Below are 229,954 nucleotides of genomic sequence, written 5' to 3'. Positions count from 1 at the left end.
GCCTTCGCCACGGTCTGCATCGGCGTGCTGGTACTGCGCTATTCCAAGCCGGACCTGCACCGCCCGTTCCGCGTGCCGGCGGTGTGGATCATCTGCCCGCTCGGCGCGGCCACCTGCCTGTTCCTGTTCTGGCAGGCGTTCGTGGTGCATTGGCACCTGTTCGTTGGCTGGACCCTGCTCGGCCTGCTGATCTACCTGGGCTACGGCATCCGCAACAGCAAGCTGGCCAAGTCCTCCTGATCCGCCTACGGGCCGGCCCTGCGCCGGCCCGTCCGTTTTCCCCGCGCGCCCGTTGCGGCGCGCTTCGACAAGACCACCACACATGTTCAAGCAACTGTGGGCCACCAAGCACCCGCATGCCGCCCATGAAGACGCCAACGGCCTGAGCCTGCGCCGCCACCTCGGCCCGTGGGGCCTGACCGCCCTCGGCATCGGCGCGGTGATCGGCGGCGGCATTTTCGTCATCACCGGCCAGGCCGCCGCCAACCACGCCGGCCCGGCCATCATGCTGTCCTTCGTACTGGCGGCGATCTGCTGCGCCTTCTGCGCGCTGGCCTATGCCGAATTCGCCTCGATGGTGCCCGTCTCCGGCAGCGCCTACACCTATACCTACGCCACCTTCGGCGAGCTCTCTGCCTGGTTCATCGGCTGGATGCTGGTGCTCGAGTACGGCGTCTCCGCCTCGGCGGTGGCGGTCAGCTGGACGGGCTATTTCCTCAGCCTGCTCAGCCAGTTCGACATCCATCTACCGGCGGCGCTGGTCAGCGCGCCACTCGACGCGCAGCTGCGCCCGACCGGCGCGATCGCCAACCTGCCCGCCGCCGCACTGGTGCTGCTGCTGACCTGGCTGTGCTACGTCGGCATCAGCAAGTCCTCGGCGATGAACATGGCGATGGTCGTGCTCAAGACCGGCCTGATCGTGCTGGTCATCGTGGTGGGCTGGAAGTACGTGGACACCAGCAACTGGACCCCGTTCATCCCCGCCAACGAAGGCCCCGGCAAGTACGGCATGGAAGGCGTGCTGCGTGGTGCGGCGATGGTGTTCTTCGCCTACATCGGTTTCGAGGCGGTATCGGTGGCGGCGCAGGAGTCGAAGAACCCGCAGCGCGACATGCCGTTCGGCATGATGCTGTCGCTGGTGATCTGCACCGTGCTGTACATCGCGATGGCCGCAGTGATGACCGGCCTGGTGCCGTTCCAGCTGCTGGGCACCGACGAGCCGGTGGTGACCGCGGTGGCCGCGCATCCGCAGCTGGGCTGGTTGCGCTGGGTGGTCGAGGTAGGCGCACTGGTCGGCCTGTCCTCGGTGGTGCTGGTGATGATCATCGGCCAGCCGCGCATCTTCATGATCATGGGCCGCGACGGCCTGCTGCCGCCGGTGTTCACCAAGATCCACCCGAAGTACCGCACCCCGCACATCAACACCGTGATCACCGGCATCGGCATCGCCCTGCTGGCGGCGCTGTTCCCGCTGGACATCCTCGGTGAACTGACCTCGATGGGCACGCTGATCGCGTTCGCGGCGGTCTGCGCGGGCGTGCTGATCCTGCGCCGCACCCAGCCGGACCTGCCGCGTCCATTCCGCATGCCGATGGCGTGGCTGATCTGCAGCCTGGGCGTGCTGAGTTGTCTTGCCCTGCTGTCGGCGATGACGATGCACAACTGGATGCTGATGGGCGTGTGGACGTTCGTCGGCTTCGTGATCTACTTCTGCTACGGCTTCAGGCACAGCCGCCTGCGCGGGAAGTAAGGTTTTCTGCATTGCAGGGCCTGCGGCCCTGCACCCGCTGGGGCAACAGCAACAGCAACAGCGGGTCTGAAGGTTTGGCGGGGAGGGGTGAGATTGCGGGGGACGCTGCAAGTACGTCCCTGTAAGCTCGATCGCCGCATCCATGCGGCTCACGCCCCCGCAATCTCACCCCTCCCCGCCCCCGACAGCGTCCTGGCGCGTCCAGTAGATCCACGCCATGCGTGGATGAAGCGTTCCGGGAAATGAATGTTCGGGGACGAATCTGCTGTAGAGCGGAGCCAAGCTCCGCTCCGAGCAAGCGGGGCGAAGCGACCCGCTTCTGCCTTTCTTTCTTCAATCCGTGGCTGGCCGCACGGAATCTGTCCGTGGCCGGTCGGGTGGGCTGTGCAGGGGTGTCCGCGGCATGGATGCCGCGGCCAAGCCCCCAGGGATGGGTTCACGGCGTCCCCTGCACAGCCCACCCGACCGGCCAATCCATGGAATCTGCTTCTGGCACCCAGCCACGAGGGGCTCAGCCGTTGGCCGAATCCAGTAAAATCGCCGGCATGAACGCCCCCACCTTCCCGTACGACACCGCGCGCCTGAGCGAACTGGCCCAGCTGCTGATCGACAACGTCCGCGAACTGGCCCACGCCGGCTGGACCCCGGCCACCAGCAGCAACTTCTCCCACCGCCTGGACGACCGCCACGCCGCGATCACCGTCTCCGGCAAGGACAAGGGTCGCCTGATCGAGGACGACATCATGGTGGTGGACTTCGACGGCCAGGCCGTCGGCCGTCCGCTGCGCCCGTCTGCCGAGACGCTGCTGCACACCCAGTTGTATCGTCGCTTTCCCGAGATCGGCTGCGTACTGCACACCCACTCGCCGGTGCAGACCATCGCCTCGCGCCTGTACGCGCCGCAGGGCCACATCCGGGTCGAAGGCTACGAGCTGCTGAAGGCCTTCGCCGGCAACAGCACCCATGAGATGGCCATCGATATTCCGGTGTTCGCCAACACCCAGGACATGAACGTGCTTTCGAAGCAGGTCGATGACCTGCTCGACCGGCAGAACCTGTGGGGGTACCTGATCGACGGCCACGGCCTGTATGCCTGGGGCCGCGACATGGCCGAAGCGCGCCGGCACATGGAAGCCTTCGAGTTCCTGCTGCATTGCGAGCTGGAGCTGCGCAAGCTGCGCGGCTGAACCCGCGCGCAGGTGCAGATGCCGATCCGGAATCTGCACCTCGTGCCCACCCTGCTACCCTGTCTTCCCCCCGAGACGTTCAAGCTGCCGCCATGAGCCGACTGCGCATCTACGACGACACCCGCCCCGAATCGCCGCTGCTGGACACCCAGGACGGCGCGGTCATCGCTGCCGAACTGCAGAAGATCGGCGTCACCTTCGAACGCTGGCAGGCCACCGCGCCGGTCGCGCCGGGCGCCAGCCAGGATGAGGTGTTCGCTGCCTACCGCGCCGACATCGATCGACTGGTCGCCGAGCGTGGCTTCAAGAGCGTGGACGTGGCCTCGATCGCCCCGGACAACCCGAACCGCGCCGAGCTGCGCAAGAAGTTCCTCGACGAACACTTCCATAAGGAAGACGAGGTGCGCTTCTTCGTCGCAGGCTCCGGCCTGTTCACCCTGCACGTGGGCGACAAGGTCTACGAGATCGAGTGCGTGAAGGACGACCTGATCGCCGTACCCGATGGCACCACCCACTGGTTCGACATGGGCGATGAGCCGAGCTTCGTGGCGATCCGCTTCTTCACCGAGCCGGACGGCTGGGTCGGTCACTTCACCGGCACCGACATCGCGCAGAAATTCCCCCGTTACGTACCCACCCAGGCATCCTGATCCATGCAGCCCCGCGTCGTCCTGACCGATATCGAAGGCACCACCAGCAGCATCTCGTTCGTCAAGAACGTGCTGTTCCCCTATGCCCGCAAGGCCTTGCCCGCGTTCGTCGCCGAACACGGCCAGCAGCCGGAGGTGCGCCGCTGGCTGGATGCGGTGGCTACCGAGATCGGCGGTGCCTGCCAGGACGGTCTGGTAGCCGAGACGCTGCAGGGCTGGATCGACCAGGACCGCAAGCACACCGCACTGAAGGCGCTGCAGGGCCTGATCTGGAACGAAGGCTACCGCCGCGGCGACTACACCGCGCACTTCTACCCGGAAGTGGCGCCGGTGCTGAAGGGCTGGCACGCCTCCGGCCTGCCGCTGTACGTGTATTCCTCCGGCTCGGTGCCGGCGCAGAAGCTGTTCTTCGGCTTCAGCGACGCCGGTGACCTCAGCCCGCTGGTGTCGGGCTGGTTCGACACCGAAATCGGCGGCAAGCGTGAGGCCGACAGCTACCGCCGCATCGTGCAGGCCATTGGCGTGCCGGCCGGCGAGATCCTGTTCCTGTCAGATGTGGTCGAGGAACTGGACGCCGCCCGAGACGCCGGCCTGCAGACCCGCCTGATCGATCGCCTGGATGACTACCCGCTGCCGCGCACCGGCCAGGCCGCCAACGGCCACGAGCGCGTCGAGAACTTCCAGCAGATACTGCTGTAAGCAGGAAGGTGTGCGGACCCACGGTCCGCACCTACCCGACTCCGCTTCTGGTAGATGCCAACCTTGGTTGGCATGCTTCGGGTGTGCCAACCAAGGTTGGCACGTACCAGAACAGGATGCGCCGCCCTCAACGGTCGTTGAGGGTCTTCACCTTCAGCGCTTCGCGCAGGGCAGCCAGGTCCACCGGGCTGCGAACCGCAATGTCGCGGGTTTCGCCGGGCAGCAGTTCGAGCAGGTTGTCTTCCACCTGCACGTCCAATGCACCAAAGTCGATCCACGCCGAACGCACGTAGGCCGCGCTTTCCAATCGCAAACGATAGTGGTCGCCTTCAATGGACAGGCTGGCCTTGAGCTTCTGCCGCGGCAGGATCTGGTCCTTGGCTTCGACGAATCCGGCCACCTGGCGGGCACTCACCGCCCCGTTCTGCAGCAGCTCGAACACCGCCACGGTGCGCTTGGGGTCGGCACCGGCCAACAATTCGGCATCGCGGAAATCACCGATCGAGGTGACACCGGCAGCGGCCATCGTCACCGCTTCCTCGCGACGGCGCAGCACCTTGCCGTCCACGTCCATCACCCGCAGCCGCCAGCGCGCATCCAGCGCGGCCCCGTCATTGAGCAGGCGCACCCGCGTACTGCCCTCATCACGCAATGCCGCCAGCGTGACCGGCGCGAAGAAGCGCCGCGCGGCGAAGTGCAGCGCCTTCCAGCGACCGAAGTAGTCCACGCTGGACCATGAAGCACCTGGCCAGACGTCGTTGAGCTGCCAGTACAGCGAGCCCATCGTGTACGGACGCGAGGCGCGATGGTGCAGCGCCGCCAGTGCGATGCCATCGGCCTGCATCACCTGGCTCAGGTAGACGAAGTCCTCGAAGTCTTTCGGCGTGCCATAGCCCAATTCAATGTAGTGCAGCAAGCGGCTGTTGCCTTCGCCCGCCATGAACTTCTGGTGTGCGCGGATCACGGGGCTGTCGATGCGCTGTTCGGCGCGGGTGGCGATCTGGTCCACCGTCGCCACCGACGGCCATGCTTGCAGTCCATATTCGGACATGAAGCGCGGGGTCTCACGCAGGTAGGCCTGCACCGGCAGTGCCGGATTGCCCCAGACCTGCCAGTAGTGCTTGTCGCCGCGGGTGGAATCGTTCGCCTTTTCATCCAGGTCGTTGCTGGGCGAGCTGGACCAATACGGCACGCCCAGCCCTTCCTCACCCACTACCTGGCGCAGATCATTGCCGAACAGGTCGAGATAGCCCTGCCAGACCTTCGCCGCAAATGCCGGGTCGGCCGCCTTCAGGTCGCGGCCGTGGCCCCAGTCCTTCCAGGCGGTTTCTTCCTCGTTGTTGCCACACCACAGCACGATGCTCGGGTGATGGCGCAGCCGGCGCACGTTGTCGCGCGCCTCGGCCACCACGCTGGCACGGAAGGCCGGATCGTAGCCCGGCTGCATGCCGCCGCCGAACATGAAGTCCTGCCAGACCAGCAGGCCCAGCTCATCGGCGATGTCGAAGAATGCATCTTCCTCGTAGTAGCCGCCGCCCCAGTTGCGCAGCATGTTCATGTTGGCGTCGCGCGCGGCGGTCAGCACCTGGCGCAGTCGTGCGGCATCGACACGTGCGGGGAAGGCATCGAACGGAATCACGTTGGCGCCCTTGGCGAAGATGGGCGCGCCATTGATGACGAAAGCGAAGCCCTGCCCGCCCTTGCCGTCTTCCTCGCGGCGCAGTTCAACCGTGCGCAGGCCGATGCGCTGCTCGCGCGCCAGTGTTGCATCGGCGCCACCGTCCAGGCGAGCCTGCACCGTATAGCGGTCCTGCGCACCATGGCCCACCGGCCACCAGCGTCGCGGCGTGGCCAGCTCAACCGGCAGCTCAACCGTGTTCTGGCCGGGCTTCAGCAGCACCGTGCGTTGCACCTGGGCCACGCTGCGTCCGTGCGGATCGCGCACATCGACATTGACCACCGCAGAACCGGCAGCGCTGCCCTGCTCCACCTGCAGCAGCACCGCCAGCTTCGCCTGCTCCGCGCTCAATGCATCGGTACGCACGGCAAGATCGGTCAGGCGGTGCGCGTCCCAGGCCTGCAGTTCGACCCCGCGCCAGACGCCGGCGGTGACATAGCGCGGGCCCCAGTCCCAGCCGAAGTGATAGGCCGGCTTGCGCGCGAAGTTGCCGACCATCGCGTCTTTGGGCTCATCACCATAGGGTGAAGGATAGTTACCAGCAATCTTGTGCGGCATCGCCTGCACACCCGGCAGCAGGGTGCGGATCGGTGAACGGAACACGATCTGCAGTTCATTGTCCTTGGCGCGCAGGCGTCCCTCCACGCGCGCTCGCCAGGTACGGTGCGCATTGTCCGCGCGCAGCAGCGGCTTGCCGTTGAGCCTGACTTCGGCATAGGTGTCCAGCCCATCGAAGCGCAGCTCGGCATTGGGCTTGGCCAGCGTCGCCGCGTCCACGTCGAAGCGGGCGCGGTATTCCCAATCGGCCAGGCCGATCCATTGCAGCTCGGCCTCGGGTGCACCGACGTACGGATCGCGGATCAGCCCATGCGCCAGCAGGTCGGTGTGCACGCTGCCCGGCACCTTCGCGGCCCGCCATTGCTGCAGGCCCGGGTGGGCTGCACCCTGGGCGTCGCCGGGCAGCATGCGGAATTCCCACTGCGCCTGCAGCGGGGCTGCAGCCAACGGGAAGGAAATGGCTGCAATCAGCAGCAGGAGCAGACGGACAACGAGGGAAATGCGATGCACGTGATGCTCCTGTTTTCCGCCGGGCGCGGCCCGGCGCTACCGATTCCGATTCATCATGCGTACGGCGCTACGCGCCTCAACGCACGACGTTCAACACTTCGTAGCACGCACCCATGGTGTGGTAATCCACCTTGCCGGCCGGACTCTTCTCGTCGCTGTACTTGCGGTTGTCGGCATCGAGGATGCGGAACCAGGCGCCGTACTGGTGATCGACGAAGTGCTCCCAGGAGTACGCCCAGATGCGCTCGTACCACTGCCAGTAGCGATCATCACCGGTACGCTTGGCCATCAGCGCGGCGGTCGCCAGCGTCTCGGCCTGCACCCAGAAGTACTTGTCGTCGTCGCAGACGAAGCTGTCGCCGCCGATCGGCGCGCCATCCATGCCGGGCTGGCGGCGCGATTCGGGAGCGAAGCCGTAGTACAGGCCGCCCCGGGCGTCGTCCCAGCTGCGTGCGACGGCGACGTCGAACAGGTGCTGCGCGGTCGGCACCAGCCAGTCGGCCTGCACGTGACGATCGAGGATCAGCAGCAGCTTGGCCCACTCGGTCTGATGGCCGGGCTGGAAGCCCCACGGGCGGAACAGGTGCTTGGGGTCGTCCAGGTTGTAGTCCCAGTCGATTTCCCAGTTCACATCGTAATGTTCCCAGACCAGGCCACCGGCCTTGGCGGCCTGGCGGCGGGTCATGTTGTCGGCCAGCTGCAGCGCGCGCTCGACATAGCGCTGCTCGCCACTGGCCTCGAACGCCGCCAGCATCGCCTCGCACATGTGCATGTTGGCATTCTGGCCGCGGTAGCCGGTGAAGTTCCACTGGCCGTCAGCCTCGTCCTTGTACAGGCCGTGCTGCGGCTCCCAGAAGCGCGCTTCCAGCAGCTGCCAGGTCTCGTCCATCCACTCGCGGGCCTGCTCGACACCGGCCTTCAGTGCGCAGCTGTAGGCCAGCAGCACGAAGGCCACGCCGTAGCAGTGGTTCATGTCGTCCTCGACCTTGCCGTCGCGCAGGGTCCAGGCATAGCCGCCGGTGGCCGGGTTGCGGTGCACCTCGCGCAGGTAGCGCACGCCATGCTCGACGGCCTCCCTGTACTCGGCATTGCCGAACTCACGGTAGGCCATCGCGTAGTTGAAGACGAAACGGGTACTGCTCACCAGGTGGCGGTGGCTGGCATCGTAGATGCTGCCGTCATCGCGGAAGTAGTGGAAGAAGCCACCGTTCGGATCGATGCAGCGCGGATGGTAGAACGCCATCGTGTCGGCGATATGCGCGCGCAGGAACGCGGGCGAACGGAAATCGGGCGGGATGTTCATGCAGTAATGTCCTGTGCCTGCAGCAGCTGCTGCACTTCATCGAGCGAGGGCATCGCGGCGAACGCGCCCTTGCGGGTAACCGCCAGCGCACCCACGGCGGCGCCGAAGCGCAGCGTGGCGGCGATCGCGTCCGGGTCCTGGCAGAACGCGGCGAAACCCGCGCCCGCCCCACCGCGCTGCAGCAGGCCGACCAGCACGCCGCCGACGAAGGCATCACCGGCCGCCGTGGTGTCGACCGTAGCTACGCGGAAGCTGGTGACCATGCCGTGGTTGTCACGGGTGTACCAGTGCAGAGTGGCCGCACCATCGGTGACGATCACCCAGCGCGCCTGCGCGGCCAGCAGGCGACGCAGCACCAGCGCCTCGCCGTCATCGCCGAGCGGTGCTGCCAGGTAGTCCAGTTCCTCGCGCGACAGCTTGACCAGGTCGGCACGTTCCAGCGCCTGCCACAGGCGTGGCGTCGGATCCTCGTTCGCCGGCCACAGGGCCGGACGCAGGTTGAGGTCCAGGCTGACCACCGCACCGGCGGCGCGGGCGCGGTCCATCCCGGCGAAGGTCGCTTCGGCGATGGCCGGCTCGGTCAGGCTGTTGGAGCACACGTGGAAGCACTGTGTGCCGTCGAAGCACGCGGCCTGGAAGTCGCTGTCACGGAACAGCAGGTCGGCCGCCGGCGGGCGGTAGAAGCTGAAGCTGCGCTCGCCGCTGGCATCCAGCGCGACGAAGGCCAGCGCGGTCTTGGCCGCGTCGGTGCGCACGATGTAATCCGTGCCCACGCCGTGCTCGACCAGGCTGTCGGCGAGGAAGTCGCCGAACATGTCACGGCCCAGCATGCCGACGAACTGGGTCTTCGCGCCCAGCCGCGCAGCCGCTACCGCGACGTTGGCCGGCGCACCGCCGGCGTACTGCAGGAACGCGCGCGGCGTGTCGGCCGAGGCCGGCGGCTGCGCTAGTAGATCGATCAAAATTTCGCCGAAGCAGACAATGGCACCCATTCCGGACTCAGCCTCCCTGCGTTGCGGAAGCCGGCGTACGCGCGCCGACCAGTCCGTAGAAAATGATGTAGCCGTAGCACAGCAGCGGCAGGATGAAGCTGGCCTGCACGCCGATGTGGTCGGCCAGCACGCCCTGCAGGTACGGCACCACGGCGCCGCCGACGATGGCCATGATCAGCAGGCTGGAACCCTTGTTGGTCAGCGGGCCCAGGCGCTCGATGCTCAGCGCGAAGATGGTCGGGAACATGATCGAGTTGAACAGGCCGATCGCCACCACCGAGTACAGCGCAACGCTGCCGGAGGTCAGCATGGTCGTGGCCAGCAGCGCCACGTTGACCAGCGCGAAGATCGCCAGCAGGCGGCTCGGCGAGAAGCGCGCCAGCAGCGCCGAGCCCGCAAAGCGGCCGATCATCGCCATCGTCCAGTAGGCCGACACGTAGTGGGTGGCTTCCTGCTCGCTGAAGCCGCCGATGCTCGGCATCGACAAGTAGTTGACCAGGAAGCTGCCGATCGACACTTCGGCGCCGACGTAGAAGAAGATGCCCAGCACACCCAGCAACAGGTGGCGCTTGCGCAGCGCATCCAGATAGCTGTGGTGGTGGCCCTGGTCGGCCTGCTCGGTGGCGTCGCTCAGCGCCGGCAGGCGGAACAGGAACACGAACAACGCCAGCAGCACCAGCGCCACTGCCAGACCCACGTACGGGCCCTGCACAGCCTGCGCCTCGGCGGCGCGGTAGGCCAGCTGCTCGGCGGCCGGCAGCGCGCTCAGTTCATCGGCGCTCTTGACTGTGTTGGACAGGATCAGCATGCCGCCGAAGATCGGCGCAATGGCCGTGCCCAGCGAGTTCAGCGCCTGCGCCAGGGTCAGGCGGCTGGAGCTGGTCTGCTCCGGGCCCAACAGTGCGACGTAGGGATTGGCAGCGACCTGCAGCACGGTAATGCCGGTGGCCAGCACGAACAGCGCGCCCAGGAAGGCGCCGTACACGCGCAGCTCGGCCGCTGGCCAGAAGCCCAGCGCGCCGATACCAGCAATCACCAGGCCGGCCACGATGCCCTTCTTGTAGCCCAGCGCCGCCACCAGGCGACCTGCCGGCAGCGACATCAGGAAATAGGTGCCGAAGAAGGTGAACTGCACCAGCATCGCCTTGGCATAGTTCAGCTCGAACACCGCCTTCAGGTGCGGGATCAGGATGTCATTGAGGCAGGTCAGGAAGCCCCACATGAAGAAGATCGTGGTGACCACGGCCAGCGCCTTGCCGTTGGTGACGGCGGGTGCGTTGCCCGAAGAACCCGATGGACGGGGCGTTGCGGAGATCGGCATGCGGTACGCGCCTCGATGCGCGGAAGGTCGTTGTTGCGTGGAAGGGGTGTATGGAAGGAATCAGTTCGGTCGTGCGGCACTGCTTTCGCGGATGCGCAGCTGCACCGGCGCGACCGTGCGCCGTGGCGGCGCGTCCGGTTCGTCCAGTCGTTGCAGCAGCAGCGCGGCAGCCTGCCGGCCCCGCTCGCGCGGGTCAGCGGTGAGCGTGGTCAACGGCGGCACCGCCACCGACGCTTCGGAAATATCATCGAAACCGGTAACGGCAAAGTCACCGCCCGGACGGATGCCACGCGAATTCAAGCCCAGCATCAAGCCCAGCGCGACGGTGTCGTTGTAGCAGACCGCTGCACTCGGCCGATGGCCGTCGGCAAACAGCTCATCGGTGCGCGCCGCAGCTTCCAGGCGGTTCGGCGCCGACTCGATCATCCAACCCGGCGGCAACGACAGCCCAGCCTCGGCCAGCGCCTGCTGGAAACCGGCGCGGCGCTGATGGCACGAACTGGATGCCGCGTGGCCACCGAAGAAGGCGATCTGGCGATGGCCGCGCTCGATCAAGTGGCGCGTGGCCAGGTAGGCGCCGTGCTGGTTGTCCAGGGTCAGGAAGTCCCAGTCGGCCCCCTCCAGTTCGCGGTTGAACAGCAGCACGTTGGCATTGGCACCCAGCGCCTGGCGCAGCAGCGCGGTGTCACTGCCTTCGGCCGGCGACAGGATCAGGCCGGCCGGGGTGTGTTCCATCAGCGTCGAAAGCACCGCCTGCTGGCGCTCCGGCGATTCACCCGTGCTGCCCAGCAGGGTCACGTAGCCGCGCCCGCCCAGCGCCTCGTCCACGCCCGAAGCGAATTCGGCGAAGAACGGGTTGGACAGATCGTTGATCACCAGCGCGATGCTCGACGAGGTCCGCCGGCGCAGGTTGGCAGCGGCGCGGTTGTAGACATAGCGCTGGCGGCGCAGTTCGGCCTCGACCTTGGCGCGGGTATCAACGTTGACCAGCGGGCTGCCGCGCAGCACCAGCGACACGGTTGCCCGTGACACGCCGATGGCACGCGCGATGTCGGTCACCGTCACCGCCTTGCCGGCGCGCTTGCTGGGACTGCTGCCGTTGTCGTTCATCGTCTTCCCGGACTCCGCTGGATGCTCAAGCCTAATGGATCAGGGCCCTGTCGTGCCGTGCCGTTCGCTGGGTGACCGCGAACGGCACAGTCCGTCTCAGCGCAGCTGGCTGCCCGGTGCCGCGCACCAGGATACCGGCAGGTCCTTCACCGCCGTGCCCCAGCCCTGCTCCGGCGCCTTCGCATCGAGCGCGAACTGCAGGCGCGGGCCCTGCTGCAGGCGGTTCCAGTCCAGCCACACCGGTGCATGCGCCTGGCCATCGACCTGCACGCCCTGCACGTACTGCAGGCGGCGGCCATCGGCGCCCGGCGCATCGATGCGCAGGGTGCGGCCATTGCCCATGTCCACCTCCACCTTGCTGAAGCGCGGCGTGTGCAGCAGGAACTGGCCACTGCCCGGCACCGCCGGGTACACGCCGATGGCACTGAACAGGTACCAGGCCGACATCGTGCCGAGGTCATCGTTGCCGGTCACGCCATTCGGTGCATTGGTGAACAGCTGCTGGGCAGCGCGCACCACGGCGGCGGTCTTCCACGGCTGGCCGATCAGCGTGTACAGCCAAGGCGAGTGGAGGTCGGGCTCGTTGTTCGGGTTGTAGCGGAACTGGTTGTAATAGCTGTACGGCCCGACCACCCACTCCTTGCGCGCGGCATTGAGCGGATCGGCCTGCAGCGCGTCCATCGCGAAGAATGCATCGAGGCGGCGGCCGGCCTGTTCGCGGCCGTCCATCGCTTCGACCAGGCCCGGCACGTCCTGCTGCGCCAGCCACTGGTACTGCCATGCCGTGCCTTCATGGAAACCGTGGTGCGAGCGCGGGCTGTAGTGGCCATCGGCCGGCGTATACCACTGGCCATCTTCGGTACGCGGGCGCGGGAAACCGGTGAAGCCGGTCTCGGCGTCACGCACCTGCGGATCCCACACCTTGCGCCAGTTGCGGCCGCGCTCACGCAACGTCGCCGCGTCCTGCGCATGGCCAAGCCCATCGGCCATCTGCGAAAGCGCGCAGTCGGCCAGCGCATATTCCAACGTGGCCGAGCCGCCGTGGTGCGGATCGACGTCCATGCCCTTGGACGGGAACGCGCGGTCGTAGACCACGTAGCCCTTGTCCAGGTAGGTCGGGTTGCCGGAGCGACCGGCCATGCGCGAGTTCAGCGGCGGCGTACCGAACGCATTGCGACGCAGCGCATCCCACGCCTGCGATTCACGGCCCTTGAGCGCACCGAAGCGCCAAAGATCGACCATGAACGGCGTGACCGGATCGCCGGTCATGATGTTGGTCTCGAAGTTGGCATAGCCCCAGCGCGGCAGCCAGCCACCCTGCTCGTCGATCGCCAGCAGGGTGCGGCCGATGTCCCGCGCCACGTCCGGGCGGGTCAGCGCCAGCCACTGGTTCTGCGCGCGGTAGGTATCCCACAGCGAGAAGTACTCGTAGTAGGTCCAGCCATCGGCACGGTGGATGCCATCGTCATAGCCGCGATAGCGGCCGTCGGCATCATTGCCGGTCATCGGCTGCAGCAGCGCGTGGTAGGCCGCGCTGTAGAACACGGTGCGGTCATCGGCCGTACCGCCCTGCACACGTACCCGCCCCAGCTGCTCACGCCACGACTGCTGGGACAGCGCGCGCATGCGGTCGAAGCCGAGCAGCGCCCCACCCTGCATGCCCTCCGCGCGCAGGTTGGTGCGCGCGCCTTCGGCATCCACGTGCGAGATCGCGCTGACCGCTGTCACCGACTGGCCCTTGCCGAGATCGAAGCTGAGCCAGGCACCGTTCGGCTTCTGCTCGCCTTCCATGCTGTGGCGCGCGCCGGGCAGGCCACCGCCCTCGCCCCAGGTGCCATGCGCCTTGAACGGACGGTCGAACTCGATGCGGAACCAGGTGGTGTACTGGTGCCCGCCACAGAAGCTCTTGGTGACCAGCTTGCCTTCGACCACGCGGTCGCCGACCACGTCGACCACGCTGCCGATCACCGAATGGCGCTCGTTGGCCTGGCCGACGTTGACCAGCACGTGGCCATCGCCACTGCGCTGGCTGAAGGTGTAGCGCTCGGCCGCAGCACGCGTACGTGCAGTCGCCTCCGCATCAATGCCGCCGTAGCTGGTCAGCCGCACCTTGTAATAGCCCGCTTGGCCGATCTCGCCGTCATGGGTGTACGACGCGGCGTAGGCTTTATGGTCAAACTTCTTCGCATTGCCAGTATCGAAATCGCCGCCCGGACCGATCGAGCCCGTGACCGGCAGAACCGACACCTGGCCGCCCTGCTCCCAGCAGCCGGCGCCGGAGATGAAGGAGTGGCCGAAACCGCGGATCTTCTCGTCGTCGTAGCGCCAGCCCGAATAGTGGCTGCCGATCGGGCTGACCTGGATCAGGCCGAACGGCGCCGATGCGCCCGGGAACGTGTTGCCATCGTCCTTGCTGCCGATGAAGGTGTTGACCTCGCGCTCCAGCGCAGCCGGCGCCGCCTGCAGCAGCATCGGCGCCGCCGACAGTGCGAGCAGGCAGGCCAGGCGCACCAGCGGGCGCGTGGACAATGGGACGGCGGGAGCGGACGGCACTGGACGCATGTCGGGTTCCTGTAGTCGATGACGCGGAGGCAGACGGCCGGGGCCGTCCGACACCGTTCCGCTGAGCCCTGCCCTGACCTGCAGAGAGCTCCCCCTGGAATGACGCCCGACCCACCAGACCGTGAATTTAGATCGATTCAAGTAGAGCATGCAGGTTCAGCCGAATGCATTCTGCGGCGCAGCATGAGAGAGGGTGTTCGGCAGGGCTGCGCCCTGCACCTGCCGAAGCCGAAGCCGAAGCCGCAGCAAAAGCCGGCTGTCCGTGGGGTGGCGGGGTGGGTCCGGTTGCGGGGGACGCCGTAAATACGTCCATGTAGGCTCGGTCGCCGCATCCATGCGGCTCAACCGGACCCACCCCGCCTTCGACAGATCTCCGCGATCTGCGGTAGATCCACGCCATGCGTCGATCAATCTCTGACAGATAACGAAATCAATCTGGGTCAGATCCGTTTTCCGAAGGAAAACGGATCTGACCCCACGACCCCATGTCGTTCCAGGATCAATCCAACCGCCACCGGGAAACTGTCCAAGGCGGGCGGTGTCGGATTGCGGGGTGTCCGCGGCCTGGATGCCGCGGCCAAGCCCCCATGGACGGGTTTAAGGCGTCCCCGCAATCCGACACCGCCCCGCCCAACACACAGACAACCCAGAGCCGCTTTGGCTTTGGCTTTGGCTGTTGCCCTGGCTCACAGCAGGTGCAGGGCGCAGCCCTGCCGACCCACCCTCCCCTGCGCACGAAAACGATTTCACTGTTTTCAGCAAACCGTCATCCCTTCGCCACGCCAGTACCATATTGCGCAGCAGCATGCGCCCGCGGGCGACCCATGCTAAAAATCGCCCGCCCATCGCTTAGATCGATCCAAGAACGACACTGCGATGGCCGGGAGTTGGGGGAGCAGCAACAGGACGTACCAGGCCACGCGCACGGTGCTACTGCCACTGCATGGCAATAGCGACAATGTCACTTCAAATTAGATCGATTCAAGTTGTCCGTGCCACGTCACCGGATCAATCCAGGAGAGAGGGAGAGATGGGAATGAAGCATTCAACACGTACGCATGGTCAGGACGCACTGGCGTTAGCCATCGCGCTGGCCTTGGCCGCCGCCGTCATTCCGGCTGGCGCCGCCGCGCAGCAGGCCACCTCCACCGGCTCGCAGGAGGCCACCAACCTGGACAGCGTCCAGGTCACCGGCTACCGCTACGCCATCGAGAAGAGCCTGTCACAGAAGCGCGACGCCAACGCCGTGGTCGAAGTGATCACCGCAGAAGATGTCGGCAAGTTCCCCGACAAGAACGTCGCCGACGCGTTGCAGCGCGTGCCCGGCGTCGTCATCACCCGCAGTGGCGGCGAAGGCAAGAGCGTCAGCGTTCGCGGCCTTGCACCAGACCTGACCCTGACCCAGTTGAACGGCAACTACGTGGCCACGTCGGAAACCAACGACGAAGCCACCCGTTCGTTCAACTACACCCTGCTGCCGTCGAACATGCTGTCCAGTGCAGAACTGTTCAAGTCGCCGGAAGCCCGCATCGACGAAGGCGGCATCGGCGGCACAGTCATCCTGCACACGCGGCGTCCGCTGGACATGGAATCCAACTCGGGCTTCGTCACGCTCGAGGGCACCTCCTCCGATACCCACCACGATATCGACCCGCAGGCCTCAGCCCTGTATTCGTGGCACAGCAAGGACGAGCGTTTCGGCGTGCTGATCGGCGTGACGCAGCAGAAGCGCACCACCCGCACCATGGAAGCCAGCACCGAGGACTACCAGTGGTATGGCGCCGGCAAGGCGCGCGATGCCTATGGCAACGTGCAGGCGCAGGATGGCATCCACTACTGGTGGGGCAAGTCCGGTTTCAACAACCAGACCGGCGGCAACTACAGCGACTTCTTCATGCCGACCTCGGTCAACTTCGCCGTGAAGGAAGAAAAGCGCGAGCGCAAGGGCGGCCAGCTGACCTTCCAGTTCAAGCCGGTGGACAACGTCACGATGACGGCCAACTACTTCCGCTTCGAGCTGCAGGGTGATTACACCCAGAACATGCTGAAGATCCCGGAATGGAGCATGGCCCGCTTCAACGGTGATGGAAACTGGGCCGGCGGCCGCCTGCTCAACGGCCTGGATTTCGATCCCAGCGGAAACACCGTCACCGGCGCCCAGTTCGAAAAGCTGGCTGGAAAGACCTACTACTGCAGCGAAGACCAGGCCAAGGCCGCTGGCCTGAAGCCCGGCGGCTGGGGCCCGGACGACTGCACGGTTCCGACGCCGCAGCTGACCGGTGGCTACAGCAAGGAAAAGGCGCTGTCGCAGACCGCTGACCTGACCATCGACTGGGATATCAGCCCGCTGTGGAAGGCCTCGTTCACCGGCGGCCGTACCTGGTCCGAAGGTGGTCCGTCGATGAACTTCCGCATGTCGGCCAAGCCGCGGCGCAAGGTCGGCAACGATTACCTGTCGGGCAACCTGTACAGCGCATGGGACCTGACCGGCACGCCGTCGGCCACCTTCTCGCCCGACCTGCAGCAGCAGCTGATGAACGGCATCGCCGAAGTCGACACCGGCTCGACCGATTCGTCGTGGAAGCGCACCGAGGTCAAGCAGAACTACTTCCAGGCTGACGTGACCAAGCTGTTCGAGTCGGGCTGGCTGGACTCGATCCAGTTCGGTGCCAAATACCGTGACGGCAAGGTCCATCGCAATACCGGCAACACCTACTGGGTGTGCCCCGGCCGCGACCCGGCCGACTATGACAACAGCCGCTATCAGAGTGGCTGCGATCCGACTGCCGGCGACGCGCAGCCCGGCTTCTTCCTGTCCAATCCGATCAGCAACATTGCCGGCGGCTTCAATGCCAACGTGTTCCCGGGCATCAACTACCCGGCCTACATCGACTACCTGAACAAGACCTACGGCGGTTCGCACAACCGTACCGAGGAAGACTTCGTCTACAACGTCAACGAGAAGATCTACTCGGGCTACTTCCAGGCCAACTTCCGTACCGAACGCCTGCGCGGCAATGTCGGCGTGCGCGTGGTGCGCACCAAGCAGTTCGCGCAGTCCTCCGACTCGATCGAGAAGTTCAACGACTACTTCCTGGACAACGCATCCGGCGCACCGATGGCGTGCACCGATCCGGCCGCTGCGGCCTACCCGACCTACAGCTGCGAGAGCGGCTTCGTGCGCCTGCCGCACGACCTCGCGCAGAGCAAGACGTACGACCTGATCGGCGTGGACCGTACCTACACCGACGTACTGCCGAGCTTCAATATCGCCTGGGACATCACCGACACGCTGGTGCTGCGTGGTGCCGCGTCGAAGGTGATCGCCCGCCCCGGCTACACCGACATCGCAGCTCCGGGCGCACTGAGCTATTACAGCGAAGAGTATGTCAATGATCGCCGCGTTGCCGGTGGCGCATCGACCGCAGGCTGGGTCGGCAAGGGCAGCAACAAGCAGCTGGAACCGTTCAAGGCCACCCAGTTCGACCTGGGCCTGGAGTGGTACTTCCAGCCGGGCGCGGTCGCCGGCGTCGGCCTGTTCCGCAAGAACGTGGACAACTTCACCCTGCCGGTGGTGCGCGACACGCCGATGGTCATCGGCGGTGAAGCGGTGAACGTGCAGCGCTATGAAACCCAGGCCAATGGCCGCGATGGTGTCTCGCAGGGCGTCGAGCTGTATGGCCAGTACACCTTCGATTTCGGCTTCGGCGTGCAGGCCAACTACACCTACAACGACACCAACCTGGCTTCCATTGTGTTGGACGGGCAGGAAATCGGCTCCTCGCCGCTGGTCGGCAGCGCCAAGAACCAGGCCAACGTGACGGTCTTCTACGAGAACGAGAAGTTCCTCGCGCGCGCCTCGTTCAACCGTCGCGGCCAGGTGGTCGGTGGGCTCAACAACGGCCTCACCATTTACACCGAACCGTATGACCAGCTGGACCTGAACGTTGCCTACAACCTGACCCCGGACTGGACGCTGACCGCCTCGGTGATCAATGCCACCAAGTCCGAGCAGCGCGTGCACCTGGGCAATGACACCAAGGCACGTCTCTTCTCCAACACCTACGCAGGCCGCCAGCTGTACTTCGGCGCCACCTGGAAGTTCTGAGGCACCACCGGTTGCCCGGGCCCACCCGGCGCAACCCACGCCCCGCCCTGGCGGGGACGTTCCTCCACGGCAGCCGCGCTGGTACAGGTGGCTGCCGTTTTTGCTGGCGCTTTTCTTCGGTTCAGCCCTGCGCTTGACCCTGCCAATGTTGGAAGGTGCACACTGGCTCCACCCCAAGAGCACCGAAGGAGCTACAGATGGAATTCCACGTTGAAGGCATGACCTGCGGCGGCTGCGCACGCAGCGTGACCAAGGCGATCGAGCTGGTCGATCCGCAGGCCAGCGTGCAGGCAGATCCGGCCAGCCGTCGCGTGCAGGTGCAGACCTCGGCCAGCGAATCACAGATCGTGGCGGCACTGACCGATGCCGGCTTCCCGCCGCGCACGGCCTGATTCCCTACCCTGCGCCTGCAACGAAAAACCCGCCCGGTGCAGCTGCACCGGGCGGGTTTTTTCATGCATGCAACGCCAGGTCAGTGCTTGTGCGTGCGGCGCCGTACTGCACCGGTCTTCGCGGTCTCCGGCGGTGTCAGGGTCTCTTCGTCCTCGCCCAGCCGCTGCAGGATCGGGCATTCCGGGCGCTCATCGCCCGCACAGCAGCTGATCAACGACTTCAGCGTGTCGGCCATCTGCCGCATGCTTTCGATACGCTGTTCCAGGTCGGCGATGTGCTGTTCGGCAAGATGCTTGACGTCGGCACTGTGCCGCGAGGTGTCGTTCCACAGGCCCAGAAGGTCGGTGATCTCGGCGACCTGGAAGCCGAGATCGCGCGCGCGGCGAATGAAACGCAGGCGGTGGATGTCCGCCTGCGAATACGCCCGGTAGCCGGACTCGGTGCGATCTGCCGCGGGAATCAGGCCGATCTGTTCGTAGTAGCGGATCATCTTCGCCGATACGCTGGAGGCCTTGGCGGCTTCACCGATGTTCATGCGGTTCTCCTTCAGTGGCTCGCAGCGGGGGCATCCGCCATCGGCGGCTGGAAGCGGCGCAGGCGCAGCGCATTGCCCAGCACGAACACGCTGGACAAGGCCATCGCACCGGCGGCGAACACCGGCGACAGCAGCACACCCCAGACCGGGTACAGCACGCCGGCCGCCACCGGAATCAATGCAGTGTTGTAGGCAAAGGCCCAGAACAGGTTCTGTCGGATGTTGCCCAGCGTTGCCTTCGAAAGCGCGATGGCATTCGGCACGCCCTGCAGGTTGCCCGACATCAGCACCACATCGGCCGACTCCACCGCGATATCGGTGCCGGTCCCGATGGCCAGGCCGACATCGGCCTCGGCCAGCGCCGGCGCATCGTTGATGCCGTCACCAACAAAGGCAACATGGCCATGAGTGGCCTTCAGGCGGCGCACCGCCTCGACCTTGCCTTCCGGCAGCACTTCGGCCACCACCTCATCGATACCCAGCTGGCGCGCGATCGCCTGCGCGGTACCGGCGTTGTCACCGGTGATCATCGCCACCTTCAGGCCAAGCTGATGCAGCGCCGCGATCGCGGCCGGCGTGCTCGGCTTGATCGGATCGGATACTGCGATGATCGCTGCCAGGCGTCCATCGATGGCCGCGTACAACGGCGACTTGCCCTGCGCGCCGAGTTCGGCCGCCAGCGCCGCAAACGCGGTGATATCCACGCCAAGATCGCGCATGAAGCGATCGGCGCCGACCTCTACCCGTGCGCCCTCTACGCTGGCGCGCACGCCCATGCCGGTGACCGAATCGAAATCGACCATCGATGGCAGCGCGAGGCCCTGCTCGGTGGCTGCATCGACAATGGCGCGGGCGATCGGATGCTCCGAACGTGATTCGACGGTGGCGACCGCGGCCAGCACTGTGGCGCGATCAAAGCCGTCGGCGATCTCCAGGTCGGTCAGGCGCGGCCGGCCTTCGGTCAGCGTGCCGGTCTTGTCCACCGCCACTACCTTCGCGTCCTTCAGCAACTGCAGTGCTTCACCCTTGCGGAACAGTACGCCCATCTCGGCGCCGCGGCCGGTACCGACCATGATCGACGTCGGCGTGGCCAGGCCCATTGCACACGGGCAGGCAATGATCAATACCGCCACCGCATTGACCAGCGCGAAGCTCAGCGCCGGCGATGGGCCGAAGATCAACCAGACCGCGAAGGTCGCCAGTGCGGCCAGCATCACCGCCGGCACGAACCACAGGGTGACCTTGTCGACCACCGCCTGGATCGGCAGCTTCGAGCCCTGTGCCTGTTCGACCATGCGGATGATCTGCGCCAGCATGGTCTGCGCGCCCACCGCCGTGGCACGCACGGTCAGTGCACCTTTCTGGTTGACCGTGCCGCCCACCACGCTGCTGCCCGGCTGCTTCTCGACCGGAATCGGTTCGCCACTGATCATCGACTCGTCGATGTAGCTACGGCCCTCGATCACCTCGCCATCGACCGGCACGCGCTCGCCCGGGCGCACTTCCACCACATCGCCGCTCAGAACCTCGTTGACCGGAATCTCGATCGTGCGGCCGTCACGGATCACATGCGCGACCTTGGCCTGCAGGTTGACCAGGCGCTTGATCGCCTCGGAGGTACGGCCCTTCGCGCGCGCCTCAAGGAAGCGGCCGAGCAGGATCAGCGCGACGATCACCGCCGCTGCTTCGTAGTAGACGTTCACCGTGCCCGGCGGCAACAACCGCGGTGCAAAGGTCGCCACCACCGAGTAACCGAACGCTGCGGTGGTACCCACCGCCACCAGCGAGTTCATGTCGGGTGTCAGCCGCAGCAGTGCCGGGAAACCCTTCTGGTAGAAGCGGCGGCCGGGAATGGCCAGCACCAGCAGGGTCAGTACGAACTGCAGGTACCAGCTGGTCTGCATGCCGATGGTGGCCATCACCCATTCGTGCATGCCGGGAATCAGGTGCGAGCCCATTTCCAGCACGAACACCGGCAACGCAAGCGCGCTCGCCACGATCAGGTCGCGCTTCAGTTCGGCGCGCTCGGCATCCTTCTTTTCGGCGGCCTCATCATCGGACTGCACGCCGGCCTCGATCAGGCGTGCGGCGTAGCCGACCTTGTCGATGGCCGCCACCAGCGCGTCCGCGGCTGCCACGCCGCGCACCGTGGCGCGTTCAGTGGCCAGGTTGACGCTGGCCTGGCTGACGCCCGGTACCGCCAGCAGCGCGCGCTCGACGCGACCGACGCAGGAGGCACATGTCATGCCCTCCACCGCCAGCTCGACGGTGGCGGCCGGCACGTCGTAGCCCACCCGCTCCACCGCCTGGATCAGCGCGGCACGATCGACCGGTCCGGACGCGCGGATATCCGCCCGCTCGGTGGCCAGGTTCACCGAGACACTGCCCACGCCTTCAACCTTGGACAGTGCCGCTTCGACACGGCCGACGCAGCTGGCGCAGGTCATGCCCTCGATGGGCAGGCTGATGGTGGCCGAGCTGGCGGGGACTGCAGTGGCGCGGGGCGTGGTCATGATCGGATTCCCGGGATTCCTTCTGGATGCGGACAGGCTAAACCTTGCCATCGTGGGAAGGTCAAATCCAGCCACCCCGGGGTTCATGAAGGGGTTCATCCACGCATGACGTGGATCTACCGAGCGGACGGGGACGCCTTGCGGATCAAGGCCCGACGCCCCCGCTGTCCGCCTCAGAAGGTGAACACGTACTCCAGCGCGAACTCGCGGCCAACCGCGCCGAGCAGGCGGGTCGGGGCGAAGTCATAGTCCAGCTTGTACGGATCCTTATGGTTCCAGCTGGCCGAATTGAACACGTTGTTGACGTAGACATTGACCTTGGCGCGTTCGGTCACCTGGTAGCCCATGTTGAAGTTCCAGGTGATGAACGGGCCGACCCGCCCGTAGTAGCGCGTGGTCTGCTGGCCGGCGTTCGGGTTCGGATTGGGCGAGCCATCCGGACGCGTCGCCGGCTCCAGGCAGTTCAACGACGGGCTGTCGCTGGGCACGTAACCGTCGGCGAACGGCAGGCAACCACCAGGATTGTTCAGGCGATCAGTGCCCCAGTGATAGCGAACGCCCGGCACCGAACCGATGCGATCGGCATAGACGTTGGCATTCCAGTTGCCACGCTGCCAGGCCAGGCTCGCGCGCAGCTTGCTGCGCAGGTCACGGTCACGACGCTCCGGGTTCGGATCGTTGGCGTAACGCTGTTCCTTGGTTGAGATCTGGTTGGTGTAGTTCAGGCCGAGCTGGAAGCTGCCCCACTGCGCGGTTTCCAGGCGATAGCGCGCGGTCAGGTCGATGCCGCGCACTTCGCGGCTGGCCAGGTTGAACGGGCCACGTTCAATCGATACCAGGCGACCATTGCTGTCACGGTTCACCCGGGCCAGGATGCCGGCGCAGTATTCACCACCGGCCGGATTGGCCCACGGCGTACCGTCCATGTTCTTGCCGGTCAGGCAGCCCGCCTCGCTGGCCAGCACCTCGTCGGCGCCCACGTCGACGATCATGTCTTCCAGCTTGATTGCCCAGTAATCGGCACTGACCGACAGATTCGGCAGCACATCCCAGACGAAACCGACCGTCCACGAATCACCGGTCTCCGAACGCAGCAGCGGCGTGCCACGCCGGTTCACGTCGAACGTGTACCAGACATCGGTATTGCCCACGCCACAGTTGTTGACCAGGTACGCGCCACTCTGGATGCAGCGCAGGCGGTCATAGGTCTGCACCTCGGAGCTGCTCGGCTGGCCGAGCAGGTAGTGCATGTCCGGCGCATGGAAGCTGGTGGCGTAGGAGCCACGCACCAGCAACGACTCCACCGGGCGCCATTCCAGGCCGACATTCCAGGTGGTCTCCTTCTGGCTGCCGATGTCCAGCGCTTCACCGCTGTTGTCAGCCTTGTAGCTGCCATAGCGGTCATAGCGCGCGGCCGCAGTGGCGGTCACGCTTTCCAGCAGCGGAATCTTGAACTCGACGCCGGCCGAATAGCGGGTGCGCTCGCCGCCACCGCGATCGACGTTCTGCAGGTCGAAGTCGATGCCGGCGCGCGGGTCCGGACTGAGGTGGTAGCCCTGCTGCGCGACTTCGGCCACCGCCGCGAACGAGATCGGGCCGGCCCAGCCCTGGAACAGTTCGCCGGTGATATCCGCCGAAGCCTGGTTGACCCATGAGGACGCACGGTTCTTCGCGACCGTGCCCATCTGCCAGTACTGCTCCGGCGTCAGCGGGTTCCACCAGCGCGATTCGTTCAGTGCGTAGATCGCCTCGCCGTCGGCGGTGGTGCCCAGCTTCGGGCCGAGGAAATAGTCGTACGACTTCTGCTTGTCGACCACGTTCTGCCGCTCTTCAACGCGGTAGTAGGAACGGCCCACCGTGGCGCTCCAGTCGAAGCGATCGGCCAGGCGACCACGCAGGCCCGCACTCCAGTCCCAGGACAGTTCGCGGTTGGTGTTACGCAGCGTGTCCAGGCCGCCCACCTCGTTCGGAGTGAACTGGCGCACGCCGAGGATCGGGCGGTTGCGGTTGGCATCCCAGTAGTAGCCGTTGTCATCGTCGATCAGCGACACGCTGGGCGGATTGGTGCCCCATATCGCTTCGGAGCGGTATACCGCCAGGTTGGTCCAGGCCTGCAGGTCGTTGCTGAAATCGAAGGTGGCATACAGGTTGCCGGACACGTTCTCGGCACCACCGGTGAGCAGCCAGTTGGCGTAGTCGGCGCTCATGCCGCACAGGCGGCCGGTGTTGGTGATGGTGTTGGCGGCGTAGTTGTAGACCAATCGATCGGCGGTGTAGTACTCGCCGTCGAATTTCTCGCAGGTGCCGGTGGGCGGCGCCAGGCGCTGGCCGGTCGTGGGATCGATCAGCGCCAGCCCTGCGGTGGGACGGAAGCCGACCTTGCGCTGTTCCATGTTCCAGGACGGATACGGCGCATCGTCGGCATCGTCCATCTGCGGGCGGTCACGCCCGAACAGCGGATCGCGCTTGGTGTACTGCAGTGCGTAGGTCACGCTCCAGTTGTCGCCGGTCCTGCCACCAGCCCAGGACAGGTCCCAGGTATCGCGGCCGCCTTCGGTGGAGGTACCACCGCGCACGCGCACTTCGTCGCCGTCGTAGTTGGTCTTCAGGATGACGTTGACCACACCGGCGATCGCATCCGAACCGTAGATGGCCGAGGCACCACCGGTCAGCACTTCAATGCGCTCCACCGCAGCAGCGGGAATGTTGCCGTAGTTGGAGAAGTTGGTTTCGCCACCGTAGGGCAACGGGTAGTCGGCCACGCGGCGACCGTTGACCAGCAGCAGCGAGCGGTTCGGGCCCATCCCGCGCAGGTTCAGGCCGCTGGCATTGGGCGTATGCGATCCCCACTGCGAGGCGGCTTCAACGGTGCCGGTGGCTTCAGTGAGCGTCTTCAGCGCGTCGTACACGCTGACGAAGCCTTCCTTCTGGATCTGTGCGGCGGTGATCACATTGACCGGTGCCGGGCCCTCAACGCTGGCGCGCTTGATGCGCGAACCGGTGACGGTGACCGCGTCGAGATCCTTGGTGGACGAACTGGCGGCCTCCTGCGCGCTGGCCGCCAGGGGCAACAGGGCCAGGATCAACGCCTGGGACAGCAGGTGACGACGCTTGCGAACGGACTGAGCCATGGGTGGTTGCTCTTCGAAAGTGTGGACGCACGGACGGTTGGTGGCGCGGCTCTACGGCTGATCCGGGCACCTGGATCGGTTCAAGACCGATACGGCGCCCTCCCCTGTGGATCGATCCAAACTAAAGCACAGCTGAACCACGCCGGGCATGCGGCGACGCAGCAAGACGCGGCGCAATGCCGCTATCGGCCGCAGGTATCCAAGATAATCAAAGGGTTGCGAAACATCGCTGAGAAAACGGCGCACACGTCAATGACACGATCGCGACAATCGTGCGCGGAACGGATTTGTCCGCGTACGGCAGCGGGTCGTTGTAGAGCCGAGCCTGCGCTCGGCTGCTGTTGTTCGTCGCGAAGAGCAGCCGAGCGTAGGCTCGGCTCTACACAAGAAGCGGGTTACTGCGCGCCGTCCAGCGCCTGCCGCAGCGCGGCCACAGTGGCAGTGGCGGTCTGGCTCCAGTCCGGATCCAACCCTCGCAAAGCCGGGTTCTGGAACTGCATGGCCGAGCGCCGCAGGCCCTTGGCCGAGGCGTGCAGTTCGGTACAACCGGTCTGCCGTGCAACGGCTGCGATGTTGCCCGGGGCCAGTCCGGCGCCGGCCATCACCGTGATGCGGCCCGCTGCCTGGGTAACGAGGCCTGCCAGCACATCGGCACCGGCCTCGGCACTGACCTGACCGCCCGAGGTCAGCACGCGCTGGCAACCCAACCCGATCACCTGCTCCAGCGCGGCGGGCAGGTCCCGGGCAGCATCAAAGGCGCGGTGGAAGGTCACCTGCAGCGGCCCGGCAGCCTGCACCAGTTCACGGCACAACGGCACGTCGATGCCGCCCTGCGCATCCAGCGCACCGATCACCACGCCATCGCAGCCCAGCGCGCGGCACTGCGCGATGTCACGCAGCATCAGCTCGGTTTCCAACCCGTCGTAGTGGAAGTCGCCCGGGCGTGGCCGCACCAGCACGAAGAACGGAATCGACAGGCGTTCGCGGGCGATCGCGATACTGGCGAACGACGGCGTGGTACCGCCCTCGGCCAGGTTGTCGAACAGCTCGATGCGGTCGGCGCCGCCGGCCTGCGCGGCCAGCGCCGATGCCAGCGAATTGCTGGCGATCTCCAGGGTCAGCCGCGTGCTCACGCCTGGGTGCTCGTGTAGATCGACGGCGAATCACGCAGATCGTCCTGGCGCTGCGCATCGCACACTGCATAGACGAAACCACGATGCAGCGCGTAAGCGCCCACCTCACCCTGCTTGTTCATGGCCAGGAAGCACACCTGCAGTGTCTTGCTCGCTTCCGGGCGCTTGCGCACCACGCGGTCGATCGCTTCGCGGCAGGCCTGCGCGGGAGAACGTCCCTGGCGCATCAGCTCGACCACCAGGAACGAAGCGGCATTGCGGATCATCTCCTCACCCACGCCCGAGGCGGTGGCCGCACCCACGTCGTTGTCGACGTACAGGCCGGCACCGATGATCGGGCTGTCGCCGACGCGGCCGTGCAGTTTCCAGGCCATGCCGCTGGTGGTGCACGCACCGGCCAGGTGGCCCTTGGCATCCAGTGCCAGCATGCCGATGGTGTCGTGGTTGTCGCTGCTGCCGGGAATGCCGCGGCGCTCGGCGTTGATCTGCGGCTGGTACTTCTCGGTTTTCAACCACTCGCGCCAGGCGGCTTCGGCCTGCGGCGTCAGCAGGCGCTTGCGTTCGAAGCCCTGCTGCATCGCGAACTGCTGCGCGCCCTCGCCCACCAGCAACACATGCGGGCTGTTTTCCATCACTTTGCGGGCGACCGACACCGGATGCAGGATGTCGACCAGCGCTGCCACCGCACCACAGCGACCATCGCCGTCCATGATGCTCGCGTCCAGGCTCAGCACGCCGTCGCGATCCGGATTGCCGCAATGGCCAACAGTGGGGTTGCACAGCTCGCTCTCGGCCCAGCGTGCGCCTGCTTCCACCGCATCCAGCGCGCTGCCACCCTGCGCCAGCACCTTCCATGCGGCCTGGTTGGCCGGTACGCCGAAGTCCCAGGTGGAGACCACCCGGGCCCCACCCTGCGTGCGCGCCTGCACGCCCGGCAATGCCGCCATGCCTGCGGCCAGTGCACCGGCCTGCAGGAACTGCCTGCGATCCACCATCGTCCCCTCCCAGTCTGCAATGCACGGCCGGCCCGATGCCGGCCCTGCTGATCAGTCGTGCATGGGCTGCCGCGCGGCGTGCCAGACCGCTGCACCGAGCACACCCAGCTGGCCGTGCTCCACCCGCCAAACCGGTACCTGGCGCAGCACCTCGGTCAGCACGCCCTTGTTGAGGAAGCGCTCACGGAAGCGGCCATCGGCCAGGAAATCCTGCACATGCGCGGAAATGCCCCCGGCCAGGTACACCGAGCGCGCGCCGACGGCGATCGCCGCGTCGCCCGCCAGGCTGCCCAGCCAGGCACAGAACACCTGCAGCGTTTCCACCGCCAGTGCATCCTCGCCGCTGCGCGCGGCACCGATCAGCGCCTCGGTACTGGTCCACACAGGGGTGACGCCGCGCAGTTCGCACAGGCACGGATACAGGTTCATCAGGCCGCTGCCGGACAGCACGCGTTCGTTGTCCACGTGCGGCCAGCGCTGCAGCAGCTTGCCCAGCACCTGCAGCTCCAGTGTGTTGCCGGCACCGAGCGCGGCATGGCCGATCTCGCTGGCCAGCACCGGGCGCTCGCCATCGGCAAAACGCAGTGCCGCGCCCAGGCCGGTACCCGCGCCCAGCACCAGCGTCGGGAAGGCCTGCGCCGGATCGGCGTCGCCGTTCAGAGGCACCAGGGTTTCCGGCTGCAGGTACGGGATCGCCAGCGCCACCGCTTCGAAATCATTGATGAGCTGCAGTTCGCGCAGGCCAGACTGTTCGCGCGTGGTCGACAGCGAGACCGTCCACGGCAGGTTGGCATTGATCAGCACATCGCCATCGAGCAGACCGGCGATGGCCACCACTGCGGTCTGCACCGGCTGGCCGAGACCAGCGGTGAAATCGGCCAGGATCGCAGCCAGGCTGGGGTGCTCGGCGCAGGCATAGGTGCGATGGCTGCCCAGCAGCGGCGCCTGGCCGGGTTGGGTCGCAGCCAAGGCCAGACGGGCGAAAGTGCCGCCGACATCGGCGACAACGAGACTGCGCGGAAGGCCGCCGCGGGCGGAGTCGGTAGAAACCGGAGACGCTGCTGCGATGGTCACGCTGGCCTGCTTGGATCGATTGAATCGCCCCGATTCTCAGGCATCGGGGCGGCTTTGCCTAGCACGCCGATGGTTCAGGTTGGCCTACATGCCTTCCTGTTCGGCCACCTGCACGCCGTCCACCAGCACGCGCAGGCGCTGCGGGCGGAAGCCGGCAAACAACAGTGGCCGGGTGCGCTCGACCAGCACTTCGTGGCCGGCGATGTGGCGCAACCACGACTGTACCAGCGAGAACGAGAAGTGGGTGCCCGGGTGCAGCGGATGCTGCACCCAGACCTTTTCGGTAGCGCTCTGCAGCAGCATCGCACCGGTGAACCAGTGGCGGCTCAGCGTCACCGGCGTGGTGCCGGCCATGAAGCGGATATCCATGCGGGGTCCTTTCGCGTTGGGCAGCGGCGCCCTGGATCAGGGCTGGGCAGTCTGCAGGCTGTAGCTGGTGGTGGCGGTGAAAACCGCGCCATCGGGCTGGGTCGAACGCACTTCAACCTTGTGGCTGCCCACCGCCAGATCGGTCGGCAACGCGCCGCGCCACAGGTGCGGCGATGCGGTGGCCTCCGGCGAGCGATCGTAGCCACGCAGGTTGTTTGCAAGATCGTCGGCCACGTTCTCCACCATCAGGCGCGGATCGGGCTGGCTGACCTGCTTCATCGGCTGCCAGGCGCCGCCATCCACGCGGTACTCGACCACGCTGGCATCCTCACCCATGTAGACATTGGCGTAGACACCCCACGCCGGGTAGGCGCCCTGGCGCAGCACCTTGGGGGCATGCAGGCCGATCTGCTCGCTGGCCGGTTGGCCGGCCACGCGATACTGCAGCTTGTAGCTGCCATTGCCAGCCACGTCGAGCAGCGCATAACCCTTCGGCGTGCCATCGCTCATGGTGCTGTCCGGCACGCCGGCGACGTCCTTCACCCCCGACCAGAACGCACCGCAGTTGGCACCGACGTTGTACTCGTGCAGCGGCTTGTCGCCGTTCCAGCCCTCGGCCTTGCCGTGGTAGACGTGCTGCTGGGTGTGGCTGTGGCCGCTGAGCACCAGCACGTTGCGGAAATCCTTCAGCAGGTCGAACAGGCGCTGGCGGTCGGGGTGGCGGAAGGTCTCGCGCCCCGGCGCGGCGTCGAACAACGGGATGTGCATGCCCAGCACCAGCAGGCGGTCCTTGTGCAGGCCCTTCAGGTAACTGGCAAGGAAGGCGAACTGGTCTTCGCGCAGGCCGCCGACGTACTTCGGCTTGGCCTTGGGGTCGTAGACCACGTCGTCCAGGAACACGAAGCTGGCGCCGCCCTCTTCCACCGCGTAGGTGTCCGGGCCATAGATGTTGCGCCAGCTGTCCAGCGAATGTTCGTCGCTGCCCGCATCGAAGTCGAGGTCGTGGTTGCCCGGCACATGGAACCACGGCACGCCAAGTTCGGTGGTGACCTTGTTGATCGCCGGATACAGAGTCAGGTCATCGTTGACGATGTCACCCAGGGTGGTGCCCATGCGCGCCCTGGTCTGGCCGACCAGCGGTGCAACGATCGACTGCTGGTAGTAGCCGATGTCCTTCAGGCTGGCGGTCTGCGAATCGGTGAACACCAGCATCTGGAAACCACGGCGGCTGTCGTGGCGGTCCGACTGCAGCGCGAAATCCCAGTTGCGGGTGACATCGCTGGTGGCGGCGATACCACCGTACTTCAGTGCCGGTGAACCGTTCGGGCGGTAGTGGCGCCAGAACGACGGCAGGCCGTCGGTGGCCTTCGGGAAAGCGTAGGCATCGGGCTTGATCACGAACACGGTCTGGCCGTCGCGCACCGGCAGGCTGTAGCTGCCATCGGCGGCAGTCTTGACGATGGCTTCGCCGTTGGAAACCTGCACCCCGGCCAGGCCCGGATCGGTCGCACCGCGACCCGGCCGGCCATCGCGCTCCAGATAGACCTTGCCGCTGACCACGGTGTCCGCGGCCCAGGCCGGCGAGGTCAGCAACAGGCAGCACAGCCAGGTGGCAGGCAGTTTCATGGGCGGTCCGGGGAAAAAGAAGACCGCCTATTGTAGATTCCGTTGATGACATCGCGCACGCGGTGGCGCATTGCCGGTAGTGCCGGCCGCTGGCCGGCAACCTCATGATCGTCGGGCATCTGGTGGTTGCCGGCCAGCGGCCGGCACTACCGCAGCTCAACGATGGCGTTTTTCCAGTACTGCCCGCGCATCATCCAGCGACAAGCCGCGCGCGCGCAGCAGCACAAGCAGGTGATACAGCAGGTCCGAGGCCTCGCCCAGCAGCGCCTCGTCGTCCTGTGCCACCGCCGCCAGAGCCGTCTCCACGCCCTCCTCGCCCACCTTCTGTGCGATGCGGCGGATGCCGCCCTCGAACAGGCTGGTGGTGTAGCTGCCTGGCGGCCGCTGCGCCTCGCGCATCGCCACCAGCTGGCCCAGCCCACCCAGGAAGTCCTTCGGTGCCCCGTCGAAACAACTCTCGGCGCCGGTGTGGCAGGTCGGCCCGGCCGGGCGCGCCATCACCAGCAGCGTATCGGCATCACAGTCGACACTGATCGACTGCACCACCAGCACGTTGCCGGACTGCTCGCCCTTGGTCCACAACCGCTGCTTGCTGCGGCTGAAGAAGGTCATGTGGCCGATGGCCAGCGTGGCCGCCAGCGATTCGGCGCTGACATAGCCCAGCATCAGCGCCTGCAGGGTGTCGGCATCCTGCACCACCGCCGGCAGCAGGCCGTCGCCCTTGCCCCAGTCCAGCGCCTGCAGCGCATCCAGTGATGGTTTCACTTCAATAGACATCCCGCACCTCGATCTGCTGTCCGCGCAGGTAGCGCTTCAATTCTGGAATGGCGATGGCGCCACTGTGGAACACACTGGCCGCCAGCGCGCCGTCGACGTCGGCCTGGTCGAAGGCTTCGGCGAAGTGCTCCATCGCACCGGCACCGCCGGAGGCGATCAGCGGCACCTGGCACAGTGCCCGCGCCTGCTGCAGCTGCGCGACATCGTAGCCACGGCGCACACCATCGCTGTCCATGCAGTTCAGCACGATCTCGCCTGCGCCACGCCGTTGTGCTTCGACGATCCAGTCCAGTGTGCGCAGTGGCACCGCCTGGGTCTTGTCAGGGTCACCGCTGAATCGACGCACCCGCCACTGGCCATCGGCCTCGCGTACCGAATCGACCCCCACCACCACGCACTGCACGCCGAACTCGTCTGCCAGCTCGGTGATCAGCTCCGGGCGGCCCAGCGCCGGCGAGTTGATCGACACCTTGTCGGCACCGGCGAACAGCACGCGACGTGCAGTTTCCACGCTGTCGATGCCACCGGCCACGCAGAACGGAATGTCGATCAGGCGCGCGATGCGCTCGATCCAGGCCACATCCACCGAACGTGCCTCGGGACTGGCGCCGATGTCATAGAACACCAGCTCGTCGGCGCCCTGGTCGCGGTAGCGCTGTGCCAGTTCGGCGATGTCGCCCATATCGACGTGGTCGCGGAAGCGTACGCCCTTGACCACGCGGCCATCGCGCACGTCCAGGCAGGGAATGATGCGGCGGCTCAACATGCCAGCGCCTCCGCCAGGTCCATGCGCTGCTCCAGCAGCGCCTTGCCGAGAATCGCACCGCCGCAACCGGCGGCGCGGGCTTCGGCCACATCGGCCACGTCACGGATACCACCGGAGGCCTGCACCGCCACGCCCGGCAGCAGCGCCGACAGGTGCTGGTAGAGGCTGATGTTGGGGCCGGCCAGCATGCCGTCGCGGGCGATGTCGGTACACAGCAGGTGGCGCATGCCGGCGCGCGCAAAACGCTGGGCCAGGGCATCCAGGGTCACTCCGGCGTTCTCGGTCCAGCCATGCACCGGCAATTGCCATTGGCCCTGCGCGTCCTGACGGGCATCCAGCGCGATGGTGATGCGCTCGGCGCCGAACTCCTCCAGCCAGCCAACCACTTCATCGGGGCGACGCACCGCCAGTGAGCCGACCACCACGCGGCCAGCGCCGGCATCGAGGATGCGCGCCACATCGTCACGGCCACGCACGCCACCACCGGTCTGCACCTGCAGCGTGGTCTGCGCGCGGATCGACGACAGCAGCGGTGCCAGCGTGTAGCCACCGGCGCGTGCGGCGTCCAGGTCGACCAGGTGCATCCACTGCGCGCCCTGCGCGGCAAAGGCCTGTGCGCGCGGCAGCGGATCGTCACCATAGGAGGTTTCCTGCATGTAGTCGCCCTGGCGCAGCCGTACCACGCGGCCATCTCGGATATCCAGCGCGGGGTAGACGATGAAACTCATGCAGCAGTGCCCTCGAGGAAATTGCGCAGCATCAACGAACCGGTATCGCCGGAGCGCTCGGGATGGAACTGTGCGCCGAAGTAGCGCCCCTGCTCCACCACCGCGGTGAACAGGCCGCCGTGATCGCAGGCGGCTACCGTGTGGGCGTTGAGCGGTGCTGCATAGCTGTGCACGAAATAGGCGCTGGCGCGCTCCGGCACGCCCTGCAGCAACAGCGATTCGCGCAGCGGCAGCAGGCGGTTCCAGCCCATGTGCGGTACGCGAATGCCACAGGCCGGCACCAGCTTGCGCACCACGCCGGGAATCAGTCCCAGCGCTTCTACGCCGGCCTCTTCGGAGCGCTCGAACAGAAGCTGCATGCCCAGGCAGATGCCCATCAACGGCACTTCCAGCCGCTGCAATGGTTCCACCAGACCCTGCGCATGCAGGCGCTGCATGCCGGGACCAGCGGCGCCGACGCCGGGCAGGATCACCCGTTGCGCGCCGGCCAGGCCTTCGGCATCGCGAACCAGCTTCACCGTCGCACCGAGCCGCTCCAATGCGTAGCGCACCGAACCCAGGTTGGCCCCGCCGGCATCGATCAGCGCAACGTCGCTCACAGCGCCCCCTTGGTGGTGGGCAAGGCTCTGCCCTGCCTGGCCAGCGCCGGACGCAGCGCGCGCGCCAGCGCCTTGAAGCAGGCCTCGACCTTGTGGTGGTCGTTGTCGCCGCGCACCTGCAGGTTGAGGTTCAAGCCGCTGGCGTCGCACAGCGAACGGAAGAAGTGCGGAACCAGCTCGGTCGGCATGTCGCCCACCCGCTCGCGCTTGAACTCGCCCTCGAACACGAAATAGGGGCGGCCACTGAAGTCCAGCGCGGCGCTGGCCAGGGTCTCGTCCATCGGCAGGGTGAAGCCGTAGCGGCCGATGCCGCGCTTGTCGCCCAGCGCCTCGCGCAGCGCCTGGCCCAATGCGAGACCGGTGTCTTCGATGGTGTGGTGCTCGTCGATGTGCAGGTCACCCTCGGCCTGGATGTCCAGCGCGAAGCCACCGTGCTTGCCGATCTGTTCCAGCATGTGGTCGAAGAACGGCAGCCCGGTGTCGATGCGCGCATCGCCGGCACGGTCCAGGTCGAGCTCGACGCGGATCTTCGTCTCTTTCGTGTTGCGCTGGACCACGGCGGTGCGCGGCGCGTCGGCCAGCACGTGGGCGATGCCCGGCCAGTCCCACTCGCCACCGAACTGCTCGGTGCGCAGCTGGAAACCGCGGATGTTGAGGTTGTCGGCGAACTGCAGGTCGGTGATGCGGTCGCCGACCATGCCCGAACGCGCCCAGTCGATGCTGCGGTCCTGCAGGTAGGCAGTCATCAGGCCGATGCCCGGCTTGCGGGTGGGCGCATTGTCCTGCGGCCAGCTGCAGTCGATCAGCACGTCACGGAAGGTGATGCCCTGGCTTTCGAAGATCTGCAGCATCAGGTCATTCGGGCCATCGAAACTGGCGCGCGGGTAGCTGTCGCTGCCCAGCCCGTCCTGATTGGTGACGATCACGAACTGGTAGCCGGCATCGCGCAGCTTCAGCAGCGCTGGAATGACCTGTGGCACGAAGCGCAGCTTCTCGTAGGCGTCGATCTGGAAATCGGACGGCTCCTCGATGAGGGTGCCGTCGCGGTCGATGAACAGGATCGGGGTCATGCTGCGGCCCTCCGCGCCGACAGGGCCGCAAGCACGCGGTCATTCTCTTCGGGGCTGCCGATACTGATGCGCAGTGCATCGTCCAGCTGCGGTGCAGCGCGCTGGTCGCGCACCACCACGCCGGCTTCCAACAGCGTATCGAACGCGGCCTGTGCATCGGCGAAGCGGACCAGCAGGTAATTGCCGGCCGAAGCGTATACCCGGCCAATGCCGGGCAGGCCCTGCAGGGCGCGGTACAGGCGCTCGCGCTCGGTGATGACCGTGGCTACCCGCTCAGCGGTGCGCGCAAGCGCGGCCGGCTGCAGCGCCTGCACGGCCAGCTCGGAGCACGGCGTCGGCACCGGGTACGGCGCCTGGCAGCGGCGCAGCACGGCAATCAGTTCCGGCGCGGCGATCAAGGTGCCGATACGCGCGGCGGCCAGTGCGTGCGCCTTGGACAACGTGCGCAGCACCGCCAGGTTGGCGTGCGTGGCAAGCAACGTGGTCGCCGAAGCGCGCTGTGCGTACTCGACATAGGCCTCGTCCACCACCACCAGCGCCTGCCCACGCAGGGCACGAGCCACCCGTTCGATCTCGGGCAGCGGGATATCACTGCCGGCAGGATTGGACGGCGCGCACAGGAAAACGAGCTTGGCGCCCTGCCCCTTCGCAGCGGCAATCACCGCATCCAGGTCCGTGCGCAGGCCCTCACCATCGTCAATCAGCGGCACCTCGATCAACGGCGCACCCTGCAAGCGTGCACAGACTGCGTACATGCCGAATACCGGTGGCGTCACCAGCACGCCATCGCGGCCGGGCACGCACAGGGCGCGGACCAGCAGATCGATCGCCTCGTCGCTGCCACGGCCTACCAGCAGCTGTTGCGCCTGCACGCCGTACAGCGACGCCAGCGCATCACGCAGCGCAGCCGGCTGCGGCTCCGGGTAGCGGCGGCTGCCCCCGGTGGCGTCTGCCGGATTGGCCCACGCCGATTCGTTCGCGTTCAGCCACACCTCGCCCTGCACCGCGCTGCTGCGCGCCGAACTGTAGCCGGCAAAGGCCTGCAGGTCCGGCCGTACCAGGGCCAGCACGCCGTCGATGTCCGCGCTCATGCGGCCACCTCCATGCGCAGTGCCACCGCACGTTCGTGCGCATCCAGGCCTTCGGCGCTGGCGATGATGCGCGCGCAGCCACCGATCGCGGCCAGGCCAGCGGCGGTCGCGCTCTGTACGCTGATCAGGTTCTGGAAGCTGGCCACGCTGACGCCACTGTAGGCGCGCGCGGCACCGGCGGTGGGCAGCACGTGGTTGGTGCCGCTGCAGTAGTCACCCAGTGCTTCCGGCGTGTAGTCGCCGAGGAACACCGAACCGGCCGCCTGCACCTGGTCCAGCCACGCGCGCGGTTCGCGCAGGGCCAGGATCAGGTGTTCGGGGGCGTAGCGGTTGCTGATCGCAAACGCATCGGCCAGCGAGTCCACCTGGATCAACTGCGATGCCGACAGCGCCTGGCGGGCGATGTCCTGCCGCGGCAGCAGGGCCACCTGGCGCTCAACTTCGGCCTCGACGGCGGCCAGCATCGCCGCGTCATCGGTCAGCAGCAGCACCTGTGAATCCGGGCCGTGCTCGGCCTGCGACAGCAGGTCGGCGGCGACGAATGCAGGGTTGGCACCGGCATCGGCGATCACCAGCACTTCCGAGGGACCGGCCGGCATATCGATGGCGGCGGCACCGTCCTGTGCCACCTGCTGCTTGGCCTCGGTGACGAAACTGTTGCCCGGCCCGAACAGCTTGTCGCTGGCCGGGATGCTTTCGGTGCCATAGGCCATCGCCGCGATCGCCTGCGCACCACCCAGCTTGAACACGCGTTGCACACCGGTCAGGCGCGCGGCCACCAGCACCGCAGGATCGGCCGTACCGTCGGCGCGCGGCGGCGTGCACAGCACCACCTGCGGGCAGCCGGCCAGCTGCGCTGGTACGCCCAGCATCAACGCGGTGGACGGCAGCGGCGCGCTGCCAGCCGGTACGTACAGGCCAACCCGGCCGATCGGCCGCAGCATGCGCTCGCAGACCACGCCGGGCGCGGTTTCCACCGCGTAGCCTTTGCCCATGCCGGCTGCGTGGAAGCGCGTGATGCGCTCGGCGGCGTCCACCATCGCCCGCCGCAATTCGGCCGGCACCGCTGCGTCGGCAGCGGCGAATTCGGCTTCGGAAACTTCGAACGAGCCCAGCTCGACACCATCGAAGCGCGCGGTGATCGCGCGCAGCGCGTCGTCACCCTGCGTGCGTACCTGCGCGATCAGCGCGGCCACCGCATCACGGGTCTGCTGCGCCACGGTCTGCACCGGGCGGGTCAGTGCCGCGCTGCGCGCGGCCTCATCAAGTCGGGACCAGATCAGACGGTTCATGCCAGCGATCGCTCCACGCTCAGTACCATCAGGCCCTGCGCACCGGCGCGCTCGAGTTCCTCCATGCGCTGCCAGCTCAACGGACCGGGGCACATGGTCTGCAGGCGCAGTGCACCGCCATCAGCCGGCAACCGCACCAGCGGTTCGGCATCGGCCAGCAGCTGCGACAACGCATCGACGCGGTCCTCGCTGGCGCGGAACATCAGCAGCTTGCGGTCCTGCCGCTGCACCACACCGTCCAGGCGGCGCAGCAGCATGCTGCGCAGGGCGCCGCGCGCATCATCGGGAACGCGTACTGCACCGGCCAGCACGGCTTCGCTGTCGAGCAGGTTGTGCACCGGGGTGAGCTGGTTGGCGCGCAGCGTGGCACCGCTGGAGACCAGGTCGCAGATCAGGTCGGCGGTGCCCAGACGCGGTGCGATCTCGACCGAGCCAGACAGTTCGACTACCTGCGCGTCCACGCCCTGCTCCACCAGCCACTGCTTGAGGATGGCCGGGTAGCTGGTGGCGATGCGGGTGCCGGCCAGCTGGGCCGGGCCCTGCCACTGCCAGTCTTCCGGCACCGCCAGCATCAGCCGGCACTGGCCGAAGCCCAGCCCGCGCAATGCCTGATAGGTATCGGCCAGGCCGATCTGACGACGCGCGGCGGCCTGTTCGTCCAGCTCATTGCGGCCGACGATGCCGAGGTCGCAGACGCCATCGGCGATCAGGCCGGGAATGTCGTCGTCGCGCACCAGCAGCAGGTCCACCGGCAGCGATTCGCCGTAGCAGAACAGCTTGTCGCGGCTCTCTCGCCAGCTCAGGCCACAGGCACTGAGCAGGTTGCGGGCGGGCTCGGCCAGCCGGCCACTCTTCTGGATGGCGATACGCAGCCGGTCTCGCGCCGGCGCTGCCTGGGTTGCACTCATGGGGGAGGTCTCGAAGTCTGGAACGGGGCGCGGATCAGCGCGAAGCAAGGCGGTCGACAGCGGCGGCATAGCCTCGATGGCCATGCTCGAGCGTGCGTGCCACCCGTCCGGTGGTGGTCACGCTGACGCCGGTGCGCTCGTGGATCTCGCGGTAGGGCACGCCCTGCTGCAGCAGCGGCACCACCTTCCAGCGGTCGGCCATGGCTTCCAGCTCGGCCGGGGTGCACAGGTCACGCAGGAAGGCGACCACCTGCTCCGGCTCGCGCAGCGCGGCAAAGGCCTGGGCCAGGGCGTCCAGATCGGCTTGCGGGTCTTTGGCGGAGATGTCGGGGCGGGCTTTCACGGGCGGGGCTCTTGCATCAATGTAATAGCGTGTTATTACATTAACGCATTCTTGCGCAGTGCGTCAAATCGTGGATTGGGTTGGGGTACGGCAGGGCTGCTGCCCTGCACCCGCTAAGAGCCAGAGCAAAAGCAAAAGCTGGTTTCCTGAGCGTTGGCGGGGAGGGTCCGGTGGCAGGGGACGCCGTAAACCCGTCCATGGGGGCTTGGTCGCGGCTTGCTCGTGTGCGCAGTCCTGCGCACACGGCAAGACCCGGGTTGGGCGTCCTGCCCAACCCGCCCGAGGCATGCCTCAGGCCCATGCGGCTCACACCCTGCCACCGGACCCTCCCCACCTTCGACAGTTGGCTGCGGCCTGCTGGATCTCGTCAGGAAACTGATCGGAACCGGATTTTGTAGAGTCGAGCCATGCTCGACTGCTGTTGTCCAGAAACGCAAAACGCCCACCAAAGGGCGGGCGTTATGCTTTCAAATCAACAACCTGACCCGACTCAGGGCAAGCAACGCACCTCCGCCTGCAGCGCGCCGCGCCGCAGGCATTCGCCGAACAGGCTGCCCTGTCGGCTCGGCAGGGACTGGATGTTCTCCAACGCCCCCGCTCCCGCCCGGCACGTCCGTGAGGCCAGGGCCTGCAGCTCGTCCTCCAGCTGTGCGCGGTCGATCGCATGGCAGCGATCAACCACCAGCCGGTACTGCGCCGGCCCGATCCGCGTGCTGTGCAACGACCGATCGCTCTGGCAGCCCGCCAGCAGGAGCACGCTCAGCACTCCTGCGGCGGCACGCATCACACCATCGCCCTGGACTGCTCCAGCTCCACCAGAAGGGTGCTGGCCAGTTCGTCGCGCGACACTTCGAACTGCTGCTCGCGCAGCAGGTCCTTCACCGCCACCACGCCGCGCGCCAGCTCATCCTCACCCGCCAGCACCACGAAGCGGATACCGGCCTTGGCCGCGTACTGGAACTGCTTGCCGATCTTCTTCGGCTCCATCTGTACTTCAGTGTTGATGCCACCGGCGCGCAGGCGGCGGGCGATGTCCAGCGACTGCGGCATGCCCTGCTCGTCCATCAGCGCCACCAGCGCCTGCACGCTGCTGGCCTCGATGCCCTCGATCAGGCCAGCCTCGCGCAGCTGCCAGAACAGGCGCGACAGGCCGATGGAAATGCCCACGCCCGGCAGCTTGGACTTGCTGTAGTGGCTGGCCAGGTCTTCATAACGACCGCCCGAGCAGATCGAACCGATCTGCGGGTGGTCGGTCAGCGTGGTCTCGTACACCGTGCCGGTGTAGTAATCCAGGCCACGTGCAATGGAGAAGTTCAGGCAGTAGGCGCTTTCCGGCACGCCCAGTGCCTGCACCAGCTGCAGTACTTCGCGCAGCTCGGCCACGCCGGCACGCAGGATCTCCGAGGAACCCGCGCCGTCTTCCAGCGCTGCCAGCTGTGCCAGCGCATCGGCATGACCCTGCGAACGCACGGCGACGAAGGCCAGGATCTTCTCGACCTGTTCGGCCGGAATGGCAAAGCCCTCGCCCACCAGCGTCTCGCGCACGTAGTCGGGGCCACGCTTGTCCAGCTTGTCCACTTCGCGCAGCACTGCCAGCTGGCGTTCACCCTCGGCCACGCCCAGGCTTTCGAAGAAGCCGCGCAGCAGCTTGCGGTTGTTCAACTGGATGCTGAAGTCGCCGATGCGCAGTTCCGAGAACACTGCGTGGATGACCGCCAGCACTTCGGCGTCATAGCGAACGCTCAGGCTGTCCTTGCCGATCACGTCGATGTCGCACTGGTAGAACTCGCGGAAACGGCCGCGCTGCGCACGCTCGCCGCGGTAGACGCGCTGCATCTGGTAGCGGCGGAACGGGAAGGTCAGTTCATGCTCGTGCTCGGCCACGTAGCGCGCCAGCGGCACGGTCAGGTCGAAGCGCAGCGCCATTTCCGGCAGTGAACGGTCGCCCGATTCGGCGGCATTGGCCAGCGCGCCGGTGGACTGCACGAAATACACCTGGCGCTCGGTCTCGCCGCCGGACTTGGTCAGCAGCACATCGGACAGCTCGAACACCGGCGTCTCCACCGGCAGGAACCCGAAGCGCTCGTAATTGCGGCGGATCACGTCCAGCATGCGCTGGAATGCGATCTGCTCGCGCGGCAGCAGTTCAAGGGTGCCGGGCGGGGTACGGGGCTTGATCACGGGCGGAACTCCTGCTGGAACGGGACGTGGGAGGGGGCGACATTCTAGCGCCCCCGCCTCGGGCAGGGTCGAACGGCCGCTTGAAGTATCATAAGGCCCTCCCCGCCCGCGATACGCCCCCGCAACATGTCACGGCCTTCCGGCGCTCCGCCCGCCACCAATGACTCCGCCTCGCCGTCCTGCGTCACGCAGGACTGCCTGCACTGCTCGGTTCGCCACCTTGCGGTGTGCTCGGCGCTGTCGCCCGATGAAGTGCAGGCACTGGAACAGGTCACCGTTTCCCAGCAGGTCAGCATGGGCAGTACCCTGGCCCGCACCGGCGAAGAGCGCGACCATGTCTATACATTGACCGGCGGCGCGCTGCGCCTGGTACGCACCCTGGCCGATGGCCGCCGCCAGATCAACGGTTTCGTGCTGCCCGGCGATTACCTGGGCCTGAGCGGCAGCGACCACCACCGCTACGATATCGAAGCCATCGCCGACAGCCGCGTGTGCCGCGTCGCGCTGCCGCAGATGAAGGCGCTGCGCAGCCGCTTCCCGCACCTGGAACGCAAGCTGCTGCAACGCGCCTGCCAGGAGCTGGACGCCGCGCAGGACGCCGCGTTGGCACTGGCGCGGCTGCAGCCGGCCGAGAAGCTGGCCGATTTCCTGCTGCGCCTGGCCGCACGCGAGGCCAAGCTGGGTGGCGATGGCCTGCGCGTGTCGCTGCCGATGGGCCGCGGCGACATCGCCGACCATCTGGGCCTGACCATGGAAACAGTCAGCCGCACCTTCACCAAGCTGCGCCAGCAGGAGATGATCGCCCTGCCCCACCTGAACGTGGTGGAGATCCTCGACGAGGATGGGCTGCGCACGCTGGCCGGTGAAGGGTTGATCTGACCGCATCGCGGTTCATGGGGTTGCCGGCCAGCGTGTTGCATCCACCCGGTAGTGCCGGCCGCTGGCCGGCAACCGCGTCCATCTCCGATCAGCGCAGCAACACCTCGCGCAACGCCGCATAGTCGGCGGCCAACGGGTCGGCATGCGCCGGTCGCTGCAGCAATGCCTCCAGCGCCGGCGGCACCGCTACTGCTTCGCCGATGAGCGGCTCGACCACGGCTTCGAACTTGGCCGGATGCGCGGTGGCCACCACCGCCCAGTCCCCCTTGGCACCGCCACTGCGCAGATCCTGCAGCACCTTCACTGCGGTGGCCGTATGTGGGCAGAACAGCTCGCCACGGCTGGCATGCTCAGCCGCAATCGTGGCGCGGATGGTCACGTCATCCACCGCGAACGCACGGAACGCTGCACGCAGTTCCGCGTCATCGCCGTGGTAGAGCCAGCGCAGGCGCTCGAAGTTGCTGGGCGCCCCCACGTCCATCGCGTTGGCAACGGTGGCAACACTGGCCTGCGGCTGATAGTCGTCGCCATTGAAGTAGGCCGGCAGTACGGCATTGGCATTGGTGGCCAGCACAATCTGCCCGATCGGCACACCCAGCGCGCGCGCCAGCACTGCCGCCATTGCGTTGCCGAGGTTGCCGGTGGGCACCACCAGGTTGAGCCGGCGTCGATGTGCGGCATGATGGCTCAACGCCGCATGCGCGTAGTAGCTCATCTGCGGCAGCAGGCGGCCCAGGCTGATGCTGTTGGCCGAACTCAACGGCACCTGTGCCTGCAGCTCGCGGTCGGCCAGCGCCTGCTTGACCATGGTCTGGCAGTCATCGAACGAACCGGCCACGCGCAGCGCCCGGATGTTGTCACCGAAGCAACCGAGCTGATGCGCCTGTCGCGGCGACACGCGGCCGTCGGGATACAGCACCACCACACGCACGCCGGGCTGGCGATGGAAGGCCGCGGCAACGGCGGCACCGGTATCGCCGGAGGTGGCGACGACAATCGTCAGATCGCGCTCCTTGTCCGCCTGCAGCCGCGACAGCGTACCGGCCAGGAAGCGCGCGCCGATGTCCTTGAACGCCGCGGTCGGCCCATGGAACAGTTCCAGCACGTGGTCACCATCGCCGAGAGAGCGCAGCGGGACCGGGAAGTCGAAGGCCTCGCGGCAGATCGACGGCAGCGCGCCTTCCAGCGCATCGCCGGCAAAGAACGGTGCCAGCAGATCGGCGGCGGTATCGGCCAGGGTTGCACCGGCCTGCAATTCACGAGGTGCAGGCAGAACCTCGGGCACATACAGCCCGCCATCGGGCGCCAATCCTGCGGCGATTGCCGCACTGAGGCCGACAGCAGGCGACTGGCCACGGGTCGAAACGAAATGCATGGGCAAGGTTTCCAGTAGAGGGGAAGGATTCAGCACAGCCGCGCTCCCGGCGCGTCCAGCGGCGACACCCAGGCATCGCTGTCAAAGCCGGCCGCTGCAAATGCTGCGCGCACCGGTGCCGCTGCGGCATGGGCCTGGTCGGCATCCTCGAACCAGGCGAACACGCTGGGTCCTGCACCTGAGATGCCCGCGCCCATCGCATGGGCCGACAGCGCCGCGTCGCGTGCTGCTTCGAAACCGATAATCAGTCCGGCGCGGCGCGGCTCCACCAGCACGTCGCGCAGGCCAGCGCGCACCAGCGAGGCATCGCTGCGATGGCAGCCACTCAGGACCAGCGCAAGATTGGCACTCTGTGCGACGAATTCACCCAGCGCGTAGCTGCCCTGCAGCGCCTGGCGTGCACGGCGCGTTTCCAGCACCGCATGCGGATGCACCAACAGGCTGTGCCAGCTGGCCGGAACCGGAATCGGCAGCAGGCGATCAGCGGTGCACAACGCCAAGCCGCCCAGCAGCAGCGGGCCGACGTTGTCACCGTGGCGGCCGCCACTGGCCACCGCCTCGCCATCCAGCGCAAACGGGTACAACGCCTCGCGCGGCAGCGGTGCGCCCAGCAGTGCATTGGCAGCGACCAGTGCTGCAACGCTCGACGCCGCCGAACCGCCCATGCCGGAGCCGAACGGAATGCCCTTGTCGATCTCGACCGCGAAGCCGAAGTCCAGACCCAGCCCTTCACGCAACGACATGAGTGCGGCCCCTGCGGTATTGCCAGCAGCGTCCAGCGGCAGCTCGACCGCACTGCCACGGATTGCCTCGATCCGCACCACCGGTTCATCGATGCGACGCACGCTCACGGTATCGCCGACACCGGCAATGGCATGGCCGAGAATATCGAAGCCCACCGCCACGTTGGCCACCGAGGCCGGTGCGAACGCACGTGCGATCACAGCCGCGCTCCTTCGCCGGCGGCCACCCGCAGCAGGTCGGCGAACACGCCTGCGGCCGTGACTTCCGGGCCGGCGCCTGGTCCCTGCACCACCAGCGGGTTGTCGCAGTAACGGCGGGTACGGAACTGGACCACGTTGTCGGTCAGCCGCAGATTGGCGAACGCATGCTCGATGGGTAGTTCCTGCAGTCCGACCGAGGCACCGTCGGCACCCAGCCGCGCCACGTAGCGCAACACCGCACCGCGCTGCCGTGCGTCCTGCAGGCGCTGCAACAGGCTGGCATCGCTCTCGCCCAGGCGCGCCATGAAATCGTCCACGCCACCCTCGCGCAGCAACGCTGGCACCAGGCTTTCCACCTGGACTTGTTCCAGGCTGAGTGGATGACCGGCTTCGCGGGCCAGGATCACCAGCTTGCGCGCGACATCGATGCCGGACAGATCGTCACGCGGATCCGGCTCGGTGTAACCCATCGAGCGCGCCTGCGCGACCAGTGCCGAGAATGGCTGGCTGCCGTCGTAACGGTTGAACAGCCAGGCCAGCGTGCCGGAGAAGATGCCTTCGATGGCCAGCACCTCGTCGCCGGTATCGACCAGGTCGCGCAGCGTGGTGATCACCGGCAGCCCAGCACCCACCGTGGCTTCATAGCGGAAACGCGCGCCGCTGGCAGCGGCAGCAGCGCGGATGCGCTGATAGCGCGCCAACGGACCGGCACCGGCCTGTTTGTTCGGAGTGACCACGTGGATGCCGGCGGCCAGCCACCCCTCGTAGCGCTCGGCCACCTCGGCACTGCCACTGCAATCGATCACCACCGCGTGGGGCAGGTGCGCGGCCAGCAGGTGCTCGGTGAAACGGTCCAGGTCACTGGCCTCACCCGCCTGCTGCAGCGCCTGCCGCCAATCGGCATGCAGGCCATCAGCCTCCAGCCGCATGCGCGAACGCGAGGCCAGCGCGCGCAGGCGCAGGTCGACATTGGCCTTGGCCAGCAGCTGTGGGCGCGCCGCCAGCAACTGGTCCAGCAGTGCGGCGCCGACATTGCCCGGCCCGATCACACCTACCGCAAACGTCTGCGGCGACAGCCAGAAGCCGGCATGTGCAGCGCGCAGCGCACGGGTGGCATCGGCACTGTCCACCGCCACCGAGATGTTGCGTTCCGACGAGCCCTGCGCGATCGCCAGGATGTTCACCTGCGCCCGGCCGAGGGCCTCGAACAGGCGCGCGGCGACGCCGGGCTGGCCCGCCATGCCGTCGCCGACCGCCGCCAGCACGCTGACACCGTCGCCGACCTGCACGCGCTGCACGTGGCCTACCGACAGTTCATGCGCAAATGCCTGCAGCAGCGCCTCGCGGCCACGCGCGGCCTCGGCCGCACGCACCACGCAGCAGATCGAATGCTCCGACGACCCCTGCGAGATCATCACCACCGAAACCTGCGCCTGGCGCAATGCCGCGAACACGCGTTCAGCGGTGCCGGGTACGCCGATCAGCCCAGTACCCTCCAAGTTGAGCAGGGCCAGTCCGGGACTCAGGGTCAGGCCTTTCACCGGCCCGCGCGGCGAGCGCTCGGCACTGATGCGCGTACCCGGATGCGCCGGGTGGAAGGTGTTGCGGATGAAGATCGGCAGGCCAAGGCGGATCGCCGGCGACATCGTCTGCGGATGCACCACCTTGGCGCCGAAATAGGCAAGCTCGCAGGCTTCGTCGTAGCTCAGTGATTCCAGCTGCACCGCTTCCGGGACCAGCCTCGGGTCCGCCGACAGCACGCCGTCGACGTCGGTCCAGATGTGCAGTTGGTCGGCGTTGAACAGTGCCGCGAAGATCGCGCCGGAGTAGTCGCTGCCATTGCGACCGAGCGTGGTGATGCGATCGTGGCGGTCGCGGGCAACGAAACCGGTGGCGACCAGGCGCGACTGCGGATGCTGCAGGCGCCACCTGGCCAGGCGGTCGGCGCTGGCTTCCCAGTCCACGTCCACACCCAACTCGCCGTGCGCGACCACCAGCACGTCGCGTGCATCGAGCACGGCGCAGTCCTCACCCAGCGCGCGCAGGTGGGTACCGAGCAGCTGCGCGGAGAACACTTCGCCCAGACCCTGCACGCGATCGAGCACCTCGCGCGGCAGTTCGCCGATCACCGCCAGTGCCGCCAGCACTTCGGCCAGCTGATCGAAACGCACGTCAATCCATTCCACGGTCTCGCCCACCTGCTCGCCGAGCAGGGCCACCGCCGCGCCGCGGTGGCGGGCGCGCAGTGCATGCCAGGCCTCGCGCCAGCCTTCGTCACCCTTTGCTGCCATCTGGGCCAGTTCGATCAGCGCGTCGGTGACGCCCTTCATTGCCGAGACAACGGTGACCTGCAGCGATTCGGGGCGGGCCAGCAGCAGGCCGGCGACATGGCGGTAGCGCTCGGCGTCGGCCACCGAGGTGCCACCGAACTTGTGCACGACGGTGGACGGCGCAGCCAGATCGGCCGGTGCAACGGGTTGGGCGGGGGCGTGGGAAGACATGCAGACCTCGGTAGGAGGCCCCGTCGCATGCAGGTGTCGAGTTTCCCCGCCACCTGTATGGTGCGGGGCCGTGGTTTTCGGGAGTTACACGAAGACGACGGGCCGCACCAGGGCAGTGGTGACGGTGGTGGTGGTAATGGTGGTGGTGGCGACCGGCGCAGTCGAACGGCCCGCGGTGGCGGGGGCGATCAGGCTGGCGTGGGCGGCATCAAGGACCATGACGCACAGAAAACACCGGCCGCCGGGGTGCTGTCAAGTGCTGCGATGCAAAAAATCGCTGCGGCGATCATCGGTCATCGTGTCGCCATTTGGTTGCATCTGTGACAAAACCGGCATCAGCGCGCTTGACGACGGTATTCAGCCGGCATGTTCGGCGATCGCCCGTGGCGTGCGGTGGGCGTGTGCGCACAGCATCACGCCCGCCACCAGGAACACGATCGCCAGGGCTTCGAGCAGCGAGGGCCAGCGCTGCTGCCAGGCGAATGCGTAGAGCAGCGCGAACAGGGTTTCGAACACGATCATCTGCCCGGTCAGGGTCAACGGCAGCAGGCGGCTGGCGCGGTTCCAGAACGCATTGCCGAGGATCGAGGCCACCACCGCCACGCCGGCACTGATCGCCCAGAAACCACTCCATTGCGCTGACGTGTGGCTGCCGGCGTGGCCGATGAACGCCATCGGCACCAGCAGCAGGGCCAGCCCGCCGGTGGTGACGCCGGTCAGCAGTGACCAGTCGTGGCTGGACAGATCGGAACGGCGTGCCAGCCAGCGGCTGTTGCCGATCGAGTACAGCGCCCACGAGAACAGCGCACCAAACGCGCACAGCAGGCCGATCAGGCGCTGCCGCCAGGGCGTTGCCAGATGCTCGGACATCAGTGCTTCCCAGCCAACCAGCGCCACGCCGAGCACGCACAGGCCCAGTGCCGGCAACAGCTGCTTCAACGGCACCGCGCCCTGCTCGCGCACACCAACCAGCGTCACAACCACCGGAATCAGGCCGACGATCAAAGACGCCGCCGCACCTCCGGCCCACTGCACGGCCGTGGCCAGCAGCAGGAAGTACACCAGGTTGCCAGCCAGGCTCAGCCACAGCAGACCGATCCACTCGGCACGACCAAGCCGCGGGGCCAATCGCTTCCAGCGCGGCAGCAGCAGTACCACAGCGATCAGACCGTAGACCAGGTAGCGGCCGGCAGAGAGCTGCAGGGCATTGAACGACTGCAGCACAGCGGGCGCGAGGAAGACCACGCCCCACAGCGCGCCTGCGGCAACGCCATTGGCGATGCCCAGGGCCATCGGGTTGTTGCGCATTTCGGGTTCTTGGGGGGAGAACAGGCTGCGCAGTGTAAGCGGAGGCCAGCGGGGAGCTCTTGACCGAGGCTACTGCCCTGCCGCCGTTGTAGAGCCGAGCCGTGCTCGACTACTTTTGCACGACCCCTCGCGAACGGCAGTCGAGCACGGCTCGACTCTACAATCCGGCGGCCCTGCGCCAGGCGGCCGGGGTCTGCCCACACTCACGCCGCAGCGCGCGGGTCAGTGCGCTCTGCTCGGAATAGCCTGCGGCCAGCGCGATATCGCTGATCGGCGCGGCGCTCGTACGCAGCTGGTGCTTGGCCCAGCGCAGCCGGCACGTACTGAGCCAGGCCTGCGGGCTGAGCCCGAATTCTCGCCGGAACAAGGCATGCAGACGGCTCTCGCTGACGCCCACGAATGCCGACATGCGTGCCACCGGCCACGATAGTCCCGGGTCGGCCTGCACCGCCGCGCACAGCCCCTGCATCCGCGCACCGCTACCAGCGGGTGCGAACACCTGCAGCAGCTGCGGAAGCAGGGCCGGCATCGGCTGGCCGCCCTGCACACCCGCCAGGCGGTGTCGCAGCGCCAGCGGCAGGTGCAGCCAGCGCTGCCGGCACAGGTGCTCCTGCGTACCGTCATCGAGCACGCCCGGGGGGCAATCGACAATCACGAAACCATTGGGGCCATCGGCCATCTGGTCATGTGCTTCACCAGCAGCCACGAAAGCGCCCTGCAGCAGGTCCAGGCGACCGCCGCGGCCTTCCATCTCGAACTGCAGTTCACCCTGCAGTGGCAGCACCCATTGCGCATAGTCATGACGGTCCAGGCCGGTGGCCTGTCCGTAGTGCCGCAGATGGAAGATGGCGCCCATCCTGACAGTGTGCGCGTGTAGCAACGGCCGTGCAAACCGCTGCTAATAGTCGGGCCGTCATCAAACGCAGGGAGTGCAGGTCATGACCCATCAACACGTGTTTGTGGTGCTGGCCGCAAGTCTCGGCCTGGCAGTCGCCAGCTCGGCATCGGCACAGGAACGCACCCCGCCCGCTCCGCACTGCATGGATGCGGTCGGCGTGCAGGAAGTGGAGCAGGCATCACCGCGCTCGATTGCATTGCGCGCCGCCTCCGGCCAGGCCTATCGCATCGATTTCAACGAAGACTGCCCCGGTGTCCGCGGTGCCACCACGCTGAAACTGGAAGCACCGGCCGGCTGGGCCTGTGGTCGTCCCAGCGAACGCGTCGTGGTCGACGGCCGCAGCTGCGCCGTCAGCGCGGTTACCCCGGTACAGGATCGCGACTACGCCAGCGTCGCCCGTGACAGCGATCGCCTGCGCACGGCCACCCTGCCCGCCGTGACCATCCGCGAGCGCAAGGAAATCCGCCGCAGCTTCGGCGGCTCACCGTCCTACTGCTTCGCCACCCGCAACGTCCGTGCCTGGTCATCCGACCCGCAGGGCATGCTGGTGGAGACCAACCCGCGTCGCAATGGTGGTCACCGCTACTACCGCGTCGAACTCGGCGGCCACTGCCGTCAGCTCGACCGCGCGCCGCAGCTCAGCTTCCGCTCCGGCATGCAGAACGGGCTGATCTGTGGCAATGCCGGCGATCGCATCCTCACCGCCGATTTCGAGAATGGCGACCTGCGCAACGATGCGCTGGCGCCGCTGCCGCAGTACACCCGCGGCAGCTGTACGATCCAGGCCGTCTACCCGGCATCCAGCCAGGCGTCGAACTAACTTTCGACGCCGAGGAAGGTGAACGGCGCGCTGGGCACGAAGTGGCCCAGTGCGTCGCCGGCGAACGTGTTGCGCTGGTCCTTGCCGAGCTCGAGCTTGAGCACCTGGCCACCGAAATCGACCTTGTTCAGATCGACCCAGAAGGTATTCGGGGTCAACGCCGATTCGAAGAAGTACAACCGCCGCTTGTGGTCGGCCACGGTGCGCCAGCGTGTGGACGAGATGTTCGGCTCGCCCGGCGTGGTGATGCCGTACGGCACCGACGCGTTGCGGATCACGCTGAACACACTGGCCAGGGCCTCCACCGGATCCTCGGCCTTGGGAATGGCATTGATGTAGAACGAAGCCCGCGCGAAGCGGTCGGATGAGCGGTTGGTACCCGGCAGCATCACCGTGCCACCGATCTGCTGCCAGTAGCTGTTGAGTGCCAGCTGCTGCTCGAAGATCGGCGAGTTGGTCATCACCTGGTAGCGGCGGTCGTGATGGATCACCTGGCGGCCGCCGATGTATTCGACAATGGCGCTGTCGCCGGTGGCATCGGACAGTGACAGGTGCAGCGTCGCCTGGCGGTCTTCGCCGGGAACCTTGTCGGTGACGATCGAGTACGGCTCGCGCTTCAGCGCCGCCACCGCCTCTTCCACCGTTGCGAAATTGTCGAGCACGTACTGCGCCCACAGCGAGATGGCCAGTCCCGGCTTGTTGCCGCGCTGCTGCGGGTACTCCGACTCCACCAGCCACAGCAGGTTGGCGACCAGGCCCTTCTCGTTCATGCCATCGGTGGTCGACACGTCGTAGCCGGTGGCCACCACGCTGCCGTAGCGCGCGGTCCACGCCAGCGACTTCGGACCCGCCTGGCCGGTGCGCGCAATGCCGCGCGGCAGGACGTAGAGATTGGTCGCTACGTCGACCTTCCAGTCCATCGAACGTGCGGTGATCACATCACCGTTGTCACCCAGGTACACCGCGCGCGTACAAGCCAGTGCCGGTGTGATCGCGGCGGCCAGCGCCACGGCCAGCATCGCCCTACCCTTCCACTTCATCCGTGCCATATCAGTACGCTCCTTTCCCCGTGGTCCGTGGATCTGACCCGATCCATCGTGACACAGCGGTGAAACCTCAGCGTAAGAAGCGGTCGTGCAGCCAGAAGCCCAGCAGCATCGCGGGTACGAACCACAGCGCTTCGCGAGATGCCACCGCCAGGCCGGCAATGGCCGGACCGGGGCAATAGCCTGCCCAGCCCCAGCCTATGCCGAACAGTGCGGCGCCCAGCAGCAGACGCGCATCGATATCACGTACGGTGGGCAGCTGAAAGCGGGCCGCACACCAGGGGCGCGTGCGTCGCAGCACCCAGCGCTGCCCGACCGCACTGACCAGCATCGCCGAGGCCAGCACCCACATCAACGTGGGATCAAAATCACCGGCCACATCGAGGAAGCCGAGCACACGACGCGCGTCGGTCATCCCGGAAAGCGCCAGCCCAGCGCCAAACAGCGCACCGGCCACAGCGGCGGCCCATAATGCGCGACTCATGCCAGACCTCCGCCGTGCCGGATCAGGAAGGTGGTCAGCATTGCGCAGGCCATGAACACCAGCACTGCCAGCAGCGAACGCTTCGAGCCGCGGGCCATGCCACAGACGCCGTGGCCACTGGTGCAGCCGCTACCCAACCGGGTACCAAAGCCCACCAGCAGGCCGGCGCCGACCAGCTGCCAGGCCGGCAACGCATCACGCAGCAGTACCTGCGGCGATGCCTCCGGCACCGATTGCCACAGCAACACTAACCCCGCCGCAGTGAGCAGTCCGAGCAAGAACGCCCAACGCCAGCCGCGCTCCCCTTTTGCTGCGCGCAGGCTGCCCGCAGCGATTCCGCTGATGCCGGCCACACGCCCGAGGGTGGCGAGCAACAGCACCGCGGCGGCGCCGATCAGCGCCCCGCCAGCCACTGCACTCCATGGCAGGTTCACGCCCTGCCCCTGTCGATTCCGTTCATCGGCTTGCCTTTTTATTTAGATTTTTCTAAATTAGCTTCTTCTAAACAAAAAGGTCAACCATGGCCCACATCGAGCTCGACAGCGCAGCAATGGCCGAGCACGCCACGCAGGCCGCCGCTCTGCTCAAGCGCCTGGCCCATCCTGCGCGGTTGCGCGTGTTGTGCCGGCTGGTGGAAGGCGAAGCGCCGGTGCCGGAGCTGCAGGCGCTGACCGGGCTCAGTGCATCGGCGCTGTCACAGCACCTGGCGGTGCTGCGCGAACTGGATATCGTTGCGACCCGACGCCAGGCGCAGGCCATCCACTACCGCGTGGTCGATGGCCCGGCGCTGGGTGTGCTGAAAGCGTTGCATGCCGCCTACTGTGGTGGCGACCCGCACTGAGCGGGGATGCGGGCTCAGCCGACGTGCAGGACCGGCTGCACCACCCTGTCGAGCAGATCCACCGGCGTCGGCGCGGAACGGTCGCCCTGCAGTGCGCGGGTGAAGCCCGACCAGTCACTGGAAGACAGCTGGCGCAGCAGCGCAGCATCCACCGGCAGCGCGCGCATCGACCAGTACGGGAACTGGCGCTGGCCCAGCCGGCCGCGTGCCAGCTCGACGATGTCGATATGGCTGCCAGCCTGCAGGATGCGCTCATACACCGAATCGATGCCGTCCGGTGGGCCCTCGATGTACTGCAGGAAACGGTCGCCGTCATGCAGCAGCACGCCGGTCACCCCGGCCAGCTTGTTGAAGCGTGCCGCGTCCTCGACCAATACATGCAGGCGTTCGGCGGAAAGATCCGGCAGCACCTTGCTGACGTAGGCGATGGCACGCAATGGCATGGAGCTTCCTTGGCAACGTGAGTCGCCACGGTAGCAGTTGCGGACGAGCCCGTCTCAGTATCGGGAAACGTTTGCTGAAGAATTCAGCTTGCGGCCGCCAGCGCTCCGTCACTGCGCCTCGGTAACAACGCCTCGAACACCACCTGCCCTGCTTCGTTGCGGGCACCGATACGACCGCCATGCGCCCGCACGAACTGATCGACGATGTACAGGCCGAGGCCAAGTCCGTTGCTCTGGTGGAAGCTGGCCTTGAACGGTTCGAACAGGCGCGGCAGCAGCGCCGCATCGATCTCCCCGGCATTGCGCACCCGCAACAACACGTTGCGCGGGTCACGGCCATCCACCTCGACCTGTGCCTCGTTGCCATGCGTCAGCGCATTGCCGATCAGGTTTGCTGCAACCTGTCCCAGTCGATCCAGGTCGCCCTGAAGCTGCGTGTCGCCGTGTGTATCCAGTCGGATCCGGCCTGCACCATGCGCACTCCCCACCTCCGCCACCACCGCCCGGGTGACCTCGGCCAGATCGCAGGTACTGGCCTGCAGGCGCAGGCCGCCGCTGCGGATCCGCGAGAAGTCCAGCAGCTGCTCCACCATCCGCGCCATGCGCAGGGTGCTGGCCTCCAGGTACTGCAGCGTCTGCTGCGCACCCGCGTTGCCTTGCGGAATGTCCAGCGCCAGCTTGTCGGCACACAGCAGGATCGCCGACAGCGGCGTACGCAGGTCGTGGGTCAGTACCGCAGCCATCGTCTCGTTGAGCTTGAGCGCACGCTCCAGCGCTTCGTTGCGCGCCTTCAGCAACTGCCGTTGCTGGTACAGCTCGATGAAGACGTTGACCTTGCTCAGGATCACCTGCGGCGCCACCGGCTTGTGCAGGAAATCCACCGCGCCGGTTTCGTAGCCCTTGAACGCGCGCACCGGATCATCCGGCGAGGCGGTCAGGAAAATGATCGGTACCGTGCGGCTGCGATGCGAACCGCGCATCAGCTCAGCCAGGGTGAAGCCATCGATCTCCGGCATGTGCACGTCCAGCAGGGCCAGCGCGACCTCATGCTCCAGCAGCAGCTCCAGCGCCTGCGCACCGGAGCTGGCCAGCAACAGATTGACGCCCTCGCGCTGCAGCAGCGCCTGCATGGCCACCAGGTTCTGCGGCACGTCATCGACGATCAGCAGGTTGACCGGGGACTGCGACTGCGCAGGGTCCGGTGGCAGCAGGTTCATGCAAACAACTCCTTCAGGCGACGACACATCAGTTCAAGGGGCAGCACGGCATCGGCGCCGGCATGCTGCAGGGCGGAAGCCGGCATCATCGATGCCTCGGCCTCCTCGGGGCATTGCAGCCAGGCGCGGCCTCCGGCGGCGCGTACAGCGGCTACGCCTTCGCTGCCATCGCTGCTGGCGCCGGTCAGCAGCAGCGCCAGCACCTGCGGACCAAACACCGCAGCGGCCGATTCAAACAGCGGGTCGATGGCCGGGCGCGAGAACAGCACTGGCGCGTCCACCGACAACGCCACCGCGCCGGCATCCTCCACCAGCAGGTGGTAGTCCGGCGGGGCGAACGTCACCGTTCCGGGCTGCAGCGGCTGCTTGTCCTCCGCCTCGCGCACCTGCAGCGCGCAGTACGGCGCCAGCACTTCGGCAATGCGGCTGGAGCGGTCGCGCGGGAGGTGCAACACGGCCAGCACCGGCGCCGGCAGCCTGGCCGGAAGCGCACCCAGCACAGCCTGCAGCGCCGCGACGCCTCCTGCGGAGGCACCGACCACCAGCACCGCTGGGCGAACCTGCACCGCCATCAGGCCACCTTCCGGTACAGGCGATGCTCGCGCGAACAGACCTCGAAGGCATCGTGGTGGCGCCCGAACTGCAGCGACTCCTTGCTGCCCAGGCCGAGGAATCCCCGGTGCACCAGCGCCTCGCGGAACAGTCCCACGGCCCGGTCCTGGAGATCACGGTTGAAATAGATCAATACGTTGCGGCACGACACCAGATGCACTTCGGAGAACACGGTATCGGTGGCCAGGCTGTGGTCGGCGAACACCACGTTGCGACGCAGCTGGCGGTCGAACACGGCGCCATCGTAGGCCGTGGCGTAATAGTTGGACAGCGACGCGGTGCCACCGGCAGCCAGGTAGTTACGGCTGAACTGGGCCATCCGGTCGATGCCATAGGCGCCCGCCTCGGCCGTGGCCAGCGCGGCCGGATTGATATCGGTAGCATAGACGATGCTGCGCTCGAGCAGCCCTTCTTCATGCAGCAGGATCGCCAGCGACCACACTTCCTCCCCGGTGCTGCAACCGGCCACCCACAGCTTCACCGACGGATAGGTGCGCAGCACCGGCACCACCTGTTCGCGCAGCTCACGGAAATAGGCGGGGTCCCGGAACATCTCCGAGACCTGCACGGTGAAGAACTGCATGGCCTGGGCGAACAGCTCCGGCTCGTGCAGCAGGCGATGCTGCAGGTCCGCCAGGCGCTCGCACTCATAACGCTGCATGGCCTGGCGGATACGCCGGCGCAGCGACGACACCGCATAGCTGCGGAAGTCATAGTGGTAGCGCTGGTACAACGCCTCCAGCAACACCTTCAGTTCCAGATCGAACAGCGCCTGCTCGTTCATTGCCGCGAGCACCAGACCCGGCACAGCGAGACCAGCTTGTCGACATCGATCGGCTTGGCGATGTAGTCATTGGCACCGGCCTGCAGGCAACGTTCGCGGTCGTCCGGCATGGCCTTGGCGGTCAACGCGATGATCGGCAGGTCCTGCAGGTGGCGCTGCGCGCGGATCTCGCGCATCGCGGCCAGGCCATCCTTCTCCGGCATCATGATGTCCATCAGCACCAGGTCGACCTCACGCTCGGCCAGGCGGTCAACCGCCTCCTGGCCGTTGCGCGCGATCTCCAGGGTCACGCCAAGCGGTTCGAGCACGCTGGACAGCGCGAAGATGTTGCGCACGTCGTCCTCGGCCAGCAATACGGTGCGGCCGTCGAGCACGGTGTCACGGCGGCGCGCCTCCCGCAGCAGACGCTGCTGGTCGCTGGGCAGACTGGCCTCGACGCTGTGCAGGAACAGGGTCACTTCGTCCAGCAGGCGCTCCGGCGAACGCGCGCCCTTGATGATGATGCTCTTCGAGTAACGGCGCAGGCGCTGCTCTTCTTCGCGGCTGAGTGCCCGGCCGGTGTAGACGATCACCGGCGGGAAGCCGACGTCATCGTTGTTGGCCATGTGCTCGAGCAGGTCGTAACCGCTGCCATCCGGCAACGACAGGTCCATCACCATGCAATCGAAGGTAACCGTGCTGAGCTGTTCCAGCGCCCCGGCAAGTGTACCGACGGCGACAATCTGCAGTTGCTCGCGGCCCAGCAGCAGCTCCAGGTTGCGGCGCAGCTCGCTGTCGTCCTCGACGATCAGCAGGCGCCGTACATCGCGCCGGCTGGTCTGTTCCAGCTGCTCGATGGCCGCTGCCAGACGCTCACGTGTGGTCGGTTTGATCGCGAAGCCGATCGCGCCCAACTCGCGCGCCACCTGGCTGCGGTCCATCGCCGAAACCACATGCACCGGGATGTGGCGCGTGTCCGGATTGCGCTTCAGCCGCTCCAGCACGCTCAGACCGGAAACGTCGGGCAGGCCGATATCGAGCAGGATGCCGTTCGGGCGCAACTCGGCAGCCAGCGCCAGCGCTTCTTCGGCCGTGCTGGCTACCACGCAGTCGAAGTCCAGCTCATGGGCCAATGCCACAAGCGCCTCGGCGAAGGTGGTGTCATCCTCCACCGCCAGGATCAGCCGACCGGCGCGCTGGCGCCGGCCCCGGTCATCCGCCACGCTCGCAGTTGCCATCGACACAGCGGCCGGGGGCACAGCCGCAGGCGCAGCCACAACACGAGCGGCTGCCGGTGCCGGTGCCGCCGCTGGCAACAGGACAGTTTCCGTCGCCGTCCCCGTCCCCGTCCCCGTCCCCGTCGCCGGGAGAGCTTCGGACGCCGGCGCACCCTGCAGCGGCAGCTCAAGGATGAAGCAACTGCCGCGTCCCGGCTCGCTGTCGACCTGGATGCTGCCGCCCATGCGCTCGGCCAGGTCGCGCGAGATCGACAGGCCCAGACCGGTGCCGCCGTAGCGGCGACGCGTGCTGCCATCGGCCTGGCGGAACGCCTCGAAGATGACCGGCAGCTGCTCGCGGGCGATGCCGATGCCGGTATCGCAGACATCGAAACGCACGCGTCCACTGCCGCCAGCGCGCACGTGCAGGCTGACCTTGCCGTGCTCGGTGAACTTCAGGGCATTGGCCAACAGGTTCTTCAGGATCTGCTGCAGGCGCTGGTTGTCGGCCATCAGCTGGGTCGGTGCCAGTGCATCGGCCTCGATCTCCAGCGCCAGCCCCTTTTGCCGCGCCATCGGCTCGAAGGTCTCGCGCAGGCGTTGCAGCACACTGTCGACCACCACCACTTCATCGGCCAGCTCAACGTGGCCGGCCTCGATGCGGGACAGATCGAGGATGTCGTTGATCAACGCCAGCAGGTCATTGTTGGACGACAGGATCGCACGGGCATACTTCACCTGCTCCTCGGTCAGCGTGCCGTCCTTGTTGTCGGCCAGCAGCTTGGCCAGGATCAGCGAGCTGTTCAGTGGCGTGCGCAGTTCGTGCGACATGTTGGCGAGGAACTCGGACTTGTAACGCGAGGTGGCAGCCAGCTCATTGCTGTTGCGGACCAACTGCCCCTGCGCAACCAGCAGCGCCTGCTTCTGCGCCTCCAGTTCATGGGTGCGCTCTTCCAGCTGGACATTGCTCTGCTCCAGCTCGGCCTGCTGCTCTTCCAGATGGCTCTGTGACTGCAACAGGCTGCGGCTCTGCTCTTCCAGCTCCTCGTTGGCCACACGCAGCTCTTCCTGCTGGGCCTGCAGTTCTTCGCCCTGACGCTGCGATTCTTCCAGCAGGACCACCAGCTGCGCCCTCAGCAATGACGCACGAAGGGCCATGCCGATGGTCTCGGCGCAGCGCTCCAGCAGTTCGTCGTCCAGGCCCTGCTGGTCACCGAGGCGCGCCCGGCCCAGCTCAATGACACCCACCACGCTGCCATCGCTGTTGATCGGCGCAAGGATGCGTTCGCGCACCGGCAACCGGCCCAGGCTGGTCTGCAGTTCGAGCACGGCTGCCTCGTCGCCGTGCAGGTGACGGATGCGTTCATCACGCGCGACCTGCCCGGCCAGTCCTTCCTGCAACGACAACGAGGCGGGTGTGCCTGAGGGCAGCGCCATGCCACCGGTCAACTGCAGCCGTCCGCCCTCCAGCCGATAGACCGCCCCCACGTCGGCGCGAAGCTGCTCCGCCAGACGGGTCACTGCCGCATCGGCGATCTGCTCCGGCCCCAGGTCGCCGCGCAGGCTCATCGCCACTGCGTTCTCCGCCTCCTGCAGCCACAACGCGCGCATCGCCTGGCGCCGGGCCTGGATCGCACGGGAAACAATCAGCGCGATCATCAGGAATGCGCCGCCGCCGATGCTGCGATTGACGAACGAGAATGCCGAGTTCGAGCTGGCCGGTGCGATGTTGTAGCCGACAATCAGCAGGATGCAGGCAAGCACTGCCACAACGAACGGTGCCCGTGCGCTGCGCTGGAACACCGTCACGCCCACGGCAAGGAAGTAGGCCAGCCATACCGCATAGCCCAGCGGCACCACCAGCTCCAGCGCGATGGTTGCGGCCAGCAGCACAGCGGAGGTCATCCAGATCCAGCGGTCACGCGTGGTCGCACCAGGACGCATGCGGGTCGGCTCCAGTAGACAAAAAGGTGGGTGATGGTACTCCGTGTCGCATTCAGCCGCACAGGACCATTGGCACGCGTCTCGCCTGCACGCATCCTTCACACTTCAATGCCTAGCTTTTCGTCCCTCACAGGGGTAATGCTCATTTCAACGTGGACGCAGCAGCTTCTACGGCGTCCGTGCTGACGGACCCTTCCCGACAACTGCGATTGCTGATCGACAGCGTGCGCGACCATGCGCTGTATCTGCTTGATCCCGATGGCAGGGTATGCAGCTGGAACCCGGGTGCCGAGCGCATCAAGGGCTATTCAGCCGACGAGGTCATCGGTACCCATTTCGGTCGTTTCTATCTGCCTGCCGATCGCGAGGCGGGTGAACCGCAGCGCCTGCTCCGCCTTGCAGCGCAGCACGGCCATCATGCAAGCGAGGGCTGGCGGGTCCGCCGTGACGGCTCTTCATTCCGCGCCAGCATCGTGATCGAACCGGTCTCCGAAGCCGGCGAACTGCTCGGCTTCGTCAAGATCACCCGTGATATCACCGAGCAATGGCAGGCACAGCGGCTGCTGCGCGATGCCCAGCGGGCACTGCGCCATACCCAGCAGTTCGAAACCGTCGGCCGACTCAGCCGCGGGCTGTCGCATGAGTTCAACAATCTGCTGACCACCATCGGCAACGCGCTGGACCTGCTGTCCCTGCGCGTCAGCGGTGACGACGTACGCGCCGCCGAACTACTGGATGCTGCGCAGACCGCCACCGACCGCGGCGCCCTGCTGACCCGCCAGCTGCTGGCCTTCAGCACCGGCCAGACGCTGATCCGGGAAGCAGTGGACATCAATGCACTGGTGCAGCAGTGGCTGCCCGACCTGCAGCGTGCCTGCCCTCCTTCGGTCGTGCTCGATGCCCGCTTCACGCCGGATCTGCCACCGGTCAGCACCGATGCGATGCAGCTGCAGACCGCGCTGGCCAACCTGGTGGCCAATGCCGTGGAGGCGACCCTCGACGGTGGTCGCATCCTGGTCTGTACCGCGCTGGAACATCGCCTCGACCCGGATGCGGACACCACGTTGCAACGTGGCTACGTCACCCTCAGTGTCTGCGACGAGGGCCATGGCATGGCCGCTGAAATCGCCGAACGGGCAACCGAACCGTTCTTCACCACCAAGGACATCGGCAAAGGCAGCGGCCTGGGCCTGAGCCAGGTGTTCGGATTCACTACCCAGAGCGGCGGCTTCGTCGACGTGTCCACCACGCCCGGTGTCGGCACCACGGTCAGCCTGCTGCTTCCCGCAATGGAGGAACCTGCCCATGACCGATGACCCGATCCGTGTATTGATGGTGGAGGACCAGACCGATCTTCGCGAGATGATCGGCCTGGCCCTGCGCGATTTCGGCATCGACGTGGCGACGACCGCCGATGCACACGAAGCGGCCGCCCTGTTGAAGGGTGAAGCACGCTTCGACGTGGTGTTCAGCGACATCAGCATGCCCAACGGCATGTCCGGCATCGAACTCAGCGAACATGTGGCGCGCGATCAGCCGCAGGCGCGGATGATCCTGTCATCCGGCTACGCCCGCTCGCAGCTGCCGCCGCTGCCCGAGCAGGTCGAGTTCCTGCCCAAGCCCTATCGCCTGCGCCAGCTGGTGGAGCTGTTGAAGCAGGCGTGAGGCCTGCCCGGGCAATGCCCGGCACGTCCGTGCCGTAGAGCCGAGCCCACGCTCGGCTGCCTTCCTCAATAGCGTCCTACGAGGTTCAGATACCAGCCGCGGTGGGTGTAGTCGAACTTCGTCAGGTCATCGCTGAAGTCGGTGAAGTTGTAGCCGACGCCGACGCGGAAGTTGCGGCCGATATCGCGATCGACACCGGCCAACCACCCCTGACGGCGGCCGCCGTCACGCACATCCAGCAGGCGGTATTCCAGCAGGCCATGCCATTGGTAGTACAGGTCGTAGCGCAGCTGTCCCGAGGCAAAGCTGGTGGCTGAATCGAACCACGGGCCGGTGCCACGCCCGTAGCGCACCTTGCCTTCGCGGCGGGCGGCCTTCGCCGCCACTTCCCAGCGCTGATCGATGCGGTAGACCCCTTCCAGCGACAGCACCTGGGTGCGCTGGTCGTAGTCCACGCCGTTGACCTGGCCCATTGTCGACAGGTCATACAGGTAGCTGTAGCGACCGAACAACGCCCAACGGTCGTTGTCCCACGGGCGGTAGGCGAAGCCGAGGTTGCCTTCGATGAAGCGCGCGCCCGCGACCGGATTGATCGCATCATCGGTATCGGCGTAGTTGAAGCGCGCCGCAATGCGCCAGCTGTCGTTGAGGCGATGGCTCAGCCGGTTGGTGCTGACCCACTGCGTGCGCCGCTCCGCGCCGGTATCGCGGCGCCACTCCAGCTTGCTCTGCCACTCGGTGCCCGGCGAGGTACGCCCGCCGGACAGGCTCACCGCCTTGCGGTCGACCTGGCCGGTGCTGGCGTCGAGCTTGCCGTTGCTCAGCGTGAAGCCCGCATTCCAACCCACCGCTGGATAGAAATCCATGCCGAAGGTGTGCGCCAGCCCGGACTCCTGCCCGGATTTCAAGAACTGGCTTTCGTTGAACACGTTGACCTGGTCGGACAGCCGCCAGCGCTGGCCCAGGGTCCATCCATCCTGCGCATTGGGGCTGAACAACGGGTCATACTCGCTGCGGTCGGTCGACTGGGTAAACGCACCGTAGAAGCTGTGCTGCGGGGTCAGCCGGTACTCGGCGTTGATCTGCGCCGCGGTTCCGCGATCGCCATCGCTGACTTCAGCGCCGACGGTGGACAGGTTGGCAAAGGTCCAGGTGCCGCCAGCCACCACCGCATCGTTGTCGGCATAACGGCCGTGGTCGTCGTCCACGGTCAACTGGCCACCGCCATACACATCCAGCGAGGTGCCGATGCGATGGGTGTAGCGTGCGGCCGCCAGCACGCCGGCCACGTTGCCGCCACTGCCGCGATCCTCCTGCACCCGGCGCAGCTCGGCCGACAGTCGATCGTTGTCGCCGATCCGCCATTCGGCGGTTGCCTGCGCCTGGATCAGCGACTGCGCGCCACGACGTGCCTCGCTGTAGCGCGCGTACAGGCTGAAGTCGTCGGTCACATAGCCGAGCAGCTCAGCGCCCTGCTCGCGCACGCGCTGGCCGGTGTCGAAGCGCCCAACCGAGTAACCTCCGTCCACCTGCCGCCACCAGGCACCGGCGCTCCAGTCGCGCTGGGTCCAACCCAGCTCGCGCAGGTTGATGCGGGCCTCGACCGCCGTCGCCTCACCTTCGCGCGGCCCCTCTGGATTGAGCCGGCTGAAGCTGAGTCCGCCGTTGTCGGAGAAGAACACCGGCGCACTGGTCGCCTCGCTGCGGCTGTGCTCCACCTTCAGGTAGGTACCGCGGCCTGCCTGCAGAGTCAGGTCCGCACCCTTCAGCGAGTAGTCCTGACCGGCGCGCTGTTCGTCCACATAGGTGGCGCCCACCGCCACGTGATCGCCGAACCAGTGCTTGCCACGAACGCCGGCGGTGATGTCATCACTGTCAAAGCCGGTCGGCACCCATTCGTAGTCCACAATCAGGCGCTGTTCGTAGCCGTCCAGCGGTACGTCGCGACTGATCCGGCGCAGGTTCTCGCGGCTGACCTGGGCCAGCGGCCGGGTCAGCAGGATGCGGCCCTGCAGGGCATCGATCTCGTAGTCGGCGCCGCGCACCATCGGCACGCGTTGCTCGACACGGCCGGTGGTACGGTCGCGGATCTCCAGCACCACCTGGTCCGAGCCACTGAGGATGCTGGCATGGCGCAGGTAGTACAGGCTGCCGCCGGTACCGATGAACTCGCTGTGGCCGGGCGCGGTTTCGGCCTGCGACCCGAACAGGCGCAGTTCGCTGCGCGCATCGCCCCAGGCATTGGCACCACGGGATCGCCACGACAACGCCGCACCGTACAGAGAGCGCACATACTGCGCGTACTCGGTGCCGGTCAGCCCGGTGTTGTAGTTGCCCCACAACGCCTGGTTCTTGTCCCAGTCCAGGCGCAGGTAGAAGCGCCCCATGCTGTCCACATCGCGCTGGGTCAGCGAATCATCGCCGTAGGTCGGGTAGTACAGGTCGGGGTCGAGGCTGCGGAACAGGTCGCGCGGATCGGCGGTGGTGAAGCCGGTGAACAGCTCGTCCAGCGGACGGTTCTGGGTGTCGGCCTGCGCAGTCAGAAGGTAGCGGCCACGGGTCTTGGCCTTCAGGTAGAAGGCCAGACGACCATCGCTGAGCACGTCATCGTTACGCTCGCCGCGGGCAAGGTCCTGCCCCGCCCCGCTGGCCTTGTTCTGGTACACGGTGATGTCGGCCAGGCCGACACCGAACAGGTACCGGCCACTGACATCGACCTCCAGCGTGCGTGCGATGGCCGGCGCATCCGGCCGTTCGACGCGCACGTCGAAGGCGTGGTGGCCGATCGGCATCAGGTACTCGGCAGCGAACTTGCGGTCCTGGTCCAGCGGATAGCTGTCGCCGTTGATCTTCAGCGCGGCGCCGAGCGGCAGGTCACGGCCACGCAGGCGGACCCGCGAGCCGTACACCGGGATGTTCTGCTGGCGCAGGCCGTTGCTGTCGAACACCTGCTGCAGCAGCGACAACGACGCTGCCTGGTTGGCATCCACCGCAGTCCCGCGGCGGTCCTCCAGCGCGTCACGCAACTGCTGGTTGCCACGCTCGAACTCCGCCGGGGTCACCAGCTGCATGGACTGCGCGGTGGTCTCATCCACATTGCCCTCGGCATCGAAGGCACGCAGCACATAGACCAGGCGGTCGCCACGACGCAGCGGTGTCGAGGCCGGCAGCGTGCCATCCCAGCTGCCCTGTGCGACGGCGGCCACCGGCAGTTCGAACTGCGCCAGCGGTGCAACGCGGTCGGTGTCGCTGCCGCGATAGAGGCTCACTTCCAACCGCTGGATGAAGGCGGTGTAGTTGCCACGCACATAGAACTCGACCGGTCGCACGATGCGACCTTCGTCGAAAGCGACCATGCCCGGTGCCGACACCGACAGTTCTGGCTGGCCCATGGCCGGGTCTTCGGTGGCCCAGATCGCGCCCCCTTCCGGAAGGCGGATCATGAACTCGCCCCGGACCGTCGCTTTGCCTGGTTCATCGATCGCCACGCTGACCCGGCGATCGGGCTGCAGCGCCTGCGAGCTGGAACGCGTCGAGGTGCCTTCGGTCACCGGCTCGTCATAGCTGCGCGAGCGCAGGCTGAACAGCAGTTCGCCCTCGGCATTGCACTGGTTGCCGTCGCAACGGATCGGTGTTGGCTCGGCGGCGGGCGGCGCCGCCTGGACGGCACCGGCCAGCCCGAGCAGCATCGCCTGGTACAGAACGGCGCGCTGCAGGTGGGCCGCGCGACGCGCGGTAGAGTGATGCGCGCTCATCGGCGTGCCTCCTGTTGGCGGGCGGCCGCGCGGGTGGCGGCGCTCTCCTCGTTGCGCACGCGCAGGCGCTGCTGCACGGCTGGGCTGAGCTGACTGCGCAGCGCCTCGAACACGGCATTGGCACGACGCAGGCCCAGCGCCTGGTTATAGGCATGGCTGCCGCGCACATCGGTGTGCCCGACCAGGCTGACCTGACCACCCCCCATCTTCTCCAGGCGCGCGGCGATGGCCGCCAGCAGCGGCTTGAACTCCTCGCGAACGACCGCCTTGTCGGTGTCGAACAATACGTTGCCCAGCAGCGCGCCAGCGGCATCGACACCGGCCAGCAGCGAGTGCGGATCCTGCACGTCGGTACGCAGCTGCACGGTCAGGCCTGCGCGCGCACTCTCTGCCACTTCGGCCTGCAGCGCATCGCGCACCACCGCCGCACGGGCGAATGCCAGCGCCTGGCTTTCGCCATTGGCCGCGATCACCACGTCCCCGCCCTGGTAGCGGTCCACCACCTCGGCCATCTTCGCCAGCACGGGGTGATAGCTGGCACGCAGTTCGCTGCTACCCGGAGCGAACAGAACTTCGCCGAGGGCGAGCTCCATGCGTTCGGTCGCAGCCTGCGGCGACGGTGGCAGGCGCACGCCGAAGCTGAAGCGCGTCGGCACGCCTTGGGTGACCCGTCGCAGCAGCGGATTCTCGGTGGTCAGCTCGGCTCCGGCCGGTATCGTGGCCGGGTCCAGCTTGATGATGAAGTTGCGCCCCAGGCGTGCATCACCGCCGTGGACATCGGCCAGGTGGTAGCGCCCGAACGGATCGGTCTCCACCAGCAGGCCTTCCACCGTGGCCAGGCGCACGCCCGGAATGCCCTGCTCCTGGATGCCCTCGTTGCCGATCACATAGGCCACTTCGTAGCCATCGGCCACGCGTGCGATCTCACGGCGGACGGTCGGCGCGGCGGCGGTCAGGCCCTTGCCGGCATCGCCACTGAGCTGCACGCTCGTGCCCCCCTGCGCATCCATCCGCAAGCGATGCCCCTGTTCGCTCTCCAGCACGAAGTCATCGCTGAAGGCCAACTCGCGCAGGCGCTGGCGCAGCACCACCTGATGCACCTCGACGGTGTCGGAGGTCGACGCGCGTCCGTGCACCACGCCGATCTGCACGCCATGCAACAGCGGCGTACTGGCATCGGCCAGCGGTTGCGGGCCTTCACCACGGTCCAGCGTGGTCGAGCCCGGCACATAGGCCGCAGCAGCGAACCCGCCTTGCACTCGCACGCCGCTCAGCTCGGCACTGTCCTGCCAACCGTCGCCGTCGCGATCGTCGAACACGGTGCCGAACACCAGGCTGTCTTCCAGCAGCGGGTCCGCATCCATCGCCACTTCAGCAGTGGCCACGTTCGACAACGGACTGCCGTCATCGGCAGTCGCTACCGCCTGATTCACGTGGGTACCGCTGCGCACACCGGCGCCCACCCGCAGCAGATAGGTGATGGTGGCACTGCGACCCACCGCGATGTCCACCGCACCGATGCGCAGCGGCGACTGGCTGCTGGCCAGCGCGAATGCGCCGTCATCGTCGGCCACGCGCATCGAGCCATCCACGTAGCTGAAGCCCGGCGGTGGTGTATCGACCACCACGCCATCGCGCCAGTGGCTGCCTCCCACGTTCTCCACCACCAGCTGGTAGCGCACCAGGTCGCCCACTTTCACCCGACGCGGGTTGGCGGTCTTGGTGATGCGCAGCGAGAAATCAGAGATCACCTTGTGATGCGTCTCGCAGGTCGTGCACTCCGGGGGCGGCGAGCCATCCGGGTACTGCCCGCGCAGACGATTCAGCACCTGGGTCCGCGCTTCCTGGTTGACGATCGCCTGGTAGACGTATTCGTGGCGACCAACCGGTGTACCGCTCGGCACCGTGCAGGCGATGTCCGCGCCCTGCTGCGCACATCCAGCGGGCAGGCTTTCGATGCTCAACCCTGCATCAGGTGTATCGACCAGCTGCAGCGGCTGGCGCAGGGCAGCGCGCTCAACGGTGGCAACCAGGGTGTAGCTCAGGCGGTCACCTGGGCGAACATCGGTGCCGCTGGCCGGGCCGGACTGCTTCTCCAGTACCACACGCGGGTCGGCCAACGCATGTTCGGTACTGCAGTCGCCGCTGCAGGTGGGCGTATCACCGCCACCGCCGAGCACCGCATTGCGTACACTGCCGGTGGCCTGCGCATTGACTCGCGCGCGATAGCCCAGTGTGTAGGTGCCCGGCGCGGTCCCGGCCGGCAGCGTGCACACCAGTGGGTTGCTGCTGTTGCAGGTGAACGGACCGGGCTGGGTGACCGACTGCAGGTCCAGGCCGCGGCCCAGCGTATCGGTCAGGGTCACCACATCCAGCGTCTGCGAATTGGCGACCGTCACCTCGACGCTGTAGTCCACCGCATCACCGATATCGATCGGCGCCACCGTGCTCGATTGCTTGCGGTAGGTCACCACCGCCGACAGCACCGGCGTGGTGGTGCCGCAGTTGCTGGTACAGGTATTGGTGCCGGTGCCACTGCCCAGCACCGCATTGCTGACGCTGCCCTTGGCCTGCGCGTTCACCTTTGCGGTGTAATCCACCGCATAGGTGCCCGGCGCGGTACCGGCCGGCAGCGTGCACACCAGCGGATTGCTGGCGTTGCAGCTGAAGCCCTGGCTGGCGGTGACCGCGCCGAAATCGAGACCCGGGCCCATGGTGTCGGTCAGGGTGAACAAGGACGTGGTACGCGAACGGCTGACCACGGCGGTGAGCGTGTAGGCGATGCTGTCGCCCACTTTCACCGCACCTGCAGCGGCCGAGGTCTTGCGGTAATCGATCTCGCTGCCTGCCACGGGCGTGGTGGTATCGCAGTTGGCCGTGCACGACGGATTGTCGCCACCACTACCCAGCACCGCGTTGGTGACCTGGCCGCTGGCCTGCGCATTCACTACGGCGGTGTAGGACAGGCTGTAGCTGCCCGGCACGGTACCGGCCGGCAGCATGCACACCAGCGGATTGGCGGCATTGCAGCCGTAGGCGCCTGTGCTGGTCACGGAACCGAAGTCCAGACCGGTGCCCAGGGTGTCGGTCAGGGTCACCACAGCGGTGGTACGCGAGTTGGTCACCACCGTGGTCAGTGTGTAGGTCAGGCGATCGCCCACCGACACCGGACCGGTGCTGTTCACCGACTTGGCGTAGCTCACGCCCGGCGTTGCCACCGGCGTGGTGGTGTCGCAGTTCACGCTGCACGACGGCGTGTCGGTGCCGCTGCCGAGCACGGCATTGCGCACGCTGCCGCTGGCCTGTGCGTTGACGGTCGCGCCGTACGTAAGGCTGTAGGTGCCAGGCACGATGCCCGCCGGCAGTGTGCAGACCAGCGGATTGGCGGCATTGCAGGTGAAGGCTCCCGCACTGCTCACGCCTGCGAAGTCGAGGCCGTTGCCGAGGGTATCGGTGAGGGTGAGCACACCCGTCGTGCGTGCACGAGTCACGGTCACGCTCAGCGTGTAGTCGATGCGGTCACCGACGCGCACCGGGCCGCCGGTGGATGCCTGCTTGGCGTACACCACCTGCGGACTGGCCATCGGCGTGGTGGTATCGCAGCTGCCCACGCAGGACGGGTTGTCGGTGCCGCTCGGCACCACCGCATTGCGCACCTGGCCGCTGGCCTGCGCGTTGACGATGCCGGTATAGGAGAACGCGTAGCTGCCCGGCACGGTGCCAGCCGGCAGCGTGCACACCAGTGGGTTGCCCGGCACGCAGCTGAAACCGCCGGCATTGGTCAGACTGCCGAAGTCCAGGCCGGTACCCAGCGTATCGGTCAGCGTGGCCACCGCCGTGGTACGCGCATCAGCCACCACCACGGTGACGGTGTAGGCGACGCTGTCGCCCACCGCGACCGGACCGGTCGTACTACTGGCCTTGGAGACCGAGATCTTCGGTGCCGCCACCGGGGTGGTGGTGGTGCAGTTGCTGCTGCAGGTCGGCGTATCTGTGCCGGTGCCGACCACGGTGTTGACCACCTGGCCGCTGGCCTGCGCGTTGACGGTGGCGGTGTAGCTCAGGCTGTAGGTGCCCGGTACCGTGCCGGCCGGCAGCGTGCACACCAACGGATTGGCCGCATTGCAGGTGAACGAGCCGGCATTGCTGACACTGCCGAAATCCAGGCCGGTGCCCAGCGTGTCGGTCAGGGTCAACACATCGCGGGTATTGCCATCGGCCACGGTGACGTCGACGGTGTAGCTCACCGTCGCACCCACCGCGACCGGGCCGGCCGTGTTGGAACGCTTGGCATAGCTGACGCGCGTCACCGGCACGGTCACATCGCTGCGCGTGCAGTGGTCGGCGTCGGTGCAGCTGCTGCCCGGCGTTGGCGGCGTACCGTTGTTGAACGGATCGTGGCCACCGCCCACGCTGGCGTGGTTGGTCAGCACACCAGTCGCTGCGGCGGTGACCGTCACCGGCAGGGTGAACGCTGACGTTGATCCAGCGCTGCCCGCTGCGGAGAGAACCTGGTTGCTGGTGCAGGTGACATCCTGGCCGCTGGCGGTGCAGCTCCAGTTGCCGCTCACATGCACGCCCGCCCAGTTCGCGACGATGCCGGCAGGCAGCTGGTCGCGCACGGTGATCACACCCGCAGGCACGTTCGGCGGGTTGCCGGTCGGCACGTCGCTGGTATTGCTCACCGTCAGCGTGTACTGGGTTCCGGCCTGGCCGTAGTTCCAGATGCCACCGGTAGCGTTGTTGCTCTTCACCACCTTCAGCGATGGCGCGGTGATGGTGATCCGGTGATCTTCCACCTCGCCGTCATCGGCCACGCCGGTCGGGTTCTGGATCTGCGCCGCGTTGGTGGCATAGCGCAGGCGCACATAGCTGGTGCCGGCACTCACTGTGTTCGGGACACTCCAGCTGAGGTTGGCCTGCCCGCCGCTGCACGCCGCGATAGCGCTGCGCTCATTGGCATCGAAGCTGCCATTGCGGTTGAAGTCGATCCAGCCAGCCACACTGCCACTGCCCACGCAAGCCACCGGTTGGTTGATCTGCGTGCCGGCCTGCATCACGGTCAAGCGGTAGCTGCTCGGCCATGCATCTTCTTCGCGGCTGCCAGCAACGGGCGAGTTATCGTCACCCAGCGCATCCAGGCTGTAGCTGCTCTGCTGTTCGGTATCCGGGCCGAGGCTGCCGAGAAAGTCGGTCAACGGCGGCGCCAGGCCGCCCGGTGTGTACGCCGCGGTGTTGATATTGAAGTTGCTGCTGCCCTGCGGAATGCCATCGGAGCGGAACTGCAGGTCATCCACCACGTGCATCGCATCGCCGTAGCTCCGCGGCGCATCGCCGAAGTCGGCGTAGGGCACCAGCAGGCCGATGGCGATGGCGGTGGTCCCGCTGCCACGCATCGAGAAACCCATGTTCACGGCCAGGTTGCCAGGCGCATGCGCAGCGTTGTCGAAGCTGAGGAAGGTGACCGCCGCCGTGTTGTCGTCGTTGCCGGGGCCGAAGCGGATCACCTGGTTGGCGCCGCTGGTCGACTTGTTGACCAGATACGGCGTGCTGTTGGCCAGGTTCTTGCGGACCTCGACCACGTTCCAGGTGCCCTGCGCGCTGGCCTCAACGAACTCGCCACTGTTGTTGATCGACTCGGCGTCGGCCATCACCACGCCACGCAGGCGATAAGGCGCCCCCCCCACGGTCGAGGTGCAGGTGATGCTGAAGCTGGATGTACCACCGGCACGCGCAATGCCGGCAATCAGCTGGTTGCTGCTGCCGGTACCGCCGATGTTGTACAGATCGTCGAGGCTGTCACCGCCAAAGTTGCCGGGACGATAGCTGCGCAGCACGTTGGTCTCGGCCGTGTTCAACCGGCAGTCGACGCGCAGGTTGATGCCCGATGCGATGGGCAGGTCGATCGATGACGTCGCACCATCGTTGAGTACGACGTTGTTCACTCCGTTGGCACCGCCGCCCCAGGTCAACCACAACACCGTGTTGCGATACGGGCTGCTGCCGCCGGTCGCATACGCGGCCGCCCACCCCAACGACGGCACTGCCATCGACAGCAGCAACAGCAGGCCGCGGGTGATCCAGCGCCCGGGTTTTGAGCACTGCTGGGTTTTCTTGGGATGAACGCATCCACCGCCCGCGCGAATGCGCGACGTCGTCGACTGCCACATGGTGATTTCCCCGGTCGGCTCGCGTGGAGCCGCTGTTCAGTGGGTCGCGTGGGACGAGCTCATGGGCCTGGCCACACGCGCGGACGCACGTTCTGCCGGCTCCATGGCCACTACAACCGTCCCTGGACCCCGTTGGTCAGGTATGAAGTTCTGCAACTACGATACCGCACCGCAACAAAAGTGTGATGAACGTCTCATTTAAATTTGCCGCTTCCGGCGTTATTCGACGACCACAGTTGTAGCAACCCGGAAGTGCGACACCGTGCACGATTCCGGCAGTGCGAACGCCCTTTCCGGCAAGACGTCACGCGAATTCGGCGCGAGTTGCACGCCGCAGCACATCGCGGCGCATTGCGCGCCGCGGACACCCCTATCAGGCCGTCCTAGCACCATGACGGAACGATGCGAGCAGCGTGGAAGCTGCAGATGCCGGTGCCATGCGGCCACGCGCAAGCGACCAGGTAATGCCGTAGAAGCAGGTCCAGTAGAAGTCCGCCAGCCACACCGCGCTGAATTCGACGTTGAACTCGCCTGTCTTCTGACCACCCAGGAAAAAGGCTTCGAATCGATCGCCTATCGTTGCCCAGCGTTCTGGCAGCAGATGCAGGTCACCCTGCCGCTGCTGCTCTTCCATCATCCGCGCGAACACCAGGGTCACCAGCTCCCAATCGGCGAGCAGCGTGGTGGTGACCTGCTCCAGCACATGCTGTGCATCCGCGCCATCGTCGAACCAACTGGCCGCTGCCTCCAAGCGCTCGAAGCCTGCGGCGAACAACGCCTCGTCGATCGCCTCGCGGGTCGGCGCGAATCGGTACAGGGTGGCGCGACTGATGCCGGCACCCCGCGCCAGCTCACTGAGCGTGCAGCGCGGATGACTGACCAGGGTGGCCGCCAGGGCGTGGTGCAGGTCGCGGCGTGGGCGGGCGGTGGCGGGTCGCATGAAAGGGTCGGAAACAGGGGGTACGAACACGCTAGCATGAATCATCAATTAATAAGCTGAATCAAAATTGATTCACTCGAATCACAGATGCGCTACAACGGAGCTGCGTCCGGTGCACCCGGGTCGGTGCATGGCAGGGAACGCGTCACAGGCATCGAAGGAGAAAGGCCATGCTGCATCCACTGCGCGATATCGCTGTGCTGTTCGATGCCAGCGACATCGGACAACGCGTACTGAACATCGCCTCCCACCTGGCACAGACACAGCAGGCACATCTGGTCGCAGTGTCCACTGCCCAGCATCCCACCGACATCGCCAACGGCTTCGCGCGTGGCGCCGGCATCGCCGCCGCGCTCGATCATGAAGCGCGCGCCGACGCGGCCTGTACCGCACAGTTGATGCAGAACCTGCGCGCACTGTCCGAACCACTGCAGATCAGCACCGAGCTACGCATCGTTTCGGATTATCTGGGCGGAGCCGACCTGGCCCTGCAATCGCTGTACTGCGACCTGATCATCGCCGGCTATCCGCATACACCCGGGGCCCCCAGCGGCTGGCGGCCCCTGGGCACACTGCGCCAGACCGGCGTGCCGATGCTGCTGGTGCCGCCGCACTGGCAAGGCGATCAGGTCGGCCGCCGCATCGTGGTGGCCTGGAATGCCAGCAAACAGGCGCGTCGCGCAGTGGCCGATGCGCTGCCGCTGCTCGCCCGTGCGCAGGCCGTGCACCTGCTGATGGTCGACACGCCCAAGACCGAAGGCGCACCCGGTACCGAGATGGCCCAGCATCTGGCGCGGCACGGCGTTGAAGTGGAAATACAGGCGATCAACTCGAGCCAGGGCGGCATCGCCGCGACCATCCGCCAACACGTGCTGGACGCCGAAGCCGATCTGCTGGTTCTGGGCCCCTACAGCCGCAGCCGGGTGGTGGAGCGCGTGCTTGGCGGGGTCACCGAGGACCTGCTTGCCGAAGTGCCGGCGCCGCTGTTCGTATCGCACTAGTCCCACCCTGCCCCGCTCGGCGGTAGCCGGTCAGCGATTGACCGGTATGCCGCCGGAAATACCGGCACAGGTACGACGCATCCTCGAAACACAGGCGATCGGCAATGCGTCCGATCGGCAACTCGCTGTAGGTCAGCAGCGCCTTGATCTCCAGCACCACCTGGCGGTCGATCAACGCCTTCGGCGTTTCATCGAAGCATTCGCGGGTGAGCTGCGAGAGATAGAACGGGGTGATGCACAGCGCCTCCGCATAGGACTGCACGTCACGCTGGCGCGTGCTGCGCTGGCCCACCAGCTCCCAGAAGTTCCAAGCCAGGCGTTCTCGCCGGCTGACCTGCGCGGGCACCCTCTTCTGCTTCGGCAGCAACGTGGCCATCTTCAGGAAGAAGCTCTGCAGCAGATTGCGCAGCATCACATGGCGGTGCCGTCCACCGTTGTGCTGCGCGTCCATCATCAGCTGCAGCCACCCCTGCAGCAACGGCACATCCAGCGGTGATGGCCTGCAGTGCGGCTGCTCGTGCAGGAACTGGAACAGCGCATTGGGCAACACATAGGCCACCTCCGATGCCAGCGCCTTGGGCATCAGACAGACCATCACCACGAAACCACGCGAGCGCTGGCGCAGCAACGCCAGCGTGTCCTCGGCCAGCACCAGCACATCGTGCCGTTGCATCGCCACCTCGCGAAAGTTCAGCGCAAAGCGCGCTCGCCCGGACACACACACCAGCACCGCCAGGTAGGCATGCCCGAATGACAGCGGGACGCCCTGCCCCTCGGCCAGCGTGCTGACCTCCAGGCGCATGGATTCGTCCTGATCCAGAAGCTGGGGTATGCGGTCCATGGGCCGATCCGGCTGGATTCCGGGGCACAGCATAACGGGCCTCGGCATTGAGTTGTGAAAAGTACCGAAATCATCAAGGTCTGGCCCTGTGCCCGCGATGCGCCGGAACCTAGCCTGTGCACTCTCTTTCCGTATCTGGAACTGCCATGCAGCTACACACCGAACGCCTGATCCTGCGCCCCTGGCGCGACACCGATGCCGCCGATCTGTACGAATACGCCCGCGACCCGCGCGTGGGCCCCATCGCCGGCTGGCCGGTGCACACCAGCGTCGAGGAAAGTACCGAAATCATCCGCACCGTCTTCAACCAGGCGGAGGTCTACGCACTGCAGAGCCGCGAGGACGGCCACGCGATCGGCTGTGTCGGCATCCTGATCGGCGCTGACAGCAATTTCGAGATCAGCGACCGCGAAGGCGAGATCGCCTACTGGATCGGCGTGCCGTACTGGGGACGCGGGCTGGTGCCCGAAGCAGTGCGTGAAGTGATGCGGCACGCCTTCATGGATCTGGAGCTGGATGCGCTGTGGTGCGGCTACTTCGCCGACAACCTGCAGTCGCTGGCCGCGCAGAGCAAATGCGGTTTCCAGCATCATCATACCGAGGTGGACAAGTTCAACAGCTTCCTCGGCGACTACCGCACCGAGCACATCAGCCGCATCACCCGCGAGCAATGGTTTGCCTTGCAGGCCACCTTGCCGGAATGAGCGGAGTTCAGGCCGACGTGCGCTGCATGAGAAGAAGTTCTGGTGTTGAGGACGCTTCAACCTGCTGGAAACCGAGATCGCGGTACAGGGCCAGGGCGGCCGTGTTGTCACGATAGACGCGCAGGGTGAGCCGCTCGATACCGTCTTCGCGCATGGCCTGTGCACTCATGGCCTGCATGAGCAGCCGGCCAAGGCCGCGCCCGCGTGCCAGTGGGGAAACAATGATGCGGCCCAGGTGCGCAGTGCCGGCGTCGGTTATCCAGTACTGGCCAAAGCCCAAGCACCGGCCCTGCTCGTCCAGCAGCGCCCAGCCCGGCCGCGACCCGAGTTCGAGCACCTGCGCGAACCCTTCCGGCGGCAAAGGAAACGGCACGCCGGGGCCAGCCCAGCGCTGGGTGGCCTCGGCGGAATCAAGCCAATCGGCAATGGTGGCGTAGTGGGAAGGCTGGACGGCGCAAAGGTTTGGTTTCACGACCCGCATGGTGCGTCATTCGCGGCGGTTATACACGCTACATGGAGACACTTGAGTTTTGTCATAGGACAACAAACAATTCCAGGGGTCCAGCCCATTCCCCCTTCGGGAGATCCCATGTTCAAAGGCCTCAGCGCGTTTCCACTGACCCCGCTCTCTGAAGCCGGCATCGACTTTCGTGCGTTTGCCGGACTGGTCGAGCGCCTGGCCGATTCCGATGTTGATTCGATGGGCGTGCTTGGCTCCACTGGCAGCTACGCCTATCTGGAGAAGCACGAGCGCAAGCGCGCGTTGCACGAAGCCCTGGCGCACGCAGGAGGCGTACCGGTCATCGCCGGCATCGGTGCACTGCGTACGCGCGATGTGCTGGAGCTGGCCCTGGACGCCGAGGATGCAGGTGCTGCAGGCCTGCTGCTCGCCCCCGTTTCTTACCAGCCCCTGAAGGACCATGAGGTGCAAGCACTGTTTGAGACCATTTGTGCGGCCGTGCGTACACCGATCTGCGTCTACGACAATCCGGGCACCACGCACTTCCGCTTCACCGATGCACTGCATGGCCGGATTGCCGCGCTGCCCAACGTCGCTTCGATCAAGATTCCGCGCCTCGCAGATGATCCGGCTGAGGCGGCCACGCGCGTTGCTGCACTCCGTGCCCGCGTTCCTGCGCATGTGACGCTAGGCGTCAGTGGTGACGCGTCGGCCGTACGTGGATTGCTGGCGGGGTGCGATGGCTGGTATTCGGTGACTGCGGGGTTGTTCCCCGAGGTTGCGCTGGGAATCATGCGGGCCGCAGATAGTGGCGATGCAGAGGGTGCTATTGCCCTGTCTGCTCGGCTGGCTCCGCTGTGGTCGCTGTATGACCGGTTCGGCGGGATTCGCGTCATGGCCTGCGCGGCGGCGCTGCTGGGGCTGTGCGGCGAGGACTGCCTGCCGTTGCCGTTGCAGGGGCTGCGGGACGGTGAGCGCGAGGAGGTGGAGGCGGTGCTGGGTGGGCTGGGGTTGCTCTAGAAGCCCTGGGAGCGGTTGCCATGTGGGTGTAGCGGATGGTGACCCCGGCCCGATTCGAACGGGCGACCTTCCCCTTAGGAGGGGGACGCTCTATCCAGCTGAGCTACGGGGCCATTGGCAGCGGGAAAGGATACCTCGTCTGGCTGAATGGACCAAGCGCGGGGCGTCCTGCACGGCTCTCGAAGTAGATATGCTGGCCCGCCGCGACCCGTTGTGAACTGGATGTCCGACGCTTGGCGAACCCTCTCCGCCCTTGGCGACAGCCGCTGGCTGCTCCCCATGGCCCTGGTGCTGCTGATCACCCTGCCCCGCGCAGATGCACGCCTGAAATGGCGATGGCTGCTGGCCATCACCGTCACCGCCGGCGTCACGCTTGCCTCAAAGCTGGCCTTCATGGGTTGGGGCATCGGCATCAAAAGCGTGCACTTCACCGGCTTCTCCGGGCACGCGGCGATGTCCAGCGTCATCTATCCGATTGTGGGTGTGCTGCTCGCCGGAGCCGGCAAGCGTGCTCGGGCGACTGGCCTGTTGATTGGCGCGCTTTTGGCCGCCGCCATTGCCTGGTCACGAATTCCGCTGCATGCACATAGCCTTTCGGAAGTCATTGCCGGACTGATGCTCGGCCTGGGCTTCAGCGGCTGGGCATTGCGCGCCGCGTTGCCATCAGGACGCCCCACGGCCCTGGTTGTCGCAGTTGCCATGCTCGCCGGGATGGTCCTGCCTCTCACCCTGCCCGACCTCCATACCCATCAACTCGTGATCGCGTTGGCCAAGCTCATCTCCGGGAGGGCTGAGATCTTCCAGCACTTCTGAAATCTGCCAATTCAATTGCACATTTTCTTCACGTTCCTTGACAGGGCAAATGAATAGCCGCCAACATAGCGGTGGAAAAATTTCCCTCACGGAGTAGGAGACCCCGTAGATGAAGAAGATGATTGCCGCCCTGGCCCTGCTGGGCCTGTCCTCGCCGGTGTTCGCCCAGGAAGCCCCGGTCGCTGCCGAAACCAGCGCTGAAGTCGCTGGCGCTGAAGCCGCAGGCGCTGCCGCCACCGGCACCCTGACCACCGTCGCGACCGTCGGCCTGGGCATTGCCGCCGCCGGCGTGCTGTACAGCGTTGCCGCTGACAGCAGCAAGGATGACGCGGGCAACAACGGCGGCACCGGCACCACCAACCCGCCGACCGGCACCACGGGTACGACCGGCACCACCGGCACCACCGGCACCAACTGATCGGTCAACCGAAGCGGCACCCCCGCCCTCGCCGGGCGATGTTCGGCGAGGGTTTTTTCATGCCCGTTCGGGCCAGGAACAGATTTCGATGGACTGCAAGCGTTTCGTAGCCACAATGACGGTGGCACTCACCCTGACCGGCTGCATGTGGGCTCCAGGTCAGCATCTTCGCTCGAGCACTTTCGCTCGCGATGATCAGCCCATCGGCAATGACCAGATCGATCTGATTCCGATCACGCCCAAGCTGATTGCCATGGAGCGCGCCACCCGCGATGTCGCGTCGATCCCCGCTGCCCTGACCCAGTATCAACCGGGTCCGTATCGCATTGGCGCCGGCGACATCCTCTACATCACTGTCTGGGATCATCCGGAACTGACGGTGCCGGCAGGCCCGCAGCAGCAGCTCAACGCCGCGGGTCGCCTGGTGCAGTCCGACGGCACGCTCTTCTACCCTTACATCGGCAAGATCACCGCCACGGGCAAGACGCCCGGCGAACTGCGCGAAGAAATCACGACCAAGCTGGCGCGCTACATCGAAGCGCCGCAGGTGGACGTGTCGATGCTGACCTACGCCAGCCAGCGCGTCTGGGTCACCGGCGCCTCGCGCCAGGCAGCCACCGTTCCACTGACGGTAACCCCGCTGACCATGGGCGATGCCATCAGCCAGGCAGGCCTGGATCCGACACAGGCTGACCTGTCCGGCATTCGCCTGACCCGCGATGGAACAACGTACACCATCGACCTCGACCGACTGGGCCGCAGCGGCGGCGGTGACACCAACGTGTTCCTCAAGGCAGGGGACCACATCTACGTGCCCTACCTCGATCACAAGGAAGTCTTCGTGGTCGGCGAAGTCAACCAGCCCGGCGCAATGAACTTCAAGACCGGCGAGATTTCCCTGAGCCAGGCACTTGGCCGCGCGCGCGGCCTGCTGCAGACCACCTCCAACGGCAATGCTGTGTACGTGATCCGCGGTTCGAACGACCTGCAGAGCACCCCCTCGAAGGTGTTCCACCTGGAAGCCAAGTCCCCGACTGCGTTCGCTGTGGCCAGCCAGTTCGACCTGCAGCCCGGCGATGTGGTGTTCGTCGGTGCCGCTGGCGTGACCCGCTGGAGCCGGTTCGTGAACCAGCTGCTGCCATTCACCTCCATCATCAGCAACGCCGCCAGCGCGCGTAGCGACCTGGACAAGTAAGGTGGTCCGCACCATGAGCAGGATCGCTCAGGCTGCCACCCGACATGCAACCCGCCAGCGCCCCGTGGCGCTGGCCTTGCTTGTTCTCATCACCGCAACCAGTTGCGGTGTCGTGGGCAAGACCAGCGTCAAGTCGGTGCAGATCGCACTGCAGGGCAAGCCCGATGTGGAGCCAACGGCTGCCGAGGTTGCTGCCAATCGGTTCCCGCAGATCAAGGTCACCGGGCCTGCGGGTGGCGCCGTCCTGGTGCTTGGCAACATCGATTCCGGGCGCCAGGCGTGGTACAGCTCCGAGCGAAGCATCGTCTTTCTCAGGGATGGCATCGTCGTCGGCACCCACGGCAGCAACCCGGAACTGCAGGACATGATGCTCGAAGGGGATTCCCCCTTCCACGCCCTGCACCGGATAGCAGACGGCACGACCGTGCAGCGTCGCTATGACGTCATGCCTGATTACAGGTATGGCATGAACGTCACCGGCACCCTGGCCACCTTGGGCAAAGAGAAGGTCCGGATCCTGGAGAGCGAGCGCGAGCTGTTGCACGTGCGGGAGCAGCTTAAGGGCAACGGCTGGAAGCGCGACAACCACTACTGGGTCGATCCTGCCAACGGGTTCATCTGGAAGAGCATCCAGGCCATCGCACCCGACACCAGCCTTGAAGTTGTCCAGCTCAAGCCCTACTCGCAGGACCTGCAGAACCGATGACACTGCGACCGATCATTCTTGCGCTGGCACTGGGGCTGGTTCCCCATGCGCACGCCTCATCGCCGATCAACGTCGAAGCGGCCGGCCATGTCCGCAATCCCGGCATGCACACGCTTCCCGCCGAGGCCCGCCTCAGCGCAGCCGCACTCGCTGCAACGCCGGATGAAGAAGCCTATATGCTGGGCGCCGCCCTTCTTCGGCAACGTGCACTGATGCCACAGACCCGCCTCAAAGCGGGCCTGCTCTTCGATCTTGAAACGCTCGCCTCCCAGCAGGATGCCCCGGAGCTTGCCGACGCGGCCGCACAGCTGGCGCGCGAGCTCGGTGACCTGCCGGTGACCGGGCGCGAACCGCAGCTTCTTGATCCGCGCCGCCTGGAAGCCAGTGCCTCGGAGAATCGGCCCGCGCAGGCGGGCGACCGCGTCGTCTATCCTGGCCGCCCCGAAACCGTGCAGGTTGTTGGCGCAGTGGCACAGCCTTGCAAGCTGCAGCATCAAGCCACACTCGACGCACGAAGCTACCGCAACGCGTGTTCCTTGCTGCCAGTGGCGAGCCGGGATGATCTCTACGTCATCCAGCCCGACGGCAAGGTGGAGCAACTCGGCGTGGCCCTGTGGAACCGCAGTGCGCCCGTGCGCCTGGCGCCCGGCGCTGTGATCTACGTACCATTGAGCACTGCGAAGATCCGCGCGATCGCCCCCGATGTCAACGAGGATGCCGTGCGCTTCCTTGCCACCCAGGTGCTGGATGCACCCGGAGTTTCATACTGATGCGCCATCGCTCCATCCCACTGGCACGCGCCAGTGTTGCCCTTCTCAGCCTGAGCGTCAGCGCTGCATTGCACGCACAAACAGCCCCCGCCCCTACCGCGAGCGATTGGGGCGGCGTTGGCCTGCTACAGACTCCTACCGCACGCATGGCCGACGACGGCGAGGTGAGCTTCACCGCAAGCCACACCTCGCCCTACAGCCGCTACAACGTGGTGATGCAGCCTCTTCCCTGGGTGGAAGGTGCATTCCGCTATGTTTCGGTTGCAAACCGACGCTACGGCCCGGAATGGCTGAGCGGGAAGCAGAACTACAAGGACAAATCCATCGATCTGAAGGTCCGGCTGTGGCAGGAAAGCCGCTGGGCACCAGAGCTGTCCGCAGGCTTCCGCGATATCGGTGGTACCGGCCTGTTTTCCAGCGAGTACCTGGTTGCGAGCAAGCGGTTCGGGCCAGTTGATGCGAGCCTCGGCCTCGCCACCGGCTACATCGGTAATCGAGGCGATTTCTCGAACCCGCTTCGGGTAATCAGCGACCGCTTTGAAGAGCGCCCACGCGCGCAGGGCACCGGCAACTTCAACAGCAAGGGCATGTTCCGCGGTCCCGTCGGCATCTTCGGTGGCATCGCCTACCAGACACCCTGGGAACCCCTGCAGCTGAAGCTTGAGTACGACGGCAACGACTACAAGCGCGAACCACAGAACAACAATCAAACGCAGAAGAGCCCAATCAACCTGGGCGCAAGCTATGCCGTGAATCGCAACGTGCAACTGCATCTTGGCTGGGAACGCGGCGACACAGCCATGTTCGGCATTACCCTGCGCGGCAATGTGGCACGAGCGAAATCCACGCCCAAGCTGCTGGATCCGCCTCCGGTTGCCCGAGCATCCGCGGCACCCTCGGCGCAGTCAATGGATGACATCGACTGGCCCGCCTTGAGCCGGACCCTGGAAGAGAACGCCGGCCTCCGTGTCACAGGCATCAGCCGCCGTGGATCGGAAGTCATCGTCAGCGGTGAACAGCGGCGGTTCTACTACCCGGCGCAGGGCGTTGGCCGAGCGGCACGCATCCTGGATTCAGAACTGCCATCCGATACCAGCTGGTTCACGATCGAGAACACCCGCTTGGGCGTACCCATCGTGGAAAGCAGCATTGAACGCAGCACCTTCAACAGCTACCTCGACAATCGCACTCCACTGAGCGAATTGGCCGGCCACATCGAGCAGGCAGCGCCTGCGCAGCAGCGCCGTGAGAGCCTTTATGCGGCGCCACTTCGACGCTACGACGGCGCGTTCAATATTGGATACCAGCAGCAGCTCGGCGGTCCTGATGGCTTCTTCCTGTTCCAGGTCGCAGGCACCTACTCGGCCAACTTCCACTTCACGCGGAATACCTGGCTGAGTGGAACGGCCAGCTACAACGCGTACAACAACTACGACCGCTTCCGCTACGACGCGCCAAGCAACCTGCCCCGGGTCCGCACCAACATCCGTAAGTACCTGACCACGGAAGACCTGACCCTGACCAACCTGCAGCTCACCAGCAATCATCAGCTGGGCAAAGACCTGTATGGCTCGGCCTACGCCGGCCTGTTCGAGGCCATGTACGGCGGCGTGGGTGGCGAGATCCTCTACCGACCCTTCAACGAGCGCTGGGCTGTGGGTGCCGAGCTGAACTGGGTGAAGCAGCGCGATTTCGATCAGCGCTTCAGCTTCCGTGACTACAGCACCACTACCGGCCACGCCAGCTTCTACTATCAGTGGGGCGATGAGCACAAGATCACCAGCATGATCAGCGCTGGCCGCTACCTGGCGAAGGACTGGGGCGCCACGATCTCGGTCGCGCGCGCCTTCGACAACGGCGTGAACATGGGCGCGTACGCCACCAAAACCGACGTTTCATCCAAGGACTTCGGCGAAGGCAGCTTCGACAAGGGCATCTTCATTTCGATTCCCTTCGACTTCCTGCTGCCCCGATCCACGCGCGCGCGTGCGACGTTCGCATGGAATCCGCTGTATCGAGATGGTGGTGCGCGGTTGAGTCGAAGCTATGCGCTGTACCAGCTGACCTCAGAGCGGGATCCGGACTTCTTCTTCGACAATCTCGACAGAATCGACGACTGACGGCGGGTATCCACCCCATTCGACAGAGACCAGGAAAGGGCCGGTTGCCAGCGCAGCCGGCCCTTCTCGTTTGCCTGTTCTGCTCCAGTATCCTGCAACCAAAAGAAAGGGCCGGCTGCACGTGCAACCGACCCTTTCTGTCTCTCGGAGGGAAAAGCTCCTCAGCTCCCCCCGTCCGAGCAATCACTTCTCGCTTGAGGCGTACTCGTAGTAGCCGTAGCTGTAGTAGCCCGTGGCACGCTTCTCCACCGCATTGAAGATCGCGCCCTTCACCTTCACGCCATTCTGCTCGAAGCGCTTCATCGAAAGCTCGATCTCCTTCGGCTGGTTCACGCCGAATCGAGTCACCATCAAGGTAGAGCCTGCGTGGTTGGCGACAATGGCGGCGTCAGTGACCGCAAGAATCGGCGGCGTATCGACGATCACCAGGTCGTATTCCTTGGCCAGACCCTCCAGCAGCTGCAGGAACCGCGGATGCATCAGCAGCTCGGATGGGTTCGGCGGAATATCACCGCGGGTGATGTAATGCATGTTCTCCAGGCCCGGGACAGCATGAATCGCATCCTGCAAGGTCACCTTGCCGGCCAGAACATCAGACAAGCCCCCGGAATGCGACACGCCCAGCACCTTGTGCAGGGTACCCTTTCGCATATCAACGTCGACGACAAGAACCTTCTGCCCCGCCTGAGCGACGACAGCCGCCAGGTTCGCCGAAATGAAGGTCTTGCCGACACCGGGCCGCGGGCCCGAAATGGCCAGAATGTTGTTCTTGGCCTCGAGCATTGCAAAGTGCAGGCTTGTGCGGAGGCTACGCAATGCCTCCACTGCCAGGTCGGCAGGCTCGGCGGCGGCCAGAAGGTGGGACCGGCCATCTGCCACCACGCGCTTCTTGCCGCCCTTGCCCTTCTGAACCTTCAGTAGATTCCGCGAGTTGCTCAGCGGAATGGCCGCATACACCGGCAGCCCCAGTTCCTCGATCTGCGCCGGATCCTCCACGCCAGGATTCAGCATGCGGAGCAGGAAAACCGCGGCCGTGGACAGGAATGCGCCCAACAGGAACGCCACAAGAACAATCAGCGGCTTGCGAGGCTTCACCGGCTTGCTGATATCGACGATCGCGTCATCAACGATCCGGACATTACCAACCGTACCGGCCCGCGCAACATCCAACTGCTGCGCCTGGTTCAACAGCGCGGTGTACAGTTCGTTGCTGACCTGCAGATCACGGGTATGTCGCAGCAGCTCCTGCTGCGTATCAGGCAGTGCGCTCACTTCACGACGGAAGCCACTCTTGCGAGCCTCAAGCTCGCCGATCTGGTTCAGCATCGCACGGTAGGCGGGATGCTCACGTGTGAAGCTTCGGTCCATCTCAGCCTGCTTCAGGCGCAGCTGCTGGATGCTTGCCTCAACGGCAACCTCCTGCTCGAGCAGACCCTTGGTCTGCATCGTAATGTCAACGGAGTTCGAACGGGACTGATAGGCCGCCATTGCCGCCTGTGCGTCCTCAACCTGCTTGCGAACGGTTGGGAGCTGGTCCTTCACAAAGGCAAGCTGTGTTGCCGCCTCGGCAGAGCCTCGGTCGACATTCTGTCGCACATACGCTTCAGCAATGTTCTGCACCAGCGCCTGCGCACGAACCGCATCGGTGTCTTCATAGCTGACACGGAGGATGCCAGAGTCCTTGCCCTGCTCGGACGCGCGGATGTCTTCCTGCAGTCCGGCAATGACGTCCAGGCGACGCTGCTTGGTCAGCGTGAAGCGCATGCCCGGATTGGCATTCAGGCTCGCGACTTCAATCCTGATCCCGCGCGCCTCGGCGGGCATGCCGACCTTGCCGGCAAGAATGGCTTCGCCCTCGTCATCAAGCAGCGAGTATTCCCCAGCCTTATCACCTGCGACAAGCATCATCGGCTCGTCGAGCAACCGTGCGGGAACGTCCAGGCGATGGATCTTCAGCTCATCGCCGCCCCAGCCATAGCTGGAAAGCCCCAGAACCGGAGCCGCCACTTCGCCCTCAGTCTCGCCCGAGAAACGACGCGCAATCAGTCCGCCCACCAATGGGAAACGCCGGGGCTCGATGACCGTCTCGAGCTGCATCTTGTCGACCGCAGTACCGACAATCGTACGCGAGGTCAGCAGCGCAACTTCGGTGGTGGATGCGGTACTACCGCCTCCGCCCAGAGAGGTGAGATCTGCTAGACCCGGAATGGTGGGCATCTTCGACTCAACCTGCACCGTGGCCTCAGCCCGATACACCGGCGGCGTCAGGATCGCGTAGGCGGCGCCAACCAGCGCGAACAGGAAGGTTGTTCCCAGGATCCACCATTTGCGGTCAATGAGAACGCCCAGCAGATCCCGCAGATCAATCTCGTCGTCTTCGCGGGCGGGCCGCGCACTGGTTTCCTTGGTCATAGCTTCCGTTTCTTGAAAAAACCGCACCAGTGCGGCAATTACTTGATATGGCTGGCCCAGCGGGCAACGCCCTGCTCGATCAAACCGTAGACGTGTTCGAACGCAATCCGCTGCTGGCGGTAGGGATCGGGGATCTCCGACCTTCCATCCCAATGCCCCAAGAGGAACGTCTTGCCGCTCACCTGAGGAACCTCGCGGGCGATTCGCGCCACATGGGACTGCTCCATCACCAGCACCAGGTCAGCCGCCGCCAACACAGACGGCGTTGCCAGACGCCCTCGATGGGCGCTGGGATCATGCCCCTTCTCCCGAAGCAGTTCTCCTGCGGTCTCATCTATCGGCCGACCGACCAATGCCTGAAGCCCTGCAGAGGAGACCTCTACCCCTGTGCGGTCCCGAAGCTGGTGCCGCATGAGCACTTCTGCGGTTGGGCTTCTACAGATGTTTCCGATGCAGACCAGCAGCACCTTGTTGAACATGAGCCAATCCTCTGGCGGGCGACGTGGAGCGCGTACGCCAGCAGGCAACGCTACGCATACGAAAGAAAGTTAGCCAAGCAGCATACCTGACATGAAGGTGTAACTGAACCCAGCCCTACCAGGTCAACGGAGCGGCACCCCTACCCCGGAAATCCTGACCCGGGTCACGTTTGGGTGAAGGTTCTGTTATCATCGTGTGATCGATTGTAACAGCTAACTGGTTGGACTGACCGCCGGATCGGCGCCGCCAGCCCCCCCGGCAGCGAGGCGATTGCTGGATGCACGGATCCTCAACAAGGAAGAAATCGACATGTCTTACATGCCCGCACGGCACCATGCCGGGCTCTGGAACGTCTCGGGAAACAGGTTCACTCCTGCGCTCAGCTTGGCCTTGAGGATCGGGGATCCCATCGTCCTGGTGGCGGCTGCACTGACCGCCTATGCAATCAGATTCGGCGATCTGCACATGCCGATGAACTACGCCCGACTGGTCTCCATCACAGTTCTTTTCGCACTTCTGGTCCTTGGATCCTCGTCATTGTACGAAAGCTGGCGCGGGCGCGGCCTGCTCGCGGAACTCGGCAAGGTCGTGATGAAGCTTGCCGTGATCTTCGGAGGCCTTCTCGCCTACTCAACCGCAATCCAAGTCACGGATGAGCTTTCGCGCATCTGGCTTGCTACTTGGTTTGGCTTGAGCTTGGCTGGCGCATTTGCCCTGCGAATTGGCGTTCGCGGCATCGCTGGCTGGATCCGCGCTCGTGGCGCAGACCTCCGCAGCGCGGTCATCGTCGGTGCAACTACCGACTCGGAGCACATTGTCAGCTCTTTGCGATCGGCGACCTGGGCAGGCATCGATGTGCGCGGCTGGTTCGCGACCCCGTCTGATCGAGGCAGCGTGCAGCACGCCAGCAGACTGGGCGATCTGGAAGGGCTCGGCGCCTACGTAGAGGCTAATCACATCGACCAGGTGTGGATTGCACTCCCCATGCGCGATGAAGAGAACATCGCAATTGCCCTGAACCAGCTTCAGCACTCAACGGCCGACATCAAGTTCGTGCCTGACATGTTCGGGCTGCACCTGCTGAACCATTCCGTCGAGCAGGTCGCCGGCCTTCCCGTCATCAATCTCCAGCAGACTCCGCTCCAGGGCGGCGCCCGCCTGATCAAGGCATTGGAAGACCGTATCCTTGCCGGCCTCATCCTGCTCATGATCTCCCCGATCATGCTCGCGATTGCGGTGGCGGTGAAGCTGAGCTCCCCAGGCCCGATCTTCTATCGGCAAGAGCGGATGAGCTGGAACAACAAGACGTTCTGGATGCTGAAGTTCCGCTCGATGCCGGTCGACGCAGAAGGTGCGTCTGGCGCAGTGTGGGCAAAGGCCGGCGAAAATCGGGCCACCCGCGTGGGCAGTTTCCTTCGGAAGACCAGTCTCGATGAACTGCCGCAGTTCATCAACGTCCTGCTGGGCGACATGTCGATCGTTGGGCCGCGGCCGGAGCGGCCGGTCTTCGTGCACAAGTTCAAGCACGAGATTCCGTCCTACATGAAGAAGCACATGGTCAAGGCAGGCATCACCGGCTGGGCCCAGGTCAACGGCTGGCGAGGTTCGACCGATCTCCACAAGCGCATCGAGTGCGATCTTTTCTATATCGAGAATTGGTCGCTTTCGTTTGATCTGAAGATTGTCTTTTTGACGATCTTCAAGGGGTTCATCAACAAGAACGCGTACTAGCCAACGAATGTGGCATTCAAGGGAATGCCCTCCCACCCTTCAGTAGAACTGCTCCAAGCAGCATGCCGGGCTCAATGAGAAAGAAAAATCGCTCCTTCGCCCATAGCATCGCCTGGAACTTGGCTGGAGCCGGGATTCCGCTCGCTTTCGCCTTCTTTGCCATCCCCAGCCTTTTAGCAGGCTACGGCAACGAACGTTTTGGACTATTGACGATAATCTGGGCTCTGATCGGCTACTTCAGCATCTTCGATTTCGGCATTGGGCGCGCACTTACAAAGCTTGTCTCAGACAGGCTAGGTAGCAAAAGTACAGAAGACATTCACGACGTCACAAAGACAGCCATGACGACCATGGCTGTCCTCGGCTTGCTAGCATGCACGCTACTGGTTGCTACTGCCCCGCTAATTGCCGGAGCTCTCAAACTTGATGCCAGCTTTCGGGATGAGAGCGTACTCAGCCTCCGAATTCTTGCGCTTGGCATTCCCTTCGTAATCCTGTCGGCCGGCCTTATTGGACTACTGGAAGCACGAGCGGAGTTTCACGCGATCAATCGGGTTCGTCTGCTGATGGGAATGTTGAACTTTGGCGCCCCCCTACTGATGCTCACATGGTCCCATAGCCTGGTACCAGCTACGATTTCACTTGCTGTGGCCAGAGCCGCCACCACGGTGCTCTATTATCAAATTTCCATCCACAAAGGCGCACTGGATGTAGGCACTGGCCGCTTCAACCGCAGTAACCTACGTGAGCTTCTCGGGTTTGGCAGTTGGATCACGCTGAGCAACTTGATCAGCCCTCTGATGGCACAACTGGATAAGGTTGTAATCGGCAGCGTGGTTGCACTGCACCTCCTGCCCTACTATGCGGTGCCTGGGGATCTGGTCAACCGCCTCAGCTTCATTCCCATTGCACTCATAGGCGTGTTCTTTCCGGCATTCGCAGCACATTGGAGTGCGCGGAGACCAGACAAGCTGACGTCACTTTACAAGAGTGCGGCGATTGTAATGTTCTCTACCGTCTATCCGATTGCGCTGGGCATATACGTTCTCGCACCTGAAGGCCTTTCGCTGTGGATCGGCGAGCAGTTCTCCCGGCAATCAACGCCACTGCTCCACTGGCTCTGCGTCGGCTTGGTCATAAATTCAATCGCCAGAATTCCCCACGCACTTCTGCAAGCGGCCGGCCGCCCAAGCATCACCGCCAAACTGCATCTGATAGAGCTTCCCGTCTATGCCATCGCGCTATGGCAGCTGCTAAGCCATTTCGGCATCATTGGCGCTGCCATAGCTTGGTCCGGAAGAATGGCACTCGACTATCTCCTCCTCAGCATATGTTCGAGCGCAACCATCCCAGAGTTACGCCGCCCCTCAATATTAATGCTCGCAGCGGTGATTATCGGAATCGCCGTAATGACGGCCGCAGCACTTATTCCATCCCCCCTACTCAGACTTGTTCTTACAATATTCTTTGGATTAGCGGGAATAGCTTTGGCAGCCCCTATCGTTCTACGTTTACGTCACGATGATTGAGCCACTAAAATTCGACATCACCATGCGAGCAACGACATTGGTGACGGTAACCTATGCGGACCGCATCGAGTATCTGAGTGAACTGCTTCGCCGCGCATTCGAATGCGAGGGAGTGAATCAGGCAGTCGTTGTGAGCAATGCATCGACGTCCGACCTCAGAATCATCGAAAATGAATGGGGTGATAGACTTCGCGTTGTCCGCCTGAGCAGCAACAGTGGATCTGCAAATGGATACTCGGTGGGAATCCAGGCAGCACTCGCTGACAACGCTGAGTTCATTTGGCTAATGGACGATGACAACGCGCCCCGGAAGGGAGCACTGAGGAAGCTTCATTCACAACTTGAAATAACCGCCAGGGCCTATGGGGCCGACAGGTCGGCAGTTTTGGGATTTCGGCCGAGCCACCAGGCGGATATCGCACAAGGCGTGGATCCAGAGCGCGCATATCCTTTGCGATCAAGCTTCTTCGGATTTCACTATCGGCAACTCATCTTCAAAATCAAGCGTCGCATTGGGCCCAAGGCACCGCTCGGCGAAGCGCCCTCCTCCGTCCAGATTCCCTATGCGCCGTACGGCGGACTAATGGCTTCACGAAAGCTGTTTGAAGCCATTGGACTCCCGAACGTCGACTTCGTTCTATATGCCGATGACACCGAGTACACAAGGCGCATAACTGCACGAGGCGGCACGATCTGTCTTGCTACAGACGCGGAACTTGAAGATCTCGAGGAGTCCTGGAATCTAAAGGAAAGCTACCCCAACACCTTCCTGGGCTGGCTGAAGGGCGGATCCGATTTCCGGGCATTCTACGCGGCACGCAATCAGGCCTACTTTGACAGCAAAATCTGGACGAGCTCATGGATCGAGTACAGGATGAACCGTTGCATTTATCTCGGACTATTGACGTTCTTTGCGATCAAAACGCAGAGCTTCGCGCGATATCGCCTTTTACTCAGGGCAATCCGCGATGGCAAGAATTCCCGGCTGGGAATTTCCAAAAGCTTCCCGCTTTGAATCGTCAGAATCCAATGCACCCATGAAAATACTGTTCCTGAATACATATGACGATCCGGCAGACGGCGGTGGCGTGGAGCTTACTGTTTGGACGCTGATCCGCGCCCTGAAGGAAAAAGGCCACGAGTGTATTCTCGTCTCGACCCAACCAGGACGGGCACTTGACCTCCACGAGCGCGAAGGCGTGCGCATTTGGCGCGCCGGCATCCGCAACCTGTACTGGCCAACAAAAGAGAAGATTGCATCTTCGCTATCCAAGCTCGCCTGGCATACGGTGGATGGCTACAGCCGCTTGATGCAGAGCCACCTGAAGCAGGTTCTCGAACTGGAGAAGCCGGATGTTGTGTCAGTACACAGCCTGCCCGGCTGGTCGGCCTCATCTTGGGCGACCATAAGATCATTGAGCATCCCCATCGTACAGGTTCTGCATGACCAGTACGCAATCTGTGCCCGGAGCTCGATGTTTCGCAATGAGCACAACTGCGAAGCTCAATGCACGGACTGCAAGTTGCTACGTCTTCCCCACCGAAAAGCGAGTAGTCTGCCATCTGCCGTTATCGGGGTCAGTCAGTTCATTCTCGATCGCCATCTCCAGCACGGGTATTTTCAAGGGGTGCCGATCAAAGCGGTCATCAACAATACGCGGAACCCACAATCTCTCGACGTTGGCGCCCTTACGCCTGAACATAAGGGCATTCGCTTTGGCTTCATCGGCCGCCTGGATCCAAGCAAAGGCGTGGAGATTCTTCTACAGGCCTTTTCACGCTTCGAGCACGAGGACGCACAACTCTGGATCGCAGGTGATGGCGACCAGAAGTATGTCGCAGCCCTCAAGAAGCAAACCAAGGACGTACGGGTAAAATTTCTGGGCAGAGTCAAGCAGCGAGACTTCTTCCCGGAAGTTGATGCCGTCGTCGTCCCCTCTCTCTGGAATGACACCTTCCCGGGCGTGGTTTTTGAGGCTCTCGCCTTCGGCAAGCCCGTTCTGGGTTCGCTCCGAGGAGGGATACCTGAAATGATCCAGCACGGCCAGAATGGCTTCCTCTTTGAACCAGGCAACGACGGCGAACTTCTCAGCCTTCTGAATCAAGTTGCCAGCAACCCGGAAGAGCGTATGGCGATGGGAGCCGCGGCCAGAGTCTCTTCGCGCCCATTCATGGATACGGAAGCGTGGTTGGACAAGTACCTAGCTCTGTATGCACAGCTCGGAAGTCCCGCATGAAACAAGCCACCGTTTCGCCGCCCGTCGCCCGAGCCGATCATGGAAAGCTTGACTCCATTCAAGCACTCCGAGCCGTCGCAGCATTTGCAGTGGTAGTTCATCACGTTGGACTGACCCTCAACAGCTACTACCCCGCTCCTCTCAGCTCCACGCTCACCCTACTGACAGGACTTGGGGCAGCAGGCGTCGACCTGTTCTTCGTCATAAGTGGCTACATTATTTTCAGAAGCACTTCCAAGCTGGAGTCAGGCTTCTCTTCGGCACGGAGCTTCCTGCGGAAGCGAGTGCTTCGTATCTATCCTGCCTACTGGATTTGGACTTCAGTGCTGCTTCTCATGTGGATTGGCGGACTAGCGCTCAAATCCCATCAGTACTCCTTCTCCGTCATCGCGGGCTCATACCTCCTTGTGCCAGTGACCAGAGCGGATGGATCGCTGCACCCCGTCCTCGATCAAGGATGGACGCTGTCGTTTGAAATGTATTTCTACCTCATTTTTTCTTTCATCATCCTTTTTGGCTGGCGTAAGAAGGGCCTTGCATGGATCGCACTCCCCTTCCTGCTAATCGCCTTCGTTGGGCTTCTTCCCGCTGTCCCTGCCAGCATACAAAGCGTGGTTTCATCCCCCTTGGTCATGGAGTTCCTCCTTGGCGTGTGCATTGGATGGACTCTCTCCAAACACCCACCCGCATCGCGATCCATCCGCCCTATCCGGTGGGCTTTGATAGCTATCGGAACAGGCCTCTTGGTGTTCGCCTTTCTGCAGGGAGAAGTCAAGGGAACGGGTATTGACAGACTGGTTATATATGGGGCCCCCAGCGCGGTACTGGTAACGCTTGCGCTGCTTGCTCCTTCAGCACCGATGTTACGTCGAGCAACCTGGTTGGGTGACGCGTCATATTCGATATATCTGACGCATGGCTTCTTCACTTTGGCTCTTGGAACATTATTGAAAGGCGGCTTCAGCCTCGGAGGAGCACCAGCAGGCGTCGTACTGGCCGTGGTCTCGCTCGCCATCCTGCTGATCTCCTCCACGGCCTACTGGCTTGTGGAAGAACCCGTAGCAAGGCTGCTTACCAGAACCGGAAAAACAGGCAACCCAGTTGCTGCATCGCCACTCACCTAGTCCCTCCATGCCCCGCAACCATCGGCTAATAGTCATTGCATCGTGAAAATTCGTACGTCCCGAATCATACTGATCTCGCCGGTTGGCTTCGCCATGATTGCCTATGCATTCTTCTGGGCATGCACCATGGTTCCGCCGTCGGCATATCAAGGCATCATGCATGAGAACAACTACATGTTCATGCATCTGCCATCCCACCTTTTGGTTGGTGGATGCGTTGTCGCGTTCATCTTGGGCGCAACGGTTTTCGGAAGGAGAGCGCCTCATCCTTCGAGCGACCTAAGCAATCGCAGACCCATGGGCTCTGCGCTTATTGCCCTCCCCATTGTAGGGCTTTCGATAGTCAATCTGATTTCCATTGCACTTCTTCTGAACAACAATCCCAACCTATTGACGGGATGGCTTAGTGACGGACGAAGCGCAAAGATGGATCTGGACGCGACCGGAGCAATGACCAACGCGCTCCCGGCACTCTACGCCGCTTGCTGGTGGGGCGCATGGCGCTTGATGGATCGCGAACACTTAACTGGCAAGCGGGAATGGATATTACGATTCGTACTGACTGGCGGGATACTGATCGCCATCTATAGCGCGCTAATCAAAGTCGCGCGCTACGACCTACTCCCCTGCGTATTTGGTCTGGCCGTCGTATTCCTGGCTCATCGATACAGCACTGGCAGATTGAAACTCGCCAAGAGCATGACCTCCTTCCTGGTCATGGTCGCAGCAGTCGCAGCGCTGTTTCTGGCGATGGCATGGCTTCGCGGGAGCGACGAGCTTGCCGCACTAGGCAAGAACGTGATCGGATACACCGCTGCAAGCTACAATCGACTAGCCGCCCTTCTCGATGGGGACATCAACTTCCCTTACTCCGGCACTGGCGTCTACTCGTTCAAATTCCTTACATACATTCCGGTTCTGAATAGATGGATTGATTTCGCATCCCTGTTTGGCATGCCTACCAAGGAAGAAGCCTGGATAAGCGAATTCGGAGCAATCGCACAGTCGGGGCTTGACGGAAGCTACATATGGGCATCCGCGTTCGGCTATGTCTACTCAGACATAGGCATACTCGCAGTGGCCTACTTCTTCTTCATCGGCCTGGCATCAATGGCTGCTTGGCGGAGCATGATCACAGGGCACGTCGCAGGCTTAACAATATATCCATGGATCGCATTCTCCATCCTATTCTGGATGGGTGACAATTTCCTCGCCTACTCGAAGCTTATCGTGTTCGCTGGAACTGCGGTTCTTATGGGGGGGTACGAGAAGCTAGCACGAGCAAAGCGCCACCAGAGCTGATTTGAAAAATCATGATTCGATCGATTAGGAGCTCATTCGTGCTGCTTCCCCAACCCAGCGGGCCAGCCGCGATATGAATAAGTCACTCCACCGACCAACCAAAGTTCTAATGATCACAGCTCGCGCAGACCATGGCGGTGGGCCGCGACATCTGGAATTGCTTCTTCGTGATGGCGCAGGCTGGATCACCCCCTACTTGGCCTGCCCCGAGGACGATCCATACTGGGCGAGATTCAACGAAATTACTGGTGGCCGCGTATTTCGAATCCCCCATAGGAAATTCGAACTTCGCCAAGCTTGGCGCCTGGCAATGCATGCGCGCCGCGAAGGAATTCATCTAGTTCACGCACATGGGAAAGGCGCAGGGCTGTATGCGCGTTTCGTTTCTGCCATAGCGCGAATCCCAGGCGTTCATACCGCGCATGGAATTCATGTTGGAGAGTACGGACGGATTAGCAGAAAGATCTATGGCCTTTATGAGAACGCAAGTTCACTCTGGGTGGAGCACGTAATTCACGTATCAGACGAAGAGAAATCGCAGGCGCGGGCGATTGGATTGTGGCGGAAGCGGCCATCGACCGTTATCTCCAATGGCGTAGTCAGCCACACATCAAGTGAAATCAGCGATATGCGCGACCGAGCGCGCCAAAAGTTGGGCGTGCAGGACGGAAGACCCATCGCCGTCACCGTCAGTCGATTCGACTATCAGAAGAACATGCCGGAAGCGTATGCCATTGCAAAAGCTCTGCCAGATATGCACTTCATCTGGATAGGTTCCGGCGTTGACTCTCCGACGCTGGCAGAGCGCGCCGCATCAGAGGGAGTGAGCAACATCACTTTCCTCGGTCAGGTTGATAACCCATTGAACTACTTGGCGGCCGCGGACGTCTATCTCTCAACTTCGCGGTGGGAAGGCCTTCCTCTGGCTGTGCTGGAAGCAATGTCCTTGGGTATTCCTTCTGTTCTGTCGGATGTTACTGGACATGTCGAGCTTGTACGTAAACATGGCGTCGGGCTTCTCTACACGCTGGGAGACGTCGGCTCGGCCACAGCCGCACTACTGCGTGTTGCACACGAAAAGCCGCTTCAGAAGGCACTCTCGGAGCAGGCACTTCATTCGCAGCTGCACAAATTCTCATCGAAGGTCGTCGCAATGGAGACCGCCGCCATTTACAAGAAAGTACTGAAAGAATGAAAGTAGCGATCATCCATTACTGGTTCGTCACTTGGCGAGGCGGTGAAAAGGTAATTGAGCAACTACTCAGGCTCTATCCAGAGGCCGATGTCTTCACACATGTTGCAAGCCCAGAGATAGAACATAAGCACCTTGCGGGGCGTCGGGTGCAGAAAACTTTTGTATCCAGACTGCCTGGAGCTCGAAAGCGCTATCAGAAGTATCTTCCGTTCATGCCCATTGCCTTGGAGCAACTGGACCTTACCGGCTACGACCTGATCATATCGAGCGAGTCCGGGCCCGCGAAGAACGTCATTACACATCCTGATGCAGTACACATCTGCTATTGCCATAGCCCGATGCGGTATGTCTGGGATATGTATCGGTTATATCTCGCGGATGCTGGATGGCTGACCAGGCTGTTGATGCGACCATTGATGCATTACATGCGAATCACCGATTCCGTGTCGGCCTCTCGCGTTGATCACTTCATTGCAAACTCGAAGTTCATCGCACGCCGCATAGACAAGTGCTACCGCCGAAGCGCTGAGGTCATCCACCCTCCGGTTGAGGTAGACGACTTTGAAGCGCGCGACGAGAAGCAGGACTATTACCTGCTCCTCGGCCAGTTAACTGCCTACAAGAAAGCTGATCTGGTAATGGATGCGTTCCTTCGCAGCGGGAAGCGCCTGGTCATCATCGGTGAAGGTGAGCAACTGGCGGCCATGCAGGCGCGGGCAACGGATCGAGTCATCGTTCTCGGGCGGCAACCGTTCCCTGCACTGAAGGAGCACTTGGCCAATGCGAGAGCTTTGGTGTTTCCTGGCGTAGAGGATTTCGGCATCGTCCCGCTTGAGGCGATGGCATCCGGAACTCCCGTCATCGCATTTGCAAAAGGAGGCGCGCTCGAGACAGTTGTAGAAAGTGACGACCCCGACGTGGCCACGGGATTGTTTTTCCACGAGCAATCCGTTGAAGCGATCAATGATGCCATCGCTCGTTTTGAGGCGCGTCCAAGGCCCATTTCGGCTACCGCATGCCGTGCGAGGGCTGAGAAGTTTGGGCCTGATCGATTCAGGGAAGAGCTCTCGTCTTTTATCCAGGCAAAGATCCGCAAGGAAGCCTGATCCAATTAGCCTTTAGGGAAGAATATGAAGGTTCTCATCTGCGGCGGCGCCGGCTACATCGGCAGCCACATGGCCCAGTACCTGGCCGAGGCCGGCCACTCCGTAACCGTGCTCGACAACCTGTCCACGGGCCACCGCGACGCGGTCCGTTGGGGCGAACTGCTGGAAACCGACCTGCTGGATCCCGAAGCGCTCGAACGCGCTCTCCATGGTCGCCAGTTCGATGCCGTGATGCACTTCGCTGCCCGCTCGCTGGTCGGTGAGTCCGTTACTGATCCTTATGCCTACTACGCCAACAACGTCACTGGCACACTGAACCTGCTGGCCGCCATGCGCCGCCACGACGTCGATCGCATCGTGTTCTCCTCCACCGCTGCGGTATTCGGCAATCCACAGTCGGACGTGATCGATGAGGACCACCCCAAGGCGCCCATCAACCCCTACGGCGCCAGCAAGCTGATGGCAGAGCGGATCCTCGCTGACGCAGCCACTGCCTACGGCCTGCGTTCGACCTGCCTGCGCTACTTCAATGCCGCAGGCGCCCTGCCCGACCACGGCATCGGCGAGGCCCATGCCTGCGAAACCCACCTGATCCCCAATGTCCTGCGTGCCGCATTGGGCATCGGCAACGCCATGAAGGTGTTCGGCGATGACTACGCAACGCCCGATGGCACCTGCGTGCGCGACTATGTACACGTGCAGGACCTAGCCCGGGCCCACGCGCTGGCACTTGAGTACATGGAGCACACGCCCGGCGCGCACGCCTTCAATCTAGGCAATGGGAAGGGTTTCTCCGTCCATGAGGTGATTGCAGCCGCTGCAGCGGTCAGCGGGCGCGAAATTCCGTTTGAGATGGCGAAACGCCGACCGGGCGATCCGGCCAGCCTGGTGGCGTCCTCTGTCCGGGCTCGCGAGATCCTGGGTTGGCAGCCGCGCTGGACCGAACTGGCACCGATCATCGCCAGTGCCTGGCAGTGGCATCGCAATCCTCCCGCATGGTCGCCACAACCGGCCATCCCTGAACCCGCGCGCGCAATGGACGAAGCCCTGCCTGCCTGAACAGGCACCCCACACAGGGATGGCCTATCGGTGCGGTTCCACCCCGCACCGCACCAAAGCCCAGCAACCTCCCTCTGCTACCATCGGCGGTTCTGTTCATCGCGTCCCCCACCTGCCCGCGATGGCGCCAAACAACGTAACGAAACACAGGAGTCTGCATGTCTTCCGAGCTGCTCAAGTCCCTTGGCCTGGACGCGATCAACGCTGGCACGTACCTGGGCAACGGGGAGTGGTCGAGCGCGACCAGTGGTGAGCTGATCACCCCGGTCAACCCGACCACCGGCGAGCCGATCGCGCAGGTCCGCGCGACCACCGAGGCTGAGTACGAGACCGTCGTCACCCGCGCTCAGGAAGCCTTCAAGATCTGGCGTACCACGCCGGCCCCGCGCCGCGGTGAAGCCGTGCGCCTGTGCGGCGAAGCACTGCGCAAGCACAAGGACGCCCTGGGTTCGCTGGTCGCCCTGGAAATGGGCAAGAGCAAGCCGGAAGGCGATGGCGAAGTGCAGGAGATGATCGACATCGCCGATTTCGCCGTGGGCCAGAGCCGCATGCTGTACGGCTACACCATGCATTCCGAGCGCCCCGGCCACCGCATGTACGAGCAGTACCACCCGCTGGGCCTGGTCGGCATCATCTCGGCCTTCAACTTCCCGGTCGCGGTGTGGAGCTGGAATTCGTTCCTGGCCGCCATCTGCGGCGACGTGTGCATCTGGAAGCCGTCCAACAAGACGCCGCTGACCGCCATCGCCTCGCTGAAGATCTGCAACGACGCCCTGCGCGAAGCCGGCTTCCCGGACATCTTCTTCCTGATCAACGATGCCGGCACTGCGCTGTCGGAAAAGATGGTCGATGACCGTCGCGTGCCGCTGATCAGCTTCACCGGCTCGACCCAGGTCGGCCGCACGGTCAACGAGAAGGTCGCGCGCCGCCTCGGCCGCTGCCTGCTGGAGCTGGGTGGCAACAACGCAATCATCCTGGACGAAACCGCCGACCTGAAGCTGGCCGTGCCGGGCATCGTGTTCGGTGCGGTCGGTACCGCCGGCCAGCGCTGCACCACCACTCGCCGCCTGATCGTGCACCGCTCGATCTACGCCGACGTGCTGGCCACGCTGGTCAAGGCCTACAAGCAGGTTGAAGGCAAGATCGGTGACCCGACCGATGCCGCCAACCTGATGGGCCCGCTGAACAGCGATGGCGCCGTGCAGCAGTTCCTCGATGCCATCGCCCAGGCCAAGTCCGCCGGCGGCACCATCGAAACCGGTGGTACCCGCATCGACCGCGCAGGCAACTTCGTGCTGCCGGCGATTGTCTCCGGCCTGAAGAACAGCGACGCCGTGGTCCAGCACGAGACCTTCGCGCCGATCCTGTATGTGATGCCATACGACAGCATCGACGAAGCCATCGATATGCAGAACGGCGTGCCGCAGGGCCTGTCGTCCTCGATCTTCACCCAGAACCTGAAGACCGCCGAGAAGTTCCTGTCGGCGGCCGGCAGCGACTGCGGCATCGCCAACATCAACATCGGCACGTCCGGTGCGGAGATCGGCGGCGCCTTCGGTGGCGAGAAGGACACCGGCGGTGGCCGCGAGTCCGGCTCGGATGCGTGGAAGGTCTACATGCGTCGCCAGACCAACACCATCAACTATTCGGATTCGCTGCCGCTGGCGCAGGGCATCAAGTTCGATCTGTGATGGCAAACGACGCAGACACGTCTGTGGGTCAGAGCCCCTCCGGGGATCTGACCCCAGCGAAGGGTCGGACCCCCGCAGGGGCCCCGACCCTCGATTTCACCGGCCGCCGCGTGTTGATTGCCGGCGGCAGCAAGGGCATTGGCCGTGAAATGGCGCTGGCGTTTGCCGGCGCCGGTGCGCAGGTCTCGGTCTGCGCGCGCGGCCAGGCCGGTCTGGATGCCCTGCGTGCCGATGCACGGGTGCAGGGCTTCGAACTGCACACATTCTCCGCCGATCTGGCCGATCCCGGCCAGATCCAGGCCTGGCTGCAGGCCACCGCCGATGCACTCGGTGGCATCGACGTGCTGGTCAACAACGCCACTGGCTACGGCATGGCCGACGATGAGGACGGCTGGGCCGCCAGCCTGCAGATCGACCTCATGGCGGCGGTTCGGGCCTCGCGTCTGGCCCTGCCCTGGCTGCGTGCGTCCAGTGACGCCTGCATTCTCAATCTCTCTTCGATCGCCGCGCAGCAGCCGCGCCCCGGTGGCGCCCCCTACGCCGCCGCCAAGGCCGCGCTTTCGCACTACACCACTTCGCAGGCACTGGCGCTGGCCAAGGATCGGATCCGGGTCAATGCCATCGCACCGGGCTCGATCGAGTTCGATGACGGCCTCTGGGACCGCCGCCGCACCGAAGATCCCGCCCTGTACCACGGTACGCTGGCGAAGATTCCGTTCGGTCGCTTCGGCCACCCGCGCGAGATCGCCGATGCCGCCCTGTTCCTGTGCTCACCGCTGGCGCGCTGGGTCACCGGCAGCGTGCTCAACGTGGACGGCGGCCAGGTGTTGATGGGCTGACACCGGCACTCCGGTAGCTGCCAACCTTGGTTGGCATGCCTTTCGTCGACCAAGGTCGACGCCTACCCTGGCTGAAATGCCGTTCGTCGACCAAGGTCGACGCCTGCCATCGCATCCGCCGGGCATGGGATTGCCAGGGCAGAGGCACTATCATGTGCGTACTGCCAAGGAGGACCCCGATGAGCGTGGCACCCCGACAGACAAGCGCCCTGGCCGTGGTCAGCCTGGTCATGGGCATCGCCAGCTGGACCGTCCTGCCCTTCGTGGCCAGCGTCGTGGCCATCATCACCGGCCACATGGCCCGCGCCGAAATCCGCCGCCGCCCGCATGAACTGGAAGGCGATGGCTTGGCCGTCACCGGGCTGGTGCTGGGCTGGGTGATGGTCGGCGCCGTGATCGCCGCCATCCTGGTCTTCATCCTGTTCTTCGGCGGCCTGGCCTGGCTCGCTGCGATGTCGAACTGACTGCCATGACCGCCTCCGACAGCACTGAACGCTTCAGCAGCCGCGTCGCAGATTACGTCCGCTACCGACCCGATTACCCGCCGGCCCTGCTGGACTGGCTGCACGGTCCGATGGGCGTCAGCCACGAGGCTCTGGTCGCCGATATCGGCGCCGGCACCGGCATCTCCAGCCGTCAGTTTCTGGCCAGCGGTCATCCCGTTGTTGCGGTTGAGCCCAACGCCGCCATGCGTGGCGCGGCCGAGGAATGGCTGGCGCCGCAGTATCCGGACTTTTCCGCAGTCGACGGCCGCGCAGAAGCCACCGGACTGGCCGACGCCAGCATTGATCTGGTCAGCGTCGCGCAGGCCTTCCATTGGTTCGATACCGTGGCGGTGCGCGCCGAATGGCAGCGAATCCTGCGCCCCGGTGGCCTGGCACTGATCTACTGGAACTCGCGCCTGCTCGATGCCAGCCCGTTCCTGGTCGGCTACGAACAGCTGCTGCTGGACTACGGCACCGACTACTCCGCTGTGGTCGAGCGCTACCAGGATGACGCCACCATGCTGGCCTGGTTCGGCGCAGGCCTGCGCGGCATGGTGGAGTTGCCCAACGTGCAGCACCTGGACTTCGACGCTCTGCGCGGGCGCCTGCTGTCCTCCTCCTATGCCCCCCAATCCGGTCATCCGCACCACGCGCCGATGATCGACGCTTTGCAGGACCTGTTCGCCGCCCATGCGGTCGACGGCCAGGTTGCTTTTGAATATCGAACCCGAGCCTTCCTCGGCACGCTGGACTGAACCGACGCATGTATTCGCTTGCCCGCCCCTTCCTGTTCTCGCTCGACGCCGAGCGCGCCCACGGCCTCGGCCTGTCCGCATTGGACCTGGCCTATCGCACCGGCACCACGCCGCTGCTGGCCGCACGCATCGCGCCGATGCCCAGCACGGTGTTCGGGCTGACCTTCCCCAATCCGGTCGGCCTGGCCGCCGGCCTGGACAAGAACGGCGAGCACATCGACGCACTGTTCGCATTGGGCTTCGGCTTCGTCGAGATCGGCACCATCACCCCGCGCCCGCAGGCCGGCAACCCGCAGCCGCGGCTGTTCCGCCTGCCGGCGCACAACGCGATCATCAACCGCATGGGCTTCAACAATGCGGGCGTGGATGCGCTGGTGCGCAACGTCGAGCGCGTGCGCAACCGTCGGGGCATGCTCGGCATCAACATCGGCAAGAACAAGGACACCCCCAACGAACAGGCCGCAGATGACTACATCGCCTGCCTGGACAAGGTGTACCCGCTGGCCGACTACATCACCGTCAACATTTCCTCGCCAAACACCGCCGGCCTGCGCGAACTGCAGGAAGAAACCTCGCTGCGCCAGCTGGTCAGCCAGCTGCGTGAGCGCCAGGAAAGCCTGGCCGCCCGGCATGGCCGCCGCGTGCCGATGCTGGTGAAGGTTGCACCGGACCTCAGCGAGCGCGACATCGACGCCGCCGCACGCGTGCTGGGCGAACTGCAGGTGGACGGCGTGATCGCCACCAACACCACCGTCGACCACAGCAAGGTGGCCGGCGACCCGCTGGCCAACGAAGCCGGTGGCCTGTCCGGTGCGCCGGTGCTGGAGCAGTCCACGCTGGTGCTGCGCCGCCTGCGCGCGCGCCTGCCCGAATCGGTGCCGCTGATCGGCGTCGGCGGCATCCTGTCCGGTGCCGATGCGGTGGCCAAGATGGCTGCTGGTGCGGCGCTGGTGCAGTGTTACAGCGGCTTGATCTTCCGCGGCCCGTCGCTGGTATCGGAGTGCGTGGAGGCGATCCGTCGCCGCCGCGAAGCGCCGAGCCGCGGCGCGGTGGCCCCGCTGTGAGCGCGCCCATGGATACCGTCGACGGCAATGCCCCGCTGCGCTGGACGCTCACCCGCAACGCGCCGCTGCAGGCACTGAACACCTTCCATGTGCAGGCCAGCGCAGCCCAACTGCTGGAACTGCACGATGCCGCACTGCTGCCGGAAGTGCTGGCGCTGCCCGACGTGGCCAGCGGCCCGCTGCTGGTGCTGGGTGCCGGCAGCAACGTGCTGATCGCCGAAGACCTGCCCGGCACCGTGCTGGTGTTCGGCAACCGTGACATCAGTTTTCTTGAGCACCGCGCCGACCATGCGGTGATCCGCGCCGGCGCCGGCGTGCCCTGGCATGGCCTGGTGATGTGGTCGCTGCAGGAAGGCCTGTCCGGGCTGGAAAACCTGGCCCTGATTCCCGGTACGGCTGGTGCCGCGCCGATCCAGAACATCGGCGCCTACGGCGCGCAGGTTGGCGAGTTCATCCAGGCGGTCGAAGCCTGGGATTGCGAGGAGCAGGCCTGGGTGCGGCTGGACAATGAACAATGCGCTTTCGCCTACCGCGACAGCGTGTTCAAGCAGCAACCGGATCGCTACCTGATCACCGCCATCGAACTTAAGCTGCCGCTGCTGCACGATCTGCGCATGGACTACGCCGGCATCCGCGAGGAACTGCAGGCGCAGGGCGTGGAATTGCCGAGCGCGGTGGACGTGGCCAATGCGGTGATCGCGATCCGCCGCCGCAAGCTGCCCGACCCGGATGTGCTCGGCAATGCCGGCAGCTTCTTCAAGAACCCGGTGCTGCCGCTGGAACAGGTCGACGTGCTGCTGCAGCACTTCCCCGAGCTGCCGGTGTTCCCGGCAGACCGCGAAGACAAGCGCAAGGTCTCGGCGGCATGGATGATCGAGTCCTGCGGCTGGAAGGGCTTCCGCGAAGGCGATGCCGGCGTTGCGCCGAGCCACGCATTGGTGCTGGTCAACCACGGCAACGCCACCGGTGCTGAGCTGCTGGCGCTGGCGCGTCGCATCTCGGCCTCGGTGCTGGAGAAGTTCGGCGTGCCGATCGAACCGGAGCCCCGCCTGCTCGGCGCACAGTGGTGAACAGCCCCGCCCTCTCCCCCAGCGCCACCCCGATGCGGGCGGCGCTGCTGATGCTCGGCAGCACGATGGCATTCGGCCTGATGGCGGTGGCAATCCGCTATGCCACCCGTTACGTGCCCACCCAGGAAGTGGCGTTCTTCCGCAATGCCTTCGGCCTGCTGGCGCTGCTGCCGATGCTGCTGCGGCCGGGCCACGCGCCGCTGAAGACCCAGCAGCTGCCGCGCTATTTCGTGCGCAGTGCGATCGGCTTGGGTTCGATGCTGTGCGCATTCTGGGCCCTGGGCCATCTGCCGTTGGCGCAGGCGGTCTCGCTGTCGTACTCCACACCGTTGTTCGTCACCATCGCCGCCGTGCTGTGGCTGGGCGAGACCGTGCGTGTGCGCCGCTGGGCCGCGGTGGTGGTCGGCTTCATCGGTGTGCTGGTGATCGTCCGCCCCGGTACGGCGGGCTTCACTGCGGGCAGCCTGGTGGCGGTGGGTGCGGCCGTGCTCAGTTCGCTGGTGGCGATCCAGATCAAGCAGCTGACCCGCGTCGACAGCGCCGACACCGTGGTGCTTTACACGTACGTGTTCTGGGTGCCGCTTTCGCTGGTCCCAGCACTGTTCGTCTGGGTCTGGCCCACCGGCATGGCGTGGCTGTGGTTGCTGGCCACCGGCGTGCTCGGCACCATCGGCCAGCTGCTGTGGACACGTGCGCTGCGCCTGGGCGAAGTCTCGGCGCTGACCCCGATCAGCTTCCTGCAGCTGCCACTGGTGACGCTGTGCGGCTGGCTGCTGTTCAACGAAACCGTGGACCGCTGGACGATCATCGGCGCCGGCATCATCCTCGCCGCCAACGCCTACATCGCCCACCGCGAAGCCGTGCTGTCGCGCCGCGCCGCAAGCGCAGCGGCCTCGGCAGCAGCCAAGCCCGCCGAATGAAAACCGCCTCGATGGACAAGCCCTTGGTAGAGTCGACTGTTAGTCGACTGCATTCCGTTCGGAGCCTGCAAAACCCGCGCTGCGCGCGATAGTCGACTCTACCCGGGCGATCCTGGCAACGGCCCAGAACCTAATCCAACGCGCTATACACCCGCTCCGCAGCATCGAACACATTGCCCGGCGCGAACTGCTCACCCAGGTAGTGCAGCGACTGCCGGCGCAGCTGCGGCGAGCGCTCCTCACCGTCGCTGCCCAGCAGCACCTGCTGGAACTCGATCAGGTCCTGCAGGATGCGCCAGTGCCGGTACCACGCGATCCAGCGCGGATCCCCAAGGTCGCCGCCATAACCCTCCGCGAAATCGAGCGGATTCTCGCGACCCCAGCGACCGCCCACGGCGCCACCGATGAACATCAGGTCGCGCTCGCGCGGCGCCAGTGACAGGCCATCCCAGTCGATCAGATGCAGGCCGCCATCGTTGCCCATCAGCAGATTGCCGGCATGCAGGTCGGTGTGGCACAGATGCAGGTCGACCGGCGCCTCCTTCAATGCAGCGCGCAGCTCCAGCGCATGCGCATGCAGTGCCGCGATGCGCGCATGCTGCTGATCCCAGACCGAAGCGAATGCGCGCCCCAGCCCATCCTTCGCCACCGCCAGCCCTTCACCGGCCAACCATTGCCCCACCGTCTCCAGCGCCGCGGTTTCCAGCCGTACGATCGGCAATGCCTGCTGCAACTCCGGAGGCAGCCGCGCACCGTGCAGGCGTCGCAAGACCTCCCCCAGCCGCCGCCACTGCGTGCGGCTCAGCGCCGCCTCGAAGCCGGACTGGCCTTCGATATAGGGGAACAGGGTGAACTGCAGGCCCCAGCGCTGCACCGACGCGCCACCGGTCAGCGCCGGCCATGGCGCGACGATTTCGTCTATGCCGAGGGTGCCGCGCAGCCAATGCAGGCTGTCCCAGACCGAGGGATCAACCTGGTAGTTCCGGCATTTCAGCCACCATTGCCCGTGCCGCGCATCGATGCGATACACGCTGGCATTGGCGTCGGCACCCACCGGGCGCGGCACCACCGCAGTGGCCGTGATGCCATAGGATTGCTGAAGGACTTCGCCGAGATGCTGCGCCGAAGCGAATGACATGGATGCAAGCGGAAAGTATTACCTGCCGCCACTATCGCAGATGACTTCGCTGCGACACAGACATGTCCGTCACAACATCGTGCGGCGCAACCAAAGAACTAGCCCGCAATACGGCGCATCACCGCCTCCAGCGGACCGCGCGCGAACTTCCATGACCACAGCCACGCCGCAGCGGTCGCGAGCATCAGGAACAGCAGTGCCCACAGCAGTACCGAGGCCAATGACGCGCTGCCGTCCAGGAGGCCCAGGCTTTCCAGCGTGCCCATGCCCAGCAGGATGTGGCCGACATACAGGGTCAAGGTCATGCGTCCCGCCGCCGTGAAGGGCTCCAGCCAGTCACCCGGGTGTACCCGCATGAGCCACAGGCAGGCGGCAATCACACTGCAGGCCGCGCCCGCCCCGGTCAGCACATAGGCAGGACCCGGCGGCATCGGCTGCGTTCCCAACCACGCCTGCCACGGCGTTCCCTGGGCCAGATGCTGCACACCATGGCCGGCGCCGATCAGCAGCAGGCCCAGCACCAGCAGCGCGTGCTGGACCCTCGGCTGCGACAGTTGCAGGCGTGCCAGCAGCATCCCCAGCAAGAAGAAGCACAGCCACGGCAGCAGCGGATGGAAGCCATTGAACAGCAGGTTGCGGACCGCGCCCGGCCATTGCCACAGACCGGCGTATTCCAGCGTCTGCCAGTTCCATCCCTGACTGTAATCCCAGTGCAGCAACGCCCAGAACGAACAGGCCGCCAGACCCACGATGCTGCCCAGCAACACCCGCGGCGAGGCGCGCAGCCACACCACGGCCAACGCGAAATACACCGCGTAGTAGTGCAGGATATCGGCCGGGAACAGGGTCAGGTTGAGCAGGCCCAGCGCCAGCAGGAACGCAGCACGCCGCCAGGTCTGCATGCTGGCCTGCCACCAGGGCTGCCGCTGCGTTGCCAGCACCAGGCCAAGACCGGCCAGGGTGACGAACGTCGCCGAGGCCTTGCCTTCCAGCAGATGGAAGACGCCGGCCAACCAGCTCGTACCCTCTGCAGGCACGGCCATCGCCAGGCGGAAGTTGACCAGCACCATGCCGGCCAGTGCGAGGTAACGCGCCAGGTCCAGCCCGTGCAGTCGCCGGTCAGCAGCGCTCATGCACGCGCCCCCAGCAGCAGCACGAGCAGGCCAAGATCCAGCGATGCATCCTCGGTGCCATCGGCTTCGCCCAGCCCCCGACGCAGCGCATCGCTTTCGATCGCATCCAACAGCACCTGCGCCTGCAGCGCCGGGGCCAGCGCGGGTCGCCGCCGCTCGCGCTGCGCAACACGCAGCAGGGCATCGCCCAGCACCTGCTGCAGCTGCCTGCGGTTGGCCGCAAAGGCCTTGGCCACGGCAGGGTTGCGCGCACTCTCGGCCAGCACCTCGACCGCAAGCGTTGCCCATTCCGGCTGCCGGCACAGTGCATGGAAATCCTGCAGGAAGGCCATCACCTGTGTCCGCTCACCGTCGGCGGCCGCCAGGCGCTGCAGCATCGGAGCCAGCTCTTCGCTCTCGGCCACCGCTACCGCAAGGATGATCGCCTCCTTGCCCGGGAAATGGTTGTAGAGATTGCCCAGGCTGACCCCGGCAGCCTGCGCGATGTCGCGCATGCTGGTCTGGTGGAATCCCTTGGCGAGGAAGCACTGCAGGGCGGCCTGCAGGATTTGCGTGACACGTTGCTCGTTGCGGTCTGTTCGGTTCATGGCATCAATTGTGAACGAACGTTCGTACATTTTTAAAGGGGGCGAAATCCATCGGCAGGGCACCGTTCAGCGCCGCCCTACCCGACCCTGCGCAGCTTCAGAAAAACTCGTCGAGCAGCCGATAGAACGCCAACCGACGCTCATCAGCCACCGCGCCATAGCGCTGGAACAGCGGGGCTACCCAGCGCGTGTCACCGAAGTTGTGGACGATGCTGCGCGCGGCCAGCGCAAGGTCCTGATAGCGGTCGGCCACACCCAGCCGGCCACAGTCGATGAAACCACTGAAGCGGCCCTCGGCCACCATCAGGTTGGGCAGGCAGGCATCACCGTGGCTGACCACCAGATCTTCATGCGCGGGCTGGCTGGCGAGCAGCTCGGCAAGGACCTGCTGCGGGCTCTGCCCCAGGCGCTCATCATCGAAATCATCGGCATCGACCAGACCCGCTTCGACGCGCGCCACTGCGGCCTGCACACGCGACGCCAGCCGCTGGTCGAACGGGCAGGCCGCCACCGGCAAGGCATGCAGCCCGCGCAGCGCGTCGGCCAGCACCTCCACCAGCTGCTGCGGGGCGAGTTCCGGCGAGGACGCCAGATCACGGCCCGGCAACGCGCTCATCAGCAACCAGCGCCGGCCCGCGTCCTCGGCGGTGGCGATCACCGTCGGCGCCGGCTGGCCCTGCGCCTGCAGCCAACGCAGGCGGGCGATCTCATGACCCAGCTCACTGAAGGCATCGATCACTTCCGATTTCAGGAAGGCATCGGCCTGCCCCGGTCGATGCACGCGAGCGACGTCCGCACGCGAAACCCCGATCGACTGCCGCTCGATGCGCGCGCCGGCCAGCGCTTCGCGCCACGCCGATGGCAACGGCATGCCGTCGCTGCTTGCGGGTGTTGCCTGCATGCCGGGGTGCTCCAGTTGCCGGTGACCCCATGGATTCTCGCTCATTCCGTGGCAACTGCAGCCAGCAGCGCAGCTGCAAGATACAGGCCCAGACCGAACACACTGTGTGCGACCAGGCTGCGCAGGCGGGCCTTGCCCGGCGCCGGCGTCTTCGATGCCGCGATGCCCGCGCCCATGCACGGCTGCAGGATGAAGAAGGGCGCGGCCACACTGAGAATGCCGAACAGCAGTGCGGGCAGCACGGTAGGGGCACGCAGCCAATCTGTGCCGACCACCGCCAGCAGCAGCCCAGCGAAGATCACCCCGATCAGGTAATGCGCGGTCCAGCCCAGCGCGCGTTCACCGTCGACCACCGCCGAGCGGCCGATGCCATCGTGACGGAAGCGCCCGCGCGGCAGGTGGCCCAGCCAGCGCCCCACCATCGCGAAATCCAACGAGGGAATGCCAAGCAGGCGCCGTTGCAGCAGCGCCCACAGATCCATCACTGCGGTCGCTCCCACACCGATCAATACCGCATCCACTGCCCATGTCGCCAGCCCGCTCATATCGCATACCTTCAATTATTTGCTTGAATGATAGACCGATGCTAGCGTGAGCCGCATGAACGCCGCAACCGATCCGCCACCGTCGCCGCTGGAAGCACTGGCCGAGATCGCCCGCACCCTCGGCCATGCTCACCGCCTGGCCCTGCTGGAACACATCGCCCAGGGTGAACGCGCGGTGGAACGGCTGGCCGAGCTGACGGGGCTGTCGGTAGCCAATACCTCCCAGCATCTGCAGCAGCTGCGCCGCGCTGGCCTGGTACAGACCCGTCGCGACGGCAAGCGCATCCTCTACCGCAGTGGTGATGGCCCGCTGGGCAACCTGATGGCCGCGCTGCGCGACTACGCCGACCACCAGCGCAGCGAAATGCACGATGTGATTGCCGACAGCGTGCTGCGCCGCGATGCATTGGATGGGCTGACGGTGGAACAGCTGCTGCAGCAACGAGACAGTGTGGTGCTGCTGGATGTGCGGCCACAGGAAGAATTCTCGCTGGGGCACCTGCCCGGCGCGCTGAACATTCCCGTTACGGAATTGCGTGCACGGATGGATGAACTACCGCGTGCCGTCCACATTGTGGCCTATTGCCGCGGGCCCTACTGCGTGCTTTCCAACGATGCGGTGGCGATGCTGCGCGAGGCCGGACTGACCGCGCAGCGGCTCGCCGCCGGTTACCCCGAATGGAAAGCCGCGGGCCTGCAGGTCGATCTGCCCCAGCACTGAGTGAGTTGCGTGTCATGGATGATGTGTTCTCCCCGTTGATCGACAGCTGCTGGCGGCGCCTGTTCGCGGGCGAAGGCGTCCTGCAGGATGGCCCAGCGCTGCACATTGCCTGCAGCGACGAGCTCGATGAGGGCGAGGACGGCATGCTGCTGCAGCCGGTTTCCGGCCCTGCGCGCGCACTGCTGCGCCCTGCGCTGGCTGAACGCCTGCAATTGCAGGTACGCGCACAGTGGACCCTGGAACATCTGCAACAGCGCCTGATCGACATCGGCCAGCGCACGCATGGCGCAGACCGCATTTTCTATTTCCCTGCCGCATCCCTGGCGGCATTGGCCGAACACCCTGCTCCACCCCACATCCGCCGTCTCGGCCCGGCCGACGCAGCCGCGTTCGACGTGTTCCAGGCCAGCGCCAGTGAGGAGGATCTCGATGCGGCCTGGGTCGAACTCGATCACTGGCAGGTATTCGGCGCCTTCGACGGCGAGCGGCTGGCCGCTGCCGGCAGCCTGTATCCGTGGAGCCTGGATCCAACGCTCGCCGACATGGGCGTGCTGACCCTGCCCGAGGCCCGCGGCCGTGGGCACGCGCGCCAGCTGGTACACGCCATGGCCGTGTCCGCGCAGGCGGCCGGGCTGCAGCCTCAGTACCGTTGCCAGCTCGACAACACCGCCTCGATCATTACCGCCGAGCGCAGCGGCCTGCGTGCGTTCGCCGATTGGGACACCCTTCTGGCGGCCGACTGAGGCCGCCGCAGTACAACAAGGAAGCAACATGAAATTGATGGTCATCGGCGCCAGCAGGGGCCTCGGTCGGGCGTTCGTGGAAGGCCTGTGCAGTGCCGGCGACACCGTCATCGGCGTTTCGCGCAGCCGTCCGCGCGACCTTGAATGCCCCGAAGGCGTCACCCTGCAGTGGATTGAAGCCGATCTGTCCCAGCCGACCGTGGCTGCCGACCACATCGCGGCGCAGGCACCGGCCGATATCGATGTGCTGATACACAACCTGGGCATCTGGGAGGACAAAGCCTTCAGCGACGCGTACGACTTCCTCGATGAAAGCGATGCCGCGCTCACGCAGCTGGTCGACGTCAACATCAGTGCGACCCTGGTGCTGCTGCAGCGGCTGTTGCCACGCGTGCTGACCTCGCCGCGCCCGCAGCTGGTGCTGACCGGCTCGACCTCGGCACTGCCGCGCAGCGGCCGCCCGGAAGTGGCGTTCGGTGCGTCCAAGTTCGCACTCAATGGCATCGCCGATGCGCTGCGCGAAGGCTTCCGCGATCGCTGCCTGGCGGTGACCAGCCTGCAACTGGGCTACCTAAACACCGACGATGCACTGTCGGTGCCGGTTGCAGAGGCCGCAGCCCGCGGCGACGGCGCACTGGTGCCGGTGCATGACGTCGTCGCGATGGTGCGCGCGTTGCTGCAGTTGTCACCGTCCGGCTTCGTGCGCGAACTGGTGCTGCCGGCCATCGCCGACCCGCGCTACTGACCGTAGAGACCTTGGTCGGGACCCATGGTGGCCGCGTACGCGCCTGTGGTTTAACCTGCTCGCACTGGCCGTCGGTCACAGGCGGGAACCTGCTATGGATGCGCTATCACGGGTCTCGGCCCAGGTCCTGGACAGCGCCCTGCCCAGCCTGCCGTTGTACCTGCTGCAGGCCACGGCGGTGATCGGCATGATCGGCGTACTGCTGATCGCCACCCGCCGCTCCGGCCATGCCATCGAAGGCCGCCGCCTGTATGTAGGCGTGGCACTCGGCCTGATCTACCTGTTCAACGCCTGGTTCGTCGCTGGTTACACCCAGGGTGTAGTCAAGCTCAATCTCGGCTTCGACATCCTGCTGATCAGTGGACTGCTCGGTGGCTGGCGCGGCGGCCTGGCCTGCCTGGCCGCCAGCCTGCTGGCCCGTTACCAGTTCTCGGGCACCCAGTTCTTCCTTCCCGCAAGCATCGAAGCCACCCTGCAGATGATGGCCGGCATCTGGCTGCGCACGCGCCTGCACCCACGCATGCTCGGCGAGCTGTCAGCGCGCATGATCCTGCAGGCGTGGGGCGTGCGCATCGCAGTGACGGCGCTGGGGCTGGCGCTGGGCGTGGCCATCATCGGGGCCGCGCAGCTGCCGGTTGCCGAGCTGGCGATCCAGCGCGTACTGGCGCTGCCGGTGTCGCTGCTGGTGCTCGGCGCAGTGTTCGCGCTGGTCTACAACGATGCACAGATCGATGCACAGCGGCAGCGTGAGCAGGCCTGGCTGCGCATCGACCCGATCAGTGGCCTGCCCAACATGCGCGCGCTCGGCGAGCGGCTGAAGCACTACTGGCGTGACAAGGATGGCGTAGGCAAGGCCTGCCTGGTGGTGGCCGAGATGGGCAACCTGCGCGACCTTCGCCTGCGCTATGGGCCGCTGCAGGACAGCGGCCTGTGGCGGCACGACAGCACCGACGAAGTGCATCAGCTGCTGCCCTCGCTACCGGCGCACCAACTGGAGATCTACCAGTTCGGCGACGCGGCGTTGGCGATCCTGGTGCCTGACACCTCGCTGCCCGAGCTGCGCACGCAGGCACAGATCACCGACCTGGCACGCAACCTGGCTGATCTGGTCGGCCGCGACTGGCCGGGTTTCCGCCCACTGTTCCGCTGTGCGGTGGTCGAGCTGAAGCCACCGGCCACTGCCGACGATGGCCATCTACCATTCCGCGCGATCACCCTGGCGCTGAGTGCGATCGAGTCGGGCGTGGTGTTTTTCGATGATCCGGTCCAGCGCGACAGCGAGATCGACGCGTTGATCGAGCGCGCGCTCGAGCACTGGCTGCAGCATGGCGACGCGCCGCTGTGCTACCAGCCCAAGCATCGCCTGCGGGACCGGCAGCTGGTCGGCGCCGAGGCACTGCTACGCATGCGTGACGGCGAGGACCGGCTGATCGCACCGATGCGGGTGATCTCGTTGCTGCGTCGGCACGGCCGGCTGGCCGATCTGGAATGGGCGACGCTGCAGTCAGCCATCCATTTCCTGCAGCGCTGCCATCAGGAAGGCAGCAAGCTGACGATCGCGGTCAATGTTTCCGCCGAGTCCCTGCGCCTGCCCGACTTCGGCCTGCGCCTGCAGGAGCTGCTGCAGTTGCACGACGTGCCGGGGTTGATGCTGCGCCTGGAAATCGTCGAGTGGACCGAGATCGTCGAGCGCGATGTGGTCGACGCCAACATCGCGCAGCTGCTGGCCGCCGAGGTGACACTGTCACTGGACGATTTCGGCGCGGGCTACTCGACCCTGATCCTGCTCTCACAGCTGGCCATTGCCGAGGTCAAGATCGAGCAGGCGCTGATCGCCACGCTGTCCGATGCAAAGTCACAGTCCATTGTCCGCTTCATCGTCGAAGTCGCGCATCGCTGCGGCGCCATCGTGGTGGCCGAGGGCACTGAGACCCTTGCCCAGGAGCAGCAGCTGCGCGCCCTGGGCGTGGATGTCGGGCAGGGTTATCTGTACTCGGCAGCGCTACCGGCGGATGAGTTCCGCCGTTTCGCTGCCAGCTAGATCGCGTAGAAACCCAGGAACATCGCCACCGCCGATTCGGCCACGCGTGCGCGCTCCTGTTCGTTCAACGGCGCCTGCCCCATAGTCACCTGCGGCCAGAACGCAAAGCTTTTCACCAGGCCGTGCAGCTGGTGGCCAGCAAACTCCGGATCGACCTTGCGCAGCCGCCCATCGGCGATGGCCGCACGGATCCAGGCACTCTCGCCACTCTCCTTCTCGCCCATGCGGCAAACGATCGCCTGCGCCCGTTCCGGTGAATGGATGATCTCGGCCATCGCCACCCGCGCCAGGTCGATGAAGTTGGCATCGCTGAGCAGTTCCAGCTTCTGGCCCAGCAGCTGCAGCAACTGTGCCTGCAGCGGCTGATCGGTGCGATACGGCAAAGCGTCGCTGGCCACGCTGCGCTCCCACAGCTCCTCCAGGATCATCGAGAACAACGCTTCCTTGCTCGGGAAGTGGTTGTAGACGGTGCGCTTGGAGACCCCGGCCACCTCGGCGATGCGATCCATGCTGGTCGCCTCGTAGCCGGCCGCGCGGAACTCCTCCACCGCCGCCCGCACGATGGCTTCGCGTTTGCGGTCGGTCAGGCGTTGCGGGGCACGGGGCATGGCGGAAACCAGATAACTGAACGGATGCGCACATTTTACACCCGGGAGTGTACTTTTGAAAAACACGAAACTACACTGTGCAGTGTACCCAGCGGACGTCACCCATGAAGCGCCTGCTCCTTGTCCTTTTGCTTGGAATCCTCGCCGTGACCGCCTACACCTTCTGCAAGTCCTGGTCCCTCCCCGACTTCCCCGATTCGCCGCAGTACCGCGATGGCAGGTTCCGCAATGCCCTGCCGCGTCCGGCAATGGGCCTGCGCGATGGCGCGGAGATCTGGTGGACCTTCCTGTTCAACAAGCCCAAGGGCACCGTGCCGGCGCACCCCATTCCGGTGCAGCCGCTGGACCGCGCAACCCTGGACGCCGCACCTGATCGCAGCCTGTTCCGGCTTGGGCATTCCACGATCCTGCTGAAGCTGCGCGGGCAGTACTGGCTGACCGACCCGGTGTTCTCCGAGCGCGCCTCGCCGGTGCAATGGATGGGCCCGGCCCGCTTCCACGCGCCGCCGATCAGCATCGACGAACTGCCGCCGATCGCCGGCGTGATCCTCTCGCACAATCACTACGACCACCTGGACCACGCCGCGGTGATGCAGCTGGCCGGCAAGACCACGCGCTTCATCGCCCCGCTTGGCGTGGGCGACCAGTTGATTGCGTGGGGCGTGGACGCCAGCAAGGTGGAACAGCTGGACTGGTGGCAGTCGACCGAAGCCAGCGGCCTGCGCCTGACCGCCACCCCGGGCCAGCACTTCTCCGGCCGTGGGCTGGGCGACAGCGACCGCAGCCTGTGGGCTTCGTGGGTGATCCAGGACGGCGACTTCCGCATCTTCTTCAGCGGCGACACCGGCTATTTCGATGGCTTCAAGACCATCGGCGAGAAGTACGGCCCGTTCGACCTGACCATGATCGAAACCGGCGCCTACGACCCGCGCTGGGCGTTCGTGCACATGCAGCCCGAACAGACTCTGCAGGCGCACCTGGACCTGCGGGGCAAGTGGCTGCTGCCGATCCACAACGGCACCTTCGACCTGGCCCTGCACGCCTGGCAGCAGCCGTTCGAGCGCATCACCGCCCTGGCCGCCGCAAAGAACGTGCCGGTGGCCACGCCGATGATGGGCGAAGCACTGGACATGCAGGCGCCCGAAGCGGGCACGCGCTGGTGGGAGATGGTGGAGCTGTAACGGGGTAACTCGACGCAATGCATCCCACGGCTCTACACCGGAAAGCAGACCGCGGTGGCACCGGCCACGCCCAGCAGCGTTGCAGTGCGTCATGTAACCGATTACACGCCCTGCTAGCGTAGCGCCTGCCCGATTCCGGCCGCACCTGCGAGGCTGTCCGCAATGACGTTGCGCGTTGAACGTTCCAGGCTCTCCCCCCTGCCCCCCTTCGTCCGGCCAGCCTTCACGCTGCTGCTTGCCACCCTCGCCTCGGCCGCACACGCGCAGAACCTGCCTCCCCGTACCCAGTGGCAGGCCAGCGCGTCGTCGCAGCAGGTTCCGGCGATGGCGATCAGCCACCTGATCGACAACGATCCGAAGACGGTGACCGGTGGCGCGTTCAGCCCCGGCCACTGGTTCCAGATCGATCTCGGCAAGCCTGCGATGCTGGCCGGTGCACGCCTCACCTGGGATGTTTCCAACCCCGAAGGCTATTCGCTGCAGACCTCGCTCGACGGCAAGCAGTGGCAAAGCGCCTACGTCATGGGCGATTCGCTGGGTGGCATCGAAACCCTGTACTTCGCGCCGCGACAGGCCCGCTACCTGCGCCTGGCCAGCCCGCAGCGCACCTCCGACTGGGGCGTATCCATCTTCGAAATGGAACCGCTCGACACCGCACTCAGCGCACGGGTGACCGGGCTGGGCGCCACCCAGTCCGCTGCGCTGTGGCAGGGCGGCGGCACGGTTGCCATCCCCGCAGGCAAAGGCGGCATCCACACGCTCGACATCACCCTGCCCCGCGCCCAGCCCAGCACCGGGCTGGCAGTGGACTGGGCCAACGTGCACGGCGCTGCACGCCTGCAGGCACAGGACGCACAGGGCCGCTGGCACGAACTGGCGCGCGACGCGCAGGCGGCGACCCGGCAGCAGAGCTGGCTGGCGGCCGACGCGCCACTGGACATCAAGGCACTGCGGCTGACCGTGGAAGGTGATGCCCCCCAGGTCAAACGCATCCGCCTGCTCGGCCCGAAGGCGGTGATGACGCCGATGAAGCGCTACCAGATCGCCGCCAGTGGCGCGCAGCGCGCGTTGTTCCCTGCCTCGTTGCACATGCAGCAGACCTACTGGACCGCAGTCGGTGTGCATGCGGGCCGGCAGAAATCGATCTTCGACGAATACGGCAACATCGAAGCCTACAAGGGCGCACCGCTGGTGCAGCCGATCTGGCGCAGTGCCGATGGCCGCGCGACCGGTGCCGCCGAACAACCGGTGCAGCACGCACTGCGCGATGGCTGGAAGCCGATGCCGTCTGCCACGTGGTCACCGCAGCCCGGGCTGGAACTGCGCAGCGAAGCCTTTGCCATCGAGCGCGACGGGCAACCGGTCACCTTCGTGCGCCATCGCCTGCGCAACACCGGCAGCGCGGCCATCGAAGGCACGCTGACCCTCGCAGTGCGACCGATGCAGATGAACCCGCCGTGGCAGAACGGCGGCCTGTCGCCGATCCGCCAGGTGGCCGTCGAAGGCAACAGCGTGCGCGTCAATGGCCGCACGCTGCTGCAGTCACTCAGCGCGGTGGATGCCGCTGGCACCGCGGCCTTCGGCAACGAAGGTGACACCGAGATCACCACGGCCATCGCCAGCGGGCAGCTGCCTGCCGCACAGCAGGCACGCGATGAGCAAGGATTGGCCGCAGCCGCATTGAGCTACCGGATCCGCCTCGCCCCCGGTGCCAGCGACGCGGTGGTGGTGGCCTTCCCGCTCGGTACCGCCACCGCCGATGCCAATGGCGTGCTGCCGGAAGCACCGGCCCTCAGCCTTGCGTCGCTGCCGCGCGACGGCGACAAGGCCTTCGACACGCTGGCCAGCCGCGCCTCCGCCGATTGGCAGGCGCGGCTGGGCCAGGTCGGCCTGCGCCTGCCCGACCCTTCACTGGTGGACATGCTGCGCGCACAGGCCGCCTACATGCTGATCAACCAGACCGGCCCGGCCATGCAGCCCGGCCCGCGCAACTACAACCGCTCCTTCATCCGCGATGGCATGGCCACCTCGGCCGTGCTGCTGCGCATGGGCGAAGCCAAGGTGGCACGCGACTACCTGGCCTGGTACAGCGAACACGGCGTGCACGGCAATGGCCTGGTGTCGCCCATCCTCAACGACGATGGCAGCGTCAATACCGGCTTCGGTTCGGATATCGAGTACGACAGCCAGGGCCAGTACGTCACCATCGTTGCCGACGTCGCCCGGCTCGATGGCGGGCCGGAAAGCGTGCGTGCCTACCTGCCCAAGGTGAAGGCCGCGCTGCGCTTCCTGCAGGAACTGCGCGAACGCACGCTGGTGCCGGGCTACATGGCCGACCAGCCATCGCCGGAGCGCTTCGCCGGCATCCTTGCGCCGTCGATCAGCCACGAGGGCTATCCCTCACCCACCCACAGCTACTGGGACGACTACTGGGGCCTGAAGGGCTGGCATGACGGCGCGTGGCTGGCCGAATCGCTGGGCGACCACGAAACCGCCACGTGGGCGCGCGAACAGTACAAGGCGCTGTATGACGCACTGCATGCCTCGATCCGCGCAACGATGGCATGGAAGGGCATCGACTTCATTCCCTCATCGGCCGACCTCGGCGACGGCGATCCGACCGGTGTATCGATCGCTCTGGACCCCACCGGCGCCCAGAGCGTGCTGCCGGCCGAAGCCCTGCGCACCACCTTCGCCCGCTACCTGGACGATGTGCGCAAGCGCAACCAGCCCGGTGCGCTGTATGCCTACACGCCGTATGAAATCCGCAACGTGCTGAGCTACGTGCACCTGGGCCAGCCCGAAGCGGCCGACGAACTGCTGCAGGGCCTGCTGCACGATCGCAGGCCGCTGGAATGGCAGGTGCTGGCCGAGGTCGTGCACTCGCGGTTGCGCTTCCCGCGCTACCTGGGCGACATGCCACACACCTGGATCGGCGCCGAATACGGCCGCACCCTGTTTGGCATGCTGATGCGCGAGGACGACGACGCGTTGTCGCTGCTGCCGGGTACGCCTCCTTCGTGGGTCGCTGGCGACGGCCTGGCCGTGGACCGCCTGCCCACCGCCTATGGCACCCTGCAGATGCAGGCACGCCAGCGCGACGGCAACCTGACCGTGTCGCTCGGCAAGGGACTGCGCAAGGGCACGCCGGTACGCGTATGGTGGCCCAGCCGTACCCTGCCCAAGGACGTGCGCGTGGATGGGCGATCGGTACGGAACTTCGACAAGGACGGCGTGCTGCTCGATGGCCCGTTCCGCACCCTGGAGGCACGTTGGCAGTAATGCCGATGCAGGAACCGAAGTGATCGAACTTCTACTCGATGGCAGCCCTGTCGCCGCCGCTACCGACGATCAGCTGGCCAGCGCACTGGCGCTGGCCGCATCCATGCCCCAGTTCGAGCTGTGGGCATCGGTGCCCGACGGCCCATCGCTGTGCATGCTGCGCAATGCCGAGCATGCATGGCTGATGTACCTGCGCGAGCCCGGCGATGACGGCTTCCATTCCTGCGGAAACGAACACCGCGCCGGCAACGCCTACTTCCGCCTCGACAATGGCCAGGTGGATGGCTATCCCCTGGCGTGGTGCATCGGCATCGAGGCGTGCTTCGCCGCGATCAGTTTCTTTCACGGCAATGGAGGCGCCCGCCTGGAACACATCGATTGGCAGCCCTGACCCCGGTAGAGGCCGACCTTGGTCGGCAGCGCTGCCTCGCAACCCGGTGGGTGCCAACCGTTGGTTGGCACGCCCTTCGGTAGATGCCGACCTTGGTCGGCACGCCCCGCCTCGCATTCCGGTGGGTGCCAACCGTTGGTTGGCACGCCTGCTTCAGAACCCTGGCAACCCCGGCGGATTGGTCTGCGACTGCGGCACCGCTTCCTCGGCTACGTTCCAGCGCGCCAGCACCTTCGCGTAGGTGCCGCTGCTGATCTGGGTGTTCAATGCCTGGGTCACCGCATCGGCCAGGCCACTGCCCTTGCGGGTGGTCACCGAAATCGCCGCTGCGTCCGGCCAGCCACCCGGGAACAGGCCGACCCGGCGCACCTTGCCATCACGCGCGGAATAGGCGCCGGTGGCATTCGGCTCGAACGACACGTCGGCGCGGCCGGTGATCACTGCCAACCGCCCGATCACCGCATCATCGAAGTACTGGTACTCCACCGGTTTCAGGCCTGCGGCGATGTTCTGCTTGTCCCATTGGCGCAGGATCTGGTCCTGGTTGGTGCTGGCCCCCACCACCACTTTCAGCCCTGCAACGTCGGCCGGTGTGGCGATCTTCTGGATCGGGCCATCGGTGCGGGTATAGATGCCCAGCAGGTCGAAACGATAGCTGGAGAAATCGAACTTCTTCTTGCGTTCTTCAGTGACCGTCACGTTCGACAGCACCGCATCGTACTTGCCCGATTCCAGCCCCAGCGGCCAGTCGGCCCAGGCCACCGGCACCACCACCAGCTTCAGGCCCAGGCCATCGGCGATCAACCGCGCGATGTCCGGCTCCACGCCCACCACTTCCTTGCTGTCGGCACCGTAGTCGGCCAATGGCAGCTGGCCGGGATGGGTGGCGATGGTGAATGCGCCCGGGGTGACGAAGCGATAGCCGGCCGGAATCAGCGCCTGCGCCTTCGGATCGGGCGTGCCCTTCAGTATCTGCGCGTTGCTGGCGGCCAGCGAGGTCGCCGCAACGGGCACGCCCTCGGGGCCCTGGCGCACGCGCGAATAGACGATGCCGGCAATGCCGATGACCAGTACACCGACGATCAACAGGGTGCTGCGGGCGGGGCGTCGCTGCGATGCTGGGCTCATGGCGGTTCTCGAAATGGGGTTACAGGGTCTTGGCCAGGAAATCGGCGGTGCGTTGCTGGCGCGGGTGTTCAAACAGCGCGTCCGGCGTGCCCTGCTCGATCACCCGGCCCTGGTCCATCATCACCACGTGGTCGGCCACGCGGCGGGCGAAGCCCAGTTCGTGGGTGACGATCACCAGCGTGGTGCCGGAACTGGCCAGTTCCTCGATCACGCTCAGCACCTCCGACACCAGCTCCGGGTCCAACGCGGAGGTCGGCTCGTCGAACAGCAGTACCTTCGGCTGCAGGGCCAGCGCGCGGGCGATGGCCACACGCTGCTGCTGGCCGCCAGACAGCTGGCGCGGGAAAGCATCGGCCTTGTCGGCCAGCCCCACCCGCTCCAGCAGGGTGCGTGCCTGCTGCTCGGCCTGGGCGCGCGAAATGCCGCGCACCGCGATGGGCGCTTCGATGATGTTCTCCAGTGCGGTCATGTGCGGGAACAAGTTGAAGCCCTGGAACACCATGCCGACTTCCGCGCGGCGACGGCGGATCTCACCTTCCGGCAGCTCGTACAGGGTGTCGCCGTCGCGGCGGTAACCGATCAGCTGGCCGCCCACGGTGACGAAGCCGCTGTCAGCACGCTCTAGGTGATTGATCAGCCGCAGCAGCGTGGACTTGCCCGCACCGGACGGACCAATCAGTACGGTCACGCTGCCGGCCCTCAGTTCCAGATGCACGTCATCAAGCACCGTCTGCTCGCCGAAGGCCTTGCCCACTCCCTGCAGGGACACAGCCGCGCCCGTTCCGGCCTCGATCGGCACGGCAAATGCCGCGCGGCTGGGCACGCGTGCAGCGGTCGCCGCCGCCCGCGGAGCTGCAGACGATACCCGCGACACGTTGCGCTCATGCTGCAGCTGGCCGCGGGCAAAGCGCTGCTCCACCCGCCGTTGCAGCAGCGACAGCACCGTCAGGATCACCAGGTACCAGACGGTAGCCACCATCAGCAGCGGCACCACCTCCAGGTTGCGCCGGTAGATCACCTGCACGGTGTAGAACAGCTCCGGCAACGCCAGCACGTAGACCACCGACGTGCTCTTGGCCAGGCCGATCACATCATTGAATGCTGCTGGCAGGATCGAACGCATCGCCTGCGGCAGGATGATGCGGCGCACCTGGCGCCCACGCGGCAGGCCCAACGCTGCGGCCGCCTCGTACTGGCCGTGGTCGACCGACAGGATGCCACCACGGATCACCTCGGCCGAGAACGCCGCCTGGTTCAAGGTGAGGCCGAGCACGGCGGCAGTGAACACGCCGATCAGCTGCGTGGTCGGGTACGAGAACAGGCTGATGCCGGTGAATGGAACGCCCAGTTCGATGGTGCTGTACAGGTAACCCAGGTTGTTCAGCAGCAGCAACAACACCAGCAGCGGAATCGAACGGAACAGCCACACGTAGCCCCACGACACTGCCGACAACAGCGGTGAACCGGAGACCCGGGCCAAGGCCAGCAAGGTGCCCAGCGCGAAGCCGAGGCCGGTACCGAGTGCGGTCAGCAGCAGCGTTCGCCCCAACCCTTCCAGTACCGGCCGGGCAAAGAACCACTCGGCGAACGTGCCCCAGCCCCAGCGCGGATTGCCCAGCACCGACTGCAGGCCGATCAGGATCAGCGCGAGTGCCAACACCGTGCCGATCACCTGCAGCGGATGCCGCGCCGGCACGATCTTCAGCGCCGTGGCCGGCTGGCGGACAATGCCCTCGATGGCAGTGGAAGGCGTACTCATGCCGCCGCTCCATGCAGTGCGAGGGTAGCTGCGTCGCCCGCCTGTGACTGTGGCACCAGGTGTTTCTCGAACGGCAGATGCGCGATGGTTTCCGGGTCCGCATGCAGATCGAACAACGCGGTGTAGCCGTGACTGAGGTACAGGCCGACCGCCTCGGGCTGGCGGAAGCCGGTGGTCAGGAACACGCGCCGATAGCCCTGCCGCGCAGCCTGGTCCTCCAGTTCCTGCAGCACGCGCCGGGCGATGCCCTGCCGACGCAGGCCAGGCAGCGTCCAGATGCGTTTGAACTCAGCGGTGTCCTCATCGCGATGCGGCATGAACGCGCCACCGGAAATCGCCACGCCGTCGCGCAGCAGCAGCACGAACGCACCGACCGGGGCAGCGAAGGCTTCGGCCGGATAGCGCTGCAGTTCCTCGCGGGCACTGCCACCGATACGCCGGCGCACGTCCGCATAGCGGTGGTCGTACTCCTGCTCCAGGCCGTCGAACAACGGGCGCGCCAGGGGGTCGTCCACCGAGGTGTACAGGAACCGATCGTTATCGTACCGCACGCTCATGCCACGTCCTCCACCAGATAGTGCTCGGCCAGACGCGCCCACAGGCTGGCCGCCGGGGCGATGGCCGCGTCGTTGAACACATAGCGCGGGCTGTGCAGCGGCGCGCTGTCGCCGTTGCCGACGAACACGAAACTGCCCGGCCGTGCCTGCAGCAGGAAGGCGAAGTCCTCGCTGGCGGTACGCGGTGCGAAGGCCTCCACCACCTGCCCTGCGCCGAAGCCCTGTACCGCCACCTCGCGGACGTAGGCCGTCTGCTCGGGGTGGTTGATCACGCTGGGGAAGCCGCGCGGGAATTCGATCTCGGCACGCGCACCGAAGGCAGCGGCGGTCTGCTCGGCAATGTCGGTGACCCGCCGGCGCAGCGTATCGCGCACCTCCGGCAGGTACGCGCGCACGGTCAGCTTCAGCTCCACCACATCGGGGATGACATTGGCCGCCTGCCCACCGTGGATCGAGCCGACGGTGACCACGCCCATCTGCCGCGGATCGACATTGCGCGACACCACGCTCTGCAGCGCGGTGATGATGTGCGCGGCAGCCAGGATCGGATCGACGCTGCCCTGCGGCTCGGCGCCGTGGCCGCCCTTGCCGATCACCCGCAGACGCGCCCAGTCCACCGATGCCATCGCCGGTCCGTCGACGAAGCCGAAGTGCCCCACCGGCACGCCCGGCCAGTTGTGCAGGCCATAGATGGCATCGACCGGGAAGCGTTCGAACAGGCCATCGGCGATCATCTTCGAAGCGCCCGAGCCGGTTTCCTCGGCCGGCTGGAACACCAGCTGCAACGTGCCATCGAAACGCCCGTGGTGCGCAAGGTAGTGGGCAGCCGAGAGCAGGATGGCGGTGTGGCCATCGTGGCCGCAGGCGTGCATCAGGCCTTCGCGCTGGCTTGCATAGGCCAGCCCGGATTCTTCATGGATCGGCAGCGCATCGATGTCGGCACGCAGACCCAACCGGCGACTGCCCTGCCCACGCTGCAGCGTACCGACCACGCCGGTGCCACCGATGCCGGTGCTGACCGCATAGCCCCATTGCTGCAGCAGCTCGGCCACGCGGGCGCTGGTGCGGTGTTCTTCGAAGGCCAGTTCCGGGTGCTGGTGCAGGTCGTGGCGGATCGCGATGGCCTGGTCGGCACGTGCCGCGATTTCGGGCAGTACGCCCGTTGCCGGCGAATTCCGCCGGGCATGGCCCGGCGCTACCGAAGTGTCTCCGCTCATCGCCTTATCCCACCTTCCGCGCCGGCTCGGCGTCGGTGCTGTAACGGCTTGCCTTGCGTGGCAGGCCCAGGTGGTCGCGCAGGGTCTGTCCTTCCAGCGCACTGCGGTGGTAACCGCGTGCTTCCAGCAGGGGCAGCACCAGCGTTACGAAATCATCCAGGCCTTCGCGCTGCGCGGCGAAGCCGAGGATGAATCCATCGCTGGCGCCGGCGTCGAACCAGCGGATCAGTTCGTCGGCCACATGTTCCGGCGTGCCGATGAAGTTCGGCCGCGGGCTCACCGCCTGCAGTGCCACCTGGCGCAGGCTCAGGCCCTGCTCGCGCGCGTCCTGCTTGATGCGGTCGGTGGTGGAGCGGAAGGAATTGGCGCCGATGTCACCCAGCTCCGGGAACGGTGCATCCGGGTCGTACTGGCTGAAATCATGGTGGTCGAAGAAGCGGCCGAGATACGCCAGGGCATCGTCCAGCCCGGCCAGCGCGGCAATCGCCTGGTACTTGGCCTCGGCTTCTTCCGCCGTACGGCCAACGATCGGGCCGATCCCCGGAAAGATCTTGACGTCACCGGCGCTGCGGCCATGGGCGATCGCCGAGTTCTTCACCTTCTGGGTGAACGCACGGGTCTCCTCCAGCGACGGCGCGTGGGTGAACACCGCGTCGGCGTACTTGCCAGCCAGCGCGATGCCATCGTCGGACGACCCCGCCTGGAAGATCACCGGCTGGCCCTGCGGCGAGCGCTGGATGTTGAGCGGCCCTTCCACCTGGAAGAAGCGTCCCTTGTGGTCGAGGCGGCGGAACTTTTCCGGCGCGAAGAACGTGCCACTGTCGCGCTCACGCACGAAGGCATCGTCATCCCAGGAATCCCACAGCCCTTGCACCACGTCCAGGTACTCGTCGGCGATCTGGTAGCGCAGCGCGTGCTCCGGATGCGGCCGACCGTAGTTGCGGCCCGAGCCCTCCAGTGGCGAGGTCACTACGTTCCAGCCGGCGCGGCCGCCGCTGAGCAGGTCCAGCGAAGCGAACTGCCGGGCCACGGTGAACGGATCGCTGTAGGAGGTCGACAGCGTGCCGGCCAGGCCGATCTTCTTCGTTGCCGTGGCCAGCGCCGACAGCAGTGAGATCGGCTCGAAGCGGTTGAGGAAGTGCGGGATCGACTTCTCGTTGATGTACAGGCCATCGGCCACGAAACCAAAGGCGATGCCGTTGTCCTCGGCGGTACGCGCGATGTCGATGTAGAACTGCAGGTTGACGCTGGCATCGGCCGGATTGGACGGATGCTTCCAGGCATGCATGTGGCTGCCGGGGCCCTGCAGCATGATGCCGAACGGAATGTGGCGCGGGGTCGTGCTCATGGGAATCGCTCCTGCAGGTCAGGCCACCGCCGCGCGCGGCGCGGGCGACAGCAGTTCAAGGGATGTGAGGCGTGCGTCGAGGTCGGCCACCGGCGCATCGAGAATGAATTCACCCACGCCGAAGCGGCGGTGCAGCGCGTCCAGTTCGTCACGCACGTGCTGCGCATCACCGGACAACACGCTCGGGCGTGTCTCCTCGATGCGGAAGTCGGCCACGCCCACCTGGCGCGCGTACTCGGCAGCTGCTTCGGGGCTGGGTAGGTTCACCGTCTGCCCGGGACCGAGGTGCAGCTTGTAGACGCGCAGTGCACCGATATGGCGGGCTGCGGCTTCGGCCGTCGGCGCGGCGAAGGCCACCGTGGCCAGCAACGGTGGCTGCGAGGAGACGCTGCGGTAGGCATCGAACGCAGCTTCGATGTGCTTCGGCTCACCATCGAAATGAGCGGCATAGACAAAGCGCCAGCCCAGTTCGGCCGCCTGCTGCGCGCTCTGCGGGCTGGCCCCGAGCAGGAAGCGCTCCGGCGCCTGCTGCGGCACCGGTCGGGCCAGCGCCTCGGTGTCTGCCCCCGACAGATAGCCTTCCAGGTCGCGCAGTTGCTGATCGAAGTCGGCGAACGCCGGGCGCCCGGCCGCCAGCGCGGCAGTCGAGGCCGGCAGGCCACCGGGGGCCTTGCCCACGCCCAGATCGACGCGCCCCGGCGCCAACGCCGCCAGCAGATTGAAGTTCTCCGCCACTTTGTAGGGCGCGTAGTGGCGCAGCATCACCCCACCACTGCCGATGCGGATGCGCCGGGTCTGCGCCAGCACCCAGGCCGCCAGCACTTCCGGTGCGGGGCTGGCCAGCGTCGGTGCGGCGTGGTGTTCGGCAAACCAGTAGCGGTGGTAGCCCAGCTGTTCGGCGCGCTGCGCCAGCTGCAGGCTGTTGCGCAGTGCCTGCTCCGGCGAAGCGCCCTCGGCCACCGGGCTCTTGTCCAACACGCTGATCTGATAGCTCATGGTTACGTCCTCGCTCAGGGGTGGGCCACGGGAATGCCGAGCAACCCGTTCAGCGCAGCCAGGATCGGCTCGGCACCGGAGATGTACTGGCGGTCCTGGTGCGCGCCACTGGCGAGCTCGCTGCGCACGCCCTGCGGCAGCACCAGCTTCGGCAGCGACTGGTCCTGCTCGCCGATCTCGGCAATCACCTCACGGCGCGGCCGCGCGAAGCCGATGCGGCGCACGTCCAGCTGCGCGTCCAGGCCGTCGATGCTCGACAGCGCGCCCTCCAGCAACAGGCTGTGCCGGCAGAAAAAGCGCTGGCCGGGAATCTGGCCGTCCTCGAACTCACGGTCGAGCAGGAACAGGATGGGTTTGCTTGCTGCGTCGAAGGTCACTGGGGTCGTCCTCATCGGGGCCGGCAATGCGATGCCGCTTCGATATCGATGCTAGAGATGCCGACGGCCGCAGCAGCGATGCCTGGCGACAATCGGCGGTCAGATCCGGCCATGCAGATGCGGTGTAGCCATAAGCAAAGCGCCGCCGGTTATGGCGTCAGGCAATACGTCGCAGCGGCGCCGGAACAGTCAGCGCCTGCGCGGCCAGATGCCCGGCTGCGCGCTCGGTCGCCAGTTCGATGCGCGCCTGCAGGGCGGCACTGTTGATGTGCTCGCCCTCGAAGTCGGCCGCTGTGGCATACACCCCGATCGGCAGCGTGTGCGCCTGCAGGAAACTGAACAACGGCCGCAGCTGGTGGTCGATCACCAGCGCATGTCGCTCGCTGCCGCCGGTGGCTGCCAGCAGTACCGGCACATCCACCAGCGCCTCCAGCCCGATGAAGTCGACCAGGTGCTTGAACAACCCAGGATAGGAGCCGCGATACACCGGCGCGGCCACCACCAGCAGCTCTGCCGCCTCGATGGTCTGCAATGCCTGCTCCACTGCCGGCTCTGCCTCGCCGCGCGACAGCGACTGGCCCAGCGCGCGCGCGATAGGTGCCAGCTCCACCAGCTCCACGCTGACATGCACCCGCTGCTGCAGCGAGTCCAGCAGATGACGCACCAGCAGCAACGTGCGCGATGTCGCCGAGCTGGTCGGCGACCCCACCAATGCAACCACCCTCAATGCAGAAGACATGACCCCCTCCTCGTAGCGCCGGGCCATGCCCGGCGACGCTTCGCCTGAACCTCAGAACCGGTAATTGATCCGCCCATACCAGTACGTACCAACGTTGCCCAGCACATCGCCGCTGTCCCACGTGGTCTGGATGCTGGCCACATCGGTGGCACTGCGCGCATACTCCGGCACCTTGCGGGTGCGCTTGTCGAACACGTTGTTGATGCCCAGCGCCGCACTCCAGCCCGCGCCCAGTTCCACAGCACCGGAAAGATTGGTCACCAGCACCGGCGGCTGCTTGTACTCCACGCCGTTGTTCAGGCGCTTGATGGGGCCGTAGTAGGTGAAGTCCACATTCGAGCGCCAGCGTCCGTTCTGCCAGCCAAGTCCCGCCACCTGCGTATAGCTGGGCGTGCGGAAGCGCAGCGCGTACTCGCTGGATTTGGTCAGCAGGTTGATGTTCGGCAGCCCCTGCAGCGCCGCCGGAATGTCGCTGACTTTCTGGATGGTGGTGCGGCCGACGTTGGCCGCGTAACTCCAGCGCAGCTTGCCCCACGCCGTTTCCTGGTTCGCTTCCAGGGTCAGCTCCACACCGCGTGTGCGGGTGTTGCCCACGTTGGTGAAGTAGCTGGCGTAGAACGCATCACCCGGCAGGATGCTGATGCCGGCCGAACCCAGCAGTGCATCGATCGTGTTCTTCTGCACCGCACTCAGCACCGTGCCGCTGTTGTCGGTGACGCGCGCCGGATCCTGCGCGTTGTAGCCGATCTGGCTGGACTGACCGAGCTGGCCGCGGATGTCGATCTGATAGGCATCCACTGCCAGGTGGAAGGCCGGGCTCGGGTCCCAGGTCACGCCCAGGCTGTAGTTGGTGGCCTTTTCCGGCTTCAGCGGTGTGGCGCCCAACGCAATCGCCGCCGGCGAAGACACCTGCGCCACCAGCGTGGTACCGCACGGGCAGCTGCCGGTGGCCTGGTAGTACTGCGCACCCAGGCTGGGCGCATGGAAGCCGTTGCTGACCGTGGCGCGCACGCCCAGCGCATCGGTGAAGTCGAAGCGCGTGGTCAGGCGGCCGGTGGAGACGCTGCCGAAGTCGGAATGGTCTTCCCAGCGCGCGGCCGCATCCAGGTACCAGCGCGAGGTGATGTTGGTGGCCGCACCCGCGTACACCGCCTTGCTGTTGCGGGTCGCCTTCACCGCATCCGCAGTGGAATAGCCGACGAAGGCCGCGGCACCGAAGCCGGTGTACGACTCCCACTGCCCTGCCCCGCGCTCGTACTGTTCATGCTGGTACTCGGCGCCGGCGCTGACTTCCAGCGGCGAAGCAAATGCCGCCACCTCGAAGCCACGGCGCAGGTCCAGGTTGGCGATGCCCTGCTGGTAATCGAGCTTGCCGTCGTAGAAGTCGGTGGGCGAACCGGGGTACGGCAGTGAGTAGTTCACCGAGTTGCGTGTGTAGGTGCGCACCGTGCTGCGGTTACCGGTCAGGCTGGCGTCGTAGTCCCAGCCAGCGATCTGGCCTTTTACCCCGGCCGTACCGGTGTACTGCTTTTCCTTGGTTTCCAGCACCGGCAGGAAGCCATCGGGAAACACGCTCAGCACGCCAGGTGCCTTGTAGGTAGTGAAGATGGTCGCCGGCAGGCGGAAGTTCTGGATCGCCTGCGCGGTGCGATCGCTGGCCGTAGCATTGGCGTAGAACTGCGCGCTCTCGCCCAGGCCATGGCCCACGTTCACCGCGAACGCTTTCAACGCATACGACGGCGAGCTGAGGATGGTGTTGGCCTCGGCATTGCGGTTCGCTTCCGCCGGGTTCGGCGACGCACCCGCAGGCAACCGGTTGTTCGGCCGCAATGCCACCAGATTGCCATTGCCATCCACCGCCGGATAGCTCAGATAGCCGTCGATGTAGCGGCGGCTGCGGATTGCATGATGCTGGCGGGTGGTCTCGCCGGACAGGTTGACGAAGCCATCCTCGCCCCACGGCAGGCCCACGTTGGCACGCACGCTGGTACGCGAACCATCGCCATCGGTGCTCTGCCCGCTCTCTACCGACACATCGCCACCGTGTGCCTGCGATTTCAGGATCACGTTGACCACGCCGGTGATCGCGTCCGAACCGTAGATGGCCGAGGCACCATCGCGCAGCACTTCCACGTGGTCGATGGCCGACACCGGAATCAGCGCCAGGTCAGCCCAGGCATGCCCGGGGAATCCGCCACCATTGGCCCCGCTCACATAGGCGCTGGCGTTGCGGCGCTTGCCGTTGACCAGCACCAGCGTGTAGCCCGGTGACAGATTGCGCAGCTGGTAACCGCGGATCAGGCTTTCCTGGTCGCTCTGGTAGCCACCGATCTGGCTCAGTGACGGCAGGCTGCGCTGCAACGCTTCGAGCAGGTTGCCCTGTCCGGTAGCAGCGAGGTCCCCGGCGGAGATCACATCGATCGGTGTGGAACTGTTCTTCACCGTGCGCGTGCTGGTGCGTGAGCCGGTCACCACCACCGCATCCAGCGTGGAGGCCGCCACGTTGGCCGTCGCGGCGGTGGTAGCAGGATCTGCATCGGCTTCAGCCGCATGGCTCGGTGTGGCGGCGAGAATAGCTGTGATCAGAACAGCGAGAGTGCTCAGGACAGGGGCGTGGGCGGCAGGCATGTGGGCTCGTCGGGGTGGGCCGGAAACACGCTTCCATTCAAGGGCCTGTTCACCTGCCGCGACAGGCGGGATCACGTCACCCAACCGTCATATCCGGCCATCCACATGACCGCTGGTAATGACGTTAGGCAGCCCACACGCACGGGGTCGGATCCCTTTCCAAAGGAAAGGGCTCTGACCCCAGCCTCCATATACCCACCCGGTATCACCTCATGCCCTCGCACCACGCAGCGCCACGCACCACCCCCGTAGCATCAGGACATGCCCAGCCCACCCGCCGATCCCACCGCGCCGCTCGTTGCCATCGTCGCCTGCCACGGCCAGGGGCTGTTCGAGTTCGGCTGTGCGGTCGGCCTGTTCGCCCCCGTGCGGCCAGAGCTGGGCGTAGCCTGGTACCGCACCCAGCTGTGCGCAGGCGAGCCCGGTGCGCTGCGCATGCTCGGCAGCACCCAGGTGCAGCTGCCCTACGATCTCAGCAGCGTCGATGATGCCGACATCATCGTCATCCCTGGTTGGCGCGAGCCCAGCGAACGTCCGCCGCAGGCACTGCTCGATGCACTGATCCGCGCCCACGCACGCGGCGCGCGCATCGCTTCGATCTGCTCCGGTGCGTTCGTGCTGGCCTGGGCCGGGCTGCTCGATGGCCGCCAGGCCACCACCCATTGGCGCCTCACCGAAGCGCTGGCACGCGAGTTTCCGCGCATCGATGTGCGCGAGGATGTGCTGTACGTGGACGCCGGCAGCATCATCACTTCGGCCGGTTCGGCCACCGGCATGGACATGATGCTGCACATGGTGCGCAAGGATTACGGTGCCCGCGTGGCCAACCTGGTTGCCGAGCGATTGGTGCTGGCGCCATGGCGTGACGCCGGGCGCAGCCAGCGCGTCAGCCGGGCCATTCCCAATGGCGAGCCAACGCGGTTGGCAAAGCTGATGGAATGGATGCGCCGCAACCTGCGCGAGCCACACTCACTCGGCAGCCTTGCCGAGCAGGCCTCACTCAGCCAGCGCACCCTGCAACGTCAGTTCCTGGAAGCCACCGGCCTGTCGCCCATCGACTGGCTGATCCGTGAGCGCGTGGCCTTCGCCCGCGACCTGCTGGAAACCACCGACCGGCCATTGCAATGGATCGCAGAGCAGGCCGGTTTTGGTTCGCAGGAATCGTTCCGCCGCCACTTCCGTTTGCAGGTGGATGCCAGCCCCACCGAATACCGCAGCCATCATCGCAGTGGCATCGGTGCGGACCGCTTGGTGGGCTGCTGATTCCAGATAGTGCCGGCCGCTGGCCGGCAGGGTTCACGACCGGATGGCGCGTCGATGGATTCGCCAGCACTGCCCCGCAAAACCGATCACGAATACGCCCAGGCAGCCGAGCAGTGTCTGCAGCACCACCGGTGCCATCGGCGCTGCTGCCAGCGGATGCGCAAGCGGCAAGCGCGTCAGCGTTTCGTTTACGCCCGGCACCAATGACAGCAGGAAACTGAAGGACAACGCGAACGTCGACAGGTAACGCGCCGAGCGTCCCAGCCAGCTCAGGCGTGCCGCCAGCACACCGCCAAAGGCCACCAGCAGCACGATCACACCGAATGCATGGCCCGGATTGAGCCCGCCCGTGCTGGAGACGGTGAACGAGGTCGCCACCGACAGCACCAGGCCGATCAGATAAACCCTGCCCGAGCGCGTGCCGGGATCGATCGCCCGGTAGCGGATGAAGCCATACAGGCCAGCCAAGATCGGCACCAGGCTGATGGCGGTATGGATCGCACCGGGAAGGGAAAGCGGATGTGCCATGGGAATCTCCATCAGTTAAATAAACCTACTAGTAGGTAGGCATTGGATGCAAAAAAGAAGGCCCGCGCTGCCGCAGGCCACTACACATCACCTCAGGTGGCCGCACTCACCCGCGCGATTGCCAACCGCGCGAGCGTCGCGAACGCCGCCGCATCACCAAAACCACGGGCTGCCAGCATCGCGCCATGCACCGATGACATAAACGCCTTGGCCTCGTCCACAGCCGAACCCTGCAGTCGCAACTGGCCCTGCGCGGCACCCTTTTCCAGTGTGACGGTCAGCCACCCGCTCAGATCCTCGAAATGCCCCCGTACTTCATCGGCAATCTCCGCAGGCATCATCGGCGTCTCCGCCGCCAGCATCGCGCAGATGCAGAACGACGACGTGCCACCCGCGATGCAGCTGGACCAGTAGTCCACGTAGGCGTTGAGCTCCTGCAGCGGGTCATCCAGCTGCCGGTCCAGCAGCGCCAGGCCCTCGCGTGCCTCGGCCCGATACAGTTCAACCACCGTGCGCACCAGGTCCGCCTTGCTGGGGAAATGGTGATGGATGCTGGCCTTGCTGATGTTCACCCGCGCCGACACATCCGCGTAGCTGAAACCGTTGTAGCCACCGGCCTCCAGCAACGAGCGAGCGTGGGCCAGGATTTCCTGGGCCTTGGGGGAGAGCGACTCTTTCATGGCACTTAACCTACTAGTAGGTAGATTCCCTGTCAACCATCCACTGCCGCTCTCGCGAGGCATCGTCCCCGGTAGAGCCCACCGCTGGCCGGCTTGCTGGCAACGTGACCTTCGATTGCGCCTCAATGCGAAGACACGTACACCGCATCCGCTGGCGCTGGTGGCAGCGCAAAGCTGCGCCGCATCCGCGCCACCTCGGCCGCCGGCGGCAGCGCGAACAGCCGCTTGAACTCACGGTTGAACTGGGACGGGCTGGCATACCCCACCGCCAGCGATGCGGCCTCGGCGGTCATCGCCTCCCGCAGCATCAGCAGCCGCGCCTGATGCAGGCGGGTGGACTTCACGTACTGCATCGGCGATGTGCCGGTAATCGCGCGGAAGTGGTCATGGAAGGTGGCCACACTCATGCCCGCCTCGGCCGCCAGCTGGCCCACGTCCAACGCAGTGGCATACGAGGCGTGGATCGTACGCAGAACCCTGCCGATGCTGCCGAAGCGGCCGCGCATGGCCAGCGCCTCCCGCATCGCACCGCCCTGCGCACCGGTCAGCACGCGGAAGTACAGTTCGCGTACGAGCGCCGGGGCCAGCACGGCCGCTTCGAGCGGGTCGGCCAGCGCTTCCAGCAGGCGCAGCACCGTGGCCTGCATCGGCGCCTGCATCGGGCTGGACATCATGCTCTGTGCCGGTGCCTGCGATGTGCCTACCTGTTCGCCCAGTTCGATCAGCAGATCTGCCGCCAACTGCAGATCCAGATGCAGGTAGATCGCCAGCAGCGGCGCCTCCGCAGAGGCATCGGTTTCCATCGTGAACGGCACCGGCACCGACACCGCCAGATAGTGCTGCGCGTCGTACTGGTAGATCTGCCCGCCCAGGTAGCCGCGCTTCACGCCCTGGCAGACGATCACGATGCCGGGGTCGTACAACACCGGCGTGCGCGCCAAGGGCCGGTCGGAGCGCAGCAGCCGCACCCCCGGCAGCGGAGTGAGCGTATAGCCCTCCTCCACCGCCAGCGTCTTCAGCAGGCCGACCATGCGCGCCTGCACCTGCCGCTGCAGGGAATCGACCACTGGCACTCCAGAGGAATAGGCAAGAATGGTCGAATCCTAGGCCTGGGGCGGGCACCGTTCAAGCACTAACGTGCAAGCCCTGTCCACCGTGAGCGCCTCCCCATGTCCCCATCCCGCCTTCTCCTCATCACCGGCGCCAGCAGCGGCTTCGGCCGTGCCCTCGCCCAGCAGGCACTGCTGGCGGGTCATCGCGTGGTCGGCACCGTGCGCAACGAAACCGCCCGCCACGCGTTCGAAACGCTGGCGCCCGGCCGCGCGCTCGGCCGCCTGCTGGACGTGACCGATACCGCCGCCATCAATGCGCTCGTCACCGATATCGAAACCAACGTCGGCAGCATCGACGTGCTGGTCAACAACGCCGGTTACGGCCACGAAGGCATCCTCGAAGAATCCACGCTGGCCGAGCTGCGGCATCAGTTCGAAGTGAACGTGTTCGGCCCTGCGGCGTTGATCAAGGCCGTGCTGCCGCACATGCGCACGCGCCGCCGTGGCCACATCCTCAACATCACATCCATGGGCGGCTTCATCACCCTGCCCGGCATCGCCTGGTACTGCGGCAGCAAGTTCGCCCTGGAAGGCATCAGCGAAGTGCTCGGCAAGGAGGTTGCTCCGTTCGGCATCCACGTCACTGCCGTCGCGCCGGGCTCATTCCGCACCGACTGGGCGGGCCGCTCGATGGCGCGGGCACCGCGCAGCATTGAAGACTACGATGCCCTGTTCGACCCCATCCGCAGCGCGCGTGAGGCAAAGAGTGGTCACCAGCTGGGTGATCCGGTGAAGGCTGCACAAGCCATGCTGCAGATCATCGACAGCGATGCCCCGCCCAGCCACCTGCTGCTGGGCAGCGACGCACTGCAGCAGGTACGCGCGAAGCTGGCGTCGATGGGCGACAACATTGACGCCTGGGAACCTCTTACCTGCTCGACCGACGGCGCAGCATTGCGGTAGCGCCGGGCCATGCCCGGCGAGCGAAGCGGCCACTGCGGCGCAAGACGCCGGGCATGGCCCGGCGCTACCGATGCCCCGATCAGTCTTCCTGCACCAGCTTGAACTCGCGCAGCAGGCCACCGATCTGGGTCTTGTCCAGCTTGTTCATCAGCAGGTTGCGCAGGAACGCCGGGCCTGGAATGTCCAGTTCCTTGCCATCGCGCAGGCGACCGGTGGCGGCCAGCAGCGAGCGCACGTCATAGGTGGAATTGAACACCTCCGGCACGCCACGTTCGATACCCAGCAGCGTGTACACCGCTTCCATCGGTGTACGCACCGAATACTCGGTGGTGAAGATGCAATCGCGCTGCTTCGATTCGGCGAACTGTCCGATGAAGGCGAAGTTCACCGCTCCCTCCGGCACCACATCCGGGCGGTCACCGGCCTGGCGCGGCATGAAGAATGCGGTGATGTACGGCATCATCACCGGCACCGTCTTCGCGCCGGTAGCAGCCAGTTCATCGATCTCTTCCAGCGGCACGCCCAGGTGGTACAGCCACTCGCGGGTGATCTCCTCGCCCGTGCAGTCCTGCATCGGCTTGTTCACGTAATCGCCCGGCGTATCCACGAACAGCGAATACACCCACACCACGATCTGGTCCTTCGGCTGGTTCTTGAAGTGCGGCTGGCGGTTCACCGTCCAGCTCATCAACCAGCGCGAATCGCGCACGCTCACGATGCCGCCGGTCACCACCTTGCCGCTGAACGGATCGCGCTTGGCAATCTTCTCGATGTACGCCGGAATGCGTGCATCCAGCGTGGTCACCGTCGCCGATTCCCACTTGGTTTCCGGTATATGCGCGCCGAATACATCCGGGCGCCCGAACGCCGCATCCTTGGCCGCGATGCGCCGCCACAGGTCCCACGCCGGTGCCGGGCCTTCATTCAAGTGCGCAGCGGTGTGGTGATCGCCGCTGTCGGAATTCTCGGTCAGCGAGCCGATCGTCATGAACACCAGATCGTCCGCGCCCAGGTCCACGCCACCGGCCTGGCCGTCCCGCGTCCAGTGGATGCGCGTGGCCTGCTTGCGGCCCTCCTGCAGGTCGAAGTCAACATCGGTCACTTCAGTGCCGTACTGGAACCGCACGCCGCGCTCCTGCAGCCACTTCACCAGCGGCAGCACCAGCGATTCGTACTGGTTGTACTTGGTGAACTTCAGCGCCGAGAAATCCGGCAGGCCGCCGATATGGTGGATGAAGCGGTGCAGGTACAGCTTCATCTCCAGCGCCGAGTGCCATTCCTCGAACGCGAACATCGTGCGCCAGTACAACCAGAAGTTGCTGTCCAGGAAGTCCCGGCCCAGCACCTCGTTGATGCGCTTGTTCTCCATCTCCTTACGAGTGGCCAGGAACAGCGCGATGATGTCCTTCTGCGCCTGCTCGCTCAGGGTGAACAGGCCGTCGGTATGCGCATCCTCGCCGCGATTGATCGTGGCACGCTGCAGCGAATAGTTCGGGTCGTCCTTGTTCAGCCAGTAGAACTCGTCCAGCACACTGGCATCCTCGATCTCCAGCGACGGAATCGAGCGGAACAGATCCCACAGGCACTCGAAGTGGTCTTCCATCTCGCGGCCACCGCGGATCACGAAACCCTTCTCCGGCACCTTCAGGCCATCCAGCGCGCCACCGGCAATCTGCTGCTGCTCGAGAATGGTGATGCGCTCACCGGCCATGCGGCCATCGCGCACCAGGAACGCGGCGCCGGCAAGTGAGGCCAGGCCCGAACCGACGAACCACGCGCGCTTGCCATCGACACCGGCGGGCTTGCGCGGACGCGCGAAGGCTTCGTAGTTGCCACTGCTGTAGTACATGCGTTGCTCCTTCCTGGAGGGGGTAGCCCCCACTCTAGCGCTGATCCGATGTACCGCATCCTGCAGATAGGCTGCGACGCAGTGACGCAGGTGCTTGCTGTCCCCGCATTTCCAGCGGCCTCAACCGCCGTCAGCCGTCGACTCCGTAGTGAACCAGCGCTGGAACCCCTGTATGGCGTCCGGCATCAGCGCGCAGGCGCGCTCGCAGACCACGGATTCGGCCTGGCGGATAGCACTCACTGCATCCGGATGCGCGCACACCGCCATCGCCACATCCGACGCGTCCAGCATCGCTAGGTTCACGCCCACACCCACTGGCGGCATCAGATGGGCAGCATCGCCGATCAGCGTCACGCCGTTGCGCGGTGTCCAACGGAAATCCGCCGGCAGGCTGTAGATCGGCCGCCGCACGAAGTCGGTGCACGCCTCCAGCAGCCGCCGAAGGTTCGGTGCCCAGCCGATGTAGCTGCCGGTCACCGGCGCACGCATGCCTTGCTGCGCGATCTGCGCATCAAGCCAATCAGAGGGCCGCTTCAGCGCCGCGTACACGCAGAATCGATCGCCGCTGTTGCGCTGCACGAACAGCGCTTCCTCGCCGCCAAAGCAGAACAGGCTGCCCTGACCCACCATGGCCGCGATATCCGCCGCCGGCTGCGCGATCCATCCTTCAAAGAAGGTAATGCCGGTCGGCAACGGCTGGCAGGCACTCAGGGCTGTGCGCACCTTCGACCATGCGCCATCGGCACCGATCACGATGTCGGCCTCGGCCTGCACACCATTGGCGAAGCGCAGACTGTGGGATCCTGCCTGCGCAAGCGCCAGCTCGGTCAAGCAGTGGCCCCACTGCACCGTGTCGGCCGGCAACGCGTCCAGCAGCAGCTGGCGCAGGTCGCCGCGGTCGATCTCCGGCTTGTCCATGCTGCCCTCCGGCCCGAATCCACCGGCGACAATCGCTCCAGTCCACGGGTCGCCCGTCCGCTCCTCCTGGCCTTCATGGCGCGCCACCGCCCGGAACGCCTCCAGCAGACCAGCGCGCTGCAGCGCCACCTGGCCGGAGTCCTCGTGCAGGTCCAGCGTGCCGCCCTGGGTGCGCTGCTGCCCGGACGACTCGCCCTCGTACACGCTCGCGCGATGGCCGCCGCGATGCAGGATGAGCGCAGCGGTCAGGCCGGCGGGCCCCGCGCCGATGATGGCAATACGTGGAGGGTGTGGCATGGAGCGGCCTGCATCTTGGTTGATATATCAACCGTAGAACGTTCGGGTTGACACGTCAACCCGTCCCGGGCAACGTGAGCGCATGACCCCACCCACCATCACCCCTGACGAGTGGGCCGCCTGGCGCGGCTTCCGGCGCATGGCCGAGATCACCTCCGGCCGCATCGTCCACGACATCACCCGCAGCACCGGGCTTTCCAGTGCCGACTTCGTCGTGCTGATGGAACTGAGCAAGGCCAAGGACCGCTGCCGCCGCCAGCGGGAACTGCTGGACTACCTGGAATGGGACAAGACGCGCCTCTCGCACCAGCTCACCCGCATGGCCGGCCGTGGCCTGATCGAGCGCGACACCGACAGTGACAACGTGGTGGTGATCCGCATGACTGCAGAAGGCCGCACCCAGCTGAGCGCAGCGCGGCCGGTACACGTCGCCAGCGTGCGCCGGAATTTCCTCGACCACCTCTCAGCCGATGACCTGGCCGCGCTGCAGCAGATCACCGACAAACTGCATGCAGCACTACAGGACGCAGAGAACTGAGACGCCGCCAGGTCACAGACGGCGGCCCAACACCTGCCCCGGCCAGCCATCCACGTTGAAGGTCGACAGCCGTTCGTAACCGCACGATTCGTAGAAGCGCACCAGCTCGCCACTGCCACCGCCATAGCAATCCACGCGCAGGTAATCCAATCCCGCTGCGCGTGCCTGCTCGTCCGCGAACGCCATCAAACGCCGGCCGATGCCACGCACCCGCGCATCGCGCGAAGCAATCAACACGCGTACATACAGCTCCGGCTCGGTCGCCGCGGGCACATAGGGCATGGCCTCGCCCAACGCCAGGAACGCACGCACCTCACCCTGCGCGGTTTCCGCCACCCACGCACCGGGCAGTGCGCAGGCATCGGTCACCTGGGTAATGCGGCGCGGAATGGACGACCACGCCTCGGTACCCCACTGCTGCGGATTGCCGATGGCCACGAACCACGCAATCACTTCATCGAACAACTCCAGCACCGCAGGCGCATCGGCCGCGCTGGCGCGACGGATCGTCAGCGCCTCTTTTCCAGCATCACTCACGCGTAGTACTCCTTTCATTCAACGAACCCGAACGGCTGCAATCACCCGGCTCCGCCCAGAATGCCGCCGCGCACCAGGCATCACCACGGCCAAAAGTCCATTGCGCGCCGCCAACCGGTAGTGCCGGCCGCTGGCCGGCAGCTGCAATCCTCCAACTCCACCAGGGTGCCGGCCAGCGGCTGGCACTACCACGGCCGGGCGTTCACGGCGGCGGAGTTGACATGCAGGCATTTACCTGCCTATTGTGATCCCACGGACGGCACCCCGCCGCCCATCGTGGAGCCACAGTCATGGTGGATATCGCTCACAGAGTCGGCATCAAGGCCCCATCGGCCCAGGTCTACCAGGCCCTGGCCACCCCCGAAGGCATCGCCGCCTGGTGGGCCGAAGACACCACCGGCGACCGCCACATCGGCGGCACAATCACCGCCCGCTTCACCGCCAACGGCCAGGAAATCGGCGCCATGCAGATGAAGCTTCTGCAGCTGCAGCCGAACGAGCTGGTGCTGTGGGAATTCATCGACGGCCCACCGGAATGGATCGGCACCACCGCGCGCTTCGCCCTGCACCAGGACGGCGAATGCTGCATCGTGCTGTTCAGCCATGAAGGTTGGAAAGAACGCGTGGAATTCATGCACCACTGCAGCACCAAATGGGCCATCTTCCTGATGAGTCTGAAATCCCTGCTGGAGACCGGGCGCGGCCAACCCAGCCCGCACGACGTCAAGATCGACAACTGGAACTGAAGGCCCCCATGGATGCAGACAAGGTGTTCAAGGCCCTGGCCGACCCCACGCGCCGCACGTTGTTGGACCTGCTGTGCGAGCGCAACGGGCAGACGCTGGGGCAGCTCTGCGAGCACCTGCAGATGGCCCGGCAATCGGTCACCCAGCACCTCGGCCTGCTGGAAGACGCCAACCTGATCAGCACCGTGCGCCGTGGTCGCGAGAAGCTGCACTTCATCAACCCGGTGCCACTACATGAAGTCTACGAGCGCTGGGTACGCAAGTTCGAACAGCAGCGCCTGAGCCTGCTGCATGACCTCAAACAGGAACTGGAAGGAGAATGACGATGACCGCAGAATCCACCCGTTTCATCCACGTGATCTACATCGCCTCCACACCGCAGAAGGTGTTCGAGGCCATCACCCGGCCCGAGATCGCCAGCCGCTACTGGGGCCACGAGAACGTCTCGGACTGGAAACCCGGCTCGCGCTGGCAGCATGTGCGCGCCAACGAAACGCGCTCGGTCGAGCTGGTCGGCGAAGTGGTGGAAAGCACCCCGCCCTCGCGGCTGGTCATCACCTGGGCCGCCGCTTCGCAGGCGGAAAACCCCGATGCCTACAGCCGCGTCACCTTCGACATCGTGCCCTACCAGGACATGGTGCGGCTGACCGTTACCCACGACGAACTGGAGCCCGGTAGCGGCATGGATACCGGCATCCGCCAGGGCTGGCCGATCGTGTTGTCGAGCCTGAAGTCGTTGTTGGAGACGGGCAAGGGGTTGGATGTGTTTGCGAAGCCGAGTGCTGCCGGCTAGCTGAATCGCGGCAATAGGTTGACGCAATACGAAGGCCGCTTCGACCGCGTTCCGACGCGCGCACCGACACGATCGCCCGCAGGCATCCTTGGCGACCTTCGATGAGTGCTTCAGACGCAGAGTCCCTGCACAGCAAAGTGGCGGCGGTCACCCTCGGCTTCTGGGTGATGAAGATCGCCGCCACCACCCTCGGCGAGACCGCGGGCGATCTGCTGTCGATGACGCTCAACCTGGGCTACGTGGCCAGCTCGGCCATCCTGCTCACGGTCTTCGCCGGCCTGCTGGCCGTGCAGCTGTCCGCGCGACGCTTCCATCCGCTGCTGTTCTGGTCGGTGGTGCTGGCCACAAGCACCGCCGGCACCACCATGTCCGACCTGCTCGACCGCACGCTCGGCCTGGGCTACGCCACCGGCGCCAGCCTGCTGGCCGGCTGCCTGGCGCTGGTGCTGTTGGCGTGGCGCCTGTCGGAAAAGTCGATCTCGGTCAGCAACATCGCATCGCGCCGCGCCGAAGGTTTCTACTGGACCGCCGTGCTGTTCTCCAACACGCTCGGCACCGCCCTGGGCGATTTCCTCGCCGACGATTCCGGGCTCGGCTTCACCGGCGGCGCGCTATTGATCGGCAGCCTCATCGCGCTCACCGCACTGGCCACCCGCATCAAGGGCATCAACCGGGTCATCCTGTTCTGGATCGCCTTCGTGCTCACCCGCCCGTTCGGTGCCACCTTCGGCGACCTCCTCACCAAGCCACTGGAAAAGGGCGGCTTGGGCTTCGGCACGGTGGGTGCGTCGTTGGTGCTGTTCACCATTCTCGCCACGCTGGTGGCGCTGCCGATGCTGCAACGACGGGCACAGCCCGCCAGCTAGCGCGCCGTCCAGCCCCCGTCCACCGGCAGCGCCGTGCCGGTAATCTGCGCCGCAGCGTCCGAGGCCAGGAACACCACCATCTCGCCCAGCTGCTCGGGCGTCACGAACTGCAACGAAGGCTGCTTCTCAGCCAGCAGCGCGCGCGCGGCGGATTCCTGATCCGTGCCTTCGCGCTCGGCCAACGCGGTGATCTGCCGCTCGACCAGCGCCGTCCGCACCCAGCCCGGGCAGATCGCATTGGCGGTGATGCCGGTGCCCGCGTTCTCCAGCGCGGTCACCTTGGTGAACCCCACCACGCCATGCTTGGCCGCCACATAGGCCGACTTGTTCACCGAGCCCACCAGCCCATGTACCGACGCAATGTTGATGATGCGGCCGGCGCCCTGCTGCTTCATATGGGGCAAGGCGGCCGCCGTTGCATGGAACACCGCCGAGAGATTCAACGCGAGGATCGCATCCCACTTCTCGATGGGAAATTCCTCGATCGACGCGGTGTGCTGGATACCTGCATTGTTCACCAGGATGTCGATGCGCCCCATCTTCGCAACGGCGTGGTCAATCATTCCGCGTACCGCCTCGCCACGGGAAAGATCGGCGCCATCATGCGCCACCCGTATGCCGAACTCAGCTTCCAGGTTGGAACGGATGTGTTCGATCTCCGACGCATCGCCGAATCCGTTCAACACGATATCGGCGCCTCGCCGCGCCAGCGCGGTGGCAATGCCAAGGCCGATACCGCTGGTGGATCCGGTAACCACCGCGACCTTTCCACTGAACATGGGCGTGACTCCATCGGGCATAGGCAGCCAGTGTAGCTTCACCGGCCCGCCCTTTAAGCGACGTTACCTTGGTCAATCAACGGTTAGAACGCGTTGGGTGCCCACCGAGGGAAGTGTCCAGCGTTCATTCAAAACGGAAGGTACACCTCAGAGGGGGCGCAGCCGTGGCCTGCTGGCGATGCTGTCCGACTTCCACAAGGGCAATGCATCCATGCTTTGCCCGGCGGATCGAACACGTCCGCAAATAGCTTGTGCGGCCGTTCTACTCCCCCCACCGCCAACCGGGCGGGGCGCCTTTCATCCAGCAGATGAGGACAAGGGCCAACACTACGGCCCATGTGTAGAGCTGAAACGCGATGGGCTCGCGAAATGGAGAGAACAGAAACGGACCCGCCAGTAGCAGGCCGAATGCGACTGCGTACACCAGCCAGCCTTGCCACGCGCAAGGCATCCCCCAGCCCCATCCGTACTTTTTCCTGGCAAACCAGTACTTCTTGCTGATCATTGCGATCTTCCTCGATGGCCACCGGTCTCACGTACCTGATCCAAGCATGCCTTGAGCTGGTCGTGAAGACGTCGGTCCAGAATCAAGTCAGTATCCCCTCTGGCGGTGACGAGAACAGAGCTACGGTCCGTACGCAGCACGAAGACGTTGCGACCGCTGCGCATGTGGAACTTGCCAAGCTCGACGCCCCCTGTACTGGTCCCAAGTTGCCGGTGAGGCAGCGTAATCCTTGAAGCATCGGAAGCGTCCTGCCACGAGACACTGGAAAGCGGGAGCTGCAGTTGGACAAACGCTGCAGATCCAATCAGCTGGCCATCTGCGACGGCCATGTACGCTGTCCGCGCTTGATATACGAGGCCAAAAGCAACGGCGACAACGACGCCCAGCGCCGAACCTAGCGCAACATTTCTGGCTGGCACCCCGCCAGAGCGGGGTGCCAGCCATATTGCAATCAGAACCACAACTGCCGCCACGCATATGCCGAGAGGGAGCGCATAGGCGTGAATCAGGGATACGTCCAGCGTGGATCGGCACATCATCAGGAACTACTCCGCCGAGATTGACCGCATGCCGTAAACGTAAGTCGCCTCGACAATCGTCTCAAATGCATCTTCGTCATAGGTAACAAGGCCGACGTTTCGCATCGCGCGCAGGAACGAGCGGACCTCGTTCTTTATTACGAGTTTTGCATGTTCGTCGTAAAGGCCGGGTGCTCCCAGGATGGAAGCTGCCCGATGTGCAACGTCGCAACTGTCGCAGATGTCACCGTCAAGTCGACTCAGCTGACCGTTGAACACATGGTTGTATGAAGGTATCTGGGTCTCGTTTCCGGCAACCACTACCTTGTTTACAACGGCAACCATGGTAAATGCAGCCACAGCTACAGTCACACCAACAATGGCGTCAACCGCCGCAACCACAATCACAGCCGCGCCAACAACCGCCTGACCTGGGGCTGTCCGCAGAAGCTCAGCCACACTGGCCAGGGCCGCGAGGTCTGCTGTTGTAGGAGGCTTGTCAGTAGCTTTGATGAAGGCGAGTACCGATTCGGCATCGGGCGACTCGTCCCCAGAAAGCTCCATCACGCTGCGGATCATGTCTATATTGCTCTGGAGTGCATGCTGCATCTTCATGGTGAGCACGTCTTCCTTTGGGTGCGTCAACGCACCAGATGCCTGGAGATAGCTCAACATCTGCGTATAGTCACGACGTTTAGCCGCGTCTTGTACATCCCTGTCCGATAGGGCAACCAGCAGAGCCAGAGATGGCGCGTCCAGTGTCTCTTTGCTGGTGTCGAACCCAAGCGCGGAAAGATATCGACCAGGGTTGATGTTGAAGAGCGAGCGCTTCTTCTCATCGGAAAACATATCGACAGCAGCGGCACTCAACTTGGACCAGTGATCCCAGCCGGCTGCAGGCATGCCGCTACGCGAGAGAGGGAGAAGCATGCGTGTTGCGTTGACATCCGTGCCGCCAGTAAGGCTCGTGGGTGTGCCAAACACCCGCTTGTCGGCCGCGGCAATCGCCGTCCCGGAAATTGATGCAGCAGCACTGGCTGCGAGTGTGGACTGGATGAACTTCCGTCGCTTCATTTGAACGCTCCTTGTTGCCGGGAAAGGGTGTCTACTGCCTTGCCGAGTGCGTGGCGACTCATTACCTCTGGAATGAACGTCTGGTAATCCGATTCAAGTCTTGCGCGAACTTCACTGTTCTTGTGGAGCACCGCGCAGTCGTGGCACATGTGCACCGATCCTTTCAGTAGTTCATCGGCTTTCTCTTCGCCCATCACGCGCCTGATGATCTCCGCAGGGCCGTCCACTCTGATCCAGTACTTGAGGAAATCGTCCGCTTGAGAGAGATAAGCACTGCTGACGCCATCCTCGAGGCGCCCCACCTTCATCTCTGGGATGTGCTCAAGTGTCAGTCCGCAACAGGCAGCCACTTCCTTGTAGGGCGTGATCACGATGTTGTCATGGATCTGGTGGCACGGGGCCATGCGCATGTGCTGTGGAACCGCATTCTCGCGCTTGGCCTGATCGCTTTTGAACTCCATCCAGCTGTTTGACTGCAGTTGCAAACCCTCCTTCAGAAGCCTCCGGACCGTCGAATCCTCGGAGAAGGTCGCCATTGTTCGACCGTCTTCCGTATCTGCCTCGACCGTCACAAGGACGCGGAGTCCTGCAGTCAGGCCAGCTTCGGCAGCATTCACCACCGAAGAATGAGGCACCCACTCCTGATGATCTTTGCCGGAGCTGATATTGAGCTCTTTCAATCCCGCGGTTGATAGCTTTTCCGCCCAACGCTTCGCGGTAGATCGGGTCTTCGCCCAGGAGCCATTCGATACCATCCGCGTGCCGAGCCCTAGCGATGTCGCTTCGGCTATCACACTGATCAAATCGTCCTTGAGAAGTGTCGCCTCTCCGCCGGTGAAGACGATGACGGACAGCGACGGGAAGGAGCTTTTGGCGTCATGAAGCGCTGTGATCATCTCATCGCGACTGAGCCTTCCTTTGACCGTCGGGCTCGACTCGAAACAGCACTGAACGCATGCTGCGGTGCAGCGATAAGTCGTGATAAACGTCAGCGTCCTGGGCGATAGCACCTGGGTAGCGCATAAATCCATTTTTGCTTCTCCATTTTACTGGCAAGGGCCAATCCGGGCCGCCTGTGGACACTACGGCGGGTCCAAACAGCAGATCCACCTTAAGGAATATTTCGGAAGATTGAAACCCCGCATATCTTCGATTACATGTTTGACTGGAGAACCCCTACGGGCGCTTCATGACCCGGCAACCGCATCACATATGGGCTTTAAGCCAACGTGCGAGATCGCTGATCATTACCGGGTCCACATGTCCTGGTTGCATGTATTCCTGGGGGGAAGCCGGGCCATCGCCCGCAATGCCGAGGTGGTTGAGTGCGGGGTACTCCTTCAATTCCACTTCCCGCCCACCTTCCAGCGATTCGTTCCACATGCGCCAGTCAGTAGCTGTTACCTGAAAATCGCGGCCACCATGCAATAGCAGTAATGGCTTCCGGAGCGATCTCGCATCGCTGCGCGCGTCCACTGCTTCGATGCTCTTCCAGAAGGATTGGGGTACACCCAGCGGGAGCTTACTGGCCTCAACTTCCCGATCACCCAAAGCAGCCGCGATTTGTGTATCCAGCATGGCCAACTGCTCTTCCGCTTTCGCCCCAAGCTGTCCGTCTACCGACAGGAGGCGGCGGGTCTGCTCTGGAATAATCTGCAACAGGCTGCGCGCCGGTGCGGCCCATAGGACAGCCCCTCTCACGTCAGGTGATCGCTGGGCGATGCGCGGCGCCAGCATCGCGCCTTGGCTGTGGCCCAACACGAACAGACGCTTGCCATCTATGCTTCGATCAGCGCCCAATGCTGCGAGCGCGGCAACCGCATCGTCGGTTGTTTCATCATCGATGTTGAAGTCGCCATCAAGATCTTGGGGGCGCACATAGCTTCGTTTGTCGTATCTAAGTACAGCGATACCCTGCGCAGCGAGACCGCGCGCGATGTCCAGGAAGGGCCGATTTGGTCCAACGGTTTCGTCACGATCCTGCGGCCCCGAGCCATGCACCAGCACAACGGCGGGAAACGGACCTTCTCCGTTGGGCAGCGATAACGTGCCTGGAAGCGCACCGCGCGCCTGTGGAATGACGAAATCGATGTCATGGTAGTTGGCATTGGCTGGAGGCGGTGGAGCTTTTTCGGGCGCGGCGGGCCTCAACATTAACCCGGCGACTTTTTCCTGTTTGTCGACCACCACTTGTGCAACAAATCGACCATTGCTGAACTGCAACGGCACCAACACCAACTGCATGTCTTCATGATTGCTGGTCGATGCCTGGCCACGTCTCTTTAAAGTCCCCAATGAGTTCCACAGGGTGCTGAGAGATTCCGCCGGTACAGCTTGGGCCATTTGTGGAGTGAACATTGCTTCGGCTTCAGCGATGCGCGCAGCCTCCAGGTGATCGAGCAAGCGGGTTGCCACTTGGTCGGGCTCTGCTGCGACTGCTGATTGAATAAGCATCGTTAGCGACAAAATTAACATCCCAATGCGCTTCTTCAATGTTATGACTCCATCTTGACGCTGCCAACAGAGGCAGTCAGCGTCGACGGGATAGCGCTCACCAGCCCTGTTCTGGCGGATTCGTTGAGTCGAGGCAGCGCATAGCCAGTTCATCCTGAATGACGCCATCATGGATGCATGCGGGTGCGGAGGTCAACGCGTGCTCTAAAGGTGGCTGCGATTCTTGGTTGGAAATGGGTCGCAAGCAGGCGCAGATATTTGTCTAGAGCGCATTACGAACTTTGAAGCAGATATAGCGCTCGCTGACAAAGGCCGGTTTCACGGCCTGACCGGTCACATGCTGGACCTTCCGAGCCATGGTGCCAACCTGCGCGCGCTTCTTCTCATTCGCCAGCATCACCTGTACGGGCAACATATGGCCGAGCGTGTCCACGGCAATGTGAACCTTGCTTCCATTCTTGCGTTTATAGCCGTCATAGCCTGCGCGCGGGCCACTCCCGCACGTCGATTGCGCAGCAAACGCCCATTCCTCATCGATCACGTCGGTCGAACAGTGGCTGCGCGCTGTCATGCCATTACAGTGACACGTTCATACCGAATTTCAAACACACCCTAGAAGAAGACGCTCGCTCGATCAACGGTCGCCAAGGGATTGGCTTTCCGCACCGCCTCCAGGAAGAGCAGGAAGTCGCGGTTGAACAGCGTCAGGTTGTTGGTGAACGTTACGCACCTTCTGCCCGCTGCTTTGCTGAAGCACACCTGCCAGACATAACGCTCGTAGATGACATCGGAGGTTCGGGTGACGGAGGTGATCTGCGTGAGCGGAACCGCCGTGGGCATTGGGCCCCGATGCAGATAGAAGGTATCTGTATCAAAGAAGTAGTGCTCTCGATCCTCTTTCCCATTAACCATCACCAAGGTCATGGACGTACCGGAAATCCGCCGAGGCGGGTTCAAGCGCAGCCCAGATTCCAACGCGGAACGGGCTCGCTGGGTCCTTCGCCGCTGGATGAACCAGATGGTCAACAACGGAAGCACCGCAAGGACAATCAAGCCTACGGTCTTCAACACAGTTTCCAATGTGCTTGGCACACAGATCTCCAGGGTGAACGTTCAGGCATTGGCGATGCCCAAGTAGATCCACGCCACGCGTGGATGGCGCTCCCTCAACGCCCCATCACTTCCAATGATCCGGCCCCAGGAACGGAAGGCTCAACACAAACACCGGAACCGCCACCGGCACCAACGCCGCGCCCAGCACCTTCCCGGCCGCCGTCCCAACCCCCGGCTTGTCCGTATCGTCCGGCTGGATCCGCTCAGCCCGCGCGGTAATCGACTGCGGCAGCTTCGCCTTCGCGGCCAGCGCAGCAGCGTCCGGCAATTGCACCCGCTCGCCATCACCCTCGAACAGCGCGCTGTAATAGCTGCCGCCCTTCCTGGAAAGATTGCAGTCCGGGTCGGCCGCCAGTTCGTAGCGGGTCCGCGCTTCAAGGATGTACGGCCGGCGCGTCAACTCGTCGATGGCCTTGGCCACTCGTGGGCTGATCTCCAACCGCTCCAGCTTGAACTGGGCAGCTTGCTCCGGCGTCACCTGCTCGGGCCGCAGCAGCAACGCGTAGCTGCCATGTACCTTGGTGCGGTCAGTCGGAACACGCCAGTCCTCACGGATGTACATCTGCGCGCAGACCACGGCCTCGCGCAGCGGGCTGTCCATCAGGGCGCGGTAATCACGGAACGGCGCCGCATCGAAGCGCATTGGCTCGTCATAGACAGGCAGCAGATACAGCTTGCCGTCGTCGGCCACGAACGCGCTGGTGATCTCGCGACTGTAATGGTGATACTCCGGCCCGCTGGCGCAGCCAGACAACAGGGTCAGACACAAGGCGGAGAGAATGAAGAGGACGGACGTTCGCATGTCGTAGTAAATGGCTTCCCTGGGTAACCAGCCTCGCCCACAAAGACGAGACCAGTCCGCCATGGTGCCACGGCGCCGCATGCGATGCAGATCCCGCCTTACTTCAACCGCTCAACCAACCGCTGCCCCACCTCCAGCGCCGAAGCCGGGTTCTGCCCGGTAATCAGCTCGCGATCCACCACCACATGCCCGGTCCACGGCGCGGCATTGCTGCTGAACCTCGCCCCCGCCCGCACCAACGCAGTCTGCGGGTAGAACTTCATCTCGCCGCCATCCAGCAGCGGCTTGGCCTGCTCTTCTTCCTGGTTGCTGATCACCGTCATCTGGTAGCCGCTGTAGATCCACTTCGGCATGGCCGGCATCGCACCTGCTTCCAGCTTCGCCACGAAACCATCTGCATCCGGCAGCGTGGACAGCAGCGCGATCGGCCCGTGGCAGACCAGCGCGGTGGTCTTGTTGCGCTGGTGGAAGTCGGCCAACAGCTGGCCCAGCGCGGGGCTCTTCAGCAGGTCCTGCATCGGCGCGTGGCCACCGGGAACGTAGACCGCATCGAAACGCGCGTAGCCCTGTTGCTCGATGCGCGCCAGGCTGACCACCGGCGAGGCGGTCGGCGAGGTCAGCGCCAGTTTCTCCAGCAGCTCCTTGTGCAGCTTCAGCTGCGCGGCATCGTTGCCGAAGTACGCCGGCGTCACCGAGGACGCATCCACCGTCGGCGCCCGCCCCTGCGGCGTGGCGAAGGTCACTTCGTGGCCCGCGTCCAGCAGCAGCTTGACCGGCTGCATCAGCTCGTTGAGATAGAAGCCGGTGGACAGCACCTTGCCGTCCTTCAGGTCCAGGTGGTTTTCGTCGGACAGCACCACCAGCACGTTGGCGGCATGGGCGCCGGTTGCGGCCAAGGTCAGGGCCAGCGCTGCGGCCAGCCGGGTCATCAGGTTCATGGAGAGCTCCTATTCGGGGAATGGCGGCCACTTTATTCATCGCCCCGGCGGCGATAAATTGGCCCCATCGCAAAAAATCTGTTCCCCGGAGAGCCAAATGAGCCGCAAGTTCGACTACCTGGGCGACGTGGAGGTGTTCCTGGCGGTGGTCGAGCACGGCTCGTTCACAGCCGGCGCGGTGGCGCTGTCCACCACGCCCTCGGTGCTGAGCCGTGCGGTCACCCGTCTGGAAGCGCGGCTGGGCCGGCAGCTGCTGCAGCGGACCACCCGCCGCGTGGGCCTGACCGACGCCGGGAGGCTCTATCTGGAACAGGTGCGCACCGCCTTCGGCCTGCTGGACGATGCAGAGCGCGACGTACTGGCCCAGGACGGTGCGCTGGCCGGCCGCGTGCGACTGAGCGTGCCCACCACCTATGGCCACTACCGGCTGCCGCCCGTGCTGGCGCGCTTTGCGCAGCAGTACCCGCAGGTGCAGGTGGAACTGAACATCACCAACCGCAACGTGGACCTGGTGGCCGAGGGCTTCGACCTGGCCATCCGCCTGGGCCAGCTGCCGGACAGCGGGCTGGTGGGGCGAAAGCTGGAGGATGCCCCTCTGCTTCTGGTGGCCGCGCCGGACTACCTGCAGCGCCGCGGCACGCCGCAGACGCTGGACGATCTGCAGCAGCACCTGTGCCTGCCCTTCGTGATGCCACGCACCGGACGTCTGGCGCCCTGGATCTTCCGCGACGGCGGGCGCGACGTGGACTGGCTGCCGCGTTCGTCCATCGAGACCTCCGACGATGTGCTGGGCGTGGTGTCGCTGGCGGAACAGGGCATTGGCATCTGCCAGAGCTATGAGTTCATCGTGCGCGAGCGGTTGCTGCGCGGGCAGCTGGTGGAAGTGCTGCCGCAGCTGCGGGGGAGATCGCGCCCGTTCTCGGTGATCTATGCGCCGCATCGGCGGCAGTCGGCGGCGGCGCGGGCGATGATTGAGTTGCTGGTGGGGAATGCGGCGGTGGTCGGGGATGGTGCTGGTTGAGGCTGCGATGCTCGTTGGCGGTGTCGTGTTTGAGCCGATTTTCGGGGTATACGGCTGATCGGTCGCCCTTGTCTGCCGAGGCTGACTAAGAACTGTTGCAAAGAACGCCGTCGCGCTATTCGCTTGCGGCATGGGCGATTGCGCCACTTCTATTCGCAATCAGAAGAGCATCTGCACGAATGCGCCTTGCAGCGTCGCGTGCTGCACGAACAGTGCGTGCAACAATAGTTCTTCGCTCTCGAATTCCGCGATTTCTTCGCGAAATTCAATTTGCATTCGGAGCGGCAGCGTAAACACCATGGCGCGCCACCGACAACGGGTGGCACCGGGTCTGCAAACCCGCGATGAGAAAAGCACCAGTTGTTTACGCTTGCCCGTCGGCACCGTCCTTAACCGGTGCCGGCGGGCAATCCGTCGGCCTGTATGGCGGGCGGTGCGTGGGGGTCTTCGGGCCCACCGGTCTATGGTGCTATCTCATCCCGGTTTGCAGCCACGCATCGTCCGCCACCCCGCATACGCGGTGGCGCTGTTAAGCACAGCCAAGGAAACCGACGCCATGAACGATTCCGACACCTTCTCTTCGTACACCGTTGTTGAGCCCATCAACGACGACACTCCACTGCCCGACCTGAACTCCCTGCTTGGCATCCTCAAGCGCATGCGCGGCTGCGAGGGTGCAGATGGCCTGCCCTGGCCGGAGAACGACGTGTCGCCCGGCCGTCGCGTGAGCCTGGCGAGGACGGAGCGCGCCCTGGTAGGGCTGCTGACGGTGCTGGAGGTCCTGCATTCGGCGGATCGCTGCCGGGTAGCAGCGGAGCCGGAGCGGCATCTGGATGAGGGGGTTGTCGATGGGCTGTTTCTGGCTTGCCGGGGGTTGGCTGAGTGGGCTTGTCGGGAGGTCAGGCCTGAGTGATTGAGCCCAAGCGAGCACACGAGCAACAGGTTTGATCGAGCGAAGTATCGGCCAACGTCCGCTCCGGGAAGAAACAGTCGTTCTCAGTAAAAACTCAGGCAGAGACTCGAAGCGGTTTAGGCTTGAGTGCTTCTTAGGCGGTAGGCGCAAAGAACTTACTTATGCGTACCAGGTCACCTTGGTCTAAAGCATGACTCTGAAGAATATGCTGCAGCGACTGAGATCCTGCCGCCAGCCAATCCTCTACGAGCTGGTCAAAGGCCGGCGTGCGCTCAATGCCTGGAGCCAGCCGACGGATGTAAGTATCCGCAATGGTTTGGTAGTCAACGCCACGCTGCTTTGCGATCTGACGGACTACCCGAACCCTCACCATACGAAGTGGTTCGGGTTTGTCGGGTTGATAGCCACTGCGGATGCCAGCAAGAACTTGAAGAACGTCTTCAATCTTCTGACTCATCGCCACGGCCTCCCTAAGCCGCCTAACATCGGAGTTGACCTGCACACGGCGGTATTGCCCCACGCGGCGCAATGCCGCTGCGGGTGCGCGTCGAAGCACCTATCAGAACGCATTGAGCACGTCCGGCCGCGGGGCGTCCCAGCTTGCGCAGAATCGCTTTAAGATCTTCACGTATTCCTCCAGATCCTCGCGATCAAGCGCCACAGGATGAAAGTGCTCTGGAGGCAAATTTGACAGCAGATTCCGGAGACTGGCAACGTCAGCAACTTTGCAACATTGGCTTTGGAGGTCTGAAATCCTTTAGCTGCCACGACCTCACGACCTTCAGCTTCGCTTTCAGCCGGGAGCAGCGGCTTTGCCTACTTTTCGGCCAGGTAGCGCGCGACCAAGGACGCCGAATGTCACAACCTATTTCAACCGGCCAGTCCCTCATGTGGTCACGCCCCCATCTAGCTAGCAGTCGACCAGCGCAAGGACCACTCAACGGAACGTGCGTCCGCTTGCTCTGCCGTCATTCATTACGCTCGGAATAAGCGACGTATGAATCCACCCTCTTTACAAGGCTATTTAAATTTATCGTCACACGATGAATAAAGTCATCAATTGAGTTTGGAGGCAACGTAAGACCACCCCTCTCTGTTCTAAATATTTTACCAATCCGTTCGCAATGAGCCGGCTTCTTCACCTCTCCTCCAAAATGAACTATAACATGCCTAATCGTAAACATTTCGTCCAGCATCTGCGGGCACTGCGCATTCTCCCAGTTTGACGTTTCAAACTTTAGGGCGAGCTTAAGATGCTTGTATATATAATAAATTTTTCTCAGAACCTTGTTGCCGTTCTGCATGTCCAGATTGAACTCCTTTGCGAACTCGCCAAACCTTTCACCATCAGACTCCTCCAACCCTATGATCGGGAACAATGAGCTCACAAAGGCTTCCATGGAGGCACATATAGTTACCACACATTGCCTTCGAACCATTTCACCGTATTCTCCGCCTTGGAGATACATACTGAGATCGTCAGCACCTACGATCGTCGTATAGCCATCAGGAAAATCATCACTTAGTCTAAAAGTTCCACTGAGCTCTACAAACGGCAACAGGCGCTGCGCATATGCGCTTCCAATAGCAACTTTGGCGACCTGATCGAGATTTTGATATAAATCCTTGCACTTCGAACGCAAGCCCTCATTTTCGACATTAATAGAATTTACCCAATTTTTCATTGATGTATCGCCTGAATAGGTGGCACCGCAAGCCTACTTATGCATCCACGACCGTGTCAAAGGATTCTTGCACAGCAGGGCAAGCTGTATCTGTGATCGTGCTGGATCTGTACGACCAGCGCATTGTGGGCCGGTCAATGCACGATCGACAGGATCGCCAGATGGTGATCCGGGCGGTGCAGATGGCGGCCTAGCAGCGTCAAGGCAGCCACCAAGTCATCCTGCATTCGGATCGTGGCAGTCAGTTCCGTAGCGGTGACTACCAGGGATATCTCGCCGCTAACGGGCTGTGATCTGCTCAATGAGCGCCGCGGGGCATTGCGGCGACAACGCTGCCTGCGAAGGCTTCTGGACTGCTCGAGCGTGAGCGGGTCTATCGAACAAGCTACCCGACACTGGATGCAGCACGAGCGGATGTGTTTGACTACATCGAGCGACGCCATAACCCAAGGATGCGACGAAGGGTCGCCAGGCAGGATCAGAAGGTTGCAGCTCTCTTAGAACCGTCCGTGATATCGGAGCAAAACCCTTCTTAAGATCTTTTCGGTTTTGAAGAGGCTACAAACTTTCGAGCTCACCATAGCTTGACGCATGCGATTTATTTGTTTGACTCGTAAGCACGCAGAGAAGAAAAACAATGACAGAGCCGACCCACTACCACCACAGAATCCAAAGGGCCACCGAACGACTCGCCCAGTTACAAGCTCGGGAGCTTCTGGCGACTCACCACCAAGCTGCAAAAGCGAGATAAACCCAGCGACGGGAAGAGGCCAAGCGACGCGTTCGAATCGCAGAGCTCGTGCTCCTGGCCGGCACTGAAACGTTGGACGATGGGGAACTGGTCGGCGCGCTGTTGAGGCATGTAGAAAGCCGCAATGACCACGATGTCCGCAACCGAGCACGTTCGCACGGCGACTCGCGGCCGACAATGCAGCCGCAGAAGAGAGCCAAATCTAGAGCCACTGAGCCCAGCCATCTGTTGAGCTTGGGGCCATGGCGGATCTACCTATGCAGCCCTCGGAGGAAGGATACTCATAACAACACCTCCCCATGCCGCTTCGTCCTCGGCCTGAAAGGGACGCTTCTCGTTAAGAGAGGGCTGAAAATCGTCCTTGATCCATTGGTCAATTAGTCCATTGACGACATCGACAATGTTCGATGCACCCAACTTCAATGGATCCGAACAAAACCAAGCCGTACCGACACCTGCTCCTGCCGGATATATATAGGCCCTATGGTCGCCGTTGGATCGGCTTGATGGCGGCAAACTTATGAGTCCACTAAGACCGACTAAAAGCGTTTTGTCCAGCATGAAGTTACTTGGGGGAACATTGAACACCGTAGGGAAACAGTAGAATCCGACAATCTGCGGATTCGCAGTGACATGGCCAAGCAGAGTCTGCATTTGCGCGTGAGGGACGTCATACACGTAGCCTCCAGCTTTCATTGAAACCCCACTCGATCTGACATAACTAGTCCGAGTCAACAGAGACTTCGGCGCCTTGAACTGAAACACCGTTTGCAATGCCCCAACCTTAAAGCTGGTGTCATAGCCAAGCTTCGCCTCTTCAGCCTGAGTGAGCCCATACCAAAAAACCCGCAATCCATACTTAGCACGAATATGCTCCGCCAGTTGCGCGCATATATTGATCTCTAGCGTCTTCTCACTCAGTGCCATACCCCCCCCTGAACGTGCCCAGGAAATCTCGATGTCTCAGCCACCTGAACCATTAAGCGTCGCACCATTACAACGAGACGACCTCTTTTAAATTCCTGACCACCTGCGCCGCAGCCGACTCCAACGACATACCCCACGCTTCCGAAAGGCATCTGATAACCTCGTCGCATTGAGCGGGCGCCAAAGCTCTTCCTCTCACCTTGGCGAAGGGTCCATCAGTCTCAGTCAGAACCCTTGCGGGCGGCATTAGCCTTACAAGTTCACGCCCCTTGGCTCCGCTAACCATGGCGCTTCCGACGGAAAACCAGCAGTCCATTTCTATCGCCCTCGCCAACTCTTTCTTGGTCCCTGTGAACCAATGAAGTATAGCGACGCCAAATCCCTTATTTTTGGCCAAACCATCCATGACTTCTGTCGCAGCGTTGCGACTATGGATAGTCAATATTCTACCGCCTTGGTCGGCACACGATTTCAATATGTGATGAAAAACCTCGACCTGCTGACCCCAGAAATCCCGACAGTTCGCGCCACCGTCCAGGCCCACCTCACCAACATATCGCGCCTCGGGCAGAAGGCGGTCAAACAGGCTGAGCTCTGCAATGCGCTCTCCTGCCAACTGCGGATGAAGTCCCAACGCAGTCTTGATGCGCGGATATCGGCTTGCCAATGCTCGCGTTTGCAGCCAAGCGGAAGGCGTCGTAGTGACCGATAGAACATAGGCACCACTCGCCCCTGCCCGGTCGATCTCTACCCCAGGGTGGGGGTAGAGATCGAGATGGCAATGCATGTCTACAGACGGGACCGACATCAAAAATGGACTTGTGACCTGAGATAGTTCTCTACCTCAATCATGCCACGCCGCACTGCGTCTACGCGAGAATCGCGATCGGCCGCAGCGAGTGGCATCGGGCCCGTTTGTGACACCCATTTCGCCACGTCAGTCTTAGGGAGACGCCTAACGGCAAGCAGCATTGCCATCAGGTCGTCGGAGTCATTGCCATGCTCAAGGAAGTCTTGTAGATCCTGACCCTCACGCTGATAGTGCGTATTGTCCTTCATGCCGGAGCCATGATAGGCAGCACGACGGATTAGGCATGGAACACAGCGGCCGCACTGAGTTCTTTTGCGCTTCCATTTCCCGCAGGACACAGTCCTGTCGACAATGGCGGCTAGGCGCGCCTGATCTAGGCACGACTTCATCATCTCCCCCTTACTCTTCGCAGCGTATGGATTTTCGATATCGACGAGCAGCCCAGCACGGTCCAGAACACTCTGCATCAGATGCAAGTAATAGGGATGCGTCGTTCTGGTGCTAAGTGCGCCAATCCGCCGTGGAGTCAAAGGTGGGTTCAGCGCGATCAGTCCATTCTCGGGAACGAATAGAGTCCGACGATTTTTCGCAGGAACTGCCAGTGAGGATGCCATCAGCACCCCCATCGCTAGGAAGTTGAAGCTACGGGTCCGCATCTGCACGTCGTGACTGGCATCCAAGCGGCCGTTCGGGCTCGCTTGAGCACCAAACCTGACCAGCTTAGTTCCGAGCTTTGGCAAGATCTCCCTTTGCCGCAGGGCGTCGTGCGTGTAGGCATGACTCACCAAAATGGGATTGCGACCTTGCTTAACGAGGTCCAGCACTCCAATAGCGCTGTCCAGCCCTCCAGAGAATAGGCAGGCGCAATCGCAGGGTGCCGGGTCGATAACCAGTCTACTCCTAACTTTGAAGACCGGCGGCTGCTCCCCACCTGCGACAATGTTGATTTCCCAAACGTCTCCACTGAGGAAGTTGAGCGCCTTGGTGAGATCTGGGACGACGGGCGTCCACCGAGTAGGATCAGCGAGGGCCACAGTCAGGCGGATGTCACGCGCCCAACCATCGGCAGCGTCATCGCGATTGACGAACGTATCAGCCGCCGTGACTGCCATCGATAGCGACAGGAAATCGAACGCAACTGGATCAATGGCTGCCTTGAGACGAGTCAGCTGAGCGTAGATGCCATGACCGATTGCAGCCATCCCGTCCTTGTTCGGAACACCTCCATAAAGATGGACTGGAATTACATTAGCCTGAGGGCGCGGGAGCTGAGTCAGATCAGGGTGAACGTAGACGATTGTCATTGCTGGTAATCCTCCCATTCCTTCCAAACTTCCTTGATAGCTGCCAGTTGCACGGCCTGCATGTCGTCCGTGGTCAGCGCTGCAATCTTTCCCGCAAGCAACGGCTTCATGTGCTTGTCAGTGACCACCTCTACCAGCTGCATCAGCTCCTTCTCAGCTCGCTCCACAGCGTCTGCGGTTGCGCCCTTCGTGAACGCCCTATCAGAGTCCAGCACAACCGCCTGGAAAATCGACAGAGCCGTATAAGTGACCATCAGGTTGACCAAGACCTCATCCGTAATGCTGGCGAAGTCGAAGGCCGCCACGCCATCCAAGCAGAGCGATAGCGCTTCGTTGAGCGCACTCCGGATCCGGTCAGCATCCCCATTCTCCGGCACCAACGCGTCCACCAACGCGTCGATGACCTCGCGCGTCGGCCTTCCTGCCATGGCAGCAAGGTTCACCGGTGCATTTGGAGCGTTTGTTCGGAGCTGATTCAGTGTTCCAAACAGGCCCGCACCGGCCTGTGCTATAGAGCCGAAACGCCTGGGCCCCACGGCAGAACCGCCTGTGGAAGAACGCGCATAACTGCCAAGTGCCCTACTGAGCTGCTGGCCATCGCCGCTTGAAACGAACTTTCCAAGATGAGTGCGGAAGGATCGGAAGCGATTCTCTTCCGGCTTGGGCCCGGGCCCTGCACCGTCTACGTCTGCCCACGGTGGGACAAGGGGGCTACGATTGTTCGCGCCCTTGCTCGATGTTGAAGTCCCCATTTACGCTACTCCTTTAGCCCAAGCTCTACCATCCAAAAGGGCCTTCAGCCACGGCGACTTTTTGCCGGGAAGGCCCGCCAAGAACGCACCCAACTGCCGACCTGCGTCGACATCTGAGTCGGCCAACAGAACCGACCCATTCATAGCCTCCGGACGGCTAGTCCAGTCCGCGTGCCCACGCAAAGAGGCGAGAAGCTCTCTCATAACTGCGACATGCTCACCTGGAGCAATGCCGGCAATCGCTATCCCAGCCGCAGGCGAAGCAATAGTCCTTACGTTCAAAAGCCGAACCACTGCATCCGCAGATGCTTGCGACATATCACCCGAGACGGACCGAAGAACAGCCGTTTCTTTGCTCAGATACACGAGCGGCCGCAAGTCCATCCCACTCAACGTTGGCTTAAGGCCAATCCAGTCATACAGGAAGGCGGCATTCTTCTTCCACTCATCCGGACAAGCGTCCTCGAATTTTTTCGGATCATCAGCGAGCTTCTCCAGATTAGCAATCAAGTAAGGCTTTCCTTGAGCCGCTTCATTGATGAGCGCGTAAAGCTTCTTAACTGCTATCGGGTCGACGCAACGCTCGAACAAGGCGAACTTTGCGACCATGGCTTCATCAACTGGCATCCCGCGCCGCTGCGCTATGCGCGCACGCAAGCGAACAACGTTGAGAAGTCTCTTGACTATTCGCGGGTTGCCCTCAACGAACGTGGAGTTCGCCAACAGGCCAGACATACGTTCCGCAATGTCAAAGCTCATCCTAATGGCATCATCGTCGCCTACCAGCTTTACGGCGTCCGCGACGGTGATGGGCGACTCTTTCCAACTGGACTGAAGGTTCCCCTCGAGGGCGCTTCGAAGAGCGCTAACTTTCTTCCCATCGACCTTGCTGGCTTCCGCAAAGAGCATGAAAAGATAGGCACGTATCTCTGTGACACCAAGCCTGGGCACGCGAACCGGGATTTGAATCAACTTATCCAGGTAGTCCGTGACATGACGCTCGTTGGCACCATCAAAATGCTGGCTCACCGAGTGACGGACCATGTCTTCGTCAGCTGCAACCACAAACGCAGATTGCTCCATGAAAAGGAACAAGCGAAGTGCCTCAAGGGTGTGGATGGTTTGTTCCGGCAGACAGCGGTCCAAGTTGTCCACAAAGACCACCAGTGTCTTCTTCAGACCCGCAAGCAACTTCTGGAACTCGTCTCGAAACGCATCAATATGCTCGGGCGGACTATTCACCTTTTTGGGATCGAGCAGCCCGCCAACTGCCTTGGCACCGTCTGCCACAGCCTGAGTCCCTTCAGCATCTGGGGTGCCGGCAATCAACTTACCAAGACCGGTGACTGCCTTGGAGCCTGCCCCCATCAATGGCACCCCATGCAAGGCGGCAACCACTTCAACCCCCAACGCGAGGGCGCGCATCGTATTCACGCGCTCCAGAAAACTCGTGGCGATGCCAAGGAGGCCTTTTTCTTGCTTCGCGGCCTCGTAGAGACGGCGAGCAATGACATCCATCAAAGCTGCCCGCGCATCGTCGTAGCCTTGATAGAGCCAAGCATCGAAGCGGATGATGATGACATCGTCTTTCGCATCACCCTTCAACCTCTCTTCAATCAGGTTCAGAAGGCTAGATTTGCCAGTCCCCCAAGTTCCAAACACCCCCACGGAAACGGGGCGCATGTTCGGATTGAGCAGAACCTCAGAGACGACCTCCGCCAGTTCCAGATAGTTGAGGTAGTCACGCTTTGTTTCGATGTCGGACCACATGTGCTTTCCCTGATTCCGTTCCGCTGTTCAAAGTCAAGCCACTCCCCGCACAGGCAAACTGGCATCCTTATCGCATTAGACCAACAACCATTTCGCTTATCAACCATTCATAAATAAAAAAGTTAGCGGCCCTGCATTGTTAGTTAATATTATGCAAAGAGTACGGAATTGACTGCGATAAATCTTCGAAAATATCGCCGAAACCATTTGTTTTAAAGGGTTTCGCAAGAATAACGGATCGGGCGTTCCCCAAGAGCTCGCCCCGCCAGCAACCCAATGCCTAGGGACGTTGCCCGCCAAGCAGATTTTTGTATCGACAGGATTGACGAAATGGCGGCCTGGTTTATCCCTGCTTCCATCTCTTGATGGAAGTGACCGATGCCCCCCCTCCGCAGCACTCACTGATTACATCGCCTCACCCTTTGGCACTCTGCATCTGGAAGGCATCCACATCGGCCGCTTCCTGACCGAAAGGGCCATCATTCAAGGCCGCGAGGCGGCCATCAATCTTCAGGAATGCATCTTGGCTGCGTTGGACGAGACCGGACGCAAGAACGCTCTGAGGAAAGGCACTCGATATCCAGAGCCGCTTCCCATGGGAACCCCGGCTCGCCCCCTAGCCAAGGAGATCGAGGACCACCTGGAGGACATGCGCCGCCGGCAGCTGGATCCGAAGACCGTGCTGGCCACCGAGCGGACGCTGAAGCTCCTCTTCCTGACCTGCGGCAACATTTCCGCTTACCGAGTGGACTACAAGCACATCCAGGAACTATGGAAGCTGCTGCGCTGGGTTCCAAGGAATTTGGTGTCGGATCCGCGTCGCGATTGAACCAAGAAAGCAGTGGAATCCAGTGATCCCCTAAGGCAAGCCGCCAGTATCGTTCAGCCAAAGGATGCAGGGCCAGTTTCTCAAAGCCTGAGACGGCTCAACCCTTTGTTTTCCAGGGGTTGGCGGATCACTGGCAAGCCACCTCGGTCACTGTTTGCGCGGAACCGAGATCGCTGGGCAACACTGCCTTGCAGCCCCCTTCCACGTCCACCGCCTGGCCGGGTGCGGCTGCTTCAGGTTGAACGCCCCGTCGTTGCCCACCTGGTGGTCTCGGTGGAGGTCTTGGTCACCGTTCCCACCTCGATGGCCGGGCCAGTGAGGCGGAAGGTTCGTGCGGTCTCGAGGGTCAGGTGCATGCCAGCTTGGCGGCCGGCGGTGGCGGCTTGCTCGATCTTGGCCAACTGAGTTCCCAGCGGCGGCGCCCGGTCGTCCACCCGGACTTCGGTGGGCACCATCTTGGTCATCTCGCCCACCACCAGGCAGCCCTAGGCGTTGGTCTCGCCCGCCAAGCCTTACTGGCACGGCTGCCTAGCCGGGCATGCCCACCACAGCGAAGGATTCGGCCAGGCCTAGGAACGACACGCCTTAGCGATCCAGGTGAACGCCCCCCGCCCCCTTATACAACAAGGGCGCCTCTCGGCGCCCTCGTTCTCTCAACTCATTCCCACTCAATAGTAGCCGGCGGCTTCCCCGAGATGTCATAAACAACCCGCGACACCCCCCGCAACTCATTGATGATCCGGTTGCTCACCGTCCCCAGGAACTCATACGGCAGATGCGCCCAGTGCGCCGTCATGAAGTCGATCGTCTCCACAGCCCGCAGCGCAATCACCCACTCATAAGCACGCGCGTCGCCCACCACACCCACCGACTTCACCGGCAGGAACACGGCAAACGCCTGGCTGGTCTTGTCGTACAGGTCGGCCTTGCGCAGCTCATCAATGAAGATGGCATCGGCCTTGGCCAGCAGTTCGGCGTATTCGCGCTTCACTTCGCCCAGGATGCGCACGCCCAGGCCCGGGCCCGGGAACGGGTGGCGGTAGACCATGCTGCGCGGCAGGCCCAGCTCGACGCCCAGCCGACGCACTTCGTCCTTGAACAGCTCGCGCAGCGGCTCCACCAGGCCCAGCTTCATGTGCTCCGGCAGGCCACCCACGTTGTGGTGGCTCTTGATCACATGCGCCTTGCCGGTCTTGCTGCCGGCCGACTCGATCACGTCCGGGTAGATGGTGCCCTGCGCCAGCCACTTGGCGTTCTTCAGCTTGTTCGACTCTTCGTCGAAGATCTCAACGAACAGGTTGCCGATGATCTTGCGCTTGGCTTCCGGGTCGCTCACGCCTTCCAACGCGGCGAAGTAACGGTCGGCGGCATTCACGCGCACGACCTTTACGCCCATGTGCTCGGCAAACATCGCCATCACCTGGTCGCCTTCCTGCCAGCGCAGCAGGCCGGTATCCACGAACACGCAGGTCAGCTTCTCGCCGATGGCCTTGTGCAGCAGCGCAGCCACCACGGACGAATCGACGCCGCCGGACAGGCCCAGGATCACTTCGTCATCGCCCACCTGTTCGCGCACGCGGGCGATCTGGTCGTCGATGATGTTGGCGGCGGTCCACAGGGTCTGGCAGCCGCACACGTCCACCACGAAGCGACGCAGCAGCGCCTGGCCCTGCAGGGTGTGGGTCACTTCCGGGTGGAACTGCACGCCGTACCAGCGTTTTTCTTCGTTGGCCATGGCGGCCACCGGAATGCGGTCGGTGGTGGCGGTGATGGTGAAGCCCGGCGGCGCAACGGAGACGTGGTCGCCGTGGCTCATCCAGACATTCAGCTTCGGCTCGCCGCCGTGGTCGCTCAGGCCCTTGAACAGCGCATCCGGGTTGATCACGTTCACTTCGGCGTGGCCGAATTCGCGCTGGTCAGCCGCTTCGGTAGCACCGCCCAGCTGCGCGGCCAGGGTCTGCATGCCGTAGCAGATGCCGAAGATCGGCAGGCCGCTGTCGAACACTTCCTGCGGCGCGGCGGGCGCGCCCGGCAGCGTGGTCGATTCCGGGCCACCGGACAGGATGATGCCCTTGGCCCCAAAGCCGGCAATCTCGGCCGGGTTGTGGTCCCACGCCCAGATTTCGCAGTAGACGCCCAGCTCGCGGATGCGGCGGGCAATCAGCTGCGTGTACTGCGCGCCGAAATCGAGGATGAGGATCTTGTCGTTATGGATGTTGGTCATGGCGCCCCGGCAATGCAGTAGGGAAAACGAAAACGTCAGATTTTTCAGCGGCAGATGGAGAAAGAGGAACGGGAATCAGCTTCCTCGTTCCTCTTTGCTCGTCCCGCATCAGGAGCGGTAGTTCGGCGGCTCTTTGGTGATCGTCACGTCGTGGACGTGGCTCTCGCGCTGGCCGGCGCCGCTGATTTTCACGAACTTGGGCTTGCTGCGCATGTCCTCGACGGTGGCGCAACCCACGTAGCCCATGGTGGCGCGCAGGCCGCCCATCAGCTGGTGGATGATGCCGCCCACCGGGCCGCGGTACGGCACGCGGCCTTCAATGCCTTCGGGTACCAGCTTGTCGGCGGTGGCGGCGTCCTGGAAGTAGCGGTCCTTGGACCCCTTCTCCATCGCGGCCAGCGAGCCCATGCCGCGGTAGCTCTTGTACGAACGGCCCTGGAACAGCTCGGTTTCGCCCGGCGATTCCTCGGTACCGGCCAGCAGGCCACCGATCATGATGGTGGAGGCACCGGCGGCCAGCGCCTTGCCGATGTCGCCGGAGTAGCGGATGCCACCGTCGGCGATCAGCGGGATGCGGTCCTGCAGCGCTTCGGCCACCAGGTCGATCGCGGTGATCTGCGGCACGCCCACGCCTGCCACCACGCGGGTGGTGCAGATCGAGCCCGGGCCGATGCCGACCTTCACTGCGTCCGCGCCGCTGTCCAGCAGCGCCAGCGCGGCTTCACCGGTGCAGATGTTGCCGCCGATGACCTGCACGTTCGGGAAGTTCTTCTTGACCCAGCTGACGCGGTCCAGCACGCCCTGCGAATGGCCGTGCGCGGTATCGACCACGATCACGTCCACGCCGGCAGCCACCAGCGCTTCCACGCGGCGGTCGGTATCACCGCCCACGCCGACGGCCGCGCCGACCAGCAGGCGGGTGGCGATGTCCTTGGCAGCGTTCGGGAAGTCGGTGTTCTTCTGGATGTCCTTGACGGTGATCAGGCCACGCAGGGCGAAATCATCGTTGACCACCAGCACCTTTTCGATGCGGTTGCGGTGCAGCAGCTGCAGCACTTCATCAGACGCGGCGCCTTCCTTGACCGTGATCAGGCGATCCTTCTTGGTCATGATGTGGCGGACCGGATCGTCCAGCTCGGTCTCGAAGCGCATGTCGCGATGGGTCACGATGCCGGCCAGCAGGCCGTCGCTGCCCACCACCGGCACGCCGGAGATGTTGTGCGCCTGGGTCAGGGCCAGCACGTCGCGGATGGTGGTTTCCGGGCCGACGGTAATCGGGTCGCGGATGACGCCGGCCTCGAACTTCTTGACCTTGGCCACTTCCGCGGCCTGCTGCTCCACGCTCAGGTTCTTGTGGATGATGCCCATGCCACCCAGCTGTGCCATGGCGATGGCCAGGCGTGCTTCGGTGACGGTATCCATGGCGGCGGACAGGATCGGAAGCTTGAGCTTCAGGTCGCGCGTCAACCGCGTTTCGAGGTTGACGTCCTTGGGCAGGATGGTCGAGTGGGCGGGGACGAGCGAGACGTCGTCGTAAGTGAGTGCTTCAGCCTGGATGCGCAGCATCGGCATACCCGAGATGTGGGGAAGCGCGACATTTTACCCTGTTTTCGCGCCGTGTGGCAGGGGGTAGATGCGACGCAGTGTCGCGCCGGCGGCGATTGGTTCAGGGGGCTGGCTACTGCTTTGGTGGGTGCCAACCTTGGTTGGCACGACCCGTCCGGCACCTGGCCCCCAGATCGGGCAAAGGCCTCTCCCTGTTTGTGCCAACCAAGGTTGGCACCCACCAAGAGCGGATCATGCTGGGCATCCAAGCCATCCCGCAATTTGCCTTTGGTAGGCGCCAACCTTGGTTGGCACGATCCGTCCGGCACCGGTGCCCCAGATGGGCCGATGGCCCCGATGGATGTGTGCCAACCACGGTTGGCACCTACCAGGAGCGGGTCATCGGCCTGCCGGCATTGTGCCGACCAACGGTCGGCACCCACCAGGAGCGGGTCGTCAGCTCAGCGCTTCCGCCGCTTCCAGGGTGTTCTGCATCAACGTGGCCACGGTCATCGGGCCCACGCCACCCGGCACCGGGGTGATCCAGCTGGCCCGCTGGGCAGCCGCTTCAAACCCGACATCGCCCACCAGCCGGCCGTCATCCAACCGATTGATGCCCACGTCGATCACCACCGCGCCCGGCTTCACCCACTCGCCCGGCACGATGCCGGGGCGGCCTACCGCCACCACCAGGATGTCGGCGTTGCGCACGGCCTGTTCCAGCACGTCCTTGGGGGTGAACTTGTGGCAGCTGGTCACGGTGCAGCCGGCAATCAGCAGCTCCAGGCCCATCGGCCGGCCGACGTGGTTACTGACGCCGACGATGGTGGCGTTGCGGCCGCGCACGGGCTGGTCGGTGTGGCCCAGCAGCGTGGTGATGCCACGCGGGGTGCACGGGCGCAGGCCGAACTCGCGCAGGGCCAGGTGGCCGACGTTTTCCGGATGGAAGCCGTCCACGTCCTTGCGCGGGTCGATGCGCTGGATCAGCCGACGCGCGTCGGGAATGCCCGGCAGCGGCAGCTGGATCAGGATACCGTTGATCTTCGGGTCGGCATTGAGCTGGTCGATCAGGTCGAGCAGCTCGGCCTCGGTGGTGCCGGCCGGCAGGTCGTAGTCATAGGCCTCGATGCCGACCTTCTCGGCCGCGCGGCGCTTGTTGCGCACGTATACGGTCGAGGCCGGGTCGCCACCCACCAGCACCACGGCCAGGCCCGGGCGGCTGCCACCCGCGGCCACGCGGGCGTCGACGCGCACCTTCAGGCTGTCGAGCAGGTCCTCGGCGATACGGCGGCCATCAAGGATGCGGGCAGGAAGCTGGGGGGCGGAATCGGTCATCGGGTGCGGGCGTGGGGCGGCGGGGACGCTATTGTCCCCGATTCAGGCCCCCTCGCCCACCGCGGAATGGGGTCCTGATGGGGTCGGATCCCTTTGCCACAGGCAAAGGGCTCTGACCCCAACATGGCAAAACGGGTCAGAGCCCTTTCCTTTGGAAAGGGATCCGACCCGCAGACCTTATTCTTCCTCTTCCGGCACATCCTGCGGGTTCAGCGTCTTGCTCTCCCGCTTCGGCGCGGTGAACGGGGTCGGTGTCGGCACGCCCTGTGGCGTGTTGCCGTACATCATCCGCGCTCCGTCAGTCAGCCCGGCACCGGCAATCTCCAGCTCGAATCGTTCGGCATCGCGGCGGCGAATCTCGGTCGCGATCTCGATCGCATCGTCTTCGTCAGCGCCCAGCTCGACCAGTGCAGACTGGCCGAACAGCACTGCCGATTCAAAGGTCTCGCGGATCTGGAAATCGACACCGGCATGGATCAGCCGCAGCGAATGCTCGCGGTCGAACGAACGCACCATGAGCTTGGCCTGCGGGAACTCGTGCGCCACCAGTTCAACGATACGGTCGGCGGCCTCAGCCTTGTCCACGCACACCGCAATCGCGCGTGCGGTAGCAGCGCCGGAGGCATGCAGCACATCCAACCGCGTGCCATCGCCGTAGTAGATCTTGAAGCCGAAGCGCGCCGCGCTCTGGATCATCTCCACATCGTTGTCGATGATGGTCACATCCACGTCGCGCGCCAGCAGCGACTGGCTGGCGACCTGGCCGAAGCGGCCGAAGCCGATCAGCAGCACGCTGCCGGACAGGCCGTCGGCCTCGTCCACGCCATCCATGTTCACCGTCGGCTTCGGTGCGATGCGCTTGTACACCAGCACCACCAGCGGGGTCAGCGCCATCGACAGCACCACCACGGCGGTGAAGTTGGCATTGATCTCCAGATCGATCACGCCGGCCGATGCGGCGGCGGAGAACAGCACGAAGGCGAACTCGCCGCCCTGCGCCATCAGCACGCCACGGTCCAGCGCCTGCGCGTGGTCACTGCCCATCAGGCGCGCAACCACGTAGATGCACAGCGCCTTGGCCGCCATCAGCGCGACCACCAGGCCGAGGATCATCGGCCAGTTGCCGGCCACCACGCCCAGGTCCAGCGCCATGCCCACGCTGAGGAAGAACAGGCCCAGCAGGATGCCGCGGAACGGTTCGATGTCTGCTTCGATCTGGTGGCGGAAGGTCGATTCGCTCAGCAGCACGCCGGCCAGGAACGCGCCCATCGCCATCGACAACCCGGACAGCTGCATCAACAGCGCCGCGCCCAGCACCACCAGCAGCGCGGCGGCGGTCATCACTTCGCGTGCCTTCGATTCGGCCAGCACGCGGAACAGCGGGTTGAGCAGGAAGCGGCCAACCAGCACCAGGCCGACGATGGCACCGACGCCGATCGCCACCGACAGCCAACGCGAACCCTCGCCATCGGCACTGCCAGCACTCGGTCCCATCCAGGCCACCAGCGCCAGCAGCGGCACGATCAGCAGGTCTTCGAACAGCAGGATGGAGACGATCTTCTGCCCCGATGGCAGCGCGATGTCACCCCGCTCGGCCAGCAGCTGCATCACCACCGCGGTGGAGGTGAGCACGAAACCGGTGGCGCCGATAAAGGCCACCTGCCATGGCAGGCCGAACAGCTTGGCGATGCTGGTCAGCACCAGCGCACAGGTGACGATCTGCAGCGTGCCCAGCCCGAAGATTTCCTTGCGCAGACTCCACAGGTGCGAGGGCCGCATCTCCAGGCCGATCACGAACAGGAACATCACCACGCCTAGCTCGGCGGTATGCAGGATCGCCTGCGGGTCGGAGAACCAGCCCAGCCCGAACGGTCCGATCGCCAGGCCAGCGGCGAAGTAGCCCAGCACCGACCCCAGGCCGGCCCGGCGGAACAAAGGCACCATCACCACCGCCGCGCCCAACAGGGCCACGACCTTGACCAGCTCGCTGGTCGCTGCTTCTACCGCCATGCGGTGTGTTCCCCAAGATCCAGAATCGGGTTCAACAATAGAGCAATGCCGATGACGGCAATAGCACGCATGTTGCGTCGGATTGTCTTGGAGGTGGAACGATGCCGGGGACAGACCCCAACATCATCCCGAAACCTTGCATGCGCGTCGGTGGGGGCCAACCATGCATGCGCATCGGCGGGCGCCAACCATGCACCCGCTTCGGTAGGTGCCAACCTTGGTTGGCACGAAAGCGCCGACCAAGGTCGGCATCTACCAACGCACTCCCCGGACGGGTTCACCCGCCCCGACAGAACGCGGCGTAATCGATATACCCCGGGAACGGCACGCCGGGCGCGCACAGCGGGCACTGCGGGTCCGGCCCGATGCGGGTCTCGCGGAAGCGCATGCCCAGCGCGTCAAAGCGCAGCAGGCGGCCCACCAACGGTTCGCCGATGCCCAGCAGCAGCTTCAGCACCTCGGTGGCCTGCAGCACACCCGCCAGGCCGGGCAGCACACCCAGCACGCCGGCCTCGGAACAGTTCGGCGCGAATTCCGGCGGCGGCGGCTCCGGGAACAGGCAGCGATAGCACGGCGCCTCGCCGCGCTGGCGGCCGGCATCGAACACGCTTACCTGGCCATCGAAACGCTCGATGGCGGCGTAGACCATCGGCGTGGCGTGTTTGATGCAGGCATCGTTGAGCAGGTAGCGCAACGGGAAGTTGTCCGAACCATCCAGCACCACGTCAACGTCCTGCAGCAGGCGATCCACGTTCTCCGAGGTGACCCGCTCGGGCACGGCCTCGACCTCGATGGACGGGTTCAACGCCAGCAGCCGCTCACGTGCCGAATCAACCTTCAACTGGCCGACGCTGGCCTCGGTATGCACGATCTGCCGGTGCAGGTTGCTGCGCTCGACACGGTCGTGGTCGGCGAAGCGCAGGCGCCCTACCCCGGCTGCCGCCAGGTAGAAGCCAGCCGGCGCGCCCAGGCCACCCGCGCCCAGCACCAGCACCCGCGCCTGCTGCAGGCGGCGCTGCCCAGCCTCGCCCACCTGTGGCAGCAGCAGGTGGCGCGAATAGCGGTCGTAGAAATCGCGGTCGGCGGCGCTGCTCAGTGGCTGCACCAGCGGCAGCGTCTGCTCGCGCCAGGCCACGGTGCCGCCGGCAACGGAGCTCACGTTCGTGTAGCCCGCATCCAGCAGCACCTGCGCCGCATCGGCCGAGCGCTTGCCGCTCTGGCAGATCAGCAGGATTTCCTGTTCCGGCAGAGGTAGGTGCGCGGCCGTGTCAGCCAGCAGCTCGCCCTTGGCGACGCCACGGGCGCCTTCGGCCATGCCACCGGCCCGCTCATGCGCCTCGCGCACGTCGATCAGCACCGCACCATGGGCCACGCGTGCCCGCGCCTGCTCGGGGGAAAGCTCTGGAATGCTCATGCACGGATTATCGCAAACACACGGCCATGCGCGGGGTCAGATCCCTTTTCGCAGAAAAGGGCTCCGCCCCCAAGACACGCCATGATGGCGCACTGGCCTTCTCCGGCCGCGGAAACCGCGTGGGCCGCACCGGCGGTCCCGCATCCAGCCGCTCGACTTCCGCCTATTACCCAGCCTAGGAAATGCTACCCGGGCATTGCCCATTAGGCGCTTGGCAAACTCAGTAGCGTTCTGCATCGGGCGCCGCCACGGAGCCGAAGCCGGCTGAGGAGATAGCCCGGCGGAATGGCGGTGACAGCTGCCCGTGCACCTGCCCAGTTCAACTATTTGAGTTCGGCCAGCAGAAGGCTAGTCGTCTCCGGTTGCGGTACATCATGTTGAAGAAGACAACCAAGGGTAATCCTTGAACGAAACGGATCCGTTAGAAACGGCAGCACGCGTCCCACAATTCGATCGAGCTCTGCAAGCCTCCAAGGATCTTGGCTGGGAGGCACAAGCTGATGGAGGTAATCATTGCGCATCGCATTCACCTCAAACATCACCGAGACGAACCCCTTAAATTCCGCACCTCGCAAGTTCGGCTCTGTTTCGGCTGAAACGACTCTCGATAGCAATTCGAGGTGTTGCCGGTGCCCTTGGATTTTCACCTCCTTTTCTGCACCGATGTCGCTCGCCACGGCAAGGAGAAGATAACGCTCGACCACGACTTCAAAGGCTGCGTTCACGACAACCAAAGCCTCCGCCGCAAACCCTAACTGGAAGAGCTGCCGAGCCCGAGAAGAAACGAATCCAAGATCGACAACCCTGCGGCCATGTTCACCGGATACGGTTGATAAAGCCGCCCTGCCCTCCCAACGCCCTTGAGCCTGAAACGAAGCATCATTCTGGCTCGCAAACCTCTGAATCCTTATCTGGCCGTCGTCGCATCTCGCGAATGTGAGATTGGAACGTAACAGTGCATCTTCTGTTACGTGCCCAGGCACGTTGCCCCCATATTCAAGTGCGAACGCTTGAAGCGCAACATTGGCTGCATCAGCAATGACGTAAGTAAGGTAATAGGGAGCCATATGAATTAGCCAATCGATTGATGGCCCCCTTGCCTTGCTTCTCCCCGAACGCGCCAAATGCTGCTCTAACTGATCACTCACAAATGGCGCGACCCGCTCCTCGATGAGCGAAAGTCCCCTCCTGAAAACCTTAAGTAACTGTTTAGCAGAGATCTCTATCTCGATCATCGCTGCCTTGAGGACTCTCAGAGGAATCGGATGCTTCGGCAGCTCGGCTCCCACTGCTTCGCAGACCAAGGGAAATACATCACCCGCTTCGGCCGGCAGATTGTGGAGCCGCACCTGCAAAGCGACTGGATCACTGTCGGGATTAGCTCGATGTTCAATCAACCTCTCCAACCGACCTGCCAGATGCTGCCACCCCCGATCCAGAACGACGCAAAAAATAAGGCTATCGATCTTTGAGATACGCGCATCGACCGCTAGGGGCTCATCCACACGGCAAACTCCAGATTCGATCGCGGCGCGAAGAAGTTGGAACAGACGATTCTGGGAGTCATGAGGAATAAAGCCACCCTCCCAGTCATATCCTGTGACGCGCCCATCAGAAGAATAGGCCTTAGTGACGCACGTGATATGAGGCTCTACTTCTTCGCAGATCTTGTTTGCAATTCTTTCACGGACAGCATGAAAATGCCGGTTTCCTTCGGCGCAAGGAATCCAGGAACTATTGGCCTGATAAGCGACATGCACGCCGCGCCAACTGTAGACCTTGGTCACGATAGACACGCTCGAAAGCTCCATATCCACGCTTGGCTGCGACATGCGCGTCCACACCCCCTCTGTTTACTTGTGAGCTCAATGAAGGATGACACGTTCGACGAAACAGTATGCCTGTGGGCAATTGCGTACCCGCGATCCAAGCTCCGCATACTGCACATTGCCGTCCACCGCGCGCTATTGGAGCCGACGAACAGCAGGATTTCAATCGTCGATCACCACTCTCAAGTCGCCCGCCCCAGACGGAGCAACGCGACCCAAAGCTTCAAGATCTCTGCCCGTTTCGTCGACACGGCTCTCTGAATCCACCGATCTGTTGTGAGCAGCAGCAACTTTTCTCTGCATCCGAGAAATGTGACCAACAAAGCGAGCAAGCTTCTAGACGAGCAATTTCAGTGACGGTGGGATATTTGTTTGCATGACCCAACCACTTCGCAACGCCCATCAGATTTTCTTGGGCAAGTGCCCCCCCCCAAGGCGCATTCCAAAAAAAGGCGGCCCTGCGGCCGCCTTTTCGTGGATCACTTGCCCTTGACGTGCTTCATCAAGCGCCGCTTGGCCTTGACCTGCCGTTCGGTCAGCACGTTCTTCTTGCCTTCGTACGGGTTGGCACCCTCGCGGAAGATGAAGCTCACCGGCGTGCCGATCAGCTTGAAGCGCTTGCGGAAGAAGTTCTCCAGGTAGCGCTTGTAAGACTCCTGCAGTTCCTTCAGGCGGGTGCCGTGCACGATGAAGGTCGGCGGATTGGAACCGGCCGGGTGCACGTAACGCAGCTTGGAGACGTGGCCGCGGATGGTCGGCGGCGGATTGGTCTCGTAGGCCACTTCCAGCGCCTTGTTCACTTCGCTGGTGGTGAAGGTCTTGTTCGCCGATTCGTGCGCGCGGTGCACCGCACGGAACAGCTCACGCAGGCCCGAACCATGCTTGGCCGAGATGCGCACCGACTCAGCCCACGGCACGAAGCCCAGGCGAAGCGACAGCATGGTTTCCGCCTGCTCGCGCTGGTACTCGGTCAGGCCATCCCACTTGTTGATGGCGATCACCAGCGCGCGGCCGGCATCGAGCACGGCACCGAGCACGGTGGCGTCCTGGTCGGTCACGCCTTCGGTGGCATCGAGCATCAGCACGGCCACCTGGCACTGCTCGATCGACTGCATGGTCTTGACCACCGAGAACTTCTCGACGACCTCGTCCACGCGCGAGCGGCGGCGCAGGCCGGCGGTGTCGATCAGGCGGTACTCGCGGCCATCACGCTCCAGGTCCACGGCGATCGAGTCGCGGGTGGTACCCGGCACGTCGGAGGCAATCATCCGTTCCTCGCCGAGGATGCGATTGACCAGGGTCGACTTGCCCACGTTCGGGCGGCCGACAAAGGCGATGCGGATGCGGTTCGGATCGTTGTCCAGCTCTTCACCGCTGCCTTCTTCCGGCAGGCGCTGCACCACTTCTTCGAGCAGGTCATCCAGGCCCTGGCGATGCGCGGCCGAGACGGTCAGCATTTCGCTGAAGCCGTAGCGGGCGAACTCCGAACGCACGCTGTCCTCGTCGGTGCCGTCGATCTTGTTGATCAGCAGCAGCGTCGGGCGCGACAGCTTGCGCAGCCAGGCCAGGATCTCATCGTCCATGGCCGAGCTGCCGTCACGGGCATCGACCACGAACAGGATCAGATCGGCTTCCGCAGCGGCGGCACGGGCCTGGCGCGTGGTAGCGCCAGCCAGGCCTTCTTCCTCTTCCGCGATGCCGCCGGTGTCGACGACGAGGAAATGATTGTCCTCGTCGAGACGGCAGACGCCGTAGTTGCGGTCGCGGGTGACGCCGGGCTGGTCGTGGACCAGGGCGTCACGGGTGCGCGTAAGCGCATTGAAAATAGTCGACTTGCCGACATTCGGCCGTCCAACCAGGGCGACCAAAGGCAGCATCGCGATTACTCCATTATTTAATTTGCCAACCGGAAGGCGGTCAGCTTGCCATCCACGTTCTGCACCAGCAGCACCCCGTCTACGACGATTGGCTGGGCAAGCAGGGCGTCACCGCCGCTCTTTGCCCGTGCAGCCATCGCCCCATCGGCGGTCTTCAACCAGTGCACGTATCCCTTGTAGTCACCGACCACCACGTAGTCGCCGTGCAACGCCGGGCCGGTCAGCGAACGACGCGCCAGCTCGGTCTGCGACCACATTGCTGCGCCGGTCGCCTTGTCCAGGCCGAACACGCCGCCCTTGTTGTCGGTAACGAAAACATTGCCAGACGAAACCGCCACGCCACCCGCGCCGCCATGGTCGCGCGCCCACAGCGGGCGACCGGTCGGGCCTTCGATGGCCATGGTCTGGTTCTTGAAGCTGCTTACATAGAGGGTGTTGCCCTCCAGCACCGGGGCGCCATCGACGTCGGCCATACGCTCCAGCTCGGTACGGCCTTCGCCGTTGCCGAGGTTCTGTTCCCACAGGGTGCGGCCATCCTGCATGCCGAGCGCGGCAACCGCGCCTTCGTCCTTGCCGATGAACAGCACGCCCGGACCGGTCACCACCGGCGCGTTGCCACGCACGGTCAGCGCCGGCAATTCGCTCGGGTTGAACCACTTCTGGGTGCCGTTGCCGACATCGAAAGCGGTCACACGGCCATCATTGCTGCGCACGAAGACCATGCCCTGGGCAACGGCCGGTGCGGCGATGACTTCACCCGGAACACGGGCGCGCCACTTCTCGCTGCCGTCGTTGATGTCCAGGGCGATGACCTGGCCGTCGAGCGTGCCGATCACGACCAGGTTCTCACCGACACCCGGGCCACCGGACAGGCGCAGCTTGGCCTTCTTCTTTTCCTTCTTCGGCTCCCAGGTCCAGACCTTCTTGCCGGTCTGCAGGTCGATGGCGTGGACGCCACCGGTGATCGCCGCGGCGAACACGTGGCCGTTGGCCACTGCCGGGCCCTGGCGCACGCCGATGCGGCGCTCGCCCTTGCCGAGGTTGACCGACCAGGCCTTGTTGACCTTCACGGAGGGCTCGAACTTGACCAGTTCAGCCGGCTCCTGGGCCTTCTTCGCTGCCGCGTCCTTGCCGGCGAACCAGCCCTTCACGGTGCTGCAGCCAGTCAACGCCATGCCCATCAGGAGCACGGTGGCGACGCGGGTGATCATGACCTTCTGACTCATCAAACCGACTCCGCAGGGGCGGCGACCGTGCCGCCAGCATCCATAACCTTGGTTTCCAGCAGGCGCCGCTGCGGCGCTGCCACGTCCAGCGTCTTCAGCGCTTTCTCGTACTGTGCACGGGCGTCATCGCGCTTGCCCTGCGCCATCAGCGCGTCGCCATGGATCTCCAGGCTGCTGCTGTCAGTGGCGCTGCCGAGCAGCTTGATGGCCTCGTCGCTCTTGCCGGTAGCCACCAGCAGGCGGGCCACGCGCTGGTCGACCACGCGCTGCAGGTCGCCTTCGACCTTCACGGCGCGCAGGGTGGCCAGCGCTTCTTCGTTCTTGCCGGCGTCGACCTGGGCCTTGGCCAGCTGCAGCGCCGCGAGGTCGCCGTAGATGCTGGACGGGCCGGCTTCGAGCGCCTTGACCGCCTTGGAGGCGTCGTCAAGCTTGTTCTGCTGAAGGCCGACCAGGGCCTTCTGGTACTCGACATTGGCCGAGGCCAGCTTGCCGCCCTGATCCTTCTGGTACCACTGCCAGCCGGCAATGGCACCGATGGCGATGACTACGCCACCGAGGATGCTGGCGCCATTCTTCCGCAGCCAGCTGCGGACGCGTTCACTTTGTTCGTGCTCGTCGAGCAGATCGTCGATCGCCATGCGTACTCTCGCCCCGCCCGTCGGGAGGGACCATTGGGATTAATCGAAGGTGGTGAAACCGCGCCTCAGTGCGAAACCGGGACTACGGAGCCTTCAGAGGATACCTGAAAGCGTGCCACGTTGGCTCGCTGGTAGGGGGTCAGATCGACGATAGCGCCATTCTGCTGAACCTGGACCGCCGAGGCATTGCCCAAGGTAACGCGGGCAACCTGGCCCGGGGTGAAGCTGCGGCTCTCGCCGGACTTGATCAGCGCCTTCTCGACACTGGTACCGTCCGGGCCGCCGATATCGACCCAGCTGTCGCCATTGAACTGCATGTCCAGCGTATTGGACGCAGCGGCAGCAGGGGCCGAACGCGGCACCGGAGCCAGCGAGGCCACGTATGGGGTTGCCGCCGGCTTGCTGGCCGGCGCGGCCGCCACTTCGACCGGCGTGGACGGCTCGATGCCTGCTGCGGACGGGGTCACCGGCACGGCGGCCGGCAGCGCATCCAGCGACGCGGTATTCGGCGCCGGGGTGGCACTGCCATCGAAGTGGCCACGGGTGGCGAACCACACCGGCACGGCCAGCACCGCAGTGATACCGACATAAAGCACGCGCCGCCCGAGGTTCTCGGCGATACGGCGCGCACGCGGGGTATGGGTATGGCTGACCAGGGTGGGCGGGACCACCGGCCCGACCTGGGCCTGCTCCAGCAGCTGGCCCACGTCCACATCCAGCAGGCGCGCATAGCTGCGCAACTGGCCGCGCACGAACACGGGCGCGCCGAGCTTCTGCCATTGTTCTTCTTCCAGCGACCTGACCACCTGGATCGGCATGCGCAGGCGCGAGCCGACATCTTCGAGGGTCAGTCCGGCCGCCTCACGGGCCTGGCGCAGGCGGGTGCCGCAGCCGGCCGCAGTCTCGAGAGCGCTCACAGTCTGGTCATCAATCACAATGCATCAACCCTGGAGTTAGGAGCCCGCTTCCTGCGGAAATTCCTGTCGAATCCGCTGAATATAGCGATCAGATGCCGCCCGATCACCCAGCCGCGCTTCGATTTGAGACGCAAGTTGTAACACGGAACGCGTTGCGGGTGCAGCTGCAATCCTACGTTCGGCGAAGGCCCGGGCCTCCATGTAGCGGCCCTGGCGGAAGCTCAGCTGGGCCATCGCCTCCAGCGCGACCGGGTTACCGGGCAGCACTGCGAGTGCCGCGCGCAGGTCGCGCTCGGCACGCTCGAGCTGGCCGGCATCCAATGCGCAGCTTCCGGCATTGGCCTGTGCTTCAGCGGCCGCAGAGTTGCCCGGCGCCTGCCGCGCACGGTCGAACCAGATCAGCGATTCGGCGGCACTGCCCTGCTGGCACAGCCAGGCACCGTAATTGTTGAGCACGTCACCACGCTGCGGCGCCAGCTCGGCAGCCTTGCGGAAGTTCTCGCCAGCCTGCTGGCTGCGACCGCGGCGCTCGTCGATGCCCGCAAGCAGGACCAGACCATCGGGGGCCGTGGGCACCAGCCTCTGCGCCTCGCGCGCCTTGCGCTCGGCGGCGTCCAGATTGCCGGACTGGATGTCGCGGCCGGCCAGGGTCAGCAGCTCCTGCCAGCGCACTTGCTGGCGAACGCCATCCGGATCACGAACCGAGTAAACCGGCGCCTCACTGGGGCCCAGCTTGGCCTTCGGACGGGACTTGCAGCCGGTGACCGTGACGGCCAGCACGCCTGCGATCAGGACCAGCCAGAGGCGGTCAGGCCGCGGCATCGCTCCCCTTCCCCGCCTGCAGCGTCTTGTTGAACTCGGCCTGGCGGCGGGTGCGGTCCATCACCTGGCCCTTGAGCTGGCCACAGGCGGCGTCGATGTCGTCGCCACGGGTGCGGCGGACCATCGTCAGCACGTTGCTGTCGAGCAGGATCTTCTGGAAGGCGCGGATGTGTGCTTCTTCCGAACGCTCGTAGCGGGTGCCCGGGAACGGGTTGAACGGGATCAGGTTGACCTTGCCCGAATCCTTGGCCTGCACCGCGTTGTCGAACTGGCGCATCAGGCGGGCCAGCTCGCGGGCATGCTCGGGCTTGTCGTTGATGCCCTTCATCAGGGTGTATTCGAAGGTGACCGATTCGCGGCGCTTGTTGGCGCGCAGGTAACGTGCGCACGAAGCCATCAGCTCGGCGATCGGATACTTCTTGTTGAGCGGCACCAGGGTCTCGCGCAGCGCATCGTTGGGCGCATGCAGCGACACCGCCAGCGACACGTCGCTTTCGGTGGACAGGCGGTCGATCTGCGGCACCAGGCCGGAGGTCGACAGGGTCACGCGCTTGTTGGCCAGGCCGTAGCCCAGGTCGTCGCGCATCACGCTCATGGCGCGCACGACGTTGTCGAAATTCATCAACGGCTCGCCCATGCCCATCATCACCACGTTGGTGAGGCGGCGCATCTGGTGCGGCACGTTGCCCAGGTGGCGCGCGGCAACCCACACCTGGCCGATGATCTCGGCGGTGGTCAGGTTGCGGTTGAAGCCCTGGGTGGCGGTGGAGCAGAACGTGCAGTTCAGGCCGCAACCGACCTGCGAGGACACGCACAGCGTGCCACGGGTCTTGTCGGGGATGTACACGGTCTCGATGGCGTTCTTGCCATCCACGCCCATCGCCAGCAGCCACTTGTGGGTGCCGTCGGCGGAGGGCTTGTCGAACACGATGTTCGGGACGAGGACCTCGGCATGCTCCTGCAGCTTGGCGCGCAGGACCTTGCCGAGGTCGGTCATCTCATCGAACTCGGTGACGTAGCGATGGTGGATCCACTTCATCACCTGATGGGCGCGGAACTTCTTCTCGCCGAGAACCTCGACGAAAAACTTCTCCAGGCCCGCGCGATCGAGGTCGAGCAGGTTCTGCTTGCCAGCCGTGGGTGCCGACTTCGGCAGCGGCTGGATGGCGATTTTCTGTACGACCTCGTTCACGGCATTACTCTCAGCGCGAGACGACTTCGGTGGCGGCGAAGAAGTACGCGATTTCAATCGCGGCATTCTCGACCGAGTCCGAGCCGTGGGCGGCATTGGCATCGATGGATTCGGCGAAGTCGGCGCGGATGGTGCCCGCAGCGGCTTCCTTCGGGTTGGTGGCGCCCAGCAGGTCGCGGTGGGCCAGGACGGCGTTCTCGCCTTCCAGGGCCTGGATCATCACCGGGCCGGAGATCATGAACTCGACCAGTGCGTTGAAGAACGGACGCTCGCGGTGCACGGCGTAGAAGCCTTCCGCTTCACGACGCGACAGCTGCTTGTACTTGGCGGCCACGACCTTCAGGCCGGCCTTTTCGAAGCGGGCGTAGATTTCGCCGATGACGTTCTTGGCAACGGCGTCCGGCTTGATGATCGAAAGGGTGCGCTCCAGCGCCATGGGATGTCTCCAATGGAATCGGGCCGCTGATGGCCCGAAGGGTAACAAAAAAAAAGCCGCGTCGAAACGCGGGCTTAGCCTGATAAACGTGCGCGGATTGTAAGAGATATCGCGGCAGGGTGGTAGTGCCGGCCGCAGGGGTCGGATCCCCGCAGGGGCTCTGATCCCAATTCCGGGGCCAGCACCGGGGTCGGAGCCCGAGGGGGATCCGGCCCCAGCCACCACCCCATTCACCCACCTGAGCGGATTCTGACCAGCCGAGGCATTTTTGCTGCACTGCAAAATGCCATACGCTACCGTCTGGTTCTAGTATCAAACAATCGTTTGATTAAGGTCCACCCGCCCGATGGCCAAGCCCGCCCACTTCTCGACCAAGGACCGGATCCTCGGCGCCGCCGAGGAGCTGTTCGCCCAGCACGGCTTTGCCGGCACCTCGCTGCGCCAGGTCACCAGCCAGGCCGACGTCAACATCGCAGCGGTGAACTACCACTTCGGCTCCAAGGAAAACCTGGTCAACGAGGTCTTCCGCCGCCGCATGGACGAAATGACCGGCGCCCGCCTGTCGCAGCTCGAGCGCGCCCGCGCCGAGCACCCCGGCCAGCTGCGCCCGGTGCTGGCCGCCTTCGTCGAGCCGGCCCTGGCCATGGCCCAGGACCGGCAGAGCGGTGGCGCCTTCGTGCGTGTGATCGCGCGCGCCTATGCCGAGAAGAACGACAACCTGCGCAAGTTCCTGTCCGACCATTACGGCCATGTGCTGCGTGCGTTCGGCAAGGCCATCGCCGAATGCGTGCCCGGCCTGAGCAAGGAAGAGCTGTACTGGCGGCTGGATTTCCTGGCCGGTTCGCTCACCTATGCCATGGCCGACTTCGGGCTGATCAAACGTCCCGCCGGTGTCACCGAAGCGGCGCATCGTGCCCATGCCGCCCATGAACTGATCCATTTCGCCGAGGCCGGGTTCCGCGCCGCCGCACGCAGCGGCAGCGCCCTGCCCGCCTCCATTGATTCCACCCAGTAACTGCTGACCAACAAAGGCCCTACACCATGTCCAATTCCCTGCTAGTCCGCCGCGCCGCCGTGCTGGGTGCCGGCGTCATGGGTGCCCAGATCGCCGCCCACCTCACCAACGCTGGCGTCGACACCGTGCTGTTCGACCTGCCCGCCAAGGAAGGTCCGGCCGACGGCATCGTGCTGAAGGCGATCGCCAACCTGGGCAAGCTGAGCCCGGCGCCGCTGGCCAGCAAGTCGCTGGCTGAAGCCATCACCCCGGCCAACTACGAAGGCGGCCTGGAACAGCTGAAGGACTGCGACCTGATCATCGAGGCCATCGCCGAGCGCATGGACTGGAAGCAGGACCTGTACAAGAAGATCGCCCCGTTCGTGGCTGATCACGCGGTGCTGGCCTCCAACACCTCGGGCCTGGGCATCAACAAGCTGGCCGACGTGCTGCCCGAACAGCTGCGCCACCGCTTCTGCGGCGTGCACTTCTTCAACCCGCCGCGCTACATGCACCTGGCCGAGCTGATCCCGGCCACCACCACCGACGCCGCCGTGCTGGAAGGCCTGGAAGAATTCCTGGTCACCACCCTGGGCAAGGGCGTGGTGTACGCCAAGGACACCCCGAACTTCATCGGCAACCGCATCGGTGTGTTCTCGATCCTGTCGACCATCCACCACACCCAGCAGTTCGGCCTGGGCTTCGATGAAGTGGACGGCCTGACCGGCCCGCTGGTCGGTCGCCCGAAGTCGGCCACCTACCGCACCTCCGACGTGGTCGGCCTGGACACCATGGCCCACGTCATCAAGACCATGGGCGACACCCTGCCCAACGACCCGTGGCATGAATTCTTCAAGTCGCCGAAGTGGCTGGACGCGCTGATTGCCAAGGGCGCACTGGGCCAGAAGACCGGCGCCGGCATCTTCCGCAAGGTCGGCAAGGACATCGTGGTGCTGGACCTGGAAAAGCAGGACTACCGTCCGGCTGACCGCGCCGCCGCACCGGAAGTGGTCGAGATCCTGAAGATCAAGAACCCGGCCGAGAAGTTCGCCAAGCTGCGCGAGAGCCAGCACCCGCAGGCGCAGTTCCTGTGGGCGACCTTCCGCGACCTGTTCCACTACAGCGCCTACCACCTGGCCGACATCGCCGAGACCGCGCGCGACGTGGACCTGGCCATCCGCTGGGGCTACGGCTGGTCGCTGGGCCCGTTCGAAACCTGGCAGGCTGCCGGCTGGAAGCAGGTCGCACAGTGGATTGCCGATGACATCGTGGCCGGCAAGAGCATGAGCAACGCCCCGCTGCCGGATTGGGTGTTCGATGGCCGCGATGGCGTGCACGCCGCCGAGGGCAGCTACAGCCCGTCGCGCAACGCCAAGCTGCCGCGCTCGTCGCTGCCGGTGTACCAGCGCCAGCGCTTCCCGGATCCGCTGCTGGGCGAGAAGTTCGCGCCGGGCGAGACCGTGTTCGAGAACGACGGCCTGCGCATGTGGCACGACGGTGATGGCATTGCCGTGGTCAGCTTCAAGACCAAGATGAACACCGTCTCCGACCACGTGCTCGACGGCTTGCAGGAATGCGTGTCGCGTGCCGAGAAGGACTTCCAGGGCCTGGTGATCTGGCAGCAGAAGGAACCCTTCTCCGCCGGTGCCGACCTGGCCGGCGCGCTCGGCCTGCTGCAGGCCGGCAAGGTCGACCAGTTCGAAGCGATGGTGCACAACTTCCAGCGCACCAGCCAGCGCATCAAGTACTCGCTGGTGCCTGTGGTGGCTGCGGTGCGTGGCCTGGCCCTGGGTGGCGGCTGCGAGTTCCAGATGCACAGCGCCAAGACCGTGGCCTTCCTGGAAAGCTACATCGGTCTGGTCGAAGCCGGCGTCGGCCTGCTTCCGGCCGGTGGTGGCCTGAAGGAACTGGCCGTGCGTGCCTCGCAGGCCGCTGGCCCGGGCGGTGACGTGTTCGCCGAACTGAAGAAGACCTTCGAGACCGTGGCGATGGCCAAGGTGTCCAACTCGGCGGTCAACGCCCAGGAACTGGGCCTGCTGCGCAGCACCGACAAGGTGGTGTTCAACAGCTACGAGGCGCTGTACATCGCCAAGGCCGAAGCACGCGCCCTGGCCGAAGCGGGCTACCGTCCGCCGCTGCCGGCACGCCGCATCCAGGTCGCCGGTGACGTGGGTATCGCCACCTTCAAGATGATGCTGGTCAACATGCTGGAAGGCCGCTTCATCAGCCCGTACGACTACGAGATCGCCGAGCGCATCGCCACCGTGCTGTGCGGCGGCAAGGTCGACCGCGGCACCCTGGTCGACGAAGAGTGGCTGCTGACCCTGGAGCGCAAGCACTTCGTCGAACTGGCCCAGCAGGAAAAGACCCAGGCCCGCATCGCGCACATGCTGAAGACCGGCAAGCCGCTGCGTAATTGATTGATGGCGGGTGCCGGCCACGGGTCGGCATCCCTCTGCCTCTGGTAGGTGCCCACCTTGGCGGGCACACCGGCAAAAAACTTCGAGAGATCACTGCAATGACCAAGCAAATCCAGGACGCCTACATCGTCGCCGCCACCCGCACCCCGGTTGGCAAGGCGCCCAAGGGCATGTTCCGCAACACCCGCCCCGACGACATGCTCGCCCACGTGCTGCGCAGCGTCGTCGCGCAGGCGCCGGGCGTGGACGTCAACCGCATCGATGACGCGATCATCGGCTGCGCGATGCCCGAAGCCGAGCAGGGCATGAACGTGGCCCGCATCGGCGTGCTGCTGGCCGGTCTGCCGAACACGATTGCCGCGCAGACCGTGAACCGCTTCTGCTCCTCCGGCCTGCAGGCCGTGGCGCAGGCCGCCGACGCGATCCGCCTTGGCAACGCCGACCTGATGCTGGCCGGCGGCACCGAATCGATGTCGATGGTGCCGATGATGGGCAACAAGATTGCGATGGCCCCGAGCGTGTTCGACAACGACCACGTCGCCATCGCCTACGGCATGGGCATCACCGCCGAGAAGGTCGCTGAAGAGTGGAAGGTCTCGCGCGAAGACCAGGACGCGTTCGCCCTGGCCTCGCACCAGAAGGCCATGGCCGCCATCCAGAACGGCGACTTCAAGGACGAGATCAGCCCGTACGAGATCGTCTCGCACCAGCCCGACCTCGCCGACGGCAAGCGCATCATCACCCGCAACAAGATTGCCGACACCGACGAAGGCCCGCGCCCGGATTCCTCGGCCGAAGGCCTGGCCAAGCTTCGCCCGGTGTTCCGCAACGGCCAGTTCGGCGGCACCGTCACTGCCGGCAACTCCTCGCAGATGAGCGATGGCGCCGGCGCGGTACTGCTGGCGTCGGAACAGGCAATCAAGGATTACGGCCTGACCCCGCTGGCCCGCTTCGTCAGCTTCTCGGTGGCCGGCGTGCGCCCGGAAGTGATGGGCATCGGCCCGATCGCCGCGATTCCGAAGGCACTGAAGCAGGCCGGCCTGACCCAGGACCAGCTGGACTGGATTGAGCTCAACGAAGCCTTCGCCGCGCAGTCGCTGGCGGTGATCCGCGATTGCGGCCTGGACCCGAGCAAGGTCAACCCGTTGGGCGGCGCGATCGCCCTGGGCCATCCGCTGGGCGCAACCGGCGCGATCCGTACCGCGACCCTGCTGCACGGCCTGCGTCGTCGCCAGCAGAAGTACGGCATGGTGACGATGTGCATCGGCACCGGCATGGGTGCGGCGGGTATTTTCGAGGCGCTGTAAGGTTCAAGGCGTTGCCGGCTGCAGTGTCGGTTTGCTGTGGGGCCCGGGTGGGTGAGACTGCCCGGGACACGCCGTGCCCCCCCCTCCGGGGTCCGGCCCAGCCGCTAGCGGCTGTGCGTTCGGGCGCTTGCGAAGCAGTGCTTCGCAACCAAAGCGCCCTCACCCTTGGGGGCTCGATGGCGCCATCCATGGCGCCAACGGTCCCGGTCAGCCTCACCCACCCGCGCCATCCATCATTCCGCGCGGCGGAGGGGGAGCAAAGGCAGGATCAAGAGCTGGGGTCAGAGCCCTTTGCTACGCAAAGGGATCCGACCCCGACTCGACGCTCGCGGAAACGAAAAAGGCAGCCATCGGCTGCCTTTTCGCTTTTGCTCTTGCCCTCTGATTCCGCCCTTCCCGTCCGCGCCCGCAGGAAACCTGACAGGCGGGGCGGGTGGGCCTTTGCAGGACCGTTCGCCGCATGGATGCGGCGACCGAGCCCCCATGGACGGGTTTACGGCGTGTCCTGCAAAGGCCCACCCGTCCCGCCCATCACGTATCAATCAAGGCGCCGCGAACGGAGCGCTTGAAAACACCTTATTCCGCCAGCATCGCCGCCAGCTTCTCGCGTGCCGGGCCGGCCAGCTTCGGGTTGTCCAGCGCGAAGCGAATCGTCGCCTCCACCAGCCCCAGGTGCGTGCCGCAATCGAAACGGGTGCCCTCGAAACGATAGGCATCCACCTCTTCGGTCTTCAGCAGCTGCGCGATCGCATCAGTCAGCTGGATCTCGCCACCGGCACCGCTGCCGGTCTGCTCCAGCAGTTCGAAGATCTTCGGGCTCAGCACGTAGCGGCCGACCACGGCCAGGTCGCTCGGTGCGTCCTCCGGCTTCGGCTTCTCTACGATCTGCGAGATACGACCCTTGCGGCCATCGAACGCATCGGTGGCGACAATGCCGTAGCTGGCGGTCTTGTCATGCGGCACGTCTTCCACCGCGATCACGCTGGCGCCACTGGCTTCGTTGAGGTCGGCCATCTGCTTCAGCGCGCCATCGCCACGGTTCCAGATCAGGTCGTCCGGCAGCAGCACCGCGAACGGCTCGTCGCCGATCACCGCCTTGGCACACAGCACCGCATGGCCCAGACCCAGCGCTTCAGCCTGGGTCACGAAGATCGCACGCACGCCGTTGGGCAGCACATGGCGGATCATCTCCAGCTGTTCCAGCTTGCCGGCACGCTCGAGCTTCTGCTCCAGTTCGTAGGCCTTGTCGAAATAATCGGCCACCGCATGCTTGTAGCGGTTGGTGATGAACACCAGCGTGTCGCAGCCCGCTTCGATCGCTTCATCAACCGCGTACTGGATCAGCGGACGATCAATGATCGGCAACATTTCCTTCGGCACCGTCTTGGTTGCCGGCAAAAAGCGCGTCCCGAGCCCTGCCACTGGAAAAACTGCCTTGCGAATTCGCTTGCTCATTGGTGCCTGTTGGCCTCACGTGCCGGAAAGGGCACGACTTTAGCGGATGAAATGTAAGCATCCTGTTCGATGGGAGAGAACTCCGGCATCGTCGCGAACAGGATCTCCTGGATGCTGGTGGTGTCGTAGCTGCACACCGCCTCGCGCAGGCGCGGGACATTGCCCAGCACCACATCGCGCGCGAACGTGCGCACACCGGCCTCGAGAATCTTCGGGTGCGCGGTCGAACGATAGTCCTCGTCCGAATAGAACAGCGTCTCGTGCAGCTTCTCGCCCGGGCGCAGGCCGGTGTAGATGATCGGAATGTCCTTGTACGGCTGCTTGCCGGCCAGGCGGATCATCTGTTCGGCCAGGACGCGGATTGGCACCGGCTCACCCATGTCAAGCGTATAGATCGCACCATGCGAGGCTGACGCGGCGGCCTGCAGAATCAACTGGCAGGCCTCCGGGATGGTCATGAAGTAGCGGCTGACTTCCGGGTCGGTGACAGTAACCGGTCCGCCGCGCAGGATCTGCTCGCGGAACAGCGGCACCACGCTGCCGGCCGAGGCCAGCACGTTGCCGAAGCGCACGGTGACGAACCGGGTATGCGTGGACCTCTGGTCCAGGCTCTGGCAGATCATCTCGGCGTAGCGCTTGCTGGCACCCAGCGCATTGACCGGATCAACCGCCTTGTCGGTAGAGATGAACACGAAATGCTCGACGTGCGCCTCAAGGCAGGCACGAGCCACGTTCTCGGTGGCCAGGATATTGTTTCGCACCGCTTCGCGCAGCTGACGCTCCAGCACCGGCACATGCTTGTAGGCAGCGGCATGGAACGCGGTATCGACCGGATGCAGCGACAACGCGTGGCGGATCACCGCCGGGTCGCCACAGTCGCCCAGTACCGCTTCGACCTCGACATCGGGGAAGCTGCGGCGCAGCTCGCCTTCAATGGTCAGCAACAGCAGCTCGCTGATCTCCAGCAGGATGATGCGGCCGGCGCCATGGCGCGCGCACTGGCGGCACAGCTCCGAGCCGATCGAGCCACCGGCACCGGTGACCATCACCGTACGCCCGCCCAACCAGCCGCGAATCAGGTTCCAGTCCGGCATGATCGGCTTGCGGCCGAGCAGATCCTCGATCGCCACTTCCTTCAACTGCCCTGGCAGCGACTGGCCCTGCAGGATGTCGCTGAGCTTGGGTACGGTACGGAACGGCACGCCGGTGCTTTCGCAGATGGCGACGATCCGCTGCATGCCCGCGGCATCCAGCGACGGAATAGCAATGACCAGCAGCTTGGCCGCGGTTTCGCGAACCACCGCCGGCGCGTCGTCCAGGCCGCCCAGGATGGGCAGCCCCTGCAGCTTGGCCCCTCGCAGGTGGGGTGCATCGTCCAGCAGGCCCACCGGCTCGAAGTTGCCCGACCGGCGCAGGTCGCGGACCAGGGTCTCGGCCGCCTGGCCGGCACCGAGGATCAACACGCGCCGCGCGGACGAATCCGACTGCAGCGACTGGTAATCCTTCCAGGCCCGGTACAGCAGCCGGGGCGCACCCAGCAGCGCCGACAGTGCGAACGGATAGATCACCAGCACCGACATCGGTACGCCATCGAAGCGCTTCCACATCAGCACCAGCACGATGGCGACCATGCCGATGAAGCTGGCCTTGAAGATGTTCAGCAGGTCGCTGACGCTGGCGAAACGCCACAGCCCGCGATACAGGCCAACGCGCCAGAACACCAGGCCCTGCAGCAGCAGTACCAGGGTGGTGTCGACATTCCAAAGGGGAAGCGCGGGCGCGTTGGGAAGGATCGAGTAGCGCCCCGCATGGAGCAGCTGCCAGCATGCCCAGACCATGAAAAGGTCGTGGCAGACGATGGCCGAACGCGGCATCAGGCCGAGGATTCTGTCCCGCCAGGGTGAAGCCATGAGTCAGATAGTTCCTTGTCGGTGACGCAATCCATTGCGCAGGAGGAGCCAAAGGACGCTCAGCGCAATGAACCACGCGATCGCCACGACAGCCTCCCACCTCGGCTGCAAATTCGAGCAGACATTAAGCACTGTAATACTGAACAGGCCCAAAGCAAAGTACATCCCTGTCACCTGAGCGTGGCTGGCTCCTGCCTGGACCGCCCTCTGGTAGACGTGCTGGGTATGGGGTTCCGTCCAGCGTTGCCCGGAAATGATGCGCGCCAGCAGTGTGAAGCCTGCGTCCACAAGGAACGCCGAGGCCGGGACCAGCAGCAGGATCCAATTGATGTCGGTACGCACGCTGGCGATCGCCAGAACCACCGCCACGGCATACCCCAGCGCGCCACTTCCGACATCACCCATGAAGATCCGTGCCCGCGGAAAGTTGAACGGCAGGAATCCCAGGCAGGCCAGGCCCAGCGCCACGGCGGCAAGCGAATAGGGCCAGGGCAGCACCGGCGCCAGGCCCAGCGCGACCACGATGGCCTGGCTGGCGGCAATGCCGTTGATCCCATCCATGAAGTTCCAGATGTTGATCAGCGAAGCAGTGAACAGCAGCACCAGCACGGCCAGCAGCCAGCTGCCACCATGCATCTTGACCAACGCAGCCAGCAGCGCGGCGGCGATGAAGTGCACCAGCAGCCGGCGCATGGCCGGAAGCGGCTTGTGATCGTCCCACCAGCCGATGCCCGCGACCAGGACCAGGCCGAGACTGGCAACCAGCAGGCTGGGCGTTGCTTCGGGCCAGGCCCACATCGCCACGCCCGCCGTAACGAGCAGGCTGATGACGATGGCGATGCCGCCACCGCGGGGGGTTGCCACGCTATGGCTGCGGCGTTCGCCGGGCTGGTCCATCAGCTGCCTGCGCAGCGCGTAACCGCGTGCCGCCCAGGTCAGCGCCGCACTCAGCAGGGCCAATCCCAGCAGCGCCCCCATCACAAACCACGGCATGGATCAGAGCACCGCGTAGTTCAGCAGTGGCTTGACCGTGCCCCACTCCTTGCAGCTCGGGCACTGCCAGTGGTGGGTGCGCGCGCCGAAGCCGCAGCGGGTGCAGCGGTAAGCGGGGTTGCGGACCAGCAACTGGTCGGTGATGTGCTTGAGGTCATGCAGGGTCGCCGTGGAATCGGCGCCTTCGGCCAGGGTCAGGTCGATCAGCGCGGACTCGCCACGTACCGAAGGACGATCCTTGAGCTGGCGGCCGAGGTAGGCACGGGCCGGAGCCACGCCCTCCTGCTCTTCCATCAGGCGGGTCAGCGCCAGCACCGGGGCGATACCACGATAGTGCTCGGTCATTTCCGAGAGGAACGCACGCGCACCGCCGAGGTCGCCGACCTTCCGGTAGTTGGCCATCAGCGCAGGCAGCAGCTCGGGCAGGTACTCGGGATCGTTGCGGGCCGCGCGCTCGAACGCGCGCACGGCGGCTTCGGCGTTGCCGGCATCCGTTTCCAGGCGGCCCTCGATGATGCCGGCACGCACCGACATCGCGTCGGCCTGGTAGGCGCGGGCAATCGCTGCCCTCGCCTCTTCCAGCTTGCCGGCGCCGCGGAAGCGCTCGGCCAGCTCGCACTCGAACTGGCCGATCAGCTTGCCCATCGGCTCGCCGGTCACGTCCTCGAAGCGGGTGGCGTTGTCGATCGCCTTTTCCCAGTCACGCTCGGCCTGGTAAATGCCGATCAGGTGCTTGAGCGCCTGCGGAGCACGCTGGTCCAGCTGCGCCAGTTCGGTGAACACGGTCTCTGCACGGTCCAGCAGGCCGGACTTCATGTAGTCCTCGCCCAGTGCCAGCAGCGCCTGCACGCGCTGCGCGTCGCTCAGGTCGTGGCGGTTGACCAGGCCCTGGTGCAGGCGGATGGCGCGATCGACTTCACCGCGGCGGCGGAACAGATGGCCCAGCGCGACCTGGGTCTCGAAGGTTTCCTTGTCCAGCTCGGCGATGTGCAGGAACAGCTCGATGGCCTTGTCCGGCTGTTCGTTGAGCAGGTAGTTCAGGCCGCGGAAATAGGTGCTGGACAGGCGGCTGACCTGGTTGTCACCGTGGCGTTGCCCGCCACGCCGGCCGATCACCCATCCGGCCAATGCGGCCAGCGGAACGAACAGGAAAAACCACAGCCACTCGGTGACGAAATCCATCTTCGGTCAGCGTCCATCAAAAGATTGCGGGGGAACCACCGGCGCCGACGTGGCGGCAACGGACTTGTTGGCGCGGCGCAGCTGGCTGTAGAGCGGAATGACCACGCTCACCAGCACCAGGCCGGCGCCGACGATCACGCCGATCAGCAGCGCGGCAATCAGCGCCACGCCGACGGACGTATTCAATTGGGTGAACAACAGGTTGATCGACATCGCGGTCATGTTGACCGCACCAATGATCAGCCCAAGGATCAGCACCGCCAGCAGGACCAGCAGACGAAAAACCTTCATGCGACAGCTCCAGTGGCAGGAGACCGTAGCTTATCCGACTCGCGGCTCGATTCGCACGCGGTGGCGCGACGGCGGGGCGGGCTCAGGCCGGATCGGCGTCCAGCGGCAGCACACTGCTGACCCGCTCGCGCAGTTCCTTGCCCGGCTTGAAATGGGGGACGTGCTTGCCCGGAAGGGCCACCGATTCACCGGTCTTCGGGTTGCGGCCCAGGCGCGGCGGACGGTAGTGCAGCGAGAAGCTGCCAAAGCCACGGATTTCGATGCGATCCCCGGCAGAGAGGGAACCGCCCATCATTTCCAGCAATGACTTGACCGCCAGATCGACATCATCGGCCTTCAGGTGCGCCTGCCGGCGCGCAAGGATTTCGATCAGTTCGGATTTGGTCATTACCGGCTCACATCAGGGGCATCTCAGCCTGAAACGGCCCGGGCAGTGCCCGGGCCGTCCAGGAAACAACGAACAGCGTAAGGCCGATTACTCGGACTTGTTGCCGCTCAGCTGCGCACGCAGCAGCGCGCCCAGCTGGGTGGTGCCGCTGGCAGCCGAAGAGGACTGGTATTCCTCCAGCACTTCGCGCATTTCCGCGTCGTCCTTGGCCTTGATCGACAGCTGCAGGGTGCGGCCCTTGCGGTCCATGCCCACGAACTTGGCTTCGACCTTGTCGCCGACCTTCAGGTGCTGGGTGGCGTCGTCAACGCGCTCGTTGGCGATGTCGCGGGCCGAGACGTAACCTTCGATGCCGTCAGCCAGCTCGATGATCGCGCCCTTGGCGTCGACTTCCTTCACCACGCCCTCAACCTTGGAGCCCTTCGGATTGGCAGCCATGTACTGGCCGAACGGATCCTGCTCCAGCTGCTTGACGCCCAGCGAGATGCGCTCACGCTCCGGATCGACAGCCAGGACAACCGCGTCCAGGGTGTCGCCCTTCTTGAAGTTGCGAACGATGTCTTCGCCAGTGGTCGCCCAGCTGATGTCGGACAGGTGAACCAGGCCGTCGATGCCGCCGTCCAGGCCGATGAAGATGCCGAAGTCGGTGATCGACTTGATCTGGCCCGACACCTTGTCACCCTTCTTGTGGGTGGCAGCGAAGGTTTCCCACGGATTGGCGGCAACCTGCTTCATGCCCAGCGAGATGCGGCGACGCTCCTCGTCCACGTCCAGGACCATGACTTCAACTTCGTCACCGACCTGCACGACCTTGGACGGGTTGACGTTCTTGTTGGTCCAATCCATTTCGGAAACGTGCACCAGGCCCTCGACGCCCGGCTCGATCTCGACGAACGCGCCGTAATCGGTGACGTTGGAGACCTTGCCGAACACGCGGCTGTTGGCCGGGTAACGACGGGCGATGTTATCCCACGGATCTTCGCCCAGCTGCTTCAGGCCCAGCGAAACGCGGTTGCGCTCGCGGTCGAACTTCAGCACGCGCACGTCCAGCTCGTCGCCGACGTTGACGACTTCGGACGGATGGCGCACGCGCTTCCATGCCATGTCGGTGATGTGCAGCAGGCCGTCGATACCGCCCAGGTCCACGAACGCGCCGTAGTCGGTCAGGTTCTTGACGACACCCTTCAGGATCGCGCCTTCCTGCAGCTTGTCCATCAGCTGCTCGCGCTCTTCCGAGTGCTCGCTTTCGACGACAGCGCGGCGCGAAACCACGACGTTGTTACGCTTGCGGTCCAGCTTGATGAGCTTGAACTCGAGCTCCTTGCCTTCCAGGTAGGCCGGATCGCGCACCGGGCGCACATCGACCAGGGAACCCGGCAGGAAGGCGCGGACATCCTTGATGTCCACGGTGAAACCACCCTTGACCTTGCCGCTGATGCGGCCGGTGATGGTTTCGTTCTTTTCCAACGCTTCTTCCAGCTCGTCCCACACCATCGCGCGCTTGGCCTTCTCGCGCGACAGGACGGTTTCGCCGAAGCCGTTCTCGATCGAGTCGAGGGCGACCTTGACGATGTCGCCTTCGGCGACGTCGATTTCGCCAGCGTCGTTACGGAACTGTTCGATCGGCACGATGCCTTCGGACTTCAGGCCAGCGTTGATCACCACGACGTCGCCGCGGACTTCAACAACGGTACCGCTGACGATGGCGCCCGGCTTCAGCTTGGCCAGGTTGGCCTGGCTGGCTTCAAACAGTTCGGCAAATGATTCGGTCATTAGATTTACTCTGTTGGACACATGGGTCGGTGGCGTCCCCTTCAGGGGAATGGCGACCGCCCGCCTGTTGGTCGACCCCGGAAACGCAGGTCGTGTGTAGTAGGAAAACCGCCACGCATCATTGCGCGACGGAGCTGGTACAGCACTGCTTTGCGCGACCACCACCGGTGTTGCTGGCAGTACTCCCGCGCGAACGGATCAGGCAGCCGGAACCGGAAGCAGATCCATCACTCGGGCAACGACATCATCGATGCCGATGCCTGTGGTGTCGATGAGGACAGCATCGTCTGCCGGCTTCAGGGGCGCCACGGTACGCTGAGCATCACGGGCGTCGCGGGCCATGATCTCGCGCAGGAGGTCATCAAAGCTAACAGAAACCCCCTTGTCTTTCAACTGCTTATGCCGGCGCTCGGCGCGCTCCTCGGCACTGGCGGTCAGAAAGACCTTGTAGGACGCGTCCGGGAAGATCACCGTGCCCATGTCACGGCCATCGGCGACCAGGCCCGGCAGTTCCCTGAATGCGCGCTGGCGCTCCTTCAGGGCGGCACGGACCTCAGGAATGGCGGCAATGGCCGAGGCCAGCGCCCCCGTGGTCTCCAGGCGCAGCTCGTCGGTGGCATCGGTGCCGTTGACCAGGACCCGCATGGCCTCGCCCTGCTCGACAAACTGGACGTGGGTGTCGAAGGTGCAGCGGACCAGCGCCGAGGCATCCGAGGTATCGATGTCGGCCCAGCTGGCAGCCACGCCCACCGCCCGGTACAGCGCGCCCGAATCCAGGTAATGCCAGCCCATCCGGCGCGCCACGATGCGGCTGATGGTACCCTTGCCGGCCCCGGATGGGCCGTCGATGGTCAGGACGGGAGCGAGTGGATTCATGGGGGTCCCAGAGCGTGTGAAGAGGCCATTCTAGCCCCTGCCAGACGCCCCCAGCAGGATCTTTTGTGCAACCACTTGAAACCACGAGGAAAAGCCCGGTAGAATGGCGGGCTTGAACGAGCGTCAACTGCCGATTGTCTTTCGCATATCGCGGCCACGCTCCACCCGAACAACTACTGTTTACGCCGAGGTATGCCATGAAAGTCCTGTCCTCCCTGAAGTCGGCGAAGGCCCGTCACCGTGACTGCAAGGTCGTGCGTCGCCGTGGCAAGATCTTCGTCATCTGCAAGTCGAACCCGCGTTTCAAGGCGCGTCAGCGCTAAGCCTCACAGCCCTCGCGGCTGCGGCTGGCCCTACGCGGGGCCGACCCGATGCAAAAAGCCGCCTTCGGGCGGTTTTTTGTTTATGCGGCTTTTTCCTGCCGTTTTTGCTGTAATCGCCGTTCTTGACCACTGGGGAGTAGTTCGAGATGAAGCGTTACCTGTCCGCCCTGGCCATGCTGGCCACCCTGGCCGCTGCCACACCGGTGCTGGCCGATACCCTGCTTGTCGACCGCGCCCGCGAAAAACCAGCTGGTGCCCTGCCCGCGCGCGGCCAGAGCATGCAGCAGGTGCAGGCGCAGTTCGGTGCACCAAGCGAGCAGCTGCAGCCGCGTGGCGGGCAGAAACGGCAGTGGCCGACCATCAACCGCTGGGTGTACCCGCAGTTCACCGTCTACTTCGAGAAGCAGAAGGTGATCAACGTGGTGGCCAACCAGGCGGACCCGAACGAAATCGGCCCGAAACCGCCGATCCGATGATCCCTCTACCCGCCGTGCGCGGGCCTGTGTAGCGAGACCATGAACCAGACCCTTCGTTTTCCTGCCGAATGGGAAGCCCAGAGCGGCATCCTGATTGCCTGGCCCACCGCCGACACCGACTGGGCCGACCGCCTGGGCCAGGTGGAAGAGACCTACATCGCGCTGGTCGCGGCGATCACCCGCTTCCAGCCGGTGCTGATCTGCGTGGCCGATGACGATGTGGAGACCTATGCCGAGATGCGGCTGCGCTCCAACCGCATCGACATGGACAAGGTCCACTTCACCACGGCGGCCTACGACGATACCTGGCTGCGCGACTCCGGCCCGATCACCCTGCGCCGCGCCGATGGCGGCTTCCAGCTGCTGGACTTCCGCTTCACCGGCTGGGGCGGCAAGTTCGACGCGACCCTGGATGACCAGCTGGTGGGCGTGCTCGACCAGGCCGGCGTGTTCAACGACGCACCGGTGCGCAGCATCCCGTTCGCGCTGGAAGGCGGCGGCATCGAGACCGACGGTGAAGGCACCCTGCTGACCACCTGGAAGTGCCTGCACGAGCGCCACCCGGACCGCGACCGGGCAAGCCTGACTGCCGACCTGGCCGACTGGCTGCAGCAGGATCGCGTGCTGTGGCTGGACCACGGCTACCTGGAAGGCGACGACACCGACGCCCACATCGACACCCTCGCCCGCTTCGCCTCGGCCGACAGCATCGTCTACCAGGCCTGCGACGACCAAAGCGATTCGCACTACGCCGAACTGCAGGCGATGGGCAATGAGCTGGCGGCGCTGCGCACCAAGGACGGCCAGCCGTACCGCCTGTTCCCGCTGCCGTGGGCACAGCCGGTGATCGACGAAGGCCGCCGCCTGGCTGCGTCGTACGCCAATTACCTGATCGTCAACGGTGCCGTGCTGATGCCGGCCTACGGCGATCCGGCCGATGACCTGGCCCGCGACGTGCTGGCGCAGGCGTACCCGGGCCGCGAGGTCGTTCAGGTGCCGTGCCGCTCGCTGATCTGGCAGAACGGCAGCCTGCACTGCATCACCATGCAGCTGCCGGAAGGCCTGTTGAAGGCATGACGGTAGTGCCGGCCGCTGGCCGGCAACCATGCAATGCCTGATGGATCCACGGGATTGCCGGCCAGCGGCCGGCACTACCAGCACCCATTCAGCGCGCGACACGCCGTCGCCGTCCATCCGCGCTAACATGCAGGTTTTCCCCCGCAGGAACGCCCCGCATGAACTCGCGCAGCCCCCTTACCGTCGCCCTGATCCAGGAGCGCAACCACGGTGATGCCGCCGCCAACCTGGCGGTGATCGAAGCACGCGTGGCCGAGGCGGCTGCGCAGGGTGCCAAGCTGGTGCTGCTGCAGGAACTGCATAACGGTCCGTACTTCTGCCAGCACGAGTCGGTGGACGAGTTCGACCTGGCCGAGCCGATTCCGGGCCCGAGCACTGAGCGCCTGGGCGCGCTGGCGAAGAAACATGGCGTGGTACTGGTCGGCTCGCTGTTCGAGCGCCGAGCTGCCGGCCTGTACCACAACACCGCCGTGGTCTTCGAAAAAGACGGCACGCTGCTGGGCAAGTACCGCAAGATGCATATCCCGGACGACCCGGGCTTCTACGAGAAGTTCTACTTCACCCCGGGCGACATCGGCTTCAAGCCGATCGATACCTCGGTGGGCCGCCTCGGCGTGCTGGTGTGCTGGGACCAGTGGTACCCGGAAGCGGCGCGCCTGATGGCGCTGGCCGGTGCCGAGCTGCTGCTGTACCCGACCGCGATCGGCTGGGACCCGGACGATGTGCAGGACGAGAAGACCCGCCAGCGCGACGCCTGGGTGCTGAGCCACCGCGGCCACGCCGTGGCCAACGGCCTGCCGGTGCTGAGCTGCAACCGCGTCGGCCACGAGGCTTCGCCGCTGGGCGCGTCGGGCATCCAGTTCTGGGGCAACAGCCACGTGCTCGGCCCGCAGGGCGAGTTCCTGGCCGAGGCCGGCACCGATGCCACCGTGCTGGTGTGCGACGTCGACCTGCAGCGCAGCGAGCACGTGCGCCGCATCTGGCCGTTCCTGCGTGATCGCCGCATCGATGCGTACGGCGACCTGCTCAAGCGCTACATCGACTGAGCCGGAGCCCGCGCATGGCCGTCCTCATCCGTGATGCCGGCCCGGCCGACATCGACGCGATCACCGCGATCTATGCGGTGGAAGTGACCGACTTCGTCAACACCTACGAGTACGACATCCCCGACGCGCCGGAGATGCTGCGCCGCATGCGCGACATCATCGACCGTGGCTTCCCCTACCTGGTCGCCGAGATCGACGGCCAGGTGGCCGGCTATGCCTACGCCAACACCTACCGCACCCGCATCGCCTACCAGTGGACCGTGGAAAACTCGGTCTACGTCGATGCCCGCTTCCAGGGCCAGGGCGTGGGCGCCGGCCTGCTCCAGGCCCTCATCGACGCCTGCGTGGCGCGCGGCTACCGGCAGATGGTGGCGGTGATCGGTGAACCGACCAATGCCGCCTCCATCAAGCTGCACGAACGCTTCGGCTTCGAGCTGGTGGGCGTGTTCCGTGGCCTTGGCCGCAAGCATGGCCGCTGGCTGGATACCGTGCAGATGCAGCGCGCGCTCGGCGATGGCGCCGACACCGCACCTTCCAATGAATGAATCCATGACTGAAACCCTTCCTGACACCGGCGATGACCTGTTCGCCGGCCAGCCGGTACGCGTCGTTGAACGCGACGGCGTGCGCTACACCCTGCTCGGCACCGCGCACGTCTCTCGCGCCAGCGTCGAAGCAGTGGAAAAAGCGATCGACAGTGGTCGCTTCGACGCGGTGGCCGTCGAGCTCGATCCGCAGCGCCTGCAGGCCCTGAGCGACCCGGACACCCTGGCCAAGCTCGACCTGGTCGAGGTGATCCGCAAGGGCCGCGTCGCCCTGTTCGCCGCCAACCTGGCGTTGTCCGCCTACCAGCGGCGCCTGGCCGAGCAGCTCGACATCGAGCCGGGTGCCGAACTCAAGCGCGCGGTGGAACTGGCCCGCGAGCGCGATCTGCCTGTGCACCTGATCGACCGTGAAGTCGGCCTGACCTTCCGCCGTGCATCGCAGCGGCTGGGCTTCTTCGGCAAGCTGAAGCTGGTTGCCGGGCTTGGCGCCGGCCTGTTCTCGTCGGAGGAAGTGGGCGAGAACGAGATCGAGAAGCTCAAGCAGGGCGACATGCTGGAGTCGAGCTTCGGCGAGTTCGCCAGCGAGAGCCCGGCGCTGTACGAGACCATCATCGGCGAGCGCGACCGCTACATGGCCACGCGCCTGCGCGAAGCGCACGACCCGCAGCAGCGCGAAGTGCTGGCGGTGGTCGGTGCCGGCCACCTGGCCGGGCTGGCACGCTATCTGGAAACCGACACCGAGGCGCCGGCACCGCTGCGCGCCGAGCTGGAATCGGTGCCGAAGAAGCGCAACATCCCGTGGTTCACGCTGGGCATCCTGGCCATCGTAGCGACCGGCATCGGCGTGGGCTTCTACCGCGGCGGGCTGGGCGTGGGCACCGAGCTGCTGGCGACCTGGGCGATGTACACCGGCGGTCTGGCCGGCCTGGGCTGCCTGCTGGCCGGTGGCCATCCGCTGAGCATCCTGACCGCGATCGCGGTGGCACCGTTCAAGCCGTTCCGCTTGAGCATTCCAACCGGCGCGTTCTCGGCGCTGGTGGAAGCACGCCTGCGCAAGCCGGCGTACGAGGACTTCCTGAAGCTGCGCGACGATGCGCAGAGCCTGAAGGGCTGGTACCGCAACCGCGTCACCCGCGTGGTGCTGACCTTCATGCTGACCAACCTGGGCAGCATGCTGGGCCTGTGGCTGACCACGTTCAAGGTCTGGGGCAAGGTGGCGGGCTGATGGTCCCGCCCCACGTGGCTATACTCGGCGTTTAAGGAGGAACACAGCGATGGATGCATATGACGCGCTGATGCGCGATGGTTACGTAGTAGTTCGCCAGGCCATCGCGCCGGCGCTGGTCCAGGGCATCAATGAGCGCATCGCGCGCTTCAAGCAGCGCAACCCAAAAGCGGTAACGCGCAACCTGGACGATCACAATCGCATGTACCGGGTCGTCAACCTGCACCTGGCAGTGGATGCGATGACACGCCTGCTCACCGACAACCCGGCCATCGACGTCTGCGACCGCTTCCTCGGTGAACCCACTACGCTCTACACCAGCCTCTACTACGAGCGCGGATCCGAACAGTCATTGCACCGCGATACGCCGCTGTTCTGCACCTCCCCGGGCGAGCGCTACATGGGGGTGTGGACGGCACTGGAGGCAGTTGATGACAGTAACGGCCCACTACGGGTGGTCCCGGGCAGCCACCTGCTGCCGCCCATTGATGTGCAGGCGCTGCGACGCACGGTCTTCGGCGACAGCCCGGTCGGCGCCATGTCGCCGGAGGGCTGGACTGCCTACCAGGATGCGGTGGCCCGCCAATGCGAAGATGCTGGCCTGCAACCGCAAGCGGTGCACGTGCAGGCGGGTGACGTCATCGTCTGGCACCCACAGTTGTTCCATGGCGGCGCCCCGCATCCTTCGTCCGGCACGCGCCGCAGCGTGGTGATGCATGTGACCCCGAAGTCGATGCCGGTCGGTCACATGGATGTCTTCTACGGACAGACCCACCCGCCGGAGAAGGCGCCATGGCGCTACTACCGACGCGGCCGGCGTGAGATCGCGCGGTTCGGCCATGTCGATTTCGGGCATGAATACACCCGGCGCACGCTGTTCCTGCGCAAGGCCTGAAAAAAAATGGGGGGAGACCGCCCCACTACGACCGGTCTCCCCCCACACCACAACACGTTGTCGTGCATTACAGCCGGGCAGCGCCCGGCTCTACCATCTCCAGACCGCGGGCGCGCTGGATCAGTCGCGTGACCGCACTGCGCAGGTCATCCAGCACCGCATAGATCGTCGGCAGGAACAGCAGGCTGACCACCGTCGAGAACGCCAGGCCACCGGCGATCGCGCGCGCCATCGGCGCGTACTCCGGGCCATTACCGAACATCTGCGTATTGGTCAGCGAGATCGGCACCATCGCCAGGATCGCCGTGCCCATGGTCATCATGATCGGGCGCAGACGCTCGCGTGAGCCCTCCACCAGCGCCTGGGTACGGCCCATGCCGCCGCGCCGCAGGTTGTTGATGTGCTCGATCATCACGATGCCGTTGTTCACCACCACGCCCATCAGCACCAGGATGCCGATGAAGGACATGATCCCGAACGAAGTGCCAGTGATCCAGAACAGCCAGAACACGCCGAAGATCGAGAACAGCACGCCACTCATGATCGCCGCAGGGAACAACAGCGACTCGAATACCGCGGCCATCACCACGTAGATCATCACCAGTGCGATGAGCAGGTTGAACACCATCTGCTGCATCGCTTCGTCGTCGTTGCCGTAGTCACCGCCATCGAAGGTGAAGCCATAGCCGGCCGGGAAGTTCATCGGCTTGAGCACCGATTCCATGGCCTTGCGGCCGTCCGGCGCGGTGACCTTCTCGGCCAGGTTGGCCTTGATGGTCAACGTGGTCTGGCGGTTGGTACGGCCGATCTGGGTGGCCGACGAACCGACGTCGACACTGACCAGGCTCAGCAGCGGCACGCTGCGGCCATCGCCGGTACGTACGCTGAAGCCGGCCAGATCCTCGGGGCTGCTCTGTTCGGCACCGGCGAAGCGGACCCATACCGGTACTTCGTTGTCACCACGACGGAACTCGCGCATCGGCGCACCACGCAGTGCAAGGCCGACGAAGCTGGCCACCTGCTCGGCATTGAAGCCGAACGCCGCAGCGCGCTCGCGATCAACGCGCACCTTCAGTTCACCGCCCTTCTCGCCGTTGTCGATGCGCACGTCGCGCAGCTCGGCACGCTGGGCCAGCAGCGGCACCACTTCCTGGCCGATCTCCTGCAGCATCGAACTGGAGTCGCCGACCAGCTGCACCTGTACGCCCTGATTGCCACCACCGCCGCCGTCGCCCCCTTGGTTGCCGACGAAATAATCGGTGCGGGCCGACTTCGGCAGCCCCTTGCGCAGCTCTTCCTGCAGCGCTTTGATGTCCTTGGCGTACTTCTCGTCGAGGGTGACCACGGTCGAGCTGCCTTCCTGCTCGCTGTACCAGGAGTACACCTGCTTCACGTGCAGGCGTTCGCGGTTCTGGTCGATCCAGCTCTCCACCCGTGCCACTTCCTCGGACATCTGCCGGTAGGTATAGGCGCCCTTCCACATGTAGCCGATGAAGATGTCCTTGCCGCCTTCGCCGCCGAACATATCGATCTTGGTCAGCTTCATCGGCACCAGGCTGACCAGCACCACCAGCAGGATGCCAAGCAGGCTCCAGCCGCGGTGGCGCAGTGACCAGTCCAGCAGCTGTGCGTAACGGCGCTGCAGGCGCGCGATCAGGCCGGTCTTCGAATGCACCAGCTTTGGCGTGGTCATGCGCGCGGACAGCATCGGGATCAGGCTGACTGCCACCAGCCACGAGGCCAGCAGCGAGACCGAGATGGTGATCGCGATCTGCGCCATGAAGATGCTGATGTTGTTGGTCTCGCCGAACAGGTTCGGTACGAATACGATGCAATGGCACAGGGTACCGGCGCTGAGCGCGATGGCCACGTTGCGTGTGCCGATGATCGAGGCCAGCCGTGGCTGCCCGGGCATGCGCTCGCGTTCCTGGTAGATGCTCTCCACCACCACCACGGCGTTGTCGACCAGCATGCCGACCGCCAGCAGCAGGCCCATCATGGTCAGGATGTTCAACGTCACCCCGACGAAGTACATGAACCCCAGGGTGATGGTGAAGCAGATCGGAATGGCCAGGGTCACCATCAGCGTGGATGGCCAGTGGCGCAGGAAGAAGAACAGCACGGTCACCGACAGGATCAGGCCGACGCCGCCGGCCTCGGCCAGTTCCAGCAACGAGGAGGTCACCGCCTTGCCCTGGTTGTCGATCACCTTGATCTGCACGTCGCGCATCGACGCCTCCCCGCGGATTGCCTCGACCTCGGCCAGCGCCGCGCGCGAAACCTCCACCAGATTGGCGCTGCGCTCCTTGAAGATGTCCAGGCCGACCGCCGGGTTGCCGTCCAGGCGGCGTCCATAGCTCATGCGCGCCGGCTTCAGCCGTATCTCGGCGATATCACCCAGGCGCAGGCCCTTGGCGTTGATCACCAGGTCGCGCATTTCCTGCAGGTCGGTGATTTCGCCCACCGGCTGCACGCGCACGCGCTGGCCGTTGTCGTCGATCTGCCCGGCCGAGATCGAGAAATTCAGCGTGCGCAGGCGCTCGCTCAGCTCGTTGATGCTCAGCCCGTGCGCGTTGAGCCGGTTCGGATCGATGGCGATCTCCACCTCGTTCGGCGGCGCGCCGGTGATGTCGACGCGGGCCACGCCGGGAATGCGCTCGATGCGCCGCTTGAACTCGCGGTCGAGCATGTCATAGGCAGTGGTCAGATCGGTGGTACTGGCCAGGCGCACCTTCAGCACCGGCTGGTCACTGCTGGACCACTTGAACACGTTGTAGCGCTGCAGGTCGTCGGGCAGGTCGCTGCGGATCGCATCGATGCGCTCGCGCGCATCGGAAGCGGCAATCGCAATGTCGCGGTCCCAGTCGCTGAATTCGATGTAGATCAGCGCCGCCTCGGAGGTGGCCGACGAGCGCATGCGCTTGATGCCGGTCATCGTCGCCAGCGATTCCTCCACCGGGCGGATGATGGTCCGCTCCACTTCCTCCGGTGTCGAGCCGGTGTACGGGATCTGCACGAACAGGAACGGTGCCGAGATGTCCGGCAATGCTTCCAGCGGCAGCCGGAACGAGGCGATCAGGCCGATCACCACCAGCGACACGAAACACATGATGGTGGTGACCGGACGGCGGATGGAGAACTCGGCAACACTCATGCCGGTTCCTCCGCACCCGCCGCGCTGCCCGCTGCACCCGGCTCGATCCCGCCGGCATGCTTGCGGCCACGTTCGCGGTAATACGCATCGCCGCGACGGTCCATCAGGTCATACACCACCGGAATGACCAGCAGGGTCAGCAGGGTCGACACCAGCAGGCCGCCGATCACGGTGATCGCCATCGGTGCACGCACTTCCGCACCCTCGCCCATCGCCACCGCCAGCGGCAGGAAGCCGAACAGCGTGCACAGCGTGGTCATGATGATCGGCCGCAGGCGTGAGCGGGCACCTTCCACCAGCGCCTCGTGCTTGGCCACGCCGGCCTCGCGCAGCTGGTTGACCTTGTCGATCAGGATGATCGCGTTCTTGGTGACCAGGCCGACCAGCAGGATCAGGCCGATGAACACCACCACCGAAATGGGCTTCCCGGTCAGCATCAGCGCCAGGATGGCGCCGACCAGCGCCAGCGGGATGGTGAACAGGATCACGAACGGGTGCAGCAGCGATTCGAACTGCGAGGCCATCACCAGGTAGACCAGGAAGATCGCCAGGCCGAAGGCGAAGATCAGCGACTTCGCCGCCTGCGCCAGCTCCTCACCCTGGCCACCGATGTGCAGGCCGACGCCTGCGCCCAGCGGCTGTTCTGACACCATCTGCTGCACTTCGCGCATGGCCGCGCCAAGATCGATGTCGCGCAGGTTGGCCGACACCACCGCCACCCGCGTCTGGTCGGCGCGATGGATCTCGCTGGGGCCAGTGGTGGCGACCACATCGGCCACCGCGTCCAGTGTCACCGGGCGGGTACTGCCGGGATTGACGATCAGCCGGCGGATGCTCTCCACGCTGGCGCGGTCGCCTTCCTGCGCACGCACCAGCACGTCGATCTTGCGGTCACGGAAGCTGTAGCGGGTGGCGACGTCGCCGCGCACCTTCTTCACCACCACATCGGCGATCTGGCGCGTGGTCAGGCCGAGCGCACCGGCGCGTTCCTGGTCGAAGCGGATCTGGATTTCCGGGAAGCCCTCTTCCACGGTCGACTTCACGTCGGCGTAGTGCGCGTTGCCGCGCAGCATCGCCGCCAGGCGCTGGCCGGCCACTTCCAGGGTTGCCATGTCCTGCCCGCGCAGCTCGATTTCCAGCGGCGTGGAGAAGCTGAACAACGCCGGCCGTGCGAAGTCGACCTGTGCACCCGGATGCTGGCCCATGGTGTCACGCAGGCGCTCGGTGATCTCCGCTTCGGTACGCGCGTTGCCGCCGCCTTCCATCACCACGGTCAGCTTGCCGATGTTCTCGCCGCTCTCGGTGGGGCTGGCATCCAGGCGGGTGCCGCTGCCGCTGACACCGTACAGCGAAGCCACGCCCTCGCCCTTGCCGTGTGCCAGCTGCAGCTCGCGTACCAGTGCATCAGTCTGCTTCAGCGGCGTGCCGGCCGGCAGCTTCACCGTCATTTCGAAACGGTCCTGCGCCAGCTGCGGGATCAGGTCGGCACCGAGCATCGGCACCAGCGCCATGGTCGCCACGAAGATGATCGAGGCTACGCCCAATACCTTGCCCGGATGCGCCAGCGCGCTCGGCAGCAGGCGCAGGTAGCCACGCTCGGCACCGGCATAGGGCTTCATCGCCAGATCGCTGGCCTTGCGCATCACCGGACCCACCACGGCCACCACGCCACGCCATACCCGCACCACCAGCCAGGCCAGTGCGTAGAAGCTCCAGCGCGCCGTCGCGACCACGCCACGGCGGCCCAGCGCGACCGGCTTCTGCCAGCGGTTCTGCGGCTGCCACGGTGCGTTCGGCGCCTCTTCCGGGAACGCCAGCGGCGGCCGTCCCTTCAGCGAGCTCAGCATCGGGATCAGGGTCATCGACACCAGCAGCGAGATCGCGATGGCGATCGCCACGGTCAATGCCTGGTCGCGGAACAGCTGGCCGGCGATGCCCTCGACGAACACCAGCGGCAGGAACACCGCGATGGTGGTCAGGGTGGAGGCGACCACCGCCATGCTCACTTCGCGGGTACCGACGATGGCCGCCTGCAGGATGCCCAGGCCACGCTCGCGGGCCTTGGCGATGCTCTCCAGCACCACGATCGAGTCATCCACCACCAGGCCGGTGGCCAGCGCCAGGCCGCCCAGCGACATCACGTTCAAGCTGAGGCCGAGCTGGCCCATGAAGAAGAACGTGGCGATGATCGAGACCGGCAGCGACAGGCTGATCACGAACGTGCTCCAGCCATCGCGCAGGAACAGGAAGATGATCAGGATCGCCAGCAGGCCACCGATAACGGCATCCTTCTTGACGTCGGCGATGGCGTGCTCGATGAAGCGCGACTGGTCCTCGATGGTGGTCATCTCGACGTCGGACGGGAACGTGCCCTTGATCTGCTCCAGGCGCTTGCGCAGCGCTTCGGCGGTGGACACGGTATTGGCGTCGCCTTCCTTGTAGATCGCCAGTTCCACCGATTCCTTGCCGCCGAGGCGGATCACCGCTTCGCGCTCCTTGTAGCCCTGGCGCACGGTAGCCACGTCCTTCAGGCGCACCGGCACACCGTTGGCGACCACGCTGGAACCACCACCGGACGAGGCACTCTGTGCCGCCGAGGCCGCCGCGATGGCCGCCGCCGAACCGGTCGACGCGGCGATGTTGAACATCTGCTGCAACGCCGAGTCAGCCGCGCTGCCGTTCGACGCCTGGGTGGTGACCAGCAGGTTGCGGATCTCTTCCAGATCAGCGAACTGGTTGACGGTACGCACCAGGAAGCGCTGCGAACCCTCCTCCAGGCGGCCGCCGGAGATGTTGATGTTCTCGTCCTTCAGGCGCTTGATGACGGTATCGATGGGCAGGTTCAGCTGGGCAAGCTTCTGCTGGTCGATGTCGACCTGGATCTCGTCTTCCAGGCCACCACCGACCTTGACCGCCGCCACGCCGCTGACCGGCTCCAGCTTCTTCTTCAGGTCTTCGTCGGCATAGCGGCGCAGGCCGGTCAGCTCGCGGACCGCATCGGCATCGCTGGCCGGTGTGGTCTTGCTGGACAGCACCAGGCGCATGATCGGCTCGGTGGACGGATTGAACCGCAGCAGCACCGGCGCCTTGGCCTCCAGTGGCAGGTTCAGCGCTTCCATCTTGTCGCGCACTTCCAGGCTGGCCTGGTCCATGTTGGTGCCCCAGGCGAACTCCAGCACCACATCGCTCTGGCCGGTGCGCGAGACCGATTTCAGCTTGCGCAGGTTCTTGACCACGCCGACCGCTTCCTCAACCGGCTGGGTGATCAGGGTTTCGATTTCGGTCGGTGCCGCGCCGGTGTATTCGGTGCGCACGGTCAGCGTCGGATAGCTCAGGTCCGGCAGCAGGTTGACCTTGAGGTTGCCCAGCGCGATCACGCCGAACAGCAGCAGGGTGACCGTGCACATGGCGATGGTCACGCGGCGGCGGGTGGCGAATTCCACCAGGCCGCCGCGCATGCCGGCGGCGGCGCCGTCGCTCGCCGGCGAGGCACCGTGGTCGTGGCCCGGGGCGGTCATTGCTTGCTCCCGGCCTTGTCCGCCGGCTTGGCAGCCGTTGCGACCGTCTTCGCCTTTGCCCTCGGATCGGCGATCACCTGTACCGCGGTGCCGTCGCGCAGGGCGACCTTGCCGGCGGTGACCACCTGATCACCGGCCGCCAGGCCATCACGGATCTCCACCCACGGGCCCTCGGCGTAACCCAGCTTGACCGGAACGCGTGCGACCTTGCCTTCGCGCACCCGGAACACCGCCGGTTCACCGTCGTCGAGCAGCGCCAGGCGCGGCACCACGAGCGCATCGGCACGCTGGTCGTAATCGATGCGGATGCGCCCGAACATGCCGGGCTGCAGCGCGTGCGCGGCGCCGTCGAAGGCGCTGACCACGCGAAACGTACCACTGCCTGAATCCACCACCGGCGCGATGCGATCGACCGTACCGGTGAAGCTCTGGCCCGGCAGCGCGTCGGCGGCCAGCGTCACCGGCTGGCCAGCGCGCAGGGTGGCCAGCTCGCGCTCGGGCACGTTGAGGGTGGCTTCCAGCCGCGAGTTGTCGACGATGCGGAAGATCGGCGTATTGATCTGCACGAAGTTGCCGGTCTTGATCGAGCGCGACGCGATCACGCCGGAGATCGGCGCTACAACCGTGGTGTAGGACAGCTCCAGCGTGGCCAGGCGGTACTGCGCGCGGACGTTTTCCAGGTCGTAGCGCAGCTGGTCGACGTCGGCGGCGCTGACCATCTGCTGGCCAACCAGTTTCTGCGCGCGCTGGTAGTTGTTTTCCAGCTTGCGCATCTGCGCTTCGCTCTGCGCCACGGCCAAGCGCGCGCGGTCTGGATCCAGTCGCACCAGTGGCTGGCCGGCGCTGACCCGCTGGCCTTCTTCGACCAGCACCGCCAGCGCCACGCCGGAGGTCTTGGCGACCACCTGCGATTCGGCGCGCGGCTCCAGCGCAGCAGTGCCGGTGTAGCTGGCGGCAACGGCGCGATGGCTGGCCACGGCCACCTCGACCGGAACCGCGTCGACCTTCTTCTCCTCCTTGGTCTCGGCGGCCTTGGCTTCGGAATTGGGCCCTGCGGCGCAACCGCCCAGCAGCAGGGAGGAGGAGATCAGCAGTGCGGCAGCGCAGATTCCGCTGCGACGGCCGGACAGGAGGGTTGGGTGCGACATCGTCAGATCCCTGGAGGATGCGTGGACAGGTGTGGTAGCAAAGTAATGCACCACTTCACGGCAACACCATATCCCAAAGGTCATGGTGCCTTCGTGCCGCTGGTCGGCCCGCCCCCCCATTTCAGCTAGATGAAACCTGAGGCTATACTCGGGTCGTTCCGTACCCCACGCCGGAACGACCAGACCCGAATCCCCGGAAACGACACCATGCGCCCGCAGCCGCTCGCCGCTTGTCTCGCTCTGGCCGTCCTCCTGCCCCTCGGGGCCGCCGCACAGCCCGCTCCTGCTCCTGCCACACCCGCTCCGGCTCCGGCGCCCGTCGCCACGCCGCAGGCCACCGCTCCCACCGGCAATTTCGACAATGGCCGGGTACTGGCCTATACCTGCCAGGGGTGCCACGGCATCACCGGCTACAAGAACGCCTACCCCAGCTACCGGGTGCCGAAAATCGGCGGCCAGACCCAGCAGTACCTGGCCCAGGCCCTGACCGAGTACCGGCAGGGCAAGCGCAGGCATCCGACGATGCAGGCGCAGTCGATGAGTTTCAGCGAACAGGAGATCGCCGATCTCTCTGTTTACCTGTCCACCGTCAAGTAAGGCCCGCCCATGTCGAAAGCCGCGCATCCGATGCGTCACGCCATCGCCCTGTCCGTTGCCCTGCTGCTGGCCGCCTGTTCACAGTCGCAGGTGGAAAACAGCGAGAAATCCGCCGCCGACCCGGGCCATGCCAGCGGCGAACACGGTTCTTCATCCTCCGCCGGCCTGCCGCCGGGCCGCGAGGCCGCCGGCGAGGCCCGCGCCAAGGTGAAGGGCAAGGCCACCAACCAGAGCTGCATCGACTGCCACGGCGCCGACGGCAACGCGCCGATCGATGCGACCTATCCGAAGCTGGGTGGGCAGTACGGTGACTACCTGGCGCATGCGCTGCAGGCCTACCGCGCCGGTGACCGCCAGCATGCGCTGATGACGCCACAAGCGAAGGACCTGAGCGATCAGGACATTGCCGATCTGGCGGCGTACTTCGGCAGCCGGCCGAGCCAGCTGCGGGATCTGCACGGGGTCAAATGACCGCCGGCGCCCCGGTGGGTGCGGACCTTGGTCCGCACGGACCGTTGATTGGTGGGTGCGGACCGTTGGTCCGCACGGGTCCGGATATCCACGCATGGCGTGGATCTACTGAGCCGAGCGTGGGCTCGGCTCTACATCGATCGGCGCAACCGCTGGCGCCGACCGATACTCAGCCTTCCAGCTCTTCCCAGCGCGCGTAGGCCGCATCCAGCTCGGCCTGCACCTTGGCCAGCTGCTGGGTGTGCGCGGTCACTTCAGCGCTGCTGCGGGTGTAGAACGACGGGTCGTTCATCGCCGAGGTCAGCCCTTCGACGTCGCCCTCCAGCTTCTCGATGGTCTTCGGCAGCTGCTCCAGCTCGCGCGCTTCCTTGTAGGCCAGCTTGCGCTTGGGCGCTGCCGGCGTAGCGGCCGCTGCAGCAGGTGCGGCGGCGGCCGGCTTGGCGGCAGCCACCGCCGTCGGCGCGGCGGCAATGCTGCTGGCGTACCGCTGCCAGTCGCTGTAGCCACCCACGTACTCACCGATCACGCCGTCGCCTTCCATCACCAGCGTGGAGGTCACCACGTTGTCAATGAAGTCACGGTCATGGCTGACCAGCAGCAGCGTGCCGGTGTACTCGCCCAGCAGCTCTTCCAGCAACTCCAGGGTTTCCACGTCGAGGTCGTTGGTCGGTTCGTCCATCACCAGCAGGTTGGAGGGCTGCGCGAATAGCTTGGCCAGCAGCAGGCGGTTGCGCTCACCGCCAGACAGGCGGGTGATCGGCGCACGCGCGCGCTCCGGCGTGAACATGAAGTCCTGCAGGTAGGCATGCACATGCTTGCGCTTGCCGTTGAACTCGAGGAAATCACGGCCCTCGGCCACGTTCTCGATGGCGCTCCAGTCTTCGCGCAGCACCGCACGGTACTGGTCGAAATAGGCGATCTGCAGGTTGGTGCCGGGATTGACTTCACCCTTCTGCGGCTGCAGTTCGCCCAGCAGTAGCTTCAGCAGCGTGGTCTTGCCGCTGCCGTTGGGGCCGATCAGGCCGATGCGGTCACCACGCAGGATGGTGGTGCTGAAGTCACGGACCATGGTGCGCTCGCCGAAGGCGAACGAAATGTCCTTGACGTCGATGACCTTCTTGCCCGAGCTGACGCCCTGGGCCGCTTCCATCTTGACGTTGCCACTGAGGTCGCGGCGCGCGGAGCGCTCGTTGCGCATCGCCTTCAGGCGGCGCACGCGGCCTTCGTCGCGGGTGCGGCGGGCCTTGATGCCCTGGCGGATCCAGACTTCTTCCTGTGCCAGCAGCTTGTCGAAGCGGGCGTTTTCCTGCGCCTGCGCGTTGAGGCGTTCCTCGCGGCGGCGCTCGTAGTTGGCCCAGTCGCCGGGCCAGCTGGTGACCTGGCCGCGGTCGATCTCGACGATGCGGGTGGCCAGCGCACGCAGGAAGCGGCGGTCATGGGTGACGAACACCACGCTGCCGCTCCAGCCCTTGAGGAACGCTTCGAGCCAATCGATGGCTTCGATGTCGAGGTGGTTGGTCGGTTCGTCCAGCAGCAACACATCCGGGCTGGACACCAGCGCACGAGCCAGCAGCACGCGGCGCTTCATGCCGCCGGACAGGCGGCCGAACTCGGCCTCGCCATCCAGATCGAGCTTGGTCAGGGTTTCGCTGACGCGCTGGTCCAGGCCCCAGCCGTTGGCGGCGTCGATCTTGGCCTGCACGTTGCCGAGCGCTTCGCCATCGAACACCTCGGCATGGCTGAGGTGGTGGAATTCGGCCAGCCACTGGCCCAGTTCGCCGAGGCCGTCGGCGACGACGTCGAATACCGAGCCGGCGGCGCCATGCGGCACTTCCTGCTCCAGGCGGGTGACGCGCACGCCCTGCTGCACACGCACTTCTCCGTCATCGGGCTTGTGGTCGCCGGACAGCAGCTTGAGCAGGGTGGATTTGCCGGCGCCGTTGCGGCCGATCAGGGCGATGCGTTCGCCCGGCTCGATCGACAGTTCGGCCTTTTCCAGCAACAACGGGCCGCCGACGCTGAAGTCGACGTTCTGTAGGGTAATCAGAGGCATCCGGCCATTGTACCGGTTGGGGGCGTCGGTCGGGTTGCACCCGGCACCCGCGGTAGTGCCGGCCGCTGGCCGGCAACCTCAACGGCAACGGCAGAAGCTGGTTTCCTGTGGGAGGCGGGACGGTATTCTGCTCTGGTGGGTGTCGACCTTGGTCGACACGGTAGATCTACGCCATGCGTGGATGAGCACTACAAGAAGTGTCGATGGATGGAATCGACTGGGAATCTGATGGCTTACCCCACCTCCCCCAGCAACGCCTGCAACCCCGGCAGCCATTGCTTGCCGGGGTGACGTACCAGCCACAGGGTGCGCTGCAGGGCAGGCAGCGGAGTCTCGAGCACGCGCAGGCGGCCGAGGGCCAGCGGCTCTTCCAGCGCATGACGCGAAAGACAGGCCAGACCCAGCCCGGCGATGGCGGCTTGCTTGATCGCTTCGGTATTGCCCAGCTGCAGGGTCTGGGCGAAGCCGCGCAGGTGCGGCAACAAGGCCTGCTCCACCGCTTCGCGGGTGCCGGAGCCCGGTTCGCGCAGCAACCAGCGGGCGCGGCGCAGTTCATCCAGCGACCAGCGCGCGGCAACGTCGGCGGCGGCCACGATCACCAGCGGGTCCTGCTGCCAAGCGGTGACCTGCAGGCCGCGCTCATGGCACGGGCCTTCGATCAGGCCGGCGTCCACATCCAGGCGCTGCACGGCAGCGACCACGCCGGCACTGTTGTCGATACGCAGGTCGACTTCGGCCTGCGGCGCCTGGCGCAGCAGTTCGGCGATGCGCGGCGGCAGCAGGTAGTTGCCGATGGTGGTACTGGCGGCCAGCACCAGCCGCAGCGGTGCACCCTGCGACGGGTCGCCGCCGGCAGCCAGCTGCCGCTCCAGATCGGCGGCGTTGACCAGTAGCGTGCGCGCCGGCTCCAGCAGTGCGCGGCCGTGGCCGTTCAGGGCCAAGCGGCGGCCGATGCGGTCGAACAACGGCGTGCCGAAGTGCGCCTCCAGCTCCTGCAGGGCGGCGCTGCTGGCCGATTGCGAAAGCGCAATGGCCTGGCCGGCAGCAGTGGTGCTGCCGTGGTCGGCGATGGCGACGAAGACCTGCAACTGGCGCAAGGTCAGACGCATGGCGCTTACCTCCTTGATGGGTAGGTTTCACCCATATTATTCGTTTTACAGGTCATCGTCTGGGGCGCACGCTTGCCCCATCACTCCAGCCCTACCCTTGCCATGAACGCCCCCGCTCTCTCCCCCTGGTCCCTGCCCGCCCTGCGCCAACGCTGGCAACCGCGTCTGCCCGGCCTGCTGCTGGTGGGCCTGATCGCGGCGGCGTCACTGTATCTGGCCGAGCTGCCCTGGCTGCAGGCGCACGGGCTGAGTGCGCTGACCGTGGCCATCGTCGCCGGCATCGTGGTCGGCAACACGTTGTACCCGCGGTTGGCACCGAGCAGTGCGGCCGGTGTCGGCTTCTCCAAGCACTGGCTGCTGCGCGCCGGCATCGTGCTGTACGGCCTGCGCCTGACCTTCCAGGACATCGGCCATGTTGGCGTCACTGGCGTGCTGATGGACGTGCTGGTGGTCGCCAGCACCTTCGGACTGGCCTGCTGGCTGGGCATGCGCGTGTTCAAGATGGAACGCGAGGCGGCGATGCTGATCGGTGCCGGCAGCGCGATCTGCGGCGCGGCGGCGGTGATGGCCGCCGAACCGGTGGTGCGCGGCCGTGCTGCGCAGGTCACGGTGGCGGTGTCGACAGTGGTGGTGTTCGGCACGCTGGCGATGTTCCTGTATCCCGCCCTGTATGCGCTGGTGCAGTCGCACGGCTGGCTGGCGATGGACGCGCAGCAGTACGGCCTGTTCACCGGTGCGACGGTGCATGAAGTGGCACAGGTAGTGGCGGCTGGCCGCGCGGTCAACGAAGCGGCGGCCGATACCGCGGTGATCACCAAGATGGTGCGGGTGATGCTGCTGGCACCGTTCCTGGTGGCGCTGTCGCTGTGGCTGGCGCGTGGCGGCAAGGCCAGCGCCGACGGCAGCAAGGCGCGCATCGTGGTGCCGTGGTTCGCCTTCGGTTTCGTGGCGGTGGCCGGGTTCAACTCGCTGCATCTGCTGCCGGCCGGCCTGCAGGCCGCGCTGGTGCAGTTGGACACGGTCCTGCTGGCGATGGCGATGGCCGCGCTGGGCCTGACCACCCACGTCTCGGCGCTGCGCCAGGCAGGCCTGAAGCCGCTGCTGCTGGCGCTGATCCTGTTCGCCTGGCTGCTGTTCGGCGGGCTGGCGATCCATCAGGGCGTGCTGGCGGTGCTGGGCTGAGCAGGCCCGTGCCGACCGAGGTCGGCACCCACCAGTAGATCCACGCCATGCGTGGATGGCGGCTCCAATTGGGGGTCAGAGCCCTTTCCTGCGGAAAGGGATCCGACCCCTCCATTAGGCGGGAGCGGCCGCGCAGACGGGTACAATGCGCCATGACTGACTTCTCGACCCTGCCGCTGAGCCCGGCCCTGCAGCCCGGCCTGGATGCCCTCGGCTACACCACCCTCACCCCCGTGCAGGCGCAGAGCCTGCCGGCCATCCTCGATGGCCGCGATGTGATCGCACAGGCGCCGACCGGCAGCGGCAAGACCGCCGCCTTCGGCCTGGGCCTGCTGCAGGCGATCGACCCCAGCCTGATCCGCGTACAGGCGCTGGTGCTGTGCCCGACCCGCGAACTGGCCGACCAGGTCGGCAAGCAGATCCGCAAGCTGGCCACCGGCATCCCCAACCTGAAGCTGCTGCTGCTGGTCGGCGGTGTGCCGCTGGGTCCGCAGCTGGCTTCGCTGGAAGGCCACGACCCGCACGTGGTGGTCGGCACGCCTGGCCGTGTGCAGGAGCTGGCACGCAAGCGCGCGCTGAATCTGGGCGCGGTGCGCACGCTGGTGCTGGATGAAGCCGACCGCATGCTCGACATGGGCTTCGAGGAGCCGATCCGCGAGATCGCCGGCCGGACCCACAAGGACCGCCAGAGCCTGCTGTTCTCGGCCACCTTCCCGGACAGCATCCGCACCATGGCGCGTGACCTGCTGCGCGAGGCAGTGGAAGTGACCGTGGAAGGCGCCGACCAGGCACCGGCCATCCGCCACATGTTCTGCGAGGTGGAACCGGCACATCGCCAGAAGGCGCTTGCCGGCCTGCTGCTGAAGTACACGCCGGAATCGGCGGTGGTGTTCTGCAACACCCGCAAGGACGTGGACGAAGTGGCCAACTCGCTGCAGCAGTTCGGGTTCTCCGCACTGGCCCTGCACGGCGACATGGAGCAGCGCGACCGCGAGGAAGTCTTGTTGTTGCTGGCCAACCGCAGCTGCAACGTGCTGGTGGCCAGCGACGTGGCCGCACGCGGCCTGGACGTGGAAGAGCTGGCGGCGGTGATCAACTACGAGCTGCCGACCGACGTTGAGAGCTACCAGCACCGCGTGGGCCGTACCGGCCGTGCCGGTGCCAGTGGCCTGGCGATCAGCCTGGTGGCCGGCCGCGAGAAGACCCGCGCCGAAGCCATTGAAGCGCAGATGGGTCAGCCGTTGGACTGGCAGAAGACGCCGCTGGCGACTTCACGCCCGGCCGAGCTGCCGCAGGCAGCGATGCGTACGCTGCGTATCGACGGCGGCAAGACCGACAAGCTGCGCCCGGGCGACATCCTCGGTGCACTGACCGGCGACGCCGGCCTGTCGAGCAAGTTCATCGGCAAGATTGCGATCTTCCCGACCCGCTCCTATGTGGCGATCGCGCGTGAGCAGGCCAACAAGGCCGTGGCGAAGCTGGAAGCCGGCAAGATCAAGGGCCGTCGTTTCCGCGTTCGGATGATGTGATTGAAGCAGCGTTGCCAACCACGTTGGCAACGATCTGACCTGGTAGCGGCCAACCTTGGTTGGCCCGTCCATGGCGCCAGTCGCGAAAAGCGCTGCCAACCAAGGTTGGCAACTACCGGCTCCCGGCCATTCGCTCTGGTAGATGCCAACCTTGGTTGGCACCTACCCTCTAATCAGAACACCAGTTCGGTGTACAGCGGCAGGTCCGTTTCCCAGCGCGCGCGGCCGCCGAGGCCGTCGAGCTCGACCAGTACGCCGGCACCGACCACATCAACGTCCAGGCGGCGCACCAGCGACAGCGCCGCGACCAGCGTGCCACCGGTGGCCAGCACGTCGTCGATGATCGCCACGCGGGCACCGGCCGGCAGCGCATCGGCGTGCACTTCGATGCAGTCGCTGCGATATTCCAGCGTGTATTCCTCGCGCAGCACCTGGCCCGGCAGCTTGCCCGGCTTGCGCACCGGCACGAAGCCGACGCCCAGTTCCAGCGCCATCGCGGCGCCGAGGATGAAACCACGCGATTCGATGCCGACCACCGCGTCCAGCTTCTGGTCGCGCCAGCGATCAGCCATGGCAGTGACAGCACCGCGGAAGTCCTCGCCATGGGCGAGCAGCGGCATGATGTCCTTGAACAGGATGCCGGGCTTGGGGAAGTCGGCGATGTCGCGCAGGCGGGAGGCCCACTGCGGAGCGACGATGGCGTCGGTCATGTCACATTGGCTATCTGATGGCGGCATAGGGTACCCGTTCCGGGCGCCGCCTGCCTGTTGAGGGGTATCGGCCGGGCTGCGCCCGGCACCTGCAGAGGCCACCGCGCAAGCAAAAGCGAAAGCAAAAGCCGCATTCCGAGGGATGGCGGGGTGGGTCCGGTTGCGGGGGGCGCTGCAAGTACGTCCATGTAAGCTCGGTCGCCGCATCCATGCGGCTCACGCCCCCGCAACCGGACCCACCCCGCCTTCGACAGATTTCCGCGATCTGTCGTAGATCCACGCCATGCGTGGATGAATCTCTATCGAAATCGAATATTTCGAGAATTGAACGAAGAGCATCCACGCATGGCGTGGATCTACCGTGTCGACCAAGGTCGACACCTACCCGCAGCAGCGCGAAATCTGTCGGAGGTGGGGCGGTGTCGGATTGCGGGGTGTCAGCCGCATGGATGCGGCTGCCAAGCCTACACGGACGTACTTGCGGCGTCCCCGCAATCCGACACCGCCCCGCCAAACCACGGAATCCGCTTTTGCTCTGGCTGTTGACCTGGCCTCTGCGGGTGCAGGGCGCAGCCCTGCCGAAACCCACCCTCAGGAACTGCAGGACAGCATCGAGCAGCCTGCGCGGTTGTCGGCCCAGGCCGGGCGCTTGCCGGCGAAGTGTTCCAGGCCGGCACGCTCGGTGTATGGATCGCGCAGTACGTCCTGCAACGCATGAACGCCGCCGAGGTCGCCCTGCTCTGCGCGGTCGATGGCCTCCTGGGCCAGCCAGTTGCGCAGCACGTACAGCGGATTGGCCGCGGTCATCTTCGCCGTGCGCTCGCTGGCCGACAGCGGATCGGCCTGCAACCGCGCCGTGTAGTCCTGCAGCCACTGCTGCAACGGTACCTGCACCGCCTGCTGGCGCGCCTCGTCGTAGTACACCTCGTCCAGCAGCGCCGCATCCGGTGCCGTCGGATCGATACGCATCAGCGCACGCCAAGCCAGTGTCATGTCCATGGCACCGTCCTGCATCAGCTGCTGCCAGCGCAGGAAGAGCTGCAGGTCGTCATCATCGGCCGCGGCCAGTCCGAGCTTGGCGGCAGCATCGCGACGCGTGCAGGCCACGAAGGTGGTCTGATACGCCGCCAAGCCCGCTTGTAGCGGTGCGACATCGCCGAACAGCGGAGACAGCGCCTGCGCCAATCGGCTCAGGTTCCAGTACGCCACCTGCGGCTGGGTGCCGAAACGGTAGCGGCGGCCCTGCGCGTCGGTGGTGTTCGGCGTCCAGTCCGGGTCGAAGTCCTCGACCCATCCGTAGGGGCCGTAATCGAGTGTGAGGCCGAGCACGGACAGGTTGTCAGTGTTCATCACGCCATGCACGAAGCCGACGCGCATCCAGTGCGCGATCATCTCGGCGGTGCGCACCGCGATCTGCGCGAACCAGTCGCCGTACAGTGCCTCACCCTGCCCTTGGAGTTCAGGGAAATCGCGGGCGATGCAGGCATCGACCAGCTGCTGCAGCAACGCGGTTTCCCCGCGCGACGCCGGAAGCTCGAAGGAACCAAAGCGCAGGAACGACGGCGACACCCGGCATACGATGGCACCCGGCTCGGCACGTGGATGGCCGTCATAGAACATGTCGCGCACCACGTCGTCGCCGGTACCAACCAGCGACAGCGCGCGCGTGGTCGGCACACCCAGATGATGCATCGCCTCGCTGCACAGGAATTCGCGGATGGATGAGCGCAGCACTGCGCGCCCATCGGCACCGCGTGAGTACGGCGTCGGGCCGGCCCCCTTCAGCTGCAGCTCCCAGTGGCGGCCATCCGGCGCGACCAGTTCACCCAGCGAGATCGCACGCCCATCGCCGAGCTGACCGGCCCAGTGACCAAACTGATGGCCACCGTAGTTGGCTGCCCATGGCTGCATGCCGGCGTACAGTGCATTGCCGCCAAACACCTGCGCGAAGCCTTCGCTCTCGACCTCAGCGGTATCGAAGCCAAGCATCGCGGCGACGTCCGGCGCCCAGGCCAGCAGCGTGGGCGCCGTCACCGGGGTCGGCATCACTGGCGACCAGGCGGCGCCCAGCACTTCGCGGCGGCGTGGGCCGGATTCGGGGTCGCCTGGCAGGGTATGCAGCAGGCGGTTGTCGAAACGGGAGCTGTCGGTATCCATGGTGCTGAAGATGGGGGCGACGGCCACCCTCCTCAATTGCCGCTGAGTGCCTGCAGGTGACCGCCGTGGGCCTCGGCACGCTGATAGGCCGGGCGTTCACCGATGCGCTTGAGGAAGCCACGCAGTGCCGGCTTGTCGTCGATGCCACCACCGCGCGCAGCCGCAGCCTGGATCGGGAAGCTCATCTGGATGTCGGCGGCACTGAAGCGCTCGCCGGCGAACCACGGGCTTTCGGTCAGGCGGCGCTCCATCCAGTCCAGGTGCAGACGCCGCTGCGGGCCGATGAAGCCACGCTCGGCCTTGTCGGCGATGCTGCGTGCGATCGGGCGCGCGAAGAACGGCATCGGTGCGCTGCGGATGCGACCGATCACCAGGGTCAGCAGCAGCGGCGGCATCGCCGAGCCTTCGGCGTAGTGCAGCCAGTAGCGGTAGGCGATGCGTTCGGCACCATCGGCAGGCGTCGGCGACGGCGACAGCTGGCGCTGGGTGTCGTAGCGGTCGGCAAGGTAATCGAGGATGGCACCGGATTCGGCCAGCACCAGCTCACCATCCTGCAGTACCGGCGACTTGCCCAGCGGATGCACCTGACGCAGTTCCGGCGGTGCCAGCAGCGTCTTCGGATCGCGCGGATAGCGGCGCAGCTCGTAGTCCAGCCCCAGCTCCTCCAGCATCCACAGCACGCGTAGTGAACGGGAGTTTTCCAGATGGTGGACGATGCGCATGGGAACGATCCTTGGGAAGACCTGCATCGTACCGCGCACGGTGCATGCCCTTTGTAGAGTCGGGCATGGCCCGACTCTACAAAAAGCAGCGGGCAATAAAAAACGCCGGAAGCTTTCGCTTCCGGCGTTCTGGCTACCAAACGGTAGCAGACGGATTAGACCGCCTGCACCTGGTCAGCCTGCATACCCTTCTGACCCTGGACGGCGATGAAGGTAACCTTCTGGCCTTCCTGCAGGGTCTTGAAGCCGGTGCCCTGGATGGCACGGAAGTGCACAAACAGGTCCGGGCCGCTTTCCGGGGTGATGAAGCCGAAGCCCTTGGCGTCGTTGAACCACTTGACGGTGCCGGTCTGACGATCAGACATTTGACTAACTCCTGAAACACATGTTGAAAAAATCGCAGCCACCGGGTATCGGGGCCGAGACTGAGTTGCAGGCGTTGGTAAAGCGGATCGATGAGCGGATCGTGAGATCAACTGCACCAGGCCACGATTCACGGTGACCCTAGCAAACACAGTGGGACGAACGATACGCGTGTTTTCTGCAAAAAGCGATAGCCCGGACGTTCATCGGCAAACGCCGCCCGCTAGGCGTGGCAAGGGTTGGCGCCTTTCCGCGGCTAACCCCGAGTCCCCATTCAGGTTTTTCCTACCCTACACTGGGTAAATGACTGAAGCTGAAACCCAAGCTGAACACGCCCGCCCCCGTATCTGGGTGGATGCAGATGCCTGCCCCACCGTCATTCGCGACATCCTGTTCCGGGCGGCTGAACGGGTCGGGATCGAACTGACCCTGGTCGCCAACCAGTGGATCCGTACCCCGCCCTCACGCTGGCTGCGCTCGATCCAGGTGCCGCAGGGCCTGGACGTGGCCGACAGCGCCATCGTCGAGCGGGTGGCCGCCGGCGACCTGGTGGTCACCCAGGACATCCCGCTGGCCGCACTGGTGCTGGAAAAGAAGGCCGTGGCGCTGAACCCGCGCGGCCAGCTGTACACCCCGAACAACATGGCCGAACGGCTGTCGATGCGCAATTTCATGGAGGAACTTCGCGGCGCCGGGGTACAGACCGGGGGGCCTCCGCCATTGGGACCACGCGACCGGCAGCTGTTTGCGGCCGAGCTGGACCGCTGGCTGGCGCGCCATCCGGCCCGCTGAGCGCTTCTAGCCTTCCTGATCAGGCAGGCGCAGGCAACGCTGGCTGCTGAACACCCGACGCTCGCCGCTCAACGGGTCGTCGAAGGCCAGCCCCTGCGCCAGCAGCTGCAGCGGCACCTCGGCCGTGCCTGCCGGCCGCTGCCGCAACTGCGGATACAGGTCATCGCCCTCGATCGGCGCGCCCAGCATCGCCATGTGCACGCGCAGCTGGTGCTTGCGGCCGGTTTCCGGCAGCAGCCGATAGCGCCAGATCGGTCCCTCACCCTCGATCAGCTCGATCCGGCTGCGCGCATTGGGCTCCCCGGGCACTTCGGCCATGCGGAAGAACGGTTCGGCCGGAGCCAAACGGCTGTGCCGATGCAGCGGGAACGTCACCGCGGGCAGTGCCGGCGCCAGCGCCTCGTAGGTCTTGTCGATGCGGCGTTCGCGGAACAGCCGCTGGTAGGCGTCGCGCGATGCAGCCTGCGTGGAGAACAGCACCAGGCCTGCAGTCAGCCGGTCCAGCCGATGCAGCGGCACCAGATCGGTATTGCCGGTGCTCGCGATCAGGCGTGCCAGCAACGTCTCGCGCACATAACCTCCCGCTGGCGTGACCGGCAGGAAGTGCGGCTTGTCGGCCACCAGCAGATGCGCATCGAGATGGACGATGGTCTCGGCGAAGGGGATCACCGGCTCGTCCACCACCTCCCGGAAATACTGGATCTCCAGCCCCACCTGCCAGGGCATGTCCGCTGCCAGCGCCCTGCCCTGCGCGTCCTGCACCCGGCCGCGCGTGAAGCGATCCTGCCATTGCTCACGATCGATGCGCGGAAAACGCGCGCACAGGCCGTCGAGCAGGGTGGCCCAGTGGCCGGGCGGAAGCTGCAGGCGGCTGGGCAGGATCATCAGGTCCACTCAGGCAACGGAAAAGAGCCCAAGCGTGCCACGTTGACGCTGCACAGACAGCCCCGCCACGGACACCCCCGGAGCAAACCTCTATCATGGTCCTCTTTAGTCCACGGTACCCCAATGGCTCTCACCGCCACCATCCGCAAGGCCGAACTGCAGATCAGCGACATGGATCGCGGCTATTACGCGACCCACAACCTGACCCTGGCCCAGCACCCGTCCGAGACCGACGACCGCTTGATGGTGCGCCTGCTCGCCTTCGCGCTGAACGCTGGCGACCGCCTGGAGTTCGGCCGCGGCCTGAGCACCGATGACGAACCGGACCTGTGGGAACACGACTACACCGGCGACATCCTGCAGTGGATCGACCTGGGCCATCCCGACGAATCGCGCATCCGCAAGGCCAGCAACCGCAGCCGCCAGGTGCAGGTGATCAACTATGGCGGCAACGCTTCGGAGATCTGGTGGGGCAAGCAGGGCAAGGGCCTGGCGCGCTTCGACAACCTGTCCGTGGTTGATCTGGACGGCGACTTCGTCGAGCGCTGGGGCCAGCAGATCAAGCGTGCGATGCGCTGGAGCGTGCTGATCCAGGACGGCGAGGTGCAGCTGCTGGACGATCAGATCCAGCTCGACGTGATCCCGAACTGGCGCAAGCGCGCCAAGGCATGAGCGCGCTCCGTTGCGATGTGGTCGTGATCGGTGCCGGTGCAGCCGGGCTGATGACCGCGATCACGGCCGGCCAGCGCGGCCGCCAGGTGCAGGTGATCGACCATGCCAACAAGATCGGCAAGAAGATCCTGATGTCCGGTGGTGGCCGCTGCAATTTCACCAACACCGGCACCACCCCGGCCAACTTCCTGTCGGCCAACCCGCACTTCTGCAAGTCGGCGCTGGCGCGCTACACACCTTGGCATTTCATCGAGCTGGTCAACAAGCACGGCATCGCGTATCACGAAAAAGAGCTGGGCCAGCTGTTCTGCGACATTTCGTCCAAGCAGATCGTGAAGATGCTGGTGGACGAATGCCAGGCGGCGGGCGTGCAGATCCGTACCCAGTGCAGCGTCGAGCGCATCGAGCATGGCACCGATGGTTTCCGCGTACACACCACGCAGGGCCTGTTCCATTGCGCCTCGCTGGTGGTGGCCACCGGTGGCCTGTCGATTCCCAGCCTTGGCGCCACCGGTTTCGGCTATGAGATCGCCCGCCAGTTCGGCCACCAGGTGCTGCCGACCCGCGCCGGACTGGTGCCGCTCACTCTCAGCGGCAAGCACCAGGAACGGTTGGCCGATCTCAGCGGCGTGGCGCTGCCGATCGAGGCGCGCTGCAATGGAAAGAGCTTCCAGAACTTCATGCTGCTGACCCACCGCGGCGTAAGTGGCCCGGCGATCCTGCAGATCTCTTCGTTCTGGCAACCCGGTGACGCGCTGGAGCTGGACCTGTTGCCTGGCCAGGATGCCGGTGACTGGCTGCGCCAGATGAAGCAGGAGCGGCCCGCCGCCGAACTGCGCACGGTGCTGGGCGAGGTGCTGCCGAAGCGGCTGGCGCAGCGCCTGTGCGAGCACTGGCTGCCCGACCGTCCGGTGCGCCAGCTGGACGAGCCGGTGCTGCGCCAGGCTGCACAGTTGCTGGGCGCGTTCCCGCTGGTGGCCAGTGGCACCGAGGGCTACCGCACCGCCGAAGTCACCCTGGGCGGCGTGGATACGGCCGAAGTCTCGTCTTCGACGCTGGAATCCAAGCGCGTGCCCGGCCTGCATTTCGTCGGTGAGGTGCTGGATGTGACCGGCTGGCTGGGCGGCTACAACTTCCAGTGGGCCTGGGCCAGCGGCCACGCGGCCGGCGGCGTGGTGTGAACCACATCGCCGTTCGATGCGCGCAAGGGGTGCGCGCATGGACGGTTCGCCGCGCATCGTGTATCTAGGTTCGCAGATTGGGGAGCAGTGCATGCAGAACGCGAACGACATCACCATCCGCCTGCTGATCGTCGACGACAGCGGCGAGAATGCCGAAGCCATCGTCAGCACCCTGCGCAACAGCGGCATCGCGGTGCGCCCATGGCGCCCGCAGGACGCGGCCGAACTGGCCCAGGTGCTGGCCAGCCAGGCCATCGACCTGGTGCTGGCGTCACCCTCGCAGGGCATTCCACTGCCGTTGGCCGCACAACATATCGCTGCCAGCGGCAAGGACATTCCGCTGGTGCTGCTGGCCGAGCGCATCGACGAGGACGAGCTGGTGCAGGCCAGCAGCCATGGCATCCGCGCCCTCGCCCTGCGCCAGCGCCCCGAGCATCTGCTTGCGGTGATCCGTGACCAGTGGGTGGACCTGCAGGCGCGTCGCGGCCTGCGCCGCATCGAGGCACAGATGCGCGAGACCGAGCGCCGCTGCGATGCGTTGATTGCCTCCTCGCGCGATCCCATCGCCTACGTGCACGAAGGCATGCATATCCGCGCCAACGATGCCTACCTGGAAATGTTCGGCTACGAGCATTTCGACGACATCGAAGGCATCTCCCTGCTGGACATGGTCGCCGCCCAGCACGTGGAGGGCTTCAAGCAGCTGCTGAAGGGCCTGAGCCGTGGCGAGGCGCCGCCGCCGCAGTACCAGCTCGATGCCCGTCACGAGGACGGCAGCGCGTTTCCGGCGACGATGGAATTCACTGCCGCCACCTATGAAGGCGAGTCCTGCCTGCAGGTGGTGCTCCGCCGCCGCATGGAGTTCGACCCGGAACTGGCGCGCGAGGTCGAGGACCTGCGCCAGCGCGACCAGGTCACCGGCCTGCTCAACCGCCCGACCTTCATGCTGCAGCTGGAAAGCGCGGTAGCCCAGGCCGGGCGCAGCGAAGGCCAGTTCGGCCTGCTGCTGATCGAGCCGGACCACTATGCGCGCCTGCTGCCGGACATCGGCCTGGCGTCGGCCGACACCCTGATCGGCGCCCTCGCCGGCCTGCTGGCCGAAGTGGTGGGCGAGGATGCGCAACTGGCCCGTTTCGGCGAGCACAATTTCGCCGTGCTGCAGGCCGGCCCGTATGCGCAGACCGTGGCGCTGGCCGAGCGCATCCGCGAGGCCTACGCCGCGCATGTGTTCAGCATCGGCGCCCGCTCGGCCACGGTGACGGTGAGCATCGGCGGCGTGCAGGTGGGCGAGAAGATCGCCAGCATCGGCCAGGTACTGGCGCGCGCCAGCGAATGCACGCATGCCGCCGCCGAGCTGGGCAACACCTGCCGCATCTTCGACCCGGCCGCCGCTGACCGCGTGGAGGAAGAACGCGTGCTGCGCTGGGTCGCGCGCATCCGTGAAGCACTGGCTGGCGACGGCTTCCAGCTGCACTACCAGCCGGTACTGAACCTGCAGGGCGAGTCACTGGAGCTGTACGAGGCGTATCTGCGCCTGGAGCACAACGGCGAACTGCTGAGCCCGACTGCGTTCCTGGGCATCGCCGAGGAGCACGGCCTGCTGGCCGACATCAACCGCTGGGTGGTCTCGCAGGCGATCGCCGTGCTTGGCCAGCGCGCCCGCGAAGGGCATGCCACCCAGATGCTGGTGAAGGTGACCCCGGAATCGTTCGACGACCCGCAGATGATCGCCACTCTTCGCCGTGAGCTGCAGGCACAGGGTGTGCCTGGCGAGCGGCTGTGGCTGCATGCGCCGGAAGCGAAGGTGTTCACCCACCTGCGCAGCGCCCAGCAGTTCCTTGCCGAAGTGGCACCGCTGGGTTGCCGGATCGGCCTGGAGCAGTTCGGCTCGGGGCTGGATTCGTTCCAGCTGCTGGCCCACTTCCAGCCCCAGTTCCTCAAGCTGGACCGTGGTTTCACCAGCGACCTGGCGGCCACCCGTGAGAACATCGACCGCATCAGCCAGATCACCGCGCGTGCGCAGGAAGCCGGCATCCGCACCATCGCCGAGTTCGTCAGCGATGCCAACTCGATGACCCTGCTGTTCAGTGCCGGCGTGGACTATGTTCAGGGCGACTTTGTCGGCCCCGCGCTGGCGGAGATGGGCTTCGAGTTTGGTTGACCGATGGTAGTGCCGGCCGCTGGCCGGCAGCCTCAGGTACCCGGGGTTGCCGGCCAGCGGCCGGCACTACCAAAAGAGAAGGCCGGCTTTCGCCGGCCTTTTGCTTGATCAGGTCAGATCGACCAGGTTGTCGATCTTCACGTCGGGGTTGACGTCGGCCTCGTAGTCGACTCCCTCCACGCCAAAGCCGAACAGGCGCAGGAAGTCGGCCTTGTAGCCGGCCAGGTCGCTGATCTCGTACAGGTTCTCGTTGGTCACCTGCGGCCACAGCGCGACAACCTTGCCCTGCACGTCCGCCGCCATTTCCTTGTAGTCCGCACGCAGGCGGCCTTCTTCGTCGATGAGCGCGACCTTGTTGCCGTCACCATCAACCAGGTCGTGGCGCAGGCGATCGACCGCCACGCCATCGGCGCTGGCACCGTAGAGGATGTCGTAGAGCACATCGAGCTGTTCGATGCAGCCTTCGTGGGTACCCTTTTCCTTCATCACCTTGAACAGCAGCGACAGGTACAGCGGCATGGTCGGAATGGCCGAGCTGGCCTGGGTGACTACCGCCTTGAGCACTGACACGCGGGCGTCGCCACCGATCTTGGCCAACTTCTCGCGCAGGCTCAGCACCTTGGTGTCCAGGTCTTTCTTGGCCGCGCCGATCGAACCGTTCCAGTAAATGGCCTGGGTGATCTCTTCACCCACGTAGGTGAAGGCAGTGGTGGTGCAGCCGTTGGCCAGCACGCCGGCATCGGCCAGCGCGTCGATCCACATCTGCCAGTCCTCACCGCCCATCACCGCGACCGTGCCGGCGATTTCCTCGGCCGTGGCCGGCTGCAGGTGGGTCTCGGTCAGCACTTCCTTGTCGGTGTCCAGCCCGCGCAGGGTGATCGGCTCGCCGATCGGCTTCAGCGTCGAGCTGATGATTTCACCGGTCTTCGGGTGCTTGCGACGCGGCGCGGCCAGGCTGTAGACCACCTGATCCACTTGGCCGAGATCGGCCTTGATCATCTCGATGGTCCTGGCCTTCACTTCATCGGAGAAGGCATCGCCGTTGATGCTCTTGGCGTACAGGCCGGCTTCGTCGGCGTACTTGTGGAACGCGGCGGAGTTGTACCAGCCCGCAGTGCCCGGCTTGCTCTCGGTGCCAGGGCGCTCGAAGAAGATGCCCAGGGTCGCCGCGCCGCTGCCGAACGCCGCGGTGATGCGCGCAGCCAAGCCGTAGCCGGTAGAGGCACCGATCACCAGCACGCGCTTGGGGCCGTTCTGGATCGGCGGGCGCGCACGGATGTAGTCGATCTGCTGCTTGACCGCGGCCTCGCAGCCGGTCGGGTGGGTGGTGACGCAGATGAAGCCGCGGACGCGCGGTTTGATGACCATGGATACCTCGGGTTGGCAGATGCGGCGCGCGGGGCGCTCAGCAGGAATACGTGGCGCGCGTGCGCGCGAACCGCAGGATCGTAGTGCGCGGGGGCCGATTGCACAACCGACGCTGCCGTAGGGTGGTGGTGTTTTGCAGGGTTGCACCCTGCACCTGCAGAGACCGGAGCAACGTCAAAAGCTGGGTTCCTGTGAGATGGCGGGGTGGGTCCGGTGGAGGGGGACGCCGTGAACCCGTCCATGGGGGCTTGGTCGCGGCATCCATGCCGCTCACACCCCCTCCACCGGCCCCACCCCGCCTTCGACAGTCTTCCGCGATCTGTCGGGACATCTCTTGGGGGCAGATCCGTTTTCCGAAGGAAAACGGATCTGCCCCCATTTGTTTGTATCGATATCTGACAGATGTGCCGACCAACGGTCGGCACCCACCAACAGCCGCGTGAACCTGTCGAAGGCGGGGCACTGTGGGTTTGCGGGGTGTGAGCCGCATGGATGCGGCGACCAAGCCCCCATGGATGGGTTTACGGCGTCCCCGCAAACTCACAGTGCCCCGCCATCCCACGGAATGCCGCTTCGCTTTGGATTTGGCTGTTGCTGTTGCTTCGGCAGGTGCAGGGCGCCGCCCTGCCAACAAAAAACCCCGCTTGCGCGGGGTTCTCTGTGTGCTGCGTGCAACAGGTGTTTACGGGCGACGGGCCAGGGCCTCGACGTCCTTCGCCTTCGGCAGCAGGTCCTGCTTGCTGACGCGCAGGAAACCGATCGTCAGCATCGGCACCGCCACCAGGATCGAGGACAGCACCACGATTACCGCACCGATCATGTGCGTCTCGGCCAGGCCTTCCATCGAGCTGCCGCCGTACATGTACAGGGCAAGCGCTGACAGGAAGAACATCACAGCCGTGATCACCGTACGCGACAGCGTCTGGTTGATCGAACGGTTGAGCACTTCCATCGAGTCCACGCGCAGGCTGCGGAAGTTCTCGCGGACGCGGTCGAAGACCACGATGATGTCGTTGATCGCAAAGCCCATCACCGACAGCAGGCCGGCCAGCACGGTCAGGTCGAACTCGCGACCCAGCAGGGACACATAAGCCACCGTCACGATCAGGTCGAACATCGCCACGATGCTGGCGGTGACCGCGAACTTCCATTCGAAGCGCACGGCGATGTAGATCAGGAAGCCGGCCAGCATGAAGATGGTGGCGTACAGGCCATTCATCGCCAGGTCCTTGCCGATCTGCGGACCCACGAACTCATTGCGCAGCACCGTGGCCTGGTTGTCAGCGGTGGACAGCGCCTTCACTACGGCCGCGGCGGTGGCCTTGTCCTCGTGCGCGGCATCGCCGGTGCCCGGGGCGTGCTCACCGTGCGGGGCCAGGCGGATCAGCAGATCGGTGTTGCCACCAACACTCTGTACCTGGGCGCCGTCGAAGCCACTCTCTTCGAGCTTGGTACGGACCTGCTCGACGTCCACCGCCTTGTCGAAGCGGGCTTCGATCAGGGTGCCGCCGGTGAAGTCCAGGGCGTAGTTGAAGCCCTTGAAGCCGATGATGGCGATCGAGGCCAGGAACACGATGATCGTGACGACCATCGCGACATGGCGCCAGCGCATGAAGTCGATCTTGGTGTCGTTCGGGAGGATGTGCAGCGGAAACAGTTTCATGTGCGTGTCGTCCCGTCAGATGGCCACGTTCTGGAGCTTCTTCCGGCGGCCGTAGATCAGCGCCGCCCGCGCCCCCCCCACGGTGATCGCGGTGAACATGGAGGCGAAAATACCGATGATCATGGTCAGCGCGAAGCCCTTCAGCGGACCGGTACCGAATGCGAACAGCGCCACACCGACGATCAGGCCGGTCAGGTTGGCGTCGAGGATGGTGCCCGAAGCACGTTCGTAACCGGTCACGATCGCGGTCTTGCCCGGCACGCCGGCACGCAGTTCTTCACGGATACGTTCGTTGATCAGCACGTTGGCGTCGACCGACAGGCCGACCGACAACGCCAGGCCGGCGAAGCCCGGCAGGGTCATGGTCGCACCGAAGAGCGACATCACCGCGACCACGATCAGCAGGTTGAACAGCATCGCGATCGAGGTGATCACACCGAACATGCGGTAGTAGACGCTGAAGAACACCAGGGTGAACAGGAATGCGAACACGACCGCGCGCATACCGTTCTTGACGTTCTCGGCGCCCAGGCTCGGGCCGACCACGCGCTCTTCGACGAAGTCCATCGGCGCGGCCAGCGAGCCGGACTTCAGCAGCTTGGCCAGGTCCTCGGCTTCCTTCTTCTGCAGGCCGGTGGTCTGGAAGTTCTTGCCGAACACGCCGTTGATGTTGGCCACCGAGATCACTTCCTCGTTGACCTTGAAGCCACGCACTTCCTGGCCGTCAACGACGGTCACGGTCGGCACGCGCTCGGTATAGACCACCGCCATCGGCTTGTTCACGTTGGCACTGGTGAAGTCGAACATGCGCTGGCCGCCGACGTTGTTCAGCGTCACGCTGACTGCCGGGGAGCCACTGTTCGAATCAGTCACCGCCTGCGCGCCGACCATCTGGTCACCGGTGACGATCACGCGCTTGTTCAGCAGGATCGGGCCGCGGCCATCACGCTGCTGGTAGACCTTCGCCTCCGGCGGGATGCGGCCGGCGGTGATGGCGTCCTGCGCGTTGCCCTCGACCACCGCACGGTATTCCAGGGTGGCGGTGGCGCCGATCATGCGCTTGGCTTCGGCGGTGTCCTGCACGCCCGGCAGCTGAACGACCACGCGGTCGGCACCCTGGCGCTGGATGATCGGCTCGGCCACGCCGAGCTGGTTCACACGGTTGCGCAGGGTGTTGATGTTCTGCTCGATGGCGCCGTTGGCGATCTGGGTGATCTCGGTTTCCGGCACGGTCACCGTAATGCGGTTGCCACTGATGTCGTAGCCGAGGGTCGGCTGCGCCTTGACCAGGGCGGCACGGGCGCGCTGCGCGGCATCGTCACCGGCGGACGGGCTCAGGTTGGCCACGATGCTGTTGTCAGCGCGGCGTTCCACCGACTGGTACGGGATGCGCGCATCACGCAGGGTGCTGCGCACGTCTTCGGTGTAGGCATCCAGGCGCTTGTCCAGGGCGGCCTTCTGGTCGACCTGCAGCACGAAGTGCACGCCACCCTGAAGGTCCAGGCCCAGCACCATCGGGCGACCACCGAGGTTGGCCAGCCAGTCCGGCACGGTCGAGGCCAGGTTCAGGGCCACGGTGTAGTTCTCACCGACGGTGTCACGCAGGGCGTCGCTGGCAGCGGACTGCGCCTTCAGGTCCGGCAGGCGGACGATCAGGCTCTCCCCTTCCTTCTCGGCACCAACGGCGTCCACGCCGGCCTTCTTCAGGTCGGCCAGCACACGGTCACGCAGCGCATCGTCGATCTGCCCGCCACGGTTGGCGGTGATCTGGATGGCCGGGTCCTTCTGGTAGATGTTGGGCAGCGCGTACAGCGCGCTGAGCGCCAGTACGATCAGGATGACGACGTACTTCCAGCGTGGAAATTCGAGCATTGCTTGGGTCCCGCGCGGCGCCATCCCCGGCGCCGCGGTTGTGCTTCGGAAAGGGAGTGGCTTACTTGGCCGAATCCAGGGTGCCGGTCGGCAGCACGCTGCCAACAGCGCCCTTCTGCACGCGGATGCGCACGTTCTCGGCCACTTCGATGGTGACGAAGTTGTCGCCGATGTCGGTGACCTTGCCGGCGATGCCGCCGTTGGTCAGCACTTCGTCGCCACGCTTGATCTTCTCCAGCATGGACTTGTGCTCCTTCTGCCGCTTCATCTGCGGGCGGATCATCAGGAAGTACATGATGGCGATCAGGATGACCGGGAACAGCAGCGTGGTCAGGCCCATGCCCTGCGGTTGGCCGCCGGCGGCCTGGGCGTGGGCGGCGGGAATCAGGAAGGCAAGCAGGTTCATCGTTGGTCCTTTGGTTGGGCGGCGCTTCGGCCCTTTCACGGGCACGAGGTGTCGACCGCGGATCTGGGTCAGCCTTGAAGTATGCCACGGCCCCGGGCATTCGTCCTTGGGCCGTTTGGCAGGGGGTGTTCGGGTTACAGGGGCGGCGCGACCGCCCCGCGTGCCGCGTAGAAAGACTCACGGAAGGCCAGGAAGGTTCCCGCCTCGATCGCCGCGCGGATGTCGGCCATGAGCTTTTCGTAATAGAACAGGTTATGCAGGGTGCCCAGCATCGGCGCCAGCATCTCGTTGCAGCGGTCCAGGTGGCGCAGGTAGGACCGGGTGTAGCCGCCGGTGCAGGCCACGCAGCCGCAGCCCGGCTCGATCGGGTCCATGTCGCGCGCGTACTGGGAATTACGGATGCGAACGGTGCCGAACGAGGTGAAATAGTGGCCGTTGCGCGCATTGCGGGTCGGCATTACGCAGTCGAACATGTCCACGCCACGTGCGACACCCTCGACCAGGTCCTCCGGCCGGCCCACGCCCATCAGGTAGCGCGGGCGGTCGGCGGGCAGTTCCGGGTCCAGGTGGTCGAGCATGGCGTTGCGCTCGTCTTCGGGCTCGCCCACGGCCAGGCCGCCGATGGCATAGCCGTCGAAACCGATCGCCTGCAGGGCATCGGCCGAGCGGCTGCGCAGGTCGGTGTGCACGCCGCCCTGGACGATGCCGAACAGGGCCGCGTCGTTGCCGAGCTCGTCATGCGCGTTGCGGCTGCGCTGGGCCCAGCGCAGGCTCAGTTCCATGGAACGGCGGGCAACGTCTTCGGTGGCCGGGTACGGGGTGCACTCGTCGAAGATCATCACCACGTCCGAATCGAGCACCTTCTGGATCTTCATGCTCTCTTCCGGGCCCAGGAACACCCGGGCACCGTCGGTTGGCGAAGCGAAGGTCACGCCCTGCTCGGTGATCTTGCGGCGGTGGGCCAGCGAGAACACCTGGAAGCCGCCGGAGTCGGTCAGGATCGGGCCATCCCAGCGGCAGAAGCCATGCAGGCCGCCGTGGTCGGCGATGATGTCCAGGCCCGGCCGCAGGTACAGGTGGAAGGTATTGCCGAGGATGATCTCGGCACCCAATGCACGCACCTGGTCCGGCAGGATGCCCTTGACCGAGCCATAGGTACCCACCGGCATGAAGGCCGGCGTTTCCACCGTGCCACGCGGGAAGGTCAGGCGGCCACGGCGGGCACGGCCGTCGCGGGTCTGGAGCTGGAACTGCAATCGGGACATGGAGCGGTCATTCGGGCAAATAGTCGCCTATTGTCCCCCAAACGCGGCACCTACAGGTAGCGCCGGGCCACGTCCGGCGGCTCTTGGGCAGCACGGCGTGCTCGCCGGGCATGGCCCGGCGCTACCCTACCCCGCCTGCGGGAACAGCAGCATGGCGTCGCCGTAGCTGAAGAAGCGGTAGCGCTGCGCGATCGCGTGCTGGTAGGCCTCGAACACGCGCTCCTTGCCGGCGAACGCGGAAATCATCATCAGCAGCGTGCTTTCCGGCAGATGGAAGTTGGTCACCATCGCGTCGACGCTGCGGATGCGGTAGCCCGGGGTGATGAAGATCTGCGTTTCACCAGCAAACGGCAGCAGTTCGCCATCGCGCATCGCGCTTTCCAGCGCGCGCACCACGGTGGTACCGACGCCGATCACCCGGCCGCCGGCGGCGCGCGTGCGCCGTACCTGCTGCACCAGCTCGGCACCCACGTTCAGCCACTCGCGGTGCATCACGTGGTCCTTCAGGTCATCGGCACGCACCGGCTGGAAGGTGCCCGCACCCACGTGCAGGGTGACGTGGCCAAAGTCCACGCCCTTGTCCTTCAGCGCGGCCAGCAGCGGTTCGTCGAAATGCAGGCCGGCTGTCGGCGCCGCCACCGCGCCCACTTCACGCGCGAACACAGTCTGGTAGCGCTCGCGGTCGTCCACACCCGGCTCGCGCTGGATGTAGGGCGGCAGCGGCAGGCGACCGGCATGCAGCAGCCACTGCTCCAGCGATTCCGGCACATGGAACTGCAGCACATAGAACTCGCCATCGCGGCCCAGCACCTCGGCTTCGCCACCGGCATCCAGCGCAATGCGGCTGCCGGCCTTGGGCGACTTGCTGGCGCCCACCTGGGCACGTGCCTGCTGGCCGCCGAGCAGGCGCTCGATCAGGATCTCGACGCGGCCACCGCTGGCCTTCTGCCCGAACAGGCGCGCTGGGATCACCCGGGTGTCGTTGAACACCAGCAGATCGCCCGGCTGCAGCAGCGACGGCAGGTCTCGCACCTGCAGATCGGTGAAGGCGGCGGGGGCTTGCGGCACCAGCAGCAGGCGGCTTGCGGAACGTTCGGCCAAGGGCGCCTGCGCGATCAGTTCAGCCGGCAGGTCGTAGTTGAAATCGGACTTCTTCAAGGCAGTGGGCGGCAACAGGTCGACAATGGCGCGCATTGTACGTCCAGCGTCTGCGAGCCGGCGCGCTTCGCGGCGAACGTCGCGCAAAATGCTGCTATGCAGCAGGTTTCTGCGGGGTTATCGCGCAAAAAAACAAGTGCTAGCATCGAGTTGGAAGTCCGCTGCACGAGCCTGCCCCAAGCGCGCGTGATGACGCGCGTTTTGCTTTTGAAGACCCGTGCGACCCATTGTTTCAGGAGATCTGCAATGAGCTTCATCGAACGTCTCGCCCCCCTGCGCAACCAGCCCGGCACCCGCCTCACCTCCGGCCTGGACGATGCCACCCTGAAGGCCCTGTCCGCCAACCACCCGCAGCTGATCGCCGCGGTGGACGCCGCCGCCGAGGAATTCGCGCGTGTGCAGGCCGACCTGGGGCCGCTGCTGGCGCAGGACGAACAGGCGCAGATCGACGCGATGCAGGACGGCTTCGTCAATTTCTATGCCGATGATGCGGTGACTCCGTACGTGGCACTGGCCGCACGCGGCCCCTGGGTGGTCACCCTGAAGGGCGCGGTGCTGTACGACGCCGGCGGCTACGGCATGCTCGGCTTCGGCCACACCCCGGATGCCGTGCTGGAGGCGATGGCGCGCCCGCAGGTGATGGCCAACATCATGACCCCCAGCCTGTCCCAGCGGCGCTTCATCACCGCGCTGCGCGCCGAGATCGGCCACCGTCGTGGCGGCTGCCCGTTCACCCGTTTCATGTGCCTGAATTCCGGCTCTGAAGCGGTCGGCCTGGCCGCGCGCATCGCCGACGTCAATGCCAAGCTGCAGACCGACCCGGGTGCCCGCCACGCCGGCGCCGCGATCAAGCGCGTGGTGGTCAAGGGCAGCTTCCATGGCCGTACCGACCGCCCTGCCCTGTATTCCGATTCCAGCCGCAAGAGCTACATGCAGCACCTGGCCAGCTACCGCGGCGAGGACTCGGTGATTACCGTGGCGCCGTACGATGAGGCCGGCCTGCGCAAGGTGTTCGAGGATGCCGCGCGCAACCAGTGGTTCATCGAGGCGGTGTTCCTGGAGCCGGTGATGGGCGAAGGCGACCCGGGCCGTTCGGTGCCGCCGTCGTTCTATGCGGTGGCCCGCGAACTGACCCGTGCCCATGGCAGCCTGTTGCTGCTGGACTCGATCCAGGCCGGCCTGCGCGCGCATGGCGTGCTGTCGGTGGTCGATTACCCGGGCTTCGAAGGCCTCGATCCGCCGGACATGGAAACCTATTCCAAGGCGCTCAACGCCGCGCAGTACCCGCTGTCGGTGCTGGCCGTGACCGAGCATGCCGCGCAGCTGTACCGCAAGGGCATTTACGGCAACACCATGACCAGCAACCCACGTGCGCTGGACGTGGCCTGCGCCACCCTGGCCCAGCTGACCCCGCAGGTACGCGCCAACATCGCCGAGCGCGGTGCCGAGGCGGTGCGCAAGCTGGAGCAGCTCAAGGGCGAACTGGGCGGCCTGATCACCAAGGTGCAGGGCACCGGCCTGCTGTTCTCCTGCGAGCTGGCCCCGCAGTTCAAGTGCTACGGCGCCAATTCCACCGAGGAATGGCTGCGCCAGCACGGCATCAACGTGATCCACGGTGGCGAGAACTCGCTGCGCTTCACTCCGCACTTCGGCATGGACAGCGAGGAGCTGGACCTGCTGGTGGGCCTGGTCGGCCGCGCCCTGCGTGAAGGCCCGCGCCGCGAGCAGGCCGCCGCGGCGTAAGCCCCGTTCTTTGTAGAGTCGAGCTTGCTCGACTCTACCGTTGCCGCGATCTGAACGAAGAACAGCCGAGCGCGGCTCGGCTCAACAGACGGCAACCGCGAAGGTCCATAATCCATAGACACCCCGTCCCTGACCGCTCTGCGGTCGGCGATGGGGCGTTTTCGTTTCCGGCCAAGAGACAGGAAGATCCATGAAATCGATCTGTGTGTACTGTGGTTCCAACGCTGGCAGCAAGCCGGCCTATACCGAACGCGCCCTTGCCCTGGGCGACCGCATCGCCCGCGACGGAATGCGCCTGGTGTACGGCGGCGGCAACGTCGGCCTGATGGGAACCGTGGCCAATGCCGTGCTCGCTGCCGGCGGCGAAGTGACCGGCGTGATTCCGCGCCAGCTGGCCGACTGGGAAGTGGCACATCGCGGCCTGACCGAACTGGAAATCGTTGGTTCGATGCATGAGCGCAAATCGCGCATGTTCGACCTGGCCGATGGCTTCGTCACCCTGCCCGGCGGCTTCGGCACCATGGAAGAAATCTTCGAGATGCTGACCTGGCGCCAGCTGGGCATCGGCAACAAGCCGTGCGCGTTCCTCGACGTGGAAGGCTTCTACGCGCCGCTGATCGGCATGATCGATCGCATGGTGGAAGAGCGCTTCCTGCACCCGGACCAGCGCCAGGACCTGTGGTACGGCTCGGACATCGAAGAAATGCTGGCGTGGATGAAGAACTACCAGCCGGCCCAGGCCTCGAAGTGGATCGACGAAAAGCGTCGCGCCGCCCTGCGCTGAGGCTTCCCTGCGCGGTGGTTCAGGCCGCCGCGCAGCCCCACGGTGCCGGCCGCCCCAGCAGGTAGCCCTGGCCATAGTCGCAGCCGAGTTCGCGCAGCGTCTGCTGCTGCGCCTCGGTTTCGATGCCCTCGCCGATGGTCTCGATGCCCAACGTGCGCGCCAGCGACAGCACGCCCTCGACCAGCGCGCGCGTGCTCTGCACTTCCGGTCCATGCAGACCGGCGATGAAGCTCTGGTCGATCTTCAGCGTGCTGATCGGGAAGCGGTGCAGGTAGGACAGCGCCGAGAAGCCGGTACCGAAATCATCCAGCTGCACCTGGATGCCGCGCTCGCGCAGGCCCTGCAGGATGCGCAGCGTGTGCGGGCCGTCATCCAGCAGTGCGACCTCGGTGATCTCCAGCCGCAGCCGCTGCGGATCGGCACCGTACGCATCCAGCAGGCCGAACAGCCGGCCGCTGAACTCAGCAGAGCGGAAATGACGCGGTGACACGTTCACCGACACATAGGTGTGCCCGCCTTCGGCCAGGCCGGCGATGACCTGTTCGTAGATCAGCCAGTCAACCTGTTCGATCAACCCACTCTCCTCGCCCAGCTCCAGGAACGCCCCCGGCAGCAGCAGGCCACGGCGCTCGTGCTGCCAGCGCAGCAGCGCCTCGTGCCCGACCACCTCGCCATCGGAGAGGCGCACGATCGGTTGGTAGAACGGCACGAAATCGTGGTTGTTGATCGCGCGGCGCAGATCGGCTTCCAGGTCGAGGCTGCGCATGGCCTGCTCGCGCATGTCCTCGTCGAAGATCGCGCAGCGGTCATGGCCCTGCGCCTTGGCCCGGTACATCGCGGCGTCGGCATCGCGCAGCAGTTCTTCGCCGGTACGGTAGCGCGGGTTCCACAGGGCGATGCCCAGGCTGCCAGACGGGAACAGTTCGCGGCCGGCGATCCACATCGATTCCTGCAGCGCCAGCAGCAGTCGCTGACCAAAATCCAGTGCCTGCGCCAGGCCCTGCGGACACTGCAGCAGCACTGCGAATTCGTCACCGCCCAGCCGCGCCACCACATCGTCGGTGCTGGCCATCGACACGATGCGCTTGGCCACTTCCACCAGCATGCGATCGCCTGCGGCATGGCCGATGCTGTCGTTGACCAGCTTGAAGCGGTCCAGGTCAAGGAACAACACGGCGAACACCGGTCCACCCTCGCGACGGGCCAGCGACAACGCATCCTGCAGGCGGTCGAGCAGATGCAGGCGGTTGGGCAGGCCGGTCAGCGCATCGTGCATGGCCTGGTGGGTCAGCCGTTGTTCTGCGCGCAGCCGCTCGCCGATCTGGCCGAGCAGTTTCTCGTTGACTTCGGCCAACTCGCGGGTGCGCTCTTCCACCCGTTTTTCCAACTCGGCATGCGCCGAACGCAGCCGTTGCTGGTCGCGCTGGCGGGCCAGGCCGGTGCCGATGTTCTGCGCGACGAAGGTCAGCAGGCGCTGGTCGTGCACGCTGAAGGTGCTGTTCTGGCTGTAACTCTGCACCACGATCGCGCCGACCACTTCGTCGTCGCGCAGCAGCGGCACGCCCAGCCAGCAATGCGAGCGCGCACCGGATTCGCGCACCTCGCCGTTGGCCAGCAGCGCATCGATCTGCGCGCGCGAAGCCAGCAGCGGCCGCCGGTTGCGTACCACGTATTCGGTCAGGCCACGGCTGAACGGTCGCGGCGCACGGCTGGCATTGTGCTCGTCCACCGAATAGACGAAATCCAGGCCATTGCCCGCCGCGTTGACCAGCGCGATGTAGAAATTGCGCGCGTCGAGCAGGCGCCCCACCACGCCGTGTACCCGCCCGTAGAACTGGGCCAGGCTGTCGGCCGACATCGCCATCTCGGCGATGTTGTACAACGCGGTCTGCAGCTGCTCGGCACGGCGTCGTTCGGCCACCTCGTCCTGCAGGCTGTGGTTGGCGCGCTGCAGCTGCTGGGTGCGCCGCTCGACCTGCTGTTCCAGCCGCACCTGGGCCTGGCGTCGGTCCATCGCGGTCTGCACATGCTGGGCGACAAAACCCAGCAGGGCCCGCTCGGATTCACCATAGCGGGCCGCGTGTTCGTAGCTCTGCACCACGATGGCACCGCACACGCGGCCATCGCGCAGCATCGGTACGCCCAGCCAGTCCAGGCTTTCCGGGCCACGCTGCGGATCGTGCTCCTGCTCGACCACCCGCGCCAGCAGCTCGCGTGACGGGCCACTGAGCGGCCTGCCATGGCGCAGCAGCGCCACCGTCAGACTGCGCGGCATCTCGCTGGCGTCATGGCTCTGCGCCGGGTCGGCAACGAAGTCATCAACCTGGTCGGCAAAATACAGGAACCGGATCTGGTCGCGCACATCGTCGTACTCGACGATGTAGCAGTTCTCGGCGTACATCAGCGTGCCCAGCACACCGTGCACGTGGCGCAGCATCTCGCCCATCTCCAGGTCGGCACCGGCCAGGTCGGCGATCTGGAACAGCGCCTGCTGCAGCCGCTCGGCCTCCTCCAGTGCCTTGATCTGTCCCGCCTGGCGGCCGCGCTGCAGGGCCAGCTCCATCGCCTGCCGGGCCAGCCCCCACCACGCCGGCGAGGGGATCGCGCCCTCCACCGACAGCAGCAGGCGCGCACCGTCGTAGTCCCAGCCATGCTGGCCATCGCCGATGCCAGCAGGTACTGCAGGCCGGTCACCGCTGACGGGCGGCCAGCCGCCCTCGCCACGCCCCAGCTGCGGGTCTTCCCAGCCGACCCGGAGCACTGCCGTTTCCGGCAGCAGCGCATGCAGCGCGCGCACCAGCGCCGTGCTCAGCACGGCCTCGTGTAGTGGTTCTTCCGCCGGTTCAGCATGCGTGGACAAATGACAATCTCTTGGCGCCGTCTGTGCGTCGCCTCCCCTGAGCCGCCGAGCATAGCGCGCCACCCGGGGGGCAATGGAAGCCCGCAAACCCCGAATCGTGCGCCCGTACGTTTTTCCTGCCGACCGTAGCCCCTTCCGAGCCATGACCCTCGCCCTTCCCATCGCCGCCACCGGCTATGCGCCACCGTCTGCAGGCCTTACCCTGTACGCCGTGGAAGCCAGCGCACT

The 229,954-nt window shown here is 65.0% G+C and carries 196 protein-coding genes, 1 tRNA gene and 3 pseudogenes (1 of these 200 cut by a window edge); 77 read left to right on the top strand and 123 right to left on the bottom strand.

Features of this window, described 5'->3' with window-relative positions; translation table 11 throughout:
- From ACZK2G_RS09745 to mtnC, 5 genes are all read left to right on the top strand, one after another.
- Window positions 1-240 carry the end of an amino acid permease gene (locus ACZK2G_RS09745; protein ID WP_478475384.1) on the top strand. It extends 1,236 nt beyond the left edge of the window, so 240 of the gene's 1,476 nt are visible here — the last part of the coding sequence; the start codon falls outside the window, past its left edge; it ends in the stop codon at window positions 238-240.
- 82 nt (window positions 241-322) lie between these two features.
- Window positions 323-1,750 (top strand): amino acid permease, encoded by a 1,428-nt coding sequence (locus ACZK2G_RS09740; protein ID WP_032128776.1) that lies wholly within the window; start codon window positions 323-325, stop codon window positions 1,748-1,750.
- 545 nt (window positions 1,751-2,295) lie between these two features.
- Complete coding sequence (locus tag ACZK2G_RS09735) at window positions 2,296-2,937, top strand: methylthioribulose 1-phosphate dehydratase (RefSeq protein WP_136640002.1); 642 nt, start codon at window positions 2,296-2,298, stop codon at window positions 2,935-2,937.
- A 92-nt stretch (window positions 2,938-3,029) separates the two neighbouring features.
- Window positions 3,030-3,587, top strand: a complete 558-nt coding sequence (locus tag ACZK2G_RS09730) for a 1,2-dihydroxy-3-keto-5-methylthiopentene dioxygenase (protein WP_094001930.1) — start codon at window positions 3,030-3,032, stop codon at window positions 3,585-3,587.
- A 3-nt stretch (window positions 3,588-3,590) separates the two neighbouring features.
- On the top strand, window positions 3,591-4,286 hold the full coding sequence (gene mtnC, locus ACZK2G_RS09725) for an acireductone synthase (protein ID WP_478475383.1): 696 nt from the start codon (window positions 3,591-3,593) through the stop codon (window positions 4,284-4,286).
- A 127-nt stretch (window positions 4,287-4,413) separates the two neighbouring features.
- Here the strand turns inward: mtnC and ACZK2G_RS09720 are convergent, their stop codons facing one another.
- From ACZK2G_RS09720 to ACZK2G_RS09695, 6 genes are all read right to left on the bottom strand, one after another.
- The gene (locus ACZK2G_RS09720; RefSeq protein ID WP_478475382.1) at window positions 4,414-7,032 is read right to left on the bottom strand and encodes a beta-mannosidase; all 2,619 of its coding nucleotides are present in this window, start codon (window positions 7,030-7,032) and stop codon (window positions 4,414-4,416) included.
- Window positions 7,033-7,108: 76 nt separating this feature from the next.
- The gene (locus tag ACZK2G_RS09715) at window positions 7,109-8,335 is read right to left on the bottom strand and encodes an AGE family epimerase/isomerase (protein ID WP_197619624.1); all 1,227 of its coding nucleotides are present in this window, start codon (window positions 8,333-8,335) and stop codon (window positions 7,109-7,111) included.
- Window positions 8,332-9,327 carry a carbohydrate kinase family protein gene (locus ACZK2G_RS09710; RefSeq protein WP_337303073.1) on the bottom strand — a complete coding sequence of 332 codons (996 nt, stop codon included), beginning with the start codon at window positions 9,325-9,327 and terminating at the stop codon, window positions 8,332-8,334. The genes ACZK2G_RS09715 and ACZK2G_RS09710 overlap by 4 nt, the downstream gene beginning before the upstream one ends.
- 7 nt (window positions 9,328-9,334) lie before the next feature.
- Window positions 9,335-10,648, bottom strand: coding sequence for an L-fucose:H+ symporter permease (gene fucP / locus ACZK2G_RS09705; protein WP_100468323.1), 1,314 nt, complete (start codon window positions 10,646-10,648; stop codon window positions 9,335-9,337).
- A gap of 60 nt (window positions 10,649-10,708) precedes the next feature.
- A complete protein-coding gene (locus ACZK2G_RS09700) occupies window positions 10,709-11,758 on the bottom strand; it encodes a LacI family DNA-binding transcriptional regulator (protein ID WP_014037023.1) in 1,050 nt (349 codons plus the stop codon).
- Between the two features lie 96 nt (window positions 11,759-11,854).
- Window positions 11,855-14,320, bottom strand: a complete 2,466-nt coding sequence (locus ACZK2G_RS09695; RefSeq protein ID WP_253079158.1) for a GH92 family glycosyl hydrolase — start codon at window positions 14,318-14,320, stop codon at window positions 11,855-11,857.
- Window positions 14,321-15,350: 1,030 nt separating this feature from the next.
- Between ACZK2G_RS09695 and ACZK2G_RS09690 the strand changes: the two genes are divergently transcribed.
- Both ACZK2G_RS09690 and ACZK2G_RS09685 read left to right on the top strand, forming a co-directional pair.
- A complete protein-coding gene (locus ACZK2G_RS09690; protein WP_337303000.1) occupies window positions 15,351-18,428 on the top strand; it encodes a TonB-dependent receptor in 3,078 nt (1,025 codons plus the stop codon).
- A gap of 197 nt (window positions 18,429-18,625) precedes the next feature.
- Window positions 18,626-18,820 carry a heavy-metal-associated domain-containing protein gene (locus ACZK2G_RS09685; protein ID WP_012510895.1) on the top strand — a complete coding sequence of 65 codons (195 nt, stop codon included), beginning with the start codon at window positions 18,626-18,628 and terminating at the stop codon, window positions 18,818-18,820.
- A gap of 80 nt (window positions 18,821-18,900) precedes the next feature.
- Here ACZK2G_RS09685 and cueR read toward each other — a convergent pair whose 3' ends face one another.
- The 19 genes from cueR to hisS form a co-directional block, all read right to left on the bottom strand.
- The gene (cueR, locus tag ACZK2G_RS09680; protein ID WP_197619559.1) at window positions 18,901-19,356 is read right to left on the bottom strand and encodes a Cu(I)-responsive transcriptional regulator; all 456 of its coding nucleotides are present in this window, start codon (window positions 19,354-19,356) and stop codon (window positions 18,901-18,903) included.
- Window positions 19,357-19,367: 11 nt separating this feature from the next.
- On the bottom strand, window positions 19,368-21,869 hold the full coding sequence (locus ACZK2G_RS09675; protein WP_478475378.1) for a heavy metal translocating P-type ATPase: 2,502 nt from the start codon (window positions 21,867-21,869) through the stop codon (window positions 19,368-19,370).
- Between the two features lie 173 nt (window positions 21,870-22,042).
- A complete protein-coding gene (locus ACZK2G_RS09670) occupies window positions 22,043-25,000 on the bottom strand; it encodes a TonB-dependent receptor plug domain-containing protein (protein WP_046985967.1) in 2,958 nt (985 codons plus the stop codon).
- A 395-nt stretch (window positions 25,001-25,395) separates the two neighbouring features.
- On the bottom strand, window positions 25,396-26,133 hold the full coding sequence (locus ACZK2G_RS09665) for a copper homeostasis protein CutC (protein WP_136639910.1): 738 nt from the start codon (window positions 26,131-26,133) through the stop codon (window positions 25,396-25,398).
- The gene (locus ACZK2G_RS09660; RefSeq protein WP_136639909.1) at window positions 26,130-27,128 is read right to left on the bottom strand and encodes a glycosylasparaginase; all 999 of its coding nucleotides are present in this window, start codon (window positions 27,126-27,128) and stop codon (window positions 26,130-26,132) included. Before ACZK2G_RS09660 ends, ACZK2G_RS09665 begins: the two co-directional genes overlap by 4 nt.
- A gap of 51 nt (window positions 27,129-27,179) precedes the next feature.
- Window positions 27,180-28,202 carry a glucokinase gene (locus tag ACZK2G_RS09655; protein WP_478475377.1) on the bottom strand — a complete coding sequence of 341 codons (1,023 nt, stop codon included), beginning with the start codon at window positions 28,200-28,202 and terminating at the stop codon, window positions 27,180-27,182.
- Window positions 28,203-28,286: 84 nt separating this feature from the next.
- On the bottom strand, window positions 28,287-28,571 hold the full coding sequence (locus ACZK2G_RS09650) for a hypothetical protein (protein ID WP_005409434.1): 285 nt from the start codon (window positions 28,569-28,571) through the stop codon (window positions 28,287-28,289).
- 36 nt (window positions 28,572-28,607) lie between these two features.
- A complete protein-coding gene (locus ACZK2G_RS09645) occupies window positions 28,608-30,197 on the bottom strand; it encodes a calcineurin-like phosphoesterase C-terminal domain-containing protein (protein WP_478475375.1) in 1,590 nt (529 codons plus the stop codon).
- Window positions 30,198-30,353: 156 nt separating this feature from the next.
- On the bottom strand, window positions 30,354-30,974 hold the full coding sequence (gene hisIE, locus ACZK2G_RS09640) for a bifunctional phosphoribosyl-AMP cyclohydrolase/phosphoribosyl-ATP diphosphatase HisIE (protein ID WP_046985962.1): 621 nt from the start codon (window positions 30,972-30,974) through the stop codon (window positions 30,354-30,356).
- The gene (gene hisF / locus ACZK2G_RS09635) at window positions 30,964-31,740 is read right to left on the bottom strand and encodes an imidazole glycerol phosphate synthase subunit HisF (protein ID WP_046985961.1); all 777 of its coding nucleotides are present in this window, start codon (window positions 31,738-31,740) and stop codon (window positions 30,964-30,966) included. Before hisF ends, hisIE begins: the two co-directional genes overlap by 11 nt.
- Complete coding sequence (gene hisA, locus ACZK2G_RS09630; RefSeq protein ID WP_046985960.1) at window positions 31,734-32,468, bottom strand: 1-(5-phosphoribosyl)-5-[(5-phosphoribosylamino)methylideneamino]imidazole-4-carboxamide isomerase; 735 nt, start codon at window positions 32,466-32,468, stop codon at window positions 31,734-31,736. The genes hisF and hisA overlap by 7 nt, the downstream gene beginning before the upstream one ends.
- Complete coding sequence (gene hisH / locus ACZK2G_RS09625; RefSeq protein WP_478475372.1) at window positions 32,465-33,067, bottom strand: imidazole glycerol phosphate synthase subunit HisH; 603 nt, start codon at window positions 33,065-33,067, stop codon at window positions 32,465-32,467. The genes hisA and hisH overlap by 4 nt, the downstream gene beginning before the upstream one ends.
- Window positions 33,064-34,137, bottom strand: coding sequence for a bifunctional histidinol-phosphatase/imidazoleglycerol-phosphate dehydratase HisB (gene hisB / locus ACZK2G_RS09620; protein WP_478475370.1), 1,074 nt, complete (start codon window positions 34,135-34,137; stop codon window positions 33,064-33,066). The genes hisH and hisB overlap by 4 nt, the downstream gene beginning before the upstream one ends.
- Window positions 34,134-35,228 (bottom strand): histidinol-phosphate transaminase, encoded by a 1,095-nt coding sequence (hisC, locus tag ACZK2G_RS09615; RefSeq protein WP_478475368.1) that lies wholly within the window; start codon window positions 35,226-35,228, stop codon window positions 34,134-34,136. The genes hisB and hisC overlap by 4 nt, the downstream gene beginning before the upstream one ends.
- Window positions 35,225-36,520: a histidinol dehydrogenase gene (gene hisD, locus ACZK2G_RS09610; RefSeq protein ID WP_478475367.1), complete on the bottom strand. Its 1,296-nt coding sequence runs from the start codon at window positions 36,518-36,520 to the stop codon at window positions 35,225-35,227. The genes hisC and hisD overlap by 4 nt, the downstream gene beginning before the upstream one ends.
- Entirely contained in the window at window positions 36,517-37,428 is a 912-nt protein-coding gene (hisG, locus tag ACZK2G_RS09605; RefSeq protein ID WP_430766587.1) for an ATP phosphoribosyltransferase, read from the bottom strand. Before hisG ends, hisD begins: the two co-directional genes overlap by 4 nt.
- Before the next feature lie 34 nt (window positions 37,429-37,462).
- A complete protein-coding gene (locus tag ACZK2G_RS09600; protein WP_313249509.1) occupies window positions 37,463-37,771 on the bottom strand; it encodes a YerC/YecD family TrpR-related protein in 309 nt (102 codons plus the stop codon).
- Window positions 37,772-38,261: 490 nt separating this feature from the next.
- Window positions 38,262-38,528, bottom strand: coding sequence for a hypothetical protein (locus tag ACZK2G_RS09595; RefSeq protein ID WP_478475365.1), 267 nt, complete (start codon window positions 38,526-38,528; stop codon window positions 38,262-38,264).
- Between the two features lie 26 nt (window positions 38,529-38,554).
- Complete coding sequence (gene hisS, locus ACZK2G_RS09590) at window positions 38,555-39,952, bottom strand: histidine--tRNA ligase (RefSeq protein WP_136639899.1); 1,398 nt, start codon at window positions 39,950-39,952, stop codon at window positions 38,555-38,557.
- A 126-nt stretch (window positions 39,953-40,078) separates the two neighbouring features.
- On the opposite strand from hisS, the gene ACZK2G_RS09585 reads away from it, so the two are divergent.
- Window positions 40,079-40,831 (top strand): Crp/Fnr family transcriptional regulator, encoded by a 753-nt coding sequence (locus ACZK2G_RS09585; RefSeq protein ID WP_136638742.1) that lies wholly within the window; start codon window positions 40,079-40,081, stop codon window positions 40,829-40,831.
- 88 nt (window positions 40,832-40,919) lie between these two features.
- Here the strand turns inward: ACZK2G_RS09585 and thrC are convergent, their stop codons facing one another.
- From thrC to thrA, 3 genes are read right to left on the bottom strand one after another with little or no spacing between them, the layout of a single operon-like run.
- On the bottom strand, window positions 40,920-42,206 hold the full coding sequence (gene thrC / locus ACZK2G_RS09580) for a threonine synthase (protein WP_478475364.1): 1,287 nt from the start codon (window positions 42,204-42,206) through the stop codon (window positions 40,920-40,922).
- Between the two features lie 29 nt (window positions 42,207-42,235).
- Complete coding sequence (locus tag ACZK2G_RS09575; RefSeq protein ID WP_046984729.1) at window positions 42,236-43,150, bottom strand: homoserine kinase; 915 nt, start codon at window positions 43,148-43,150, stop codon at window positions 42,236-42,238.
- Window positions 43,147-45,651 (bottom strand): bifunctional aspartate kinase/homoserine dehydrogenase I, encoded by a 2,505-nt coding sequence (thrA, locus tag ACZK2G_RS09570; RefSeq protein ID WP_426353619.1) that lies wholly within the window; start codon window positions 45,649-45,651, stop codon window positions 43,147-43,149. The genes ACZK2G_RS09575 and thrA overlap by 4 nt, the downstream gene beginning before the upstream one ends.
- A gap of 27 nt (window positions 45,652-45,678) precedes the next feature.
- Here thrA and ACZK2G_RS09565 point away from each other — a divergent pair, with 27 nt between their 5' ends.
- Window positions 45,679-45,975: a hypothetical protein gene (locus ACZK2G_RS09565; RefSeq protein ID WP_295378749.1), complete on the top strand. Its 297-nt coding sequence runs from the start codon at window positions 45,679-45,681 to the stop codon at window positions 45,973-45,975.
- A 33-nt stretch (window positions 45,976-46,008) separates the two neighbouring features.
- On the opposite strand, the gene ACZK2G_RS09560 is transcribed toward ACZK2G_RS09565, so the two are convergent.
- The gene (locus tag ACZK2G_RS09560) at window positions 46,009-46,959 is read right to left on the bottom strand and encodes a DMT family transporter (protein WP_295378754.1); all 951 of its coding nucleotides are present in this window, start codon (window positions 46,957-46,959) and stop codon (window positions 46,009-46,011) included.
- A gap of 157 nt (window positions 46,960-47,116) precedes the next feature.
- Window positions 47,117-47,815, bottom strand: a complete 699-nt coding sequence (locus ACZK2G_RS09555; RefSeq protein ID WP_295378757.1) for a helix-turn-helix domain-containing protein — start codon at window positions 47,813-47,815, stop codon at window positions 47,117-47,119.
- 82 nt (window positions 47,816-47,897) lie between these two features.
- Here ACZK2G_RS09555 and ACZK2G_RS09550 point away from each other — a divergent pair, with 82 nt between their 5' ends.
- Window positions 47,898-48,677: a DUF6491 family protein gene (locus tag ACZK2G_RS09550; protein ID WP_136638737.1), complete on the top strand. Its 780-nt coding sequence runs from the start codon at window positions 47,898-47,900 to the stop codon at window positions 48,675-48,677.
- Here the strand turns inward: ACZK2G_RS09550 and ACZK2G_RS09545 are convergent.
- From ACZK2G_RS09545 to ACZK2G_RS09535, 3 genes are all read right to left on the bottom strand, one after another.
- The gene (locus ACZK2G_RS09545) at window positions 48,674-49,726 is read right to left on the bottom strand and encodes a linear amide C-N hydrolase (RefSeq protein ID WP_337303008.1); all 1,053 of its coding nucleotides are present in this window, start codon (window positions 49,724-49,726) and stop codon (window positions 48,674-48,676) included. The genes ACZK2G_RS09550 and ACZK2G_RS09545 overlap by 4 nt on opposite strands.
- 67 nt (window positions 49,727-49,793) lie before the next feature.
- Window positions 49,794-50,207, bottom strand: coding sequence for a DUF6691 family protein (locus ACZK2G_RS09540; protein WP_046984723.1), 414 nt, complete (start codon window positions 50,205-50,207; stop codon window positions 49,794-49,796).
- Window positions 50,204-50,641 (bottom strand): YeeE/YedE family protein, encoded by a 438-nt coding sequence (locus ACZK2G_RS09535; protein WP_046984722.1) that lies wholly within the window; start codon window positions 50,639-50,641, stop codon window positions 50,204-50,206. The genes ACZK2G_RS09540 and ACZK2G_RS09535 overlap by 4 nt, the downstream gene beginning before the upstream one ends.
- Before the next feature lie 86 nt (window positions 50,642-50,727).
- Between ACZK2G_RS09535 and ACZK2G_RS09530 the strand changes: the two genes are divergently transcribed.
- The gene (locus ACZK2G_RS09530; protein WP_046984721.1) at window positions 50,728-51,048 is read left to right on the top strand and encodes an ArsR/SmtB family transcription factor; all 321 of its coding nucleotides are present in this window, start codon (window positions 50,728-50,730) and stop codon (window positions 51,046-51,048) included.
- 14 nt (window positions 51,049-51,062) lie between these two features.
- On the opposite strand, the gene ACZK2G_RS09525 is transcribed toward ACZK2G_RS09530, so the two are convergent.
- The 5 genes from ACZK2G_RS09525 to ACZK2G_RS09505 all read right to left on the bottom strand — a co-directional run bounded on the left by ACZK2G_RS09525 (window position 51,063) and on the right by ACZK2G_RS09505 (window position 57,244).
- Window positions 51,063-51,491, bottom strand: a complete 429-nt coding sequence (locus tag ACZK2G_RS09525; protein ID WP_046984720.1) for a BLUF domain-containing protein — start codon at window positions 51,489-51,491, stop codon at window positions 51,063-51,065.
- 83 nt (window positions 51,492-51,574) lie between these two features.
- The gene (locus ACZK2G_RS09520) at window positions 51,575-52,708 is read right to left on the bottom strand and encodes a hybrid sensor histidine kinase/response regulator (RefSeq protein WP_136638735.1); all 1,134 of its coding nucleotides are present in this window, start codon (window positions 52,706-52,708) and stop codon (window positions 51,575-51,577) included.
- Window positions 52,705-53,280 carry a chemotaxis protein CheB gene (locus ACZK2G_RS09515; RefSeq protein WP_046984718.1) on the bottom strand — a complete coding sequence of 192 codons (576 nt, stop codon included), beginning with the start codon at window positions 53,278-53,280 and terminating at the stop codon, window positions 52,705-52,707. The genes ACZK2G_RS09520 and ACZK2G_RS09515 overlap by 4 nt, the downstream gene beginning before the upstream one ends.
- Window positions 53,280-54,104 carry a CheR family methyltransferase gene (locus ACZK2G_RS09510; RefSeq protein ID WP_046984717.1) on the bottom strand — a complete coding sequence of 275 codons (825 nt, stop codon included), beginning with the start codon at window positions 54,102-54,104 and terminating at the stop codon, window positions 53,280-53,282. The genes ACZK2G_RS09515 and ACZK2G_RS09510 overlap by 1 nt, the downstream gene beginning before the upstream one ends.
- Window positions 54,101-57,244 carry a response regulator gene (locus ACZK2G_RS09505; protein WP_478475361.1) on the bottom strand — a complete coding sequence of 1,048 codons (3,144 nt, stop codon included), beginning with the start codon at window positions 57,242-57,244 and terminating at the stop codon, window positions 54,101-54,103. Before ACZK2G_RS09505 ends, ACZK2G_RS09510 begins: the two co-directional genes overlap by 4 nt.
- Before the next feature lie 152 nt (window positions 57,245-57,396).
- On the opposite strand from ACZK2G_RS09505, the gene ACZK2G_RS09500 reads away from it, so the two are divergent.
- Window positions 57,397-58,560 carry a two-component system sensor histidine kinase NtrB gene (locus ACZK2G_RS09500; protein WP_426353627.1) on the top strand — a complete coding sequence of 388 codons (1,164 nt, stop codon included), beginning with the start codon at window positions 57,397-57,399 and terminating at the stop codon, window positions 58,558-58,560.
- Window positions 58,550-58,909 carry a response regulator gene (locus ACZK2G_RS09495; RefSeq protein ID WP_006362973.1) on the top strand — a complete coding sequence of 120 codons (360 nt, stop codon included), beginning with the start codon at window positions 58,550-58,552 and terminating at the stop codon, window positions 58,907-58,909. Before ACZK2G_RS09500 ends, ACZK2G_RS09495 begins: the two co-directional genes overlap by 11 nt.
- Before the next feature lie 65 nt (window positions 58,910-58,974).
- Here the strand turns inward: ACZK2G_RS09495 and ACZK2G_RS09490 are convergent, their stop codons facing one another.
- From ACZK2G_RS09490 to ACZK2G_RS09480, 3 genes are all read right to left on the bottom strand, one after another.
- Window positions 58,975-62,664 carry a TonB-dependent receptor gene (locus ACZK2G_RS09490; RefSeq protein WP_478475359.1) on the bottom strand — a complete coding sequence of 1,230 codons (3,690 nt, stop codon included), beginning with the start codon at window positions 62,662-62,664 and terminating at the stop codon, window positions 58,975-58,977.
- The gene (locus tag ACZK2G_RS09485) at window positions 62,661-68,834 is read right to left on the bottom strand and encodes a CshA/CshB family fibrillar adhesin-related protein (protein WP_478475357.1); all 6,174 of its coding nucleotides are present in this window, start codon (window positions 68,832-68,834) and stop codon (window positions 62,661-62,663) included. The genes ACZK2G_RS09490 and ACZK2G_RS09485 overlap by 4 nt, the downstream gene beginning before the upstream one ends.
- A gap of 373 nt (window positions 68,835-69,207) precedes the next feature.
- Entirely contained in the window at window positions 69,208-69,774 is a 567-nt protein-coding gene (locus ACZK2G_RS09480) for a TetR/AcrR family transcriptional regulator (RefSeq protein ID WP_136638731.1), read from the bottom strand.
- A 170-nt stretch (window positions 69,775-69,944) separates the two neighbouring features.
- Between ACZK2G_RS09480 and ACZK2G_RS09475 the strand changes: the two genes are divergently transcribed.
- Window positions 69,945-70,775, top strand: coding sequence for a universal stress protein (locus tag ACZK2G_RS09475; protein ID WP_478475356.1), 831 nt, complete (start codon window positions 69,945-69,947; stop codon window positions 70,773-70,775).
- On the opposite strand, the gene ACZK2G_RS09470 is transcribed toward ACZK2G_RS09475, so the two are convergent.
- A complete protein-coding gene (locus ACZK2G_RS09470; RefSeq protein WP_478475354.1) occupies window positions 70,723-71,616 on the bottom strand; it encodes a helix-turn-helix domain-containing protein in 894 nt (297 codons plus the stop codon). The genes ACZK2G_RS09475 and ACZK2G_RS09470 overlap by 53 nt on opposite strands.
- A gap of 146 nt (window positions 71,617-71,762) precedes the next feature.
- Between ACZK2G_RS09470 and ACZK2G_RS09465 the strand changes: the two genes are divergently transcribed.
- Window positions 71,763-72,320, top strand: coding sequence for a GNAT family N-acetyltransferase (locus ACZK2G_RS09465; RefSeq protein WP_478475352.1), 558 nt, complete (start codon window positions 71,763-71,765; stop codon window positions 72,318-72,320).
- A gap of 7 nt (window positions 72,321-72,327) precedes the next feature.
- On the opposite strand, the gene ACZK2G_RS09460 is transcribed toward ACZK2G_RS09465, so the two are convergent.
- Window positions 72,328-72,801, bottom strand: coding sequence for a GNAT family N-acetyltransferase (locus ACZK2G_RS09460; RefSeq protein ID WP_478475351.1), 474 nt, complete (start codon window positions 72,799-72,801; stop codon window positions 72,328-72,330).
- Window positions 72,802-72,909: 108 nt separating this feature from the next.
- On the opposite strand from ACZK2G_RS09460, the gene ACZK2G_RS09455 reads away from it, so the two are divergent.
- Complete coding sequence (locus ACZK2G_RS09455) at window positions 72,910-73,800, top strand: dihydrodipicolinate synthase family protein (RefSeq protein ID WP_478475349.1); 891 nt, start codon at window positions 72,910-72,912, stop codon at window positions 73,798-73,800.
- 36 nt (window positions 73,801-73,836) lie between these two features.
- Here the strand turns inward: ACZK2G_RS09455 and ACZK2G_RS09450 are convergent.
- A tRNA-Arg gene (locus ACZK2G_RS09450) sits at window positions 73,837-73,913 on the bottom strand.
- A gap of 166 nt (window positions 73,914-74,079) precedes the next feature.
- On the opposite strand from ACZK2G_RS09450, the gene ACZK2G_RS09445 reads away from it, so the two are divergent.
- The 6 genes from ACZK2G_RS09445 (at window position 74,080) to ACZK2G_RS09420 (ending at window position 79,822) form a co-directional block, all read left to right on the top strand.
- Window positions 74,080-74,613 carry a phosphatase PAP2 family protein gene (locus tag ACZK2G_RS09445; protein WP_478475347.1) on the top strand — a complete coding sequence of 178 codons (534 nt, stop codon included), beginning with the start codon at window positions 74,080-74,082 and terminating at the stop codon, window positions 74,611-74,613.
- A 109-nt stretch (window positions 74,614-74,722) separates the two neighbouring features.
- Window positions 74,723-75,031 carry a hypothetical protein gene (locus ACZK2G_RS09440; RefSeq protein ID WP_010484749.1) on the top strand — a complete coding sequence of 103 codons (309 nt, stop codon included), beginning with the start codon at window positions 74,723-74,725 and terminating at the stop codon, window positions 75,029-75,031.
- 88 nt (window positions 75,032-75,119) lie between these two features.
- Complete coding sequence (locus ACZK2G_RS09435; protein WP_088480621.1) at window positions 75,120-76,226, top strand: polysaccharide biosynthesis/export family protein; 1,107 nt, start codon at window positions 75,120-75,122, stop codon at window positions 76,224-76,226.
- A 13-nt stretch (window positions 76,227-76,239) separates the two neighbouring features.
- Entirely contained in the window at window positions 76,240-76,932 is a 693-nt protein-coding gene (locus ACZK2G_RS09430) for a YjbF family lipoprotein (protein WP_478475345.1), read from the top strand.
- Window positions 76,929-77,702: a capsule biosynthesis GfcC family protein gene (locus tag ACZK2G_RS09425; protein ID WP_478475343.1), complete on the top strand. Its 774-nt coding sequence runs from the start codon at window positions 76,929-76,931 to the stop codon at window positions 77,700-77,702. Before ACZK2G_RS09430 ends, ACZK2G_RS09425 begins: the two co-directional genes overlap by 4 nt.
- Entirely contained in the window at window positions 77,702-79,822 is a 2,121-nt protein-coding gene (locus ACZK2G_RS09420; RefSeq protein ID WP_478475575.1) for a YjbH domain-containing protein, read from the top strand. The genes ACZK2G_RS09425 and ACZK2G_RS09420 overlap by 1 nt, the downstream gene beginning before the upstream one ends.
- Before the next feature lie 183 nt (window positions 79,823-80,005).
- Here the strand turns inward: ACZK2G_RS09420 and ACZK2G_RS09415 are convergent, their stop codons facing one another.
- On the bottom strand, window positions 80,006-82,234 hold the full coding sequence (locus ACZK2G_RS09415; protein WP_478475342.1) for a polysaccharide biosynthesis tyrosine autokinase: 2,229 nt from the start codon (window positions 82,232-82,234) through the stop codon (window positions 80,006-80,008).
- A gap of 38 nt (window positions 82,235-82,272) precedes the next feature.
- A complete protein-coding gene (locus ACZK2G_RS09410; RefSeq protein ID WP_049421330.1) occupies window positions 82,273-82,713 on the bottom strand; it encodes a low molecular weight protein-tyrosine-phosphatase in 441 nt (146 codons plus the stop codon).
- Window positions 82,714-83,023: 310 nt separating this feature from the next.
- Between ACZK2G_RS09410 and ACZK2G_RS09405 the strand changes: the two genes are divergently transcribed.
- The 16 genes from ACZK2G_RS09405 to ACZK2G_RS09330 all read left to right on the top strand — a co-directional run bounded on the left by ACZK2G_RS09405 (window position 83,024) and on the right by ACZK2G_RS09330 (window position 100,821).
- On the top strand, window positions 83,024-84,445 hold the full coding sequence (locus tag ACZK2G_RS09405) for an undecaprenyl-phosphate glucose phosphotransferase (RefSeq protein WP_100442747.1): 1,422 nt from the start codon (window positions 83,024-83,026) through the stop codon (window positions 84,443-84,445).
- A gap of 74 nt (window positions 84,446-84,519) precedes the next feature.
- Complete coding sequence (locus ACZK2G_RS09400; RefSeq protein WP_478475339.1) at window positions 84,520-85,974, top strand: flippase; 1,455 nt, start codon at window positions 84,520-84,522, stop codon at window positions 85,972-85,974.
- Window positions 85,967-86,989 (top strand): glycosyltransferase, encoded by a 1,023-nt coding sequence (locus tag ACZK2G_RS09395; RefSeq protein WP_478475338.1) that lies wholly within the window; start codon window positions 85,967-85,969, stop codon window positions 86,987-86,989. The genes ACZK2G_RS09400 and ACZK2G_RS09395 overlap by 8 nt, the downstream gene beginning before the upstream one ends.
- Before the next feature lie 22 nt (window positions 86,990-87,011).
- On the top strand, window positions 87,012-88,211 hold the full coding sequence (locus tag ACZK2G_RS09390; protein WP_478475336.1) for a glycosyltransferase family 4 protein: 1,200 nt from the start codon (window positions 87,012-87,014) through the stop codon (window positions 88,209-88,211).
- Window positions 88,208-89,335, top strand: a complete 1,128-nt coding sequence (locus ACZK2G_RS09385) for an acyltransferase family protein (RefSeq protein WP_478475335.1) — start codon at window positions 88,208-88,210, stop codon at window positions 89,333-89,335. Before ACZK2G_RS09390 ends, ACZK2G_RS09385 begins: the two co-directional genes overlap by 4 nt.
- 93 nt (window positions 89,336-89,428) lie before the next feature.
- Window positions 89,429-90,637 (top strand): hypothetical protein, encoded by a 1,209-nt coding sequence (locus ACZK2G_RS09380; protein ID WP_154348945.1) that lies wholly within the window; start codon window positions 89,429-89,431, stop codon window positions 90,635-90,637.
- Between the two features lie 109 nt (window positions 90,638-90,746).
- Entirely contained in the window at window positions 90,747-91,832 is a 1,086-nt protein-coding gene (locus ACZK2G_RS09375; RefSeq protein WP_162292117.1) for a glycosyltransferase, read from the top strand.
- The gene (locus tag ACZK2G_RS09370) at window positions 91,829-92,938 is read left to right on the top strand and encodes a glycosyltransferase (protein WP_430766848.1); all 1,110 of its coding nucleotides are present in this window, start codon (window positions 91,829-91,831) and stop codon (window positions 92,936-92,938) included. The genes ACZK2G_RS09375 and ACZK2G_RS09370 overlap by 4 nt, the downstream gene beginning before the upstream one ends.
- A 24-nt stretch (window positions 92,939-92,962) precedes the next feature.
- Window positions 92,963-93,997, top strand: a complete 1,035-nt coding sequence (gene galE, locus ACZK2G_RS09365; protein WP_478475332.1) for a UDP-glucose 4-epimerase GalE — start codon at window positions 92,963-92,965, stop codon at window positions 93,995-93,997.
- Between the two features lie 158 nt (window positions 93,998-94,155).
- Window positions 94,156-95,688 (top strand): L-piperidine-6-carboxylate dehydrogenase, encoded by a 1,533-nt coding sequence (gene amaB / locus ACZK2G_RS09360; RefSeq protein WP_295380965.1) that lies wholly within the window; start codon window positions 94,156-94,158, stop codon window positions 95,686-95,688.
- Window positions 95,688-96,527, top strand: a complete 840-nt coding sequence (locus ACZK2G_RS09355; RefSeq protein ID WP_295556756.1) for an SDR family NAD(P)-dependent oxidoreductase — start codon at window positions 95,688-95,690, stop codon at window positions 96,525-96,527. Before amaB ends, ACZK2G_RS09355 begins: the two co-directional genes overlap by 1 nt.
- 179 nt (window positions 96,528-96,706) lie before the next feature.
- The gene (locus ACZK2G_RS09350; RefSeq protein ID WP_136638719.1) at window positions 96,707-96,991 is read left to right on the top strand and encodes a DUF4190 domain-containing protein; all 285 of its coding nucleotides are present in this window, start codon (window positions 96,707-96,709) and stop codon (window positions 96,989-96,991) included.
- 5 nt (window positions 96,992-96,996) lie between these two features.
- Entirely contained in the window at window positions 96,997-97,767 is a 771-nt protein-coding gene (locus tag ACZK2G_RS09345; RefSeq protein WP_478475329.1) for a class I SAM-dependent methyltransferase, read from the top strand.
- Window positions 97,768-97,775: 8 nt separating this feature from the next.
- Window positions 97,776-98,831, top strand: a complete 1,056-nt coding sequence (locus tag ACZK2G_RS09340) for a quinone-dependent dihydroorotate dehydrogenase (RefSeq protein ID WP_253078257.1) — start codon at window positions 97,776-97,778, stop codon at window positions 98,829-98,831.
- Window positions 98,832-98,839: 8 nt separating this feature from the next.
- Window positions 98,840-99,901 (top strand): UDP-N-acetylmuramate dehydrogenase, encoded by a 1,062-nt coding sequence (gene murB / locus ACZK2G_RS09335; protein ID WP_295380973.1) that lies wholly within the window; start codon window positions 98,840-98,842, stop codon window positions 99,899-99,901.
- 32 nt (window positions 99,902-99,933) lie between these two features.
- Window positions 99,934-100,821 (top strand): DMT family transporter, encoded by an 888-nt coding sequence (locus ACZK2G_RS09330; RefSeq protein WP_295381060.1) that lies wholly within the window; start codon window positions 99,934-99,936, stop codon window positions 100,819-100,821.
- A 130-nt stretch (window positions 100,822-100,951) separates the two neighbouring features.
- Here ACZK2G_RS09330 and ACZK2G_RS09325 read toward each other — a convergent pair whose 3' ends face one another.
- The 5 genes from ACZK2G_RS09325 to ACZK2G_RS09305 form a co-directional block, all read right to left on the bottom strand.
- Window positions 100,952-101,959, bottom strand: a complete 1,008-nt coding sequence (locus ACZK2G_RS09325) for a phosphotransferase (RefSeq protein WP_295380975.1) — start codon at window positions 101,957-101,959, stop codon at window positions 100,952-100,954.
- A 98-nt stretch (window positions 101,960-102,057) separates the two neighbouring features.
- A complete protein-coding gene (locus tag ACZK2G_RS09320) occupies window positions 102,058-103,092 on the bottom strand; it encodes a DUF418 domain-containing protein (protein WP_478475327.1) in 1,035 nt (344 codons plus the stop codon).
- On the bottom strand, window positions 103,089-103,679 hold the full coding sequence (locus tag ACZK2G_RS09315; protein WP_136638713.1) for a TetR/AcrR family transcriptional regulator: 591 nt from the start codon (window positions 103,677-103,679) through the stop codon (window positions 103,089-103,091). Before ACZK2G_RS09315 ends, ACZK2G_RS09320 begins: the two co-directional genes overlap by 4 nt.
- A 97-nt stretch (window positions 103,680-103,776) precedes the next feature.
- Complete coding sequence (locus ACZK2G_RS09310; RefSeq protein ID WP_478475574.1) at window positions 103,777-104,550, bottom strand: APH(3')-II family aminoglycoside O-phosphotransferase; 774 nt, start codon at window positions 104,548-104,550, stop codon at window positions 103,777-103,779.
- Between the two features lie 71 nt (window positions 104,551-104,621).
- Window positions 104,622-105,125 (bottom strand): DUF2938 domain-containing protein, encoded by a 504-nt coding sequence (locus tag ACZK2G_RS09305; RefSeq protein WP_046982851.1) that lies wholly within the window; start codon window positions 105,123-105,125, stop codon window positions 104,622-104,624.
- A 55-nt stretch (window positions 105,126-105,180) separates the two neighbouring features.
- On the opposite strand from ACZK2G_RS09305, the gene ACZK2G_RS09300 reads away from it, so the two are divergent.
- The 4 genes from ACZK2G_RS09300 to ACZK2G_RS09285 all read left to right on the top strand — a co-directional run bounded on the left by ACZK2G_RS09300 (window position 105,181) and on the right by ACZK2G_RS09285 (window position 109,375).
- Window positions 105,181-105,846, top strand: a complete 666-nt coding sequence (locus ACZK2G_RS09300) for an ArsR/SmtB family transcription factor (protein WP_046982852.1) — start codon at window positions 105,181-105,183, stop codon at window positions 105,844-105,846.
- A 14-nt stretch (window positions 105,847-105,860) separates the two neighbouring features.
- Window positions 105,861-106,589 (top strand): GNAT family N-acetyltransferase, encoded by a 729-nt coding sequence (locus ACZK2G_RS09295; protein ID WP_478475325.1) that lies wholly within the window; start codon window positions 105,861-105,863, stop codon window positions 106,587-106,589.
- A gap of 28 nt (window positions 106,590-106,617) precedes the next feature.
- Window positions 106,618-107,334, top strand: coding sequence for an SDR family NAD(P)-dependent oxidoreductase (locus tag ACZK2G_RS09290; RefSeq protein WP_136638711.1), 717 nt, complete (start codon window positions 106,618-106,620; stop codon window positions 107,332-107,334).
- A gap of 94 nt (window positions 107,335-107,428) precedes the next feature.
- Window positions 107,429-109,375 carry an EAL domain-containing protein gene (locus ACZK2G_RS09285; RefSeq protein WP_295380991.1) on the top strand — a complete coding sequence of 649 codons (1,947 nt, stop codon included), beginning with the start codon at window positions 107,429-107,431 and terminating at the stop codon, window positions 109,373-109,375.
- On the opposite strand, the gene ACZK2G_RS09280 is transcribed toward ACZK2G_RS09285, so the two are convergent.
- Window positions 109,372-109,983: a TetR/AcrR family transcriptional regulator gene (locus ACZK2G_RS09280; protein ID WP_136638709.1), complete on the bottom strand. Its 612-nt coding sequence runs from the start codon at window positions 109,981-109,983 to the stop codon at window positions 109,372-109,374. The genes ACZK2G_RS09285 and ACZK2G_RS09280 overlap by 4 nt on opposite strands.
- Before the next feature lie 104 nt (window positions 109,984-110,087).
- Between ACZK2G_RS09280 and ACZK2G_RS09275 the strand changes: the two genes are divergently transcribed.
- From ACZK2G_RS09275 to ACZK2G_RS09265, 3 genes are all read left to right on the top strand, one after another.
- The gene (locus ACZK2G_RS09275) at window positions 110,088-111,164 is read left to right on the top strand and encodes an MBL fold metallo-hydrolase (RefSeq protein WP_136638708.1); all 1,077 of its coding nucleotides are present in this window, start codon (window positions 110,088-110,090) and stop codon (window positions 111,162-111,164) included.
- Window positions 111,165-111,326: 162 nt separating this feature from the next.
- Window positions 111,327-114,446 (top strand): discoidin domain-containing protein, encoded by a 3,120-nt coding sequence (locus ACZK2G_RS09270; protein WP_478475323.1) that lies wholly within the window; start codon window positions 111,327-111,329, stop codon window positions 114,444-114,446.
- 19 nt (window positions 114,447-114,465) lie between these two features.
- On the top strand, window positions 114,466-114,837 hold the full coding sequence (locus ACZK2G_RS09265) for a hypothetical protein (protein ID WP_088100662.1): 372 nt from the start codon (window positions 114,466-114,468) through the stop codon (window positions 114,835-114,837).
- A gap of 153 nt (window positions 114,838-114,990) precedes the next feature.
- Here the strand turns inward: ACZK2G_RS09265 and ACZK2G_RS09260 are convergent, their stop codons facing one another.
- The 9 genes from ACZK2G_RS09260 to ACZK2G_RS09220 all read right to left on the bottom strand — a co-directional run bounded on the left by ACZK2G_RS09260 (window position 114,991) and on the right by ACZK2G_RS09220 (window position 125,586).
- Window positions 114,991-115,965: an ABC transporter substrate-binding protein gene (locus tag ACZK2G_RS09260; protein WP_478475322.1), complete on the bottom strand. Its 975-nt coding sequence runs from the start codon at window positions 115,963-115,965 to the stop codon at window positions 114,991-114,993.
- Window positions 115,966-115,984: 19 nt separating this feature from the next.
- Complete coding sequence (locus tag ACZK2G_RS09255) at window positions 115,985-117,724, bottom strand: amino acid ABC transporter permease/ATP-binding protein (protein ID WP_081323698.1); 1,740 nt, start codon at window positions 117,722-117,724, stop codon at window positions 115,985-115,987.
- Window positions 117,721-118,281, bottom strand: a complete 561-nt coding sequence (locus ACZK2G_RS09250; protein WP_478475319.1) for a GNAT family N-acetyltransferase — start codon at window positions 118,279-118,281, stop codon at window positions 117,721-117,723. The genes ACZK2G_RS09255 and ACZK2G_RS09250 overlap by 4 nt, the downstream gene beginning before the upstream one ends.
- Window positions 118,278-119,498, bottom strand: a complete 1,221-nt coding sequence (locus ACZK2G_RS09245) for a M20 aminoacylase family protein (RefSeq protein WP_478475318.1) — start codon at window positions 119,496-119,498, stop codon at window positions 118,278-118,280. Before ACZK2G_RS09245 ends, ACZK2G_RS09250 begins: the two co-directional genes overlap by 4 nt.
- A gap of 4 nt (window positions 119,499-119,502) precedes the next feature.
- Window positions 119,503-120,846: an LLM class flavin-dependent oxidoreductase gene (locus tag ACZK2G_RS09240; protein WP_478475316.1), complete on the bottom strand. Its 1,344-nt coding sequence runs from the start codon at window positions 120,844-120,846 to the stop codon at window positions 119,503-119,505.
- 18 nt (window positions 120,847-120,864) lie between these two features.
- Complete coding sequence (locus tag ACZK2G_RS09235; RefSeq protein WP_241882104.1) at window positions 120,865-121,842, bottom strand: MsnO8 family LLM class oxidoreductase; 978 nt, start codon at window positions 121,840-121,842, stop codon at window positions 120,865-120,867.
- A gap of 14 nt (window positions 121,843-121,856) precedes the next feature.
- Window positions 121,857-122,234 (bottom strand): DUF3088 family protein, encoded by a 378-nt coding sequence (locus ACZK2G_RS09230; protein ID WP_219626372.1) that lies wholly within the window; start codon window positions 122,232-122,234, stop codon window positions 121,857-121,859.
- Window positions 122,235-122,376: 142 nt separating this feature from the next.
- Window positions 122,377-122,958, bottom strand: coding sequence for an FMN reductase (gene msuE / locus ACZK2G_RS09225; RefSeq protein WP_046982864.1), 582 nt, complete (start codon window positions 122,956-122,958; stop codon window positions 122,377-122,379).
- Between the two features lie 51 nt (window positions 122,959-123,009).
- Entirely contained in the window at window positions 123,010-125,586 is a 2,577-nt protein-coding gene (locus tag ACZK2G_RS09220; protein ID WP_478475314.1) for a TonB-dependent receptor plug domain-containing protein, read from the bottom strand.
- Between the two features lie 261 nt (window positions 125,587-125,847).
- Between ACZK2G_RS09220 and ftrA the strand changes: the two genes are divergently transcribed.
- Window positions 125,848-126,849, top strand: coding sequence for a transcriptional regulator FtrA (gene ftrA / locus ACZK2G_RS09215; RefSeq protein ID WP_046982866.1), 1,002 nt, complete (start codon window positions 125,848-125,850; stop codon window positions 126,847-126,849).
- Between the two features lie 33 nt (window positions 126,850-126,882).
- On the opposite strand, the gene ACZK2G_RS09210 is transcribed toward ftrA, so the two are convergent.
- From ACZK2G_RS09210 to ACZK2G_RS09200, 3 genes are all read right to left on the bottom strand, one after another.
- Complete coding sequence (locus ACZK2G_RS09210) at window positions 126,883-127,377, bottom strand: hypothetical protein (RefSeq protein ID WP_046982867.1); 495 nt, start codon at window positions 127,375-127,377, stop codon at window positions 126,883-126,885.
- 92 nt (window positions 127,378-127,469) lie between these two features.
- Window positions 127,470-128,057 carry a TetR/AcrR family transcriptional regulator gene (locus ACZK2G_RS09205; protein WP_478475312.1) on the bottom strand — a complete coding sequence of 196 codons (588 nt, stop codon included), beginning with the start codon at window positions 128,055-128,057 and terminating at the stop codon, window positions 127,470-127,472.
- A gap of 122 nt (window positions 128,058-128,179) precedes the next feature.
- Entirely contained in the window at window positions 128,180-129,124 is a 945-nt protein-coding gene (locus ACZK2G_RS09200) for an AraC family transcriptional regulator (protein WP_337303035.1), read from the bottom strand.
- A gap of 102 nt (window positions 129,125-129,226) precedes the next feature.
- Between ACZK2G_RS09200 and ACZK2G_RS09195 the strand changes: the two genes are divergently transcribed.
- Entirely contained in the window at window positions 129,227-130,072 is an 846-nt protein-coding gene (locus ACZK2G_RS09195; protein ID WP_478475310.1) for an oxidoreductase, read from the top strand.
- 79 nt (window positions 130,073-130,151) lie between these two features.
- Here ACZK2G_RS09195 and ACZK2G_RS09190 read toward each other — a convergent pair whose 3' ends face one another.
- Window positions 130,152-131,921: an oleate hydratase gene (locus ACZK2G_RS09190; protein WP_046982869.1), complete on the bottom strand. Its 1,770-nt coding sequence runs from the start codon at window positions 131,919-131,921 to the stop codon at window positions 130,152-130,154.
- Between the two features lie 120 nt (window positions 131,922-132,041).
- Window positions 132,042-133,136: an FAD-dependent oxidoreductase gene (locus ACZK2G_RS09185; RefSeq protein ID WP_478475309.1), complete on the bottom strand. Its 1,095-nt coding sequence runs from the start codon at window positions 133,134-133,136 to the stop codon at window positions 132,042-132,044.
- Window positions 133,137-133,218: 82 nt separating this feature from the next.
- On the opposite strand from ACZK2G_RS09185, the gene ACZK2G_RS09180 reads away from it, so the two are divergent.
- Window positions 133,219-133,674, top strand: coding sequence for a MarR family winged helix-turn-helix transcriptional regulator (locus tag ACZK2G_RS09180; RefSeq protein ID WP_099783733.1), 456 nt, complete (start codon window positions 133,219-133,221; stop codon window positions 133,672-133,674).
- 12 nt (window positions 133,675-133,686) lie between these two features.
- On the opposite strand, the gene ACZK2G_RS09175 is transcribed toward ACZK2G_RS09180, so the two are convergent.
- Window positions 133,687-134,211, bottom strand: a complete 525-nt coding sequence (locus ACZK2G_RS09175) for a GNAT family N-acetyltransferase (RefSeq protein WP_136638694.1) — start codon at window positions 134,209-134,211, stop codon at window positions 133,687-133,689.
- A gap of 290 nt (window positions 134,212-134,501) precedes the next feature.
- Between ACZK2G_RS09175 and ACZK2G_RS09170 the strand changes: the two genes are divergently transcribed.
- The 4 genes from ACZK2G_RS09170 (at window position 134,502) to ACZK2G_RS09155 (ending at window position 136,616) form a co-directional block, all read left to right on the top strand.
- A complete protein-coding gene (locus ACZK2G_RS09170) occupies window positions 134,502-134,957 on the top strand; it encodes an SRPBCC family protein (protein WP_478475306.1) in 456 nt (151 codons plus the stop codon).
- An 8-nt stretch (window positions 134,958-134,965) separates the two neighbouring features.
- The gene (locus ACZK2G_RS09165) at window positions 134,966-135,280 is read left to right on the top strand and encodes an ArsR/SmtB family transcription factor (protein WP_046982874.1); all 315 of its coding nucleotides are present in this window, start codon (window positions 134,966-134,968) and stop codon (window positions 135,278-135,280) included.
- 2 nt (window positions 135,281-135,282) lie between these two features.
- The gene (locus ACZK2G_RS09160; RefSeq protein ID WP_046982875.1) at window positions 135,283-135,750 is read left to right on the top strand and encodes an SRPBCC family protein; all 468 of its coding nucleotides are present in this window, start codon (window positions 135,283-135,285) and stop codon (window positions 135,748-135,750) included.
- Between the two features lie 101 nt (window positions 135,751-135,851).
- Window positions 135,852-136,616: a COG4705 family protein gene (locus ACZK2G_RS09155; RefSeq protein WP_478475304.1), complete on the top strand. Its 765-nt coding sequence runs from the start codon at window positions 135,852-135,854 to the stop codon at window positions 136,614-136,616.
- Here ACZK2G_RS09155 and ACZK2G_RS09150 read toward each other — a convergent pair.
- The 8 genes from ACZK2G_RS09150 to ACZK2G_RS09115 form a co-directional block, all read right to left on the bottom strand.
- Complete coding sequence (locus tag ACZK2G_RS09150) at window positions 136,613-137,395, bottom strand: 3-hydroxybutyrate dehydrogenase (protein ID WP_478475302.1); 783 nt, start codon at window positions 137,393-137,395, stop codon at window positions 136,613-136,615. The genes ACZK2G_RS09155 and ACZK2G_RS09150 overlap by 4 nt on opposite strands.
- 1,050 nt (window positions 137,396-138,445) lie before the next feature.
- Window positions 138,446-139,492, bottom strand: a complete 1,047-nt coding sequence (locus tag ACZK2G_RS09145; RefSeq protein WP_046982880.1) for a hypothetical protein — start codon at window positions 139,490-139,492, stop codon at window positions 138,446-138,448.
- Window positions 139,489-140,523 (bottom strand): radical SAM protein, encoded by a 1,035-nt coding sequence (locus ACZK2G_RS09140; RefSeq protein ID WP_046982881.1) that lies wholly within the window; start codon window positions 140,521-140,523, stop codon window positions 139,489-139,491. Before ACZK2G_RS09140 ends, ACZK2G_RS09145 begins: the two co-directional genes overlap by 4 nt.
- A gap of 175 nt (window positions 140,524-140,698) precedes the next feature.
- A complete protein-coding gene (locus ACZK2G_RS09135; RefSeq protein ID WP_478475299.1) occupies window positions 140,699-141,985 on the bottom strand; it encodes an alpha/beta hydrolase in 1,287 nt (428 codons plus the stop codon).
- A gap of 223 nt (window positions 141,986-142,208) precedes the next feature.
- Entirely contained in the window at window positions 142,209-142,517 is a 309-nt protein-coding gene (locus tag ACZK2G_RS09130) for a transposase (protein ID WP_478475298.1), read from the bottom strand.
- A gap of 41 nt (window positions 142,518-142,558) precedes the next feature.
- Window positions 142,559-143,017: a hypothetical protein gene (locus tag ACZK2G_RS09125; protein ID WP_478475296.1), complete on the bottom strand. Its 459-nt coding sequence runs from the start codon at window positions 143,015-143,017 to the stop codon at window positions 142,559-142,561.
- Between the two features lie 106 nt (window positions 143,018-143,123).
- Window positions 143,124-143,861, bottom strand: a complete 738-nt coding sequence (locus ACZK2G_RS09120; RefSeq protein WP_478475294.1) for a hypothetical protein — start codon at window positions 143,859-143,861, stop codon at window positions 143,124-143,126.
- A gap of 98 nt (window positions 143,862-143,959) precedes the next feature.
- Complete coding sequence (locus ACZK2G_RS09115) at window positions 143,960-144,799, bottom strand: type 1 glutamine amidotransferase domain-containing protein (protein ID WP_478475292.1); 840 nt, start codon at window positions 144,797-144,799, stop codon at window positions 143,960-143,962.
- Between the two features lie 97 nt (window positions 144,800-144,896).
- On the opposite strand from ACZK2G_RS09115, the gene ACZK2G_RS09110 reads away from it, so the two are divergent.
- Window positions 144,897-145,820, top strand: a complete 924-nt coding sequence (locus ACZK2G_RS09110; RefSeq protein ID WP_478475291.1) for a LysR family transcriptional regulator — start codon at window positions 144,897-144,899, stop codon at window positions 145,818-145,820.
- Between the two features lie 159 nt (window positions 145,821-145,979).
- Here ACZK2G_RS09110 and ACZK2G_RS09105 read toward each other — a convergent pair whose 3' ends face one another.
- Window positions 145,980-146,120: a hypothetical protein gene (locus ACZK2G_RS09105; protein WP_478475289.1), complete on the bottom strand. Its 141-nt coding sequence runs from the start codon at window positions 146,118-146,120 to the stop codon at window positions 145,980-145,982.
- A gap of 256 nt (window positions 146,121-146,376) precedes the next feature.
- Between ACZK2G_RS09105 and ACZK2G_RS09100 the strand changes: the two genes are divergently transcribed.
- Window positions 146,377-146,733, top strand: a complete 357-nt coding sequence (locus ACZK2G_RS09100) for a hypothetical protein (protein ID WP_478475288.1) — start codon at window positions 146,377-146,379, stop codon at window positions 146,731-146,733.
- A 133-nt stretch (window positions 146,734-146,866) separates the two neighbouring features.
- Here ACZK2G_RS09100 and ACZK2G_RS09095 read toward each other — a convergent pair whose 3' ends face one another.
- Both ACZK2G_RS09095 and ACZK2G_RS09090 read right to left on the bottom strand, forming a co-directional pair.
- The gene (locus ACZK2G_RS09095; protein WP_478475287.1) at window positions 146,867-147,190 is read right to left on the bottom strand and encodes a hypothetical protein; all 324 of its coding nucleotides are present in this window, start codon (window positions 147,188-147,190) and stop codon (window positions 146,867-146,869) included.
- 511 nt (window positions 147,191-147,701) lie between these two features.
- Window positions 147,702-148,418 (bottom strand): hypothetical protein, encoded by a 717-nt coding sequence (locus tag ACZK2G_RS09090; protein ID WP_478475285.1) that lies wholly within the window; start codon window positions 148,416-148,418, stop codon window positions 147,702-147,704.
- Window positions 148,419-148,481: 63 nt separating this feature from the next.
- Between ACZK2G_RS09090 and ACZK2G_RS09085 the strand changes: the two are divergent.
- Window positions 148,482-148,954, top strand: a pseudogene (locus tag ACZK2G_RS09085) (DDE-type integrase/transposase/recombinase); the annotation flags it as partial.
- Between the two features lie 101 nt (window positions 148,955-149,055).
- Window positions 149,056-149,340: pseudogene (locus ACZK2G_RS09080) on the top strand (hypothetical protein); the annotation flags it as partial.
- Between the two features lie 84 nt (window positions 149,341-149,424).
- Here the strand turns inward: ACZK2G_RS09080 and ACZK2G_RS09075 are convergent.
- From ACZK2G_RS09075 to ACZK2G_RS09055, 5 genes are all read right to left on the bottom strand, one after another.
- Window positions 149,425-150,096: a hypothetical protein gene (locus tag ACZK2G_RS09075; RefSeq protein WP_478475620.1), complete on the bottom strand. Its 672-nt coding sequence runs from the start codon at window positions 150,094-150,096 to the stop codon at window positions 149,425-149,427.
- Between the two features lie 67 nt (window positions 150,097-150,163).
- Entirely contained in the window at window positions 150,164-150,883 is a 720-nt protein-coding gene (gene qatD / locus ACZK2G_RS09070) for a Qat anti-phage system TatD family nuclease QatD (RefSeq protein WP_478475284.1), read from the bottom strand.
- 20 nt (window positions 150,884-150,903) lie between these two features.
- Window positions 150,904-152,211 carry a Qat anti-phage system QueC-like protein QatC gene (gene qatC, locus ACZK2G_RS09065; protein WP_478475283.1) on the bottom strand — a complete coding sequence of 436 codons (1,308 nt, stop codon included), beginning with the start codon at window positions 152,209-152,211 and terminating at the stop codon, window positions 150,904-150,906.
- Window positions 152,208-152,654, bottom strand: a complete 447-nt coding sequence (locus ACZK2G_RS09060) for a hypothetical protein (RefSeq protein WP_478475282.1) — start codon at window positions 152,652-152,654, stop codon at window positions 152,208-152,210. Before ACZK2G_RS09060 ends, qatC begins: the two co-directional genes overlap by 4 nt.
- A gap of 309 nt (window positions 152,655-152,963) precedes the next feature.
- Window positions 152,964-154,733, bottom strand: coding sequence for a KAP family P-loop NTPase fold protein (locus ACZK2G_RS09055; RefSeq protein WP_478475280.1), 1,770 nt, complete (start codon window positions 154,731-154,733; stop codon window positions 152,964-152,966).
- Window positions 154,734-155,082: 349 nt separating this feature from the next.
- Between ACZK2G_RS09055 and ACZK2G_RS09050 the strand changes: the two are divergent.
- A pseudogene (locus ACZK2G_RS09050) lies at window positions 155,083-155,550 on the top strand (integrase); the annotation flags it as partial.
- A gap of 245 nt (window positions 155,551-155,795) precedes the next feature.
- On the opposite strand, the gene ACZK2G_RS09045 reads toward ACZK2G_RS09050, so the two are convergent.
- The 14 genes from ACZK2G_RS09045 to ndk form a co-directional block, all read right to left on the bottom strand.
- The gene (locus tag ACZK2G_RS09045; RefSeq protein WP_478475278.1) at window positions 155,796-156,026 is read right to left on the bottom strand and encodes a hypothetical protein; all 231 of its coding nucleotides are present in this window, start codon (window positions 156,024-156,026) and stop codon (window positions 155,796-155,798) included.
- Between the two features lie 194 nt (window positions 156,027-156,220).
- Window positions 156,221-157,786, bottom strand: a complete 1,566-nt coding sequence (guaA, locus tag ACZK2G_RS09040) for a glutamine-hydrolyzing GMP synthase (protein WP_049410928.1) — start codon at window positions 157,784-157,786, stop codon at window positions 156,221-156,223.
- A gap of 108 nt (window positions 157,787-157,894) precedes the next feature.
- Window positions 157,895-159,352, bottom strand: a complete 1,458-nt coding sequence (gene guaB / locus ACZK2G_RS09035) for an IMP dehydrogenase (protein WP_032976170.1) — start codon at window positions 159,350-159,352, stop codon at window positions 157,895-157,897.
- A 435-nt stretch (window positions 159,353-159,787) separates the two neighbouring features.
- Window positions 159,788-160,666, bottom strand: a complete 879-nt coding sequence (folD, locus tag ACZK2G_RS09030) for a bifunctional methylenetetrahydrofolate dehydrogenase/methenyltetrahydrofolate cyclohydrolase FolD (protein ID WP_478475277.1) — start codon at window positions 160,664-160,666, stop codon at window positions 159,788-159,790.
- A gap of 177 nt (window positions 160,667-160,843) precedes the next feature.
- Window positions 160,844-162,676 carry a monovalent cation:proton antiporter-2 (CPA2) family protein gene (locus ACZK2G_RS09025; RefSeq protein ID WP_478475275.1) on the bottom strand — a complete coding sequence of 611 codons (1,833 nt, stop codon included), beginning with the start codon at window positions 162,674-162,676 and terminating at the stop codon, window positions 160,844-160,846.
- Window positions 162,677-162,953: 277 nt separating this feature from the next.
- Entirely contained in the window at window positions 162,954-164,090 is a 1,137-nt protein-coding gene (gene moeB / locus ACZK2G_RS09020; protein WP_478475274.1) for a molybdopterin-synthase adenylyltransferase MoeB, read from the bottom strand.
- Window positions 164,091-164,413: 323 nt separating this feature from the next.
- A complete protein-coding gene (locus tag ACZK2G_RS09015) occupies window positions 164,414-165,886 on the bottom strand; it encodes a hypothetical protein (protein ID WP_478475273.1) in 1,473 nt (490 codons plus the stop codon).
- A gap of 512 nt (window positions 165,887-166,398) precedes the next feature.
- The gene (gene der / locus ACZK2G_RS09010) at window positions 166,399-167,796 is read right to left on the bottom strand and encodes a ribosome biogenesis GTPase Der (RefSeq protein ID WP_253078309.1); all 1,398 of its coding nucleotides are present in this window, start codon (window positions 167,794-167,796) and stop codon (window positions 166,399-166,401) included.
- A 17-nt stretch (window positions 167,797-167,813) separates the two neighbouring features.
- A complete protein-coding gene (gene bamB / locus ACZK2G_RS09005) occupies window positions 167,814-169,022 on the bottom strand; it encodes an outer membrane protein assembly factor BamB (protein ID WP_006361681.1) in 1,209 nt (402 codons plus the stop codon).
- Window positions 169,022-169,660, bottom strand: a complete 639-nt coding sequence (locus ACZK2G_RS09000; protein WP_046986536.1) for a YfgM family protein — start codon at window positions 169,658-169,660, stop codon at window positions 169,022-169,024. Before ACZK2G_RS09000 ends, bamB begins: the two co-directional genes overlap by 1 nt.
- Before the next feature lie 65 nt (window positions 169,661-169,725).
- Window positions 169,726-170,595 carry a RodZ domain-containing protein gene (locus ACZK2G_RS08995; protein WP_478475271.1) on the bottom strand — a complete coding sequence of 290 codons (870 nt, stop codon included), beginning with the start codon at window positions 170,593-170,595 and terminating at the stop codon, window positions 169,726-169,728.
- Between the two features lie 18 nt (window positions 170,596-170,613).
- Window positions 170,614-171,399: a tetratricopeptide repeat protein gene (locus ACZK2G_RS08990; protein ID WP_478475269.1), complete on the bottom strand. Its 786-nt coding sequence runs from the start codon at window positions 171,397-171,399 to the stop codon at window positions 170,614-170,616.
- Window positions 171,386-172,591: a dual-specificity RNA methyltransferase RlmN gene (gene rlmN / locus ACZK2G_RS08985; RefSeq protein ID WP_046986533.1), complete on the bottom strand. Its 1,206-nt coding sequence runs from the start codon at window positions 172,589-172,591 to the stop codon at window positions 171,386-171,388. Before rlmN ends, ACZK2G_RS08990 begins: the two co-directional genes overlap by 14 nt.
- A gap of 10 nt (window positions 172,592-172,601) precedes the next feature.
- Window positions 172,602-173,027 carry a nucleoside-diphosphate kinase gene (gene ndk / locus ACZK2G_RS08980; protein ID WP_008265389.1) on the bottom strand — a complete coding sequence of 142 codons (426 nt, stop codon included), beginning with the start codon at window positions 173,025-173,027 and terminating at the stop codon, window positions 172,602-172,604.
- Between the two features lie 346 nt (window positions 173,028-173,373).
- On the opposite strand from ndk, the gene ACZK2G_RS08975 reads away from it, so the two are divergent.
- From ACZK2G_RS08975 to ACZK2G_RS08965, 3 genes are all read left to right on the top strand, one after another.
- Complete coding sequence (locus ACZK2G_RS08975; protein ID WP_046986532.1) at window positions 173,374-174,042, top strand: TetR/AcrR family transcriptional regulator; 669 nt, start codon at window positions 173,374-173,376, stop codon at window positions 174,040-174,042.
- Window positions 174,043-174,068: 26 nt separating this feature from the next.
- Window positions 174,069-176,441 (top strand): 3-hydroxyacyl-CoA dehydrogenase/enoyl-CoA hydratase family protein, encoded by a 2,373-nt coding sequence (locus ACZK2G_RS08970; RefSeq protein ID WP_136639462.1) that lies wholly within the window; start codon window positions 174,069-174,071, stop codon window positions 176,439-176,441.
- Between the two features lie 98 nt (window positions 176,442-176,539).
- Window positions 176,540-177,748, top strand: a complete 1,209-nt coding sequence (locus tag ACZK2G_RS08965) for an acetyl-CoA C-acyltransferase (protein ID WP_046986530.1) — start codon at window positions 176,540-176,542, stop codon at window positions 177,746-177,748.
- A gap of 576 nt (window positions 177,749-178,324) precedes the next feature.
- On the opposite strand, the gene galU is transcribed toward ACZK2G_RS08965, so the two are convergent.
- The 8 genes from galU to cmk all read right to left on the bottom strand — a co-directional run bounded on the left by galU (window position 178,325) and on the right by cmk (window position 186,616).
- On the bottom strand, window positions 178,325-179,203 hold the full coding sequence (gene galU / locus ACZK2G_RS08960) for a UTP--glucose-1-phosphate uridylyltransferase GalU (protein ID WP_046983803.1): 879 nt from the start codon (window positions 179,201-179,203) through the stop codon (window positions 178,325-178,327).
- The gene (locus tag ACZK2G_RS08955; protein WP_046983804.1) at window positions 179,200-181,113 is read right to left on the bottom strand and encodes a polysaccharide biosynthesis protein; all 1,914 of its coding nucleotides are present in this window, start codon (window positions 181,111-181,113) and stop codon (window positions 179,200-179,202) included. Before ACZK2G_RS08955 ends, galU begins: the two co-directional genes overlap by 4 nt.
- A gap of 3 nt (window positions 181,114-181,116) precedes the next feature.
- Window positions 181,117-182,106, bottom strand: coding sequence for an MraY family glycosyltransferase (locus tag ACZK2G_RS08950; protein ID WP_046983805.1), 990 nt, complete (start codon window positions 182,104-182,106; stop codon window positions 181,117-181,119).
- A gap of 3 nt (window positions 182,107-182,109) precedes the next feature.
- Window positions 182,110-183,288: a lipopolysaccharide assembly protein LapB gene (gene lapB / locus ACZK2G_RS08945; protein ID WP_012510791.1), complete on the bottom strand. Its 1,179-nt coding sequence runs from the start codon at window positions 183,286-183,288 to the stop codon at window positions 182,110-182,112.
- Between the two features lie 6 nt (window positions 183,289-183,294).
- The gene (locus ACZK2G_RS08940; RefSeq protein ID WP_046983806.1) at window positions 183,295-183,579 is read right to left on the bottom strand and encodes a LapA family protein; all 285 of its coding nucleotides are present in this window, start codon (window positions 183,577-183,579) and stop codon (window positions 183,295-183,297) included.
- An 82-nt stretch (window positions 183,580-183,661) separates the two neighbouring features.
- On the bottom strand, window positions 183,662-183,967 hold the full coding sequence (locus ACZK2G_RS08935) for an integration host factor subunit beta (protein ID WP_005409286.1): 306 nt from the start codon (window positions 183,965-183,967) through the stop codon (window positions 183,662-183,664).
- 87 nt (window positions 183,968-184,054) lie between these two features.
- Window positions 184,055-185,740: a 30S ribosomal protein S1 gene (gene rpsA, locus ACZK2G_RS08930; protein WP_012510790.1), complete on the bottom strand. Its 1,686-nt coding sequence runs from the start codon at window positions 185,738-185,740 to the stop codon at window positions 184,055-184,057.
- A gap of 198 nt (window positions 185,741-185,938) precedes the next feature.
- Window positions 185,939-186,616 carry a (d)CMP kinase gene (gene cmk, locus ACZK2G_RS08925; RefSeq protein WP_046983807.1) on the bottom strand — a complete coding sequence of 226 codons (678 nt, stop codon included), beginning with the start codon at window positions 186,614-186,616 and terminating at the stop codon, window positions 185,939-185,941.
- Between the two features lie 197 nt (window positions 186,617-186,813).
- On the opposite strand from cmk, the gene ykgO reads away from it, so the two are divergent.
- Window positions 186,814-186,939 (top strand): type B 50S ribosomal protein L36, encoded by a 126-nt coding sequence (gene ykgO, locus ACZK2G_RS08920; protein WP_005409283.1) that lies wholly within the window; start codon window positions 186,814-186,816, stop codon window positions 186,937-186,939.
- Window positions 186,940-186,969: 30 nt separating this feature from the next.
- Here ykgO and ACZK2G_RS08915 read toward each other — a convergent pair whose 3' ends face one another.
- Window positions 186,970-187,248 (bottom strand): hypothetical protein, encoded by a 279-nt coding sequence (locus ACZK2G_RS08915; protein ID WP_478475572.1) that lies wholly within the window; start codon window positions 187,246-187,248, stop codon window positions 186,970-186,972.
- On the opposite strand from ACZK2G_RS08915, the gene ACZK2G_RS08910 reads away from it, so the two are divergent.
- The 6 genes from ACZK2G_RS08910 (at window position 187,143) to ACZK2G_RS08885 (ending at window position 192,203) form a co-directional block, all read left to right on the top strand.
- The gene (locus ACZK2G_RS08910) at window positions 187,143-187,415 is read left to right on the top strand and encodes a hypothetical protein (RefSeq protein ID WP_428709117.1); all 273 of its coding nucleotides are present in this window, start codon (window positions 187,143-187,145) and stop codon (window positions 187,413-187,415) included. The genes ACZK2G_RS08915 and ACZK2G_RS08910 overlap by 106 nt on opposite strands.
- Before the next feature lie 39 nt (window positions 187,416-187,454).
- On the top strand, window positions 187,455-188,492 hold the full coding sequence (locus tag ACZK2G_RS08905) for an agmatine deiminase family protein (RefSeq protein ID WP_295378291.1): 1,038 nt from the start codon (window positions 187,455-187,457) through the stop codon (window positions 188,490-188,492).
- A gap of 158 nt (window positions 188,493-188,650) precedes the next feature.
- Window positions 188,651-189,538 carry a carbon-nitrogen hydrolase gene (locus tag ACZK2G_RS08900; protein WP_046983810.1) on the top strand — a complete coding sequence of 296 codons (888 nt, stop codon included), beginning with the start codon at window positions 188,651-188,653 and terminating at the stop codon, window positions 189,536-189,538.
- Window positions 189,539-189,552: 14 nt separating this feature from the next.
- On the top strand, window positions 189,553-190,083 hold the full coding sequence (locus tag ACZK2G_RS08895) for a GNAT family N-acetyltransferase (protein ID WP_046983811.1): 531 nt from the start codon (window positions 189,553-189,555) through the stop codon (window positions 190,081-190,083).
- A 4-nt stretch (window positions 190,084-190,087) separates the two neighbouring features.
- Window positions 190,088-191,308 (top strand): TraB/GumN family protein, encoded by a 1,221-nt coding sequence (locus ACZK2G_RS08890; protein ID WP_136639466.1) that lies wholly within the window; start codon window positions 190,088-190,090, stop codon window positions 191,306-191,308.
- A 49-nt stretch (window positions 191,309-191,357) separates the two neighbouring features.
- On the top strand, window positions 191,358-192,203 hold the full coding sequence (locus tag ACZK2G_RS08885) for a phytanoyl-CoA dioxygenase family protein (protein ID WP_478475263.1): 846 nt from the start codon (window positions 191,358-191,360) through the stop codon (window positions 192,201-192,203).
- 67 nt (window positions 192,204-192,270) lie between these two features.
- Here ACZK2G_RS08885 and ACZK2G_RS08880 read toward each other — a convergent pair whose 3' ends face one another.
- Genes ACZK2G_RS08880 through ACZK2G_RS08870 form a run of 3 tightly spaced genes read right to left on the bottom strand, consistent with a single transcriptional unit; the run spans window position 192,271 to window position 200,023 of the window.
- A complete protein-coding gene (locus ACZK2G_RS08880; RefSeq protein ID WP_046983814.1) occupies window positions 192,271-195,357 on the bottom strand; it encodes an efflux RND transporter permease subunit in 3,087 nt (1,028 codons plus the stop codon).
- The gene (locus tag ACZK2G_RS08875; protein WP_478475260.1) at window positions 195,354-198,875 is read right to left on the bottom strand and encodes an efflux RND transporter permease subunit; all 3,522 of its coding nucleotides are present in this window, start codon (window positions 198,873-198,875) and stop codon (window positions 195,354-195,356) included. Before ACZK2G_RS08875 ends, ACZK2G_RS08880 begins: the two co-directional genes overlap by 4 nt.
- Window positions 198,872-200,023: an efflux RND transporter periplasmic adaptor subunit gene (locus ACZK2G_RS08870; protein WP_046983816.1), complete on the bottom strand. Its 1,152-nt coding sequence runs from the start codon at window positions 200,021-200,023 to the stop codon at window positions 198,872-198,874. Before ACZK2G_RS08870 ends, ACZK2G_RS08875 begins: the two co-directional genes overlap by 4 nt.
- 207 nt (window positions 200,024-200,230) lie before the next feature.
- Here ACZK2G_RS08870 and ACZK2G_RS08865 point away from each other — a divergent pair, with 207 nt between their 5' ends.
- Entirely contained in the window at window positions 200,231-200,620 is a 390-nt protein-coding gene (locus ACZK2G_RS08865) for a c-type cytochrome (RefSeq protein ID WP_478475258.1), read from the top strand.
- Between the two features lie 9 nt (window positions 200,621-200,629).
- On the top strand, window positions 200,630-201,091 hold the full coding sequence (locus tag ACZK2G_RS08860) for a c-type cytochrome (protein WP_032128319.1): 462 nt from the start codon (window positions 200,630-200,632) through the stop codon (window positions 201,089-201,091).
- A 169-nt stretch (window positions 201,092-201,260) separates the two neighbouring features.
- Here ACZK2G_RS08860 and ACZK2G_RS08855 read toward each other — a convergent pair whose 3' ends face one another.
- The gene (locus ACZK2G_RS08855) at window positions 201,261-203,144 is read right to left on the bottom strand and encodes an ATP-binding cassette domain-containing protein (protein ID WP_046983818.1); all 1,884 of its coding nucleotides are present in this window, start codon (window positions 203,142-203,144) and stop codon (window positions 201,261-201,263) included.
- A gap of 233 nt (window positions 203,145-203,377) precedes the next feature.
- Window positions 203,378-204,253 carry a LysR family transcriptional regulator gene (locus tag ACZK2G_RS08850; RefSeq protein WP_136639472.1) on the bottom strand — a complete coding sequence of 292 codons (876 nt, stop codon included), beginning with the start codon at window positions 204,251-204,253 and terminating at the stop codon, window positions 203,378-203,380.
- 102 nt (window positions 204,254-204,355) lie between these two features.
- Here ACZK2G_RS08850 and ACZK2G_RS08845 point away from each other — a divergent pair, with 102 nt between their 5' ends.
- Together ACZK2G_RS08845 and dbpA are read left to right on the top strand one after the other, a co-directional pair.
- Complete coding sequence (locus ACZK2G_RS08845; RefSeq protein WP_478475254.1) at window positions 204,356-205,435, top strand: YeiH family protein; 1,080 nt, start codon at window positions 204,356-204,358, stop codon at window positions 205,433-205,435.
- A 152-nt stretch (window positions 205,436-205,587) separates the two neighbouring features.
- Window positions 205,588-206,964 (top strand): ATP-dependent RNA helicase DbpA, encoded by a 1,377-nt coding sequence (gene dbpA / locus ACZK2G_RS08840; RefSeq protein WP_136640090.1) that lies wholly within the window; start codon window positions 205,588-205,590, stop codon window positions 206,962-206,964.
- 173 nt (window positions 206,965-207,137) lie between these two features.
- Here dbpA and ACZK2G_RS08835 read toward each other — a convergent pair whose 3' ends face one another.
- The 4 genes from ACZK2G_RS08835 to ACZK2G_RS08820 form a co-directional block, all read right to left on the bottom strand.
- Window positions 207,138-207,674: an adenine phosphoribosyltransferase gene (locus tag ACZK2G_RS08835; protein ID WP_136640089.1), complete on the bottom strand. Its 537-nt coding sequence runs from the start codon at window positions 207,672-207,674 to the stop codon at window positions 207,138-207,140.
- A gap of 591 nt (window positions 207,675-208,265) precedes the next feature.
- Window positions 208,266-209,831, bottom strand: a complete 1,566-nt coding sequence (locus tag ACZK2G_RS08830) for a protein adenylyltransferase SelO (protein WP_136640063.1) — start codon at window positions 209,829-209,831, stop codon at window positions 208,266-208,268.
- 32 nt (window positions 209,832-209,863) lie between these two features.
- The gene (locus tag ACZK2G_RS08825; protein WP_136640058.1) at window positions 209,864-210,553 is read right to left on the bottom strand and encodes a glutathione S-transferase family protein; all 690 of its coding nucleotides are present in this window, start codon (window positions 210,551-210,553) and stop codon (window positions 209,864-209,866) included.
- Between the two features lie 155 nt (window positions 210,554-210,708).
- Window positions 210,709-210,918, bottom strand: coding sequence for a cold-shock protein (locus ACZK2G_RS08820; RefSeq protein ID WP_004153307.1), 210 nt, complete (start codon window positions 210,916-210,918; stop codon window positions 210,709-210,711).
- 301 nt (window positions 210,919-211,219) lie between these two features.
- On the opposite strand from ACZK2G_RS08820, the gene ACZK2G_RS08815 reads away from it, so the two are divergent.
- Window positions 211,220-211,708, top strand: a complete 489-nt coding sequence (locus ACZK2G_RS08815; RefSeq protein ID WP_004153306.1) for a YaiI/YqxD family protein — start codon at window positions 211,220-211,222, stop codon at window positions 211,706-211,708.
- A 6-nt stretch (window positions 211,709-211,714) separates the two neighbouring features.
- Here the strand turns inward: ACZK2G_RS08815 and ACZK2G_RS08810 are convergent, their stop codons facing one another.
- Window positions 211,715-212,593, bottom strand: a complete 879-nt coding sequence (locus ACZK2G_RS08810) for a pseudouridine synthase (RefSeq protein WP_478475251.1) — start codon at window positions 212,591-212,593, stop codon at window positions 211,715-211,717.
- A gap of 123 nt (window positions 212,594-212,716) precedes the next feature.
- Between ACZK2G_RS08810 and ACZK2G_RS08805 the strand changes: the two genes are divergently transcribed.
- The 3 genes from ACZK2G_RS08805 to ACZK2G_RS08795 all read left to right on the top strand — a co-directional run bounded on the left by ACZK2G_RS08805 (window position 212,717) and on the right by ACZK2G_RS08795 (window position 216,607).
- Window positions 212,717-213,265 carry a YaeQ family protein gene (locus ACZK2G_RS08805; RefSeq protein WP_032969767.1) on the top strand — a complete coding sequence of 183 codons (549 nt, stop codon included), beginning with the start codon at window positions 212,717-212,719 and terminating at the stop codon, window positions 213,263-213,265.
- The gene (locus ACZK2G_RS08800; RefSeq protein ID WP_136640061.1) at window positions 213,262-214,446 is read left to right on the top strand and encodes a BaiN/RdsA family NAD(P)/FAD-dependent oxidoreductase; all 1,185 of its coding nucleotides are present in this window, start codon (window positions 213,262-213,264) and stop codon (window positions 214,444-214,446) included. Before ACZK2G_RS08805 ends, ACZK2G_RS08800 begins: the two co-directional genes overlap by 4 nt.
- Before the next feature lie 91 nt (window positions 214,447-214,537).
- On the top strand, window positions 214,538-216,607 hold the full coding sequence (locus ACZK2G_RS08795; RefSeq protein WP_012510772.1) for an EAL domain-containing response regulator: 2,070 nt from the start codon (window positions 214,538-214,540) through the stop codon (window positions 216,605-216,607).
- Window positions 216,608-216,715: 108 nt separating this feature from the next.
- Here the strand turns inward: ACZK2G_RS08795 and fabV are convergent, their stop codons facing one another.
- From fabV to queA, 6 genes are all read right to left on the bottom strand, one after another.
- Window positions 216,716-217,975, bottom strand: a complete 1,260-nt coding sequence (fabV, locus tag ACZK2G_RS08790) for an enoyl-ACP reductase FabV (protein ID WP_295380941.1) — start codon at window positions 217,973-217,975, stop codon at window positions 216,716-216,718.
- Between the two features lie 682 nt (window positions 217,976-218,657).
- Window positions 218,658-219,638: a protein translocase subunit SecF gene (gene secF, locus ACZK2G_RS08785; protein WP_136639954.1), complete on the bottom strand. Its 981-nt coding sequence runs from the start codon at window positions 219,636-219,638 to the stop codon at window positions 218,658-218,660.
- Between the two features lie 15 nt (window positions 219,639-219,653).
- Window positions 219,654-221,510 carry a protein translocase subunit SecD gene (gene secD, locus ACZK2G_RS08780; protein ID WP_478475247.1) on the bottom strand — a complete coding sequence of 619 codons (1,857 nt, stop codon included), beginning with the start codon at window positions 221,508-221,510 and terminating at the stop codon, window positions 219,654-219,656.
- 61 nt (window positions 221,511-221,571) lie between these two features.
- A complete protein-coding gene (gene yajC / locus ACZK2G_RS08775; RefSeq protein ID WP_012510769.1) occupies window positions 221,572-221,916 on the bottom strand; it encodes a preprotein translocase subunit YajC in 345 nt (114 codons plus the stop codon).
- Between the two features lie 134 nt (window positions 221,917-222,050).
- The gene (gene tgt / locus ACZK2G_RS08770) at window positions 222,051-223,181 is read right to left on the bottom strand and encodes a tRNA guanosine(34) transglycosylase Tgt (protein ID WP_012510768.1); all 1,131 of its coding nucleotides are present in this window, start codon (window positions 223,179-223,181) and stop codon (window positions 222,051-222,053) included.
- 126 nt (window positions 223,182-223,307) lie between these two features.
- Window positions 223,308-224,375: a tRNA preQ1(34) S-adenosylmethionine ribosyltransferase-isomerase QueA gene (queA, locus tag ACZK2G_RS08765; protein ID WP_478475244.1), complete on the bottom strand. Its 1,068-nt coding sequence runs from the start codon at window positions 224,373-224,375 to the stop codon at window positions 223,308-223,310.
- A gap of 210 nt (window positions 224,376-224,585) precedes the next feature.
- Between queA and ACZK2G_RS08760 the strand changes: the two genes are divergently transcribed.
- A complete protein-coding gene (locus tag ACZK2G_RS08760) occupies window positions 224,586-226,082 on the top strand; it encodes an aminotransferase class III-fold pyridoxal phosphate-dependent enzyme (RefSeq protein WP_478475242.1) in 1,497 nt (498 codons plus the stop codon).
- Window positions 226,083-226,272: 190 nt separating this feature from the next.
- Window positions 226,273-226,866 (top strand): LOG family protein, encoded by a 594-nt coding sequence (locus ACZK2G_RS08755; RefSeq protein WP_012510766.1) that lies wholly within the window; start codon window positions 226,273-226,275, stop codon window positions 226,864-226,866.
- 19 nt (window positions 226,867-226,885) lie between these two features.
- Here ACZK2G_RS08755 and ACZK2G_RS08750 read toward each other — a convergent pair whose 3' ends face one another.
- A complete protein-coding gene (locus ACZK2G_RS08750) occupies window positions 226,886-229,726 on the bottom strand; it encodes a bifunctional diguanylate cyclase/phosphodiesterase (protein WP_337301942.1) in 2,841 nt (946 codons plus the stop codon).
- Window positions 229,727-229,954 lie beyond the last annotated feature (228 nt).

Source organism: Stenotrophomonas sp. 107298_Sma (assembly GCF_056480345.1).
Note: the sequence above shows the minus strand (reverse complement) of the source record. Positions and strands in the feature narration are given on the sequence as shown.

Coding starts and splice junctions, on each gene's coding strand:
- ACZK2G_RS09740 (WP_032128776.1), top strand. CDS start 323: ATGTTCAAGCAACTGTGGGCCACCAAGCACCCGCATGCCGCCCATGAA.
- ACZK2G_RS09735 (WP_136640002.1), top strand. CDS start 2,296: ATGAACGCCCCCACCTTCCCGTACGACACCGCGCGCCTGAGCGAACTG.
- ACZK2G_RS09730 (WP_094001930.1), top strand. CDS start 3,030: ATGAGCCGACTGCGCATCTACGACGACACCCGCCCCGAATCGCCGCTG.
- mtnC (WP_478475383.1), top strand. CDS start 3,591: ATGCAGCCCCGCGTCGTCCTGACCGATATCGAAGGCACCACCAGCAGC.
- ACZK2G_RS09715 (WP_197619624.1), bottom strand. CDS start 8,335: ATGAACATCCCGCCCGATTTCCGTTCGCCCGCGTTCCTGCGCGCGCAT.
- ACZK2G_RS09710 (WP_337303073.1), bottom strand. CDS start 9,327: ATGGGTGCCATTGTCTGCTTCGGCGAAATTTTGATCGATCTACTAGCG.
- fucP (WP_100468323.1), bottom strand. CDS start 10,648: ATGCCGATCTCCGCAACGCCCCGTCCATCGGGTTCTTCGGGCAACGCA.
- ACZK2G_RS09700 (WP_014037023.1), bottom strand. CDS start 11,758: ATGAACGACAACGGCAGCAGTCCCAGCAAGCGCGCCGGCAAGGCGGTG.
- ACZK2G_RS09695 (WP_253079158.1), bottom strand. CDS start 14,320: ATGCGTCCAGTGCCGTCCGCTCCCGCCGTCCCATTGTCCACGCGCCCG.
- ACZK2G_RS09690 (WP_337303000.1), top strand. CDS start 15,351: ATGGGAATGAAGCATTCAACACGTACGCATGGTCAGGACGCACTGGCG.
- ACZK2G_RS09685 (WP_012510895.1), top strand. CDS start 18,626: ATGGAATTCCACGTTGAAGGCATGACCTGCGGCGGCTGCGCACGCAGC.
- cueR (WP_197619559.1), bottom strand. CDS start 19,356: ATGAACATCGGTGAAGCCGCCAAGGCCTCCAGCGTATCGGCGAAGATG.
- ACZK2G_RS09675 (WP_478475378.1), bottom strand. CDS start 21,869: ATGACCACGCCCCGCGCCACTGCAGTCCCCGCCAGCTCGGCCACCATC.
- ACZK2G_RS09670 (WP_046985967.1), bottom strand. CDS start 25,000: ATGGCTCAGTCCGTTCGCAAGCGTCGTCACCTGCTGTCCCAGGCGTTG.
- ACZK2G_RS09660 (WP_136639909.1), bottom strand. CDS start 27,128: ATGGTGGATCGCAGGCAGTTCCTGCAGGCCGGTGCACTGGCCGCAGGC.
- ACZK2G_RS09650 (WP_005409434.1), bottom strand. CDS start 28,571: ATGGATATCCGCTTCATGGCCGGCACCACGCCGGTGACGCTGAGCCGC.
- ACZK2G_RS09645 (WP_478475375.1), bottom strand. CDS start 30,197: ATGAAACTGCCTGCCACCTGGCTGTGCTGCCTGTTGCTGACCTCGCCG.
- hisIE (WP_046985962.1), bottom strand. CDS start 30,974: ATGTCTATTGAAGTGAAACCATCACTGGATGCGCTGCAGGCGCTGGAC.
- hisF (WP_046985961.1), bottom strand. CDS start 31,740: ATGTTGAGCCGCCGCATCATTCCCTGCCTGGACGTGCGCGATGGCCGC.
- hisA (WP_046985960.1), bottom strand. CDS start 32,468: ATGAGTTTCATCGTCTACCCCGCGCTGGATATCCGAGATGGCCGCGTG.
- hisB (WP_478475370.1), bottom strand. CDS start 34,137: ATGACCCCGATCCTGTTCATCGACCGCGACGGCACCCTCATCGAGGAG.
- hisC (WP_478475368.1), bottom strand. CDS start 35,228: ATGAGCGCGGACATCGACGGCGTGCTGGCCCTGGTACGGCCGGACCTG.
- hisD (WP_478475367.1), bottom strand. CDS start 36,520: ATGAACCGTCTGATCTGGTCCCGACTTGATGAGGCCGCGCGCAGCGCG.
- hisG (WP_430766587.1), bottom strand. CDS start 37,428: ATGAGTGCAACCCAGGCAGCGCCGGCGCGAGACCGGCTGCGTATCGCC.
- ACZK2G_RS09585 (WP_136638742.1), top strand. CDS start 40,079: ATGTCACGGCCTTCCGGCGCTCCGCCCGCCACCAATGACTCCGCCTCG.
- thrC (WP_478475364.1), bottom strand. CDS start 42,206: ATGCATTTCGTTTCGACCCGTGGCCAGTCGCCTGCTGTCGGCCTCAGT.
- thrA (WP_426353619.1), bottom strand. CDS start 45,651: ATGTCTTCCCACGCCCCCGCCCAACCCGTTGCACCGGCCGATCTGGCT.
- ACZK2G_RS09565 (WP_295378749.1), top strand. CDS start 45,679: ATGCAGGTGTCGAGTTTCCCCGCCACCTGTATGGTGCGGGGCCGTGGT.
- ACZK2G_RS09560 (WP_295378754.1), bottom strand. CDS start 46,959: ATGCGCAACAACCCGATGGCCCTGGGCATCGCCAATGGCGTTGCCGCA.
- ACZK2G_RS09555 (WP_295378757.1), bottom strand. CDS start 47,815: ATGGGCGCCATCTTCCATCTGCGGCACTACGGACAGGCCACCGGCCTG.
- ACZK2G_RS09550 (WP_136638737.1), top strand. CDS start 47,898: ATGACCCATCAACACGTGTTTGTGGTGCTGGCCGCAAGTCTCGGCCTG.
- ACZK2G_RS09545 (WP_337303008.1), bottom strand. CDS start 49,726: ATGGCACGGATGAAGTGGAAGGGTAGGGCGATGCTGGCCGTGGCGCTG.
- ACZK2G_RS09540 (WP_046984723.1), bottom strand. CDS start 50,207: ATGAGTCGCGCATTATGGGCCGCCGCTGTGGCCGGTGCGCTGTTTGGC.
- ACZK2G_RS09530 (WP_046984721.1), top strand. CDS start 50,728: ATGGCCCACATCGAGCTCGACAGCGCAGCAATGGCCGAGCACGCCACG.
- ACZK2G_RS09525 (WP_046984720.1), bottom strand. CDS start 51,491: ATGCCATTGCGTGCCATCGCCTACGTCAGCAAGGTGCTGCCGGATCTT.
- ACZK2G_RS09520 (WP_136638735.1), bottom strand. CDS start 52,708: ATGAACCTGCTGCCACCGGACCCTGCGCAGTCGCAGTCCCCGGTCAAC.
- ACZK2G_RS09515 (WP_046984718.1), bottom strand. CDS start 53,280: ATGGCGGTGCAGGTTCGCCCAGCGGTGCTGGTGGTCGGTGCCTCCGCA.
- ACZK2G_RS09510 (WP_046984717.1), bottom strand. CDS start 54,104: ATGAACGAGCAGGCGCTGTTCGATCTGGAACTGAAGGTGTTGCTGGAG.
- ACZK2G_RS09505 (WP_478475361.1), bottom strand. CDS start 57,244: ATGCGTCCTGGTGCGACCACGCGTGACCGCTGGATCTGGATGACCTCC.
- ACZK2G_RS09495 (WP_006362973.1), top strand. CDS start 58,550: ATGACCGATGACCCGATCCGTGTATTGATGGTGGAGGACCAGACCGAT.
- ACZK2G_RS09490 (WP_478475359.1), bottom strand. CDS start 62,664: ATGAGCGCGCATCACTCTACCGCGCGTCGCGCGGCCCACCTGCAGCGC.
- ACZK2G_RS09485 (WP_478475357.1), bottom strand. CDS start 68,834: ATGTGGCAGTCGACGACGTCGCGCATTCGCGCGGGCGGTGGATGCGTT.
- ACZK2G_RS09480 (WP_136638731.1), bottom strand. CDS start 69,774: ATGCGACCCGCCACCGCCCGCCCACGCCGCGACCTGCACCACGCCCTG.
- ACZK2G_RS09475 (WP_478475356.1), top strand. CDS start 69,945: ATGCTGCATCCACTGCGCGATATCGCTGTGCTGTTCGATGCCAGCGAC.
- ACZK2G_RS09470 (WP_478475354.1), bottom strand. CDS start 71,616: ATGGACCGCATACCCCAGCTTCTGGATCAGGACGAATCCATGCGCCTG.
- ACZK2G_RS09465 (WP_478475352.1), top strand. CDS start 71,763: ATGCAGCTACACACCGAACGCCTGATCCTGCGCCCCTGGCGCGACACC.
- ACZK2G_RS09460 (WP_478475351.1), bottom strand. CDS start 72,801: ATGCGGGTCGTGAAACCAAACCTTTGCGCCGTCCAGCCTTCCCACTAC.
- ACZK2G_RS09455 (WP_478475349.1), top strand. CDS start 72,910: ATGTTCAAAGGCCTCAGCGCGTTTCCACTGACCCCGCTCTCTGAAGCC.
- ACZK2G_RS09445 (WP_478475347.1), top strand. CDS start 74,080: ATGGCCCTGGTGCTGCTGATCACCCTGCCCCGCGCAGATGCACGCCTG.
- ACZK2G_RS09440 (WP_010484749.1), top strand. CDS start 74,723: ATGAAGAAGATGATTGCCGCCCTGGCCCTGCTGGGCCTGTCCTCGCCG.
- ACZK2G_RS09435 (WP_088480621.1), top strand. CDS start 75,120: ATGGACTGCAAGCGTTTCGTAGCCACAATGACGGTGGCACTCACCCTG.
- ACZK2G_RS09430 (WP_478475345.1), top strand. CDS start 76,240: ATGAGCAGGATCGCTCAGGCTGCCACCCGACATGCAACCCGCCAGCGC.
- ACZK2G_RS09425 (WP_478475343.1), top strand. CDS start 76,929: ATGACACTGCGACCGATCATTCTTGCGCTGGCACTGGGGCTGGTTCCC.
- ACZK2G_RS09420 (WP_478475575.1), top strand. CDS start 77,702: ATGCGCCATCGCTCCATCCCACTGGCACGCGCCAGTGTTGCCCTTCTC.
- ACZK2G_RS09415 (WP_478475342.1), bottom strand. CDS start 82,234: ATGACCAAGGAAACCAGTGCGCGGCCCGCCCGCGAAGACGACGAGATT.
- ACZK2G_RS09410 (WP_049421330.1), bottom strand. CDS start 82,713: ATGTTCAACAAGGTGCTGCTGGTCTGCATCGGAAACATCTGTAGAAGC.
- ACZK2G_RS09405 (WP_100442747.1), top strand. CDS start 83,024: ATGTCTTACATGCCCGCACGGCACCATGCCGGGCTCTGGAACGTCTCG.
- ACZK2G_RS09400 (WP_478475339.1), top strand. CDS start 84,520: ATGAGAAAGAAAAATCGCTCCTTCGCCCATAGCATCGCCTGGAACTTG.
- ACZK2G_RS09395 (WP_478475338.1), top strand. CDS start 85,967: ATGATTGAGCCACTAAAATTCGACATCACCATGCGAGCAACGACATTG.
- ACZK2G_RS09390 (WP_478475336.1), top strand. CDS start 87,012: ATGAAAATACTGTTCCTGAATACATATGACGATCCGGCAGACGGCGGT.
- ACZK2G_RS09385 (WP_478475335.1), top strand. CDS start 88,208: ATGAAACAAGCCACCGTTTCGCCGCCCGTCGCCCGAGCCGATCATGGA.
- ACZK2G_RS09380 (WP_154348945.1), top strand. CDS start 89,429: ATGATTGCCTATGCATTCTTCTGGGCATGCACCATGGTTCCGCCGTCG.
- ACZK2G_RS09375 (WP_162292117.1), top strand. CDS start 90,747: ATGATCACAGCTCGCGCAGACCATGGCGGTGGGCCGCGACATCTGGAA.
- ACZK2G_RS09370 (WP_430766848.1), top strand. CDS start 91,829: ATGAAAGTAGCGATCATCCATTACTGGTTCGTCACTTGGCGAGGCGGT.
- galE (WP_478475332.1), top strand. CDS start 92,963: ATGAAGGTTCTCATCTGCGGCGGCGCCGGCTACATCGGCAGCCACATG.
- amaB (WP_295380965.1), top strand. CDS start 94,156: ATGTCTTCCGAGCTGCTCAAGTCCCTTGGCCTGGACGCGATCAACGCT.
- ACZK2G_RS09355 (WP_295556756.1), top strand. CDS start 95,688: ATGGCAAACGACGCAGACACGTCTGTGGGTCAGAGCCCCTCCGGGGAT.
- ACZK2G_RS09350 (WP_136638719.1), top strand. CDS start 96,707: ATGAGCGTGGCACCCCGACAGACAAGCGCCCTGGCCGTGGTCAGCCTG.
- ACZK2G_RS09345 (WP_478475329.1), top strand. CDS start 96,997: ATGACCGCCTCCGACAGCACTGAACGCTTCAGCAGCCGCGTCGCAGAT.
- ACZK2G_RS09340 (WP_253078257.1), top strand. CDS start 97,776: ATGTATTCGCTTGCCCGCCCCTTCCTGTTCTCGCTCGACGCCGAGCGC.
- murB (WP_295380973.1), top strand. CDS start 98,840: ATGGATACCGTCGACGGCAATGCCCCGCTGCGCTGGACGCTCACCCGC.
- ACZK2G_RS09330 (WP_295381060.1), top strand. CDS start 99,934: ATGCGGGCGGCGCTGCTGATGCTCGGCAGCACGATGGCATTCGGCCTG.
- ACZK2G_RS09325 (WP_295380975.1), bottom strand. CDS start 101,959: ATGTCATTCGCTTCGGCGCAGCATCTCGGCGAAGTCCTTCAGCAATCC.
- ACZK2G_RS09320 (WP_478475327.1), bottom strand. CDS start 103,092: ATGAGCGCTGCTGACCGGCGACTGCACGGGCTGGACCTGGCGCGTTAC.
- ACZK2G_RS09315 (WP_136638713.1), bottom strand. CDS start 103,679: ATGAACCGAACAGACCGCAACGAGCAACGTGTCACGCAAATCCTGCAG.
- ACZK2G_RS09310 (WP_478475574.1), bottom strand. CDS start 104,550: ATGCCGTTGCCATCGGCGTGGCGCGAAGCGCTGGCCGGCGCGCGCATC.
- ACZK2G_RS09305 (WP_046982851.1), bottom strand. CDS start 105,125: ATGAGCGGGCTGGCGACATGGGCAGTGGATGCGGTATTGATCGGTGTG.
- ACZK2G_RS09300 (WP_046982852.1), top strand. CDS start 105,181: ATGAACGCCGCAACCGATCCGCCACCGTCGCCGCTGGAAGCACTGGCC.
- ACZK2G_RS09295 (WP_478475325.1), top strand. CDS start 105,861: ATGGATGATGTGTTCTCCCCGTTGATCGACAGCTGCTGGCGGCGCCTG.
- ACZK2G_RS09290 (WP_136638711.1), top strand. CDS start 106,618: ATGAAATTGATGGTCATCGGCGCCAGCAGGGGCCTCGGTCGGGCGTTC.
- ACZK2G_RS09285 (WP_295380991.1), top strand. CDS start 107,429: ATGGATGCGCTATCACGGGTCTCGGCCCAGGTCCTGGACAGCGCCCTG.
- ACZK2G_RS09280 (WP_136638709.1), bottom strand. CDS start 109,983: ATGCCCCGTGCCCCGCAACGCCTGACCGACCGCAAACGCGAAGCCATC.
- ACZK2G_RS09275 (WP_136638708.1), top strand. CDS start 110,088: ATGAAGCGCCTGCTCCTTGTCCTTTTGCTTGGAATCCTCGCCGTGACC.
- ACZK2G_RS09270 (WP_478475323.1), top strand. CDS start 111,327: ATGACGTTGCGCGTTGAACGTTCCAGGCTCTCCCCCCTGCCCCCCTTC.
- ACZK2G_RS09260 (WP_478475322.1), bottom strand. CDS start 115,965: ATGAGCCCAGCATCGCAGCGACGCCCCGCCCGCAGCACCCTGTTGATC.
- ACZK2G_RS09255 (WP_081323698.1), bottom strand. CDS start 117,724: ATGAGTACGCCTTCCACTGCCATCGAGGGCATTGTCCGCCAGCCGGCC.
- ACZK2G_RS09250 (WP_478475319.1), bottom strand. CDS start 118,281: ATGAGCGTGCGGTACGATAACGATCGGTTCCTGTACACCTCGGTGGAC.
- ACZK2G_RS09245 (WP_478475318.1), bottom strand. CDS start 119,498: ATGAGCGGAGACACTTCGGTAGCGCCGGGCCATGCCCGGCGGAATTCG.
- ACZK2G_RS09240 (WP_478475316.1), bottom strand. CDS start 120,846: ATGAGCACGACCCCGCGCCACATTCCGTTCGGCATCATGCTGCAGGGC.
- ACZK2G_RS09235 (WP_241882104.1), bottom strand. CDS start 121,842: ATGAGCTATCAGATCAGCGTGTTGGACAAGAGCCCGGTGGCCGAGGGC.
- ACZK2G_RS09230 (WP_219626372.1), bottom strand. CDS start 122,234: ATGAGGACGACCCCAGTGACCTTCGACGCAGCAAGCAAACCCATCCTG.
- msuE (WP_046982864.1), bottom strand. CDS start 122,958: ATGTCTTCTGCATTGAGGGTGGTTGCATTGGTGGGGTCGCCGACCAGC.
- ACZK2G_RS09220 (WP_478475314.1), bottom strand. CDS start 125,586: ATGCCTGCCGCCCACGCCCCTGTCCTGAGCACTCTCGCTGTTCTGATC.
- ftrA (WP_046982866.1), top strand. CDS start 125,848: ATGCCCAGCCCACCCGCCGATCCCACCGCGCCGCTCGTTGCCATCGTC.
- ACZK2G_RS09210 (WP_046982867.1), bottom strand. CDS start 127,377: ATGGCACATCCGCTTTCCCTTCCCGGTGCGATCCATACCGCCATCAGC.
- ACZK2G_RS09205 (WP_478475312.1), bottom strand. CDS start 128,057: ATGAAAGAGTCGCTCTCCCCCAAGGCCCAGGAAATCCTGGCCCACGCT.
- ACZK2G_RS09195 (WP_478475310.1), top strand. CDS start 129,227: ATGTCCCCATCCCGCCTTCTCCTCATCACCGGCGCCAGCAGCGGCTTC.
- ACZK2G_RS09190 (WP_046982869.1), bottom strand. CDS start 131,921: ATGTACTACAGCAGTGGCAACTACGAAGCCTTCGCGCGTCCGCGCAAG.
- ACZK2G_RS09185 (WP_478475309.1), bottom strand. CDS start 133,136: ATGCCACACCCTCCACGTATTGCCATCATCGGCGCGGGGCCCGCCGGC.
- ACZK2G_RS09180 (WP_099783733.1), top strand. CDS start 133,219: ATGACCCCACCCACCATCACCCCTGACGAGTGGGCCGCCTGGCGCGGC.
- ACZK2G_RS09170 (WP_478475306.1), top strand. CDS start 134,502: ATGGTGGATATCGCTCACAGAGTCGGCATCAAGGCCCCATCGGCCCAG.
- ACZK2G_RS09165 (WP_046982874.1), top strand. CDS start 134,966: ATGGATGCAGACAAGGTGTTCAAGGCCCTGGCCGACCCCACGCGCCGC.
- ACZK2G_RS09160 (WP_046982875.1), top strand. CDS start 135,283: ATGACCGCAGAATCCACCCGTTTCATCCACGTGATCTACATCGCCTCC.
- ACZK2G_RS09155 (WP_478475304.1), top strand. CDS start 135,852: ATGAGTGCTTCAGACGCAGAGTCCCTGCACAGCAAAGTGGCGGCGGTC.
- ACZK2G_RS09150 (WP_478475302.1), bottom strand. CDS start 137,395: ATGTTCAGTGGAAAGGTCGCGGTGGTTACCGGATCCACCAGCGGTATC.
- ACZK2G_RS09145 (WP_046982880.1), bottom strand. CDS start 139,492: ATGAAGCGACGGAAGTTCATCCAGTCCACACTCGCAGCCAGTGCTGCT.
- ACZK2G_RS09140 (WP_046982881.1), bottom strand. CDS start 140,523: ATGGATTTATGCGCTACCCAGGTGCTATCGCCCAGGACGCTGACGTTT.
- ACZK2G_RS09130 (WP_478475298.1), bottom strand. CDS start 142,517: ATGACAGCGCGCAGCCACTGTTCGACCGACGTGATCGATGAGGAATGG.
- ACZK2G_RS09120 (WP_478475294.1), bottom strand. CDS start 143,861: ATGCGAACGTCCGTCCTCTTCATTCTCTCCGCCTTGTGTCTGACCCTG.
- ACZK2G_RS09115 (WP_478475292.1), bottom strand. CDS start 144,799: ATGAACCTGATGACCCGGCTGGCCGCAGCGCTGGCCCTGACCTTGGCC.
- ACZK2G_RS09110 (WP_478475291.1), top strand. CDS start 144,897: ATGAGCCGCAAGTTCGACTACCTGGGCGACGTGGAGGTGTTCCTGGCG.
- ACZK2G_RS09105 (WP_478475289.1), bottom strand. CDS start 146,120: ATGGTGTTTACGCTGCCGCTCCGAATGCAAATTGAATTTCGCGAAGAA.
- ACZK2G_RS09100 (WP_478475288.1), top strand. CDS start 146,377: ATGAACGATTCCGACACCTTCTCTTCGTACACCGTTGTTGAGCCCATC.
- ACZK2G_RS09095 (WP_478475287.1), bottom strand. CDS start 147,190: ATGAGTCAGAAGATTGAAGACGTTCTTCAAGTTCTTGCTGGCATCCGC.
- ACZK2G_RS09090 (WP_478475285.1), bottom strand. CDS start 148,418: ATGAAAAATTGGGTAAATTCTATTAATGTCGAAAATGAGGGCTTGCGT.
- ACZK2G_RS09075 (WP_478475620.1), bottom strand. CDS start 150,096: ATGGCACTGAGTGAGAAGACGCTAGAGATCAATATATGCGCGCAACTG.
- qatD (WP_478475284.1), bottom strand. CDS start 150,883: ATGCATTGCCATCTCGATCTCTACCCCCACCCTGGGGTAGAGATCGAC.
- qatC (WP_478475283.1), bottom strand. CDS start 152,211: ATGACAATCGTCTACGTTCACCCTGATCTGACTCAGCTCCCGCGCCCT.
- ACZK2G_RS09055 (WP_478475280.1), bottom strand. CDS start 154,733: ATGTGGTCCGACATCGAAACAAAGCGTGACTACCTCAACTATCTGGAA.
- ACZK2G_RS09045 (WP_478475278.1), bottom strand. CDS start 156,026: ATGACCAAGATGGTGCCCACCGAAGTCCGGGTGGACGACCGGGCGCCG.
- guaA (WP_049410928.1), bottom strand. CDS start 157,786: ATGACCAACATCCATAACGACAAGATCCTCATCCTCGATTTCGGCGCG.
- guaB (WP_032976170.1), bottom strand. CDS start 159,352: ATGCTGCGCATCCAGGCTGAAGCACTCACTTACGACGACGTCTCGCTC.
- folD (WP_478475277.1), bottom strand. CDS start 160,666: ATGACCGATTCCGCCCCCCAGCTTCCTGCCCGCATCCTTGATGGCCGC.
- ACZK2G_RS09025 (WP_478475275.1), bottom strand. CDS start 162,676: ATGGCGGTAGAAGCAGCGACCAGCGAGCTGGTCAAGGTCGTGGCCCTG.
- moeB (WP_478475274.1), bottom strand. CDS start 164,090: ATGAGCATTCCAGAGCTTTCCCCCGAGCAGGCGCGGGCACGCGTGGCC.
- der (WP_253078309.1), bottom strand. CDS start 167,796: ATGCTGCCTTTGGTCGCCCTGGTTGGACGGCCGAATGTCGGCAAGTCG.
- bamB (WP_006361681.1), bottom strand. CDS start 169,022: ATGAGTCAGAAGGTCATGATCACCCGCGTCGCCACCGTGCTCCTGATG.
- ACZK2G_RS09000 (WP_046986536.1), bottom strand. CDS start 169,660: ATGGCGATCGACGATCTGCTCGACGAGCACGAACAAAGTGAACGCGTC.
- ACZK2G_RS08990 (WP_478475269.1), bottom strand. CDS start 171,399: ATGCCGCGGCCTGACCGCCTCTGGCTGGTCCTGATCGCAGGCGTGCTG.
- ndk (WP_008265389.1), bottom strand. CDS start 173,027: ATGGCGCTGGAGCGCACCCTTTCGATCATCAAGCCGGACGCCGTTGCC.
- ACZK2G_RS08975 (WP_046986532.1), top strand. CDS start 173,374: ATGGCCAAGCCCGCCCACTTCTCGACCAAGGACCGGATCCTCGGCGCC.
- ACZK2G_RS08970 (WP_136639462.1), top strand. CDS start 174,069: ATGTCCAATTCCCTGCTAGTCCGCCGCGCCGCCGTGCTGGGTGCCGGC.
- ACZK2G_RS08965 (WP_046986530.1), top strand. CDS start 176,540: ATGACCAAGCAAATCCAGGACGCCTACATCGTCGCCGCCACCCGCACC.
- galU (WP_046983803.1), bottom strand. CDS start 179,203: ATGAGCAAGCGAATTCGCAAGGCAGTTTTTCCAGTGGCAGGGCTCGGG.
- ACZK2G_RS08955 (WP_046983804.1), bottom strand. CDS start 181,113: ATGGCTTCACCCTGGCGGGACAGAATCCTCGGCCTGATGCCGCGTTCG.
- ACZK2G_RS08950 (WP_046983805.1), bottom strand. CDS start 182,106: ATGCCGTGGTTTGTGATGGGGGCGCTGCTGGGATTGGCCCTGCTGAGT.
- lapB (WP_012510791.1), bottom strand. CDS start 183,288: ATGGATTTCGTCACCGAGTGGCTGTGGTTTTTCCTGTTCGTTCCGCTG.
- ACZK2G_RS08940 (WP_046983806.1), bottom strand. CDS start 183,579: ATGAAGGTTTTTCGTCTGCTGGTCCTGCTGGCGGTGCTGATCCTTGGG.
- ACZK2G_RS08935 (WP_005409286.1), bottom strand. CDS start 183,967: ATGACCAAATCCGAACTGATCGAAATCCTTGCGCGCCGGCAGGCGCAC.
- rpsA (WP_012510790.1), bottom strand. CDS start 185,740: ATGACCGAATCATTTGCCGAACTGTTTGAAGCCAGCCAGGCCAACCTG.
- cmk (WP_046983807.1), bottom strand. CDS start 186,616: ATGAATCCACTCGCTCCCGTCCTGACCATCGACGGCCCATCCGGGGCC.
- ykgO (WP_005409283.1), top strand. CDS start 186,814: ATGAAAGTCCTGTCCTCCCTGAAGTCGGCGAAGGCCCGTCACCGTGAC.
- ACZK2G_RS08905 (WP_295378291.1), top strand. CDS start 187,455: ATGAACCAGACCCTTCGTTTTCCTGCCGAATGGGAAGCCCAGAGCGGC.
- ACZK2G_RS08900 (WP_046983810.1), top strand. CDS start 188,651: ATGAACTCGCGCAGCCCCCTTACCGTCGCCCTGATCCAGGAGCGCAAC.
- ACZK2G_RS08895 (WP_046983811.1), top strand. CDS start 189,553: ATGGCCGTCCTCATCCGTGATGCCGGCCCGGCCGACATCGACGCGATC.
- ACZK2G_RS08890 (WP_136639466.1), top strand. CDS start 190,088: ATGACTGAAACCCTTCCTGACACCGGCGATGACCTGTTCGCCGGCCAG.
- ACZK2G_RS08885 (WP_478475263.1), top strand. CDS start 191,358: ATGGATGCATATGACGCGCTGATGCGCGATGGTTACGTAGTAGTTCGC.
- ACZK2G_RS08880 (WP_046983814.1), bottom strand. CDS start 195,357: ATGAGTGTTGCCGAGTTCTCCATCCGCCGTCCGGTCACCACCATCATG.
- ACZK2G_RS08875 (WP_478475260.1), bottom strand. CDS start 198,875: ATGACCGCCCCGGGCCACGACCACGGTGCCTCGCCGGCGAGCGACGGC.
- ACZK2G_RS08870 (WP_046983816.1), bottom strand. CDS start 200,023: ATGTCGCACCCAACCCTCCTGTCCGGCCGTCGCAGCGGAATCTGCGCT.
- ACZK2G_RS08865 (WP_478475258.1), top strand. CDS start 200,231: ATGCGCCCGCAGCCGCTCGCCGCTTGTCTCGCTCTGGCCGTCCTCCTG.
- ACZK2G_RS08860 (WP_032128319.1), top strand. CDS start 200,630: ATGTCGAAAGCCGCGCATCCGATGCGTCACGCCATCGCCCTGTCCGTT.
- ACZK2G_RS08855 (WP_046983818.1), bottom strand. CDS start 203,144: ATGCCTCTGATTACCCTACAGAACGTCGACTTCAGCGTCGGCGGCCCG.
- ACZK2G_RS08850 (WP_136639472.1), bottom strand. CDS start 204,253: ATGCGTCTGACCTTGCGCCAGTTGCAGGTCTTCGTCGCCATCGCCGAC.
- ACZK2G_RS08845 (WP_478475254.1), top strand. CDS start 204,356: ATGAACGCCCCCGCTCTCTCCCCCTGGTCCCTGCCCGCCCTGCGCCAA.
- dbpA (WP_136640090.1), top strand. CDS start 205,588: ATGACTGACTTCTCGACCCTGCCGCTGAGCCCGGCCCTGCAGCCCGGC.
- ACZK2G_RS08835 (WP_136640089.1), bottom strand. CDS start 207,674: ATGACCGACGCCATCGTCGCTCCGCAGTGGGCCTCCCGCCTGCGCGAC.
- ACZK2G_RS08830 (WP_136640063.1), bottom strand. CDS start 209,831: ATGGATACCGACAGCTCCCGTTTCGACAACCGCCTGCTGCATACCCTG.
- ACZK2G_RS08825 (WP_136640058.1), bottom strand. CDS start 210,553: ATGCGCATCGTCCACCATCTGGAAAACTCCCGTTCACTACGCGTGCTG.
- ACZK2G_RS08820 (WP_004153307.1), bottom strand. CDS start 210,918: ATGTCTGATCGTCAGACCGGCACCGTCAAGTGGTTCAACGACGCCAAG.
- ACZK2G_RS08815 (WP_004153306.1), top strand. CDS start 211,220: ATGACTGAAGCTGAAACCCAAGCTGAACACGCCCGCCCCCGTATCTGG.
- ACZK2G_RS08810 (WP_478475251.1), bottom strand. CDS start 212,593: ATGATCCTGCCCAGCCGCCTGCAGCTTCCGCCCGGCCACTGGGCCACC.
- ACZK2G_RS08805 (WP_032969767.1), top strand. CDS start 212,717: ATGGCTCTCACCGCCACCATCCGCAAGGCCGAACTGCAGATCAGCGAC.
- ACZK2G_RS08800 (WP_136640061.1), top strand. CDS start 213,262: ATGAGCGCGCTCCGTTGCGATGTGGTCGTGATCGGTGCCGGTGCAGCC.
- ACZK2G_RS08795 (WP_012510772.1), top strand. CDS start 214,538: ATGCAGAACGCGAACGACATCACCATCCGCCTGCTGATCGTCGACGAC.
- fabV (WP_295380941.1), bottom strand. CDS start 217,975: ATGGTCATCAAACCGCGCGTCCGCGGCTTCATCTGCGTCACCACCCAC.
- secF (WP_136639954.1), bottom strand. CDS start 219,638: ATGAAACTGTTTCCGCTGCACATCCTCCCGAACGACACCAAGATCGAC.
- secD (WP_478475247.1), bottom strand. CDS start 221,510: ATGCTCGAATTTCCACGCTGGAAGTACGTCGTCATCCTGATCGTACTG.
- yajC (WP_012510769.1), bottom strand. CDS start 221,916: ATGAACCTGCTTGCCTTCCTGATTCCCGCCGCCCACGCCCAGGCCGCC.
- tgt (WP_012510768.1), bottom strand. CDS start 223,181: ATGTCCCGATTGCAGTTCCAGCTCCAGACCCGCGACGGCCGTGCCCGC.
- queA (WP_478475244.1), bottom strand. CDS start 224,375: ATGCGCGCCATTGTCGACCTGTTGCCGCCCACTGCCTTGAAGAAGTCC.
- ACZK2G_RS08760 (WP_478475242.1), top strand. CDS start 224,586: ATGAGCTTCATCGAACGTCTCGCCCCCCTGCGCAACCAGCCCGGCACC.
- ACZK2G_RS08755 (WP_012510766.1), top strand. CDS start 226,273: ATGAAATCGATCTGTGTGTACTGTGGTTCCAACGCTGGCAGCAAGCCG.